The sequence below is a fragment of the Streptomyces sp. NPDC104313 genome, assembly GCF_055583985.1.
This window is the reverse complement of sequence record NZ_JBVJMW010000007.1, coordinates 166,926-397,611: the sequence shown is the minus strand read 5'-3', so window position 1 is coordinate 397,611 and position 230,686 is coordinate 166,926. Positions and strand designations below refer to the sequence as shown.

Annotated in this window: 186 protein-coding genes, 5 tRNA genes and 3 pseudogenes (2 of these 194 only partly in view); 87 read left to right on the top strand and 107 right to left on the bottom strand. The window is 71.9% G+C overall.

What is annotated here, in order from left to right; genetic code table 11:
- Together ACZ60Q_RS19575 and ACZ60Q_RS19570 are read left to right on the top strand one after the other, a co-directional pair.
- Positions 1-6,423: the 3' portion of an amino acid adenylation domain-containing protein gene (locus ACZ60Q_RS19575; RefSeq protein WP_469635840.1), read on the top strand. Its footprint begins 3,951 nt before the window's first position; 6,423 of the gene's 10,374 nt are visible here — the last part of the coding sequence; the start codon falls outside the window, past its left edge; it ends in the stop codon at positions 6,421-6,423.
- Positions 6,424-6,498: 75 nt separating this feature from the next.
- A complete protein-coding gene (locus ACZ60Q_RS19570) occupies positions 6,499-9,225 on the top strand; it encodes an ATP-binding protein (RefSeq protein WP_469635837.1) in 2,727 nt (908 codons plus the stop codon).
- A 64-nt stretch (positions 9,226-9,289) separates the two neighbouring features.
- Here the strand turns inward: ACZ60Q_RS19570 and ACZ60Q_RS19565 are convergent, their stop codons facing one another.
- From ACZ60Q_RS19565 to ACZ60Q_RS19555, 3 genes are read right to left on the bottom strand one after another with little or no spacing between them, the layout of a single operon-like run.
- Positions 9,290-9,532 carry an acyl carrier protein gene (locus ACZ60Q_RS19565; protein WP_469635835.1) on the bottom strand — a complete coding sequence of 81 codons (243 nt, stop codon included), beginning with the start codon at positions 9,530-9,532 and terminating at the stop codon, positions 9,290-9,292.
- Between the two features lie 10 nt (positions 9,533-9,542).
- Positions 9,543-10,487, bottom strand: a complete 945-nt coding sequence (locus tag ACZ60Q_RS19560; protein ID WP_469635832.1) for a beta-ketoacyl-ACP synthase 3 — start codon at positions 10,485-10,487, stop codon at positions 9,543-9,545.
- Entirely contained in the window at positions 10,481-11,689 is a 1,209-nt protein-coding gene (locus ACZ60Q_RS19555; protein ID WP_469635829.1) for a cytochrome P450, read from the bottom strand. The genes ACZ60Q_RS19560 and ACZ60Q_RS19555 overlap by 7 nt, the downstream gene beginning before the upstream one ends.
- A 355-nt stretch (positions 11,690-12,044) precedes the next feature.
- On the opposite strand from ACZ60Q_RS19555, the gene ACZ60Q_RS19550 reads away from it, so the two are divergent.
- Genes ACZ60Q_RS19550 through ACZ60Q_RS19510 form a run of 9 tightly spaced genes read left to right on the top strand, consistent with a single transcriptional unit; the run spans position 12,045 to position 41,646 of the window.
- Positions 12,045-16,001, top strand: a complete 3,957-nt coding sequence (locus tag ACZ60Q_RS19550) for an amino acid adenylation domain-containing protein (protein WP_469635826.1) — start codon at positions 12,045-12,047, stop codon at positions 15,999-16,001.
- Positions 15,998-20,662: an amino acid adenylation domain-containing protein gene (locus ACZ60Q_RS19545; RefSeq protein ID WP_469635823.1), complete on the top strand. Its 4,665-nt coding sequence runs from the start codon at positions 15,998-16,000 to the stop codon at positions 20,660-20,662. Before ACZ60Q_RS19550 ends, ACZ60Q_RS19545 begins: the two co-directional genes overlap by 4 nt.
- Positions 20,659-32,829 (top strand): amino acid adenylation domain-containing protein, encoded by a 12,171-nt coding sequence (locus tag ACZ60Q_RS19540; protein ID WP_469635820.1) that lies wholly within the window; start codon positions 20,659-20,661, stop codon positions 32,827-32,829. Before ACZ60Q_RS19545 ends, ACZ60Q_RS19540 begins: the two co-directional genes overlap by 4 nt.
- Positions 32,826-36,818, top strand: a complete 3,993-nt coding sequence (locus ACZ60Q_RS19535) for an amino acid adenylation domain-containing protein (RefSeq protein WP_469635817.1) — start codon at positions 32,826-32,828, stop codon at positions 36,816-36,818. The genes ACZ60Q_RS19540 and ACZ60Q_RS19535 overlap by 4 nt, the downstream gene beginning before the upstream one ends.
- 41 nt (positions 36,819-36,859) lie before the next feature.
- Complete coding sequence (locus ACZ60Q_RS19530) at positions 36,860-37,078, top strand: MbtH family protein (RefSeq protein ID WP_469635814.1); 219 nt, start codon at positions 36,860-36,862, stop codon at positions 37,076-37,078.
- Positions 37,075-38,109, top strand: coding sequence for a methyltransferase (locus ACZ60Q_RS19525; RefSeq protein WP_469635812.1), 1,035 nt, complete (start codon positions 37,075-37,077; stop codon positions 38,107-38,109). The genes ACZ60Q_RS19530 and ACZ60Q_RS19525 overlap by 4 nt, the downstream gene beginning before the upstream one ends.
- A gap of 35 nt (positions 38,110-38,144) precedes the next feature.
- A complete protein-coding gene (hppD, locus tag ACZ60Q_RS19520) occupies positions 38,145-39,227 on the top strand; it encodes a 4-hydroxyphenylpyruvate dioxygenase (protein WP_469635809.1) in 1,083 nt (360 codons plus the stop codon).
- Positions 39,224-40,327, top strand: coding sequence for an alpha-hydroxy acid oxidase (locus ACZ60Q_RS19515; RefSeq protein ID WP_469635806.1), 1,104 nt, complete (start codon positions 39,224-39,226; stop codon positions 40,325-40,327). The genes hppD and ACZ60Q_RS19515 overlap by 4 nt, the downstream gene beginning before the upstream one ends.
- Positions 40,327-41,646: an aminotransferase-like domain-containing protein gene (locus ACZ60Q_RS19510; protein WP_469635803.1), complete on the top strand. Its 1,320-nt coding sequence runs from the start codon at positions 40,327-40,329 to the stop codon at positions 41,644-41,646. The genes ACZ60Q_RS19515 and ACZ60Q_RS19510 overlap by 1 nt, the downstream gene beginning before the upstream one ends.
- A 74-nt stretch (positions 41,647-41,720) precedes the next feature.
- Here ACZ60Q_RS19510 and ACZ60Q_RS19505 read toward each other — a convergent pair whose 3' ends face one another.
- The 10 genes from ACZ60Q_RS19505 to ACZ60Q_RS19460 all read right to left on the bottom strand — a co-directional run bounded on the left by ACZ60Q_RS19505 (position 41,721) and on the right by ACZ60Q_RS19460 (position 55,091).
- Positions 41,721-45,620: a DNA-directed RNA polymerase subunit beta' gene (locus tag ACZ60Q_RS19505; RefSeq protein WP_469635800.1), complete on the bottom strand. Its 3,900-nt coding sequence runs from the start codon at positions 45,618-45,620 to the stop codon at positions 41,721-41,723.
- A gap of 98 nt (positions 45,621-45,718) precedes the next feature.
- A complete protein-coding gene (gene rpoB, locus ACZ60Q_RS19500) occupies positions 45,719-49,204 on the bottom strand; it encodes a DNA-directed RNA polymerase subunit beta (RefSeq protein ID WP_469635797.1) in 3,486 nt (1,161 codons plus the stop codon).
- A 640-nt stretch (positions 49,205-49,844) separates the two neighbouring features.
- Entirely contained in the window at positions 49,845-50,228 is a 384-nt protein-coding gene (gene rplL, locus ACZ60Q_RS19495; RefSeq protein WP_007445920.1) for a 50S ribosomal protein L7/L12, read from the bottom strand.
- Between the two features lie 84 nt (positions 50,229-50,312).
- Complete coding sequence (gene rplJ, locus ACZ60Q_RS19490) at positions 50,313-50,870, bottom strand: 50S ribosomal protein L10 (RefSeq protein ID WP_103534810.1); 558 nt, start codon at positions 50,868-50,870, stop codon at positions 50,313-50,315.
- A gap of 273 nt (positions 50,871-51,143) precedes the next feature.
- A complete protein-coding gene (locus ACZ60Q_RS19485) occupies positions 51,144-52,061 on the bottom strand; it encodes an SCO4651 family lipoprotein (RefSeq protein ID WP_469635794.1) in 918 nt (305 codons plus the stop codon).
- A gap of 172 nt (positions 52,062-52,233) precedes the next feature.
- A complete protein-coding gene (gene rplA, locus ACZ60Q_RS19480; RefSeq protein ID WP_215107270.1) occupies positions 52,234-52,956 on the bottom strand; it encodes a 50S ribosomal protein L1 in 723 nt (240 codons plus the stop codon).
- A gap of 80 nt (positions 52,957-53,036) precedes the next feature.
- Positions 53,037-53,471 carry a 50S ribosomal protein L11 gene (gene rplK, locus ACZ60Q_RS19475; protein ID WP_073740413.1) on the bottom strand — a complete coding sequence of 145 codons (435 nt, stop codon included), beginning with the start codon at positions 53,469-53,471 and terminating at the stop codon, positions 53,037-53,039.
- A 177-nt stretch (positions 53,472-53,648) separates the two neighbouring features.
- On the bottom strand, positions 53,649-54,554 hold the full coding sequence (nusG, locus tag ACZ60Q_RS19470; RefSeq protein ID WP_469635790.1) for a transcription termination/antitermination protein NusG: 906 nt from the start codon (positions 54,552-54,554) through the stop codon (positions 53,649-53,651).
- A gap of 73 nt (positions 54,555-54,627) precedes the next feature.
- On the bottom strand, positions 54,628-54,912 hold the full coding sequence (gene secE, locus ACZ60Q_RS19465) for a preprotein translocase subunit SecE (protein WP_469635787.1): 285 nt from the start codon (positions 54,910-54,912) through the stop codon (positions 54,628-54,630).
- Positions 54,913-55,018: 106 nt separating this feature from the next.
- A tRNA-Trp gene (locus ACZ60Q_RS19460) sits at positions 55,019-55,091 on the bottom strand.
- Between the two features lie 212 nt (positions 55,092-55,303).
- Between ACZ60Q_RS19460 and ACZ60Q_RS19455 the strand changes: the two genes are divergently transcribed.
- Both ACZ60Q_RS19455 and ACZ60Q_RS19450 read left to right on the top strand, forming a co-directional pair.
- Complete coding sequence (locus ACZ60Q_RS19455; protein WP_469635784.1) at positions 55,304-56,530, top strand: pyridoxal phosphate-dependent aminotransferase; 1,227 nt, start codon at positions 55,304-55,306, stop codon at positions 56,528-56,530.
- A 162-nt stretch (positions 56,531-56,692) separates the two neighbouring features.
- Complete coding sequence (locus ACZ60Q_RS19450) at positions 56,693-57,706, top strand: adenosine deaminase (RefSeq protein ID WP_469635782.1); 1,014 nt, start codon at positions 56,693-56,695, stop codon at positions 57,704-57,706.
- Here the strand turns inward: ACZ60Q_RS19450 and ACZ60Q_RS19445 are convergent.
- A complete protein-coding gene (locus tag ACZ60Q_RS19445) occupies positions 57,699-58,310 on the bottom strand; it encodes a TetR/AcrR family transcriptional regulator (RefSeq protein WP_469635779.1) in 612 nt (203 codons plus the stop codon). The genes ACZ60Q_RS19450 and ACZ60Q_RS19445 overlap by 8 nt on opposite strands.
- Positions 58,311-58,406: 96 nt before the next feature.
- On the opposite strand from ACZ60Q_RS19445, the gene ACZ60Q_RS19440 reads away from it, so the two are divergent.
- Positions 58,407-59,042 carry an NAD(P)-dependent oxidoreductase gene (locus ACZ60Q_RS19440; RefSeq protein WP_469635776.1) on the top strand — a complete coding sequence of 212 codons (636 nt, stop codon included), beginning with the start codon at positions 58,407-58,409 and terminating at the stop codon, positions 59,040-59,042.
- 60 nt (positions 59,043-59,102) lie between these two features.
- On the opposite strand, the gene ACZ60Q_RS19435 is transcribed toward ACZ60Q_RS19440, so the two are convergent.
- From ACZ60Q_RS19435 to ACZ60Q_RS19410, 6 genes are all read right to left on the bottom strand, one after another.
- Positions 59,103-60,158, bottom strand: a complete 1,056-nt coding sequence (locus tag ACZ60Q_RS19435) for a UDP-N-acetylmuramate dehydrogenase (RefSeq protein ID WP_469635773.1) — start codon at positions 60,156-60,158, stop codon at positions 59,103-59,105.
- 220 nt (positions 60,159-60,378) lie between these two features.
- Positions 60,379-60,807 carry a MaoC family dehydratase gene (locus ACZ60Q_RS19430; RefSeq protein ID WP_469635770.1) on the bottom strand — a complete coding sequence of 143 codons (429 nt, stop codon included), beginning with the start codon at positions 60,805-60,807 and terminating at the stop codon, positions 60,379-60,381.
- Positions 60,807-61,259: an FAS1-like dehydratase domain-containing protein gene (locus ACZ60Q_RS19425; RefSeq protein WP_469635768.1), complete on the bottom strand. Its 453-nt coding sequence runs from the start codon at positions 61,257-61,259 to the stop codon at positions 60,807-60,809. The genes ACZ60Q_RS19430 and ACZ60Q_RS19425 overlap by 1 nt, the downstream gene beginning before the upstream one ends.
- Before the next feature lie 115 nt (positions 61,260-61,374).
- The gene (rpmG, locus tag ACZ60Q_RS19420) at positions 61,375-61,539 is read right to left on the bottom strand and encodes a 50S ribosomal protein L33 (protein WP_003956487.1); all 165 of its coding nucleotides are present in this window, start codon (positions 61,537-61,539) and stop codon (positions 61,375-61,377) included.
- Positions 61,540-61,627: 88 nt separating this feature from the next.
- Positions 61,628-61,700, bottom strand: a tRNA-Met gene (locus ACZ60Q_RS19415).
- Positions 61,701-61,745: 45 nt separating this feature from the next.
- Positions 61,746-61,818, bottom strand: a tRNA-Thr gene (locus ACZ60Q_RS19410).
- Positions 61,819-62,073: 255 nt separating this feature from the next.
- Between ACZ60Q_RS19410 and ACZ60Q_RS19405 the strand changes: the two genes are divergently transcribed.
- Together ACZ60Q_RS19405 and ACZ60Q_RS19400 are read left to right on the top strand one after the other, a co-directional pair.
- Positions 62,074-63,369: an amidohydrolase family protein gene (locus ACZ60Q_RS19405; protein ID WP_469635765.1), complete on the top strand. Its 1,296-nt coding sequence runs from the start codon at positions 62,074-62,076 to the stop codon at positions 63,367-63,369.
- A 34-nt stretch (positions 63,370-63,403) separates the two neighbouring features.
- Complete coding sequence (locus ACZ60Q_RS19400; RefSeq protein WP_469635762.1) at positions 63,404-64,060, top strand: SDR family oxidoreductase; 657 nt, start codon at positions 63,404-63,406, stop codon at positions 64,058-64,060.
- 81 nt (positions 64,061-64,141) lie between these two features.
- Here ACZ60Q_RS19400 and ACZ60Q_RS19395 read toward each other — a convergent pair.
- Positions 64,142-64,223 (bottom strand) — tRNA-Tyr (locus ACZ60Q_RS19395).
- 162 nt (positions 64,224-64,385) lie between these two features.
- Between ACZ60Q_RS19395 and ACZ60Q_RS19390 the strand changes: the two genes are divergently transcribed.
- From ACZ60Q_RS19390 to ACZ60Q_RS19380, 3 genes are all read left to right on the top strand, one after another.
- Positions 64,386-64,874, top strand: coding sequence for a YajQ family cyclic di-GMP-binding protein (locus ACZ60Q_RS19390; RefSeq protein WP_469635759.1), 489 nt, complete (start codon positions 64,386-64,388; stop codon positions 64,872-64,874).
- Positions 64,875-65,121: 247 nt separating this feature from the next.
- Positions 65,122-65,646 (top strand): methylated-DNA--[protein]-cysteine S-methyltransferase, encoded by a 525-nt coding sequence (locus ACZ60Q_RS19385; RefSeq protein ID WP_469635756.1) that lies wholly within the window; start codon positions 65,122-65,124, stop codon positions 65,644-65,646.
- A gap of 57 nt (positions 65,647-65,703) precedes the next feature.
- Positions 65,704-66,345, top strand: a complete 642-nt coding sequence (locus tag ACZ60Q_RS19380; protein ID WP_469635949.1) for an alpha-ketoglutarate-dependent dioxygenase AlkB family protein — start codon at positions 65,704-65,706, stop codon at positions 66,343-66,345.
- Between the two features lie 47 nt (positions 66,346-66,392).
- Here the strand turns inward: ACZ60Q_RS19380 and ACZ60Q_RS19375 are convergent, their stop codons facing one another.
- The 14 genes from ACZ60Q_RS19375 to ACZ60Q_RS19310 form a co-directional block, all read right to left on the bottom strand.
- Positions 66,393-66,665 carry a GlsB/YeaQ/YmgE family stress response membrane protein gene (locus tag ACZ60Q_RS19375; protein ID WP_469635753.1) on the bottom strand — a complete coding sequence of 91 codons (273 nt, stop codon included), beginning with the start codon at positions 66,663-66,665 and terminating at the stop codon, positions 66,393-66,395.
- 135 nt (positions 66,666-66,800) lie between these two features.
- Positions 66,801-67,193: a YccF domain-containing protein gene (locus ACZ60Q_RS19370; RefSeq protein WP_469635750.1), complete on the bottom strand. Its 393-nt coding sequence runs from the start codon at positions 67,191-67,193 to the stop codon at positions 66,801-66,803.
- Positions 67,190-68,053, bottom strand: a complete 864-nt coding sequence (gene htpX / locus ACZ60Q_RS19365) for a zinc metalloprotease HtpX (protein WP_469635747.1) — start codon at positions 68,051-68,053, stop codon at positions 67,190-67,192. The genes ACZ60Q_RS19370 and htpX (ACZ60Q_RS19365) overlap by 4 nt, the downstream gene beginning before the upstream one ends.
- Before the next feature lie 301 nt (positions 68,054-68,354).
- Positions 68,355-68,822 carry a large conductance mechanosensitive channel protein MscL gene (gene mscL / locus ACZ60Q_RS19360; RefSeq protein ID WP_469635745.1) on the bottom strand — a complete coding sequence of 156 codons (468 nt, stop codon included), beginning with the start codon at positions 68,820-68,822 and terminating at the stop codon, positions 68,355-68,357.
- Positions 68,823-68,936: 114 nt separating this feature from the next.
- Positions 68,937-70,571, bottom strand: a complete 1,635-nt coding sequence (locus tag ACZ60Q_RS19355) for an NADH-quinone oxidoreductase subunit N (RefSeq protein ID WP_469635742.1) — start codon at positions 70,569-70,571, stop codon at positions 68,937-68,939.
- Positions 70,568-72,220, bottom strand: coding sequence for an NADH-quinone oxidoreductase subunit M (locus ACZ60Q_RS19350; RefSeq protein ID WP_469635946.1), 1,653 nt, complete (start codon positions 72,218-72,220; stop codon positions 70,568-70,570). The genes ACZ60Q_RS19355 and ACZ60Q_RS19350 overlap by 4 nt, the downstream gene beginning before the upstream one ends.
- Before the next feature lie 26 nt (positions 72,221-72,246).
- On the bottom strand, positions 72,247-74,247 hold the full coding sequence (locus ACZ60Q_RS19345) for an NADH-quinone oxidoreductase subunit 5 family protein (protein WP_469635739.1): 2,001 nt from the start codon (positions 74,245-74,247) through the stop codon (positions 72,247-72,249).
- Positions 74,244-74,684, bottom strand: coding sequence for an NADH-quinone oxidoreductase subunit NuoK (gene nuoK / locus ACZ60Q_RS19340; RefSeq protein WP_469635736.1), 441 nt, complete (start codon positions 74,682-74,684; stop codon positions 74,244-74,246). The genes ACZ60Q_RS19345 and nuoK (ACZ60Q_RS19340) overlap by 4 nt, the downstream gene beginning before the upstream one ends.
- Positions 74,684-75,370, bottom strand: a complete 687-nt coding sequence (locus tag ACZ60Q_RS19335) for an NADH-quinone oxidoreductase subunit J family protein (RefSeq protein ID WP_469635943.1) — start codon at positions 75,368-75,370, stop codon at positions 74,684-74,686. Before ACZ60Q_RS19335 ends, nuoK (ACZ60Q_RS19340) begins: the two co-directional genes overlap by 1 nt.
- 2 nt (positions 75,371-75,372) lie before the next feature.
- Positions 75,373-75,963, bottom strand: coding sequence for a NuoI/complex I 23 kDa subunit family protein (locus tag ACZ60Q_RS19330; RefSeq protein ID WP_469635733.1), 591 nt, complete (start codon positions 75,961-75,963; stop codon positions 75,373-75,375).
- Positions 75,963-76,931: a complex I subunit 1/NuoH family protein gene (locus ACZ60Q_RS19325; RefSeq protein WP_469635730.1), complete on the bottom strand. Its 969-nt coding sequence runs from the start codon at positions 76,929-76,931 to the stop codon at positions 75,963-75,965. Before ACZ60Q_RS19325 ends, ACZ60Q_RS19330 begins: the two co-directional genes overlap by 1 nt.
- Positions 76,928-78,313, bottom strand: coding sequence for an NADH-quinone oxidoreductase subunit C (locus tag ACZ60Q_RS19320; protein ID WP_469635727.1), 1,386 nt, complete (start codon positions 78,311-78,313; stop codon positions 76,928-76,930). Before ACZ60Q_RS19320 ends, ACZ60Q_RS19325 begins: the two co-directional genes overlap by 4 nt.
- Complete coding sequence (locus ACZ60Q_RS19315) at positions 78,310-79,032, bottom strand: NADH-quinone oxidoreductase subunit B (protein WP_469635724.1); 723 nt, start codon at positions 79,030-79,032, stop codon at positions 78,310-78,312. Before ACZ60Q_RS19315 ends, ACZ60Q_RS19320 begins: the two co-directional genes overlap by 4 nt.
- Complete coding sequence (locus tag ACZ60Q_RS19310) at positions 79,023-79,457, bottom strand: NADH-quinone oxidoreductase subunit A (protein WP_469635941.1); 435 nt, start codon at positions 79,455-79,457, stop codon at positions 79,023-79,025. Before ACZ60Q_RS19310 ends, ACZ60Q_RS19315 begins: the two co-directional genes overlap by 10 nt.
- Positions 79,458-79,751: 294 nt before the next feature.
- Here ACZ60Q_RS19310 and ACZ60Q_RS19305 point away from each other — a divergent pair, with 294 nt between their 5' ends.
- The 9 genes from ACZ60Q_RS19305 to ACZ60Q_RS19265 all read left to right on the top strand — a co-directional run bounded on the left by ACZ60Q_RS19305 (position 79,752) and on the right by ACZ60Q_RS19265 (position 91,136).
- Positions 79,752-80,939: a sensor histidine kinase gene (locus tag ACZ60Q_RS19305; RefSeq protein WP_469635722.1), complete on the top strand. Its 1,188-nt coding sequence runs from the start codon at positions 79,752-79,754 to the stop codon at positions 80,937-80,939.
- Between the two features lie 256 nt (positions 80,940-81,195).
- Complete coding sequence (locus tag ACZ60Q_RS19300; RefSeq protein ID WP_469635719.1) at positions 81,196-82,557, top strand: sensor histidine kinase; 1,362 nt, start codon at positions 81,196-81,198, stop codon at positions 82,555-82,557.
- 327 nt (positions 82,558-82,884) lie between these two features.
- Positions 82,885-83,544 (top strand): response regulator transcription factor, encoded by a 660-nt coding sequence (locus ACZ60Q_RS19295; RefSeq protein ID WP_265603865.1) that lies wholly within the window; start codon positions 82,885-82,887, stop codon positions 83,542-83,544.
- 429 nt (positions 83,545-83,973) lie between these two features.
- Positions 83,974-85,938 carry a 2-oxoacid:acceptor oxidoreductase subunit alpha gene (locus tag ACZ60Q_RS19290; RefSeq protein WP_469635716.1) on the top strand — a complete coding sequence of 655 codons (1,965 nt, stop codon included), beginning with the start codon at positions 83,974-83,976 and terminating at the stop codon, positions 85,936-85,938.
- Positions 85,931-87,004: a 2-oxoacid:ferredoxin oxidoreductase subunit beta gene (locus tag ACZ60Q_RS19285; protein WP_469635713.1), complete on the top strand. Its 1,074-nt coding sequence runs from the start codon at positions 85,931-85,933 to the stop codon at positions 87,002-87,004. Before ACZ60Q_RS19290 ends, ACZ60Q_RS19285 begins: the two co-directional genes overlap by 8 nt.
- Positions 87,005-87,309: 305 nt before the next feature.
- A complete protein-coding gene (rarD, locus tag ACZ60Q_RS19280; protein WP_469635710.1) occupies positions 87,310-88,338 on the top strand; it encodes an EamA family transporter RarD in 1,029 nt (342 codons plus the stop codon).
- 67 nt (positions 88,339-88,405) lie between these two features.
- A complete protein-coding gene (locus ACZ60Q_RS19275; RefSeq protein WP_469635707.1) occupies positions 88,406-90,067 on the top strand; it encodes an FAD-dependent monooxygenase in 1,662 nt (553 codons plus the stop codon).
- Positions 90,068-90,086: 19 nt separating this feature from the next.
- Positions 90,087-90,584: a hypothetical protein gene (locus tag ACZ60Q_RS19270; RefSeq protein WP_469635704.1), complete on the top strand. Its 498-nt coding sequence runs from the start codon at positions 90,087-90,089 to the stop codon at positions 90,582-90,584.
- 96 nt (positions 90,585-90,680) lie between these two features.
- Positions 90,681-91,136: a VOC family protein gene (locus tag ACZ60Q_RS19265; protein ID WP_469635701.1), complete on the top strand. Its 456-nt coding sequence runs from the start codon at positions 90,681-90,683 to the stop codon at positions 91,134-91,136.
- A gap of 108 nt (positions 91,137-91,244) precedes the next feature.
- Here ACZ60Q_RS19265 and ACZ60Q_RS19260 read toward each other — a convergent pair whose 3' ends face one another.
- Genes ACZ60Q_RS19260 through ACZ60Q_RS19250 form a run of 3 tightly spaced genes read right to left on the bottom strand, consistent with a single transcriptional unit; the run spans position 91,245 to position 92,352 of the window.
- Entirely contained in the window at positions 91,245-91,682 is a 438-nt protein-coding gene (locus ACZ60Q_RS19260) for a hypothetical protein (protein WP_469635698.1), read from the bottom strand.
- A gap of 5 nt (positions 91,683-91,687) precedes the next feature.
- Positions 91,688-92,095 carry a hypothetical protein gene (locus ACZ60Q_RS19255; protein ID WP_469635696.1) on the bottom strand — a complete coding sequence of 136 codons (408 nt, stop codon included), beginning with the start codon at positions 92,093-92,095 and terminating at the stop codon, positions 91,688-91,690.
- Positions 92,092-92,352: a hypothetical protein gene (locus tag ACZ60Q_RS19250; RefSeq protein WP_469630787.1), complete on the bottom strand. Its 261-nt coding sequence runs from the start codon at positions 92,350-92,352 to the stop codon at positions 92,092-92,094. Before ACZ60Q_RS19250 ends, ACZ60Q_RS19255 begins: the two co-directional genes overlap by 4 nt.
- Before the next feature lie 108 nt (positions 92,353-92,460).
- On the opposite strand from ACZ60Q_RS19250, the gene ACZ60Q_RS19245 reads away from it, so the two are divergent.
- The 13 genes from ACZ60Q_RS19245 (at position 92,461) to ACZ60Q_RS19185 (ending at position 100,739) form a co-directional block, all read left to right on the top strand.
- On the top strand, positions 92,461-93,297 hold the full coding sequence (locus ACZ60Q_RS19245) for a helix-turn-helix domain-containing protein (RefSeq protein WP_469635693.1): 837 nt from the start codon (positions 92,461-92,463) through the stop codon (positions 93,295-93,297).
- Positions 93,294-93,503 carry a DUF397 domain-containing protein gene (locus ACZ60Q_RS19240; protein WP_469635690.1) on the top strand — a complete coding sequence of 70 codons (210 nt, stop codon included), beginning with the start codon at positions 93,294-93,296 and terminating at the stop codon, positions 93,501-93,503. Before ACZ60Q_RS19245 ends, ACZ60Q_RS19240 begins: the two co-directional genes overlap by 4 nt.
- 175 nt (positions 93,504-93,678) lie before the next feature.
- The gene (locus ACZ60Q_RS19235) at positions 93,679-93,873 is read left to right on the top strand and encodes a hypothetical protein (RefSeq protein ID WP_469635688.1); all 195 of its coding nucleotides are present in this window, start codon (positions 93,679-93,681) and stop codon (positions 93,871-93,873) included.
- Between the two features lie 13 nt (positions 93,874-93,886).
- The gene (locus tag ACZ60Q_RS19230) at positions 93,887-94,381 is read left to right on the top strand and encodes a DUF6879 family protein (RefSeq protein ID WP_469635685.1); all 495 of its coding nucleotides are present in this window, start codon (positions 93,887-93,889) and stop codon (positions 94,379-94,381) included.
- Positions 94,382-94,392: 11 nt separating this feature from the next.
- A complete protein-coding gene (locus ACZ60Q_RS19225) occupies positions 94,393-95,211 on the top strand; it encodes a helix-turn-helix domain-containing protein (protein WP_469635682.1) in 819 nt (272 codons plus the stop codon).
- Positions 95,212-95,300: 89 nt separating this feature from the next.
- Positions 95,301-95,525, top strand: coding sequence for a DUF397 domain-containing protein (locus tag ACZ60Q_RS19220; RefSeq protein ID WP_469635679.1), 225 nt, complete (start codon positions 95,301-95,303; stop codon positions 95,523-95,525).
- A gap of 87 nt (positions 95,526-95,612) precedes the next feature.
- The gene (locus tag ACZ60Q_RS19215) at positions 95,613-96,152 is read left to right on the top strand and encodes a hypothetical protein (protein ID WP_469635676.1); all 540 of its coding nucleotides are present in this window, start codon (positions 95,613-95,615) and stop codon (positions 96,150-96,152) included.
- Positions 96,119-96,313 carry a DUF6879 family protein gene (locus ACZ60Q_RS19210; RefSeq protein ID WP_469635673.1) on the top strand — a complete coding sequence of 65 codons (195 nt, stop codon included), beginning with the start codon at positions 96,119-96,121 and terminating at the stop codon, positions 96,311-96,313. The genes ACZ60Q_RS19215 and ACZ60Q_RS19210 overlap by 34 nt, the downstream gene beginning before the upstream one ends.
- Before the next feature lie 75 nt (positions 96,314-96,388).
- Positions 96,389-97,048, top strand: a complete 660-nt coding sequence (locus tag ACZ60Q_RS19205) for a GntR family transcriptional regulator (protein ID WP_469635670.1) — start codon at positions 96,389-96,391, stop codon at positions 97,046-97,048.
- A gap of 61 nt (positions 97,049-97,109) precedes the next feature.
- On the top strand, positions 97,110-98,117 hold the full coding sequence (locus ACZ60Q_RS19200) for a 1-aminocyclopropane-1-carboxylate deaminase (RefSeq protein ID WP_469635667.1): 1,008 nt from the start codon (positions 97,110-97,112) through the stop codon (positions 98,115-98,117).
- 132 nt (positions 98,118-98,249) lie between these two features.
- Positions 98,250-99,149 (top strand): HAD family hydrolase, encoded by a 900-nt coding sequence (locus ACZ60Q_RS19195; protein WP_469635664.1) that lies wholly within the window; start codon positions 98,250-98,252, stop codon positions 99,147-99,149.
- A 124-nt stretch (positions 99,150-99,273) separates the two neighbouring features.
- Entirely contained in the window at positions 99,274-99,789 is a 516-nt protein-coding gene (locus tag ACZ60Q_RS19190) for a lytic polysaccharide monooxygenase auxiliary activity family 9 protein (RefSeq protein WP_469635661.1), read from the top strand.
- Between the two features lie 173 nt (positions 99,790-99,962).
- A complete protein-coding gene (locus ACZ60Q_RS19185; protein ID WP_469635658.1) occupies positions 99,963-100,739 on the top strand; it encodes a calcium-binding protein in 777 nt (258 codons plus the stop codon).
- Positions 100,740-100,825: 86 nt separating this feature from the next.
- On the opposite strand, the gene ACZ60Q_RS19180 is transcribed toward ACZ60Q_RS19185, so the two are convergent.
- The 7 genes from ACZ60Q_RS19180 to ACZ60Q_RS19150 all read right to left on the bottom strand — a co-directional run bounded on the left by ACZ60Q_RS19180 (position 100,826) and on the right by ACZ60Q_RS19150 (position 109,691).
- A complete protein-coding gene (locus ACZ60Q_RS19180; RefSeq protein ID WP_469635655.1) occupies positions 100,826-101,575 on the bottom strand; it encodes a DUF1838 family protein in 750 nt (249 codons plus the stop codon).
- Positions 101,576-101,626: 51 nt separating this feature from the next.
- Positions 101,627-103,765 (bottom strand): ATP-binding SpoIIE family protein phosphatase, encoded by a 2,139-nt coding sequence (locus ACZ60Q_RS19175; RefSeq protein ID WP_469635652.1) that lies wholly within the window; start codon positions 103,763-103,765, stop codon positions 101,627-101,629.
- A 312-nt stretch (positions 103,766-104,077) separates the two neighbouring features.
- The gene (locus ACZ60Q_RS19170) at positions 104,078-104,668 is read right to left on the bottom strand and encodes a TetR/AcrR family transcriptional regulator (protein ID WP_469635649.1); all 591 of its coding nucleotides are present in this window, start codon (positions 104,666-104,668) and stop codon (positions 104,078-104,080) included.
- A 274-nt stretch (positions 104,669-104,942) separates the two neighbouring features.
- Positions 104,943-105,890: an ABC transporter permease gene (locus ACZ60Q_RS19165; protein WP_469635646.1), complete on the bottom strand. Its 948-nt coding sequence runs from the start codon at positions 105,888-105,890 to the stop codon at positions 104,943-104,945.
- Positions 105,877-106,959 (bottom strand): ABC transporter ATP-binding protein, encoded by a 1,083-nt coding sequence (locus tag ACZ60Q_RS19160; RefSeq protein WP_469635643.1) that lies wholly within the window; start codon positions 106,957-106,959, stop codon positions 105,877-105,879. The genes ACZ60Q_RS19165 and ACZ60Q_RS19160 overlap by 14 nt, the downstream gene beginning before the upstream one ends.
- Before the next feature lie 197 nt (positions 106,960-107,156).
- A complete protein-coding gene (locus ACZ60Q_RS19155; protein WP_469635640.1) occupies positions 107,157-108,407 on the bottom strand; it encodes a LolA family protein in 1,251 nt (416 codons plus the stop codon).
- Between the two features lie 273 nt (positions 108,408-108,680).
- The gene (locus tag ACZ60Q_RS19150; RefSeq protein ID WP_469635637.1) at positions 108,681-109,691 is read right to left on the bottom strand and encodes a polyprenyl synthetase family protein; all 1,011 of its coding nucleotides are present in this window, start codon (positions 109,689-109,691) and stop codon (positions 108,681-108,683) included.
- 159 nt (positions 109,692-109,850) lie between these two features.
- On the opposite strand from ACZ60Q_RS19150, the gene ACZ60Q_RS19145 reads away from it, so the two are divergent.
- The 6 genes from ACZ60Q_RS19145 to ACZ60Q_RS19120 all read left to right on the top strand — a co-directional run bounded on the left by ACZ60Q_RS19145 (position 109,851) and on the right by ACZ60Q_RS19120 (position 117,357).
- A complete protein-coding gene (locus ACZ60Q_RS19145) occupies positions 109,851-111,350 on the top strand; it encodes a peptide MFS transporter (RefSeq protein WP_469635634.1) in 1,500 nt (499 codons plus the stop codon).
- Positions 111,351-111,484: 134 nt separating this feature from the next.
- Complete coding sequence (locus tag ACZ60Q_RS19140; protein WP_469635632.1) at positions 111,485-113,479, top strand: CocE/NonD family hydrolase; 1,995 nt, start codon at positions 111,485-111,487, stop codon at positions 113,477-113,479.
- 160 nt (positions 113,480-113,639) lie between these two features.
- Positions 113,640-114,869 carry a fumarylacetoacetase gene (fahA, locus tag ACZ60Q_RS19135; protein WP_469635629.1) on the top strand — a complete coding sequence of 410 codons (1,230 nt, stop codon included), beginning with the start codon at positions 113,640-113,642 and terminating at the stop codon, positions 114,867-114,869.
- The gene (locus tag ACZ60Q_RS19130; RefSeq protein ID WP_469635627.1) at positions 114,866-115,579 is read left to right on the top strand and encodes a GOLPH3/VPS74 family protein; all 714 of its coding nucleotides are present in this window, start codon (positions 114,866-114,868) and stop codon (positions 115,577-115,579) included. Before fahA ends, ACZ60Q_RS19130 begins: the two co-directional genes overlap by 4 nt.
- Before the next feature lie 74 nt (positions 115,580-115,653).
- Positions 115,654-116,637: a tetratricopeptide repeat protein gene (locus tag ACZ60Q_RS19125; protein WP_469635624.1), complete on the top strand. Its 984-nt coding sequence runs from the start codon at positions 115,654-115,656 to the stop codon at positions 116,635-116,637.
- Between the two features lie 111 nt (positions 116,638-116,748).
- Positions 116,749-117,357: a Uma2 family endonuclease gene (locus ACZ60Q_RS19120; RefSeq protein ID WP_469635621.1), complete on the top strand. Its 609-nt coding sequence runs from the start codon at positions 116,749-116,751 to the stop codon at positions 117,355-117,357.
- Positions 117,358-117,392: 35 nt separating this feature from the next.
- Here ACZ60Q_RS19120 and recQ read toward each other — a convergent pair whose 3' ends face one another.
- From recQ to ACZ60Q_RS19045, 15 genes are all read right to left on the bottom strand, one after another.
- On the bottom strand, positions 117,393-119,486 hold the full coding sequence (gene recQ / locus ACZ60Q_RS19115) for a DNA helicase RecQ (RefSeq protein ID WP_469635938.1): 2,094 nt from the start codon (positions 119,484-119,486) through the stop codon (positions 117,393-117,395).
- A gap of 155 nt (positions 119,487-119,641) precedes the next feature.
- Entirely contained in the window at positions 119,642-121,306 is a 1,665-nt protein-coding gene (nuoN, locus tag ACZ60Q_RS19110; RefSeq protein ID WP_469635618.1) for an NADH-quinone oxidoreductase subunit NuoN, read from the bottom strand.
- A complete protein-coding gene (locus ACZ60Q_RS19105; protein ID WP_469635616.1) occupies positions 121,303-122,913 on the bottom strand; it encodes an NADH-quinone oxidoreductase subunit M in 1,611 nt (536 codons plus the stop codon). The genes nuoN and ACZ60Q_RS19105 overlap by 4 nt, the downstream gene beginning before the upstream one ends.
- A 4-nt stretch (positions 122,914-122,917) precedes the next feature.
- Positions 122,918-124,813, bottom strand: coding sequence for an NADH-quinone oxidoreductase subunit L (gene nuoL, locus ACZ60Q_RS19100; protein ID WP_469635613.1), 1,896 nt, complete (start codon positions 124,811-124,813; stop codon positions 122,918-122,920).
- A gap of 12 nt (positions 124,814-124,825) precedes the next feature.
- Positions 124,826-125,125 carry an NADH-quinone oxidoreductase subunit NuoK gene (nuoK, locus tag ACZ60Q_RS19095; RefSeq protein ID WP_003967074.1) on the bottom strand — a complete coding sequence of 100 codons (300 nt, stop codon included), beginning with the start codon at positions 125,123-125,125 and terminating at the stop codon, positions 124,826-124,828.
- Positions 125,122-125,988, bottom strand: coding sequence for an NADH-quinone oxidoreductase subunit J (locus ACZ60Q_RS19090; RefSeq protein WP_469635610.1), 867 nt, complete (start codon positions 125,986-125,988; stop codon positions 125,122-125,124). Before ACZ60Q_RS19090 ends, nuoK (ACZ60Q_RS19095) begins: the two co-directional genes overlap by 4 nt.
- Positions 125,985-126,698, bottom strand: coding sequence for an NADH-quinone oxidoreductase subunit NuoI (gene nuoI, locus ACZ60Q_RS19085; RefSeq protein ID WP_469635607.1), 714 nt, complete (start codon positions 126,696-126,698; stop codon positions 125,985-125,987). The genes ACZ60Q_RS19090 and nuoI overlap by 4 nt, the downstream gene beginning before the upstream one ends.
- A complete protein-coding gene (gene nuoH / locus ACZ60Q_RS19080) occupies positions 126,691-128,094 on the bottom strand; it encodes an NADH-quinone oxidoreductase subunit NuoH (protein WP_469635604.1) in 1,404 nt (467 codons plus the stop codon). The genes nuoI and nuoH overlap by 8 nt, the downstream gene beginning before the upstream one ends.
- Positions 128,091-130,601 carry an NADH-quinone oxidoreductase subunit G gene (locus tag ACZ60Q_RS19075; protein ID WP_469635602.1) on the bottom strand — a complete coding sequence of 837 codons (2,511 nt, stop codon included), beginning with the start codon at positions 130,599-130,601 and terminating at the stop codon, positions 128,091-128,093. Before ACZ60Q_RS19075 ends, nuoH begins: the two co-directional genes overlap by 4 nt.
- A complete protein-coding gene (gene nuoF, locus ACZ60Q_RS19070; RefSeq protein ID WP_469635599.1) occupies positions 130,598-131,977 on the bottom strand; it encodes an NADH-quinone oxidoreductase subunit NuoF in 1,380 nt (459 codons plus the stop codon). Before nuoF ends, ACZ60Q_RS19075 begins: the two co-directional genes overlap by 4 nt.
- Positions 131,974-132,792 (bottom strand): NADH-quinone oxidoreductase subunit NuoE, encoded by an 819-nt coding sequence (nuoE, locus tag ACZ60Q_RS19065; RefSeq protein WP_469635597.1) that lies wholly within the window; start codon positions 132,790-132,792, stop codon positions 131,974-131,976. The genes nuoF and nuoE overlap by 4 nt, the downstream gene beginning before the upstream one ends.
- 29 nt (positions 132,793-132,821) lie before the next feature.
- Positions 132,822-134,144, bottom strand: a complete 1,323-nt coding sequence (locus tag ACZ60Q_RS19060) for an NADH-quinone oxidoreductase subunit D (protein ID WP_469635594.1) — start codon at positions 134,142-134,144, stop codon at positions 132,822-132,824.
- Positions 134,144-134,872 carry an NADH-quinone oxidoreductase subunit C gene (locus ACZ60Q_RS19055; RefSeq protein ID WP_469635591.1) on the bottom strand — a complete coding sequence of 243 codons (729 nt, stop codon included), beginning with the start codon at positions 134,870-134,872 and terminating at the stop codon, positions 134,144-134,146. The genes ACZ60Q_RS19060 and ACZ60Q_RS19055 overlap by 1 nt, the downstream gene beginning before the upstream one ends.
- On the bottom strand, positions 134,869-135,423 hold the full coding sequence (locus ACZ60Q_RS19050; RefSeq protein WP_003967083.1) for a NuoB/complex I 20 kDa subunit family protein: 555 nt from the start codon (positions 135,421-135,423) through the stop codon (positions 134,869-134,871). Before ACZ60Q_RS19050 ends, ACZ60Q_RS19055 begins: the two co-directional genes overlap by 4 nt.
- 18 nt (positions 135,424-135,441) lie before the next feature.
- Positions 135,442-135,801 (bottom strand): NADH-quinone oxidoreductase subunit A, encoded by a 360-nt coding sequence (locus tag ACZ60Q_RS19045; RefSeq protein WP_003967084.1) that lies wholly within the window; start codon positions 135,799-135,801, stop codon positions 135,442-135,444.
- 871 nt (positions 135,802-136,672) lie between these two features.
- On the opposite strand from ACZ60Q_RS19045, the gene ACZ60Q_RS19040 reads away from it, so the two are divergent.
- Positions 136,673-137,527, top strand: coding sequence for a C40 family peptidase (locus tag ACZ60Q_RS19040; protein WP_469635587.1), 855 nt, complete (start codon positions 136,673-136,675; stop codon positions 137,525-137,527).
- Between the two features lies 1 nt (position 137,528).
- Here the strand turns inward: ACZ60Q_RS19040 and ACZ60Q_RS19035 are convergent, their stop codons facing one another.
- The 3 genes from ACZ60Q_RS19035 to ACZ60Q_RS19025 all read right to left on the bottom strand — a co-directional run bounded on the left by ACZ60Q_RS19035 (position 137,529) and on the right by ACZ60Q_RS19025 (position 141,128).
- Positions 137,529-138,743 carry a Cmx/CmrA family chloramphenicol efflux MFS transporter gene (locus tag ACZ60Q_RS19035; RefSeq protein ID WP_469635584.1) on the bottom strand — a complete coding sequence of 405 codons (1,215 nt, stop codon included), beginning with the start codon at positions 138,741-138,743 and terminating at the stop codon, positions 137,529-137,531.
- A 390-nt stretch (positions 138,744-139,133) separates the two neighbouring features.
- Positions 139,134-139,310: a hypothetical protein gene (locus ACZ60Q_RS19030; protein WP_469635582.1), complete on the bottom strand. Its 177-nt coding sequence runs from the start codon at positions 139,308-139,310 to the stop codon at positions 139,134-139,136.
- Positions 139,311-139,844: 534 nt separating this feature from the next.
- Positions 139,845-141,128 (bottom strand): geranylgeranyl reductase family protein, encoded by a 1,284-nt coding sequence (locus tag ACZ60Q_RS19025; RefSeq protein WP_469635579.1) that lies wholly within the window; start codon positions 141,126-141,128, stop codon positions 139,845-139,847.
- Positions 141,129-141,225: 97 nt separating this feature from the next.
- Here ACZ60Q_RS19025 and ACZ60Q_RS19020 point away from each other — a divergent pair, with 97 nt between their 5' ends.
- The gene (locus ACZ60Q_RS19020; RefSeq protein WP_469635577.1) at positions 141,226-141,753 is read left to right on the top strand and encodes a GNAT family N-acetyltransferase; all 528 of its coding nucleotides are present in this window, start codon (positions 141,226-141,228) and stop codon (positions 141,751-141,753) included.
- A gap of 76 nt (positions 141,754-141,829) precedes the next feature.
- Here the strand turns inward: ACZ60Q_RS19020 and ACZ60Q_RS19015 are convergent, their stop codons facing one another.
- Positions 141,830-142,522 carry a demethylmenaquinone methyltransferase gene (locus ACZ60Q_RS19015; protein ID WP_469635574.1) on the bottom strand — a complete coding sequence of 231 codons (693 nt, stop codon included), beginning with the start codon at positions 142,520-142,522 and terminating at the stop codon, positions 141,830-141,832.
- A 210-nt stretch (positions 142,523-142,732) separates the two neighbouring features.
- Here ACZ60Q_RS19015 and ACZ60Q_RS19010 point away from each other — a divergent pair, with 210 nt between their 5' ends.
- The 3 genes from ACZ60Q_RS19010 to ACZ60Q_RS19000 are packed head-to-tail and all read left to right on the top strand — an operon-like array spanning position 142,733 to position 145,143.
- Positions 142,733-143,242 (top strand): SigE family RNA polymerase sigma factor, encoded by a 510-nt coding sequence (locus ACZ60Q_RS19010; RefSeq protein ID WP_469635935.1) that lies wholly within the window; start codon positions 142,733-142,735, stop codon positions 143,240-143,242.
- Between the two features lie 9 nt (positions 143,243-143,251).
- Complete coding sequence (locus ACZ60Q_RS19005; protein WP_469635571.1) at positions 143,252-144,184, top strand: hypothetical protein; 933 nt, start codon at positions 143,252-143,254, stop codon at positions 144,182-144,184.
- Entirely contained in the window at positions 144,181-145,143 is a 963-nt protein-coding gene (locus tag ACZ60Q_RS19000; protein WP_469635569.1) for a DUF3152 domain-containing protein, read from the top strand. Before ACZ60Q_RS19005 ends, ACZ60Q_RS19000 begins: the two co-directional genes overlap by 4 nt.
- A gap of 361 nt (positions 145,144-145,504) precedes the next feature.
- Here ACZ60Q_RS19000 and ACZ60Q_RS18995 read toward each other — a convergent pair whose 3' ends face one another.
- Genes ACZ60Q_RS18995 through ACZ60Q_RS18985 form a run of 3 tightly spaced genes read right to left on the bottom strand, consistent with a single transcriptional unit; the run spans position 145,505 to position 149,684 of the window.
- A complete protein-coding gene (locus ACZ60Q_RS18995) occupies positions 145,505-146,644 on the bottom strand; it encodes a hypothetical protein (protein ID WP_469635566.1) in 1,140 nt (379 codons plus the stop codon).
- The gene (locus ACZ60Q_RS18990; RefSeq protein ID WP_469635563.1) at positions 146,641-147,546 is read right to left on the bottom strand and encodes a lactate/malate family dehydrogenase; all 906 of its coding nucleotides are present in this window, start codon (positions 147,544-147,546) and stop codon (positions 146,641-146,643) included. Before ACZ60Q_RS18990 ends, ACZ60Q_RS18995 begins: the two co-directional genes overlap by 4 nt.
- Positions 147,543-149,684, bottom strand: coding sequence for an ATP-binding protein (locus ACZ60Q_RS18985; protein WP_469635560.1), 2,142 nt, complete (start codon positions 149,682-149,684; stop codon positions 147,543-147,545). Before ACZ60Q_RS18985 ends, ACZ60Q_RS18990 begins: the two co-directional genes overlap by 4 nt.
- A gap of 217 nt (positions 149,685-149,901) precedes the next feature.
- On the opposite strand from ACZ60Q_RS18985, the gene ACZ60Q_RS18980 reads away from it, so the two are divergent.
- Complete coding sequence (locus ACZ60Q_RS18980) at positions 149,902-151,206, top strand: helix-turn-helix domain-containing protein (protein WP_469635558.1); 1,305 nt, start codon at positions 149,902-149,904, stop codon at positions 151,204-151,206.
- On the opposite strand, the gene cutA is transcribed toward ACZ60Q_RS18980, so the two are convergent.
- The 5 genes from cutA to ACZ60Q_RS18955 form a co-directional block, all read right to left on the bottom strand.
- Positions 151,207-151,530, bottom strand: coding sequence for a divalent-cation tolerance protein CutA (cutA, locus tag ACZ60Q_RS18975; RefSeq protein ID WP_469635555.1), 324 nt, complete (start codon positions 151,528-151,530; stop codon positions 151,207-151,209).
- A 293-nt stretch (positions 151,531-151,823) separates the two neighbouring features.
- Positions 151,824-152,474: an imidazolonepropionase-like domain-containing protein gene (locus ACZ60Q_RS18970; RefSeq protein ID WP_469635553.1), complete on the bottom strand. Its 651-nt coding sequence runs from the start codon at positions 152,472-152,474 to the stop codon at positions 151,824-151,826.
- 7 nt (positions 152,475-152,481) lie between these two features.
- Entirely contained in the window at positions 152,482-153,681 is a 1,200-nt protein-coding gene (mqnC, locus tag ACZ60Q_RS18965) for a cyclic dehypoxanthinyl futalosine synthase (RefSeq protein ID WP_469635550.1), read from the bottom strand.
- 72 nt (positions 153,682-153,753) lie between these two features.
- Positions 153,754-155,769, bottom strand: a complete 2,016-nt coding sequence (locus tag ACZ60Q_RS18960) for a serine/threonine-protein kinase (protein WP_469635547.1) — start codon at positions 155,767-155,769, stop codon at positions 153,754-153,756.
- Between the two features lie 358 nt (positions 155,770-156,127).
- Entirely contained in the window at positions 156,128-157,009 is an 882-nt protein-coding gene (locus tag ACZ60Q_RS18955; protein ID WP_469635545.1) for a menaquinone biosynthetic enzyme MqnA/MqnD family protein, read from the bottom strand.
- 321 nt (positions 157,010-157,330) lie between these two features.
- Here ACZ60Q_RS18955 and ACZ60Q_RS18950 point away from each other — a divergent pair, with 321 nt between their 5' ends.
- A complete protein-coding gene (locus ACZ60Q_RS18950; RefSeq protein WP_003967102.1) occupies positions 157,331-157,534 on the top strand; it encodes a cold-shock protein in 204 nt (67 codons plus the stop codon).
- Between the two features lie 304 nt (positions 157,535-157,838).
- Here the strand turns inward: ACZ60Q_RS18950 and ACZ60Q_RS18945 are convergent, their stop codons facing one another.
- Entirely contained in the window at positions 157,839-159,059 is a 1,221-nt protein-coding gene (locus ACZ60Q_RS18945) for an amidohydrolase family protein (protein ID WP_469635542.1), read from the bottom strand.
- A 327-nt stretch (positions 159,060-159,386) separates the two neighbouring features.
- Here ACZ60Q_RS18945 and afsR point away from each other — a divergent pair, with 327 nt between their 5' ends.
- Together afsR and ACZ60Q_RS18935 are read left to right on the top strand one after the other, a co-directional pair.
- Positions 159,387-162,353: an SARP-family global regulator AfsR gene (afsR, locus tag ACZ60Q_RS18940; protein WP_469635540.1), complete on the top strand. Its 2,967-nt coding sequence runs from the start codon at positions 159,387-159,389 to the stop codon at positions 162,351-162,353.
- A gap of 193 nt (positions 162,354-162,546) precedes the next feature.
- Positions 162,547-162,726, top strand: a complete 180-nt coding sequence (locus ACZ60Q_RS18935; protein WP_469635537.1) for a hypothetical protein — start codon at positions 162,547-162,549, stop codon at positions 162,724-162,726.
- A 130-nt stretch (positions 162,727-162,856) separates the two neighbouring features.
- On the opposite strand, the gene ACZ60Q_RS18930 is transcribed toward ACZ60Q_RS18935, so the two are convergent.
- From ACZ60Q_RS18930 to ACZ60Q_RS18920, 3 genes are all read right to left on the bottom strand, one after another.
- Positions 162,857-163,252 carry a PIN domain-containing protein gene (locus ACZ60Q_RS18930; RefSeq protein WP_469635535.1) on the bottom strand — a complete coding sequence of 132 codons (396 nt, stop codon included), beginning with the start codon at positions 163,250-163,252 and terminating at the stop codon, positions 162,857-162,859.
- Positions 163,252-163,530, bottom strand: coding sequence for a hypothetical protein (locus ACZ60Q_RS18925; protein ID WP_469635532.1), 279 nt, complete (start codon positions 163,528-163,530; stop codon positions 163,252-163,254). Before ACZ60Q_RS18925 ends, ACZ60Q_RS18930 begins: the two co-directional genes overlap by 1 nt.
- Before the next feature lie 76 nt (positions 163,531-163,606).
- Positions 163,607-165,163 (bottom strand): FadD3 family acyl-CoA ligase, encoded by a 1,557-nt coding sequence (locus tag ACZ60Q_RS18920; RefSeq protein WP_469635529.1) that lies wholly within the window; start codon positions 165,161-165,163, stop codon positions 163,607-163,609.
- A 96-nt stretch (positions 165,164-165,259) separates the two neighbouring features.
- Between ACZ60Q_RS18920 and ACZ60Q_RS18915 the strand changes: the two genes are divergently transcribed.
- Genes ACZ60Q_RS18915 through ACZ60Q_RS18905 form a run of 3 tightly spaced genes read left to right on the top strand, consistent with a single transcriptional unit; the run spans position 165,260 to position 167,656 of the window.
- Positions 165,260-166,408, top strand: coding sequence for a lipid-transfer protein (locus tag ACZ60Q_RS18915; protein ID WP_469635527.1), 1,149 nt, complete (start codon positions 165,260-165,262; stop codon positions 166,406-166,408).
- A gap of 12 nt (positions 166,409-166,420) precedes the next feature.
- Positions 166,421-166,876, top strand: coding sequence for a Zn-ribbon domain-containing OB-fold protein (locus ACZ60Q_RS18910; RefSeq protein ID WP_469635525.1), 456 nt, complete (start codon positions 166,421-166,423; stop codon positions 166,874-166,876).
- 3 nt (positions 166,877-166,879) lie between these two features.
- Positions 166,880-167,656, top strand: coding sequence for an enoyl-CoA hydratase/isomerase family protein (locus ACZ60Q_RS18905; RefSeq protein WP_469635519.1), 777 nt, complete (start codon positions 166,880-166,882; stop codon positions 167,654-167,656).
- Between the two features lie 76 nt (positions 167,657-167,732).
- Here the strand turns inward: ACZ60Q_RS18905 and ACZ60Q_RS18900 are convergent, their stop codons facing one another.
- Complete coding sequence (locus ACZ60Q_RS18900) at positions 167,733-168,278, bottom strand: hypothetical protein (protein WP_469635517.1); 546 nt, start codon at positions 168,276-168,278, stop codon at positions 167,733-167,735.
- Positions 168,279-168,482: 204 nt separating this feature from the next.
- Here ACZ60Q_RS18900 and ACZ60Q_RS18895 point away from each other — a divergent pair, with 204 nt between their 5' ends.
- The 3 genes and pseudogenes from ACZ60Q_RS18895 to ACZ60Q_RS18885 all read left to right on the top strand — a co-directional run.
- Positions 168,483-169,160 carry a hypothetical protein gene (locus tag ACZ60Q_RS18895; protein WP_469635514.1) on the top strand — a complete coding sequence of 226 codons (678 nt, stop codon included), beginning with the start codon at positions 168,483-168,485 and terminating at the stop codon, positions 169,158-169,160.
- Positions 169,161-169,307: 147 nt separating this feature from the next.
- Positions 169,308-170,951: pseudogene (gene fxlM / locus ACZ60Q_RS18890) on the top strand (methyltransferase, FxLD system); the annotation flags it as partial.
- A gap of 18 nt (positions 170,952-170,969) precedes the next feature.
- Positions 170,970-171,303: pseudogene (locus tag ACZ60Q_RS18885) on the top strand (hypothetical protein); the annotation flags it as partial.
- A 75-nt stretch (positions 171,304-171,378) separates the two neighbouring features.
- On the opposite strand, the gene afsK reads toward ACZ60Q_RS18885, so the two are convergent.
- Both afsK and ACZ60Q_RS18875 read right to left on the bottom strand, forming a co-directional pair.
- Positions 171,379-173,793, bottom strand: a complete 2,415-nt coding sequence (gene afsK / locus ACZ60Q_RS18880; protein ID WP_469635511.1) for a protein serine/threonine kinase AfsK — start codon at positions 173,791-173,793, stop codon at positions 171,379-171,381.
- Between the two features lie 258 nt (positions 173,794-174,051).
- Positions 174,052-174,861 carry a VOC family protein gene (locus ACZ60Q_RS18875; RefSeq protein ID WP_469635508.1) on the bottom strand — a complete coding sequence of 270 codons (810 nt, stop codon included), beginning with the start codon at positions 174,859-174,861 and terminating at the stop codon, positions 174,052-174,054.
- A 388-nt stretch (positions 174,862-175,249) separates the two neighbouring features.
- Here ACZ60Q_RS18875 and ACZ60Q_RS18870 point away from each other — a divergent pair, with 388 nt between their 5' ends.
- Positions 175,250-175,897, top strand: a complete 648-nt coding sequence (locus ACZ60Q_RS18870) for a TetR family transcriptional regulator (RefSeq protein WP_006126763.1) — start codon at positions 175,250-175,252, stop codon at positions 175,895-175,897.
- A gap of 239 nt (positions 175,898-176,136) precedes the next feature.
- Here ACZ60Q_RS18870 and ACZ60Q_RS18865 read toward each other — a convergent pair whose 3' ends face one another.
- A complete protein-coding gene (locus ACZ60Q_RS18865) occupies positions 176,137-176,652 on the bottom strand; it encodes a nitroreductase family deazaflavin-dependent oxidoreductase (RefSeq protein WP_469635504.1) in 516 nt (171 codons plus the stop codon).
- Positions 176,652-177,893, bottom strand: coding sequence for an acyl-CoA dehydrogenase family protein (locus ACZ60Q_RS18860; RefSeq protein ID WP_469635501.1), 1,242 nt, complete (start codon positions 177,891-177,893; stop codon positions 176,652-176,654). Before ACZ60Q_RS18860 ends, ACZ60Q_RS18865 begins: the two co-directional genes overlap by 1 nt.
- Before the next feature lie 165 nt (positions 177,894-178,058).
- Between ACZ60Q_RS18860 and ACZ60Q_RS18855 the strand changes: the two genes are divergently transcribed.
- The 4 genes from ACZ60Q_RS18855 (at position 178,059) to pspAB (ending at position 182,031) form a co-directional block, all read left to right on the top strand.
- A complete protein-coding gene (locus tag ACZ60Q_RS18855; protein ID WP_469635499.1) occupies positions 178,059-179,321 on the top strand; it encodes a thiolase C-terminal domain-containing protein in 1,263 nt (420 codons plus the stop codon).
- Positions 179,322-179,633: 312 nt separating this feature from the next.
- On the top strand, positions 179,634-180,314 hold the full coding sequence (locus ACZ60Q_RS18850; protein WP_469635496.1) for a pyridoxine/pyridoxamine 5'-phosphate oxidase: 681 nt from the start codon (positions 179,634-179,636) through the stop codon (positions 180,312-180,314).
- A 194-nt stretch (positions 180,315-180,508) separates the two neighbouring features.
- Positions 180,509-181,417, top strand: a complete 909-nt coding sequence (gene htpX, locus ACZ60Q_RS18845; protein WP_469635493.1) for a zinc metalloprotease HtpX — start codon at positions 180,509-180,511, stop codon at positions 181,415-181,417.
- A gap of 29 nt (positions 181,418-181,446) precedes the next feature.
- A complete protein-coding gene (pspAB, locus tag ACZ60Q_RS18840; RefSeq protein ID WP_469635490.1) occupies positions 181,447-182,031 on the top strand; it encodes a PspA-associated protein PspAB in 585 nt (194 codons plus the stop codon).
- On the opposite strand, the gene ACZ60Q_RS18835 is transcribed toward pspAB, so the two are convergent.
- Together ACZ60Q_RS18835 and ACZ60Q_RS18830 are read right to left on the bottom strand one after the other, a co-directional pair.
- Complete coding sequence (locus ACZ60Q_RS18835) at positions 182,032-182,469, bottom strand: Zn-ribbon domain-containing OB-fold protein (RefSeq protein ID WP_469635487.1); 438 nt, start codon at positions 182,467-182,469, stop codon at positions 182,032-182,034.
- Complete coding sequence (locus ACZ60Q_RS18830) at positions 182,466-182,918, bottom strand: DoxX family protein (RefSeq protein ID WP_469635484.1); 453 nt, start codon at positions 182,916-182,918, stop codon at positions 182,466-182,468. The genes ACZ60Q_RS18835 and ACZ60Q_RS18830 overlap by 4 nt, the downstream gene beginning before the upstream one ends.
- A 226-nt stretch (positions 182,919-183,144) precedes the next feature.
- On the opposite strand from ACZ60Q_RS18830, the gene ACZ60Q_RS18825 reads away from it, so the two are divergent.
- The gene (locus ACZ60Q_RS18825) at positions 183,145-184,338 is read left to right on the top strand and encodes a flavin-containing monooxygenase (RefSeq protein ID WP_469635481.1); all 1,194 of its coding nucleotides are present in this window, start codon (positions 183,145-183,147) and stop codon (positions 184,336-184,338) included.
- A gap of 109 nt (positions 184,339-184,447) precedes the next feature.
- On the opposite strand, the gene ACZ60Q_RS18820 is transcribed toward ACZ60Q_RS18825, so the two are convergent.
- Positions 184,448-186,040 carry an MFS transporter gene (locus ACZ60Q_RS18820; protein ID WP_469635478.1) on the bottom strand — a complete coding sequence of 531 codons (1,593 nt, stop codon included), beginning with the start codon at positions 186,038-186,040 and terminating at the stop codon, positions 184,448-184,450.
- Positions 186,041-186,255: 215 nt separating this feature from the next.
- Between ACZ60Q_RS18820 and ACZ60Q_RS18815 the strand changes: the two genes are divergently transcribed.
- Positions 186,256-189,099: an AfsR/SARP family transcriptional regulator gene (locus tag ACZ60Q_RS18815; RefSeq protein WP_469635477.1), complete on the top strand. Its 2,844-nt coding sequence runs from the start codon at positions 186,256-186,258 to the stop codon at positions 189,097-189,099.
- A gap of 121 nt (positions 189,100-189,220) precedes the next feature.
- On the top strand, positions 189,221-189,712 hold the full coding sequence (locus ACZ60Q_RS18810; RefSeq protein WP_469635475.1) for a carboxymuconolactone decarboxylase family protein: 492 nt from the start codon (positions 189,221-189,223) through the stop codon (positions 189,710-189,712).
- 15 nt (positions 189,713-189,727) lie between these two features.
- Here the strand turns inward: ACZ60Q_RS18810 and ACZ60Q_RS18805 are convergent, their stop codons facing one another.
- Positions 189,728-190,579, bottom strand: coding sequence for an NAD(P)H-binding protein (locus tag ACZ60Q_RS18805; RefSeq protein ID WP_469635472.1), 852 nt, complete (start codon positions 190,577-190,579; stop codon positions 189,728-189,730).
- A 103-nt stretch (positions 190,580-190,682) separates the two neighbouring features.
- On the opposite strand from ACZ60Q_RS18805, the gene ACZ60Q_RS18800 reads away from it, so the two are divergent.
- Positions 190,683-191,642, top strand: a complete 960-nt coding sequence (locus ACZ60Q_RS18800; protein WP_469635470.1) for an AraC family transcriptional regulator — start codon at positions 190,683-190,685, stop codon at positions 191,640-191,642.
- Positions 191,643-191,774: 132 nt separating this feature from the next.
- On the opposite strand, the gene ACZ60Q_RS18795 is transcribed toward ACZ60Q_RS18800, so the two are convergent.
- Positions 191,775-192,641 (bottom strand): NAD(P)H-binding protein, encoded by an 867-nt coding sequence (locus tag ACZ60Q_RS18795; protein ID WP_469635467.1) that lies wholly within the window; start codon positions 192,639-192,641, stop codon positions 191,775-191,777.
- Positions 192,642-192,799: 158 nt separating this feature from the next.
- Positions 192,800-192,873, bottom strand: a tRNA-Met gene (locus tag ACZ60Q_RS18790).
- A 203-nt stretch (positions 192,874-193,076) separates the two neighbouring features.
- Here ACZ60Q_RS18790 and ACZ60Q_RS18785 point away from each other — a divergent pair.
- From ACZ60Q_RS18785 to ACZ60Q_RS18770, 4 genes are all read left to right on the top strand, one after another.
- Positions 193,077-195,305, top strand: a complete 2,229-nt coding sequence (locus ACZ60Q_RS18785) for an acetate--CoA ligase family protein (protein ID WP_469635464.1) — start codon at positions 193,077-193,079, stop codon at positions 195,303-195,305.
- Positions 195,296-196,123: an enoyl-CoA hydratase/isomerase family protein gene (locus ACZ60Q_RS18780; protein ID WP_469635462.1), complete on the top strand. Its 828-nt coding sequence runs from the start codon at positions 195,296-195,298 to the stop codon at positions 196,121-196,123. The genes ACZ60Q_RS18785 and ACZ60Q_RS18780 overlap by 10 nt, the downstream gene beginning before the upstream one ends.
- 174 nt (positions 196,124-196,297) lie before the next feature.
- Positions 196,298-196,879, top strand: a complete 582-nt coding sequence (locus tag ACZ60Q_RS18775; protein WP_469635460.1) for a CGNR zinc finger domain-containing protein — start codon at positions 196,298-196,300, stop codon at positions 196,877-196,879.
- Positions 196,880-196,978: 99 nt separating this feature from the next.
- Positions 196,979-197,602, top strand: coding sequence for a flavin reductase family protein (locus ACZ60Q_RS18770; protein ID WP_469635932.1), 624 nt, complete (start codon positions 196,979-196,981; stop codon positions 197,600-197,602).
- Here ACZ60Q_RS18770 and ACZ60Q_RS18765 read toward each other — a convergent pair.
- Positions 197,599-197,794: pseudogene (locus ACZ60Q_RS18765) on the bottom strand (MFS transporter); the annotation flags it as partial. The gene ACZ60Q_RS18770 and the pseudogene ACZ60Q_RS18765 overlap by 4 nt on opposite strands.
- 219 nt (positions 197,795-198,013) lie before the next feature.
- Between ACZ60Q_RS18765 and ACZ60Q_RS18760 the strand changes: the two are divergent.
- Positions 198,014-198,394: a hypothetical protein gene (locus ACZ60Q_RS18760; RefSeq protein ID WP_469635457.1), complete on the top strand. Its 381-nt coding sequence runs from the start codon at positions 198,014-198,016 to the stop codon at positions 198,392-198,394.
- A 37-nt stretch (positions 198,395-198,431) separates the two neighbouring features.
- Here ACZ60Q_RS18760 and ACZ60Q_RS18755 read toward each other — a convergent pair whose 3' ends face one another.
- Together ACZ60Q_RS18755 and ACZ60Q_RS18750 are read right to left on the bottom strand one after the other, a co-directional pair.
- A complete protein-coding gene (locus ACZ60Q_RS18755) occupies positions 198,432-198,797 on the bottom strand; it encodes a ribosomal maturation YjgA family protein (protein ID WP_469635455.1) in 366 nt (121 codons plus the stop codon).
- Between the two features lie 80 nt (positions 198,798-198,877).
- A complete protein-coding gene (locus tag ACZ60Q_RS18750; protein WP_469635453.1) occupies positions 198,878-200,239 on the bottom strand; it encodes an MFS transporter in 1,362 nt (453 codons plus the stop codon).
- A gap of 73 nt (positions 200,240-200,312) precedes the next feature.
- On the opposite strand from ACZ60Q_RS18750, the gene ACZ60Q_RS18745 reads away from it, so the two are divergent.
- Complete coding sequence (locus ACZ60Q_RS18745; protein WP_469635929.1) at positions 200,313-201,287, top strand: GlxA family transcriptional regulator; 975 nt, start codon at positions 200,313-200,315, stop codon at positions 201,285-201,287.
- Positions 201,288-201,362: 75 nt separating this feature from the next.
- On the opposite strand, the gene ACZ60Q_RS18740 is transcribed toward ACZ60Q_RS18745, so the two are convergent.
- Complete coding sequence (locus tag ACZ60Q_RS18740) at positions 201,363-202,040, bottom strand: TetR/AcrR family transcriptional regulator (RefSeq protein ID WP_469635450.1); 678 nt, start codon at positions 202,038-202,040, stop codon at positions 201,363-201,365.
- A gap of 166 nt (positions 202,041-202,206) precedes the next feature.
- Between ACZ60Q_RS18740 and ACZ60Q_RS18735 the strand changes: the two genes are divergently transcribed.
- Complete coding sequence (locus ACZ60Q_RS18735) at positions 202,207-202,821, top strand: SRPBCC family protein (protein WP_469635448.1); 615 nt, start codon at positions 202,207-202,209, stop codon at positions 202,819-202,821.
- A gap of 38 nt (positions 202,822-202,859) precedes the next feature.
- On the opposite strand, the gene ACZ60Q_RS18730 is transcribed toward ACZ60Q_RS18735, so the two are convergent.
- The 3 genes from ACZ60Q_RS18730 to ACZ60Q_RS18720 form a co-directional block, all read right to left on the bottom strand.
- Entirely contained in the window at positions 202,860-203,909 is a 1,050-nt protein-coding gene (locus ACZ60Q_RS18730; RefSeq protein WP_469635446.1) for a Zn-dependent alcohol dehydrogenase, read from the bottom strand.
- The gene (locus tag ACZ60Q_RS18725) at positions 203,906-205,024 is read right to left on the bottom strand and encodes an acyl-CoA dehydrogenase family protein (RefSeq protein WP_469635443.1); all 1,119 of its coding nucleotides are present in this window, start codon (positions 205,022-205,024) and stop codon (positions 203,906-203,908) included. Before ACZ60Q_RS18725 ends, ACZ60Q_RS18730 begins: the two co-directional genes overlap by 4 nt.
- A 94-nt stretch (positions 205,025-205,118) precedes the next feature.
- Positions 205,119-206,051, bottom strand: a complete 933-nt coding sequence (locus ACZ60Q_RS18720; protein ID WP_469635440.1) for an SDR family oxidoreductase — start codon at positions 206,049-206,051, stop codon at positions 205,119-205,121.
- Between the two features lie 84 nt (positions 206,052-206,135).
- Between ACZ60Q_RS18720 and ACZ60Q_RS18715 the strand changes: the two genes are divergently transcribed.
- A complete protein-coding gene (locus ACZ60Q_RS18715) occupies positions 206,136-207,062 on the top strand; it encodes a cyclase family protein (RefSeq protein ID WP_469635438.1) in 927 nt (308 codons plus the stop codon).
- Positions 207,063-207,115: 53 nt separating this feature from the next.
- On the opposite strand, the gene ACZ60Q_RS18710 is transcribed toward ACZ60Q_RS18715, so the two are convergent.
- The 4 genes from ACZ60Q_RS18710 to ACZ60Q_RS18695 all read right to left on the bottom strand — a co-directional run bounded on the left by ACZ60Q_RS18710 (position 207,116) and on the right by ACZ60Q_RS18695 (position 211,449).
- Positions 207,116-207,613, bottom strand: coding sequence for an ATP-binding protein (locus tag ACZ60Q_RS18710; protein ID WP_469635435.1), 498 nt, complete (start codon positions 207,611-207,613; stop codon positions 207,116-207,118).
- A gap of 407 nt (positions 207,614-208,020) precedes the next feature.
- Positions 208,021-209,082, bottom strand: coding sequence for an acyl-CoA dehydrogenase family protein (locus ACZ60Q_RS18705; RefSeq protein ID WP_469635433.1), 1,062 nt, complete (start codon positions 209,080-209,082; stop codon positions 208,021-208,023).
- A 7-nt stretch (positions 209,083-209,089) separates the two neighbouring features.
- Entirely contained in the window at positions 209,090-210,244 is a 1,155-nt protein-coding gene (locus ACZ60Q_RS18700) for an acyl-CoA dehydrogenase family protein (RefSeq protein WP_469635430.1), read from the bottom strand.
- Between the two features lie 11 nt (positions 210,245-210,255).
- Complete coding sequence (locus ACZ60Q_RS18695; protein WP_469635428.1) at positions 210,256-211,449, bottom strand: amidohydrolase family protein; 1,194 nt, start codon at positions 211,447-211,449, stop codon at positions 210,256-210,258.
- Between the two features lie 181 nt (positions 211,450-211,630).
- Here ACZ60Q_RS18695 and ACZ60Q_RS18690 point away from each other — a divergent pair, with 181 nt between their 5' ends.
- Positions 211,631-213,202 (top strand): class I adenylate-forming enzyme family protein, encoded by a 1,572-nt coding sequence (locus ACZ60Q_RS18690; RefSeq protein WP_469635425.1) that lies wholly within the window; start codon positions 211,631-211,633, stop codon positions 213,200-213,202.
- 48 nt (positions 213,203-213,250) lie between these two features.
- Here ACZ60Q_RS18690 and ACZ60Q_RS18685 read toward each other — a convergent pair whose 3' ends face one another.
- Together ACZ60Q_RS18685 and ACZ60Q_RS18680 are read right to left on the bottom strand one after the other, a co-directional pair.
- Positions 213,251-213,772: an EF-hand domain-containing protein gene (locus ACZ60Q_RS18685; protein ID WP_469635422.1), complete on the bottom strand. Its 522-nt coding sequence runs from the start codon at positions 213,770-213,772 to the stop codon at positions 213,251-213,253.
- Positions 213,773-213,856: 84 nt separating this feature from the next.
- Entirely contained in the window at positions 213,857-214,231 is a 375-nt protein-coding gene (locus tag ACZ60Q_RS18680) for an STAS domain-containing protein (protein WP_007454150.1), read from the bottom strand.
- A 331-nt stretch (positions 214,232-214,562) separates the two neighbouring features.
- Between ACZ60Q_RS18680 and ACZ60Q_RS18675 the strand changes: the two genes are divergently transcribed.
- Positions 214,563-215,156 carry a sigma-70 family RNA polymerase sigma factor gene (locus ACZ60Q_RS18675; protein ID WP_469635420.1) on the top strand — a complete coding sequence of 198 codons (594 nt, stop codon included), beginning with the start codon at positions 214,563-214,565 and terminating at the stop codon, positions 215,154-215,156.
- A complete protein-coding gene (locus ACZ60Q_RS18670) occupies positions 215,153-216,574 on the top strand; it encodes a zf-HC2 domain-containing protein (protein ID WP_469635418.1) in 1,422 nt (473 codons plus the stop codon). Before ACZ60Q_RS18675 ends, ACZ60Q_RS18670 begins: the two co-directional genes overlap by 4 nt.
- A 23-nt stretch (positions 216,575-216,597) precedes the next feature.
- Here the strand turns inward: ACZ60Q_RS18670 and purU are convergent, their stop codons facing one another.
- A complete protein-coding gene (gene purU, locus ACZ60Q_RS18665; RefSeq protein WP_469635415.1) occupies positions 216,598-217,494 on the bottom strand; it encodes a formyltetrahydrofolate deformylase in 897 nt (298 codons plus the stop codon).
- Positions 217,495-217,523: 29 nt separating this feature from the next.
- The gene (locus ACZ60Q_RS18660) at positions 217,524-217,970 is read right to left on the bottom strand and encodes an SCO4402 family protein (protein WP_469635926.1); all 447 of its coding nucleotides are present in this window, start codon (positions 217,968-217,970) and stop codon (positions 217,524-217,526) included.
- A 174-nt stretch (positions 217,971-218,144) separates the two neighbouring features.
- Between ACZ60Q_RS18660 and ACZ60Q_RS18655 the strand changes: the two genes are divergently transcribed.
- Positions 218,145-219,416 (top strand): ABC transporter substrate-binding protein, encoded by a 1,272-nt coding sequence (locus ACZ60Q_RS18655; protein WP_469635413.1) that lies wholly within the window; start codon positions 218,145-218,147, stop codon positions 219,414-219,416.
- A 47-nt stretch (positions 219,417-219,463) separates the two neighbouring features.
- Here ACZ60Q_RS18655 and ACZ60Q_RS18650 read toward each other — a convergent pair whose 3' ends face one another.
- Together ACZ60Q_RS18650 and ACZ60Q_RS18645 are read right to left on the bottom strand one after the other, a co-directional pair.
- Complete coding sequence (locus ACZ60Q_RS18650; protein WP_469635410.1) at positions 219,464-221,095, bottom strand: hypothetical protein; 1,632 nt, start codon at positions 221,093-221,095, stop codon at positions 219,464-219,466.
- Positions 221,096-221,282: 187 nt separating this feature from the next.
- A complete protein-coding gene (locus tag ACZ60Q_RS18645) occupies positions 221,283-222,665 on the bottom strand; it encodes a transcriptional regulator (RefSeq protein WP_469635407.1) in 1,383 nt (460 codons plus the stop codon).
- A 290-nt stretch (positions 222,666-222,955) separates the two neighbouring features.
- Here ACZ60Q_RS18645 and ACZ60Q_RS18640 point away from each other — a divergent pair, with 290 nt between their 5' ends.
- The 3 genes from ACZ60Q_RS18640 to ACZ60Q_RS18630 all read left to right on the top strand — a co-directional run bounded on the left by ACZ60Q_RS18640 (position 222,956) and on the right by ACZ60Q_RS18630 (position 226,285).
- Positions 222,956-223,642, top strand: coding sequence for a bifunctional DNA primase/polymerase (locus tag ACZ60Q_RS18640; protein ID WP_469635923.1), 687 nt, complete (start codon positions 222,956-222,958; stop codon positions 223,640-223,642).
- A 148-nt stretch (positions 223,643-223,790) separates the two neighbouring features.
- Positions 223,791-224,651 carry an ABC transporter ATP-binding protein gene (locus ACZ60Q_RS18635; protein WP_469635403.1) on the top strand — a complete coding sequence of 287 codons (861 nt, stop codon included), beginning with the start codon at positions 223,791-223,793 and terminating at the stop codon, positions 224,649-224,651.
- Positions 224,648-226,285: a transporter gene (locus ACZ60Q_RS18630; RefSeq protein ID WP_469635400.1), complete on the top strand. Its 1,638-nt coding sequence runs from the start codon at positions 224,648-224,650 to the stop codon at positions 226,283-226,285. The genes ACZ60Q_RS18635 and ACZ60Q_RS18630 overlap by 4 nt, the downstream gene beginning before the upstream one ends.
- Before the next feature lie 46 nt (positions 226,286-226,331).
- On the opposite strand, the gene ACZ60Q_RS18625 is transcribed toward ACZ60Q_RS18630, so the two are convergent.
- The gene (locus ACZ60Q_RS18625) at positions 226,332-227,198 is read right to left on the bottom strand and encodes an alpha/beta fold hydrolase (protein ID WP_469635397.1); all 867 of its coding nucleotides are present in this window, start codon (positions 227,196-227,198) and stop codon (positions 226,332-226,334) included.
- 667 nt (positions 227,199-227,865) lie between these two features.
- Positions 227,866-228,558, bottom strand: a complete 693-nt coding sequence (locus tag ACZ60Q_RS18620) for a metal-dependent transcriptional regulator (protein ID WP_469635395.1) — start codon at positions 228,556-228,558, stop codon at positions 227,866-227,868.
- A gap of 254 nt (positions 228,559-228,812) precedes the next feature.
- On the opposite strand from ACZ60Q_RS18620, the gene ACZ60Q_RS18615 reads away from it, so the two are divergent.
- On the top strand, positions 228,813-229,568 hold the full coding sequence (locus ACZ60Q_RS18615; RefSeq protein WP_398614139.1) for an SIS domain-containing protein: 756 nt from the start codon (positions 228,813-228,815) through the stop codon (positions 229,566-229,568).
- On the opposite strand, the gene ACZ60Q_RS18610 is transcribed toward ACZ60Q_RS18615, so the two are convergent.
- Positions 229,528-230,686 carry the 3' portion of a sensor histidine kinase gene (locus tag ACZ60Q_RS18610; RefSeq protein ID WP_469635392.1) on the bottom strand. It continues 65 nt past the right edge of the window, so only the last 1,159 of its 1,224 coding nucleotides appear in the window; the start codon falls outside the window, past its right edge; its stop codon occupies positions 229,528-229,530. The two genes, ACZ60Q_RS18615 and ACZ60Q_RS18610, sit on opposite strands and share 41 nt — an antisense overlap.

Below are 230,686 nucleotides of genomic sequence, written 5' to 3'. Positions count from 1 at the left end.
CCGCGCCCCGGCGAGGTGCCTTTCCATTCGAGCGTGCGGGGCGGTCTCGTCGACGGGACCGCTCTGGACGGCGCTTACTGGTACGGGAATCTGCGCGGCCCGGTGCTGTTCGAGCAGACCGTGAGGGAGTTGGCGGCTTCGGGCGCCACCACGTTCGTCGAGGTGAGCCCGCATCCGGTGGTCTCCGGCGGGGTGCGCGACACCCTGGCCTCGGCGCGGGCGCCAGGCACGGTGGTGGGGACGCTGCGGCGCGACCAGGACGCCTGGCAGCAGCTGCTGCTGAACGCGGCGCGACTGTTCGCCGACGGGGTGCGGGTCGACTGGGCGGAGCTGTCCGGCGGCACCGCCCGCACGGCCCTGCCCACCTATGCCTTCCAGCGGTCGTCCTACTGGCTGCGACCTCGGCCCGCCACACCTGACGCGGCGGCCCTGGGGCTGCGCGAGGCGGGGCATCCGCTGCTGGGCGCGGCGGTGGAGCTGCCGGGTGGCGAGGGCTGGGTGTTCACCGGCAGGCTGGACACGGGCGCGCTGCCCGGGGCGGCCGGGCGGCGGGCGGCCTTGGTCGAGCTGGTCCTGGCCGCTGTCGAGCACGGTGTCCCGGCTGTTCCCGGGCATGTGGCGCGGCTGGATCTGGAGGCGCCCCTGCCGGCGTCCGGGTCCCCGGTCGAACTGCGGGTCACCGTGTCGCCGGACAGCGACGGCCACGGGCGGGCGCGAGTGCACGCCCGGCCCGTGGACGCGCCGCCGGCGACAGGCTGGGTCCGGCACGCGCGGGCGCTGCTCGCCGAGCCGCCGGCCGGAACCGTGGCCGCGGGACTGGAGGAGTGGCCACCGACGGGGGCAGTCGCTGGGCCGGAGGACGCGCGGGAGGCCTCGGCGAACGGGCCGGTCGTGGTGTCCGGGTGGTGGCGGGCGGGCGACGCGGTGTACGCGGAGCTGGCGCTCGCCGCCGGGACGGAGGAGGACGGGTTCGGGCTGCATCCGGCACTGCTGGCCGGGGCGCTGGCGCTGCTCCCGGCGGGCCGGGAGGCGGTCCGGATGGAGGGGGTGGGCCTCTACGCCAACGGGGCGACGACGCTGCGGGTGCGGGTCTCCCCCGCCGGTCCGGACGCCTTCGAGGTGGTGGCCGCCGACGCGGCGGGCGGCCTGGTGCTGCGCGTCGACCGGGTGGTGACGCGGGCGGTCCGGCCGGTGCGGGTGTCCGGCGGCGGGCGGCCCCTGCACCACACGCGCTGGGTGCCGCTGGCCCCGGCGCCGGTGGCGGAGGAGATGCGCTGGGCGGTGCTGGGTGATGCGCCCGTGCCGCCCGGGGCCGTGCGTCACGCCGATCCCGCCGCACTGGGCGCGGCCGTCACCGGCGGTGCCGAGGTGCCCGAGGCGGTGCTCGTCCCGCTGGCCGGCACGCCGTCCGGCGGGGGCGGCGACCGGGCAGACGAGGCGCTCACCGCGCGAGAGTTGACGGGACGGCTGCTGGAGCTGGTGAACGGGGTGGCCGCCGAACCTCGGCTGGCCCGCACCCGCTGGGTCTTCCTCACCCGGGGGGCCGTCGCCACGGCGCCCGGGGACGATGTGGCGGACCTCGCCGCGGCGGCGGGCTGGGGCTTCCTCCGGGCCGCGCAGATGGAGCAGCCGGACCGGTTCGCGCTGGTCGATGTGGCCGGTCCGGCGGAGCCCGCCGGTGAGCTGATCGCGGCTGCGGCGACGGTCGCCCTGCGTCAGAACCAGCCGTTGCTCGCCGTCCGCGGGGACCGGCTCCTGGTCCCCCGGCTGCGTCCGGTCACCGGGGACGGTGACACGGCGTCCTCGATGCCGGAGATCGACCCGACGGGCACGGCGCTGATCACCGGCGGTACCGGTGTGCTGGCCGGGATCGTGGCCCGTCACCTGGTGGTCGAGCATGGGGTGCGCGACCTGGTACTGGCGGGGCGGCGCGGTGGGTCGGCCCCTGGTGCGACCGAGCTGTGCGCGGAACTGACCGCGTTGGGCGCGCGGGTGTCGGTCGCCGCCTGCGATGTGGCCGACCGGACCGCACTGGCCGCACTGCTGGCTGCGATTCCGGCCGACCAGCCGCTGCGGACCGTGATCCACGCGGCGGGCATCCTGGACGATGCCGTCCTGGCGGAGCTGACGCCCGGCCGTCTGGAGCGGGTCTTCCGGCCCAAGGTGGACGCCGCGTGGCTGCTGCACTCGCTGACCCGGGACCTAGGGGTCACCACGTTCGTGTCGTTCTCGTCGGTGGCGGGTGTGCTGGTCGGCGCGGGTCAGGCGAATTACGCGGCGGCCAACGCCTTTCTGGACGGCTTGACCCAGCGACGCAGGGCCCTCGGGCTGCCCGCCGCCTCCTTCGCCTGGGGGCTGTGGGAGACCGACAGCGGCATGACCGGGCACCTGGGCGCCGCCGAGCGCGCGGCGCTGCGCGGGGCCGGGCTGACCCCGATGCCCCCGGCGGGGGCGCTGGAGCTGTTCGACGCGGCGCTGGACTGTCGCTTGCCGGTGACGGTACTGGCGCATCTGGACACCGGCGCGATGTCCGCGGGCGAGCCGCAGCCGGTGGCACGTGCGCTGGCGGTCCGCCGGCGCCCGACGGCGGCCGGTGCGGTGGCAGCGGGCGCCAGCCGGGTCCACCCTCTCGGGCCGGACAGCGCGGACGGTCGGGTCCGGGAACTCCTGGACCGGGTGCGGGGCGCGCTGCTCGCCGACCCGTTGGTGGAGCAGGCGCTCGTCGTCCCCCGGCAGGTGGGCGAGGGCGAGGTGCGGGTAGTGGCCTATGTCGTTCCGGCACCGGGCGCCGGAGCGGACGCCGGTACGGGGGTCGGGAGCGATCTGCCGGCCGCGCTCACGCCATCGGTGGTGGTGCCGCTGCCGCTGGACACCGGGGCGGGGCTGCCCGGCGGAGGTCCGGACCCGGTGGGCCGGCAGCGGCCGGGCAGCGCGTACGAGGAGATCCTGTGCGGGCTGTTCGCCGAGGTGCTCGGGCTGGCCCGGGTCGGGACCGGGGAGGACTTCTTCGACCTCGGCGGGCACTCGCTCTCCGCGAGCAAGCTGACCGGCAGGCTCCGGGCCCTGCTCGATCTGGAGCTGCCCGGCCGGCTGGTGTTCGACGCCCCCACTGCGGCAGGTCTCGCCCGGCGGATCGCCGGAGAGACGGACGCGGGGCGCGGGCGGCCCAGGATGTCGCCCGCCGAACGCCCGGAAGTGCTGCCGCTGTCCTACGCTCAGCAGGCCCTGTGGTTCCTGCACGAGCGGGACGGCTCTTCCTCGACGTACAACATGCCGCTGGTGCTGCGGCTTGCCGGCACGCTCGACACCGGGGCGCTGGAGGCGGCGCTGAACGACGTCGGCGCGCGCCACGAGTCGCTGCGCACGGTGTTCTCCTCCACTGGGGGCGAGGCGCGTCAGCGGATCATGCCCGCCGGTACGGCGCCGGTGCCGCTGGAGATCCGGCGGGTGACGGCGGACGAGCTGACCACCGAGGTGGGCCGGGCGTCGGCGTACGCCTTCGACCTGACGGCCGAAGTGCCCTGGCGGGCCGTGCTGTTCGAGGTGGCGGAGTCGCCGCGGGCCGGGGTGCTGCTGATCCTGGTGCACCACACCGCCGGGGACGGCTGGTCGTTCGCCCCGTTGGCGCGGGATCTGGCCACGGCCTACACCGCGCGACTGGCGGGCGGTGCGCCACCGTGGCCGGAGATGCCCGCGCAGTACGTCGACTACGCGCTGTGGCAGCGTTCACTGCTGGGCGAGGCGGGCGATCCATCGAGTCCGCATGCCCGCCAGCTGGCGTATTGGGAGCGGCAGTTGGCCGATCTGCCGGAGTGCCTGGCGCTGCCGGCCGACCGGCCGCGGCCCGCCTCGGCCTCGCACGCGGGCCGTACGGCGTGGTTCGCCTTCGACAGCGGGCTGCACCGTGAACTGGTTCATCTGGCACGGTCGTTGGACGCGACGGTGTTCATGGTGGTGCAGGCTGCCGCCGCTGCGTTGTTCACCCGGCTCGGTGCCGGGACGGACATCCCGCTCGGGGCTCCGGTGGCGGGGCGGGGCGACGAAGCGCTGGAGGACCTGGTCGGGCTCTTCGTCAACACACTGGTGCTGCGCGCCGACACCTCGGGCGACCCGTCCTTCGCGGAGCTGGTCGCCCGGGTGCGGGAGACCAGCCTGGCGGCCTTCGCCCACCAGGACGTCCCTTTCGACCACGTGGTGAAGCGGCTCAACCCTCGGCGGTCCGCCGCGCACCATCCGCTCTTCCAGGTCTGCCTGGCCTGGCAGAGCGCCCCGCAGGCTGTCCTGGACCTGCCGGGCCTGGAAGCTCGCCCGGAGTTCGGAGGCACCGACCGGGCCCGCTACGACCTGTGGTTTTCCTTCACCGAGCAGCACGACGCGCAGGGGCAGCCGGACGGCATGACCCTGATGGCGGAGTACGCCACCGACCTCTACGACCCGGAGACGGTCGGTGAGCTGGTGGCCCGGTGGATCCGGTTCCTCCGGGCAGCGGTGGCCGACCCGGCCCGGCCTATCGGGGCGGCGGACGTGCTGCTGCCCGGCGAACGCGAGCGGCTGGCGGTGCCGCCGGGCCCCGCGACCCCGGCGGCGACGATCGCCGGGAGGTTCGCCGAGCAGGTGCGCCGGACCCCGGACGCCGTCGCCGTGGTGAGCGGCGCCGAGCGACTGTCGTACGCGGAGCTGGACGCACGGGCCAACCGGCTCGCCCACTGGCTGATCGGCCGGGGGGTGGGGCCCGAGGTCCGGGTGGGGCTGCTGTTGCCTCGTACGGCCGAGATCGTCGTCGCGATGCTGGCGGTGGTGAAGGCCGGGGGCGTCTATGTGCCGATCGACCCTGCGTACCCGGCAGACCGGATCGCGCATATGAGCACTGACGCCGCGTTCGCGCTGCTCCTGGCCGGACGCACGGAGTCGACCGCGCTCACCGCCGGGTCGACGGCCGAGGTGGTGCTGGTCGACGGGCCCGGCGAACGCCCCTGGGACGGCTGCCCGTCCACCGGTCCGGTGGACGCGGACCGCACCGGCCCCCTGCTGCCGGACCACCCCGCGTACGTCATCTACACCTCCGGCTCGACCGGGGCGCCCAAGGGCGTCTCCGTGCCACAGCGCAATGTGGTGCGGCTGCTGGACGCGACACAGCACTGGTTCGGCTTCGGCCCGGACGACGTGTGGACGATGTTCCACTCCGCGGCCTTCGACTTCTCGGTCTGGGAGATCTGGGGGGCGCTGCTGTGGGGCGCCCGGGTCGTCGTGGTGCCGCACGAGGTGAGCCGGGCTCCGGAGCAGTTCCTCGCGCTGCTGGCGGACGAGGGTGTGACGGTGCTCAACCAGACGCCCTCGGCCTTCTACCAGCTGGCTGAGGCAGACGGGGAGCATCCGGCGTCCGGGGACCGGCTGGCCCTGCGCACGGTGGTGTTCGGCGGGGAGGCCCTGGACCCTTCGCGGTTGGCGGGCTGGTACGAGCGGCATCCTCGAACGCCGGAGCTGGTGAACATGTACGGCACCACCGAGACCACGGTGCACGTGAGCCATCTGCGGCTGGACCGGGAGTCAGCTGCGGCGGCCGGGCACGCGGGCCCGGTCGGGGTCCCCATCCCGGACCTGGCCTGCTATGTCCTGGACGACTGGCTCGCTCCGGTGCCGCCCGGGGTGCCCGGGGAGCTGTACGTCGCCGGGGCGGGGGTCGCCCGGGGGTATCTGAACCGGGCGGGCCTGAGCGCCCACCGCTTCGTGGCCGACCCCTACGGCGCACCGGGCAGCCGAATGTACCGGACAGGCGATGTGGTGCGCCGGGACCGGGCGGGCGGCATGGAGTTCGTGGGCCGCGCCGACCAGCAGGTCAAGATCCGCGGCTTCCGGATCGAGTTGGGTGAAATCGAGGCGGCGCTCGCCGCGCTGCCCGGGGTCGCGCAGGCCCTTGTCACCGTCCGGGAGGAAACAGCCGGCGACCGCAGGCTCGTGGGGTACGTGATACCCACGGCGGGCACCCGGCCGGAGGGCTCAGCCCTGCGCGAGGGGGTGCGCGGGGTGCTGCCCGAGTACATGGTCCCCTCGGCGGTCGTGGTGATCGAGCGGCTGCCGCTGACCGCCAACGGCAAGCTCGACACCCGCGCGCTGCCCGCGCCGGACTATCTGCCGGTGGCCGGGCGGGAGCCGCGCAACGAACGGGAACGCAGACTGTGCGGTCTGTTCGCGGAGCTGCTGAGGGTGGAGAACGTCGGGATCGACGACGCGTTCTTCGACCTCGGCGGGCACTCGCTGCTGGCCACCCGGCTGGTGAGCCGCGTCCGCGCGGACCTGGACGCCGACATCAGCATCCGCACGGTGTTCGAGGCTCCGACCGTGGCAGCGCTGGCCCAGCGGCTCGGCAAAGCGGCTCCCGCGGGACGGCCCGCGCTGCGGGGGCGTGCCCGTAACCGCCGCTGAGGCCCCTGGGGTGGCGGCCCGCACGGCCGCCACCCCACAGAACCAGTCCTTTGCTCTACGGGGGAATCCACACGCATGACCATGAATCTCTTCGAACGGGACGACGAACTGCGCCAGCTGCGGGAGCTACTCACCGGCTCCCTGGCCGGGGCCGGGGCGCTGGTCCTCGTCACCGGCCCGCCGTCCTCGGGGAAGACCGAACTCATGTACGAGACGGCGGACTTCGCGGCTGGCGAGGGCGCCGTGGTGCTGGAGGCGCAGTGCCTGCGGTCCAGTGAGCTCGCCCCGCTCGACGCGCTCTCGCAGCTGCTCGCCAAGGTGGGCTCCCCGGTCCGGAACGCACGGGCGGACCGGCTGCTGGAGGAGGCCCGGGCGGCGGCCTCGCACGCCTCGGACCGGTGCTCGGAGGCGATCGGCCACATCGCGGGGCAGACCCTGGACGGACTGTGCGAGGTGGTGCTCGGGCTGGCGGCGAAGACGCCGGTCCTGATGCTGGTGGACGACGTGCAGTTCGCGGACGTGCCGTCGCTCCAGTTCCTGCTGTACCTGGCGCACCGCTCGCGATCGGCGCGGCTGATGATCGTGCTGGCGGAACGGGCCGGACCGGATACCGTGCACCCGCTGTTCCGGGCCGGGCTGCTGGGTCAGCCGCACTACCGGCAGCTGCCGGTGGGGCCGCTGTCGGTGACCGGGGTCGAGGCGCTGCTGGCGGAGGGAGGCACGCCCCGGGGCGCCCGGCCCGCGGCGGAGACCGTGCACGCGGTCACCGGCGGCAACCCGCTGCTGACCCGGGCGCTGCTTCAGGATTCCCGTGAGGCGGGCGCCGGGGACGGCATCGCGGTGGGAACCGCCTACCAGCAGGCGGTGCTGTACTGCGTCCACCGCGACCAGTCCAGCAGCCGGGAGGCGGCCGGGGTGGCAGCGGTACTGGGCGACTCGGCGCACCCGGAACTGATCGCCCGGATCCTGGACCGGGACGACGACGCAGTGGAGCGGGCGCTCGCCTCGCTGGAGCACACGGGGCTGATGACCGGACCTCGGTTCCGGCACCCGGCGGCGCGGGAAGCGGTGCTGGCGGATCTGACGCAGAGCGAGCGCGTCGGCCTCCAGCTGCGGGCGGCCCGTGCTCTGGACGACGACGGCGCCTCGTCCACGACGGTGGCCCTGCACCTGCTGTCCTCGGGGTACGCCCAGGAGGACTGGGCGCAGCGGGTGCTGGACGAGGCCGCGGAGGAGGCGGCGGCGCTGGGCCGTCCCGACCACGCGGCGGCCTTCCTCGACCTGGCCGCCCGGGCGTGCAGGGACCCGCGTCGCCGCGATGAGCTGGTGATGCGGCTGGCCCACCACGAGCAGTGGGTGAACCCGTTCGCGACCGCACGGCGCGTGCACCGGCTGACCCGGCCCCTGCGGCACGATCGGGTCGCACCCTCGCATCTGCCGCTGATCCTGCGGCATCTGTTCCTGTCGGGGCGGCTGGACGAGATGGCAACGGTGCTGCCCGCGCTGGACGCGGCGCTGGAGGTGGCCGACCCGCGCACCGCGCTGCACCTGCGGCTCTCCAGGCTGTCGCTGGGCACCTGGTACCCCGCGCTCCCGGACAACGCGTACCACCGCGAGGAGGTCGCGGCGGACGCGGAGACACCCCCGGACCCCCGACTGCGGGCGATCGGCGCGCTCCGCTCGCTCCTGGCCTCGGGCGATCGGAAAACCGCGGCTGCGGAGGCCGACGCTGCGCTGTCCGGACTGAGCGCGGGCGTCCCGGCCCTGGAGGCTACGGGCACGGCGCTGTACACGCTGATCCTGTCCGGCCGCACCGACCGGGCCGCCGACTGGCACCACACCCTGGCGCGATCGGAGGAGGGGAGCGGGCTCGCCGGGCGGCGGCTCATGCTGACCCTCGTGAGGGCGGAGATCGCGCTGCGCCAGGGAGATCCGGTGAGCGCCGGGCGGCTCGCCCGGCAGGCGATGCGGCTGGTCCCGGAACAGTACTGGCCGCTGGGCGCGGCGGTGCCGCTGATCCTGGCGCTGCGGGCCGCCGTCGCGGCGGGCGATGTCGACACGGCGGCGGAGCTGGCCGGCCGGCCGGTGCCGCACGCACTGACGGACACCCTCCTTGGGCCGGTCCATCTGCGCGCGCGGGGCCGCCTCGAACTGCTGGCCGGGCGACCGGACAACGCGCTGGACGACTTCCTGGCCTGCGGGCGGCTGATGCGCAAGGGCCGCTTCGACCTGCCGTCCCTGGCACCGTGGCGGGGCGATGCCGCCGAGGCGTGTCTGGCGCTCGGCCACCGGGCCGAGGCCCGGTGGCTGGCCGAGGAACAGCTCGCGATGGAGCGTCCCGGGCACCCGCCGACGCGGGGGGCGTCGCTGCGGATGCTGGCGGCGGTCGCCCCGGGCGAGCGGCGCGGACGGCTGCCGGAGGGGTCGGGGGCGGACGGCGGGCGGGACACCCTGACGCGGACGCTGGCGGAGCTGCGTGCGGAGGGCGGGGGGCGGGGTGAGCCGGAGCCGGGCACGGCCCCAGGGTGGGAGCCCGCCCTGGACGGGGAGCACAAGGTCCTGCGTCGGCGGCCGGGAAGCCGGGCCGCGGCGTCCGTGTTCCCCGCGGGCCGCGCGGTGCGGGCGACGCTCACCGGCGCGGAGGAGCGGGTCGCCAAGCTGGCCGCGTTGGGGCGCACCAACCGCGAGATCGCCTCGGAGCTGCAGGTCACGGCGAGCACGGTGGAGCAGCACCTGACGAGGGTCTACCGCAAGCTGGCGGTGACCCGGCGCGGGGAGCTGACCGAGGTGTTCTCCCGTTAGGGGCCGCTGCCGCCCACCCCCCGGCGGGTACCGCCGCCCGCTCCTCCAGCGGGCGGCGGCTCCGTCAGGAGGCGCTCGCCCGGGCGACGAAGTCCCGGAGTTCGCCGACGGTGTTGATGCTGCCGACCTCCTCGTCCGGAATGACCACACCGAACCGCCGTTCCGCCGCGGTGAAGAGTTCGATGGTCGTGAGCGAGTCCATGTCGAGGTCCTCGCGAAATTTCGAGGCGGGGGTAATCTCCCGGGCGGGATCGGAAAGCTGACGTATGAGTTCGTCGATTCCATAGAGCATTTCGTCTGCGGACATGGAATTCCCTTCAGGGGATGGTGACAACTTGGCCCGCGTAGGTAAGTCCGGCGCCGAATCCGAGGAACAGTGCGCTTTCTCCGGACCGGGTCGCGCCGGATTCCCGCAGGGCGAGCAGGGCGAGGGGAACGGAGGCAGCCGAGGTGTTTCCCGCGTCGATGATGTCGCGGGCCACCCGGTCCTGGTCGATACCGAGATCCTTGGCGACGGCGTCCAGGATCCTGCGGTTGGCCTGGTGCATGACGAGCCAGTCGAGGTCCCCGACGGTGGTGCCCGCCCGTTCGCAGGCGAGCCGGGCGGCGGGCGGCAGGCAGTCGATGGCCCATTTGAAGACGAGCTTGCCGCGCATGGTGATGTGACGCTCCCCGTCCGGCACGGCCAGCACGTCCCTGCGGGCTCCGTCGCTGCCCCAGACCGGGGGGCCGATCCCGTCCTCGGCGGCGCGGGAGACCACGACCGCCCCAGCGCCGTCCGCGAGCATGGCGTACACGTCCTCGATGGCGGGGGTCGTCCAATCGGTGAGCCGCTCGGAGCCGATGACGACGGCGTGCTCCACATGGCCGAGGCGGACCGCGTCGGCGGCGGCGGCCAGGGCGTAGGTGAACCCCGCGCAGGCCGCGTTGAGGTCGTAGGCGCCGGCCCCCGCGCAGCCGAGGAGCGTCGCGATCTCCGGCGCCCCCGCCGGGATGAGGTTCTCCGGGGTCTGGGTAGCCAGCACCACGAGGCCGACGCTCTCCGGGGCGACCCCGGCGTCGCGCAGGGCGGCGGCGCCCGCCTCGACGGCCATCGCCACGATCGTCTCGGCGTCGCCGGCGTGGCCCCGGGTCTTCAGCCCGGTCCGGTCGGTGATCCAGTCGGCGGTGAGCGATGTGCTCGCCGCGATCTCCTCGTTGGTCACGGACCGGGCGGGCCGGTAGCCGCCCAGGCCGCTGATCCGCGCGCCGGCCGTCACCACTCGACCGGGATCTTCTTCAGGCCGCGGATAACGGTGGTGATGTCGTACCACCAGTCGGTGCGGTCACCCCCGGCGAGCCGCAGGGCGGGCAGCCGACGGGCCAGCGTGGCAAGAACGACCTGGAGTTCGAGCCGGGCCAGCCAGGCGCCGACGCAATAGTGCGGGCCATGGCCGAAGGCGACGTGCGGGTTGACCTCGCGGGTCAGGTCCAGCTCGTCCGGGCGCTCGAAGACCTTCTCGTCGCGGTTGGCGGAGGCCAGGAGGGCGAGGATCGGCTCGCCTTCGCGCACGGTGCCGCCCTCCAGCTCGATGTCCTCCGTGGCGTAGCTGCCGAAGCCGAAGACGTCTCCGATGGAGACGAACCGCAGCAACTCCTCGACGGCGGTCGGCATGATCTCCGGCCGCTCGTGCAGCTGGGCGTAGGCCTCGGGCCGTTCGAGCAGGGTGTAGAGGGAGTTGGCCAGGTGGGCGGCGACCGGTTCGTGACCGCCCAGCAGCAGCGCCACCACGTGGTTGGGCAGTTCCTCGGCCGGGAAGTCGTCCTGCGCGTCCCACACCTTCACCAGCGCGCTGACCAGGTCCTCGCCCGGCTTCTCGCGACGCTCCGCGATCAGCTTGGTGGTGTAGCCAAGCAGGTTGGTGAAGTTGGCGACGAACTCCTCGACCGGCGCGTCGGTGGTGGACAGCAGCCCCACCGACCAGGTGAGGAAGTCGGCCCGGTCCTCTTCGGGGACGTCGTAGAGCACGCAGTTGACGGCGACCGGCAGCGGGCGGGCGATGACGTCGACGATGTCCGCGCCCTGGCCCCGTGCGATCAAGGCGTCGATGAGATCGTCGGCGATCTGCTGGACGTGCGGACGCAGCGCCTCGATCCGCTTCTTGGTGAACGCCCGGGCGACGTGCTTGCGCGCCTTCGTGTGCACGGGCTGGTCCATGAACGGGATGCTGTACGCATACGGCCCCGGGGCGAAGCGCGGCGCGTCCCTCTGCAGTCCCGCCTCACGGCTGAAGCGCTGGTCCATCAGGAGGGCCCTGACGTCCCCGTGCCGGGTGGCGAGCCAGGTCGGTTCGCCGTAGGGCAGGCGCACCTTGGCGAGCGGTTCCTCGACGCGCAGCCGGTCGTAGACCGGATAGGCGTCCAACCGGTCCATCGGGCACAGCGGGTAGGCCGGCGCCTCGCTGTCGGTTACGGGTTCGGTCATGGCGGGACAGCCCCTTCATCGAAGCACCCCGGGCGAATGGCCGGGCCGTGCTCAGTAGGTCGGCGGGAAAGGCCGTTATGCCAAAGTCGGCCGTTCCCGGTCAACCCCCTGCACGGTGCCGGATTTGATTTTCCGTGACTCAAAAAGGCCTTCTCGCCCGGCCCGATCACCGCTTTCCCCGGCCTGTCGCACCTACACGCTCCTGATTTTTCCAACCCCCTCACCCCACCCCCTATGGGGCCCCTCACCGGGTGGATACACCGGTTCACCGCAGCGCTGTAGGGGGTTATCGGAGAAGAAATGGCTGCCTATGGTGGGCCGCATCGCCCATCCATTCGTCTGACCGAGGTGTCGCATGTCCAAGTCCCTGCCTCTTTCGGCCGCCCAGGCAGGCGTGTGGTTCGCCCAGCAGCTCGATGTGGACAGCCCGGCGTACACCGCCGGCGACTGCGTCGACATCCATGGGCCGCTGGACACCGCGCTGTTCGGACAGGCCGTGGACCGTGCCGTCGCCTCCGCGCAGGCAGCCCGGACGCGGGTGGTGGTGACCGCGGACGGACCGCGCCAGGAAGTCGCGGTGCGGGCCGGGGAGCAGCTGACCCGCGTGGTCGACCTGCGCGGCGAGGCCGATCCGGCGGCGTCCGCCGAAGCCCTGTTGCGCGCAGAGGTGGCCCGCCCCTTCGACCTCGCGTCCGGCGAACCGCTGCTGCGCTCCACGCTGGTGCGCACCGCCGACGACCACCATCTGTGGTGCCACCTGTACCACCACATCGCCCTAGACGGGTTCGCCGTGTGGCTGATGGCTCGCCAGGTCGCGGCGGAGTACACCGCACTGGTCTCCGGCCCGGAGCTGGCGGAGCGGGAAGAGCTGGCCGTGGCGCCGCTGCTGGCCGAGGACGCGGCTTACCAGACGTCGGACGCCCGGACCGTCTCCCGGGAGTTCTGGGCTGGGTACTTCTCCGACGGCTTCACCCCGACCGTGCTCGCCCCCCGCCCCGCCGGCGGTGTCCGCGCCTTCCACCGCAGCGGCGTGACCTTGCGCGCCGAGCGCGCCGCGCTGTTGCACACCGCGGCCGCACGGCTGGGCGCCTCCTGGGCGCAGGTGGTCGCCGCAGCAGCCGGCGCGTACGTCCAGCGGTGCGCGGGCCGGGCCGAGGCGCTGCTCACGCTGCCCGTGCACGGGCGCACCAGCGGCGTCGCACGGCGTACCCCCGGGATGCTCACCAACATGGTCCCGCTGCGGCTGCGGACCGTGCCCGGCACCTCGGTGGGGGACCTGGTCGCGGCCACCGCACGCGAGATGCGAACAGTGCTGCGCCACCACCGATACCGCGCCGAGGAACTGCGCCGAGACCTCGGGCTGACGAGCACGGGCCGCCGCTTCTTCGGCCCGGTCGTCAACATCCAGGAACTCGACGGCGGCCTCACGATGGGGCCCTGCGGCGCCGAGACCAGGAATCTGTCCAACGGCCCCGTCGAGGACCTGGCCTTCAACGTGTTCAGCCGGACCGGGGTCGTCGAGATCGAGGTGGACGGGAACGCCGATGCTTACACCCAGGACGAGATCGCCGGGCACGCCCGCCGCTTCGGGCGCTTCCTGGAGGCCTTCGCGGGCCTCGATGCCGACCGGCCGGTCGGCGGGATCGGGCTGCTGAGCCCGGCGGAGGAGGAGCGCACCGAGCGGGCCGGGTGTGCCGACGTCCTCGAAGCCCGACCTGTACCGCTGTCCGAGGGGATCGCGCGGCAGGCCGCGGCCTCGCCGGACGCGGTGGCCGTCGTCGCCGACGACGGGAAGCTGAGCTACGCGGAGCTGACGGAGCGGGCGGACCGGCTGGCCGGGTTGCTGCGGGAGCGAGGCGCCCGTCCCGGACAGACCGTCGCGGTGGCGCTGCCGCGCGGCACGAGCCTGCCGGTGGCGCTGCTGGCCGTGCTGCGGACCGGGGCGGCCTATCTACCGGTCGACCCGGCGTTCCCGGCCGGGCGGACGGCGCATGTGCTGGCCGACGCTGACCCCGTGCTGCTTATCACCGTCTCCAGGGTGGCGGGCGCGATCCCCGGTGGCGGACAGCGGCTGCTGCTGGACGGCTCCGGGGCCGTCGTGGGACCCTCCGCCGCACAAGTCACCGCCCCGGAGGGGACGCCATTCGACCCGGCGCTGCCCGCATACCTGCTGTACACCTCGGGCTCCACCGGGAAGCCCAAGGGCGTTAGTGTCTCCCGGGCCAACCTGGACAGTCTGCTGGCGGCGATGGCCCTACGGGTGCCCCTCGCACCTTCGGACCGGCTGCTCGCCGTCACCACGGTCGCCTTCGATATCAGCGGTCTGGAGCTGTTCCTGCCGCTGCTCGCCGGGGCCACCACGGTGATCGCCTCCGAGGACCGGGTCCGTAGGCCCGCCGAGCTGGCACGCGCTCTCCGCGGCTCCGGGATCACCGTGATGCAGGCAACGCCCACCCTGTGGCAGGAGGTCCTGGCGGAGGACCCCGGCTGCCTGGCCGGGCTGACCGTCCTGACGGGCGGCGAAGCGCTGCCCGGCCCGCTGGCCGCACGCCTCACTGCGGCTGCCCGCCGCGTGGTGAACGTCTACGGGCCCACCGAGACGACGATCTGGTCCACTGCCCACGAGGTGCCGGCGGGCGAGGAGCGGAACCCGGCGATCGGGAAGCCCCTGGCCGGCACGCGCGCCCAGGTGCTGGACATCGCGCTGCACCCGGTGCCGGACGGCCTCGCGGGCGAGCTGTACCTCAGCGGCAGTGGGGTGGCATCGGGCTACCACGGTGCCCCCGCCACCACCGCAGTCCGTTTCGTGGCCGACGTCTCCGGCGCCCGCTTCGGGCAACCGGGCGGCCGGATGTACCGCACGGGGGACCTGGTGCGCAGGCGCCCCGACGGGACGCTGGAGTTCCTGGGGCGCGCGGACGACCAGGTCAAGGTGCGCGGCTTCCGGGTGGAGCTGGGCGAGGTCGAGGCAGCCCTGACCCGGCTGGCCCCGGTGGCCGCGGCCGTCGTCACCGTACGGCGCGGGCCGACCGGGGACGACCGGCTCGTGGCCTACGCCGTCCCGGCCGGCAAGGAGTCCATCGATCCGATCGCGGTGCGCCGCGAGCTGGCCTCGGTGCTCCCCGACCACATGGTGCCCACCACCCTGGTCACCCTGACGGAACTGCCGCTGACGGCGAACGGCAAGGTGGACCGGCGGGCGCTGCCGGAGCCGGAACCGGAGGCGGTGGTACGCGGACGGGGTCCGCGTACCCCGCAGGAAGAGATTCTCTGCGAGCTGTACGCCGAGCTGATCGGGCTGCCGTCGGTCGGCATCGACGACGGCTTCTTCGACCTGGGAGGCCACTCGCTGCTGGCCAACCAGCTGATCGTGCGGGCCCGCGAGACGCTCGGCATCGAGCTGTCGTTCCGCGCCTTGGTGGACCACCCCACGGTCGCGGAGATCACCCAGCGCACCGGGGTCGACACCTCCGAGTCGGCGTTCGACGTGCTGATCCCGCTGCGCTCGCGCGGCACGGGCGACCCGCTGTTCTGCCTGCACCCGATCGGTGGCCCGAGCTGGATCTACTCCGGGCTGATGAAGCACGTGGAGGCATCCCGGCCGATCTACGGCCTCCAGCCGCGCAACCTGGCCCGCCCCGAGGAAATGCCCCCGACGATCGACGCGATGGCGGCGGACTACCTGGAGCAGATCCGGGCCGTGCAGCCCAAGGGGCCCTACCACTTCCTGGGCTGGTCCTTCGGCGGTGTGGTCGCCCAGGCCATGGCTGTCCTGCTGGAGGAGCAGGGCGAGGAGGTCGCGCTGCTCGCGGTGATGGGCGACTACCCGATCGACACGGCCGACCATCCGATCCCCACCGACCAGGAGTTCTTCGCGGCGGCGGTGGAGTCGACCGGTTACGACATGTCGACCCTGGAAGGCAGAACGCTGGAGGCGAAGTTCGTGGCCACCGTGCTGCGCGAACGCAACAGCCCCTTCGCCCTGTTCGGCGAGTACAACCTACTGGCGCTCATAGACATCTACAAGAACAACCTCAAGCTCCTCATCGAGCACCGGCCCCGCTCGTTCCACGGCCCGGCTCTCTTCTTCCGCCCGACGCTGGGCGCGGACGGCGAACCGCTGGAGCGCACGGCCGAGGAGCTGTGGTTCGCCCATATGAAGGGGCCCGTCGAGGTCCACGAGATCGCCAGCAGGCACGAGCACATGAGCCAGCCGGAACCGCTCGGGGCGGTCGGAAAGGTCGTCGCGGCGGCGCTTCGCCCACCCGGCGGCGGGGCTCACGGCGGCGCGTCCGAGGGGAGCACCCGGTGACCCGCGGCAACGAACCGACGGAGCAGGAGCGGCTGCCGCTCTCCTTCGCCCAGCAACGCCTGTGGTTCCTCTCCCGGCTGGACGGGCCGGGCGCGACGTACAACGTCCCGTGGGCCCTGCGGCTGCGCGGGGAGCTGGACGGGGCGGCGCTCGGCGCGGCGCTGGACGACCTGGTGGCCCGGCACGAGAGCCTGCGCACGCTGTTCCCCGACACCGACGGGCTGCCGTACCAGCACATCCTGCCGGCGGACACGGTGCGGGTGGAGCTGCACGGAGAGCGGACCACCGAGGAGGAGCTGGTCTGCGCGCTGACCGCCGCCGCCCGCCACCCCTTCGACCTGGCGACTGAAATACCTGTGCGCGCCAGCCTGTTCACGCTGGGCGAAGCGGACCACGTGCTGCTGGTGCTGCTGCACCACATCGCCAGTGACGGCTGGTCGCTGGCGCCGCTCGCCCGGGACCTGGGCACCGCCTACACGGCGCGGGCCGCGGGCCGGGCGCCGGACTTCGCGGAACTTCCCGTGCAGTATGCGGACTACGCGCTGTGGCAGCGCGAACTGCTGGCGGACTCGAGCCCCGGAGGGACCGCCGACCGGCAGCTTGACTTCTGGCGACGCACCCTGGACGGGCTGCCCGAACAACTGGACCTGCCGACCGATCGGACACGTCCGGCAGCCCAGAGCCACCGCGGCGAGCTGATGTCCCTCCACATCGGCGCCGCGCTGCACAGGCGGCTCGACGAGACCGCACGCGCGCACCAGGTGACCCCGTTCATGGTGCTGCACGCGGGGCTGGCAGCCCTGCTGTCGCGGCTCGGCGGCGGTACCGACGTCTCCGTGGGCACCGCGGTGGCCGGGCGTACCGAGGAGGGGCTGGAGGACCTGATCGGGTTCTTCGTCAACACCCTGGTGCTGCGCACCGATGTGTCCGGTGCCCCGTCCTTCTCGGAGCTGCTGGGCCGGGTGCGGGAGGCGGACCTCGCCGCCTTCGAGCACCAGGACATCCCCTTCGAGCGGCTGATCGACGTGGCGGGACCGGAACGTTCGCTGTCCCGGCTGCCGTACGTCCAGGTGATGCTCGCCCTCCAGAACATGCCGGCACAGACCCTGGAGCTGCCGGGGCTGACGGCGTCGGAACTGCCGATCGGGTCGGGCAGCTCCAAGTTCGACCTGTCGCTGGCACTGTACGAGCGGTTCGACGAGGAGCGGCAGCCCGCCGGGCTTGACGGGCTCGTGGAGTTCAGCACCGATGTCTTCGACGCCGCCACCGTGCGGACGTTCACCGACCGGTGGACCCGGCTGCTGGACGCGGCGACCGCCGCGCCCGACCGGCCGGTGGCGGAGCTGGAGATCCTGGCGGAGGACGAGCGCGAGAAGCTGCTGTCCGGCTGGGGCACGGGCGGCACCCCGGTCCGGGCGGCAGACGCCACACCCGTGGCCCGCTTCCTGGAGCAGGCGGCCCGCACCCCGGACGCCGTCGCGGTCACCGACAGGGGCGCGGACCTGACCTACCGCGCCCTGGCCGACCGGGCGGGGCGGCTGGCCCGGGTGCTGGTGGAGCGCGGGGTGACAGCCGAGGCGCCGGTCGCCCTGCTGATGGAGCGGTCTACGGCACTGGTCGTCGCCACCCTGGCCGTCGCGCTGTCCGGCGGGACCTGTGTGCCGCTGCAGGAGACCGCTCCGGCGGAGCGGCTGCGCGGGATCGTCACGGAGAGCGGGGCCGCGCTGGTGCTGACCGACCACGCCTGCCGCACAGCGGCCGAGGCGCTGGGCGTGCCGCTGGCCGGGGCCGGGGACGAGCCGGACGGGCCGTCCGCCGTTCCGGCCGTGGACCCGGACCAGCTCATCTACGTCATGTACACCTCCGGCTCCACGGGGGTGCCCAAGGGCGTCGCCGTCACCCACCGCAACGTGCTGGAGCTGACCGCCGACCACGCCTGGCAGAGCGGTGCCCAGCAGCGGGTGCTGCTGCGCTCGCCGCACGCCTTCGACGCGTTCACGTACGAGCTGTGGGTGCCCCTGGTCCAGGGCGGCCGGGTCGTCGTCGCGCCGCCGGGCGAGCTGGACGCTCAGGTGCTCCGGGACCTCCTGGTCGAACAACGCATCACCTCGGTGTTCCTGACCACCGCTCTGTTCAACGTGCTGGCAGAGGAGTACCCGGACGCGCTGCGCGGAGTCCGGGAGGTGTGGACGGGCGGCGAGTTCGCCTCCGCCTCGGCCATCGGGCGAGTGCTGGACACCTGCCCGGAGGCCGAGGTCGTACACGTCTACGGGCCCACCGAGACCACCACTTTCGCGACCGCCGAACCGCTCCGCGCGCTCGGCGAGCCTCCAGAGGGCGCGGTGCCGATCGGCCGCCCCCTCGATGGCATGCGGGCCTACGTCCTGGACGAGCGGCTGGCGCCGGTCCCGCCCGGGGTGACCGGCGAGCTGTATCTCGCCGGGGCGGGGCTGGCCCGCGGCTATCTTCACCGGCCGGGCCTCTCCGCCGAGCGGTTCGTCCCCGATCCGCACGGGACACCCGGCGCCCGGATGTACCGCACCGGCGACCTGGTCCACTGGAACGGCGTGGGCTCCCTGGTTTTCCAGGGCCGGGCGGATGGCCAGCTGAAGCTGCGCGGCTTCCGGGTGGAGCTGGGCGAGATCGAGGCGGCGCTGGTCCGGGATCCCGCCGTCGCCCGCGCCACGGTGGTGCTGCGCGAGGACCGGCCCGGCGTGCGGACGCTCACCGGCTACGCGGTGCCGGCCGTGGCGGGGGCGGAGCCCGATCCGGCGGCGCTGCGCCGCAGGCTGATGGAGTCACTGCCGGAGTACATGGTGCCCGCGGCCGTGCTGGTCCTGCCCGAGCTGCCGCTCAACGCCAACGGGAAGATCGACCGGCGGGCGCTTCCGGCGCCCGAGGAGGCCCCCGCCGTCGGGGGCCGGCCGCCCCGCACCCCGCTGGAGGAACTGCTCTGCTCGCTGTTCGCCGAGGTCCTGGGGCTGGAGCGGGTCGGCGCGGACGTCGGCTTCTTCGACCTGGGCGGCGACAGCATCATGTCGATCCAGCTGGTCAGCCGGGCCCGCCGGGCCGGGCTGGGAATCACCCCGCGCGAGGTCTTCCGGCACCGCACGGTGGAGGGCCTGGCCGCCGTGGCACGGACCGATGCGGCCGATGCGGTGCGGGCCGACGACGTGCCGACGGGACGGGTGCCGCTGACCCCGGTCGTGGCGTGGCTGCGCGAACAGGGCGGCCCCGTCGATGCGTTCCACCAGTCGATGCTGCTGACGGCACCGGCCGGCGCGGACGCCGGGCGGCTCGTCACCGTGCTGGACTCGCTGTTCGCCCAGCACCCGATGCTGCGCTCCCGGCTCACCGCCACCGAATCCGGCTGGGACTGGCAGGTGGCCGGAGAACCGGCCGTCCCGGCCGCGCGGTTGCTGGAGTACGCCGACGCCCGCGGGCTGGGCCCGAAGGAGCTGGCCGAGCTGGTGGCGGAGCGGACGGCGGCGGCGCCGGCCCGACTGAACCCGTGGTCCGGGCGGCTGGTGGAGGCGGTCTGGTTCGACTGCGGACCGCTGTCCCAGGGACGGCTGCTGCTGGTCGTCCACCACCTGGTGGTGGACGGGGTGTCGTGGCGCATCCTGCTGGCCGAGCTGGCGCAGGCGTGGCAGGACACGTCCGCGGGCCGCCCGCCCCGCCCGGAACCGCCCACCACCTCCTTCCGGCACTGGGCCCGACTCCTGGCCGACGAGGCGGGCAGTCCGGGCCGTGCCGCCGAACTGCCCTACTGGAAGTCCGTCCTGGCGGAGGCGGGCCCACCGCTGGCCGAGCGCCGCCTGGATCCGGCGCGGGACACCCAGGGCACACTGCGCTCCCTGACCCTGAGCCTCGGCAGCGAGGTGGTCACCCCGTTGCTGACCACGGTTCCCGCCGCGTTCCACGCCGCGGTCAACGACGTCCTGCTCACCACGTTCGGCCTGGCCGTCGCCGAGTGGCGCAAACGGCACGGCCGGGGCACGGACAGTGCGACCACACTCGACCTGGAGGGGCACGGACGCGAGCAGGACATCGTCGAAGGCACCGATCTGTCGCGCACCGTCGGCTGGTTCACCAGCGTCTACCCGGTGCGCCTGGACCCGGGCCCGGTGGACTGGAGCGAGGTGACCACCGCGGGCCCGGCGCTCGGCGCCGCCCTGAAGGCGGTCAAGGAGCAGCTGCGCCGGGTGCCCGGCCACGGCATCGGCTACGGCCTGCTGCGCTATGTCGACGCGGCCGGGTCCGCCGCCCTGCGCGGCTTCGGCCGGCCGGAGACCGGATTCAACTACCTGGGCCGCTTCGGCGCGGAGAGCGACGGCGACTGGTCGCTGTCGGCAGACGGGGACGCGTTCTCCGGTGGCGCCGACGCCGGCCTGCCCGCCGCCCACGCGCTGGAGGTGAACTGCCTGACGCGCGACGAACCCGGCGGGCCCCGGCTGCTCGCCACCTGCTCCTGGCCCGGCGACCTGTTCGACGAGGACGCCGCGCGCGAACTCGTCGAGCTCTGGTTCACCGCGCTCGGCGCCTTGGTGCGCCACACCGAAACGGCTGACGCGGGCGGCCGTACGCCGTCCGACCTGGCACTGGTGACGCTCAGCCAGGAAGAGATCGACCGCCTTGAGGCCGCTTGGAGGACCCCATGACGACGCAATCGCAGCGCCCGGCGATCTCGGACATCCTGCCCCTGACCCCTCTCCAGGAAGGGCTGCTGTTCCACGCCCTGTACGACGAGGACGCCCCGGACGCCTACCACGTACAGCTGCTGTTCGACCTGGACGGGCCGCTGGACGCGGACGCCCTGCGCGGGGCGCTGCACGCGGTGGTGGCCCGTCATCCGAACCTCGGCGCGGGGTTCTGGCAGCGCGAGGTGAGCCGGCCCGTGCAGGTGATCCCGGCCTCCATCGAGGTGCCCTGGCGAGAGGCCGACCTCTCCACGCTGCCCGCCGATGAGCAAGAGCGGGCGATGGCGGAGCTGGCCGGTGAGGACCACGGCCGGCGCTTCGACCCCGCCGTGCCGCCGCTGATGCGGGCGACGCTCGCCAGGCGCGGGCCCGATTCCCACACCTTCGTCCTGACGCACCATCATGCATTGCTGGACGGCTGGTCGCTGTCGGTTCTGCTGCATGAGCTGATGGAGCTGTACGCCGCGCGGGGAGCGGCACTGCCGCCCGCCGTGCCCTACCGCACCTATCTGGCCTGGCTGGCGGGGCGGGACCGGGGCGCGGCGCTGGCCGCCTGGCGGACAGCGCTGGAGGGAGTGGACGAGCCGACCCGGATCTCGACGGGAGCCCAGGGGCCGGTGCGGGAGCTGCCGCGGAGCGTGGAGTTCCAGCTGTCGGCGGAGGCGACCGGGGCACTCTCGGAGCAGGCCCGACGCCATGGACTGACCCTCAACTCCCTGGTCCAGGGGGTCTGGGGCAGTCTGCTCGGCAGGCTCACCGGCCGGGACGACGTGGTGTTCGGCGCCACCGTATCCGGACGCTCGCCGGAGCTCGCGGGCATCGAGTCGATGGTCGGCCTCTTCATCAACACCGTGCCGGTCCGGCTGCGCGTCGGGCCCGGCGAGAGCCTGGTGGAACTGTCGGCCCGGCTCCAGGCCGAGCAGTCCGCGCTGATGGAGCACCAGCACGTCAGCCTGGCCGAGGTGCAGAGCGCGGTGGGGGTCGGGGACCTCTTCGACTCCCTGCTGGTCTTCGAGAACTACCCGCTGGACCGGGCGAGCCTGCCCTCCGCCGGGGGGCTGAGCATCTCCGGGGCGCGGAGCCGTGACTCCACGCACTACGCGCTCACCCTGGCCGCGATCCCCGGCGACGAGCTGGGTTTCCGTCTGGTGTACCGCACGGACCTGGTCGGCCAGGACCTGGCTACGGACCTCATGCGGTGGCTGCGCGGGCTGCTGGAGGAGGCGGGCCGCGATCCGCGCCGCCCGGCGTCCCGGCTGGACCTGCTGACGCCGCAGGAGTCGGCGCGGCTCGTCGCGGGGTCCGCCGCCCCCGCCCGCCGCGACCACCCGCCCGTCGGAACCGTGCAGGACGCCTTCGCCCGGCAGGTGGCCGCCACTCCCGGTGCCGTCGCCGTCAGCCACGAGGGGCAGCACCTCACCTATGCCGAGCTGGACGGCCGCGCGGAGCGGCTGGCCCGCGGGCTGACCGCGCTGGGCGTGGGCCCGGAGACCTCGGTGGCGGTCCTCCAGGAGCGCTCGGTGGAACTGGTGGTGTCGACGCTGGCCGTGCTGAAGGCCGGAGGCGTCTACGTACCGCTGCACACCGGCTTCCCGGTCGAGCGGATGGAGCTGATCTGCAAGGAGAGCGACGCCGCGGTGCTGCTGACGGACCGGGCGACCCGCGCACGTTTCGCCCTGGCGCACGACGCGGCCGAGATCGTGGCGGACGGCCCCGGGGAAGAGTGGCCGGAGGGGGCCTGCTCCGCCGCTCCGGGCCACGGGAGCCAGTTGGCATACATCATGCACACCTCGGGTTCGACCGGGGAGCCGAAGCCGATCGGCATCACCCACGAGGATGTGCTGGCCCTGGCGCTTGACGGCTGCTGGCGTGCGGGCCCCGGGGAGAGCGTGCTGCTGCACTCCCCGTACGCCTTCGACATCTCCACCTACGAGCTGTGGACGCCGCTGCTGACCGGCGGCCGGATCGTCGTCGCGCCCCCCGGCGAGCTGGACGTGCACACCTACCGCGGCCTGCTCACCGAGCGCGGTGTCACCTGCTTCATGGTGACGGCCGGCCTGTTCGGGCTGCTAGCCGATGAGGCTCCCGAGGCGTTCGCCGCGCTGCGCGAGGTGTGGACCGGTGGTGACCTGGTCTCCTCCGCGGCCCTGGAGCGGGTCCGGCAGCGCTGCCCGGACACCGCCCTGCGCCACCTCTACGGCCCCACAGAGACCACCCTCGGCGCCACCTGGCACGCGGTCGACCCGGCGGTCCCGGCGCCGTCCCCGCTGCCTGTCGGCCGCCCGCTGGAGGGCGGCCGGGCCCATGTCCTGGGTGCCGGACTGCTGCCCGTACCGGACGGGGTGACCGGGGAGCTGTACCTCGCGGGGACGGGACTGGCCCGCGGCTATCCGGGCCGCCGGGCGCAGACCGCCGAGCGTTTCACCGCCGACCCGTTCGGCCCGCCCGGCTCGCGCATGTACCGCACCGGGGACCTGGCCCGTCGCCGTCCTGACGGCGTCCTGGAGTTCGTCGGCCGTGCCGACCAGCAGGTCAAGATCCGGGGCTTCCGCATCGAACCGGCCGAGATCGAGCACGCCCTGTCCCGGCTGACGGGGGTGGCCCGCTCCTGCGTCGTCGTGCGCGAGCCGCGCCCCCGCGACAAGCAGCTCGTCGGGTACGCCGTCCCGGCCCCCGGCGCCGCCCTCGACCCGGATGACCTGCGCACGGCCCTGGCCGAGCGGCTGCCCGGCTACATGGTCCCGGCGGCGGTCCTGGTGCTGGACCGGCTGCCGCTCACCGGCAACGGCAAGGTGGACCGGCGGGCGCTGCCCGCCCCGGAGACTGTCACCACGCCCGCACGGGCTCCGCGCTCCGGACCGGAGGAGTGGTTCTGCACCGCCTTCGCGGAGGTGCTGGGCCTGCCGTCGGCCGGCCCGGACGACGACTTCTTCGCGCTGGGCGGCCACTCCCTTCTGGCGACCCGCCTGGTGAGCCGGATGCGGACCGCCCACGGCACCGAGCTGACCATCGCCGATCTGTTCGAGGCCCGCACCCCAGCCGCGCTCGCCGCCCTGACGGAAGAGGGGGCCGCCGACACCGACCGCGCACCCCTGGCCCCCCTACCGCGCCCGGAGCCGGTGCCGCTTTCCTTCGCCCAGAACCGGCTGTGGTTCCTGCACCAGCTGGAAGGCCCGAGTCCGACGTACAACATCGTGCGCAGCGTCCAGCTGACCGGTTCCGTCGACGAGGAGGCCCTGCGGGCCGCTCTGGCGGACGTGGTGGCCCGGCACGAGGCGCTGCGGACCGTGTTCCCGCAGCGGGCGGGCGTGCCTGAGCAACACATTCTCGGCCCGGCCGAGGGCGCGCCGCCGCTGGACGTCGTGGCGCTGTCCGCCGACGACTTGGAGGAGGCCGTCGCGCGGACCGCGCGCCACGCCTTCGATCTGGCTTCGGACACCCCGCTGCGCGCCACGCTGTTCCGGCTCGGCGCACGGGAGCACGTGCTGATGCTGCTGCTGCACCACATCGCCGGTGACGGCTGGTCCATGGGCCCGCTCAACCGCGACCTGGCCACCGCCTACACCGCGCGCACCGCGGGTCTCGCGCCCGCCTGGGAGCCGCTGCTCGTCCAGTACGCCGACTACACGCTGTGGCAGCGCACGCTGCTGGGCTCCGAGGACGATCCGGAGTCCGTCGCGGCCCGGCAGATCGACTTCTGGCGGGCCGCGCTGTCGGGGATGCCGGAGCAGATCGCGCTGCCCGCCGACCGCAGCCGCCCGGCCGAGGCGTCCTTCGCCGGCGACGAGGCGCCGGTCCGCATCCCCGCCGCGCTGCACGGCAGACTCGCGGCGCTGGCCCAGGAGCAGCGGGCCAGTCTCTTCATGGTGCTCCAGGCCGGGCTAGCGGCCCTGCTGACCCGGCTCGGCTCGGGCACCGACCTGCCGATCGGCAGCCCGATCGCAGGCCGCACCGACGAAGCCCTGGACGACCTCGTCGGCTTCTTCGTCAACACGCTGGTGCTGCGCACCGACACTTCGGGCGACCCCTCCTTCAGCGAACTGCTGGACCGGGTCCGGGAAGCCGACCTGGCGGCCTACACCCACCAGGACATCCCCTTCGAGCGGCTCGTGGAGGTCGTCAACCCGGAGCGCTCGCTGTCGCGGCAGCCGCTGTTCCAGGTCCTGCTGGCGCTCCAGAACGTGCCGTTGGAGGAGCTGCGGCTGCCGGGCGTCGAGGTGGCGCTGGACGCGCCCGGTGCCAAGGTCGCCAAGTTCGACCTGGCGCTGAGTCTGATGGAGCACCGCGACGCCAAGGGGAGGCCGGCCGGGATCGACGGTGTAGTGGAGTACAGCACCGCCCTGTTCGACCGGGCGACGGTCGACACCCTGGTGGAGCGGCTGGTGCGGTTGCTGACCGCGGTGGCCGCCGATCCGGAGCTGACGATCGGCTCCGTGGACGTCCTGTCCGCCACCGAGCGGACCGCGCTGCTGACCGGAGGCCGGGCCACGGGCCCGGCCATGGCTCCGGCGCGCACCGCCGACGAGCTGTTCGAGGAGCAGGTCACCCGTACTCCGGAGGCGGTGGCCCTCATCCACGAGGACCGGACCCTGACCTACCGTCAGCTGGACACCGCCGCGAACCGGCTGTCTCACTGGCTGGCCGGGCGGGGGGTGGGACCGGAGTCGTTGGTGGCGCTGCGGATGCCGCGCTCGGTGGACCTGATCGTCGGTATCATCGGAGCCTGGAAGGCGGGCGCCGCCTATCTGCCGGTGGACCCCGGCTACCCGCGGGACCGCATCGCGTACATGATCGAGGACGCCCGCCCGGCCGTGGTACTGGACGAGCTGCCGCCGGACCTGGCCGGCTTCCCGGACACCCCGCCCGGTGTCCCGGCCGTGCCGGACCGGACCGCGTACGCCATCTACACCTCCGGCTCCACCGGCCGCCCCAAGGGCGTGCTGGTAACCCACCGGGGTGTGCACAGCCTGCTCACCACGCAACGGGAGCGGCTGGGCGCCGGCCCCGGCAGCCGGGTCCTCCAGTTCGCGTCCCCCAGCTTCGACGCGGCGTTCTGGGAGGTGTGCATGGGGCTGCTGTCCGGTGCCACCCTGGTGCTCGCCCCCGCCGAACGGCTGCTGCCGGGAACCCCGTTGGCGGCGCTCCTCACCGAGCGGGCTATCACCCATGTGACCCTGCCGCCCTCGGCGCTGGCCGTGCTGGAGCCCGCTTCGCTGCCCGCGGGCAGCACGCTCGTCGTGGCCGGTGAGGCGTGCCCGCCGGATCTGGCCGCCACCTGGTCCGCGGACCACCTCATGGTGAACGCCTACGGCCCGACCGAGGCCACGGTCTGCGCCACCGCGACCGGGCCGCTCTCCGGAGCCGTCGTCCCGCCGATGGGCACCCCGGTCGCCGGTGCGGGCGTCCGGGTCCTCGATCACCGGCTCGCCCCCGTCCCGCCCGGAGTGGCGGGAGAGCTGTACCTCACCGGGTCCGGACTCGCGCGCGGCTACCTGGGCCGCCCGGGGCAGACCGCCGACCGCTTCGTGGCCGACCCCTACGGCCGGCCCGGCACCCGCATGTACCGCACCGGGGACCTCGCAGCCTGGCGAGCGGACGGCGCCCTGGAGTTCCTGGGCCGCGTCGACCACCAAATGAAGGTGAACGGCTTCCGCATCGAGCCCGGCGAGATCGAGGCCGCGCTGACCGAGCTGCCGGAAGTGGACCGGGCCGTCGTGGTGCCGCGCGCCGAGCGGGTGGTGGCCTATGTGGTGCGTGCGGACGATGAGGCGGGTGCCGACAGCGCGCGCCGCCAACTGGACGACTGGCGCTCGGCGTTCGAGACCCAGTACTCCGGGGCCGCCGACGTCGGCGACTTCGCCGGGTGGAACAGCAGCTACGACGACGCGCCCATCGCGCTGGATGACATGCGCGAGTGGCAGCGGGCCACCGCCGACCGCATCCGCGCCCTGCGCCCCCGCCATGTGCTGGAGATCGGCGTCGGCAGCGGGCTGATCCTGTCCGAGGTGGCGCCCGGCTGCGCGGGCTACTGGGGCACCGATCTGTCGCCCACCGCCGTCGCGGCCCTGCGCGAGCGGCTGGCCGCCGATCCGGAGACCGCCGCGAAAGTGACCCTGCGCGCCCAGGCCGCCGACGTCACCGACGCCCTGCCCTCCGGACTGTTCGACACCGTCGTCGTCAACTCGGTCGCCCAGTACTTCCCCGACGCCGGATATCTGCGCACCGTGCTGACCCGGGCGGCCGGTCTGCTCGCCCCAGGGGGCAAACTGTTCCTGGGCGACGTCCGCAACCTGCGGACCCTGCGCACCCTGCGCACCGCCGTGGCGCTGACGCGGTTCACCGACGCCGGGGACGCCGCACGGATCCGCCGGTTCGCCGACCAGAGCGTGCTGGCGGAGAAGGAACTCCTCGTCGACCCCGACTTCTTCGCCGGGCTCTGCGGCGACGGGCAGCCGTTCGCCCATGTCGACCTTCAGATCAAGCGGGGCACCGGGCACAACGAGCTGAGCCGCCACCGCTACGACGTCGTCCTGCACACCGCTCCCCCGCCGGAGCCGCCCGCGACCGCCCCCGAGCAGCGGCTCAGCTGGGGCGACGGCCTCGACGGGCTCCCGGCGCTCGAGCGCTTGCTGGAGAACGATCGCCCGCCACGGCTCCGCGTCACCGGCATCCCCAACGCCCGTCTGCTGGGCGAGAACGCCGCCCGCGGGCTGCTGGAGGCAGACAGCGCACCGGCCGAGGCCCGCGTCCTGCTGCACACGTACGCCGCCTCCCCGGCCGCACCCGACCCGGAGCAGCTGTGGGAGCTGGGTGCCCGGTACGGCTACGCCACCGCGCTCACCTGGTCGGGCACTGGTGCCGACGGCGGCTTGGACCTGGTCCTGGACACCGAGGGCCCCCCGTACGGCCGTTACGAGCCGGGCTGCGTCGGCGAGCCGCTCGTTAACTCTCCCGCCCGGTCCCGGGACACCGGATCGCTGACAGAGACCCTGCGCACCCGGCTGCGGACCAGGCTGCCCGCCCACCTGGTGCCCACGGCCTTCGTCGTGCTGGACACCCTGCCCCTCACCGCCAACGGCAAGATCGACCGCGGGGCGCTGCCGGAGCCCGACCTCGCCGCCCTGCTGACCCACCGCGCCCCGCGCACACCGCGCGAGGAGATCCTGTGCGAGCTGTTCGCGGAGGTCCTCGGGCTGCCCTCGGTCGGCATCGACGATGGGTTCTTCCACCTCGGCGGGCACTCCCTGCTCGCGGTGCGGCTACTGAGCCGAGTGCGCACCGCCCTGGACATCGAACTCCAGGTGCGCGACCTGTTCGAGGCGCCGACCGTGGCCGCCCTGGCCCGGCTGGCAGACCGGTCGCGCAGCGGCCGGGCACCGCTGGTTCCGATGGACCGGCCCGCGACGCTGCCGCTCTCCTTCGCCCAGCAGCGGCTGTGGTTCCTGGCGGAGCTGACCGGCTCCAGCGCGGAGTACAACTTCCCGCTGGCACTACGACTGCGCGGAGCGGTGCGGCCCGAGGCGCTGCGCGCGGCCATCGGCGATCTGGCGGACCGCCACGAAACGCTGCGCACGGTCTTTCCACGGCAGGCCGACGGAACGCCCGCACAGCGGATCCTTCTGAACGTCCGGCCGTCTTTCACGACCGTCGACACCACCGAAGCAGAGCTTCCCGGACTGCTGGCGGATCTGGTCCGCCACCCGTTCGACCTGGCCGTCGAGCCGCCTCTGCGCGCGGTGCTCCACACGGTGGCCCGGGAGGAGCACGTCCTGGTCCTGCTGCTGCACCACATCGCGGGGGACGGCTGGTCCCTGGCCCCGCTCGCCCGGGACCTGGCACACGCCTACGCCGCCCGGCGGGACGGCCGCGCTCCGGCGTGGCAGCCGCTCCCGGTCCAGTACACCGACTATGCCCTGTGGCAACGGGAGTTCCTGGGCGACGCCGAGGACCCGGGGAGCCCGGCGGGCGAGCAGCTCGCATTCTGGCGGCGCACCCTTGCCGAGCTGCCCGAGGAGATCCCACTGCCGGTGGACCGGGCCCGTCCGGCGGTGGCCAGGGGCAGCGGCGCACGGGCTCCGCTGCGCATCGACGCCGAGCTGCATCGCGGTCTGTCCGCCCTGGCCCGGCAGCACGGGGCAACGCTGTTCATGGTGATGCACGCCGCGCTTGCGGCCACGCTGACCCGGCTCGGCGCCGGCACCGACATCCCGCTGGGTACCCCGGTCGCGGGCCGCAACGACGAGGGGCTGGACGATCTCGTCGGCTTCTTCGTCAACACGCTGGTGCTGCGCACCGACACCTCCGGCGACCCGTCGTTCGCCCAGCTCTTGGCCCAGGTCCGAGAAGCCGACCTAGCCGCCTACGCCCACCAGGACGTGCCCTTCGAGCGTGTGGTGGAGGCGGTCAACCCGGAACGCTCGCCGGCCCGGCAGCCTCTGTTCCAGGTGATGCTGGCGCTCCAGAACACCCCCGGCGCGGCCTTGGAGCTGCCCGGTCTGGAGATCGACGCCGAGCCGGTTCCGGTGGAGGTAGCGAGGTTCGACCTGACCATCCATCTGCACGAGACCCGGGGCCCGGACGGCGAGGCGAGTGGCATCGAGGGCAGCGTCGAGTACAGCACCGAGCTGTTCGACCCGGCCACCGCCCACCGGGTCGCGGCCACCTTGGTCCGGCTACTGGCAGCGGCCGTGGCCCATCCAGACCGGCCCATCGAGGCCCTGGAGGTGCTGGGCGGCACCGACCGGGCGCTCGTCCTGGACCGGTGGGGCGGCGCGGCCCGCCCGGCTGCCGCACCCGACGCCGCCACCCTCGCCTCCCGGTTCGACGATCAGGCGGCCCGCACCCCGGACGCCGAGGCCGTGTCCCTGGGCACGGACCGGATCAGCTACCGCGAGCTGGCCACCCGCTCCGACCGGCTGGCACGGGCCCTGATCGCCCACGGTGCCGGACCCGAGAGGATCGTCGCCCTCGCGCTGCCCCCGTCGACCGCCCTGGTCGTCGCGATCCTCGCCATCCTCAAGTCCGGCAGCGCCTACCTCCCGCTGTCCCCGACCGCCCCCGTGGAGCGGCTGGCCTCCGCCCTGACGGACAGCGCCCCCGTGCTGGTCCTCACCGACGCGGCGACTCGGCCGGTGCTGCCGCCCGAGGCGGACGTCCGCCTGGTGGAGGAGCTGACGGACCCGGCGGTGTGGCCGGACACCCCTGTCACCGACGCCGACCGCCGTTCGCCACTGCGCCCGGACCACGCGGCGTACGTGATCTACACATCGGGATCCACCGGCCGTCCCAAGGGCGTGGTGGTCACCCACGCCAACGCCGTACGCCTGTTCACCGTCGCCCGCCAGGAGATGGACTTCGGCCCCTGCGACGTGTGGACGCTCTTCCACTCCTGCTCCTTCGACTTCTCCGTCTGGGAACTGTGGGGAGCTCTGCTGCACGGCGGTCGGCTCGTCGTCGTCCCCAGGGAGGTCACCCGCTCGCCCGAGGACTTCCTGCGGCTGCTGGCCGACGAGCGGGTCACCGTGCTCAGCCAGACCCCCTCGGCGTTCCACCTGCTCTCGGGGGCCGACCGGGAGGACCCGGCCACCGGCCGCCGCCTCGCCCTGCGGTACGTCGTCTTCGGCGGGGAAGCCCTGGATCCACGCGGTCTACGAGACTGGTACGCCCGGCACCCCGACGACGCGCCGGTCCTGATCAACATGTACGGGATCACCGAGACCACCGTGCACGTCACCGCCCTGCGGATGGGCCGGGAGGACCCGCCCGCCGCGGTCGGCAGCCCGGTCGGGCATCCGCTGGCCGACCTCGGACTGTACGTCCTGGACGAGCGGCTGCGACCCGCCGCACCCGGGGTGGCCGGGGAGATCTACGTCTCCGGCGCGGGCCTCGCCCGCGGATACCTGCACCGGGCCGCGCTCACCGCCGAGCGCTTCACCGCCGACCCTCATGGCGCCCCGGGCACCCGCATGTACCGCTCCGGGGACCTGGGCCGTTGGCGCGGCGACGGCACGCTGGAGCACCTGGGCCGCGCCGACCAGCAGGTCAAGATCCGGGGTTTCCGGATCGAGCTGGGGGAGATCGAGGCAGCCCTCGGCCGGGACCCGGAGCTGGACCGCGCGGCGGTCCTGGTCCGCGAGGGGAAGCTCGTGGCGTATGTCGTGCCGCGCCCCTGCGCCAAGCCGGCCCCCGCCGCGGTGCGGGCCCGGCTCGCGGAACAGCTGCCGGACTACATGCTCCCCGCCGCCGTGGTCGTCCTGGAGAACCTGCCGCTGAACACGAACGGCAAACTGGACCGGCGCGCCCTCCCCGGCCCGGTCCCGGAGGCGGCCGGGGCGGTGACAGCGCCCCGCACCCCCGCCGAGGAGACCCTGGCACAGGTGTTCGCGGACGTCCTCGGTGCGGCGGCGGCTGGGACCGAAGCGAACTTCTTCGAGCTGGGCGGGGACAGCATCAGCTCCATCCAGCTGGTGGGCGCGGCCCGCCGGGCGGGGCTCGCCCTGCGCGTGCGCGATGTCTTCGAGCACCCGACGATCGCCCGGCTGGCTCGGGTCGCCGACGCCTCCGGAGCCGTGGCCCGCGCCCTCCCCGCCGTCCCGGCCGCGGGGCCGCTCCCAGCCACGCCCGTGGTGCGCTGGCTGGCCGAACGCGGCGGCCCGGTCGACCGGTTCAGCCAGTACGCCGTCGTGCACACCCCGCCCGGCCTGGACCTGGCGCGGCTCACCACGATGCTCGGCTCCCTGCTGGACCAGCACGACGCGCTGCGCACCCGGCTGCGCACCGGGGACGGCGCCTGGAAGCTGGACATCGCGGAGCCCGGCAGCGTGGCCCCGGAGGACCTGGTGCGGCAGGTGGCGGTCCCGGAGGGGGATGCGGCTGCCCTGATCCGCGAGCACGTCGAGGCGGCGTTCGGACGTCTGGCACCCCGGCAGCGCGTGATGGCGCAGGCCGTGTGGTTCGACGCGGGACCGGAGCAGCCGGGCAGGCTCGCCCTGGTCCTCCACCACCTGGTCGTCGACGCCGTGTCCTGGCGCATCCTGCTGCCCGACCTGGAGGCCGCCTGGGCGGACGTGGCAGCCGGCCGTACCCCGCGGCCCCTGCCCGTCGGCACCCCGGTGCGCCAGTGGGCGCACCTGCTGGAGCGGCGCGCCGAGGACCCCTCGCTGCTGGCGGAACTGCCTTACTGGCGGGCGCAGGTGTCGGGCGGCGACCCGCTGCTGACCCGGCGCGCGCTCGACCCCGGGCGCGACACCTCCGCCACCACCCTGCAGTGGGCGGCCCAGCTGCCCGCCGATGTGACCGGACCGCTGCTCGCCACCGTCCCGGACGCCTTCCGGGCACGCGTCAACGATGTCCTGCTCACCGCGCTGGCCGTCGCCCTCACCGGCTGGCGAGCCGGGCCTGGCGGCCGGTCGGCAGGCGGTGTCCTGGTGGACCTGGAGGGGCACGGCCGCGAGGAGGGCGACACGGGCGCCGACCTATCACGGACGGTGGGCTGGTTCACCAGCATCTACCCCGTCCGGCTGGACGTGGGCGACGTCGACCCGGCCGACGTCGCGACCGGCGGGTTCACCCTCGGCCGGGCACTGAACCGGGTCAAGGAGCAGCTGCGTGCCGTCCCGGACAGCGGGATCGGCTACGGCGTGCTGCGGTACCTGGCCCCCGGGCCGGGCGCGGAACTGGCCCGGTTCCCCGCCGCCCAGGTGGGGTTCAACTACCTCGGCCGGTTCACCGCGGCCGCCACCGACACCGGCGCGCCCGCTCCCTGGCAGCTCACCGACGACGCCGACGCGCTCGGCGGCGGCGCCGACCCGGAGCAGCCCGCCGCGCACGCCCTGGAGATCACCGCTCTGGTGCAGGACGGGCCCGGGGGCCCGGTCCTGCACGTCGGGATGGCCTGGCCGGGCGCGCTGCTGTCCGAGGCGGACGTCCAGGACCTGTCCCGGCGCTGGTTCACCGCCCTGGAAGGGCTGCTGGTCCGGGCCCGCCGGGGCGGAGCCGCCGCCGCCACCCCCGCCGACCTGCCCCTGGTCTCGCTGAGCCAGGACGACATCGACCTGTTCGAGGACGAGTTCGACCTGTTCGAGGACGGACCCGATGCCGGACCCCACGACGAGGAGCCCAGCCCATGAGCCAGTCCCGGGTCGAGGATGTCCTGCCCCTGTCTCCCCTCCAGGAGGGCCTGCTCTTCCACTCCCTCTACGCCGAGGAGGACGGCGGGTCCGACACCCCCACCGACGTCTACAACGTCCAGCTCACCCTCAGCCTGGACGGCCCCGCCGACCCCGTCGCCCTCCGCGCGGCCACGACCGCCCTGCTACGCCGCCACCCCCAGCTGCGCGGGGCGTTCCGGCTCAGCGGGTCCGGGCGGCCGGTGCTGGTCGTGCCGCGCGCTGTCACCGTCCCCTGGACGGAGACGGACCTGACCGGGACGTCGCCGGACGAGCGGGAGGAGCGGATGCGCGCCCTCGCGGACGCGGACCGGGTACGCCGCTTCGATCCGGCGCGCGCTCCGCTGCTGCGCTGCCGCTTCATCCGGATGGCGGAGGACAGGGCCCGCTTCGTCCTGACGTACCACCACATGCTCCTCGACGGCTGGTCGATGTCGCTGCTGGTACGTGAACTCCTCGCGCTGTACGCGGCGGGCGGGGCGGACACGGGGCTGCCCGCCCCCGTCCCGTACCGCGGCTATCTCCAGTGGCTCGCCGGCACCGACCGGGAGACCGCTCGCAAGGCGTGGCGCGAGGCCCTGGACGGCCTGGACTCCGCGACCCTGCTGGCCCCCGCCGACCTTCCGGAGCAGCGCGCGCTGCCCGGCACCGTGAGCACCGGGCTGTCCGAGGAGGAGACGACCGCCTTGGTCGCCCTGTGCCGTTCGCGCGGGCTCACCCTCAACACCCTGGTGCAGGCCGCCTGGGGAATGCTGCTCGGCCACCTCACCGGCCAGGACGACGTGGTGTTCGGCGCCATCACCTCCGGCAGGCCGCCGGAGGTGGCCGGAGTAGACGGCATGATCGGGCTGTTCATCAACGCCGTGCCGGTACGGGTGCGGCTACGGCCGACCGAATCCATCGCCGGCCTGCTGGACCGGCTCCAGTCCGAGCAGGCGTCCCTCACCGGCCACCAGCACCTGCCTCTGAGCGAGGTCATCGGCACCACCGGTCTGCGCACCCTCTTCGACACCCTCATGGTGTTCGAGAGCTACCCACTGGACGCCTCGGCGCTGCGCGCCGAGAGCGACCGGGCCGCCGTCCACGGCATCGACGTCAAGGACGCGACCCACTACCCGCTGGCCCTGGTAGTGCTGCCCGGCCGCAGCCTGGTGCTCAACCTCAGTCACCGCACCGACCTGTTCACTGCCGACGCAGCCCGCTCGGTGCTGCGACGGCTCACCGCGCTGCTGACCGCGCTCCCGGCGGCGGCCGACGCCCCGCTGGCCGCCGTCCATCCCGGCGGGGCCGGGCAGCTCGCCCGGGAGCTGTCCAGCGGCACGGGCACCCGGCGAGCCCTGCCTGCCGAGACGCTGCCGGAGATCCTGGAGCGGCAGGCGGCCCGCACCCCCGACGCGGTCGCCGTCCGTCTCGAGGACCGCACTCTGACCTACGCCACCCTGCACGAGCGCGCCGACCGGCTCGCCCGGGCACTGGCGGCGGCGGGTGCCGGACCCGAACGGATCGTCGCCCTCGCCCTGCCCCGCTCCGTCGAGCTGGTCGTCGCATTGCTCGCGGTCCTGAAGACCGGTGCTGCGTTTCTGCCGGTGGCCCCCGACAGCGCGCCCGGCCGCCTGGGCATGCTGCTGGCGGAGGCCCGCCCGGTCGCCGTCGTCACCCCGTCCGGCGGCCCGGCCGCCGACCTGCCCCCGGGCCCCGCCCAGATCCCGGCCGACGCGAGCGGAGGCCCATCGGACGGCCCCGCCCCCTGGCGCAGCGCGGGGCTGCACCCGGACCACCCCGCTTACCTCCTCTACACCTCCGGGTCGACGGGCCGTCCGAAAGGCGTCCTCGTGCCGCACCGGGGCATCGTCAACCGGCTCCGCTGGATGCAGTACGCCTACGGCCTCACCGAGGACGACCGGGTCCTCCAGAAGACCCCGGCAGGGTTCGACGTCTCGGTGTGGGAGTTCCTGTGGCCGCTTGCCGAGGGGGCGCAACTCGTGCTGGCCGCCCCGGACGGACACCGCGACCCGCACTACCTGGCCGAGCTCATCGAACGCGCCGGTGTGACCACCGCCCACTTCGTGCCGTCCATGCTCGACGCCTTCCTCGACGCTCTGGAGACCCCGGGCCCGGACGGAGGGCCGCCCGCCCGCGCAGCCGCCTGCGCCGCCGTGCTGCTCCGGATCGTCGCCAGCGGCGAGGAACTGCCCCGCGATCTGGTCAACCGCACCGGCCGCACGCTCGGCGTCGCGCTGCACAACCTCTACGGCCCCACCGAGGCGTCCATCGACGTGACGGCCTGGCCCTGCCCGCCCGGCATCGGCACAGGGCCCGTGCCGATCGGGCGACCGGTGTGGAACACCCGGGCGCTCGTCCTGGACTCGGCTCTGCGCCCTTCCGCCACCGGCGCGACCGGAGAGCTGTACCTCGGCGGGGTGCAGCTGGCCCGCGGCTATCTGCACCGCCCCGGCCAGACCGCAGAGCGCTTCGTGGCCGACCCTTACGGCGAGCCCGGCGACCGGCTCTACCGCACAGGCGACCTCGCCCGCCGCAGGCCGGACGGGGCCCTTGAGTTCGTGGGCCGCGTGGACGACCAGGTGAAGCTGCGCGGCCGGCGTGTCGAGCCCGGGGAGACCGCCGCTGTACTCGCGACCCACCCCTCCGTCACACGCGCCGCCGTCGTCGTTCGCGACGAGGGGCCCGGGGGCCCCAGGCTGGTCGCCTACACCGTCACCGCAGACGGCGGCCCGCCCGATCAAGAGGCCCTGGCCGCGCACTGCGCCGCCCACCTGCCCGAGCCGCAGCGTCCGTCCGCCGTCGTCGGCCTCGCCGCCCTTCCGCTGACCCCCAACGGAAAGCTGGACCGGGCCGCGCTACCCGCGCCCGCCCGCCCCGCCACCGGGCCCGGACGCGCCGCTCGCTCCCCCCATGAGGAAGTGCTGTGCGCCCTGTTCGCGGAAGTGCTGGGCGTAGCGCGAACGGGCATCGACGACGACTTCTTCGAACACGGCGGGCACTCTTTACTCGCCACCCGCTTGACCGGACGCATCCGGGAGGTGCTTGGCACCGACACCAGCGTTCAGGCACTGTTCCGCGCCCCGACCCCGGCCCTGCTGGCCGAACACCTGGGCGCCGCCCGCAGCGCCGACGACGGACTCGGCCCGCTCCTGCCGCTGCGCGCCACCGGAAAGCGCCCGCCGCTGTTCTGCGTCCACCCGGCCGCCGGGCTCGGCTGGCCCTACGCCGGCCTCCTCGCCCACCTCGGCCGCGAGTACCCGGTCCACGGCCTCCAGGCACGCGGCCTCACCTCCGGTGAACCGCTGCCCGGCACCGCCCGGGAGATGGCCGAGGAGTACGTGGAACGCATCCGGTCCGTCCAGCCGCACGGCCCCTACCACCTGCTCGGCTGGTCCTTCGGCGGGCTGATCGCACACACCATGGCCAGCCTGCTGGAGGAGCGGGGCGAGGAGGTCGCCCTGCTCGCCATCATGGACGCCTACCCACGCTTCGAGGGCGCCGAGGACCACGCCCCGGGCCTCGCCGACGTCCTCACCGGGCTCCTCGCCCACGCCGGACTGCGCCCCGAGGACCTGGGCGAGGGGCCGCCGGACCTGGACCGGACCCTGTCCGCCCTGCGCGACGCCGAGTCCGCGCTCGGCCGGCTCGACCGCGAGCGGCTGACCGCGATCGTCCGTGTCTTCCAGAACAACACCCGCATCCAGCACGCCCTGACCCCCCGCCCGTTCGGCGGCGACCTGCTGTTCTTCACCGCCACCGAGGGCCGCGGCCCCGGCTGGCCCACCGTCCACGACTGGCAGCCGTACACCGGCGGCCGGATCACCGCCGTCGACGTCGCCTGCGACCACGGGTCGATGTCCCGGCCCGAACCGCTCGCGGTCATCGGCCGGGCGATCGCGGACCGGATCCGCGAAACCGCGGCGCGCCGCTCCGCCCGTACCCACTGACCGACCGCATCCCGTCCCAGAGAACACGAGAGGAACCCGTCATGACCAACCCCTTCGAGGATGCCGACGGCCGCTTCCTGGTGCTCGTCAACGATGAGAACCAGCACTCCCTGTGGCCCGCCTTCATCGATGTCCCCGCGGGCTGGCGGACCGTCCACGGCGAGGACACGCGTGAAGCCTGCCTCAACCACATCGAGGCCAACTGGACGGACATGCGCCCCGCCAGCCTGATCGCCGCTATGGAGAACGCCGACTCATGACGCATAACCCCGCCTCCCCCCGGAGCCTCCCCGCGATGCTCCTCGACGACTATCTGAGCCTGGCCGACGACAGCTGCGTCGCCGTCCTCCCCCATGTCCTGCGCATCACCGCCGAACTGGGCATCGCGGACCTGCTGGGGGACGACATCCGCACCGCCGCCGACCTCTCGAAGGAAGCGGGCACCGACCCCGACGCCCTGCACCGGCTGCTGCGCGCCCTCGCCACGGTCGGCGTCGTCGCCGGTGAGCCCGGACAGCGCTTCCGGCTCACCGACACCGGCGCCCGGCTGCGCACCGACGCCCCCGGCAGCGTGCGCGCCTCGCTGCTCAACGCGGACTCCCAGCGCGCCTGGCTGAGCGGCGCCGACACACTCCGTAGCGGCCTGTCGGTCTTCGACAGCGCCATCGGCGGCGCGTTCTTCGACCACAAGGACGACGATGCGGAGGCCAACACCGCCTTCTTGCTCCGCATGGAGGAACGCGCCGGGCGCCTCTACCCGAACCTCGCCGCCGTTCCCGACTGGTCGGACTGCTCGGTGGTCATGGACATCGGCGGCGGCAACGGCTACATCCTCGACCGGGTGCTGCGCGCCGCACCGCATCTGACCGGCATCCTCTTCGAACGGCCCGCCACCGTCGCGGCGGTCAGCGGCTCCCCGCGTCTTCGGGCCCTGGGCGAACGCTGCCGGGTCGCCGAGGGCGACTTCTTCGACCGGATTCCGGCGGACGCGGACACCCACCTCATGTGCAGCGTCCTGCACGACTGGACCGACGAACAGACGGTGCGCATCCTGCGCAACAGCCGTGCGGCCCTGCGTCCTGGCGGCCGTCTGCTCATCGTCGAGATGCTCGTCCCCCAGGACGACCGTTGGCACCCCGGCGTCTGGAGCGACATCGGCATGATGGTGCTGACCGGGGGCCGCGAGCGCACGGCGGAGGAGTTCACCGCCCTGCTGCGACAGGCCGGCTTCTCCGAGGCCTCGACCACCGCGGTACCGGACTCCCCCTTCTCCGTGCTGGAAGCGAAGTAACCACCCGCCGAGAAAGCGCAGAAAGAGGCTCACTCGTGTTCGAAAGCCCCCAGACACCCGCCCGCTTCGACGAGCTCACGCTCAACCACGTCGAGCTGTACGTCACCGACCTCGCCACCGCCCGCACCACCTTCGCCGACCAGTACGGCGGCCACCACCTGGCCGACCACGAGTCCGCCGACGGCGCCCACCGCTCCACCGCCCTCGGCATCGGCCGGACCGTCCTGGTCCTCACCCAGGGTCTCTCCGCCGGCCACCCCGCCTCCCTCTTCGTCCGCGCCCGCGGCGACGGGGTGGCCGATCTCGCGCTGCGCACCGACCGGGTGCGCGCGGCGCATGCCTCCGCCCTCGCCCACGGGGCGCGCGACCGGGGCGCACCCGTCGAGGAGAACGGGGCGATACGCGCCACCATCCAGGTCTTCGGGGACGTCCGGCACACCTTCGTGACCCCGCCGCCCGGTACCGAGGGCCACTGGGTCCCCGGCTTCGGCTCCCTGCCCTCCTCCCCCGACTCCACCACCGGCCTCACCGGCGCCGACCACTTCGCCGTCTGCCTGGACGCCGGTTCCCTGGACGAGGTGGTCCGCTTTTACCACACCGCCCTCGGCTTCGAGCGGACCTTCTCCGAGCGCATCGTCGTCGGCTCCCAGGCCATGGACTCCCACGTCGTGCAGAACACCGCCCGGGACGTGACCCTGACCCTTCTCGAACCGGACATCACCGCCGCCCCCGGCCAGATCGACCGCTTCCTCAAGGACAACGACGGTGCCGGCATCCAGCATGTCGCCTTCGCCACTGAGGACATCGTGCGGGCCACCGCCGTGCTCCGCGAGCGGGGCGTGGAGTTCCTCAGTACCCCCGGGGCCTACTACGACCGACTGACCGAGCGCATCACCCTGGAACGGCACGGCCTCGCCGAGCTGCGCGCCGCCCACGTCCTGGCCGACGAAGACCACGGCGGCCAGCTGTTCCAGATCTTCACGCGCTCCACCCACCCGCACAACACCCTCTTCTATGAGGTGGTCGAGCGCTGCGGCGCCACCACCTTCGGCAGCGGCAACATCAAGGCCCTGTACGAGGCCGTAGAGACGGGACAGTCAGCGGACCGGCCCCGTTGACCGGCTCCGGGGCCGCCCCAGGGAGCCTGGCGGATGTCGAACGTGCGGCCCGCGAGGCCCTGTCCCCGGACGTCTGGGACTTCGTGGCGGGCGGCAGCGGCGGCGAACTCACCCTGGCGGCCAACCGGACCGCCCTGGAGCAGGTCGCCCTGGTGCCCCGCGCGCTCACCGGCTGCACGGCCGCCGCCCCCGGCTGCACGATCCTCGGCGAGCCCTGGCCGATGCCCGCCGCTGTGGCCCCGATGGCCTACCAGCGACTGCTGCACCCCGAGGGCGAGGTGGCCGCTGCCCGCGCCGCGGCGGCCACCGGGGTGACATACGTGATCAGCACCATGAGCAGCACCCCGCTCGGGCAGATCACGGCGACCGGCGCCCGCACCTGGTTCCAGCTCTACTGGCTCCGCGAGCGCGCCCGCACCGCCGACCTGGTCCACCGGGCCGAAGAGGCGGGCTGCCGGGCGCTCGTACTTACGGTCGATGTCCCGGTGATGGGACGGCGGCTGCGCGACGCCCGCAACGGCTTCGCGCTGCCCGGCTCCGTGACAGCGGCCCTGCTGGGCGACGGCCCGGACTCCGCCACCGCCCACACCCCGGACGGGACCGGCTCCGCGGTCGCACGGCACACCAGCGCCGTCTTCGACCCGGGGCTCGGCTGGCAGGACATCGCATGGCTGCGCGGGATCACGTCGCTGCCGCTGGCGCTCAAGGGAATCCTCTCCCCCGACGACGCCAGGCGCGCTGCCGATGCGGGCGTCGACCTGCTGGTGGTCTCCAACCACGGCGGTCGCCAGCTGGACGGGGCGATCAGCAGCGCCGACGCGCTGCCCGCCGTCGCCGCCGCCGTCGCGGGCAGGCTCCCGGTGCTGCTGGACAGCGGGGTGCGCGACGGTACGGACGTCCTGCGCGCTCTGGCTCTGGGCGCCTCCGGGGTCCTGCTGGGACGCCCCGTGCTGTGGGGTCTGGCGGCGGACGGCGAGGCGGGCGTCCGCACGGTGCTGGACCAGGTCAGGGACGAACTCGAACACGCCATGCTGCTGGCGGGCTGCCCGACACCCGCCCACGCCCCGGGCCTGGCCCGCCGTCCCACGGAAGGACTGTGATGACCGAAGCGACCATGGCGGTGGACCGGGTGCGTCTGCGCGCCGAACAACTGCACGGCTCCCTGACGGAACCGCTGATGGACTCGATGAACTTCCTCAACGAGATAGCCGGCCGCTACCCGGACGCTGTGTCCTTCGCACCCGGCCGCCCTTATGAGGGACTGTTCGACTCCGCTGCTCTGACCCGCTACCTGGAGCGCTACCGCGCCTATCTGGCGACCGAGCGCGGGCTGTCGGCCGAGCAGATCGACCGCACCCTGTTCCAGTACGGCCGGACCAAGGGGATCATCCCGGAGCTGGTCGCCCGCTCGCTCGCCATGGACGAGGACATCCACCTCGACGACCTGGAGTCCGTGGTCATCACCGTCGGCTGTCAGGAGGCCATGTTCCTTGTCGCGCGGGCGCTGCGGGTGGACGAGCGGGACGTCCTGCTGACCGTCGCGCCGACGTACGTGGGGGTGGTCGGCGCGGCCCGCACGGCCGAGCTGCCGACCGTCCCGGTGGCGGACGGCCGGCTCGGCGTGGACCTCGACGACCTCGCCCGTACGGTCGGGGAGCTGCGCGACGCGGGGCGCCGCCCCCGTGCCCTCTACGTCATCCCGGACTTCGCCAACCCCTCCGGCGTCCGGATGAACCTGGCGACCCGACACGCGCTGCTGGACGCTGCCCGGGAGCACGAACTGCTGCTGCTGGAAGACAATCCGTACGGCCTCTTCCACAACGGCGCCCGGCTGCCGACCCTGAAGGCGTTGGACACCGAACGGCGCGTCGTCTACCTGGGCTCCTTCGCCAAGACCGGTCTGCCCGGGGCCCGCGTCGGGTATGTTGTGGCCGACCAAGAGGTGCAGGGCGCGGACGGCTCGGTAGGGCTGCTGGCCGACGAGCTGGCCAAGATCAAGGGCATGGTCACGGTGAACACCTCGCCGGTGGCCCAGGCAGTCATCGGCGGCAAGCTGCTGGAGAACGACTGCAGTCTGGTGGCGGCGAACAGGGTCGAGCGCGAGATCTACCAGAACAATCTGTCCCGGCTGCTGACCGGGCTCACCCTCCGCTTTCCGCCCGCCACCGGGGTGCGCTGGAACCGGCCCTCGGGCGGCTTCTTCGTCGTCCTCGACGTGCCGTTCCCTGCGGACGACGCCCTCCTGGAGCACTCCGCGCGGCGGCACGGGGTGCTGTGGGCCCCGATGAGCCACTTCGACCCCCGGCCGGAGGCCCGCAACCGGCTGCGGCTGTCGTTCAGCTCGCTGCCCCTGGAGTCCCTGGAGACCGGGCTCGATCGGCTGCGCGCGATGGTGTCCGAACGCCTGGCCGCCGACTGAGCGTCCGGACAGCGACCCGAAAAGGCCCGAAGGGCGGTCACCCCGGTGGGGTGACCGCCCTTCGGCACTACTGCTTACTGGTTGTAAGGACCGTAGTCGTAGTCCTCCAGCGGGACGGCCTGGCCGGAGCCGGTGCCGAACGGCGAGTAGTCGATGTCGTCGTAGCCGACGGCCGAGTACATCGCGGCCTTGGCCTCCTCGGTCGGCTCGACCCGGATGTTGCGGTAGCGGGACAGGCCCGTACCGGCCGGGATGAGCTTACCGATGATGACGTTCTCCTTGAGGCCGATCAGGGAGTCCGACTTGGCGTTGATCGCCGCGTCGGTGAGGACCCTGGTCGTCTCCTGGAAGGACGCCGCCGACAGCCACGACTCGGTGGCGAGCGAGGCCTTGGTGATACCCATCAGCTGCGGACGGCCGGAGGCGGGGTGACCGCCCTCGGTGACCACACGACGGTTCTCGACCTCGAACTTCGACCGCTCGACGAGCTCGCCCGGAAGCAGCTCCGCGTCGCCGGACTCGATGATCGTCACACGGCGCAGCATCTGCCGGATGATGATCTCGATGTGCTTGTCGTGGATCGACACGCCCTGCGAGTTGTAGACCTTCTGGACTTCGCCGACCAGGTGGACCTGGACCGCGCGCTGACCGAGGATCCGCAGCACGTCGTGCGGGTTCGTGGCACCGACGGTGAGCTTCTGGCCCACCTCGACCGCATCGCCCTCGCCGACCAGCAGACGGGCACGCTTGGAGATCGGGAACGGCGTCTCGTCGCTGCCGTCGTCCGGGGTGACGACGAGCTTCTTGGTCTTCTCGGTCTCCTCGATCCGAACGCGGCCCTTGGCCTCGGAGATCGGGGCGACACCCTTGGGCGTACGGGCTTCGAAGAGCTCGACGACTCGGGGCAGACCCTGGGTGATGTCGTCACCGGCCACACCACCGGTGTGGAAGGTACGCATCGTCAGCTGGGTGCCGGGCTCACCGATGGACTGGGCGGCGATGATGCCGACCGCCTCACCGATGTCGACCAGCTTGCCGGTGGCGAGCGAGCGTCCGTAGCAGAAGGCACAGGTGCCGACCGCGGACTCACAGGTCAGGACCGAGCGGGTCTTGACCTCCTCGACGCCGATGCCCAACAGGGCGTCGATCAGGACGTCACCGAGGTCGACGTTGGCAGGCGCGATGACCTTGCCGTCCACCACGACGTCCTCGGCGAGCATGCGGGCGTAGACCGAGGTCTCGACGTCATCCGTCTTGCGGAGCACGCCGTCGGCGCCCTTGACCGCGATCTTCAGCTTGAGGCCGCGGTCGGTGCCGCAGTCCTCCTCGCGAATGATCACGTCCTGCGAGACGTCCACCAGACGACGGGTCAGGTAACCCGAGTCGGCGGTACGCAGGGCGGTGTCCGCCAGACCCTTACGGGCGCCGTGGGTGGCGATGAAGTACTCGAGGACGGTCAGACCGTCACGGTACGACGCCTTGATCGGACGCGGGATGGTCTCGTTCTTGGCGTTGGCCACCAGACCACGCATACCGGCGATCTGACGCATCTGCATCATGTTTCCTCGCGCACCGGACTCGATCATGACGAAGATCGAGTTGGTCCGCGGGAAGTTCCGCTGCATGGCCTCGGACACCTCGTTGGTGGCCTTGTTCCAGATGACGACCATTTCCTGCGTGCGCTCGTCCTTGGTGATCAGACCGCGCTCGAACTGGTTCTGGACCTTGAGGGCATCACCCTCGTACCGCTCCAGGATCTGCGGCTTCTCCGGCGGACCGAGGATGTCCGAGAAGGCCACGGTGACGCCGGAACGGGTCGCCCAGTGGAAGCCCGACGCCTTCAGGTTGTCGAGCGTCGCCGCCACGATGACCTTGGGGTAGCGCTCGGCCAGGTCGTTGACGATCTCGGAGAGCTGCTTCTTGCCCACCGAGTAGTCGACGAACGGGTAGTCCTCGGGCAGCAGCTCGTTGAAGAGCGCGCGGCCCAGGCTGGTCCGCAGCCGGAAGGTGTCGCCGGGCTGGTACTCCGGCTCGCCCTCCTCGGCGACCGGCGGCACCCAGCCACGCGGCGGCATGGTGCCGACCGGGAAGCGGATGTCGACCTTCGCCTGGAGCGACAGCTCGCGGGCGTCGAAGGCCATGGTGGCCTCGGCCGTGGAGCCGAACGCGCGGTCCGTGCCCCTGGCGTCGCGGCCCTCTTCGTCCGTGGTGAGGAAGAAGAGGCCCAGCACCATGTCCTGGGTCGGCATGGTGACGGGACGACCGTCGGCCGGCTTCAGGATGTTGTTCGAGGACAGCATCAGGATGCGGGCCTCGGCCTGCGCCTCCGCGGAGAGCGGCAGGTGCACGGCCATCTGGTCACCGTCGAAGTCCGCGTTGAACGCGGTGCAGACGAGCGGGTGGATCTGGATGGCCTTGCCCTCGACCAGCTGCGGCTCGAAGGCCTGGATGCCCAGGCGGTGCAGGGTGGGCGCACGGTTCAGCAGCACCGGGTGCTCGGCGATGACCTCTTCGAGGACGTCGTACACGACGGTGCGGCCACGCTCGACCATGCGCTTGGCCGACTTGATGTTCTGCGCGTGGTTCAGGTCCACCAGGCGCTTCATCACGAACGGCTTGAAGAGCTCCAGCGCCATGGCCTTCGGCAGACCGCACTGGTGCAGCTTGAGCTGCGGACCGACGACGATCACGGAACGCGCGGAGTAGTCCACACGCTTGCCGAGGAGGTTCTGACGGAAACGACCCTGCTTGCCCTTGAGCATGTCGCTCAGGGACTTCAGGGGACGGTTGCCGGGACCGGTGACCGGGCGACCGCGGCGGCCGTTGTCGAACAGTGCGTCGACGGCCTCCTGCAGCATCCGCTTCTCGTTGTTCACGATGATCTCGGGGGCGCCGAGGTCAAGGAGACGCTTGAGGCGGTTGTTGCGGTTGATCACACGGCGATACAGGTCGTTCAGGTCGGAGGTCGCGAAGCGGCCACCGTCCAGCTGAACCATCGGACGCAGGTCCGGCGGGATGACCGGCACGCAGTCGAGCACCATGCCCTTGGGCTTGTTGCTGGTCTGCAGGAACGCGGAGACGACCTTGAGGCGCTTGAGCGCACGGGTCTTCTTCTGGCCCTTGCCGGTGCGAATGATCTCGCGGAGGCGCTCGGCCTCCTCGTCGAGGTCGAAGGACTCCAGGCGCTTCTGGAGCGCCGCGGCGCCCATGCAGCCGTCGAAGTACGTGCCGAAGCGGTCACGCAGCTCGCGGTAGAGCAGCTCGTCGCCCTCCAGGTCCTGGACCTTGAGGTTCTTGAAGCGGCTCCACACCTCGTCGAGGCGGTCGATCTCGCGCTGCGCACGGTCGCGCAGCTGCTTCATCTCACGCTCGGCGCCTTCGCGCACCTTGCGGCGCACGTCCGCCTTGGCGCCCTCGGCCTCCAGCTCGGCCAGGTCGGTCTCGAGCTTCTTGGCGCGGGCCTCCAGGTCGGAGTCACGGCGGTTCTCGGTCTGCTGGCGCTCGACGGAGACGTGGGCCTCCAGGGACGGCAGGTCGCGGGTACGACGCTCCTCGTCCACGAACGTGATCATGTACGCGGCGAAGTAGATGACCTTTTCCAGGTCCTTCGGCGCGAGGTCCAGCAGGTATCCGAGGCGCGAGGGAACGCCCTTGAAGTACCAGATGTGGGTGACGGGAGCGGCAAGCTCGATGTGGCCCATCCGCTCACGACGCACCTTGGCGCGAGTGACCTCGACGCCGCAGCGCTCGCAGATGATGCCCTTGAAGCGGACACGCTTGTACTTGCCGCAGTAGCACTCCCAGTCCCGGGTCGGACCGAAGATCTTCTCGCAGAAGAGTCCGTCCTTCTCGGGCTTGAGCGTGCGGTAGTTGATGGTCTCCGGCTTCTTCACTTCGCCGTGCGACCAGGTCCGGATGTCGTCCGCGGTGGCAAGGCCGATCCGCAGCTCGTCGAAGAAGTTGACGTCGAGCACTTGTCGTCAATCCCTCTTTCGGGGTCTCGTCTCAATCAATGGTCTGAACGGGTCCGGGGAGGGCCGGCCGCCTCGGGACGAGGCGGCCGGCCGGCCCGTCAGACCTCTTCGACGCTGCTCGGCTCGCGCCGGGACAGGTCGATACCGAGTTCCTCCGCCGCGCGGAAGACGTCCTCGTCCGTGTCGCGCATCTCGATGGACATGCCGTCCGAGGACAGCACCTCCACGTTGAGGCAGAGCGACTGCATTTCCTTGATGAGCACCTTGAAGGACTCGGGAATGCCGGGCTCGGGGATGTTCTCGCCCTTGACGATGGCCTCGTAGACCTTCACGCGGCCGGTCACGTCGTCGGACTTGATCGTCAGGAGCTCCTGGAGGGCGTATGCGGCGCCGTATGCCTCAAGGGCCCACACCTCCATCTCACCGAAGCGCTGACCACCGAACTGTGCCTTACCACCCAGCGGCTGCTGGGTGATCATGGAGTACGGGCCGGTCGAACGCGCGTGCAGCTTGTCGTCGACCAGGTGGTGCAGCTTGAGGATGTACATGAACCCGACCGAGACCGGCTCCGGGAACGGCTCGCCGGAGCGACCGTCGTAGAGCTGGGCCTTGCCGGAGGGCTGGACCAGGCGGTCGCCGTCGCGGTTGGGGATCGTGGCCTGGAAGAGGCCGGTGATCTCGTCCTCGCGCGCACCGTCGAAGACGGGCGTGGCGACGTTGGTGCCGGGGGCGACCTGGTCGGCGCCGATGAGCTGCAGGCGCTGGGCCCACTCGTCACCGAGGCCGGAGACGTCCCAGCCGCGGCTGGCGAGCCAGCCGAGGTGGATCTCCAGGACCTGTCCCGGGTTCATTCGGGACGGGACACCCAGCGGGTTGAGGATGATGTCGACCGGGGTGCCGTCCTCCAGGAACGGCATGTCCTCGATCGGCAGGATCTTGGAGATGACGCCCTTGTTGCCGTGACGGCCGGCGAGCTTGTCACCATCGGTGATCTTGCGCTTCTGCGCGACGTAGACGCGGACCAGCTGGTTCACGCCCGGCGGCAGCTCGTCGCCCTCTTCGCGGTCGAAGACGCGGACGCCGATGACCTTGCCGATCTCACCGTGCGGCACCTTCAGCGAGGTGTCGCGCACCTCGCGCGCCTTCTCACCGAAGATCGCGCGGAGCAGGCGCTCCTCGGGGGTCAGCTCGGTCTCGCCCTTGGGCGTGACCTTGCCGACGAGGATGTCGCCGGCGACGACCTCGGCACCGATCCGGATGATGCCGCGCTCGTCGAGGTCGGCGAGGACCTCTTCGGAGACGTTCGGGATGTCCCGGGTGATCTCCTCCGGGCCGAGCTTGGTGTCACGGGCGTCGACCTCGTGCTCCTCGATGTGGATCGAGGAGAGGACGTCGTCCTGCACGAGGCGCTGCGACAGGATGATCGCGTCCTCGTAGTTGTGACCTTCCCACGGCATGAACGCCACGAGCAGGTTCTTGCCGAGGGCCATCTCACCGTTCTCGGTGGCCGGTCCGTCGGCGAGCACCTGGTCGGCGATGATCCGGTCGCCCTCGGAGACGACGACCTTCTGGTTGACCGAGGTGCCCTGGTTGGAGCGCATGAACTTGGCGATGCGGTACGTGGTGTACGTGCCGTCGTCGTTCGTGACGGTGATGTAGTCCGCGGAGACCTCCTGGACCACACCGTCCTTCTCGGCCTTGAGGACGTCGCCGGCGTCGGTGGCGCAGCGGTACTCCATGCCGGTGCCCACCAGCGGGGCCTCCGACTTGATGAGCGGCACCGCCTGGCGCATCATGTTCGCGCCCATGAGGGCACGGTTGGCGTCGTCGTGCTCCAGGAAGGGGATCATCGCGGTGGCGACGGACACCATCTGGCGCGGCGAGACATCCATGTAGTCGACGTCCGTGCCGGGCACGTAGTCGACCTCCCCGGCACGACGGCGGACCAGGACGCGGGGCTCGGTGAAGCGCAGCTCGTCGGAGAGCACGGCGTTCGCCTGGGCGATGACGAAGCGGTCCTCCTCGTCGGCCGTGACGTAGTCGACCTCGTCGGTGACCTGGCCGTCGACGACCTTGCGGTACGGCGTCTCGATGAAGCCGAACGCGTTGACGCGGCCGAACGAGGCGAGCGAACCGATCAGACCGATGTTCGGGCCTTCGGGGGTCTCGATCGGGCACATGCGTCCGTAGTGGGACGGGTGCACGTCGCGGACCTCGAAGCCGGCCCGCTCACGGGAGAGACCACCCGGGCCAAGGGCCGACAGACGGCGCTTGTGGGTGAGACCCGACAGCGGGTTGTTCTGGTCCATGAACTGCGACAGCTGGCTGGTGCCGAAGAACTCCTTGATGGAGGCGACGACCGGCCGGATGTTGATCAGAGTCTGCGGCGTGATCGCCTCGACGTCCTGCGTGGTCATGCGCTCGCGCACGACGCGCTCCATCCGCGCCAGGCCCGTACGGACCTGGTTCTGGATGAGCTCGCCGACGTTGCGCAGACGACGGTTGCCGAAGTGGTCGATGTCGTCGGTCTCGACGACGATCTCGCGACCCGACTCACCGGTCGTCTCGGTCTCACCGGCGTGCAGCTTGACCAGGTACTTGATGGTCGCGATGACGTCGTCGGTGGTGAGCACCCCGGCGTCCAGCGGCTCATCGGCGCCGAGCTTCTTGTTCACCTTGTAGCGGCCGACCTTCGCGAGGTCGTAGCGCTTCGGGTTGAAGTAGAGGTTCTCGAGCAGCGTCTGAGCCGCCTCGCGCGTCGGCGGCTCGCCCGGACGCAGCTTGCGGTAGATGTCGAGCAGTGCGTCGTCCTGGCCCTGGGTGTGGTCCTTCTCCAGGGTGGCGCGCATCGACTCGTACTGGCCGAACTCCTCCAGGATCTGCTCGGTGCTCCAGCCGAGCGCCTTCAGGAGGACGGTGACGGACTGCTTGCGCTTGCGGTCGATGCGGACACCGACCATGTCGCGCTTGTCGATCTCCATCTCCAGCCAGGCGCCCCGGGAGGGGATGATCTTGGCGGAGAAGATGTCCTTGTCGGACGTCTTGTCGATGGAGGAGTCGAAGTAGACACCCGGCGAGCGGACCAGCTGCGACACGACGACACGCTCGGTGCCGTTGATGACGAAGGTGCCCTTGTTGGTCATGAGCGGGAAGTCGCCCATGAAGACCGTCTGGGACTTGATCTCGCCGGTCTCGTTGTTGGTGAACTCGGCCGTGACGAAGAGCGGCGCGGCGAACGTGAAGTCGCGCTCCTTGCACTCGTCGATCGAGTTCTTCGGGGGCTCGAAGCGGTGGTCGCGGAACGTAAGCGACATCGACCCGGAGAAGTCCTCGATCGGTGAGATCTCCTCGAAGATCTCCTCCAGGCCGGACTTGGTGGGGACGTCTTGTCCACTGTCCAGAGCAGCCTCGACGCGAGCCTTCCAGGCGGCGTTACCGAGGAGCCAGTCAAAGCTTTCGGTCTGCAGCGCGAGGAGGTTCGGAACCTCGAGGGGCTCCTTGATCTTTGCAAAGGAGATGCGCAGCGGGGCGGTGCTGGCACCGTTGTTCGTATTCGCGGTCGAGGCGTTGCGCGAGGCGGCCAAGAGGGGGTCCTTCCGAGGGCTCGGACTCACTACGCGCGTACCGGTCCCACCCTGGACACAAAGACAGACCGTTCCGAATCGGTCGCAATGCGACCAGGTCGGAGGGGGTCGGCCATCGGTGCTTCAGCGTGGGCATGCCCCTGGTGACGGGCAGGAGGCAGCTAACAGGCAGCGCAAAGGGTCAGTGTAGCCAAGCGGCACACTGATGTCCAGTCGGGGTTCTCAGAGACCCACGTTGCTCTCAACAGCTGTTCTCAACACCTATGTCTAGCCCTGGCCCTCGCGCGGGGTGCGCTCTTCTTTACTGCCCTCTTCACTCTCGATCCATGCCTCGGATACGGATCGAAGTGATGACGCGTCCTGAGAATTGCGCGCCGCGTCCGGTTCGTCAAGGCCCGCCGGTCCGATCGGACCTCCAGGAGCCTTCACCGGCCACCCCCGGGATGCCCGCAGGACGCCCCTGAGGGGCCCGCGGGAGGCGCACGGCGAAGATCACCCTACTCGTCGTCGCCGGAAGAGCAAGGCACCCGCCACGGGCACGCCGAAGGGCGACCACCCGGATGGGTGATCGCCCTTCGGTGAGGAGATGTCATCGCCTTACGGCGAGGACGGCCTCGGGAGAGTCAGGAGACTCTCGAAGTCACTTGACCTCGACGGAAGCGCCGGCGGCCTTGAGGGACTCGGCAGCCTTCTCGGCGGCCTCCTTGGCGACCTTCTCGAGGACCGGCTTCGGGGTGCCGTCGACGAGGTCCTTGGCCTCCTTCAGACCCAGCGAGGTCAGCTCACGCACGACCTTGATGACCTGGATCTTCTTCTCGCCGGCACCGGTGAGGATGACGTCGAACTCGTCCTGCTCGGCCTCGGCCTCAGCCGGGGCGCCGCCCGCGGCGGGACCGGCGACGGCGACGGCCGCGGCGGCGGTGACGTCGAACTTCTCCTCGAAGGCCTTGACGAACTCGGAGAGCTCGATGAGGGTCATGCCTTCGAACTGCGCGAGCAGGTCGTCCTGGGACAGCTTCGCCATGATAGGCGTCCTTCCACTATTCGGCAGGTGCCGGATGTATGTGTCGGCGGGCGTACGTGGAGCCCGCTGGACCGCTGAGCGAAATTACTCGGCGGCCTCGGCGGGAGCCGGAGTACCGGCACCGCCCTGCTCTTCCTTCTTGGCGCGAAGAGCTTCCGCGGTGCGGACGAACTTCGACGGCAGGGCCTGGAAGACCTGCGCCGCCTGCGTCTGCTTGCCCTTGAAAGCACCGGCCAGCTTGGAGAGCAGAACCTCGCGGGACTCGAGGTCCGCGAGCTTCTTGAACTCATCGGCGGACAGCGCCTTACCGTCAAGGACACCGCCCTTGATGATGAGGTTGGGGTTGTCCTTGGCGAAGTCACGAAGACCCTTCGCCGACTCCACCGGGTCACCGGTGACGAAGGCAACCGCCGTCGGACCCGAGAACAGGTCGTCCAGCGTGTCGATCCCGGCCTCGTTGGCCGCAATCTTGGTCAGCGTGTTCTTCACCACGGCGTACTGGGCGTTCTCACCGAGCGAACGGCGCAGCTCCTTGAGCTGTGCCACGGTGAGACCCCGGTACTCGGTCAGCACGGCGGCGTTCGAGCTGCGGAACTGGTCCGTCAGCTCGGCTACCGCGGCAGCCTTGTCGGGCCTTGCCATGAGCGTCGGCCTCCTTCCGGGTGATGAGGACCGCTCAGAAGGGGCCGGGAAAGACGAAACGCCCCAGCACAGGTGCCAGGGCGCGGCTCGACCGAACAGAGTCCGGGAGCGTTCCACAGTCACCTGCGCAGGTCGTCCGATCTAGCGGAACCTTCGGTCACCGTCCCTCTTGCGAGGCACAGTGACGACCAGCGGTCTTTGGCTTCTTGGTGAGAGTACGCGACCGGATGGGGGACGAGCAAATCCGTCCCCGTTCGTCCGTCACGGGAGGTGTCAGGAGACGCCGCCCGGGGTAGCGCCCTGCTGCTTCAGCATCTCCTTGAAGTCCACGGTGTCCGAGGCCGCCGGCTTCCGGGAGGAGACCTCGGTGCCGTAGTCGCTGTAGAAGAGCGTCGAGTCGAACGTGCCGGTCTTCATCTCGCCACGCTCGGTCTTCTTCACCAGCAGGTCGTTCTTGTCGACCCAGATGTCGACGGTCTGGGTGGTCACCCCGGCCAGGGCGAGCTGCTCCTTGAAGGCCGCCAGCTGCTTCGCGTCCAGGTTGCTGTTCTTCGCGGTCAGGTCGGCCACGTCGACCGTGCCGGAGTAGTGCGTCGCGGGGACCCCGCGGACGTCCTCCTGACCGACCTTCTTCACGTCGCCGGAGGCCAGGAGCGCCTTCACGCCCTGCTCGGGCGTGCTGTTTCGGACCTGGTCCTGCATGACGTCACCGGAGGCCCCGCCCAACTCGGCGAGGTCCTTGTAGGAGTACCGGATCCAGTGCTTGCCGCCGGCGTTGGCCGCCATGGCGTCGCCCATGTTGGCGTAGTACTCGTCCTTGAAGTAGCGCGCCTGGACCGATCCGTCGCCGCCGGCCTGTTTCAGGGCGTCGCCCATGGTGCCGCCGGTGTACGTGATGGTCAGCGCGCCCGAGAGTCCGTCGGCCCAGCCGATGACCCCGGACTGCTTCATGGACATGGCGCTGCCCACCTCGGTGGTGCCCTCGACCTTCGCCGACCGGGCGCCCCCGGTCTTCCGCTGCACCTGCTTCAGCGCGGCCACGGGGCTCGCCCTGGAGACGGCGCCCGCCTTGTCCTTGCCGGAGCCGCTGGATCCCCCCGAGCCCTCCGAGCCACTGCAGGCCGCTATCGACGTCAGTGCCGCCGCGGCGGCCAGAGCCGTGCCCATGCGTCGTGCCGTGCTCGTCCTCATGTAACGGTCCGCCCCTCGTGTCGTCCGTCGCCCTCCAGAACCACAGTGACACAGGGCACTGACAGCCAGAGGGCCTTACGGGTACGAGGACGGGCCCCGCACCTCGAAAGGTTGCGGGGCCCGTTCACACAGTGCACGCGTACGACGCGGCTACCGGGTGAGCACGAAAGGCTCAGACGGAGGCCGGGTCCTCCTCGACGAGGAGGTTGCGGGTGCGGTTGGAGTCCAGCGGGATGCCGGGGCCCATCGTGGTGGCCAGGGTGGCCTTCTTGATGTAGCGGCCCTTGGCGGCGGACGGCTTCAGACGGAGGATCTCGTCCAGCGCCGCTGCGTAGTTCTCCACCAGCTTGGTCTCGTCGAACGAGGTCTTGCCGATGATGAAGTGCAGGTTCGAGTGCTTGTCGACGCGGAACTCGATCTTGCCGCCCTTGATGTCGTTGACAGCCTTCACGACATCGGGGGTGACGGTGCCGGTCTTCGGGTTCGGCATCAGACCACGCGGACCGAGCACGCGGCCCAGGCGGCCGACCTTGCCCATGAGGTCCGGGGTCGCGACGACGGCGTCGAAGTCCAGACGGCCCTTCGCCACCTCGTCGATGAGCTCGTCGGCGCCGACGATGTCGGCTCCAGCGGCTTCCGCGGCCGCAGCACGGTCACCGGTCGCGAAGACCAGGACCCGGGCGGTCTTGCCGGTGCCGTGCGGGAGGTTCACGGTGCCACGGACCATCTGGTCGGCCTTGCGCGGGTCGACACCCAGGGCAAAGGCGACCTCGACGGTGCTGTCGAACTTCGTGGAGGCGGTGTCCTTGGCGATACGGACGGCCTCGAGCGGGGCGTAGTTGCGCTCCCGGTCGATCTTGGCGTCCGCAGCGCGGAGGTTCTTGCTGCGCTTCACTTCTACTCCTGTGGTTTCAGAGTGTGGAGTCGTGGTGCGGACCAGCGCTTGGTCCTACCACTGGGGGGTACGGGGCTGAATCAGCCTTCGACCGTGATGCCCATGGAACGGGCGGTGCCGGCAATGATCTTCGACGCGGCGTCGAGGTCATTGGCGTTCAGGTCGGGGAGCTTCGTCGTGGCGATCTCGCGGACCTGGGCGGCCGTCAGCTTGGCGACCTTGGTCTTGTGCGGCTCGCCGGAGCCCTTGTCCACACCCGCGGCCTTGAGGATCAGCTTGGCGGCCGGCGGAGTCTTCGTGATGAAGGTGAAGGAGCGGTCGTCGTAGACCGTGATCTCCACCGGCACGACCATGCCACGCTGCGACTCGGTCGCGGCGTTGTAGGCCTTGCAGAACTCCATGATGTTGACACCGTGCTGACCGAGCGCGGGGCCGACCGGCGGGGCCGGGTTCGCCGCACCGGCGTTGATCTGGAGCTTGATAAGCCCCGTGATCTTCTTCTTCTTGGGAGGCATTGCTCTCTCCGGGTCCTAGTGAGAGTGTTTCGCCGCCAATTCCGGTCATCCGGATGGAGGCATACCGCACAACGATAACGGGTATAGCTGCGCGACCAAAAACCCAGCAGGTCAGAGCGGCTGCGAAGCCCCTCTGACCTGCTGGGTAGGCATGTGTCCAGAAACCGGCGGGAAGCGCTAGTTCTTCTGGATCTGGTCGAAGCTGAGCTCGACCGGGGTCTCGCGGCCGAAGATCTCGACGAGGCCCTTGACCTTCTTCGAGTCGGCGTTGATCTCGTTGATCGTGGCCTGAAGGGTGGCGAACGGGCCGTCCGTGACGGTGACCGAGTCGCCGACCTCGAAGTCCAGCACCTGGACCTCGACCTTGCGGGACGGAGCGGGCTTGCCCTCGGCCTCGGCGGCTTCGCGGGCGGCCTTCTCCTCGGCCTCCGGGGCGAGCATCTTGACGATCTCGTCCAGGGTCAGCGGGTACGGGTCGTAGGCGTTGCCCACGAAGCCGGTGACGCCCGGCGTGTTCCGCACGACGCCCCAGGACTCGTTCGTCAGGTCCATGCGCACCAGCACGTAGCCGGGGAGCTTGTTCTGCCGGACGTTCTTGCGCTCGCCGTTCTTGATCTGGACGATTTCCTCCTCAGGCACCTCGGCCTGATAGATGAACTCCTCCACGTTCAGCGAGACGGCGCGCTGCTCCAGGTTGGCCTTCACGCGCTTCTCGTAACCGGCGTACGTGTGGATGACGTACCACTCGCCGGGGAGAGCGCGGAGCTCCTCGCGCAGGGCGGCGACGGGGTCGACGGGGGCGGCCGGCTCGGCCTCTTCCTCGTCGGCGCTCTCGGCGGCCTCTTCCTCAGCGGCCTCGTCCTCGACGGAAGCGGCTGCCTCGTCGGCGGCGTCCTCGTCGGACTCCTCCGCCTCGGCCTTCACGGCGGCCTGCTCGGCGGGCTCGCCCGCGGCGAGGTCGGCGGCCTCGGCCTGGTCCGGGTCCACGGAGTCAGCAGCCTCAACGATGTCGAGCTCGTCCTTGGCGGACTCGAAGGCGCCAGCCTCGGGCTCGACGGCGTCGTTCAGGTTCGGGTCAGACACGATGGCTGCTTCTTCCTGGATACAAAGGGTGGAACGTGCGAAAGGGGCGCCGGGTCGGACGCCTTCCGCGAGATCAGCCGAAGACGTACTTGATGACCCGGGCGAAGCCCATGTCGAGAACGGTAACAAGACCGATCATGACGACGACGAACACGATCACCACGGAGGTGTACGTCGTCAGCTGGCTACGGGTCGGCCAGACAACCTTACGGAGTTCGGCGACGATCTGGCGGTAGAACAGCGCGAGTCGACCCAGAGGGCCCTTCTTGCCGCGCTTGCCGCCCTTCCGAGTCTTCTTGGACTCGGGAGCTTCATCCTCAGCATCAGGCATGTCGATGGAGCCCACGGCGTCCGTCACGCTACTCACCTGATTCCGGGTCGTGGCCGTGCCGCGCCCGGGGGAGCCGCACGGCTGTGCAATGAAGTACGTACATGCGCACACATCCCGGCGAAGGAGTGTGTAGCAGGGCCGGAGGGACTTGAACCCCCAACCGCTGGTTTTGGAGACCAGTGCTCTACCAATTGAGCTACGACCCTTTGTGGTTTCCACCAACCTACCGCATCTTTCCCGGTGACCGGGTGCAGGAACAGTGCGGCTGGTGAAGGCCAACGACAGGTGAGTGTACGTGTTCAGGGCCACCGCGTCGAACAGACAAGTACCGACCGGCCCTGTCCGCATGCTGTCCGGGTCCTGTCCGGTCCCTGAAACCGCTGTGCCGACGGCTTTCGCGGTCTGGGAGCATGGGGCCATGAGCGCTGCAACTTCACCGTCCGAGCGCCGGGTTTCGGCCCGCATCGGTGCGATCTCCGAGTCCGCGACCCTCGCCGTCGACGCCAAGGCCAAGGCCCTCAAGGCCGCCGGGCGTCCGGTGATCGGCTTCGGGGCCGGCGAGCCCGACTTCCCGACGCCCGACTACATCGTCGACGCCGCGGTCGAGGCCTGCCGCAACCCGAAGTACCACCGCTACACCCCCGCAGGCGGGCTCCCCGAGCTCAAGGCCGCCATCGCGGAGAAGACCCTGCGCGACTCCGGCTACGAGGTCGACGCCAGCCAGATCCTGGTGACCAACGGTGGCAAGCAAGCCATCTATCAGGCCTTCGCCGCGATCCTCGATCCGGGCGACGAGGTCATCGTCCCAGCCCCGTACTGGACCACCTACCCCGAGTCGATCCGGCTCGCCGGCGGTGTCCCGGTCGAGGTCGTGGCCGACGAGACCACGGGCTACCGGGTCTCCGTCGAGCAGTTGGAGGCCGCGCGCACCGAGAAGACCAAGGTCGTCCTGTTCGTCTCGCCGTCCAACCCGACCGGCGCCGTCTACAGCGAGGCCGACGCCGAGGCCATCGGCCGCTGGGCCGTCGAGCACGGCCTGTGGGTGCTCACCGACGAGATCTACGAGCACCTCGTCTACGGCGACGCCACCTTCACCTCGCTCCCGGCGATCGTCCCCGAACTGCGCGACAAGTGCATCGTCGTCAACGGCGTCGCCAAGACGTACGCGATGACCGGCTGGCGGGTGGGCTGGTTCATCGGCCCCAGGGACGTCGTCAAGGCCGCGACCAACCTCCAGTCGCACGCCACCTCCAACGTCTCCAACGTCGCCCAGGTCGCCGCGCTCGCGGCCGTCTCCGGCCCGCTGGACGCCGTTGCCGAGATGCGCACCGCCTTCGACCGCCGCCGGGGGATCGTCGTACGGATGCTCAACGAGATCGACGGGGTGTTCTGCCCCGAGCCCGAGGGCGCGTTCTACGCCTACCCGGCGGTGAAGGACCTGCTCGGCAAGGAGATCCGCGGCAAGCGTCCGGCCACCACCGTCGAGCTGGCCGCGCTCATCCTGGACGAGGCCGAGGTCGCCGTCGTCCCGGGCGAGGCCTTCGGCACCCCGGGCTACCTGCGCCTGTCCTACGCCCTGGGCGACGACGACCTGATCGAGGGCGTCTCGCGGATCCAGAAGCTGCTGGGCGAGGCCAAGGCCTGACCGGTCGCACAACCGCTCGTACGAAAGGCGCCCCCGGCCGCTGGGATCCTCCATCGGCCGGGGGCGCCTTTCGTGTCGGCCGGGGGCGCTTTTTGTTCGAGCGGCACCCCTGAACGGGAAAGCGACTACCGCTCCGGCCCGCCCGTGCGGCAGGATCTTCCAATGGAGCGTGATGTACGTCTGTTGCCCAAGGCCCACCTGCACCTGCACTTCACCGGGTCGATGCGGCCCACCACCCTGATCGAACTCGCCGACAAGTACGGGGTCCGCCTCCCCGACGCCCTGACCGGCGGAGAGCCACCGAAACTGCGGGCGACCGACGAGCGCGGCTGGTTCCGATTCCAGCGCCTCTACGACATCGCCCGGTCGTGTCTGCGGTCGCCGGAGGACATTCACCGCCTGGTGCGCGAGAGCGCCCAGGAGGACGTCGCGGACGGCTCCGGCTGGCTCGAGATCCAGGTCGACCCCACCTCGTACGCCCCGCTGCTCGGCGGGCTGATCCCGGCCATCGAGATCATCCTCGACGCCGTGGACAGCGCCGCCAGGGACACCCGTCTGGGCATGCGCGTGGTGATCGCCGCCAACCGGATGAAGCACCCGCTGGACGCCCGCACCCTGGCCCGGCTCGCCGTGCGCTACGCGGACCGGGGCGTCGTCGGCTTCGGGCTCTCCAACGACGAGCGGCGCGGTATGGCCCGCGACTTCGACCGTGCTTTCGCGATCGCCCGCGAGGGCGGCCTGCTGGCGGCTCCGCACGGCGGGGAGCTCGCCGGGCCCTCCAGTGTGCGCGACTGCCTGGACGACCTGGAAGCCTCGCGCATCGGCCACGGCGTCAGGGCCGCGGAGGACCCCCGGCTGCTGCGCAAGCTCGCCGAGCGCGGGGTCACCTGCGAGGTCTGCCCATCGTCGAACGTGGCGCTCGGCGTCTACGAGAAGCCCGCCGATGTCCCCCTGCGCACTCTGTTCGACGCGGGCGTGCCGATGGCGCTGGGGGCGGACGATCCGCTGCTGTTCGGTTCCCGGCTGGCCGCCCAGTACGAACTGGTGCGCCGCCACCACGGCTTCACCGACGAGGAGCTGGCCGAGCTGGCCCGCCAGTCGGTGCGCGGATCTGCGGCCCCCGTGGACGTACGGGAGAAGCTGCTCTCCGGGATCGACGACTGGCTGGCTAGCTGATCCCGGACGCCCCCGGGCCGATCCCGCCCAGCAGTGTGCGGGCCAGGGAGACGGCGAATTCGTCCAGGGGCTGCGGCGGAGTACCGCCGGGGAGCGCGGCGTAGGCGAAGGCCCTTTGGGCGCACGCGCCCAGCAGCAGGGAGGCGGCGGCGTAGGTGTCCGCTTCGGCCCGGACCCGGCCCGCGCCCTGCTCGGCGCGCAGATAGGCGTCGAGCTGCTGGATCGGCAGGTGGGGACCGGCTCCCAGCCCCTCCATGCCCTGTTCGTGGCGGCGTTTGAGCCGGGGTTCGGCGTACAGGGACGCGGCCATGGGGAAGGTCTGCTCGTAGAACAGGGCGGCCACGCGGGCGATGTCGGTGAGGTTGCCCTCGACGCTGCCCTCGCCTGCGCGCAGGTCCCCGAGGAGGTTCCCGAGCCGGGGCAGCCGCTCCGCGAGAACGGTGACGAACAGTTCCTCCTTGCCGGAGAAGTACTTGTAGAGCGCGGCCTCCGAGCAGCCGGCCGCCCTGGCGATCTCCTTGGTGGTGGTCCTGGCGAGGCCGATGGAGAGCATCAGTTCGTGCGCCGCGTCGACGATCCGGACGCGGGCGGGCTTCTGGTCCATGCGTGCTCCAACAGGCCGTGACCCGGAGATCTTGACGTCCGGATGGGGAGTCACCCACCCTAGAGGTTAGTGAACACTCACCCACCAGGGAGCGCTATGAGAATCACCGTGTTCGGGGCGACCGGCGGCGTCGGCCGGGAGGCCGTGGGGCAGGCACTCGCGGCGGGCCACGAGGTGACGGTCGTGGTCCGCGACCCGGACCGGCTCCCGGAGCCGCTGGATCGCGCGGCGCTGCACGCCGCCGTCCGGCTGGACGATCCGGCGGCGGTGCGGGCGGCGGTGGCGGGGCGGGACGCGGTCCTCTCGGGGCTGGGCTCACGCGGCCGGAAGGCGAACGGCATCACCGAACGGCTGACCGGGCAGATCCTGACGGCGATGGAGGCCGAGGGCTCCCGGCGGCTGCTGGTGGTGAGCGCGGTGCCCGTGGGGCCGGAACCGGAGGACGACCCCTTGGTGGACCGGCTGATGCGCAAGGCGGTCGGGGCGGTCCTGGCGGAGCTGTACGCCGATCTCGCCCGGATGGAGGCGGCGTTGGCCCGCAGTGCGACGGACTGGACCGCGGTACGACCGCCGAAGCTGACGGACGGGCCGCGTACGGGCGTCTACCGGCACGTCGTGGGCGGCACGCCGCGCAGCAGCCGGTCCATCTCCCGGGCCGATGTGGCACACGCGATGCTCGCGTTGATCGAGGACCCGGCGGCCGTGCGGCAGGGCGTGGGCATCGCGTACTGACCGCGCACCGACCACGTATGTCTTCCCGCAGCCCTACGTCTTCCTACAGGCCGACGCCTCTTACAGGCTGACGCCGACCGTCACCGGCTCGTTGACCAGGGTGACGCCGAAAGCCGCGTGCACCCCGGCGACGACCTCGCGGGCCAGGGCGAGCAGGTCCTCGGTGGTGGCCGCGCCCCGGTTGGTGAGGGCGAGGGTGTGCTTGGTGGAGATGCGGGCGGGACCGCTGCCGTAGCCCTTGGTGAATCCGGCCCGGTCGATCAGCCAGGCCGCCGAGGTCTTGGTGCGGCCGTCCTCGGCGGGGAAGGCCGGGGGCGTCACGTCCGGGCCGAGGTGCTCGCCGACCCGGGTGAGGAAGTCCTGGAACGCCGCCGGTTCGAGGATCGGGTTGGTGAAGAAGGACCCCGCCGACCAGGTGTCGTGGTCCTCCGGGTCCAGCACCATGCCCTTGCCGGCGCGCAGCCGCAGCACGGTCTCGCGGGCGGCCGTCAGCGGGACGCGGTCGCCCTGCTCGACGCCCATGGATCTGGCCGTTTCGGGGTACTTCAGGGGCGCGGAAAGCCCGGCGGCCTCTTCCAGCTCGAATCGGACACGCAGCACCACGAAGCGGTCGGGTTCGGCCTTGAAGCGGCTGTGACGGTAGGAGAACGCGCACTCCGCGTTCGGAATCGTCACCGTCTCCTCGGTGCGCCGGTCGTAGGCGATGACCTCCGTGATGGTGGTGGACACCTCCTGTCCGTACGCACCGACGTTCTGGATGGGTGTCGCGCCCGCGGATCCAGGGATGCCGGCCAGGCACTCGATGCCCGCGAGTCCCGCCTCGACGGTGCGGGCAACGGCGTCGGTCCACACCTCGCCGGCCGCCAGCTCCAGGGACGTCCCCGAGAGCGTGAAGCCCTTCGTGGCGATCCGCAGGGCGGTCCCGTCGAAGCCCTTGTCCCCGATGACCAGGTTGGATCCGCCGCCGATCACCAGCAGCGGGGTGCCGCTCGCGTCGGCCTCGCGCACGGCGGCGATCACCTCGGCGTCGCTCGTGGCGGTCAGCAGCCGGGCGGCGGGGCCGCCGAGCCGGAAGGTGGTCAGGGGGGCGAGGGGGGCGTCGTGGAGTTCCTGCACGGGGACAAGAGTACGGTCCGCGCCCCCGCCGCTCGTGCGGGGCCACGGACCGTACGCCGGGGCCGGGCCCCGTCCGGCGGACCCGTTCAGGATCCGTCGGGCACACCGGAGACGGGCCCAGGCGGCCACCGGCCCCGATCCGGACGGCGGGCGCCGTCCTGTCCGCGAACAGCCGCGGTGAACCGTGACCGGGCGGCCCCCGACGGCGGCGGGGTACGTCTCAGGCGAGCCGGACCACGGCCCGGGACATCCCCAGCACCTTCTTGCCGTCGCACAGAGCGACCAGATCCACCCGGACCAGGTTGTCGTCCAGCTTCGCCGCGACCTTGCCGCTGACCTCGATCAGCGCGCCCTTGTCGTCGTTGGGGACGACGACCGGCTTCGTGAAACGCACCCCGTAGTCGACGACCGCGCCCGGGTCGCCGACCCAGTCCGTGACCACCCGGATCGCCTCGGCCATCGTGAACATGCCGTGCGCGATCACATCCGGCAGCCCGACCTCGCGCGCGAACTTCTCGTTCCAGTGGATGGGGTTGAAGTCACCCGAGGCGCCCGCGTACTGCACGAGTACGGCTCGCGTCACCGGGAACGTCCGCCCCGGCAGTTCCGTACCGACCTCGACCGACCCGTAAGAGACCTTCGCCGTCATCACGCCTCCTCGGCGGCGCGCGCCACCAGCTTCGTGAGCGCCGTGACCACCAGCTCACCGGCCTCGTCGTGCACATCCCCGCGAATGTCGAGAACGTCGTTGCCCGCCAGGGACTTGATGCTCTCGATCGTCGAGGTGACCGTCAGCCGGTCCCCCGCCCGCACCGGACGCACGTAACTGAACTTCTGGTCCCCGTGGACCACCCGGCTGTAGTCCAGGCCCAGCTGCGGGTCCTGCACCACCTCTCCGGCGGCCCGGTAGGTGATCGAGAAGACGAACGTGGGCGGCGCGATCACATCGGCGTGGCCGAGTGCACGGGCGGCCTCCGCGTCGACGTACGCCGGATGGGTGTCGCCCACCGCCTCGGCGAACTCGCGGATCTTCTCCCGGCCGACCTCGTACGCCGGAGTGGGCGGATAGGTCCGCCCCACGAAGGACTGGTCGAGCGCCATGAGCTCGCTACCTCCTGATGAAAGACGAATAAGGGCACGCCCCCGTGCGGGAACGACCCCATACAACGACACGAGGCCGCCCCCAGGAGGGGACGGCCTCGTGTACGAGCCTGATTCAGCGCGTTTCGCGGTGCGCGGTGTGCGAGTTGCAGCGCGGGCAGTGCTTCTTCATCTCAAGACGGTCCGGGTTGTTACGCCGGTTCTTCTTGGTGATGTAGTTCCGCTCCTTGCACTCCACGCAGGCCAGCGTGATCTTCGGGCGGACGTCGGTGGCAGCCACGTGAGTGCTCCTTGGACGGACGGTGGACGGATGAACGCATAAAAGGGTAGCCGATCGAAGGACCGACCCAACAATCGGCTACCGTTAGTAGCGGTGACCGGACTTGAACCGGTGACACAGCGATTATGAGCCGCTTGCTCTACCGACTGAGCTACACCGCTTTGATGACGAGTCCCCCCGCCGAAGCAGGGTTTCCCGATCACCAGAGCCCCAATGCGGAATCGAACCGCAGACCTTCTCCTTACCATGGAGACGCTCTACCGACTGAGCTATTGGGGCGAGCGATGAAGACATTACACGGTCCCCCGCCGGTTGCCCAAATCCGTTTGTGCCGCACCCTCCGGCCCTCCGTCCGGGGCCTCCCACACCCCCTGATCAGGCCTTGATCCAGGCCTCCTCCGCCTCCGGAACAGGCCCGGCCGACGGCTGACACAGGCGCACCGGTACGACTATTCCGCTCCTCCCGGACGCCGCCCCCGCACGCCCCTAGGGTGTGGCCACTCCGTGTGATCTTGCACCCCTCCCAGGAGCGCGATGCCTGACAGCCAGCCACGGCGGCCCGACGACAACGCGCCCGACAGCGCCGACGCAGCCACCACCGCCGACAACCCCGCCCTCGTCCTCGGCGGCGCCCGCCTCGCCGACGGCCGAGCCGTCGACGTACGTCTGAGCGGCAGCCGGATCGAGGCCGTCGGCACCGCGGGCAGTCTCACCACCCGCGGCCCCCGCATCGACCTCCGCGGCTATCTCCTGCTCCCCGCCCCGGCCGAACCCCACGCCCACAGTGACACCGCCCTCACCGCGGACAGCGCGGGCCCCGACAGTCCCGGACCCGCCTCCCACCGCGCCGAGGACATCCAGCGCCGCGCCACCGAGGCCGCCCTCCTCCAGCTCGGCCACGGCGCCACCGCCCTGCGCACCCACGTCCGCGTCGGCGACGTCCAGGGCCTCGCCCCGCTCGAAGCCGTCCTGAAAACCCGGCGCGCCCTGCGCGGCCTCGCCGACGTCATGCCCGTCGCGGTCCCCCGGCTCCTCACCGGCATCGCCGGAGCGGACAGCCTCGCGATGCTCCGGGACGCGGTCAAGATGGGCGCGGCCGTCGTCGGCGGCTGCCCCGACCTCGACCCCGACCCCACGGGCTACACCGAGGCCGTCCTGGAGATCGCGGCCGAGCACGGCTGCCCCGTGGACCTGCACACCGACGGCGACGACCCCGCCCGCCTGGCCCGGCTCGCCACGATGGCCGCCGGCCTGCGCCCCGGCGTCACGCTCGGTCCCTGCGGCGGCCTGGCCCACCTGCCCCTGGACACCGCGGCCCGTGCCGCCGACCGGCTCGCCGCCGCCGGGATCACCGTGGTCTGCCTGCCCCAGGGGGGCTGCGCCGGTGCGGAGCGCCGTACGACCGCCCCCGTACGCCTGCTGCGCTCCGCCGGCGTACGCGTCGCGGCGGGCAGCGGTGCGTTGCGGGACACGGCCAACCCGGTCGGTCGTGGCGATCCGCTCGAAGCCGCCTACCTCCTCGCCTCGCAGGCGGGGTTACGTGCCGAACAGGCGTACGCGCTGGTCTCCACGGCCGCCCGAGCGGCCCTCGGCCTTCCCGACGTGCGCGTCGAGGCGGGCTTCCCCGCCGAACTCCTCGCCGTACGCGGCGAACGGCTCTCCGCAGTGCTCTCCCTCGCCTACAGCCGCATCGTCGTGCACGGCGGCCGGATCGTCGCCCGCACCAGCGCCGTACGCGAGTACTGTGACTCCGATGCCGACGCCGCCGCGGGCCTCGGCGGACTCCCGCGCCAGGGGCGGCCCGACTCCGGCTCCGGGCCGAGGAACTGAGCGCGACCGGGCCCCCGGGCGTACGGTCGGTGGTATGCGCATTGTCATCGCAGGTGGACACGGACAGATCGCACTGCGGCTGGAGCGGCTGCTCGCCGCACGCGGGGATGAAGCCGTAGGGATCATCCGCAACCCCCAACAGAGTCAGGACCTGACCGAAGCCGGCGCCCAACCCGCCGTGCTGGACCTCGAATCGGCCACTGTGGAGCAGGCCGCGGAGGTGCTGCGGGGCGCGGACGCGGCCGTCTTCGCCGCGGGCGCGGGGCCGAACAGCGGAGTCGCCCGCAAGGACACCGTCGACCGCGACGCGGCCGTGCTGTTCGCCGACGCGGCCGAGGCCGCGGGCGTCCGCCGCTACCTCGTCGTCTCCTCGATGGGCGCAGACCCGGGCCACCCCGGCGACGAGGTCTTCGACGTGTATCTGCGAGCCAAGGGCGCCGCCGACGCCGACGTACGCTCCCGCACCACGCTGGACTGGACGATCCTGCGCCCCGGCATGCTGACCAACGACGCGGGCACCGGGCAGGTCGTCCTGGCCGCCTCGACGGGCCGCGGCCCGATCCCCCGCGACGACGTGGCGGCCACACTGCTGGAGCTGTTGGACACCCCCGCGACGGCGGGCCTCACCCTCGAGGCGATCTCCGGGAACGTGCCGGTGGCGGTGGCCGTGAAGGACGTCGCGGGCAACTGATCCGCAGTGGCCCCCTCGCCCGCGTGCCCGGACAACGAGGAAGCCCCCGACCGGAAGAACCGGTCGGGGGCTTCGTTCGCGTGGCGGCGCCAGGGTTCGAACCTGGGTAGGCTGAGCCGGCAGATTTACAGTCTGCTCCCTTTGGCCACTCGGGCACACCGCCTCGAACGACGCGTTGGATCTCGTGATGATCTCCTTGGCGACGACATGAACAATACCTGATGGTCCGGGGTGCTCCGCCACCTGATTGGTCAGCGGCCGGAGGGGGCGGCGGTGGCTAGGCTTGCGCTGTATCCCCAGCATTCGACGCAAGGAGCCACACGTCATGGCCGACTCCAGTTTCGACATCGTCTCGAAGGTCGAGCGGCAGGAGGTCGACAACGCCCTCAACCAGGCCGCCAAGGAGATCTCCCAGCGTTACGACTTCAAGGGCACGGGCGCCTCGATCTCGTGGTCGGGCGAGAAGATTCTGATGGAGGCGAACGGCGAGGAGCGCGTCAAGGCCATCCTCGACATCTTCCAGTCCAAGCTGATCAAGCGCGGCATCTCGCTGAAGTCGCTGGACGCCGGTGAGCCGCAGCTCTCCGGCAAGGAGTACAAGATCTTCGCCACGATCGAGGAAGGTATCTCCCAGGACAACGCCAAGAAGGTGGCGAAGATCATCCGGGACGAGGGCCCGAAGGGCGTCAAGGCGCAGGTCCAGGGTGACGAGCTGCGGGTCAGCTCGAAGAGCCGGGACGATCTGCAGGCCGTACAGGCGCTGCTGAAGGGGCAGGACTTCGACTTCGCGGTGCAGTTCGCGAACTACCGGTGATCAACCGCTCCGATCCGTACGGGCGTTGCCGGATCGCTTGAGCCGAGCTGAGGCGAGCCCGGGCTGGACTGGGCTGGACTGGGCTGGACTGGGCTGAGTACGACGGGGGCACGCCGCCGAGGCCGACCTCGACGGTGTGCCTCTTCGTGTGCCGGACCCCGGGACGAGGGTGCGATGTCCGTATACCGCCGGTGGGGTGCGGCGGGCGGGCGCAGACTGGCCGTACCGACCGGGGAAGTGAGAAGGCATGACGACGACGGTGTACGCGCGGGTGGAGAGCCCGCTGGGCGAGTTGCTGCTGGTCGGCGAGGTAGTGGCGGACGGGCCGGACGTGGCCGGGGTGGCCGGTGTCCGGCTGCGCTCGCTGTCGGTGCCCGGCCAGAAGGGCGGCGTGGTCGTCCAGGACGACTGGCGGCACGCCCCCGAGGCGTTCGCGGAGGTCTCCCGGCAGTTGGAGGCGTACTTCGCGGGGCGCTCGACACGGTTCGACGTGCCGCTGGCGGAGGGTGCGGGCACGGAGTTCCAGCGGCGGGTCTGGGCGGTGCTGGAGTCGATCCCCTACGGAAGCACGGTGTCGTACGGGGAGGTCGCGGCGCGGGTCGGGGCCTCGGGTGCGGGGGTGCGGGCGGTGGGCACGGCGATCGGGCGCAATCCGTTGCTGGTCGTGCGGCCGTGCCACCGGGTGATCGGGGCGGACGAGGCGCTGCGGGGGTACGCGGGTGGGCTGGAGCGGAAGAAGCTGCTGCTGGGGATCGAGGGCGGGGCGGGCTGAGCCGTGGTGCCAGGGCTGCCGCCGTCCTCGGACGGCCTGTTCCGGCGGCCGCGGAGGGTGGTCGCGCCGGGGGCCGTCCATGTGCCGGAGTGGCTGACGGTGGAGCGGCGGGCGGAGTTGGTGGCGGCGTGTCGTCAGTGGGCGCGGGGGCCGGTCCCGTTGCGGCACACGGTGCTGCCGGGCGGTGGGGTGATGTCGGTGCGGACGGTGTGCCTGGGGTGGCACTGGCGGCCGTACCGATACGTGCGTAGGGCTGACGACGTGAATGGCGCCCGAGTGGCCGCGTTCCCGGACTGGCTGGGCGATCTGGGGCGGGCGGCGGTGGCCGAGGCCTACGGGGACGAGCGTGCGGCGGAGGCGTTCGCTCCGGATACCGCGCTGATCAACTTCTATGACGAAACCGCGCGCATGGGCATGCATCAGGACAAGGAGGAGTGGTCGAGTGCTCCTGTGGTGTCGTTGAGCATCGGGGCGAGGTGCGTGTTCCGCTTCGGGAACTCGGAGGGACGCGGGCAGCCCTACACGGATGTGGAGTTGGCGTCCGGGGATCTGTTCGTCTTCGGCGGGCCGTCGCGTTTCGCGTTCCACGGGGTGCCGAAGGTGTACGCGGGACCGGCCGACCCGGCCGCGGGGCTGCGGGCCGGCCGGTTGAACCTGACGTTGCGGGAGACCGGGATGACGTCACGGGACGTGCGGTAGGAAGCGGTGTGCGCCGGCCGCTCGCCGGTCCGGTGTCCGCCCTCGGGTCAGCGGCGTTCGCGGGAGTTGCCGAACAGCAGCCGGTAGGCGATGAGCAGCACCAGCGAACCGGCGATGGCGGCGATCCAGGTCGCGGTGTCGTAGAAGCCGTTGCTGATGGGGCGGTCGAGGAACCTGCTGGAGAGCCAGCCTCCGACGAAGGCCCCGGCGATGCCGATGAGGGTGGTGCCGATGATGCCGCCCGGGTCGCGTCCCGGGAGGAGGATTTTCGCTATGACTCCGGCGAGCAGCCCGAGAATGATCCAACTGATGATGCCCATGTCGCTTCACCTACCCCTTGCTTCGTCTTGGAACCCAAGACGTCGCGGGCATGCGTTCGGTTGCCCGGGGCGCGTCCGTCGAGGTCTGAGCGGACGCCGGCGGACATACCCCGCTCCGGTGGGCGGCAGGGCGGGCTACCGGGCTGCGAAGGGCTGATCCGTGCGGACGATCTCCTTGCCGAAGGGCATGAGGGAGACGGGGATCAGCTTGAAGTTGGCGATGCCCAGGGGGATGCCGATGATCGTGATGCACAGGGCGATGCCGGTGGTGATGTGGCCGAGGGCGAGCCACCATCCGGCGAGGACCAGCCAGAGGACGTTCCCCACGCAGGAGGGCGAGCCCGCGTCCCGGCGGTCGACGACGGTGTAGCCGAACGGCCAGAGGGCGTAGACGCCGATCCTGAAGGCGGCGAGCCCGAAGGGGATGCCGATGATGGTGATGCAGAGCAGGAGGCCCGCGACCAGGTAGCCGAGGAACATCCAGAATCCGCAGAGGATCAGCCAGATGACGTTCAGGATGGTTTTCACGGGCGATGACCTGCCATCTGTTCTAGTCGGGCGATCCGCTCCGCCATCGGCGGGTGGGTCGAGAACATCCTCGCCGCCCCCCGGCCGGGGCGGAACGGGTTCGCGATCATCATGTGGCTCGCGGTCTCGATCCTGGGCTCGGGCGGCAGCGGGAGCTGTTTCGTTCCGGCGTCGAGCTTGCGCAGGGCGCTGGCGAGGGCCAGCGGGTCGCCGGTGAGCTGGGCCCCGGACGCGTCGGCCTCGTACTCCCGGGAGCGGCTGACGGCGAGCCGGATGACGGAGGCGGCGAGCGGTCCCAGGATCATGATCAGGAGCATCCCGAGGAGGCCGGGTCCCTCGTCGTCGTTGGAGCGGCCCACCGGGATGAGCCAGGCGAAGTTGACCAGGAACATCACGACGGAGGCGAGGGCTCCGGCGACGGACGCGATGAGGATGTCCCGGTTGTAGACATGGCTCAGCTCGTGGCCGAGGACGCCGCGCAGCTCGCGTTCGTCGAGGATCTGGAGGATGCCCTCGGTGCAGCAGACGGCGGCGTTGCGCGGGTTGCGGCCGGTGGCGAACGCGTTGGGCGCCTGCGTCGGGGAGATGTAGAGGCGCGGCATGGGCTGGCGGGCCGCCGTGGAGAGCTCGCGGACGATGCGGTAGAGCTGCGGCGCCTCGAACTCGCTGACGGGGCGGGCGCGCATGGCCCGCAGGGCGAGCTTGTCGCTGTTCCAGTATGCGTAGGCATTGGTGCCGACGGCTACCAGGAGCGCGACGACGAGGCCCGTACGTCCGAAGAAACTGCCGATGATGATGATGAGTGCGGACAGTCCCCCGAGGAGTACGGCGGTCTTCAGCCCGTTGTGCCGGCGGTGCACGGTACGCCCTCCAAGTGGTGCAGCAGGGGAACCCTTTGCATGGTGGTGCTCCACTCCCCAGTGGAGCCTCCTGTACTGGTCAACGCCAGGCGAGAGGAGCTAGTTCCCTTGTGCGTGCGGCCGGAGGGCGGGGGCTGTGCCGTGTGTTCGCGCCGGTCGGGCGCCCCGCCCCGTACGGAGTGGCGCTGGGCCGTACGGGTGGCGGGGCGCCTCGTGGTGCGACGGTCCTACAAGTAGTCGTCCACTTGTCGTGCGGCGCGGTGCGGTCGGTGCCGCTGTGTCTGTCAGTGCCGTTGTGCGGTCAGTGCTGCTGTTCGGGGAGCTTGGCGAGGGAGAGTGCCTCGGGGTCGGGCTCGACCTCGCTGGTGCAGTGGCCGCAGCGCGAGGCGACGGCGGGGATCTCGCTGAAGCAGCGCGGGCAGTCGCGGAGGGCGGCCTTGATGTCGACGGCCTCCGCCTCTTCCTCCTTCGCGAAGCGGTTCTGCACCTTGGCCATGGGGACCACGACGCAGAAGTACAGCACCGCGGCGGTGATCAGGAAGGCGATCGCGGCGCTGATGAAGAGGCCGTAGGGGAACTTCACACCGTCGACCTCGTAGAAGGCCTTGCTGAAGTCTCCGGTGCCGCGGGTGGCGAGACCGATCAGCGGCGTGATGAAGGCATTGCTGAAGCCCGTGACGACGGCGGTGAAGGCGGCCCCGACCGCGAGACCGATCGCCATCGAGATGACGTTCCCGCGCAGGATGAAGTCCTTGAACCCGTTCAGCACTGCTCTCTCTCCTCTTGTTCCGACACGTCCACGCCGATTACGTGACGTATGCAGCCAAGACCATGCCCTGTGGCGGGGGCCGCGGGCAAACCGATCTTGCGGAGCCGGGACGCCTCAGAAAAGGCTGACGGAGGCGAAGCGCAGGACGGCCTGCGGGACCCCGGAGAGCAGGATTCCGGCGGTGGCGGTGAGCACGATCGCCGTGGTGAGCGGGGCGGGGGTCCGGAATCGGCGCGCTGCGACGGAGGCCGTGGATCCGGTGGGGGCACCGGTGGTTTCCTGGGTGCCCTCGGGCGCACGGAAGAGGATCGCGGTCCACTGAAGGTAGTAGAAGAGGGCGATCACCACGTTGACGGCCATGACGACGGCGAGCCAGCCGAGGCCCGCGTCTACGGCCGCGGAGAAGACCGTGACCTTCGCGAAGAGCCCGATGATGCCGGGCGGCAGTCCGGCCAGGCAGAGCAGGAAGAACCCGAGGGCCAGGGCCGCGAGCGGACGGGTGGCGTACAGGCCCCGGTAGTCGGAGAGCCGGTTGCCCGGGTGCGTACGGGCGACGACGGCGGCGACCGCGAACGCGCCCAGGTTCACGACGGCGTACATGAGGGCGTACGCCACGGTGGAGCCGATCTGGTCGTCGCTGGAGTACGCGGCGGCGGCGATCGGGACCAGGAGGTAGCCGGCCTGGGCGACGGAGGACCAGGCGAGGAGGCGGACGGCGCTGCGGGAGCGGGCGGCGTTCTGGCGGAGGGCCGCGACGTTGCCGATGGTCATCGTGAGAGCGGCGAGGACGGCGAGGGCGGGCCCCCAGACGTCGGCGTAGGAGGGGAACGCGATGACGGTCACCAGAATGAGGCCCGAGAACCCGACGGCCTTCCCCACGACGGAGAGATAGGCGGCGATCGGGAGGGGCGCGCCGACATAGGTGTCGGGGACCCAGAAGTGGAAGGGCGCGGCGGCGGTCTTGAAGGCGAAGCCGACGAGCGTGAGGACGACACCGGTCTTGGTGAGGGTGTCGAGCACCGGGGGCACGTCGTCGATGCGGGCGGCGATCTCGGTGAGGTGCAGAGTGCCGGTGGTCGCGTACACGAAGCTGACGCCGAGCAGCATGACGGCGGTGGCGACGACGGAGGAGAGGAAGAACTTCCAGGCGGCCTCGGAGGAGCGCCGGTCGCCGCGCACGATGCCGACGAGGGCGAACGCGGGCAACGAGGCGACTTCGAGGGCGACGACAAGCGTGGCGAGGTCGCGGGAGGCGGGCAGCAGGCTGGCCCCGGCGGCGGAGGCCAGGAGCAGGAACCAGTACTCCCCCGCCGGCAGTTTCCGGGTGTCGTCGAGCGAGAGCAGGACGGTGAGGAACGCGCCGCCGAGGACGAGGGCCTGGATGACGAGGGTGAAGTGGTCGGCGGTGTAGCTGCAGGCCTGGGTGCCGGTGGTGACGCAGAAGGTGGCCCGGTCCCCGGCGCGCAGGGGGATCAGCAGCGCCAAGGCGGCGGCCAGCGCGGTGAGGGCGCCGTAGCCGAGGAGCCGCTTGCGGTGCGCGGGCAGGAACAGGTCGGCGACGAGGACGATCAGGGCGGCCAGAGCGGTGAGGGTGGGGGGCGCGATGGCGAGCCAGTCGATGGTCTGGACGAGGCTGGGGGCGTCGGCCGCGACGAGGCTTCCGGCGGCGTCGCCGGTCCCGGGGGGCGGGCCGGGGGCGGTGGCGTGCGCGACGAGGCCACCGGCGGTGGTGCTGAGGTCCGTGGTCACGACCTGCCTCCTGCGAGGAGCTGCTGCACGGCCGGGTCGGTGAGGCCGAGGAGGACGGCGGGCCAGAGACCGGCGAGGACGGTGAGCGCGGCGAGCGGGGTCCAGGCGACGGCTTCGTACGTCTGGATGTCGGCGAGCTGCGGAGGGGTGGCGGGCCGGGCTCCGGCGGCTCCGGACGGTCGGGGGTCATCCGCCGTTCGCGGGGCGTCCGGGGCCTGCGCGGCGTGCCGGTCGGGCGACAGCCGGGAGAGGGGCGGGTGCTCGCCCATGCAGACGCGGCGGACGACGAGGAGCATGTACGCGGCGGTGAGCAGAGTGCCGAACGCCCCGATGGCCATGAAGGTGCGGAAGGCGGGGCGGCTGAGACCTTCGGCGGGGCTGTACGCGCCGAACAGCGTGAGCATCTCGCCCCAGAATCCGGCCAGCCCGGGGAGGCCGAGCGAGGCGACGGCGGCGAAGGCGAGCAGTGCGCCGAGGCGGGGGGCGCGACCGTAGAGGGCGGCCCCGGTCGCTCCGGCGAGGGTGTCGAGGTCGGCGGTTCCGTAACGGTCCTTGATCGCGCCGACCAGGAAGAACAGCAGGCCGGTGATGAGGCCGTGGGCGATGTTGGCGAAGAGCGCGCCGTTGACTCCGGTGGGGGTCATGGTCGCGATGCCGAGCAGGACGAAGCCCATGTGCCCGACGGACGAGTAGGCGATGAGCCGCTTGAGGTCGCCCTTGGCGCCGGTACGGGCCAGGGCCAGGCAGGCGAGGGAGCCGTAGACGATGCCGACGACGGCGAACGCCGCGAGGTAGGGCGCGAAGGTCCGCATGCCGTCGGGGGCGATGGGGAGCAGGATCCGGATGAATCCGTACGTTCCCATCTTCAGCAGGACGCCCGCGAGGAGCACCGATCCGACGGTGGGGGCGGCGGTGTGGGCGTCGGGGAGCCAGCTGTGCAGGGGCCACATCGGGGTCTTCACGGCGAGGCCGAGACCGATCGCGAGTACGGCGATGACCTGCACGGATGTGGTGAGGCCCCGGCCGTTGTCAGTGGCGAGTGCCACCATGTCGAAGGTGCCGCTCTTCAACCCGATGAGGAGGATGCCCAACAGCATGACGACCGAGCCGAGCAGGGTGTAGAGGATGAATTTCCAGGCGGCTGCCTGCCGCCTGCCGTCGCCCCAGCGGGCGATGAGGAAGTACATCGGGATGAGGACCATCTCGAAGGCGAGGAAGAAGAGCAGCAGGTCGAGGACGGCGAAGGCGGCGAGGGTGCCGGACTCCAGGACGAGGACGAGGGCGACGAAGGCCTTCGGTGAGGGGCCCGCGGGCAGCTTGAAGTAGCTGTACAGCGCGCAGAGGAAGGTCAGCAGCGCGGTCAGGACCAGGAGGGGGAGCGAGATGCCGTCGATGCCGAGGTGGATACGGACGTCGAGCGCCGGGATCCAGCTGATGTCGGTGGTCGCCTGCATCGTGGCGGGGTGGTCGTGGTCGAAGCCGGCGGCCAGGACGATCGCGGCGATGAGGACGGCGCCGGTGATGGTCACCCCGTGGCGGAGCACGGCCTGGTCGGGGTTCTTCCCCTTGAGCCCGGGCGGGGCGGGGAGCAGGGCCGCGACGGCGCCGAGGAGCGGGGCGCCGACGACGAACGCCAGAAGGAACTGCATCACGGACGCATTGATATCGATCACGGTCACGACCCCGCGTTGACGTTGGCGAAGGCGACGGCGGCGATCGCCAGGACGAGGGACCCGGCGAGCAGGGCGCTGACGTAGGTCTGCACGTTGCCGGTCTGGGCCCGGCGGACGGCGGTGCCGAGGAGGCGGGTGACGGCGCCCGTTCCATTGACGTAGGTGTCGACGACCTCGCGGTCCAGGAAGCGGACCAGGCGGGCGGCTCCCTGGACGGGGCGGACGAACAGCACCGTGTACAGGGCGTCGAGGTGGAAGCCGGTGGCCGCGTGGCGGTGCAGGGGGCCGAGGAGGAGCCTGCCGGGGTCGGCCGGGTCGGGGGCGTCCGCGATGGTGCCGTAGACGGCGGTGTGGGACGTCATGGCCTCGGCTTCGACGAGGGCGGGTTCGACACCGGGGTGGGCGGTGACGGCTCCGATGGGGGTGCGGGCGGCGAGGGAGCCGGTGTGCCGCCACGCGCCGTAGGTGACGAGGCCGCCGATGAGCGTGACGCCGGTGGAGAGGACTGCTGTGGTGAGGGACGGCGCGAGGCTGTGCCCGTCGAACCAGTCGCCGATCATGCCGACGGTGAGGCCGAAGCCGATCGTGGGGACGGCAAGGACCCACAGGACGGAGGTCATGGCGACGGGCTGCCTGCCGTGGTCGGGGACTTCCGCGCCGCGCCCGCGGAAGGCGAGGAGCCAGAGGCGTACGGCGTAGGCGGCGGTCAGGACGGCGGCGAGGAGCCCGGCGGCCAGGATCGTCCACCCTGCGGCGGCCGGGGCGACGCTCCGGTCCCCGAGGGCCGTGTGCTCGGCGGCGACGAGGACGGCTTCCTTGGAGAAGAAGCCGGCGAACGGGGGGATGGCGGCCAGCGCGAGGAGCGCGACGGTCATCGTCCAGAAGGCGTCCGGGACACGGCGGGCGAGGCCCCCCATCCGGGACATGGCGGCGAGCGAGTTGGTGCCCGCGGCGTGGATGACGACGCCCGCGGCGAGGAAGAGGACCGCTTTGAACGCACCGTGCGAGATCAGGTGGAAGACGGCCGCGCCCCGGTCTCCGACGGCCAGGGCGCCCGACATGTAGCCGAGCTGGCCGATGGTCGAGTAGGCGAGGACGCGTTTGATGTCGTCCTGGGCGAGGGCCGCGAGCCCGGACCCGATCATCGTGATGGCGGCCATCACGGCGAGGACGACGAGCGCCGCGCCGGAGGACGCGAAGACGGGCAGCAGACGGGCCACGAAGTAGATGCCGGCGGCGACCATCGTCGCGGCGTGGATGAGCGCGGAGACGGGGGTGGGGCCGGCCATCGCGTCGGGCAGCCAGGTGTGCAGGGGGAATTGGGCCGACTTGCCCGCGACGCCCGCGAGGAGCAGCAGGGCGATGAGGGTGGGGTGGTCGAGTCCGCCGTTGCCGACCGCGGCGAGGATCTTGGTGATCCGGAAGCTGCCGGTGTCGGCGGCCAGCGCGAACAGACCGATCAGGAAGGGGACGTCGCCGAGCTTGGTGACCAGAAAGGCCTTGAGGGAGGCGGCCCGGGCCTCGGGGGTCTCCCAGTAGTGGCCGACGAGGAAGTACGAGCAGATGCCCATGATCTCCCAGCCGACCAGGAGCACCATCAGGTCGCCGGAGTAGACGACCAGGAGCATCGCGGAGGTGAAGAGGGAGACGAGGGCCGCGTAGGAGGGGTAGCGGGCGTCGTCGCGGAGGTAGGCCGTGGAGTAGAGCTGTACGCAGGTGGCGACGGTGGTGACGAGCACGGCGACCAGAACGGCGAAGCCGTCGAGGTGCAGCGCCAGGTCGATCGGGACCGAACCGGTGGGCGTGAGCTGGGTCGCGGCGTCGATGGCTCGGCCGCCGCCTTGGCGGACGGCTACGACCACGGCGAGAACGGCCGCACTGAGGGTCGGGAGGACCGCCAGCGGGCGGACGAAGCCGGGAGCGGTGCGGCCGACGGCGAGGCCGGCGAGGGCCCCGAGGAACGGGAGGAGGGGGACGAGGGCGGCGAGGGTCGTGGTGGTCACGTGGTGGCCTCTGCCTTCTTCGTCTTCCCTGTTTTCCGGTCCGCCCGGCCGGGGGTCGGCTCGGCACCATCGGCACCATCGGTGTCGGTCTCGGGGGTGTCGGGGGTGTCGGGGAGCGTCTCGGCGTCGTCGGTCTCGGCGGTGTCGCGGAGCCGGTCGATGTCGGAGGTTCCCCGGTTGCGGTAGACGGCCAGGACGATCGCGAGACCGATGCCGATCTCGGCGGCGGCGATGGCGATGGTGAAGAGCGTGAGTGCCTGGCCGGAGTGGAGGGCGTCGCGGAGCCAGACGTCGAAGGCGACGAGGTTGAGGTTGACGGCGTTGAGCATCAGCTCGACGGACATCAGGACCAGGATCGCGTTGCGGCGGGCGAGGACACCGTAGAGGCCGATGCAGAAGAGGAGGGCGGCGAGCACGGCGGGATAGGCGAGGTGCATCAGCTCTGCTCCTCCTGGCCAGGTGTGCCGGGCGAGGCGGGCGAGGCGGGCTTCACCGTCCTGGGCTTGGCCGTGCTGTTGGTGCCGGGGCGGACCGTGGTGTCCGTGTCGCGTTTGCGGGACAGGACGATCGCGCCGACGAGGGCGGCGAGCAGCAATACGGAGAGCGCTTCGAAGGGCAGCACCCAGTTCCGGAACAGGAAGGCGCCGGTGACCTCGGTGGAGCCCTGGGCAGGCCCGTCGAGGTCGATCCAGGTGGTGCGGAAGGCGTCGACCACGACCCAGACGAGGGCTGCCGCCGCAGCGACGGCCACCCCGAGGGCGACCAGCCGATTGCCCGAATCGGCGTCCGGGGAGCGGCCGATGGGGGCCCGGGTGAGCATCAGGCCGAAGAGGAGGAGGACGACGACGGAACCGACGTAGATCAGTACCTGGACCCAGGCGATGAACTCCGCGGTGAGCAGGAGGTACTCGACGGCCAGTCCGCCGAGCGCCACGACGAGCCAGAGCGCGGCGTGCACCAGTTGTTTGGTCGTGACGGTGATGACGGCGGCGCCGAGGGTGGCCAGGCCGACGAGGAGGAACGCGATCTCGACGCCGGACGGCGAGAGGAAGCCGGGGTGGTCGCCTGCGGCCGTGGTGGCGGCCGTGGAGGTGGCGTTGAGCAAGGAGGGTGCGGTGAGCAGCGTCACGGGGTCCCTCCCTTCTCGTCTGCCTGGGTCTGCCCGTCTGCCTGGTTCTGCCGCACCTGTGCGTGTTGGGCGGCGAGCTTGTCCGCGGCCTTGCGGGCGGCGGCGATCTCCTTCGGTTCCTCGGCCCCGGGGTCGAGGGCGGGCGGCTCCGGCACGGTCCACATCCACTCACGGAGCTTGTCGCGCTCGTGGGTGAGTTCGTGGATGTCCGTCTCCGCGTACTCGAATTCGGGCGACCAGAACAGTGCGTCGAAGGGGCACACCTCGATGCAGATACCGCAGTACATGCAGAGGGAGAAGTCGATGGCGAAGCGGTCGAGGACGTTCCGGCTGCGCTCGCGGCCGCCGGGGGCCGCAGGTGGCGACGTCTCCTTGTGGGAGTCGATGTAGATGCACCAGTCGGGACACTCACGGGCGCAGAGCATGCAGACCGTGCAGTTCTCCTCGAACAGCCCGATGACGCCGCGGGAGCGGGGCGGGAGTTCGGGCTGGGTGTCCGGGTACTGCGCGGTGACGGTCTTCCTCGTCATCGTGCGCAGGGTGACGGCAAGGCCTTTGGCCAGGCCGGATCCGGGGATCGGGGGCATCAGCTGATCGCCACCTTCACGATGCCGGTGAGCGCGATCTGCGCGAGGGCGAGCGGGACGAGGGTGGTCCAGGCGAGCTTCTGCAACTGGTCCTCACGCAGGCGCGGGTAGCTGACGCGCAGCCAGATGACGACGAACGCGAGGAGGGCGGTCTTGAGGATGGTCCAGAGCCAGCCGAGTCCGTCGGCGCCGAACGGGCCGTGCCAGCCGCCGAGGAACAGGACGGTGGTCAGCGCGCACAGGACGACGATGCCCGCGTACTCGGCGAGGAGGAACAGGGCGAAGCGCAGACCGGTGTACTCGGTGTAAGCGCCGAAGATGATCTCGGAGTCGGCCACCGGCATGTCGAACGGCGGGCGCTGCAACTCGGCGAGACCGGCGACGAAGAAGACCAGGGCTCCGACGATCTGCCAGGGCAGCCACCACCACTCGAAGGCGTCGAGGATGCCGGTGAGCGAGACCGTACCGGCCGCCATGGCCACGGAGGCGGCGGTCAGAAGCATCGGCAGCTCGTAGGAGAGGAGCTGCGCGGCGGTACGGAGGCCGCCGAGGAGGGAGAACTTGTTGGCGGAGGCCCAGCCCGCCATGAGCGAACCGAGGACTCCGATGCCCATGACGGCGAGCACGAAGAAGATGCCCGCGTCGACGGCCTGACCGACCGCACCGTCGCCGGGGCCGACGGGGATGACCACGAGGACGAGGAGGTACGGGAGCAGGGCGACTGCGGGGGCGAGCTGGAAGACGCGGCGGTCGGCGGCGGCCGGGACCACGTCCTCCTTCTGCGCGAATTTCACACCGTCCGCGACGAGCTGGGCCCAGCCGTGGAAGCCGCCCGCGTACATGGGGCCCAGGCGGCCCTGCATATGGGCCATGACTTTGTGTTCCGTCTGGCCCACGAGGAGGGGGGCGACCAGGAACACGACGAAGACGATGGCCAGACGGAGGGCGACGTCGAGAACGTCGTTCACTCGGGATCGCCTCCGGCGGGGTGATCTGGGGCTGGGTGATCCGGGGCGGGGGCCGGCTTGTCAGGGGTGGCTTCGCCGGGTGTGGGGAGAGGTCCGTCCGTGGATTCGGGCTCGCCCGCGGACTCGGCGGTCTCGCCGGGGGTGGAGGGTTCGCCAAGGGCGGGGCCGCTGCGCGGGGCTTCTCCGCTGCCCGCCCCTTCCCGGACCGGGGGCTCCGCGCCCGTACCCCCGCTCTTCGAACGCCGGAGGGGCTGAGGAGGCGCGTCCCGCGATTCGGACTCCGGGCCCTCCGGTTCACCGAAGGCCGGTTGGGCGTCGTGCCACGGGGCGTCCGTGCCGCGCACCCGGGGCGGCGGCCCTGGAGCATCCCCGGGCGCGCCCGACGCCGGACGCTGACTGGCCGAACCGTCCGAGGCCGACCGGGAACGGCGCGCGGGGCCGGTCGGGGGTGCCACCGGGGCATCCGGGGGCACCTGCTGGCCGGCCGAGCCCTCGGCCGCGGGCCGGGAGCGGTGCGGGCGGGTCGTCGGGGGTGCCTGCGGGGGCGTGGTGGCCGTCGGCTGCGTGGTCGCCGAAGGCGCCTCCGGCGACGCGGGTGTCTCCACGCCGCTCGCCGCAGGGGCATCCGCGCCGGTCGTCGCGGGTGTCACCGCTCCGCCCGCCGTGGGGCGTTGTGCCGCCGAGCCCTCGCCCGCGGTGCGGGTGCGGCGGGGCGGGCGGTCGGCCGCGGGGCGGGCGGCTCGTCCCTGGCGGGCTGCGGTCGGGGGAAGGTGGCCCTTCAGAGGGCCCCATTCGTTCGGGTCGGGTACCCCGGGCGGGAGCATCGCGCGCCGCTTGGGACCGGTGTGGCCCTCCGCCGGCTCCCCCGGTTCCTTCGCCCCGGGCCAGGCCTTGGCGACGCGCGCGGCCAGGACGAAGTCCTTGCGCAGTGGATGGCCCTCGAAGCCTTCCGGCAGCAGCAGTGGTACGAGGTGGGGGTGACCGTCGAACGCGACGCCGAACATCTCGTGCGTCTCACGCTCGTGCCACGCGGCGCCCGCGTAGACGTCGATGGCGCTGGGCAGGATCGCCGCGTCGTGCGGCACGGTCGTGCGGACCATCAGCCGCCGCACCGTACCCGTGCCCAGGGCCGCCACATGGGCGCAGACGCGAAAGCCCGTGCCCGGTTCGTCCACGGCGCTGAGCCAGTCGAAATAGCTGCACCCGAGTTCGTCACGGGCGGTGCGCAGCGCGGCGAGCCAGGCGGCGGCGGGGACGTCGACGGTCAGCAGGTCGTACGCGGACTCCGCCGTGGCCTCTTCGCCGAACAGGTCGGTGACCGCGTCAGGCAGCCGGTCGTAGGCCTCGGCCGCGGATTCCGCGGGCTGGTCGCTGTCGCTCATCGCCGCTCCTCCTCCGGCGTCGCAGCCGGGGCCGGGGACGTCGAGGCCGGGCCCGGGGCCGGCGTCGCAGCCGGGGCCGGTGCCGTCGGGGCGGCCACCAGGCCACTGCGCAGGGCCTCGGCGGACGGGCCACCGCCCTTGGTCCCCGTGGCCCCGGTGGCGTACCGCTCGGCGAGTGATTCGCGCGCGATCTTCTCCTGGAGCTTGAGAATGCCCTGGAGCAGCGCCTCGGGCCGGGGCGGGCAGCCGGGTACGTACACATCGACGGGGATGATCTGGTCGACGCCCTTGGTCACGGAGTACGAGTCCCAGTAGGGGCCGCCGCAGTTGGAGCAGGCGCCGAAGGAGATGACGTACTTCGGTTCGGGCATCTGCTCGTAGAGCCGCTTCACGGCCGGGGCCATCTTGTCCGTCACCGTGCCGGACACGATCATGAGGTCGGCCTGACGGGGGCCGGGGGCGAACGGGATCACGCCGAGCCGGATGAAGTCGTGGCGTGCCATGGACGCGGCGATGAACTCGATGGCGCAGCAGGCGAGTCCGAAGTTGAAGACCCAGAGGCTGTAGCGGCGGCCCCAGTTGAGGACGACCTTCATCGGCTCCGGTGCGAGCCGGGAGAGCACGCCGAGACGCTTCGGCTCGGGAAGGAGGACCGGGTCGGACGGGGGCGGGGGCGCGGGCTGCTGCGACGCGGGGGTCGGCCGGCTCGTCAGGCCCATGCGAGGACGCCCTTCTTCCATGCGTAGAGCAGTCCCACGGCCAGGAAGCCGAGGAAGACAAACATTTCGACCAGGGTCGTCGCGCCGTATCCGGGCGCCGCGAACACCGTGGCCCACGGGAACAGGAAGATGGAGTCGACGGCGAAGATCACGTACAGGAACGCGTAGACGTAGTAACGGACCTGGGTATGTGCCCAGCCTTCGCCGACCGGGTCGACGCCGCATTCGTAGGTGAGGAGCTTCTCCGGGGTGGGAACGACGGGGCGCAGAAGGCGTCCGGCCCCGAAGGCCACGGCGACGAACAGGACTCCGACCAGGGCGAGCAGGCCGATGACCGAGTAGCTCTGGAAGTACTCCGAGGCGAGTGCGGTGTGTCCGTCCACCGGAACGCCGGACACCTCGGACACCTCGGACACCTCGGACACCTCAGTCACACCGGACACCTCGGGCACACCGGACACTCCGGTCGCGTCCACCACGTCGGCCACGCCGGCCGCGTCCGCCACGCCGACCACGTCCGTAACGTCGGCCACGTCCGCCCCTCTCGCTCCCTCGTCGCCCGCATCTTTCCCGTGTACCTGTTTCTGTACGCACGGGAGTCTAGAGCCTGCTAAACGGAGCGTAAGCAACCGCATCGGACATCAGGTGGGGTTATCCCCACTTCACCCCACCCATGAGCCCCATGGTGTGCGCGGGATGCGGCCCGGCAGGCTGTGGGTATGACTACGAGCCCTTCCGCGCCGGATCCCGACCCGCCGCCGCCCGCCCGCTTCGCCCTCGACCGGTGGACCTGGCGGGAGGTCGCGTTTCTGCTCGCCAATCTGCCGTTGGCCGTCGTCGGGTTCGTCTGCGCGGTGGTCGTGATCGCCGTCGGCGCCGGGCTCTCCGTCACCGTGATCGGGCTTCCGCTGCTGGTCGGCGGGCTCCAGGGTGCACGGCTGCTGGGGCGGCTGGAGCGGTGGCGGGTACGGCGGATGCTCGGTGTACGGGTCGAGGAGCCGAGTCCGCTGGCGCGCGGACACCAGGGGCAGGGGTTCTTCGTCCGGCTCTGGGCGGGGCTCAAGGACCCGGTGGGCTGGCGGGCGTTGCTGTACGGGTTCATCCGATTGCCGTGGGGGGTACTGACGTTCGCGGTGACGCTGGTGAGCCTGTTCGTCCTGTGGCCGGTGCTGCCGTTCATCACGCGGGGGCTGACGGCGGTGGACCGGGCGATGGCGCGCGGGCTGCTGTCACCCTCGGACGAACTGGAGCGGCGCATCGCCGAGCTGGAGTCGGACCGGGGCGTGGTCGTGGACACCGCCGCCGCCGACCTGCGCCGGATCGAGCGCGACCTGCACGACGGAGCCCAGGCCCGCCTGGTCGCCCTCGCCATGGGGCTCGGCCTGGCGAAGGAGAAGCTCACCGACGACCCCGAAGCCGCGGCCCGCATGGTCGACGAGGCCCACGGCGAGATCAAGGTCGCCCTCCAGGAGCTGCGCGACCTGGCCCGCGGGATCCACCCCGCCGTCCTCACCGACCGGGGCCTGGACGCCGCGCTCTCCGCCATCGCCTCCCGCTGCACGGTCCCGGTCAAGGTGTCGGTGGGACTTCGGGGACGGCCGGCGGAGGCCATCGAGGGCATCGCGTATTTCACCGTCTCGGAGCTGCTCCAGAACATCAGCAAGCACAGTGGGGCACAGTCGGCCTCCGCCGACGTGTGGCGTTCGGGGGACCGGTTGATGCTCCAGGTCAGGGACGACGGCGGGGGCGGGGCCCGGATGGACGGCGGTACGGGGCTGGCGGGGCTCGCCGAGCGGCTCGACGCGGTCGACGGGGTGCTCGTCCTGGACTCGCCGGTGGGCGGGCCGACGACCGTCACCGCCGAGCTGCCCTGGCGCGACCGGACCGCCGGCCGACCGGCCGCCTGACCGCCCGCTCGGACCACCCGGAGGTGAGGGCGACCTCACCCCCGACCACCCGGGGGTTTTCCCCACCCCCGACCACCCGGGGTGGGGAAAACCCCCGGGTGGATACGGAGAGAGACCTCATGGTGCGGAAGGCCGCCGGCCAGCACCCTTGAGGGAGAACGGTCCGGAGTGCCGGGCCTCCTCCGGCGCCATCGCGGCGCGGGCCCCACGCACAGCCCACTGAGAGACTGAGACAGAGACGGAACGGACGGGACTCATGGCCACGGCATACGGACCGGACACGCGGAACCGGGAGCATCAGGGCTCCGGCCCCGGCTTCGGGGCGAAGACCCCGACGAAGCACTTCCTCCCGGCGCCGTTGCGTGCGCCGCTGGAGGCCCGTGCCTGGCGCGAGTTGCTCTACGCGCTGCTGAGCTTCCCGCTCAGCACCGTGATGTTCGTCTTCGCGATCACCATGACGTCGATGAGCGCGGGCCTGCTGATCACCTTCATAGGAATTCCGGTTCTCGCGGCCGGTCTCGCCGTGTGCCGGGGCTTCGGCGCACTGGAGCGGCACCGGGCGCGCGGGCTGCTGCGGGTGGAGGTGGCGGATCCGGAGCGGGTGCGGGGGAAGACCGGCGGCCCGCTCTCCTGGATGGGCGCGGTCCTGAAGAGCGGGGTGTCCTGGCGGCACCTGCTGTACACGCTGCTGCACTTCCCGTGGGCCACGTTCACGTTTGTCATCGCGATCACGTTCTGGACATACGGCCTGGCGGCGCTGACGTATCCGCTGTGGTTCTGGCTCTTCCCGGTGTTCGGGGGTCCCGACGGCATCCAGCTGTACGGGGACAGCACCCATCAGGAGCATCTGGACTCGCCCGGCGAGCTGGCTGTGACCGGGGCGGTCGGCCTGGCGCTCGTGCTGGCCGCACCGTGGATCGTGCGGGGTCTGCTCACGGTGGACCGGCTGATGGTCACCGGTCTGCTGGGCCCGTCCCGGCTGGCCACCCGGGTGTCCGAGCTGGAGTCGGACCGGGGCGTGGTCGTGGACACCGCCGCCGCCGACCTGCGCCGGATCGAGCGCGACCTGCACGACGGAGCCCAGGCCCGCCTGGTCGCCCTCGCCATGGATCTGGGCCTGGCGAAGGAGAAGCTCGCCGACGACCCCGAAGCCGCGGCCCGCATGGTCGACGAGGCCCACGGCGAGGTGAAGGTGGCCCTCCAGGAGCTGCGCGATCTGGCCCGGGGGATCCACCCCGCCGTCCTGACCGACCGGGGCCTGGACGCCGCGCTCTCCGCGATAGCCTCCCGCTGCACCGTGCCCGTGACGGTCGAGGTGGACCTGGAGTCGCGGCCCGCGCAGGCGATCGAGGGCATCGCGTACTTCACCGTCTCGGAGCTGCTCCAGAACATCAGCAAGCACGCCCGTGCGACCCGGGCCTCGGTCGATGTGTGGCGGGCGGCCGACCGGTTGATGCTCCAGGTCACCGACAACGGCCGGGGCGGGGCGTCACCCGCCTCGGGCGGCGGCCTGGCGGGGCTGACGGAGCGGCTGGACGCCGTGGACGGGGTCCTTGTGGTCGACTCCCCGGTCGGCGGCCCGACGACGGTCACGGCCGAGCTGCCCTGGCGCGGCTGACCCGAACGCGGAGCCTCTCCTCTCCAGCTCTCCCGTCATGTCCCTGCTCCGCATACGTACGCCCCTTCGCCCGGCCTCACGGTCCGGCGGCGGGGCGTACAGCCGTGACCGTCCGGGACGTACAGCCGCCCCTGCCCGGGGCGTACGAGCCGTACTGCCGGTCCATGTGGTTATCCACAGGGCCCCCATCCGTCTCCGGGTCCTGGGATGCTTGTGCGGTCGGGGCGCGGTGCGCGGTGGTTGGGCGTGGTGCGTGCGGGGTCGCGGGGAACGCGGCATTTTCGGAACAGTGGGGGACTCGCAGTCGTGGAGAACGTGGAGAACAGGGTGCGCGTGGTCATCGCCGAGGATTCGGTCCTGCTCCGGGAGGGGCTCACCCGTCTGCTCACCGACCTCGGGCACGACGTGGTCGCGGGGGTCGGTGACGCGGAGGCGCTGCTCAAGACCGTGGCGGACCTCGACGCCCAGCAGGCGCTTCCCGATGTGGTGGTCGCCGATGTGCGGATGCCGCCGACGCACACCGACGAGGGTGTGCGCGCGGCGGTGCGGCTGCGGAAGGACTACCCGGACATCGGGGTGCTGGTCCTCTCCCAGTACGTGGAGGAGCAGTACGCCACCGAGCTGCTGGCGGGCAGCAGCCGCGGGGTGGGGTATCTGCTGAAGGACCGGGTGGCCGAGGTCCGCGAGTTCGTGGACGCCGTCGTCCGGGTGGCGCAGGGCGGGACGGCGCTGGACCCGGAAGTGGTGGCGCAGTTGCTGGGCCGCAGCCGAAAGCAGGACGTGCTGGCCGGGCTGACGCCGCGCGAGCGGGAGGTCCTGGGCCTGATGGCCGAGGGCCGGACGAATTCCGCCGTCGCCCGGCAGCTCGTGGTGAGCGACGGGGCGGTCGAGAAGCACGTCAGCAACATCTTCCAGAAGCTGGGGCTCTCGCCCAGCGACGGGGACCACCGGCGCGTCCTCGCCGTGCTGACCTACCTGAATTCCTAGACATCTGACACCCTGTCAGATGTCTGCGAGGGGGCAGATACACGCAGAGACGGAGCGCGGGCCGCCGACGGCCGCACACCGGAAGCGCCCCCGGAGCACTCCGGGAGCGCTCCGGGGGCACTGCGGGCATCACACAGGCCCAGAGGGGTGTCCGGCGGGCGCCGGACGGGCACCTCTGATCAAGAAAGGACCGACGGAGGCCCGGGCGACCGAGGGAGGCCCAGGACAAAAGGCTTAGGGAGCGGCCGCCTCCATCTCGCCCTCAAGGGGCCCACAAAAAGCGACAAACCTTACTCAAAGGGTGTCTCAAAACAGCGTCCACCATATGATCGATCCCTGGAGGGCCACCTACGCGGACGTAGGGTGGCCTCTGGGATCGCCGGCTGGCCGGACGGTTCCGAACCGCCGCCCCAAGGGAGGTCCAGTTCAGTGACGAGCCAGGTCAGTAGCGCGGCAGAGAAGGCCGATGAGGCCAACGACGCCGTCCTCGGGGGCCAGCGAGCCCCCCTGTCAGGTACGACGGGAACCACGGACGGCGACGGGAAGGAGATCCGTCGCCTGGACCGGGTGATCATCCGTTTCGCGGGCGATTCGGGTGACGGTATGCAGCTCACGGGCGACCGGTTCACCGCGGAGACCGCTTCCTTCGGCAACGATCTCTCCACGCTGCCGAACTTCCCGGCCGAGATCCGCGCCCCCGCAGGCACCCTGCCGGGGGTCTCTTCCTTCCAGTTGCACTTTGCCGATCATGACATTCTGACCCCGGGCGACGCCCCCAACGTGCTGGTCGCGATGAACCCGGCAGCGTTGAAGGCGAACATCGACGATGTTCCGCGCGGCGCGGAGATCATCGTGAACACCGATGAGTTCACCAAGCGGCCGATGGCGAAGGTGGGGTACGCGACCAGTCCGCTGGAGGACGGTTCGCTGGAGGCCTACAACGTCCACCCGGTGCCGTTGACAACGCTGACGCTGGAGGCGTTGAAGGAGTTCGGGCTCTCCCGCAAGGAGGCCGAGCGGTCCAAGAACATGTTCGCGCTGGGTCTGCTGTCGTGGATGTACCACCGGCCGACCGAGGGCACGGAGACGTTCCTGCGGCAGAAGTTCGCGAAGAAGCCGCAGATCGCCGAGGCGAACGTCGCAGCCTTCCGCGCGGGGTGGAATTTCGGTGAGACGACCGAGGACTTCGCGGTCTCCTACGAGGTCGCCCCGGCCTCGCAGGCCTTCCCCGCCGGCACCTACCGCAACATTTCGGGGAACCTCGCTCTGTCCTACGGGCTGATCGCGGCCGGGCAGCTGGCGGAACTGCCGTTGTATCTGGGGTCGTATCCGATCACTCCGGCGTCGGACATCCTGCATGAGCTGTCGCGGCACAAGAACTTCGGTGTGCGGACGTTCCAGGCGGAGGACGAGATCGCCGGGATCGGTGCGGCGCTGGGTGCGGCGTTCGGCGGGGCACTGGGCGTCACGACGACGTCCGGCCCGGGGGTGGCTCTGAAGTCGGAGACGATCGGGCTGGCGGTCTCCCTGGAGCTGCCGCTGCTGATCATCGACATCCAGCGGGGCGGGCCGTCGACCGGGCTGCCGACCAAGACCGAGCAGGCCGATCTGCTGCAGGCGATGTTCGGCAGGAACGGTGAGGCCCCGGTCCCGATCGTGGCTCCGCAGACGCCGGCGGACTGCTTCGACGCCGCGATCGACGCGGCCCGGATCGCCCTGACCTACCGCACCCCGGTCTTCCTGCTCTCCGACGGCTATCTCGCCAACGGCTCCGAGCCGTGGCGGATCCCGGAGACGTCGACCCTGCCCGACCTGAAGACCCCCTTCGCCACGGGCCCGAACCACACGCTCGCGGACGGCACGGAGGTGTTCTGGCCCTACAAACGCGACCCAGGGACCCTGGCCCGCCCGTGGGCGGTCCCCGGTACGGCCGGCCTGGAGCACCGTATCGGCGGTATCGAGAAGCAGGACGGCACGGGCAACATCTCCTACGACCCGGCCAACCACGACCTCATGGTCCGCACCCGCCAGGCCAAGATCGACGGCATCGAGGTCCCCGACCTCCAGGTCGACGACCCCGCCGGGGCCCGCACCCTGGTGCTCGGCTGGGGATCGACGTACGGGCCGATCACCGCGGCGGTTCGCCGGCTGCGGGCCGAGGGGGCGCCCATCGCCCAGGCCCACCTGCGCCATCTCAACCCCTTCCCGAAGAACCTCGGCGAGGTGCTGAAGCGCTACGACAAGGTCGTCGTCCCCGAGATGAACCTCGGCCAGCTCGCCATGCTGCTCAGGGCGAAGTATCTGGTGGACGCCCACAGCTACAACCAGGTCAACGGAATGCCGTTCAAGGCCGAGCAGCTCGCCACGGCCCTCAAGGAGGCCATCGATGCCTGACTCCGACGAACTGCTCCACAACGACCTGCTGCAACTGGTGCCCAAGGCCGAGGCCAAGCAGTCCATGAAGGACTTCAAGTCCGACCAGGAAGTGCGCTGGTGCCCCGGCTGCGGCGACTACGCCGTCCTGGCCGCCGTCCAGGGGTTCATGCCGGAGCTGGGCCTCGCGAAGGAGAACATCACCTTCGTCTCCGGCATCGGCTGCTCCTCCCGCTTCCCGTACTACATGAACACCTACGGGATGCACTCCATCCACGGCCGCGCCCCCTCGATCGCGACGGGACTCGCCACCTCGCGCCGCGACCTGTCGGTCTGGGTCGTGACCGGTGACGGCGACGCCCTCTCCATCGGCGGCAACCACCTCATCCACGCCCTGCGCCGCAACGTCAACCTCAAGATCCTGCTCTTCAACAACCGGATCTACGGGCTGACGAAGGGCCAGTACAGCCCCACCTCCGAGCTGGGCAAGATCACCAAGTCGACGCCGATGGGGTCGCTCGACGCGCCGTTCAATCCGGTGTCCCTCGCCATCGGCGCGGAAGCGACGTTCGTGGCGCGCACGGTCGACTCCGACCGTAAGCACCTCACCAGCGTGCTGCGCGCGGCCGCCGAGCACTCGGGCACGGCACTGGTGGAGATCTACCAGAACTGCAACATCTTCAACGACGGCGCTTTCGAGGCCCTGAAGGACAAGGAACAGGCCGCCGAGGCCGTCATCCGCCTCGAACACGGCAGGCCGATCCTCTTCGGCTCCCAGGAGCCCAAGGGCGTCGTGCGCGATCCGGCCACCGGTGACCTCACCGTCGTGGCCGTCACCGAAGAGAACCGCTCACAGGTCCTCGTCCACGACGCCCACGCGGAATCGCCCACGACGGCGTTCGCACTGTCCCGGATCGCCGACACCGACACCCTGCACCACACCCCCATCGGGGTGCTGCGCAGCGTCGAGAGGCCCGTCTACGACACGCTGATGTCCGACCAGCTCGACGCCGCCGTCGAGCAGAACGGCAAGGGCGACCTCGGCTCGCTCCTCGCCGGCAACGACACCTGGACCGTCGTCGGCTGAGGCCGGACCAGGACCGTACGCACGCCGCCCGGGGCCCGGGCCCGATCCCTCACGGGGGTCGGGCCCGGGCCCCGTCGTATGCCTCGCGCGCCGCCCGCACCGAACCGCACCGCCGATCCGGCCCCGGCCCTCGCCCGCGCCTGTCCTGCCCGTCCCGCCGGTCTCACCTGTCCCGCGCCTGTCCCGCCCCAGCCAGCGCAGTCGTGTCATGAGTGTTTCCGTGAGACGGCTATGACACGAAGCCCTTCCGGCGCTACCGTCGTGCCGTCGGCGGATCCGCCGACGCGGGCGGGCCGGGAGGGCACGTGGAGGGGAAGAACGAACAGCGGACAGGTCTGCTGTACGGCATCGGCGCGTACGGGATGTGGGGCCTGGTCCCGCTGTTCTGGCCGCTGCTCAAGCCGTCCGGGGCGATCGAGATCCTCGCGCACCGGATGGTCTGGTCGCTCGGCGTCGTCGCCGTCGCCCTGCTGGTCGTACGCCGCTGGGCCTGGATCGGCGAACTGGTCCGCGACCGGCGCAAGCTGGGCCTGATATCGGTCGCGGCGGCGACCATCACGGTCAACTGGGGCCTCTACATCTGGGCCGTGAACAACGGCCAGGTCGTCGAGGCCTCGCTCGGCTACTTCATCAATCCGCTGGTCACCATCGCCATGGGCGTCCTGCTGCTGGGCGAACGGCTGCGGCCGGTCCAGTGGACGGCGGTCGCCACGGGCCTGGTAGCCGTCCTCGTGCTGGCGATCGGGTACGGCAAGCCGCCCTGGGTCTCGCTGGTGCTGGCGTTCTCCTTCGCCACCTACGGTCTGGCGAAGAAGAAGGTGAACATGGGCGGCCTGGAGTCCCTGGCCGCCGAGACCGCCGTGCTCTTCGTACCCGCGCTCGGCTTCCTGCTCTGGCTCGCCGCCACCGGCGGATCGACGTTCACGTCCGGGGGTGCGGGGCACGGATTCCTGCTCGCCGCGACGGGCATCGTCACCGCCGTGCCCCTGATCTGCTTCGGCGCGGCGGCCGTCCGGGTGCCGCTGTCCACGCTGGGGCTGCTCCAGTATCTGGCCCCGGTCTTCCAGTTCGGGCTGGGCGTCCTGTACTTCAACGAGTCGATGCCGCCCGAGCGGTGGGCCGGGTTCGCCCTGGTCTGGCTGGCGCTGTCGCTGCTGACCTGGGACGCGCTGCGGAACGCCCGGCGCAACCGGGTCCTGGCGCTGAAGCTGCTGGCGACGGCCGCCGCCGCACCCGAGGCTGCGGCCCCGGCTCCGGCGCCCACCACCCCGGACCTCACCACCCCGGGCCCCCCGACCGTCACGGCCTCGGACTCCACACAAAAGATTACCTAGTTGCTTTTCTTACTCGGTTACGTTTCTCTGGTCCTGGATGGACGGGAAGCGTGACCGAGGGAGAAGCATGGGCATGACCGACGTACTCATCGTGGGAGCGGGACCCACCGGGCTGGTGCTCGCCTGCGAGCTGGCCCGGCGCGACGCGGCCGTACGGATCGTGGACCGGTCCCCCGCCCCGCCGCGCACCTCGCGCGCCAAGGGCCCCAACCCCCGGTCGCTGGAGATCCTGGACGATCTCGGGGTGGCGGAGGAGGTGCTCGCCGCCGGTTCGGCCCCGCTGCCGATGCTCAAGTACCGCGACCGTCTCCCGGTCGCGGAGGCCGATCCCTGGGCGGACTCCGCACCGTCCCCGGACGCCCCCTACGACCGGGGGTGGCTGATCGCCCAGTGGCGGCTGGAGGGGATCCTCCGCGACCGACTGGCCGGGTACGGCGTCCGCGTCGAGACGGGCCGCGAGGTCGTGGGGCTGACGCGGGGCCGGGCCGAGAACGGGGGCGACGGGGGCCATGTCGACATCACGTACGCCGACGGGTCGGCCGGGCGGGCGCGGTACGCCGTCGGCTGCGACGGCGCCCACAGCTCCGTACGGAAGCTGCTCGGCATCGGGTTCGAGGGGACCACCGACGAGGACCAGGTGATGGTCTGCGGCGATGTCGACCTGGCCGAGGGCGCCCTGGACCGTACCCGCTGGCACCAGTGGTTCGACGAGGACGGGGCGGTGATGCTCTGCCCGATCCCCGGTACGCGGACGGGCTGGTGGTTCCAGGCCGGGCCGGAGCGGGACGGGCGGGGGCGGCCTCTCGCGCCGACCGCCGACGGGTTCCGGCGGCTGCTCGCCCACCACACCGCTCTGCCCGGCCGGGACCTGACGCGGGCCGAGCTGCTGTCGACGTACCGGGTCAACGTGCGGATGGCGGACCGGTTCCGCGCCGGGCGGGTCTTCCTCGCGGGCGACGCGGCGCACGTGCACGCCATCGCGGGAGGCCTCGGGATGAACACCGGCATCCAGGACGCGTTCAACCTGGGCTGGAAACTGGGTCTGGTGCTCGCCGGTCACGCGGACGCGGAGCTGCTGGACACCTATGAGGAGGAGCGGCTTCCGGTGGCCGCCCGGACCCTGGACCTCACCTCGGAGCGGCTGCGGGCCACCCTGGAGGCGATCCGCAGCCCCGGCGGCGGCCTGGACGCGGCGATCACTTCCGACACCACCGGCCTGGGCGTCGGCTACCGCTGGAGCTCCCTCGCCTCCGGTGGCCGGGCGCCGGCGGCCGGGAAGCGCGGCCCGTACGCCGGGGACCGCGCCCCCGACGCCCCCTGCGCCGACGCCGCGACCGGGGAGCGGACCCGGCTGCACCGCGTCTTCGCGGGCCCCCGCACCACCGTCCTCGGCTTCGGCCCCGCGAGCGCGGCGGTCCTGCGCGAGGCGGCGGACGCGTACGGCGACGCCGGGGTGCGGGTCTGCCGGGTGTACGCGGCGCACGAGGACCGGGCCGGAGCGGAGCCGGGAGCGGTGGTCGACGACGCGGGCCACGCGGCCGACGCGTACGGAACGGGACCCTCCGGCGGTACGGGCACGGGCACCGTCGTGGTCGTCCGCCCCGATCACCACGTGGGTGTGTCCGCCCCGGCGGACGACGCCCGCTCCGTACGGGAGTATCTGCGCCGGCTCCACGGAACGGGCCGGCCCGGGGAACGGTCCCCCGGCATGGTGGACGCCGTGCGGTAAAGGCTGATTGAGTGCCCGGATGGGGACTGTCCTGGGGGCCATGAGGAACGTGCGGTGGCACGAGTTGCAGCACGCGTACGGCTCCGCGTCCCAGGTTCCCGGTGTGCTGTCACGGATCGCCTGGGGTGACGCGCCGACCTCGGACGAGGCCCTGAGCGATCTGGAGCGCTGGATCGGCACCCCGCCCGTCTTCGATTCGACGGCGGCGACGGTGCCGTTCCTCTGGGAGCTGGCGACGACGGACACGGTCAGGGACCGGGCGGGCGTCCTGGACCTGCTCGCCACGATCCTGGCCGCCGGGAACGCCGAGCACCCGGCGTGGACCCGCGCCGCGCACGAGGCGGTGGCGGCGGGCCGCGCCACCGCCGCCCGGCTGTCCGCCGCACCCGCCACGCCCGGGGGCGGGGGCCCTCCCCCGGCGCGGACCCTACGCGCGGCGGCCACGCGCCTGCTGGCCGCGATCGACCGGCACACCTGCCACGCCTGCGGCGGCCTCCCCCACCCGCGCGAGGCGTAGGCGATACGGCTCCGGGCGGCACGCGAAGCTGCGGCTCCGGCGGCGCGCGGGCGGAGCCGTACCTTCCGGAGACCGCGCCCGGTATAAACGGCTCCCATGACACAGACACTGTCCTGGAAGCTCGTGATCGACAGCGCCGACCCGCACGCCCAGGCCGGGTTCTGGGCGGCGACCCTGGGCTATCTCGTCGAGGACAACAGCCCGCTGGTCGAGCAACTGCTCGCGGCCGGAGCCGTACCGGAGGCCGTCACGACCCACGCCCACGGGCGCCGCGCCTGGCTCGACCTCGCGGCGGCCCGGCATCCGGACGACCCGTACGACGAGGTCAGCGGTACGGGGCAGGGGCGGCGGCTGCTGTTCCAGCGGGTACCGGAGCCGAAGACGGTGAAGAACCGCCTCCACATCGACGTCCACTCCGCGCCGGGGCGGCGCGACGCGGAGGCGGAGCGGCTGCTGGGGCTGGGCGCGCGGGCGGTGCGCACGGTCGACGAGCAGGGCGGGAGCTGGATCATCATGGCGGACCCTGAGGACAACGAGTTCTGCCTGAGCTGACCCAGGGGCCCCCGTAGTTGGTCCGGCTCCCGTGCTCGGCTCGTCGTGCGAAGGCCCCGCCTCCGGACAACCTGGCCGAGCCGGGCCCAAGCCGGGCGGGGCGCGGCCTCAGGGCGCTGCCCCGGCGCCCCCGTCGCGGTCCCGCCGCACCTCTTCCCGGATCCGCTCCGCCATCAGATCGGCGAGCGGGTCCGTCACGTCCCAGGAGTGCGCCGCCGGGTGCCGGTCGTACAACACGCAGGCATCGCCCTCCTTCACGGACAGCCGGTGGATGACGGCCGGGCACGGCAGCAGTTCCGTGAACCGGAACTTCCGGCACTCATCGGCCTCGGTCCAGAACATCCACAGATCCCGCCCGGCCCGGGCCGAAGCCGACCAGAGCTGGGCCGCGTGCTCGGTCGCCCCGCCGTGCTCGCCGAGTTCACAGAGCAGGAACTCGTCCAGGTCGGGCGCTTCCGACGCCGCGCCCGGCCCGCCCGGCAGGCCCATCAGCGCAACGCGCGCGCCCATCTCGGGAAGTTCGGTGAAGGCGGTGCACTGCAACATGGCGCTCATCCTTGCCAGTGAGGGGTGAGGGAAGCGGGGGAAGGGGAGAGCGGGCGCATGACGAGCCCGTACCAGGACGCGGCGTCCCGGGCGACGAACTCGTACGGCAGCCCGCCCGCGAGCCGCCCCAGCGCGTAGTCGTGCTCACGGAAACTGTCCGCCCAGGAACGGAGTTCGGCCGGTGCGTCGCGCGGGCCCACCGCGCCGACCGGGTACAGCGCACGGGCCGGAGCCCAGGGGGCGTACGAGTCCGGGTCGAGCGCGTCCGCGAGGCGCCGGGCCTGCCTCCGCAGCCAGCACAGGGCCAGCCGCCGCGTCGGGGCGAGGATCCCGCCGAGCCGGACGGACCGCGCCGCGTCGCCACCGTGGCTCTCCGCGACGTACCAAGTGCACTGCCGAAGCGCGGCGTTCACAGGACCTCACCCCGGCTGCGGGCGTTGAGCCGCGCGGTCCTGGCCCGGAGCTGCTCCATGAGGAGCGCGGGCCGGACCCGGCACGGCTCGGCCTCCCACTCGGCCCCGCCACCCACGGGCCGCAGCGACCAGTAGGGGCCCGCGACCCCACGGAACTCCCCCACACGGTCACCACGAGCGGTGTCCACCATGAGCGTGCCAAGGGCCGGGAGGCCGGGGGGTTCTTGCGCATTCGGACAGACGTTCTCGCCGTACACCGATCGCTCCTCTCTGTAGTCATTTGACTACCGGGGCGATTCAGCGTGACCTACCGTGAAGTGTCATTCAACCTGCCTATTCGGCACGGAAGATCGGGGGCGAGGTTCGTGAACGTCAAGGAGTTGAACCCGGAAAGCTCGGCTCAGGCGGCCTACGGAGCACGTCTGCGCGAGTTACGGGAGAAGCGGGGCTGGACGCAGGAGGTCCTGGGGGACCACAACGGCTACTCCAGTACGCATATCTCGTCGGTGGAAACCGGTCGCAAACTCGCTACCTTGCGCTTTTCGCGCAGTACGGACCGGGCGCTGGGGCTCAGCGGGACCGAGGCGTCGTTCGAGCGCGAGTTGGGCCAGATCAAGCACGGCAGCCTGCTGGAGGGCTTTCCGGAGTTCCTCGGTTACGAGCGCCGGGCGGCGGAGATCCGGCTGTACGAGGTCGGCGTCATCCCGGGGCTGCTCCAGACCCCGGAGTACGCCAGGGTTCTGGCGGACAGTGCCGTCAGGCGACAGGCGATCACCGCCGACCAGGCGCAGGAGCGGGTCGCGCTGGTCGCGGAGCGTCAGGCGGCCCTGGTCCGGGAGAAGCCGCCCCTGATCTTCGCGACGCTGGACGAGAGCTGCATCCGCAGGCCGGTCGGCGGACCGGAGGTCATGAGGGCGCAGATGGACCGCCTCATCGAGTTCGCCGAGCAGCCCAACACCGTGCTCCAGGTCGCGCCGTTCGCCATGGGCGAGCTCCGCCCGTTCAATCTGCCGATCTATGTCCTGACCATGCCCGACCGCTCGCTCATGTCGTACGCCGAGTCCGCACAACAGGGCTATCTGGAGCGTGAAAGTGCCTCGGTGGTACCGCATTTGACGGCCTACCATCAGATGCAGGCGGTTGCACCCTCCCAGGCCGCGTCCGTAGACATGTTCAGGCAGTTGCGAAAGGGCATCCAGTGACAACCGAGACCCCCCGTTGGTTCACGTCCTCCTACAGCGACAACGGCGGCGCGTGCGTCGAGGTCGCCACCAACCTCGCCACCCCGCACGGCATCGTCCCCGTCCGCGACTCCAAGCACGTGAGCGGCCCGGCCCTCACCGTCCCCGCCGCCGCGTTCAGCGCCTTCGTGGCGGGCGTCCGGGCCGGGGGCTTCGGCACCGTCTGAGCCACCCGGGCCGGGCAGGCCAACAGCCCCACCGTGCGGGCACGGTGGGGCTTTCCGTTGGCCGAGAAGAGAGCAGCGCCCTGGTTTCCCGTTCCGGAAACCAGAGGGTCTTGCTCAGAGTCCCGCAGACCGGAATCATCAGGAGGAACATCACCACCGGCAGAGGGGAACGCCCGTGAAGGTGAACGTGCTGGCGACAACATGCGAAAAGAAGAACTGCCCGACTATCTACACGACGGATCGGGGCACCATCCTCGTTCAGGGCGAGACTCCGACAGGTCATGGGCTCATGATTCCGGCCCACGAAACCCTCGTCGAGATCCCTATGGAACTGATCCGCAAAGCGTTCGGAGACCAGCTCAGTGCCTAAGACTCTGGGAGACATGTTCGACGACTTCACGCACGAAGCGTTCCGACTGGAAACGCTCGACGATTACGGCCGGTCAGGCAACGTGGACGCTTACCAGCTGTTCCTCGATGGGCAACCAAAGCCGAAAGGCTATAATTCCGACTGGCTCGACGAGGTACGCAAGCATGTCGACGCCGGGCAGAGGATGTACCGCGTGCACGTGGTATCGCGCCCGCTCACGCCCTATCTGCGGTACGAACTGGGTTGGGGCTACACCACAAACAGAGCCGCCGGCGAGGAGTTCTTCATCCTGGACGTGACCGAGCGGCCCAGCCCTCTGGGTGACGTGGGCGATTTCTGGCTGTTCGACTCCGTCACCGCAGCACCCATGAGCTACACCGAAGACGGCGCTTTCACCGGAGCTGATGTGCTTCCCGCCGACCAAGCCGACAAGTACGTCGCGATCAGGGACACCGCACTCGCTCACGCCGTGCCCTTCTCCGACTGGTGGGCAGAACACGGTCAGTGAATCGGTCCGAGTTGGGCGTCGCGCTGCGGCTGCTGCGGAACGCCTCCGGCATGGAGGCCAAAGCAGTTGCCCGCAGCGCTGTCATGTCGCCGAGCAAGCTCAGCAGGATCGAAACGGGAAAGATCTCCCCGAGCGCGGAAGACGTCGACCGCATCATGACAGCGATCGGCGTCTCGGACGACGTCAAGACTGAATACATGGATGCCGCCCGTGCCGCCGCGACAGAAGCCACGGCCTGGCGACTGATCCAGCGGGCAGGTCTCCACAAGGCCCAGCAGCATCTCCGGGACGTGGAGGCCGGGATGAGTCAGCTGCGCCTGTTCCAGCCCGCCCTGGTGCCTGGGTTGCTTCAGACGCCGGAATACATCAAGGCCGTCCTGACTCGCTACAAGGATCTGACCGAGGAGACAGTACGCCGCACGGCCAGTGCTCGCATCGATCGGCAAGAGGTTCTGTACGACGAGACCAAGACGCTCCAGTTCACTGTCACCGAGCCGGTACTTCGCTGGTTGATCGTCCCTCCTGCACTCATGGTCGGCCAGCTCGACCGGCTGGCTTCGGTCTCCCGACTGCCGAACGTAGATATGCGCATCGTGCCGCTCCGCGGGCGGAAGTACGACATCGCGAACCATGCTTTCGTCATTCGGGATGACCGCATTGTGACCGTCGAGACCGTCCACGCGGAGATCGTTGTCACTGATCCTCAGGATGTCGCACAGTACGTAGAGAAATTTGAAGGATTCAGCAGTACTGCAATTGCTGGCGACGACATGAGGGGTCTGCTCGCAGATATCCGGGACGAGTTTTTGCGCGAGCAGGAAACCGGCTAGGACCCGAGATCTCATTCGGGCACCATTGCTGCCGTACAACCAGTCGACGGCTCTCCCAGGGCCGCCATGGACCGGGAAAGGCACAAGCAATGACCGACCTGTACAGGCTCCCTATCGACGGGGCCGAGTTCTCCAAGGCCTGCGGCGGCAATACGCACCCCGACGGCGAGTCATGCGTGACCCTCGCCCGGATCGGGCCGGACGCCTGGGCCGTCGGCGACAGCAAGCGCCCTGACGCCGAACCGCTGCGCTTCAGCACGGCGGAGCCGGCCGCGGCGGGCATCGACCCCGGCCGCTTCGACCTCTCCGCCTGACTCCAGGCACCACCCGAACCGGCGGCCCCGCCCTCCAGACCCATGGGCGGGGCCGTACGGTTCTGCGCCCAGGGAACGAGGGACCGCGTGCACCACCACGGCTTCGCCTGGGTCGGAGAGAAGGCGACGTTCGACAAGGAGAGCCTGCGACGACCGCCGGGCCGGGCTCCGACGGCAAGCAGCGAGAAGGACGTGCACGACCGGCACCGGGAAGCCGTGGCCGCTTTCCCCGCCTCGGACGTGCCACCGATCCAGACGGCTCACTGGCTCAGGAAACCGGCGTCGATGATCCGTGGAACCTGGGTGGATTCCCAGGAGGCCGGCGCCTGGCTGGAACAGCAACTCGACGCGTTCGCCGCACGGTTCGGTTCTCACCAGGACCGAGAGGCCGACCGGCTGGCGCTGCTCGTCAGGGGCGCGGTCGAACGGCTGGCGGAAGGCGGCGATGTCTCCCTCGGTCACTATCTGAAGGGCACGGTCTTCCATTCCGTCGCCGTGGTGACCTGCTCACCGAACCGCGCCGCCCCCGATCTGCCCTGCCCCGCCGGGCAGGCCCGATGCGGTGCCGATGAGGACTCCCGGGACGACCGCGCATGGGGGAACGGGCGAACGCGGCCCGGTTCCTGAGGGGCGAGGGCAAGCCGCCCGGCCACAACACGCGCCGGCACGAGCGGATCCGGGGGTACGAAGCGGCCGGACGCGGCACCGGACGGGGACGGGCCGTCCGGCAGCCACTCACGGACTGCCAGCGCTACCGGTTCGCCTGGGACCTCGGCCTCCCGGGCTGAGCGAACGGTCCGGCCAACCGCCGCCGCCCGCATCGCCCTTGACAGCTTCACCCCTCGCAGCATGCAATATATTGCATGCCAGTTCCGCAGAACCGAGGTCTCGTCTCCCGGTCGCTCCTCCGGGAGAGCGCCTACCGGGCCATCCGTGACGCCATCGTCGACGGCACTCTCGCGCCCGGTGAACGTCTCAACGACGGCGACCTGGTCGGCTGGCTCGGGGTCAGCCGTACGCCGGTGCGCGAGGCGCTGGCGCGGCTGGAGCAGGCGGGGCTGGTGCAGACGAAGCCCGGCCGCTACACCATCGTGAGCCCGCTCGACGTCCGCGCCGTGCGGGCCGCGCAGTCGGTCACCTCCGCCATGCACGAACTGGCCGTACGGGAGGCGGTTCCGCAGCTGGACGCGGTCGAGCTCGACGCCATGCGCGAGGCCAACACCCGTTTCGCCGACGCCCTGCGGCGCAACGACGCCGAGGCGGCGCTGGAGGCCGACGACGCCTTCCACCGGGTCACCGTGACCGCCTGCGCCAACGAGGCCGTCGCCACCGTCCTCGATCAGTTCACGCCCGTGCTGCGACGCCTGGAGCGGCTGCGCTTCTCCTCGCTGAGCGGGCGCGGGTCGGTCGCCCAGCACGACCGGATCATCGCGCTGTGCGCGGCCGGGGACGTCGAGGGAGCGGTGGCCGCCACCCGGGCGAACTGGCAGACGCTGCTGCCGCTGCTCGACGCCACCCCCTGAACGCCCTTCACCACGCGGCCCGCCGCAGGGCCGTGCCGGACCCACCCACGAGGAGCCCGCGATGTCCCTTGACGACTTCGAGCGTTATCCCCTGCTGTTCGGCCCCAGCCCGGTGCACCCGTTGGACCGGCTCAGCGACCACCTCGGCGGTGCGCGCGTCTGGGCCAAGCGGGAGGACTGCAACGCCGGTCTCGCCTACGGCGGCAACAAGACCCGCAAGCTGGAGTACCTGCTTCCCGACGCCCTCCGGCAGGGCGCGGACACGCTCGTCAGCATCGGCGGCGTGCAGTCCAACCACACGCGGCAGGTGGCGGCCGTGGCCGCCCGAGCCGGCCTGAAGGCGGTCCTGATCCAGGAGAGCTGGGTGGACTGGCCCGACGCGGTCAACGACAAGGTCGGCAACATCCTGCTGTCCCGCATCATGGGCGCCGACGTGCGGCTGGTCCAGGCGGGCTTCGGCATCGGCGTGAAGGACAGCTGGCGCCAGGCGCTGGACGACGTACGGGCTGCGGGCGGCACACCGTACGCCATTCCGGCCGGCGGTTCGGACCATCCGCTCGGCGGCCTCGGATTCGCGGACTGGGCGCGCGAAGTGCGGCGACAGGAACAGGAGTTGGGCGTCTTCTTCGACACCGTCGTGGTGTGCAGCGTCACCGGCAGTACCCAGGCCGGCATGATCGCCGGGTTCGCGGGCCAGGACCGGCCCCGGCGGGTTCTGGGCATCGACGCGTCGGCGAAGCTCACCGAGACCCGCGACCAGGTGGCGAGGATCGCCCGTGGCACCGCCGAACTCATCGGCCTGGGGCGAGAGTTGAAGGACGACGAGATCACCGTCCTGGAAGGCTGGGCCGGAGACCTCTACGGCGTACCCGTGGCGTCCACGGTGGACGCCATCAAACTCACCGGCCGGCTCGAAGGTATGATCATCGACCCGGTCTACGAGGGGAAGTCCATGGCCGGGCTCATCGATCTGGTGCGCGGCGGCGAGATCTCCAAGGGGTCCAACGTCCTGTACGCGCACCTCGGCGGCCAGCCCGCACTCAACGCCTACAGCGGCATCTTCCGCTGACGCCCCGCGGCTCCCCGCCGGTCCGGGGCAGCCGGGCCCCGGACCGGGGGCGGCCGGCCCCCGGCCAGGGGCACCTGCCCGATTCGCCCCTGGCGCGCGAGCGGCCGTCCCGACCCTCCTAGGCTGGGCCCCATGCCCACGCCACCCCCATATGCCCTCGCGCACGCCTGCGCATACTCCCTCGTCGCCACAGACCTGGACGGCACCCTGCTGCGCCCGGACGACACCGTGAGCGCCCGGTCCCGCGCCGCGCTCGCCCTCGCCGCCGCCGCGGGAGCCCGGCATCTGATCGTCACCGGGCGGCCGGTGCCCGGGATACGGGCGTTGCTCGCGGACCTGGCGTACACCGGGCTCGTCGTCTGCGGGCAGGGCACCCAGCTGTACGAGGCCGGGGCGAGCGGCGGGCGGCTGCTGCGGTCCGCCGCCCTGGACCGCGAGGCCGCCGACACCGCGCTCGGGAAGATTGAGGCGGAGGTCGGGGCGGTGTTCGCCGCCGTGGACCAGGACGGCGTGGACGGGGTGACCCTGATCGAGGCCGGGTACCGGATGCCGAACCCGGCGCTTCCCGCCCAACCCGTCGGCTCCCGGGCCGCGTTGTGGGAGCGACCCGTGATCAAGGTGCTGGTGCGCCATCCGGATCTGGGCGACGACGAGCTGGCCGCCGCCGCACGCGGGGCCGTGGGCGATCTGGCGACGGTGACCGTGGCGGGGCCGGGCACGGTGGAGCTGGCTCCGCGCGGGGTGGACAAGGGGGCGGGGCTGGCGGTGGCCGCCGAGCTGCTGGGGGTCGGGGCGGAGCGGATCGTCGCGTTCGGGGACATGCCCAACGACCTGCCGATGTTCGCCGGTTCGGGCCACCGGGTGGCCATGGGCAACGCGCATCCGGAGCTGCGCGCGGCGGCCGACGAGGTGACCCTGTCGAACGCGGAGGACGGGGTCGCGGTGGTCCTGGAGCGCCTGTTCGGCATATCCGCCGGGCAGTCGGGCACGGAGTCGGGCACGGAGTCGCGCCCGGGCACTAGCTTGGTCTAGACCAAGCGCGGTACGCTTCCGTCGCCAGCCGTGACAGCCCCACCGTCACGGCACGGCAGCTTGACATGCGCATGTCTGCCCCGTTGCCGCGCGGGCAGGCACGGACCCCCACAGAGGAGTTGTCATGAAAAGCAAGAGGCTCTTAGCCGTCGCCATCGGCGCGGGAATCGCCCCGCTCCTGGCCGTCAGCCTGCCGGCCGGCAGCGCGAGCGCACACGGCTACATCTCATCGCCCCCCAGCCGACAGGCCCAGTGCGCCGCCGGCACGGTCTCCTGTGGTGCCATCAAGTACGAGCCGCAGAGCGTCGAGGGCCCCAAGGGACTGACGAGTTGCAGCGGAGGGAACGCCGGCTTCGCCGAGCTCAACAATGACAGCAAGGGCTGGAAGGTCACCCCGGTCGGCCGCTCGACCAGCTTCAACTGGCGGCTGACGGCCCGGCACGCCACCAGCACCTGGCAGTACTACGCCGGTGGCCAGAAGATCGCGGAGTTCAACGACGGCGGTGCCCAGCCGGGCGCCACCGTCACGCACCAGGTGAACTTCGGCGGCCTGTCCGGCAAGCAGAAGGTGCTGGCCGTGTGGAACATCGCCGACACGGCCAACGCCTTCTACGCCTGCGTGGACGTGAACGTGAGCTGACGCGGTACCGCACCACCCGGCCCCGCCGGGACGAACCGGACCTGTCCGGGGTCCCGGAGCGCGCCGGCCGCGGTCGCGAGGAAGCCGCCCTCGCGACCGCGGTCGCCGGTACCCCGGGCAGGGCCTCCGTAGGCAGGCCGGCCCCACCGGCCACCCCATCGAGATGAGATCCCATGAACCGACACCGCCTCACCGCCCGCGCGGCCGTCGTGGCCCTGCTCGCCACCGGCCTCGCCACCTCCCCGGCCCTCGCGGCCCCCGCCGCCCCCACCACGGCGAAGGCCCGCGTCGGCGCCGACTGGGCGAAGCAGTCGATCACCTTCACCGCTGCGGCGGGTCAGGCCAACGACCTCCACGTGGTCCCCATGGACCGGGGCGACGGGGTCCGGCGGATCGGCTTCCGGGACTCCGTCCCCCTCCAGCCCGGCGACCACTGCACCTACCTCACCCCCGGGGACGAGACGTACGTCGTCTGCGAGCTGCCCACCGACAGCTCCCGGCCGGACCGGATCGACGTCTTCCTCGGCGACGGTGACGACGAGATCGCCACCAGTGACCCCGGGGTCGCCACCGTCAGCGGCGGCCCCGGTGACGACATGCTGCACGCGCACACCGCGCACACCGTGCGGGGAGACGCCGGGAACGACATGGTCATGGGGCGCGTGGTCCTGGACGGCGGCGACGGCATGGACCACCTGATGCCCGTCGACGGCGACCAGCTGCTCCGGGGCGGCAAGGGCGACGACATGATCGAGGCGTACGACGGTAACGACCTCGTGTACGCGGGCCCCGGCGACGACCACGTCATGGGCGGGGACGGCGACGACATCCTGCTCGGCGGCTCGGGCGACGACATGCTGCACGGCGAGGGCGGCGACGACCTGATCAGCGGCGGACCGGGGAAGGACATGGTCGAAGGCGGCCCGGGCCGCGACATCGTTCTCCGGTAGCCGGAGCCGGTCCCCAGGGCCGAGAGCCTCAGGGACCCGGTGCCGGCACCGGACCGGGTCCCGGGTCCCGGTCCGGGACCCGTGGCTCAGCCCTGGGGCGGGTTGAGCATGCGGAAGTAGGTCCAGCTGGTCTCGTTCGGCTCGCTCCACTCCTCCGGGGCGTGGGCGAACTCCGGGTGGTGGGCGGCGATGTGGGCGCGGGTGCGCTCGGGGACCTCGGTGTACGCGCCGAGCTTGCGGCCCCGGCAGTGGAAGGTGAGACCGCCGGGCCGCTGCCCCCGGGCCATCCACGGGAGCCACGGCGACATCCGGCTCCACGACATGGTGGCCGGGACACTGGGCGACGGGCCCGCCAGGTCGGCGCGGTCGGCGAAGAACTGGAAGAGCTCCAGGGCCTTGTACGTGTCCCCCGCCGAGTGCACCGGGTACTGGGCCACCGGCAGCGGGGACGGGTAGGCGAGCGGGATCTCCAGGCTGAAGCAGACCTGATCCCCGAGGTCGGTCGCCGGGATCGGGAAGGGACGCCACTTCTGGTTCGCCGGGTCGTTCCAGACGTGCACCACCGGCAGGTCCTGCCAGGTCTCCAGGATCTCGCGGCTGACGGGGTCGAGGTAGAACGCGGCCTCACGGGTGAGCAGTTGGTAAGCGTCCGGCCCGGCCTCCACGTCCTGGACCAGACGGGAGACATTGAGTCCCTCGAAACCGAAGATCCGCCGGTAGGGCTCATCGGGGGCCCAGGAGTACACGTCTCCGGACCACCAGTACGTGACCTCCTCGCCGTCGAGGGAGGCGCGGGTGCGGGCGAAGGAACGTAGCAGTTCGGCGGGTGTCGTCATACGGACCACTCTGCGCGACCGGCGCGGTCGGCGTGCCGGTACCGGCGGGAATCAGCCCGGCGCTTCCGGAAGGTGGCCCGTGATGTCCTGCTCGGTCCACAGCACCTTGCCGTCCGGCCCGTGGCGGGCTCCCCAGTGGGAGGCGAGCCGGGAGACGATGAACAGCCCCCGGCCGCCCTCGTCGACGGTCCGGGCGTGCCGCAGGCTCGGGGCGGCCGGGGAGCCGTCGTGGACCTCGCAGGTCAGCGTGGAGTCCAGCAGGAGGCGCAGCCGCAGCGGCGGAGTCCCGTAGAGGACGGCGTTGGTGACCAGCTCGCTGACGATCAGCTCCGTCGCCTCGACGATGTCCTCGTCCAGACCCCAGCCCTGGAGCCGGTCGCGTACGAGCACCCGGGCAGTGGCGGGCGTCGTGGGGTCCTGGGCCAGGTCCCAGGTGGCGACCAGATGGTCGGAGACCGTACCCGTACGGGCCAGGAGCAGGGCCGCACCGGCGGCGCGGGCGCCGTCCGGCAGCGTGTACACGATGTCGTCGCCCAGTTGCTGGAGGCTTCGGCCCGGCCGGGCGAGGGCCTCGGTGACACGTTCGGCGGCGCCGTCGCCGGAGAGCAGATCGGTGGTGCAGAACGCGAGGAGGCTGCCCACCTCCAGGGTGACGGTGGCGGGGGCGAAGAGAGCGCTGTCGGTGGAGAACAGTCCGGGCCCTTCCGGCACGTCGAGGACGACCGCCCGTCCGTCGGGGCCGACGATCAGCGGCGCGGGGTGACCGGCGCGCGCGATGGTGCAGGTGCGGGTGAACGGGTCGTAGACCCCGTACACGCAGCCCGCGCTCAGGAGTTCGCCCTGGAGGGCGTCGGCCGGAGGCAGCGCGGCGCGTTCGTGGGCGAGGCGGTCCGCGGTGTCCTTGAGCCGGGCGAGGAGCTCCTCCGGATCCAGGTCGAGGCCCGCCAGCGCCTGGATGACCGTACGCAACTGGCCCATGGCGATGGCCGACTGGAGTCCCTCGCCCGCGACGCCGCCCACGACGAGCGCGGTGCGGGCGCCGGACAGGGCGATGGTGTCGAACCAGCAGCCGCTGTCCCGGCCGGGCAGCAGGACATGCGCTGTGTCGACGGCCGCCTGGTGCCGTTCGCCCTGCGGGAGCAGCCGCCGCTGGACCGTCGAGGCGATGACGTGTTCGCGCTCGTAGCGGCGGGCGTTGTCGATGCCGAGGGCCGCCCGGGTGGCCGCCGCGACGGCGAGGGAGACATCGTCCTCGTCGAAGGGCTCGGCCGCTCCGCGGCGGTAGAGGCTGACCAGCCCGAGAACCGCGCCCCGCAGGGTGAGGGGCACGACGATCAAGGTGTGAGCGCCGGTCTCGGCGACGGCGCGCGCCCCGTCGGAGTCGGTGGCCTGCCACGGGGTGTCGGGCCCGAGCGGAACGAGCCGGGCCCGCAGGTCGGTGGTGGCCAGCGCGTACGGGGTACGGGCGGGGAGGCGGCGGGTCACCCCCGCCGAGCCCGCCCGGGCGCCGTCCTCCCCCGCACCCTCCGCCGTGTCCCGGACGGCGTCGCACCGGCCGCTGGCGGCGCGGCGCAGCGGGGTGCCGGGCGGCAGCGGGCCCACCGGCGGGTCGGCGCCGCGCAGGACGTCGTCCACCACCTCGACGACGGCGAGGTCGGCGAACCCGGGCACCAGGGCGTCCGCGAAGGCGCGGCAGATGGCGGCGACGTCGAGGGAGCCGCCGACCGCGTCCCGCACGGCGGTGAGCGTGGCGTCCCGGGCGCGGGCCCGTTCCCGCTCGGTGACGTCGACGATCGCGGTCAGCAGGCCCAGGGCGGGGGCATCGGGACCGCCGGGGCCGTCGAGGCGGTAGGAGGAGACCAGGAACTCCCGGTCGCCGGGGATCCGGCGCAGCCGTCCGCGCACGAGGCGGTCGCGCGCCGGGCCCTCGCCGGCGAGCACCCGCTTCAGGAGTTGCTCGAGGCCTTCCGGGTCGTCGATCCGGAAGGCCTCGGTGAACCGGTGGCCGACGCGATCCTCGATCTCCACGCCCTCGACGAGCGAGTTGGCCCGTACCAGCCGCAGCTGCGGGTCGAGCACGATCAGGCCGAAGGCGGACTGGTGGAACAGGGCCGCCAACAGGGCCTCGTCCAGGTGGTCCGGCACGCCCCGGGGCGTTCCGGGCCCGGCCGGCGTCTCGGCGTCCGCCACGGCTCCACCCACCCTCCGGCTCCGGCGCACCGGAGCACCGGAGCCGGCACGCGCCGGACCAGCATCACCCGCCGCACCGGGCCCGGCCACCGGTGGACGGCGCAGGCGTGAACAGCGGGAGCGTGAAGGGCGGGAGCGTGAAGGGCGGGAGCGTGAAGGGCGGGAGCGTGAAGGGCGGGAGCGTGAAGGGCGGGAGCGTGAAGGGCGCAGGCGTGAAGGGAGGACGACGAAGAGGAGGAAGAGGACGACGCGGACACGGAGATCTGCCGCAGCTGCTCCTGCGCGGCTGCTCCGCCTCGGCTGCCCTGGCTGCTAGTACCCCGGCGCGCGCAGCGAGCGCAGGACGTGGTCCACCAGGGTGGCGATCGTCTTCTCGTTCTGGACGGGCTTGCGCAGCACATGGCGGTAGTAGACCGGTCCGTACAGCATCTCCACGGCCAGCGGGAGGTCCGCGCCGGGCGGGATCTGTCCCTGTTCCTGGGCGCTGCGCAGCCGGCCGATCGCTTCCTCGACACGCGGGTCGACCAGTTCCTCCCTCAGCCGCTGGGCCAGCAGGTCGTCGTGGTGCAGCTCGGAGAGGATGCCCGCGTAGGCGGGGCCGAACGGCGGGGCCGAGAGCAGTTTCACCGCGCCGGCGACATGGGCGCGCAGGTCGGCGCCGATGTCGCCGGTGTCCACGAACGGGGTGGCGTCGATCAGGGCGTCGGTGAACGCCTCCAGCAGCACCGCGCCCTTCGACGGCCACCAGCGGTAGATCGTCTTCTTGCTGACCCCGGCACCGGCCGCGATGGCCTCGATGGTGACGTGCCCATACCCCCGCTCCGTACAGAGATCGAGAGCGGACCGCAGGATCGCGCGGCGTGATCGTTCGCTACGGCGCACGCTGCTCGGCGATGTGATCATTCGGTGAGCATAGGACGGTTCCAGCCAATCTCTTGTTGACATCTCGTCGCCAAAGACCGAACAATACCCAGGCGGAAACGGAACGTGCCGTGTCGTGTCGTTCCCGTTGTCCGCACCGTTCGTGCCGTTGGTGCCGCGACGAGCCGATCGGGGGACGGCTCGCCCGGCCGACGGTGCGGACGGCCTCCCGCGATCAGATCCAGCCAGGAGACACGCTCTCGCGGGGTCACGCCGCCCGGGAGGCGTGACCGTACGGCCTCTCCCGGATCGTCTCTCAGGCCGTGATGTCCTTGGCCGTGAAGCGCGCCCAGGCCGCCGAGCCGAACACCGCGACGTACAGCCCCTGTAGTTGGATGTTCTTGATCAGGTCATCCCAGTGGACGGGTTCGCGCAGGACGTCCGCGAAGGACATCCAGTAGTGCGCGAACAGGTACGGGTGCACGCCGCTCAGCTGCGGAATGCTGTCCAGGATCTGCACCGTGATCAGCAGCCCGACCGTGGCCGCCATCGCCCCGATCCCGCTGCCGGTCAGCGTCGAGACGAACAGGCCGAGCGCGGCGAACCCGGTCAGGGAGACCGCGACGACCAGCGCCGTCAGTGCCGCCCGCACCAGCCCCTCGACGAAGCTGATCCGGGTCCCGGAGATCGTGGTGACCTCGCCCACCGGGAACAGCAGCGCACCCGCCGCCAGTGCGGACGCCGCCACGACCAGGGTCGCGACCAGGCAGAAGGCGAGGACGGAGGCGTACTTCACCAGCAGCAGCCGGGTCCGGCCCGCCGGGGCGACCAGCAGATAGCGCAGGGTTCCGCTGCTCGCCTCGCCCGCGATCGAGTCGCCCGCGACGACGCCGACGGCCATCGGCAGGAAGACCGGCAGGGTCGCGGCGAGGGCGGCGAAGACGAGGAACAGGCCGTTGTTGGTGACCTGGGCGAGGAACGCCGGGCCCGCCCCGCCGTCCGGGCCGCCCGACCCGCCACCGCCGCCGGCCGTCTCGATCCGGACCGCGATCCCGATGAGTACGGGTACGGCGGCGAGCACGCCGAGCAGGGCGTAGGTCCGGTGGCGGCGGAACAGCGTGGTGATCTCGGACCGGAGGAAGCCCAGCGTCCACATCGGATTGCGGGGACGCATCGGATCCTGCGGACCCGCCGGATCGTGCGGACCCGCCGGATCGTGGGGCCCCGCCGTCCCAGCCTCCGGCGCCGTCTCAGCCTGCGACATCGAATCCCTCTCCCGTGAGTGCGACGAAGGCGTCTTCCAACGAGCCCCGCTCGATGCCGAAGAACCGCACCCGCACCCCGCCGGACACCAGCGCCGCGTTGAGGTCGGCGAGGTCCACGGCGGCGGGCGGGGCGTCGGCGGTCAGCCGGTCGCCGTCGACGCTCAGGCCGGTGAGCCCGTGCTCGCGGAGGATGCGGGCGGCGTCCACGGGGTCGGGGGTGGTGACAGCGAGCCGGCCCCGGGCTCCCGCGGCGAGGTCGGCGACCGGGCCCTGGACGATCAGCCGGCCGCGGGCCATCACCGCCGCGTGCGTGCAGATCTGCTCGATCTCGTCCAGCAGATGGGAGGAGAGGAACACCGTGGTGCCCTCGGCGGCCAGCTCCCGGACCAGGGAACGGATCTCGCGCATACCCTGCGGATCGAGGCCGTTGGTCGGCTCGTCCAGGACCAGCAGCCGACGCGGCCGGAGCAGGGCGGCGGCGAGCCCGAGGCGCTGCTTCATGCCGAGGGAGTACGCCTTGGCCTTCTTCCCGGAGGCGGCGGCGAGCCCGACCCGCGCCAGGGCCTCGTCGACGCGGGCCGGGCGGGTGCGCGGGTCGGCGGTGGGGTCGGCCCGGTCGTAGCACAGGAGGTTTTCCCGGCCGTTGAGGAAGCCGTACAGCGCGGGCCCCTCGATCAGCGCGCCGACCTCCGGCAGCACCGTACGGGCGGCACCCGGCATCGGGCGGCCGAGCACCTCGGCGGTGCCGGACGTCGGGTCGACGAGGCCCATCAGCATCCGGATCGTGGTGGTCTTCCCGGAGCCGTTGGGGCCGAGGAAGCCGAAGACGCTGCCGCCGGGCACCGTCAGGTCGAGGCCGTCCACGGCGAGCTGCCCGCCCCGGTAGCGCTTGGTCAGACCACGGGTGCGAATGACCGGGCCGGTATCCTCCGCGCCTGCGGCGCCCGCAGCGCGCACAGCACCCGACGCGGCTTTCACGCCCGACGAACCCGCACTGCCCGACGCGGCCTTCACGCCCGCCGCACCCGACGTACCCGCGGAACCCGCCGCGGCTTTCACGCCCGCCACGCCCGCCGTGCGCGCTCCTGCCGGTCCAGTCGCCCCGGCCGGCTCCGCCGACCCTGCCGTCCCCGTCGTCATCCCGGTCGTACCTCTCCCGTCCGCACGGCTGGCAGCGCCCCTGCGGCACTGCCGCCCCGCCGCACGGTGTGCGACGGGGCGGATGTCCGGCGCCGGTCGTCCGGCACGGCGGGCGCCGGGGTGTCCTACTTGGCGGCGTCGGCGGCGCGGACCAGCGCGTCCTTCGTCACCGCTCCGACGTAGACCCTGCCGTCGTCCGTCAGCAGGGCGTTGACCAGGCGCGTCTTGAAGACCGTGCCCGAACCGAACTTCCCGGTGACCTTGTCGCCGAGCGCGTCGAGGAAGCCCTGCGCCTCGGCCGGGACGTCGCCCGAGCCGGCCGTGGGAAGGCCGGTGCCGCCGGGGATCCTGATCTCGGCGATCGAGGTCCAGCCCTTCCCGATGACGTTGAGGCCCTCGAAGCCGTCCAGCTCGGCCAGCTGCCCGGGGAGCGCCTTCTGCGCCGCGCCGTGCTCGTCCTTGCCGGTCTCCAGCTCGTCGGCCTCGGTCACCTCGGCGCCCTTGGGCGGGGTGAAGTCGAACGTGGACGCGGCGGGCCTGGAGAAGTCGACCTTGGTGAACCCGGCGTCGACCACGGCCTTGCCGCCGCTCGCCGCCGACAGGGTGAACTTCAGCGGTACGCCGTTCTCGGCGTCCACGGCGATGCGGACCGAGCCGATCGTCGAACCGGACTGCTTCGGCTTGATCAGCAGCTGGTACGCGTCCCGCCCGGCGACCTGCGCGGTGCCGTCCACGGTGACCGAGGTGGTGTCCCCGGCCGCCGCGAGCGCCTGCTCGGCGAAGTCCTTCGGGGTGGCCGGGGCGCCCTGGGGAGCCTTCGGGGCCTTCTCCGCGTGCCCACCGCCGTCCCGGCCCCCGGGAGCCTCGGCGTGGTACACCTCGTCGGACCGGCTGTCGTACGCCCAGACCTCGCCCTGGTTGTGGATGACGCTGTACTCGGAGGCGTCCCCGAGGATGGAGAGCTTCTGCCGCTCCGGGCCGTCGGCGGCCACTCGCAGCGTGTGCGTGCCGGACGTCAGCTCCATGAGCTTGTCCTGCGGGGCCGCCGCGCCGCCGTCCTTGTCCCCGCCCGTGCCCCCGCCGCCCGGCACGAGCGAACCCGCGAGGCCGTCGAGGGGCAGGCCCAGGTCGGTGCTGATCTTGAACGTGCCGGAGAGCTGCTCCTCGTCGGAGGCGGCGATCTTCTCGATGAGCCGCTGTGCGCTGATCTTCGGCAGGTCCGGGTCGCCGGTGCTGGCGAGCGCCGGGACGAGCCCGATGGTCGCGGCCGCCACCCCCGCGACCGCGACGGGGACGATGTAGCGCGCCGCCTTGCGGCGGCCCACGACAGTGCTCGTGGCCTCGCCGGTGGTCTCTGCGCTGTCGTTCGGTGCCATGGTGTGCCCTACCTCCGTGGTCGGCGGCTTCCGTTGTCAACCATCTGACCAAATCAGACGGGTCAAAGCGTCAGCCCGAGGAATCAACTCCACGTACTGCTCCGGTATGACAACCGGAAGGGGCGTGTACGTCATCCAGTAGGGGTAGGCCCCACCGGATGACGCGCCGTCAGTGTCCCGCGCGCCAGGGCAAGGGCACCAGGACACCAGGGCACCACGACGGGGCCTCAGGCGCCACGGCGGGGCCTCGGGGCGGGTCACCGCAACAGGCTCTCAGCCCGCGCGGTGCACCACGGCGTCGCACAGCTCCTCCAGCGCGGACTTCGCGTACCCCTCGGGCAGTGGCGCGAGCGTGGCGCGCGCCGCCTGGGCGTAGTGCACGGTGTCCTGGCGGGCCTGCTCCAGCGCCGGGTGGACGCGCAGCCGGCGCAGCACCTCGTCCAGGGCGGCGTCACCGCTCAGGTCGCCGTCGAGCAGCTCGACGAGCTCCAGGTCGTCGGGCTTGCCGTCGGCCGCCGCCTGGGCGCGCAGCCGCAGGACGGGGAGTGTCGCGATGCCCTCGCGCAGGTCGGTGCCGGGGGTCTTGCCGGACTCGTGGGAGTCGGAGGCGATGTCGAGGACGTCGTCGGCGAGCTGGAAGGCGATGCCGAGCCGCTCCCCGTACTGGGTGAGGACGTCCACGGTGCGTTCGTCGGCGCCGGACATCATCGCGCCGAAGCGGCCGGACACGGCGACCAGCGAGCCGGTCTTGCCGCTGAGGACGTCCAGGTAGTGGTCGACCGGGTCGCGGCCGTCGCCCGGGCCCGCGGTCTCCAGGATCTGGCCGGTGACGAGCCGTTCGAAGGCCTCCGCCTGGATACGGACGGCCTCGGGGCCGATGTCGGCCAGGATGTGGGAGGCGCGGGCGAAGAGGAAGTCGCCGGTGAGGACGGCGACGGAGTTACCCCAGCGGGTGTTGGCGCTGGGCACCCCGCGCCGTACGTCGGCCTCGTCCATCACGTCGTCGTGGTACAGCGTGGCCAGGTGGGTCAGCTCGACGACGACGGCGGAGGGGACGACTCCCGGCGCGTCGGGATCACCGAACTGTGACGCGAGCATGACCAGCAAGGGGCGGAACCTCTTGCCCCCGGCCCGCACCAGGTGCTGGGCGGCCTCCGTGATGAACGGGACATCGCTCTTGGTGGCTTCGAGCAGTCCCGCCTCGACAGCGGCCAGGCCCGACTGGACATCGGCCTCAAGAGCCTGGTCCCGCACGTGCAGTCCGAACGGCCCGACGACGGTCACGAGGGCATCTCCTGTCTGCTGACGATCACACGCAATGTCGATGTGTCGCTGTCTCTCCTAGCGACTTCAGCGTATCCGGTCCGCTATGGATCACCGTGGGCGGCTTCCCATGACCGCCGGTATGTTCGGGATCAGCTCATACGATCAGGAGTCCCCGTTTTGTCCCACAGCACCGCCGGCACCGAGCCGGCCAAGCCCCCGCCCGAGGACGACCACGCCTTCTTCGGGCAGCCGCGGGGCCTGATGACCCTGTCCGGCCTGGAGGTCTGGGAGCGGTTCTCGTTCCTGGGCATGCAGGCCATCCTGGTGCTGTTCTTCGCCGACACGGTGGCCAACGGCGGCATGGACATGGACCCCGGCACCGCGGCCTCCGTCTCCGCCGCCTACGGGACGCTGGTCTATCTGGTGTCCGTGGCGGGCGGCTGGCTGGCCGACCGGATCCTCGGCTCGTACCGGGCCGTACTGTACGGCGGCATCCTCATCGCGTGCGGCCACTACTGCATGGCCGTTCCCACCGACACGATGACCTGGGTGGGCCTCGGTCTGATCAGCGCCGGAACGGGCCTGCTCAAGCCCAACGTCGCCTCCATGGTCGGCAAGCTCTACCGCACCGACGACGAGCGGCGCGACGCCGGCTTCGCCCTCTACTACATGGGCATCAACATCGGCGCCTTCGCCGGACCGCTGGTCACCGGCTGGCTCGGCGACCACGTCAGCTGGCACTGGGGTTTCTCGGCCGCCGCGGTCGGCATGACCTTCGGCCTGATCCAGTACGTGGCGGGCCGCCGTCACCTGGCCGGGCGTAAGCACGCCGCCGAGTTCGCGCTGGCCCCCGACGCGATGCGCCGAGCGGTGCGGCTGATCATCGGCGGGGCGGTCCTGGTCGCCGTCGTCGCGACCGTCCTGGCGCTGGTGGGCTGGCTGACCATCGACCGGTTCGTGGACGTGCTCACGGTGATCTCGATCATCGCCCCGGTCACCTACTTCGTGGTGATGTTCCGGAGCCCCCGGGTCACCGCCGAGGAACGCGGCAGGCTCCGCCCGTACGTCGTGCTCTTCCTGGGCTCGGTCGTCTTCAACTTCATCCTGTTCCAGGCGTACTCGACGATGATCCTGCTCGCCTCGACCAACGCCCGCACCGAGATCCTCGGCTTCACCTTCCCGGCCAGTTGGTACGCCTCCGCGCTCGGCGCCTTCGAGGTCGCGCTCGCCCCGGCGGTGGCCGCCACCTGGGTCAGGATGGGCAAGCGCCAGCCGCACGCCTCCAACAAGATCGCCTTCGGCGTGATCCTCGGCGGGCTCTCCTTCCTGCTGATGGTCCTGCCGACGTCCGGACACGCGGACGACACCTACAAGATGGCCGCCTGGTGGATCGTCGGCTCCTACCTGCTGCTCGGACTCGGCGACGTCCTGCTGGAGACCTCCGGCCTCTCCGCCAGCAGCAAGCTCGCCCCGAAGGCCTTCGCCAGCCAGACGATGGCCCTGTGGTTCCTGTCGCTGGCCGTCGCCAACGGCATCCAGGCCCAGATCGTGAAGCTCTACGGCGAGGTCTCCAACCCGGCGTACTTCGGCGTCAACGGAGCGATCGCGGTGGCGACCGGCATCGCGATGATCATCGCCGCCCCCTGGCTGAAACGCACGATGCACCCCGTCCACTGAGCGCCGTCCACTGAGCGCGCCCCTTCGCACCCGTCGTCGTACACCGCGCCCCGTCCACCGAGCGCCCCTTCGCACCCGCCGTCGTACACCGCGCCCCTTCGCATCGCACCCGTCGTCGTACATCGAGGTGACCCATGAACATCACGACCGAGTTCCCGTACGAGACCACCCGCGAGGACGTCTTCATCCCGCTGTCCGACGGCACCCGGCTCTACGCCCGGATCTGGCGGCCGCTGACCGACGAACCGGTCCCCGCGCTGCTGGAGTACCTGCCCTACCGGCTCAGCGACTGGACCGCGCCCCGCGACTGGCAGCGCCACCCCTGGTACGCGGGCCACGGCTACGCCTCCGTACGGGTCGACGTCCGCGGCCACGGCAACAGCGGGGGGCTGCCCGGCGACGAGTACGACGCCCAGGAACTCCAGGACGGGGTCGCCGTCATCCACTGGCTGGCCCAGCAGGAGTGGTGCTCCGGCCGGGTCGGGATGTTCGGCATCTCCTGGGGCGGCTTCAACTCGCTCCAGATCGCCGCGCTCGCCCCCGAGCCGCTGAAGGCGATCGTCACGGTCTGCTCGACCGACGACCGCTACGACAACGACGTCCACTACATGGGCGGCTCCGTCCTCGCCGTGGACATGCACGCCTGGGCCGCCACCATGCTCGCCTTCGTCTGCCGGCCGCCGGACCCCGCGCAGGTCGGCGACGACTGGCGGGAGATGTGGCTGAAGCGGCTGGAGGCCGTCGACCCCTTCATCCACACCTGGCTGGCCCACCAGAGCCGCGACGACTACTGGAAGCACGGCAGCGTCTGCGAGGACTACGGCGCGATCAGGGCGAAGGTCCTCGCCGTCGGCGGCTGGCACGACCCGTACCGCGACACCGTCCTGCGGCTGGTGGAGCACCTGGACCCGGACCAGGTGCGCGGGCTGATCGGCCCCTGGTCGCACCAGTACCCCGACCGGGGGCTGCCGCCGGGGCCCGGGATCGGCTTCCTCCAGGAGACGCTGCGCTGGTGGGACCAGCACCTCAAGGGCCAGGAGACGGGCGTGATGCGGGAGCCGCTGCTGCGGTCCTGGATCAGCGGCTCGCACCCGCCCGCCACGGTGTACGAGACGCTGCCCGGCCGCTGGGTCGGGGACGCGAGCTGGCCCTCGGAGAACGTCTCCCCGGTGGCGTACGCCCTCCAGGGCGGCGAACGGATCGTCGCCTCGCCGCAGCAGACCGGTATGGACGCGGGCCGCTTCTTCCCGTTCGGCAACGACGCGGACCTGCCGCCGGACCAGCGCGACGAGGACGCGAAGTCGGTGTCCTTCGAATTCCCCGTCGCGGACACGCCGATCGAGATCCTCGGCCGCCCCCGGGTGAAGCTCCGCATCCGGATGGACGTCCCGCGTGGCCAGGCCATCGCCCGGCTCAGCGACATCGCGCCCGACGGCTCCTCCACCCTGGTCACCCGGGGCGTCCTCAACCTCGCGGCCCGGCACGGCCGCGACCGCACCGACGACTGGCCCCCCGGCGAGAGGGAGGACGTCGTCTTCGACCTCAACGGCATCGGGCACACCTTCCCGCCCGGCCACCGCATCCGGATCGCCGTCTCCTCCTCGTACTGGCCCTGGATCTGGCCGCAGGCCGGCTCGGCGGGCTTCACCCTGGAGGCGGAGGGCAGCTTCGTCGAACTCCCGGTGCGCCGCCACACCGAGGACCCGGCGATCACCTTCGGGGAGCCCGAGCAGTCCGAACCGCTCGGTGTGGTCCACCCGGTCACCCTGGAGGAGCCGCGCCCCGAACGCCTCGTCGTCCGGGACGTCGCCAAGGGCGAGTGGCGTATGGAGGTCGACCCCCGCTACGGCGGTACGCGGGTCTACCCCGACGGCCTCGAATTCACCGAGGACGCCCTGGAGACGTACACCATCCAGCAGGACGACCCGCTCTCCGCGCGGACCCGCTCCGACTGGCGGATCCGGCTGCACCGCCCGGAGGCCGCCTGGGACGCAGAGATCGAGACCCGCTCCGAGATCGCCGCCGACGAACACGACTTCATCACCTCCAACGAGGTGATCTGCAAGGACGGCGAGGAGGTCGTCTTCCACCGCACCTGGGAGAAGCGCATCCCGCGCACGGCCGGCTGAGCGGCCTCCCTGTCTCACCGTCGGGTCCCCCGGATTTCCGGGGGACCCGACGAACTTTCCGGGCAATGCGCACAGTTGGGGATAGTCAGGGCACTGCCGCTGGGTAGGAGCACCGACGTAACGTGTCCTCCACGCGACCTGGAAAGCGAGGCAGCACCACATGCCCGAGCAGAGCAGCCCGCTCGATCTGGCCGAGGGCGACCCCTTCGGCCCGCACAACCTTCCGTACGGTGTGTTCTCCACCCCCGACCACCCCGACGACCACCGGGTCGGCGTCCGCATCGGCGACCACGTCCTGGACGCCGGGGCCGCCGCCCACGCGCTGGGCTCCCCCTACGCGGGGCTGCTCGCGCAGCCGAGCCTGACGCCGCTGCTCGCGGCGGGCCGCACCGCCTGGCGGGACGTGCGCCGCGCGCTCACCGCCTGGCTGACCGTCCCCGCCCACCGCGCGGACATCGAGCCACTGCTGCACCCGGTGGACGCGGTGACCCTGCACCTGCCGTACGAGGTCGCGGACTACGTCGACTTCTACGCCAGCGAGCACCACGCCACCAACGTCGGGCAGATCTTCCGGCCGGACGGCGACGCGCTCACCCCCAACTGGAAGCATCTCCCGATCGGTTACCACGGCCGATCCGGCACCGTCGTGGTCTCCGGCACCGACGTGGTGCGCCCCAGCGGCCAGCGCAAGGCCCCCGCCGACCCGGCCCCCGTATTCGGGCCTTCGGTGAAGCTCGACATCGAGGCCGAGGTCGGCTTCGTCGTCGGCGTCCCCTCCGCGCACGGCACTCCGGTGCCGCTGGCCGACTTCCGCGAGCACGTCTTCGGCCTCTCGCTCCTCAACGACTGGTCCGCCCGCGACCTCCAGGCCTGGGAGTACGTGCCGCTCGGCCCGTTCCTCGGCAAGTCCTTCGCCACCTCCGTCTCCGCCTGGGTCACCCCGCTGGAGGCCCTGGACGCCGCCCGCACCGCGCCCCCGGCCCGCGACGTCCCCCTGCTCCCCTACCTCGACGACGCGGCGGAGGAGGAGCCGGGAGCCTTCGACATCCGGATCACCGTGGAGATCAACGGCCGGGTCGTCGCCGAGCCGCCATTCGCCTCGATGTACTGGACGGCCGCCCAGCAGCTCGCCCATATGACGGTGAACGGCGCGTCGCTGCGCACCGGCGACCTGTACGGCTCCGGCACCGTCAGCGGCCCCGAGCCCGCCCAGCGCGGCTCGCTCCTGGAGCTGACCTGGAACGGCCGCGACGCGCTCGAACTCCCCGAGGGCAAGCGGACGTTCCTGGAGGACGGCGACACGGTCACGCTGACCGCCTGGGCCCCCGGCCCGCACGGCACCCGCGTGGGCCTCGGCGACGTGACCGGAAGGATCGTCACCGCGCCATGACGCCCGACACCCCCGCGCTGACGCTGCCGGAGGAACTGATCCTGCTCGCCCTGGACCCGGAACGGGGCAAGCCGGCCTGCGAGGCCCGCGTTCTGGCGTACGGGGCCGCCGGGGCCGTCCTCGCGGAGCTGGAGATCCAGGGCCGGATACGGGAGGAGCGCGGCCGGGTCCAGGTGGTGAACCCGCTGGACCCGGCCGATCCGATCCTCGCCGCCCTGCTCCGGACCCTGGTCCCGCCGGCCAAGGGCCGCCGCCCCGGGGTCCGTGCCCGGCGATGGGTGGGCGACTTCGACCGGCAGGTGCGGGAGCAGTACCTGGACTCCCTGGTCGAGCGCTCCGTCCTGCGCCGGCGGACCCGTCGTTTCCTCGGCCTGTTCCCGAGCCACCGCCACTTCCCGGGAGACCCGGGACTCATACCGGGTCTCCGCAAACGGTTCGAGGCGGCCGAGGCAGCGGGCTACCCGGCCCCCCGGGACAAGACGCTCGCCGCTCTGGTCTCGGCGATCGGCCTCGCCCGCGCCCTCAGCGGCGACGGCCGCTCGGGCCGGACCGCGATGAGGGTGCTGCGCCGCTCACAGTGGGCCGCCGTGGCCGTCCACTGGAACGTGAAGCGGCACGAGTCCGGGGGCAGCGGGGGCGGGGACGGCGGAAGCTGGAGCGACGGCGACACCGGGGGCGGAGGCGGCTGCGGAGGGGGCGGCGGGGACTAGAGGGTGCGGTGCCGGGAGCGCCCCTCCACGGAGAAGTGCTCCCGGAAGCTTTGGCCATGGATATTCTCCGGTGTATGTCGAATCAGTCTGTGGCGGCCGGAGTCGGTCTCGCCGGTGTGATGGCGCACTGCGGCGGAAACCCGCTCGGCGCGGTGGAGTTGCTGGTGGATGCGGTCTCCGCCTCTCCGGGGGCCCCGGAGCCCTACGCGGCCCTCGCCGAGCTGTGGCGACACCGACGCCCGGAGCTGGAGAAGGGCCTCCGAGGGGACGGTTCCCTCGGTTCCGTCCTGGCTCAGGCCTACTTCCAGTTCCTCGAAGGGGCCATGGACGACGCGGCCATGTCCCTGGGTTCGGTGGTGGGCGCGCGGCCCGATGTGGCATGGGGCGCGGCGCCCTGGTTCGGCGACGAGCGGTTCCTCGGCACGGTGAGCGCCGAGGCGCTGGCCGAGGCGTGTCTGCGGACGCTGGACTTCGGCCATGACCTGGACACCGACGGGACCCGTGAGCGGTTCGCGCCCTGGTTCCATGCGATCGAGGTGGTCTCCGAACGGTCCCCCGTTCCGGAGTCGCTGGCCTCCATGGCCCGCCTGCCCCGGGCCTGCGGTCGCTACGAACTGTCCTTCGCCCTGTGCGACCGCGCCGACGCCGTCGAGCCGGTCATGTGGACCGCGGTCGCCCGGGGAGCCACCTGGCGCGTGATGGGCGACCTGGACCAAGCGGCGGCGGCCTTCACGAGCGCCGTGGCCCTGGACCCCGCCAACTGGTCCCTCTGCCTGGATCTGGCGGACATCCGCGCCGAGCAGGGGGACTTCACCGCAGCCGCGAGCCTTGTCGAACAGGGCCTGGAACACGAACCCGCCGAGGTCTCCCTGCGCGCCGCCCGCGCCGCCTACCGCACCCGACTGTCCGGCTCGTCCGAAGACCTGAAGACCCTGATCGCCCTGGCTCCGGAGCTCACGAGCACCACCTACCGGAATCTGCTGATCGACCACGCGTGCGCGGGACCGAAGCTGCCCCGGCTGCTTGTGGCCGAGGCCCGGCGCATCCGGAGCAGGTGAAAGCGTACAGGTCAGCGGCGCGAGAGGCGTTCACACGTTCGGGTCATCCGGATCCGGTTCCCGGCGGATACGCTGGTCGGGCCCGCGAGACTCCTCCCCATGGGAGCAATGATGAGCATCGAACCCGAGGCCTCCGAGCCGCGGTGGGCGGTCCCGCCCGAGGGCGGCTGGACCGCCGATGACCTGGACACACTCCCGAATCTGCCTCCGCACACGGAGCTGATCGACGGGAGCCTCGTCTTCGTGAGGCCACAGACCCTGTTCCCTTCACGGGCGGTCGACTTCTTCGAGTGGCAGCTTCAGTCCCTGGCCCCGCCCGAGCTGGAGGTCGTGCGCGAGTTCACCATCGACATCGACCGCTACAACCGGCCCGAGCCCGATGTGATCGTCATCGACGGTGACATCATCCAGGACCCGAACCAGACCCGGTTTCCCGCCGAGTCGGTGCGCCTCGCCATCGAGGTCGTGTCCCCCGAATCGCGGTCCCGCGACCGGGAGACCAAGCCCGTGAAGTACGCCCGCGCCGCCATCCCGCACTACTGGCGGGTGGAGAACCACGACGGGCGCGCCGTGGCCTACGTCTTCGAGCGGGAGCCGGCCACCGGCGCCTACACCTCGACGGGGATCTTCCACGACCGGATGAAGGTGTCGGTGCCCTTCGCCGTGGATCTGGACCTGACGGCGATCACGCCCCGTCGCCGGGCGGCGGATCTCGGGTAGATCCGCCGCTCCTCCGCCCCACCGCCCGGTACACCTCACTCGTACTCGGGCGGTTCCTCGTCCCAGCCGAACTCGGGGTCGCTGTGCTGCGGGGCCGGGGCGGCCGCACGAGCCGGGGCGGCCGGGGCTTGTGTGCGAGCCGGGGCCGGGCGCGACGGGGATGCGGGGGCAGCCGGCACGGCGGGGGCCGCCGTACGTGGTGCGGGCGCCGGGGCCGCCGGGGCGGGAGCTTCCGCCGCCGGCCCCGGGGACGTCTCCGCCAGGACCTCCAGCACGCCTTCCCCGTATGTCGCGAGCTTCTTCTCGCCCAGGCCGCTGACGCCGCCCAGCTCCGCGAGCGAGGCCGGGTGCAGCGTCGCGATCTCGCGGAGGGTCGCGTCATGGAAGATGACGTACGCCGGGACGCCCTGCTCCTTCGCCGTCGCCCCGCGCCAGGCGCGCAGCGCCTCGAAGACCGGGACGGCGGCCTCGGGGAGATCGGCGGCGACCGCCTTGCCCTTGGCGCCCTTGCCCGAGGGCGACGACGAGCGGGTCGTGGGCTTCTTGGGTTCCTTGCGGAGCAGCACGTCCCGCTCCCGCCCCAGGACCGTCGCGCTCTCGTCGGTCAGGACCAGCGTGCCGTACTCCCCCTCGACCGCGAGCAGCCCCTGGGCCAGCAGTTGGCGGACCACACCGCGCCACTCCGCCTCCGCCAGCTCCTCGCCGATACCGAAGACGGAGAGCTGGTCGTGGTCGAACTGGATGATCTTGGCGGTCTTGCGGCCCAGCAGGATGTCGATGATCTGGCCCGCGCCGAACTTCTGGTTCCGTTCGCGCTTCAGCCGCACCACCGTGGAGAGCAGCTTCTGTGAGACGACCGTGCCGTCCCAGGTCTCCGGCGCGGTCAGACAGGTGTCGCAGTTGCCGCAGGCGGGGGCCGTGGGCTCCTGGCCGAAGTAGGTCAGCAGCTGGGCCCGGCGGCACCGGACCGTCTCGCACAGGGCCAGCATCGAGTCCAGGTGGGAGGCGGCCCGGCGGCGGAACGCCTCGTCGCCCTCGCCGCCCTGGATGAGCTTGCGCTGCTGGACGACGTCCTGGAGCCCGTACGCCATCCAGGCCGTCGACGGCTCCCCGTCACGGCCCGCGCGGCCGGTCTCCTGGTAATACCCCTCGACGGACTTGGGAAGGTCGACGTGGGCGACGAAGCGGACGTCCGGCTTGTCGATGCCCATGCCGAAGGCGATCGTCGCGACGACGACGAGCCCCTCCTCGCGGAGGAAGCGCGCCTGGTGGGTGGCGCGCGTGGAGGCGTCCAGGCCCGCGTGGTACGGAACGGCCTCGACGCCGTTGCGGCAGAGGTACTCCGCGATCTTCTCGGTGGAGTTGCGCGAGAGGCAGTAGACGATGCCCGCGTCCCCGGCGTGCTCCTCCTTGAGGAAGGTGAGGAGCTGTTTCTTGGGCTCGGACTTCGGCACGATCCGGTACTGGATGTTCGGCCGGTCGAAGCTCGCGACGAAGTGCTTCGCGTCCGGCATACCGAGGCGGCGGGTGATCTCCTCGTGTGTGGCATGGGTCGCGGTCGCCGTGAGGGCGATGCGCGGCACGTCCGGCCAGCGCTCGCCGAGGACGGACAGGGCCAGATAGTCGGGGCGGAAGTCGTGGCCCCACTGGGCGACGCAGTGCGCCTCGTCGATCGCGAAGACGGAGATCTCGCCCCGGGCCAGCAGGGAGAGGGTGGAGTCCAGGCGGAGGCGCTCGGGGGCCAGGTAGAGCACGTCCAGCTCGCCCGCGAGGAACTGCGCCTCCATCGAGCGGCGCTCGTCGAAGTCCTGCGTGGAGTTCATGAAGCCGGCCCGGACGCCGAGCGCCCGCAGGGCGTCGACCTGGTCCTGCATGAGGGCGATCAGCGGGGAGACGACGATGCCGGTGCCCCGCCTGACCAGGGACGGGATCTGGTAGCAGAGGGACTTTCCGGCGCCGGTGGGCATGAGCACGACCGCGTCGCCGCCCGCCACCACATGCTCGATGACCGCGCCCTGCTCGCCGCGGAACGACTCGTACCCGAAGACGCGGTGCAGCGTCCGCCGCGCCTCGCTCTCGCCGCCCGTGTCGGTGCCGGTGTCGGTCACCGTCCCGGTGGTCTCATCCATGGTCACGCCCAATGCTCTGTCCCCCGAGGGTCCGCACGCCCGGCCCTGTCCGTCCTGCTCTCGTCCCCGTCCACGATAGGCGGAGCCAACGACAACGCCGGACGGTCTGTGGATAACCGGCCGTCCGGCGCTGCTGTCGTTCCCCGCCGCACGGGCTACCGCACGAACACTCCCGCCTGGCTCGCCAGGTCCAGGAAGTACTGCGGGGCCAGGCCCAGCACCAGGGTGACGGCGACGCCGACCGCGATCGTCGTCATGGTCAGCGGGGACGGGACGGCGACCGTGGGGCCGTCCGCCTTCGGCTCGCTGAAGAACATCAGGACGATCACCCGGATGTAGAAGAACGCCGCGACGGCCGAGGAGAGCACACCGACGACGACCAGCGCGCCGGCCCCGCCCTCGGCCGCCGCCTTGAACACCGCGAACTTGCCGGAGAACCCGGAGGTCAGCGGGATGCCCGCGAAGGCCAGCAGGAACAACGCGAAGACCGCGGCGACCAGCGGCGAGCGGCGGCCGAGCCCGGCCCACTTCGACAGGTGGGTGGCCTCGCCGCCCGCGTCCCGCACCAGCGTGACGACGGCGAACGCGCCGACCGTCACGAAGGAGTAGGCCAGCAGATAGAAGAGGACCGAGGAGATGCCCTCCGGGCTGGCCGCGATGACGCCCGCGAGGATGAAGCCCGCGTGCGCGATCGAGGAGTAGGCCAGCAGCCGCTTGATGTCGGTCTGGGTGATCGCGACGATCGCGCCGCCCAGCATCGTGATGATGGCCACGGCCCACATGACCGGCCGCAGGTCCCAGGTGAGCCCCGGCAGCGCCACGTACAGCAGGCGCAGCAGCGCGCCGAACGCGGCGACCTTCGTGGCGGCGGCCATGAAGCCGGTCACCGGGGTCGGGGCGCCCTGGTAGACGTCCGGGGTCCACATGTGGAACGGGACCGCGCCGACCTTGAAGAGCAGACCGGTCAGGATCATCGCGCCGCCGATGAGCAGCAGTGCGTCGTTGCCCATGGTGTCGGCGAGGGCCGGGTCGATCTCCAGGACCGAGCCGTCGACGACGTTGGCGATGTCCGCGTACCCGAGGGAGCCCGAGTAGCCGTAGAGGAGGGCGATCCCGAAGAGCAGGAACGCCGAGGAGAACGCGCCGAGCAGGAAGTACTTCACGGCCGCCTCCTGCGACATCAGCCGCTTGCGCCGGGCGAGGGCGCACAGGAGGTAGAGCGGGAGCGAGAAGACTTCCAGCGCGATGAAGAGGGTCAGCAGGTCGTTGGCGGCCGGGAAGACCAGCAGCCCCGCCACCGAGAAGAGCAGGAGCGGGAAGACCTCGGTGGTGGTGAACCCGGCCCGCACCGCGGCCTTCTCGCCCTCGCCGCCCGGTACGGACCCGGCCTGCGCGGCGAAGGAGTCGACGCGGTTGCCGTTGCTGCTGGGGTCGAGCCGGCGCTCGGCGAAGGTGAACACCGCCACCATGGCGACCAGGAGAATGGTGCCTTGGAGGAACAGGGTGGGGCCGTCGATCGCGATGGCGCCCATGGCCGCGATCTGGGCCTTCGTGGTGCCGTGTCCCCCGGCGGCGAGGACGACGATCGCGGCGAACGAGGCGGCGACCGCCACCACGGTCAGGACGAGCTGGGTGTGGTAGCGGGCCCGGCGCGGCACGAAGGCCTCCACCAGGATGCCCAGGACGGCGGCGACCACGATGATCAGGACCGGCATCAGCTGGGTGTACTCGATCTTCGGCATGGTGAACGAGTCGCCCGGTGCCGCCGATGTCACCCCGCTCGCCGTCGTCCACAGACTGTGGACAGCTGTTGCGCTCACTTGGCGGCCTCCACCTCGGGCTGGGGGTCCTTCTTCTGTACGTCGGACATGGTGTGCTCCACCGCCGGGTTGACGACCTCGGTGAGCGGCTTCGGGAAGACGCCCAGGAAGATCAGCACGGCGATCAGCGGAAGCGCGACCGCCAGCTCCCGGGCCCTGAGGTCCGGCATGGACCGGACCGATTCCCGCACCGGGCCGGTCATCGTGCGCTGGTAGAGGACCAGGACGTAGAGCGCGGCGAGCACGATGCCGGAGGTGGCGATGATGCCGGCCACCGGATACGCGCTGAACGTGCCGACGAGGACCAGGAACTCACTGACGAACGGGGCGAGTCCGGGCAGCGACAGGGTGGCGAGCCCGCCGATGAGGAACGTCCCGGCCAGCACGGGGGCGACCTTCTGCACCCCGCCGTAGTCCGCGATGAGCCGCGATCCGCGCCGGGTGATGAGGAATCCGGCGACCAGCAGCAGCGCGGCCGTCGAGATCCCGTGGTTGACCATGTAGAGCGTGGCGCCCGACTGGCCCTGGCTGGTCATCGCGAAGATGCCCAGGATGATGAAGCCGAAGTGCGAGATCGAGGCGTAGGCGATGAGCCTCTTGATGTCGCGCTGGCCGACCGCGAGCAGCGCCCCGTACACGATGGAGATCAGCGCCAGGGTGATGACCACCGGCGTCGCCCACTTGCTGGCCTCCGGGAAGAGTCCGAGGCAGAAGCGGAGCATCGCGAAGGTGCCGACCTTGTCGACGATCGCGGTGATCAGCACGGCGACCGGTGCGGTGGCCTCGCCCATCGCGTTGGGCAGCCAGGTGTGCAGCGGCCACAGTGGGGCCTTCACCGCGAAGGCGAGGAAGAACCCGAGGAACAGCCACCGCTCGGTGCTGGTCGCCATCTCCAGGGTGCCGTTGGCGCGGGCCTCGGTGATCTCGGAGAGCGAGAAGCTGCCCGCGACCACGTAGAGGCCGATGACCGCGGCCAGCATGATCAGACCGCCGGCCAGGTTGTAGAGGAGGAACTTGACCGCCGCGTACGACCGCTGGGTCGCGGCGTTCTCGTCGCTGCCCGCGTGGGCCCGGTCGCCGAAGCCGCCGATGAGGAAGTACATCGGGATGAGCATGGCTTCGAACAGGATGTAGAAGAGGAAGACGTCCGTGGCGACGAACGACAGGATCACCATGGCCTCGACCATGAGGATCAGGGCGAAGAAGCCCTGTGTGGGACGCCAGCGATACGGCTTCGTCTCGTTGGCGTCTCCCCTGCTCGAACGGGGTTGAGAGCTTGGGGACGGATCGGCGTCGTGCCAGCCGGCCACGATGACGAAGGGGATCAGCAGCGCGGTGAGGCCGAGGAGCGCCACTCCGATGCCGTCCACGCCCAGTTCGTAGCGGACGCCGAAGTCGGCGATCCAGGACCGGGACTCGGTGAGCTGGTAGCGGTCGCCGCCCGGTTCGAAGCGGAGGAAGACGACGGCCGCCAGGACGAGCGTGCCGAGCGAGAAGAGCAGCGCGAGCCATTTGGCCGCGGTGCGCCGCGCGGCGGGCACGGCGGCGGTGGCGATGGCGCCGATCGCCGGGAGCGCCGCCGTCGCGGTCAGGAGGGGAAAGGACATGTGATCAGACCGCCCTCATCAGCAGGGTCGCGGCGATGACGACCGCCGTACCGCCGAACATCGAGACCGCGTAGGTGCGGGCGTAGCCGTTCTGCAGTTTGCGCAGTCGGCCGGAGAGCCCGCCGACCGAGGCGGCCGTGCCGTTGACGACGCCGTCGACCAGGGAGTGGTCCACGTAGACCAGTGAGCGGGTGAGGTGCTCGCCGCCGCGGACCAGGACCACGTGGTTGAAGTCGTCCTGGAGGAGATCGCGGCGGGCGGCCCGGGTGAGGACCGAGCCGCGCGGGGCGACGACGGGCACGGGCTTGCGCCCGTACATCGCCCAGGCGATCCCGACGCCGACGACCAAGGCCACCACGGTGGCTCCGGTGATCGTGGCCGCGCTCAGCGGGGCGTGCCCGTGGTCGTAACCGGTCACGGGCTCCAGCCAGTTGATGAACCGGTCGCCGATCGCGAAGAACCCGCCGGCGAACACCGAGCCGAAGGCCAGCACGATCATCGGGATCGTCATCGACTTCGGGGACTCGTGCGGGTGCGGCTCGTGGCCCTCCGCGTCCGGCTGCCAGCGCTTCTCGCCGAAGAACGTCATCAGCATCACGCGCGTCATGTAGAACGCGGTGATCGCGGCGCCCAGCAGGGCGACGGAGCCGAGGATCCAGCCCTCGGTGCCTCCCTTGGCGAAGGCCGCCTCGATGATCTTGTCCTTGGAGAAGAAGCCGGACAGGCCGGGGAAGCCGATGATGGCCAGATAGCCGAGGCCGAAGGTGACGAAGGTGACCGGCATGTACTTCCGCAGGCCGCCGTACTTGCGCATGTCGACCTCGTCGTTCATGCCGTGCATGACGGAGCCCGCGCCGAGGAACAGCCCGGCCTTGAAGAAGCCGTGCGTCACCAGGTGCATGATCGCGAAGATGTAGCCGATGGGGCCGAGGCCCGCGGCCAGGATCATGTAGCCGATCTGCGACATCGTGGAGCCTGCCAGGGCCTTCTTGATGTCGTCCTTCGCGCAACCGACGATCGCGCCGAAGATCAGCGTGACCGCGCCGACGATGACGACGACCAACTGGGCGTCCGGGGCGGCGTTGAAGATCGCGCCGGAGCGGACGATCAGATAGACACCGGCGGTGACCATGGTCGCGGCGTGGATGAGGGCGGAGACCGGGGTCGGGCCCTCCATCGCGTCGCCGAGCCAGGACTGCAGCGGCACCTGGGCCGACTTGCCGCAGGCGGCCAGCAGCAGCATCAGCCCGATGGCGGTCAGCTTGCCCTGGCTCGTCTCGTCCGCCGACGCCAGCACCGGCCCGAAGGCGAAGGTGCCGAAGGTGGTGAACATCAGCATGATGGCGATCGACAGGCCCATGTCGCCGACCCGGTTGACCAGGAAGGCCTTCTTCGCGGCGGTGGCCGCGGTGGGCTTGTGCTGCCAGAAGCCGATGAGCAGGAACGACGCCAGACCGACGCCCTCCCACCCGACGTACAGCAGCAGGTAGTTGTCGGCGATGACCAGGATGAGCATCGCCGCGAGGAACAGGTTGAGATAGCCGAAGAAGCGGCGCCTGCGCTCGTCGTGCTCCATGTAGCCGATGGAGTAGATGTGGATCAGCGTGCCCACACCGGTGATGAGCAGGACGAACGTCATCGACAACTGGTCGAGCTGGAAGGCGATGTCGGCCTGGAAGCCCTCCACCGGAATCCAGCTGAACAGATGCTGGTGCAGGGCCCGGTTCTCGGCGTCCTTCCCCAGCATGTCGGTGAACAGGATCAGTCCGACGACGAACGAGGCTCCGGCGAGGGCTGTGCCGAGCCAGTGGCCGGTCTTGTCCAGCCGGCGTCCGCCGCAGAGCAGGACCGCCGCTCCGAGCAGGGGCGCCGCGACGAGCAGCGCAATCAGGTTCTCCACGTTTCCGACCCCTTACAGCTTCATCAGGCTGGCGTCGTCGACCGAGGCCGAGTGGCGGGAGCGGAACAGCGACACGATGATCGCGAGTCCGACGACGACTTCCGCGGCGGCGACGACCATCGTGAAGAACGCGACGATCTGCCCGTCGAGGTTGCCGTGCATCCGGGAGAACGTGACGAGCGCCAGATTGCAGGCGTTGAGCATCAGCTCGACGCACATGAACACCACGATCGCGTTCCGCCGGACCAGCACCCCGGAGGCGCCGATCGCGAACAGCAGGGCCGCGAGGTAGAGGTAGTTGACCGGGTTCACTTGGCGGCCTCCGAATTCTCCGCCGCGGACGTGGGACGGGCTCCGCGTGCCACGGTGTCCGCGTCCTCACGTCCGAGCCGCTCCCCGGAGCGCTGCTCCAGGGCCTTGAGGTCGGCGAGGGACTGCTGCGAGACGTCACGGATCTGGCCGCGCCGGCGCAGCGTCTGCATGACGGTGAGCTCGGACGGCGTGCCGTCGGGGAGCAGACCGGGGATGTCCACCGCGTTGTGCCGGGCGTAGACGCCGGGTGCGGGGAGCGGTGGGAGGTGCTTGCCACGCACGCGGTCCTCGGACATCTCCCGCTGGGTCTTGGCCCGTTCGGTGCGCTCGCGGTGCGTGAGCACCATCGCGCCCACGGTCGCGGTGATCAGCAGGGCGCCGGTGATCTCGAAGGCGAAGACGTACTTGGTGAAGATGAGGTTGGCGATTCCCTCGATATTGCCGCCGTGCTTCGCGTTGGCGGCGCCGAGCCCCTCGAAGGTGCTGAGGGAGGCGTTGCCGATGCCGGCGATCAGCAGGACGCCGAATCCGAGGGAGCAGCCGAGGGCCAGCCAGCGCTGCCCCTTGATGGTCTCCTTGAGGGAGTCGGCGGCGGTGACACCGACGAGCATGACGACGAAGAGGAACAGCATCATGATCGCGCCGGTGTAGACGACGATCTGGACGATGCCGAGGAAGTACGCCCCGTTGGCGAGGTAGAACACCGCCAGGACGATCATGGTGCCGGCCAGCGAGAGCGCGCTGTGCACGGCCCTCTTCAGCAGGACCGTGGAGAGCGCGCCGATCACGGCGACGGTGCCCAGGATCCAGAACTGGACGGCCTCACCGGTCGAGGTGGTGGTGGCTGCGGCCAGCGCGTTCACGCCCCCACCCCCTTGTCCTGCCGGGCGTCGGCGGCCCGCGTGGACTCGATGGGGTCCTCGTCGGGCTCGTTGGGCTCGTCGGGCTTGTCGCCCTCGCCCTTGGACACGGCCGTCTGACGGACCGTGCCGGACGCCGCCTCGGTGACCACTCCCCGGTAGTAGTCCTGCTCGTCCATGCCGGGGAAGATCGCGTGCGGGCTGTCGACCATGCCTTCCTCCAGGCCCGCGAGCAGCTCTTCCTTGGTGTAGATGAGGCTCTCGCGGGTGGTGTTGGCGAGCTCGAACTCGTTCGTCATCGTCAGCGCCCGGGTGGGGCAGGCCTCGATGCACAGTCCGCACAGGATGCAGCGCGCGTAGTTGATCTGGTAGACGCGGCCGTAGCGCTCTCCCGGGGAGTAGCGCTCCTCCTCGGTGTTGTCCGCGCCCTCCACGTAGATCGCGTCCGCCGGACAGGCCCAGGCGCACAGCTCGCAGCCGACGCACTTCTCCAGGCCGTCCGGGTGACGGTTGAGCTGGTGGCGGCCGTGGAAGCGGGGCGCCGTCACCTTCGGCGTCTCCGGATACTGCTCGGTGAGCCGCTTCTTGAACATGGCCTTGAAGGTCACGCCGAAGCCGGCCACGGGGTTCTGGAACTTGTCCCCCGACTCCCCCGCCCGGCCCGAGGACCCGGCGGATCCCGATGAGCCCGGGAGTTCTGGTTTCTCAGACACCGCCGGCCTCCTTTCCGTCACTCGCGTTTCCGTCACTCTGAGTATCCGGTCCACCACTGACAACGAGCTCCCGCTCCCGTCGTGGTGTGCGCCTGGGCACCGGCGGCAGGGTCTGTCCGGGCAGCGGAGGCACCGGGAACCCGCCCGCCATCGGGTCGAAGGCGGGCTCCGGTCCGGCCGCTTCCTCCTCGGCCCGGTTCCTGCGGTCGCGGAACATGTCGACGACGAACGAGATCAACAGGATCGCGATCACGGCCGCCCCGACGTACAGCACGATCCGGGAGAAGTCGTAGCCCTCGTTGCGCAGGGCACGGACGGTGGCGACGAGCATCAGCCAGACCACCGAGACCGGGATGAGGACCTTCCAGCCGAGCTTCATCAGCTGGTCGTAGCGGACCCGGGGCAGGGTGCCGCGCAGCCAGATGAAGAAGAACAGCAGCAGCTGGACCTTGAGGACGAACCAGAGCATCGGCCACCAGCCCTGGTTCGCGCCCTCCCAGAAGGTGCTGATCGGGTACGGAGCCCGCCAGCCGCCCAGGAAGAGGGTCACGGAGACCGCGGAGACGGTGACCATGTTGACGTACTCGGCGAGCATGAACATCGCGAACTTGATCGAGGAGTACTCGGTGTTGAACCCGCCGACGAGATCGCCCTCGGACTCCGGCATGTCGAACGGCGCCCGGTTGGTCTCACCGACCATCGTGATGATGTAGATGATGAAGGAGACCGGCAGCAGGATGACGAACCACCGGTCCGCCTGCGCCTCCACGATCGCCGACGTCGACATCGACCCGGAGTAGAGGAACACCGAGGCGAACGCGGCGCCCATCGCGATCTCATAGCTGATCATCTGGGCGGCGGAGCGCAGACCGCCGAGCAGCGGGTACGTCGATCCGGAGGACCAGCCCGCCAGCACGAGGCCGTAGATGCCGACCGAGGCGACCGCGAGGATGTAGAGCATCGCGATCGGGAGGTCGGTCAGCTGCATCGCCGTGCGGTGCCCGAAGATCGACACCTGGTTGTCGGCGGGGCCGAACGGGATGACCGCGATCGCCATGAACGCCGGGATCGCCGCGATGATCGGCGCCAGGATGTAGACGACCTTGTCGGCCCGCTTGACGACGACGTCTTCCTTCAGCATGAGCTTCATGCCGTCGGCGAGCGACTGGAGCATGCCCCAGGGGCCGTGGCGGTTGGGGCCGATACGCAGCTGCATCCAGGCGACGACCTTGCGTTCCCACACGATGGAGAACAGCACGGTCACCATGAGGAACGCGAAGCAGAAGACCGCCTTGATGACGACGAGCCACCAGGGGTCGGAGCCGAACATCGAGAGATCCTCGGCTGCGAGGACGACGCCCTCGGGCGCCGTCGTGAGTGCGGCGAGGCCAGTCACGCTCGTACCTCCGATGGTTCGACGGGAGCACCCGGTGCGGCGGCGGGGCCGATCCGCACCAGACCGCCGGGGTTCGCTCCGGTGTCGGCGGGGATGCCGCGCCCCACCGAGTTCAGCGGCACCCAGACCACCCGGTCCGGCATGTCGGTGACCGCGAGGGGCAGTTCGACGGTGCCCGCGGGGCCGGAGACGGCGAGCAGGTCGCCGTCCTTGACGCCGGACTCGGCGGCGGTGACGGCCGAGAGCCGGGCGACGGCCGCGTGCCGGGTCCCGGCGAGCGCGGTGTCGCCGTCCTGGAGCCGGCCGAGGTCGAGCAGCATCCGGTGGCCCGCGAGGACCGCCTCGCCGTCGCCGGGGCGGGGCAGCGGCTGCGCGCTCTCGCGCGGGTCCTGCGCGTGGGAACCCTCCCAGCCGCCGAGCCGGTCCAGCTCGCGGCGGGCGGCGGTCAGGTCCGGCAGGGCGAAGTGCACGTCCATGGCGTCGGCCAGCATGTGCAGCACCCGGGAGTCCGTCGGCGCCAGTGTCCGGGGCATCTGTTCCGGCTTCAGCGCCGCCTGGAACATCCGGACCCGGCCCTCCCAGTTGAGGAAGGTGCCGGACTTCTCCGCGACGGCGGCGACCGGGAAGACCACGTCCGCCCGGGCGGAGACCGCGCTCGGCCGCAGTTCCAGCGAGACCAGGAAGCCGACCTCGTTCAGCGCCTGGATGGCGCGGTTCGGGTCGGGCAGGTCCTCGACGCCGACCCCGGCGACGAGCAGCGCGCCCAGCTCGCCGGTGGCCGCGGCCTCGACGATCTGGCCGGTGTCGCGGCCGTGTCGGGTGGGCAGTTCGGCCACCCGCCACAGCTCCGCGACCTCCTCGCGGGCCCGCGGGTCGGTGGCCGGGCGGCCGCCGGGCAGCAGGGTGGGGAGCGCGCCCGCTTCCACCGCGCCCCGGTCGCCGGCCCTGCGCGGGATCCACACCAGGCGTGCGCCGGTGGCGGTGGCGGTGCGGACGGCGGCGGACAGTGCGCCGGGCACGCCGGCGAGCCGCTCACCGACGATGATCAGGGAGTGCTCCGCGCGGAGCGCCTCGGCGGCGGCGGCCCCTTCCGTCTCCAGGCCGACGCCGCCCGCGATCGCGTCCAGCCACTCGGTCTCGGTGCCGGGAGCGGCGGGCAGCAGGGTGCCGCCCGCCTTCAGCAGGCCCCGGGTGGCGTGCGAGGCGAGCGCGAAGGTCTTCTGGCCGCTCCTGCGGTGGGCCTTGCGCAGCCGCAGAAAGACGCCGGGCGCCTCCTCCTCTGACTCGAACCCGACGAGCAGGACCGTTGGGGCCTTCTCCAGCGAGGTGTACGTGACCCCCTCGCCGTCCAGGTCCCGGCCGCGTCCGGCGACCCGGGCGGCCAGGAAGTCGGCCTCCTCGGCGCTGTGGACCCGGGAGCGGAAGTCGACGTCGTTGGTGCCGAGGGCGACCCGGGCGAACTTGCTGTAGGCGTAGGCGTCCTCGACGGTCAGCCGGCCGCCGGTCAGGACGCCGGTACGGCCGCGGGCGGCGAGGAGACCGGCCGCCGCGGCTTCCAGCGCCTCGGGCCAGCTCGCCGGCTCCAGGACGCCTTCGGCGTTGCGGACCAGCGGGGTGGTGAGCCGGTCGCGCTGCTGGGCGTAGCGGAAGCCGAACCGCCCCTTGTCGCAGATCCACTCCTCGTTGACCTCGGGCTCGTTGGCCGCGAGGCGGCGCATGACCTTGCCGCGCCGGTGGTCGGTCCGGGTCGAGCAGCCGCCCGAGCACTGCTCGCACACCGAGGGCGTGGAGACCAGGTCGAAGGGGCGGGAGCGGAATCGGTACGCCGCCGAGGTCAGCGCGCCGACCGGGCAGATCTGGATGGTGTTGCCGGAGAAGTACGACGCGAAGGGGTCGCCCTCACCGGTGCCGACCTGCTGGAGGGCGCCGCGCTCGAGCAGCTCGATCATCGGGTCGCCCGCCACCTGGTTGGAGAACCGGGTGCAGCGCGCGCAGAGCACGCATCGCTCGCGGTCCAGCAGCACCTGGGTGGAGATCGGGACGGGCTTCTCGAAGGTCCGCTTCTTGCCGTCGAAGCGGGAGTCCGCGCCGCCGTGCGACATCGCCTGGTTCTGGAGCGGGCACTCGCCGCCCTTGTCGCAGACGGGGCAGTCCAGCGGGTGGTTGATCAGCAGCAGCTCCATCACGCCCTTCTGCGCCTTCTCGGCGGCAGGAGAGGTGATCTGCGACTTGACGACCATGCCGTCGGTGCAGGTGATGGTGCAGGAGGCCATCGGCTTGCGCTGGCCCTCGACCTCGACGATGCACTGACGGCAGGCGCCGACGGGGTCGAGGAGCGGGTGGTCGCAGAAGCGTGGGATCTCGATGCCGAGGAGCTCGGCGGCGCGGATGACCAGGGTCCCCTTGGGGACGCTGATCTCGATGCCGTCGATGGTCAGCGTGACCAGGTCCTCGGGCGGGATGGCCGCCTCGCCGCCCCCGGAGGGCGCACTCGTGGTGACTGTCATGCGTTCACCCCCCGGTGAGCGTTCTTGCCGTCGGTGTTGTCGTCGGCCCAGACCGTGGACCGGGCGGGATCGAAGGGGCAGCCCTTGCCCGTGATGTGCTGCTCGTACTCCTCGCGGAAGTACGCGAGCGAGGAGAAGATCGGCGAGGCGGCGCCGTCGCCGAGCGCGCAGAACGACTTGCCGTTGATGTTGTCGGCGATGTCGTTGAGCTTGTCGAGGTCGGCCATCTCGCCCTTGCCGGCCTCGATGTCGCGGAGCAACTGGACCAGCCAGTAGGTGCCTTCGCGGCAGGGTGTGCACTTGCCGCAGGACTCGTGGGCGTAGAACTCGGTCCAGCGGGTGACGGCCCGCACGACGCAGGTCGTCTCGTCGAAGCATTGGAGCGCCTTGGTGCCGAGCATGGACCCGGCGGCGCCGACGCCCTCGTAGTCGAGGGGGACGTCCAGGTGCTCCTCGGTGAACATCGGGGTGGAGGAGCCGCCCGGGGTCCAGAACTTGAGGCGGTGACCGGCCCGGATGCCGCCGCTCATGTCGAGGAGCTGGCGCAGCGTGATGCCGAGCGGGGCCTCGTACTGACCGGGGCTGGTGACATGGCCGCTGAGCGAGTACAGGGTGAAGCCCGGGGACTTCTCGCTGCCCATCGACTTGAACCAGTCCTTGCCCTTGTTCAGGATCGCGGGAACCGAGGCGATGGACTCGACGTTGTTCACCACAGTGGGGCAGGCGTACAGACCGGCGACCGCGGGGAAGGGGGGACGCAGCCGGGGCTGGCCACGCCGTCCTTCGAGAGAGTCGAGCAGCGCGGTTTCCTCACCACAGATGTACGCGCCGGCACCCGCGTGCACCGTGAGTTCCAGATCGAGTCCTGAACCCAGGATGTTCGTCCCCAGATAACCCGCCTCGTACGCCTCTCGTACGGCCTCGTGCAGTCGTCGCAGCACGGGGACGACCTCACCGCGCAGGTAGATGAACGCGTGCGACGAACGGATCGCGTAACAGGCGATCACAATGCCCTCGATGAGGCTGTGCGGGTTCGCGAAGAGGAGCGGGATGTCCTTGCAGGTCCCCGGCTCCGACTCGTCGGCGTTGACCACCAGATAGTGCGGTTTGCCGTCCCCCTGCGGGATGAACTGCCACTTCATCCCGGTGGGGAAGCCCGCGCCGCCGCGTCCGCGCAGACCGGAGTCCTTGACGTACGCGATGAGGTCGTCGGGCGCCATGGCGAGTGCCTTGCGCAGCCCTTCGTAGCCCTCGTGGCGGTGGTAGGTGTCCAGGGTCCAGGAGTCGGGCTGGTCCCAGAAGGCGGAGAGGACAGGTGCGAGCAGCTTCTCGGGGCTCGTCCCGTTGTGGTCGATCTCGGCGGCCAAGGTCATCACTCCCCCTCCTCGGCTTTCGGCCCGGCCGGGTGCTCCGGGTCGGAGGCCGAGGTCTGCGGCGAGATAGTCGGTGTCCCGGAGGGACTCTGTGCGTCGTGCGGCCCCGCGTCCTGGGGCTGTCCGGCGCGCGGGGAGACCACGCGCGCCTGCGGGAGCGCCTCGCCCTTGGCGAGCTTCAGCCCGACGAGCGAGGCGGGGCCCGCGCCGCCGGTCGCCTCGACGGCGCCGGGGCGCTCGTCGGGGAAGCCGGCCAGGATGCGGGCCGTCTCCTTGTACGAGCAGATCGGAGCGCCTCGGGTGGGCTCGACGGTCCGGCCGGCGATCAGGTCGTCGACGAGCTGGGTGGCGCTCCGGGGCGTCTGGTTGTCGAAGAACTCCCAGTTGACCATCACGACGGGCGCGAAGTCGCAGGCGGCGTTGCACTCGATGTGTTCGAGGGTGACCTTGCCGTCCTCGGTGGTCTCGTTGTTGCCGACGCCGAGGTGCTCCTTGAGCGTGTCGAAGATGGCGTCGCCGCCCATGACCGCGCACAGGGTGTTGGTGCAGACGCCGACCTGGTAGTCGCCGCCCGGCCTGCGTCGGTACATGGAGTAGAAGGTGGCGACGGCGGTGACCTCGGCGGTGGTGAGGTCGAGCGTCTCGGCGCAGAAGGCCATCCCCGTACGGGAGACGTATCCCTCCTCGGACTGCACGAGGTGCAGCAGCGGCAGCAGGGCGGAGCGGCTGCCGGGGTAGCGGGCGAGCACCTCCTTCGCGTCCGCGTCGAGCCGGGCGCGCACCTCGGCCGGGTAGGGGGTGGCGGGGAGCTGCGGCATCCCCAGACTGACGTCTTGGCGTGATGTGGTCACCGGTCGACGCCTCCCATCACGGGGTCGATGGACGCGACGGCGACGATGACGTCGGCGACCTGGCCGCCTTCGCACATCGCCGCCATGGCCTGCAGGTTGGTGAAGGACGGGTCACGGAAGTGGACCCGGTAGGGGCGGGTGCCGCCGTCGGAGACGACGTGCACGCCGAGTTCGCCCTTGGGGGACTCGACGGCGGTGTACACCTGACCGGCCGGGACCCTGAAGCCCTCGGTCACCAGCTTGAAGTGGTGGATCAGGGCTTCCATGGAGGTGCCCATGATGTTCCGGATGTGGTCGAGCGAGTTGCCGAGTCCGTCCGGGCCGAGGGCGAGCTGGGCGGGCCAGGCGATCTTCTTGTCGGCGACCATGACCGGCCCCGGCTCCAGGCGGTCGATGCACTGCTCGATGATGCGCAGCGACTGGCGCATCTCCTCCAGGCGGATGAGGAAGCGTCCGTAGGAGTCGCAGGTGTCGACGGTCGGGACCTCGAAGTCGTAGGTCTCGTAGCCGCAGTACGGGTCGCTCTTGCGCAGGTCGTGCGGGAGTCCGGCGGAGCGCAGCACCGGGCCGGTGGCGCCGAGCGCCATGCAGCCGGTGAGGTCGAGGTAGCCGACGTCCTGCATACGGGCCTTGAAGATCGGGTTGCCGGTGGCGAGCTTGTCGTACTCCGGCAGGTTCTTCTTCATGGTCTTGATGAACTCGCGCAGCCGGTCGACCGCGCCGGGGGGCAGATCCTGGGCGAGGCCGCCGGGGCGGACGAACGCGTGGTTCATCCGCAGGCCGGTGAAGAGCTCGAAGAGGTCGAGAACCAGTTCACGATCGCGGAAGCCGTAGATCATGATCGTGGTCGCGCCGAGCTCCATGCCTCCGGTGGCGATGCACACCAGGTGCGAGGAGAGCCGGTTGAGCTCCATCAGCAGCACGCGCAGGACGGTGGCCCGGTCGGGGATCTGGTCCTCGATGCCGAGGAGCTTCTCGACGCCCAGGCAGTAGGCCGTCTCGTTGAAGAACGGCGTCAGGTAGTCCATCCGCGTGACGAAGGTGGTGCCCTGTGTCCAGTTGCGGAATTCGAGGTTCTTCTCGATGCCGGTGTGGAGGTAGCCGATGCCGCAGCGGGCCTCGGTGACGGTCTCGCCGTCGATCTCCAGGATGAGGCGCAGCACCCCGTGCGTGGAAGGGTGCTGGGGGCCCATGTTGACGATGATGCGCTCGTCGTCGGACTTCACCGCGGATTCGACGACCTCGTCCCAGTCGCCGCCGGTGACTGTGTACACAGTCCCCTCGGTCGTGGCACGGGGCGTTGCGTGGGGAGTGGTCATCAGGAGTACGACCTCCGCTGGTCCGGAGCCGGGATCTGGGCGCCCTTGTACTCGACGGCGATGCCGCCGAGCGGGTAGTCCTTGCGCTGTGGGAAGCCCTGCCAGTCGTCCGGCATCATGATCCGGGTCAGGGCCGGGTGGCCGTCGAAGACGAGCCCGAAGAAGTCGTACGCCTCGCGCTCGTGCCAGTCGTTGGTCGGGTAGATCTCGACGAGCGACGGGATGTGCGGGTCGCTGTCCGGGGCGGACACCTCCAGCCGGATCAGCCGGCCGTGGGTGAGGGAGCGCAGGTGGTAGACGGCGTGCAGTTCGCGGCCCTTGTCGCCCGGCAAGTGGACGCCGCTCACGCCCGTACAGAGTTCGAAGCGCAGGGCGGGGTCGTCACGCAGGGTGCGGGCGACCTGGACCAGGTGCTCGCGGGCGAGGTGGAAGGTCAGCTCGTCGCGGTCGACGACCGTCTTCTCGATGGCGTTGGAGGGGAGCAGGTCCTGTTCCTCCAGGGCCCCTTCGAGCTCGTCGGCCACCTCGTCGAACCAGCCGCCGTACGGCCGGGAGGCGGCTCCCGGCAGGGTGACGGTGCGGACGAGGCCCCCGTAGCCGGAGGTGTCGCCGCCGTTGTTCGCGCCGAACATGCCCTTGCGGACGCGGATGACCTCGCCGCCGGTGTCGCGCGGGGCGGGTACGGCGTCGCCGTTCTGCCCGCCGTTCGCGTCGGAGTTCCCGGTCACCGCAGCAGCCCCTTCATCTCGATCAGGGGCAGTGCCTTGAGGGCCGCTTCCTCCGCCTCGCGGGCGGCCTCCTCCGCGTTGACCCCGAGCTTGGAGGTCTGGATCTTCTGGTGGAGCTTGAGGATGGCGTCCAGCAGCATCTCGGGGCGAGGCGGACAACCCGGCAGATAGATATCGACCGGGACAATGTGATCAACACCCTGCACAATGGCGTAATTGTTGAACATTCCACCCGATGAAGCGCAAACCCCCATGGAAATGACCCACTTGGGATTCGGCATCTGGTCGTAGACCTGCCGCAGGACGGGCGCCATCTTCTGGCTCACCCGCCCCGCGACGATCATCAGGTCCGCCTGCCGCGGCGATCCGCGGAAGACCTCCATCCCGAACCGGGCCAGGTCGTAGCGGCCGGCGCCGGTCGTCATCATCTCGATGGCGCAGCAGGCCAGTCCGAACGTGGCCGGGAAGACGGATGACTTCCGCACCCAGCCCGCGGCCTGCTCGACCGTGGTCAGAACGAAGCCGCTCGGCAGTTTCTCTTCGAGTCCCATGGTGTGCCCCTCAGCCCCTCAGTCCCATTCCAGGCCGCCGCGACGCCATACATACGCATAGGCGACGAAGACGGTGAGCACGAAGAGCAGCATCTCCACGAGCCCGAAGATCCCCAGGGCGTCGAAGGAGACCGCCCAGGGATAGAGGAAGACGATCTCGATGTCGAAGACGATGAAAAGCATCGCCGTCAGGTAGTACTTGATCGGGAAGCGGCCGCCTCCGGCGGGAGTCGGGGTGGGTTCGATACCGCACTCGTACGCTTCGAGCTTTGCCCGGTTGTACCGCTTGGGGCCGATAAGCGTGGCCATGACCACGGAGAAGATCGCAAACCCTGCCCCGAGGGCGCCGAGCACGAGGATGGGCGCGTAGGCATTCACGCTCCTCGCTCCTTCCAGTCGTCCTTGACCTGTGGACCGCATCGGGCGACCGGCTCCCCGCCTCACCAAGATCGTGTACATGTGAGGCAGTTCACAAGCCCGACTGCCCCGCATCCTATGCCCGACCCCCTGTGATCTGTGACACGGGGTACGACAACAGCTTTGTGATCTCCACCACCTGACGAAGGATCATGAAGTCGTATGAGCGGTGATCTTCGTACGCGAAGCGGCCGAGTGATCACGAGACGTGACATTTCAAGGTGTCACCGCTGGTCAAAGGCGCGCCGCGCTATCAATCGACGGCCCTTACAAGCAAATTGGCAAGGGGGCGCCTCGGGGTGATAAGGGCGCCGACCGGGATCGTCGGTCACCCACACAGGGGCGCCGACCGGGATCGGCCGCCACCCCGCACAGGGGGGCCGCGGGGGCCGATGCGGACATGTGCACGCATTCACGAACTTCCGGATCGAGCATCCGGAGGCCACCCCCACGCCGGCCCGGCAAGCGAGCGGAGCCGTCGCTTCCGCCCCGCGCGGGCGATCGCGGGCGATCATGGACCGCCGCGGGCGCCCACGCGGATCACGGCCGCGAGGGTTACCCGTCCCGACAGACCCACACTGTGACCTGCGCCACTCGACCCCGGACCCCGGACTGCCGGGCTTGGCCATCGGTGTAAACGGATGGTAAGCGACGGGCAATTCGGGCGTATTGCCGAAAGACAGTGATCACAGGCCCGATAAGGTCCGCCCGATTTGCCCGTTACGGCGTCAATAAAGGCGCCCGGAAAGCGGATTCACAGATTCCGAACGTAACTGTGTCGCAACACACGTTTCTTGATGGGACCCCTACAGCCCTGATAGCGCTAGTACCTATGTCCCACACCGCTCACATACCCAGCCACCGGAAGCCCCGTCAGCGCGCCTCGAAGTCGGCACTGCGAGCCGGAGTTGCCGGTGGCGTCCTCAGCACCATCGCGGTCGCGGGTGCCGCCGGCCCGGCCCAGGCCGAGCCGGTGACCCAGACGATCGAGATGCCCACGATCACGTCCGGCTTCTCCACCGCTGTGGCCGCCTCCGCTCAGGCCACCCAGCAGGTCGCCCTCGACCTGGAGACGCAGGCCGACGAGGACGCCGCGGCCGAGCAGGCCGCGAAGACGGCCAAGAAGGCCCACGCCGAGGCCGTCCGCAAGGCCGAGGCCAAGAAGAAGGCCGAAGCCGCCGCGAAGGCCAAGGCCGAGGCGGAGGCCGAGGAGCGCGCCGAGCGCGCCTCCCGGACCTCCGAGCGCACGACGCTCAGCGCCTCCTCCGGCGCGTCGGGCTCCTCGAACTCCTCGGGCAGCTCCGCCTCCGCCCCCTCCTCCTCGAACGTGAGCGGTTCCGCCGCCTCCATCGTGGCGTTCGCCAAGTCCCAGGTCGGCGACGCGTACTCGCTCGGCAGCACCGGCCCCAACTCCTGGGACTGCTCCAGCCTGGTTCAGGCCGCGTACCGCACGGCGGGCATCGACCTGCCGCGCGTCTCGCAGTCCCAGTCGACCTTCGGCACCCAGGTCTCCCTGAACAACCTCCAGGCCGGCGACATCCTCTACTGGGGCAACGCGGGCAGCGCTTACCACGTCGCGATCTACATCGGCGGCGGCGAGTTCGTCGGTGCGCAGAACTCCAAGACCGGCACGGTGCAGCGCTCCATGGACTACGACCGGCCGACCGGCGCGGTCCGCGTTCTCTGATTCACAAGCGCCCTTCGGCGCTCCGGTGCACGGCTGAGGGCCGCCGCTCCCCCGCTCGGGGGCGGCGGCTCTTCGCCGTTGTCGCGGCGACGAGCAGGGCCAGGACCATCAGCAGGGCGCTCACCCAGACCGGAGCCCGGTAGCCGAACCCGGCGTCCAGGGCCAGGCCGCCCGCCCACGGGCCCACTGCCGCCCCCAGGTTGAACGCGGTCGTCGAGAAGGCGCCGGCCAGTGTCGGGGCCCCGGAGGCGAGGCCGAGGACCCGGGTGATCAGAGCGGTGCCCGTACCGAAGGCGAGCATGCCGAGGAGCGGGATCAGCACCAGGGTGAGCACCGGGCGGCCCGCTGTCAGGGCGAGTGCCGCCCACCCGAGGGTGAGAGCGGCCATGCCCGTGGCGACGACGGCGACCGGGCGGGCGTCGGCGAGACGGCCCGCCACCGTGACCCCGGCGAACGCGCCCGCCCCGAACAGTGCCAGGGTCACCGGCACCCACCCCGCGCCGAGGCCCGTCTCCCGGGTGAGGAGAGGCTCCAGGTAGGAGAACGCGCAGAAGGTCGCCCCCTGCACCAGGGCCATCGTGAGCAGGACCGGCCGCAGCCGGGGGCCGGTCAGCGCACGCAGTTCGTCCCGTACGGGTACGGGTACGGGAGCGGCGTCCGTGTCCGTACCCCGGCCGCCCGGGATGGAGCGCAGGACCGCGAGGACGGCGGGCAGCGAGACGACCGCGACCGCCCAGAAGGCCGACCGCCACCCCCACCGGTCCCCCAGCACCGCACCGGCCGGTACGCCCACCACGCAGGCGACCGTCACCCCGCCGACCACCACGGCGGTGGCCCGGCCCTTCAACCGGTCCGGGACCATCGCGATGGCCGTGGTCAGCGCGACCGCCCAGAAGCCCGCGTTGGCGAGGGCCCCGACGAAGCGGGTCGCGAGGAGTACCTCGTAACTCGGGGTGAGAGCGCCGACGACATGGACGGCGATGAACACCGCGAGGAAGAGGAGCAGGGCGCGGCGGCGCGGCCAGGTGCGGCTGGAGAGCGCCATCAGGGGAGCGCCGACGACCATCCCGATGGCGAAGGCGGAGGTGAGGAGGCCGGCGGCGGAGAGGGAGACGTCGAGGTCGGCGGCGATGCCGGAGACGAGCCCGGACAGCATGAACTCGGAGGTGCCCTGGGCGAAGACCGCGAGCCCGAGGACGTAGACGGCGAATGGCATGGGTGAGTAGCCCCTTGGACGGAACCGTCGGGTGGACAGACAGACCGGAGTGCGGGGATACGGGCCGCGCGGACGTCCGCCGGTGGTCCGGCGGAGCGGCGCGGAGAAGTGCCCGGGGCGATGATCGCCGGTGGCACGAACCCCGCGTACGGCGGTGCTTCAGCGCGTACGCGAGGGGGAACGGCCCGTACCCGCGGTGAGCCAGGGGCGTGGAACCGTGATGAAGGGGGCCGGTGACCCGTGGGTCAGCCGGCGACGCTCAGCACGAACACGGCCACCGGCGCACCGGTGGCCGGAGTCTGTCGGACTCGGGGCTGGCCATGGAGAAGAGGTTACCGGCCGGGCGGCGGGACCTCCAGCGGTTTTCCGGGCCGGAGGCCGCCGTCCGGATCAGCGGCGGCGGGGGCGGCGGTTGGTCCGCTCCGGCTCCCTGGCCGAGGTGGTGGGCGCGGGCGGCGCGTCGTACGGGGCGTCGAAGTCCTCGTCGTCGTCCGTCGCGGTCGGGTCCACGGCGAAGCGGGGCTCCAGGAAGAGGTCCTGGTGCTGGGGCAGGGAGGTGGTGGTCATGGCTGTCTGTCCTTGGGGTCGAGCAGCGCTGTATCGGCTTGTTCCGTACCCCGCTGGCCTGCGTTCGGTGTGAGCGTGCGTCAAGAAGAGTGGTGCGCAGCGCGTGCCGCCGCTACGGGCGGGGCGGGCACCGGCCGGTCCGGACTGCCGACGACCGAGGGGTGCGCAAATCATCGCACACGATCACCCGGTGAGTTGAGGATTAACTCCCGGCGTGAGGCGGAGCGCCGGGATCCGGGAGTGTCAGGGGACGCCCCGGGATCGTCAGAGCACGACCCCCGGATCGTCAGGGCACGACCCCGGGATCCGGGGACGTCACAGGATGACGCGAAAGTGCGTGGTCAGCCGCTGGTCCTCACCCGGCGACGGGCCCACTACGTCTGTTTCCGCACCGTATGTCTCGCAGACGGCCGGGCCTCTTGACGACGGAGCTCGGGCTCGGGGCGCTGTTCCTCGCGGGGCCCGGGCATGGGCCCGGCGGTGCGGTGGGCGGAGCGGAGCCGCTCGACCGCACCGGGCCCGTCCCGGTCGGCCTCAGGCCTTCGGGGCCACCTTCGACAGGCCGTTGATGATGCGGTCCATCGCGTCGCCGCCCTGCGGGTCGGTCAGGTTGGCCAGCATCTTCAGGGTGAACTTCATCAGCAGCGGGTGGGTCAGGCCGCGCTGGGTGGCGATCTTCATGATCTTCGGGTTGCCGATCAGCTTCACGAAGGCGCGGCCCATCGTGTAATAGCCGCCGTAGGTCTCCTTGAGCACCTTCGGGTAGTTGTTCAGGGCCAGTTCGCGCTGGGCGGGGGTGGCGCGGGCGTGGGCCTGGACGATGACGTCGGCCGCGATCTGGCCCGACTCCATCGCGTACGCGATGCCTTCGCCGTTGAACGGGTTGACCATGCCGCCCGCGTCGCCGACGAGGAGCAGGCCCTTGGTGTAGTGCGGCTGGCGGTTGAATGCCATGGGGAGGGCCGCGCCCCGGATCGGCATCGTCATGTTGTCCGGGGTGTAGCCCCAGTCCTCCGGCATCGAGGCGCACCAGGCCTTGAGGACCTCGCGCCAGTCCAGCTCCTTGAAGGCGGAGGAGGAGTTGAGGATGCCGAGGCCCACGTTGGAGGTGCCGTCGCCCATGCCGAAGATCCAGCCGTAGCCGGGCAGCAGACGGTCCTCGGCCCCGCGCTTGTCCCACAGCTCCAGCCAGGACTCCAGGTAGTCGTCGTCGTGGCGGGGCGAGGTGAAGTAGGTCCGCACGGCGACGCCCATGGGCCGGTCCTCGCGGCGGTGCAGGCCCATCGCCAGGGAGAGCCGGGTGGAGTTGCCGTCGGCGGCGACGACGAGCGGGGCGTGGAAGGTGATCGGGGTCTTCTCCTCGCCGATCCTCGCCTCGACGCCGGTGATGCGGCCGGTGCGCTCGTCCCTGATGGGCGCGCCCACGTTGCAGCGCTCGTACAGCCGGGCGCCGGCCTTCTGCGCCTGGCGGGCCAGCTGCTCGTCGAAATCGTCGCGCTTGCGGACCAGTCCGTAGTCCGGGTAGGAGGCGAGATCCGGCCAGTCCAGCTGGAGCCGTACGCCGCCGCCGATGATGCGCAGGCCCTTGTTGCGCAGCCAGCCCGCCTCCTCGGAGATGTCGATCCCCATGGAGACGAGCTGTTTCGTGGCGCGGGGTGTGAGGCCGTCGCCGCAGACCTTCTCCCGGGGGAAGGCGGTCTTCTCCAAAAGCAGGACGTCGAGTCCGGCCTTGGCGAGGTAGTAGGCGGTCGTGGAGCCGGCTGGGCCCGCTCCGACGACGATCACGTCCGCGCTGTGCTCGGAGAGGGGCTCGGTCACGGTCGGATCTCCCGAAGACTCGAATTCGCGTGCCGCGCGGCACATGTCCCGTGCAGTCTATGGGGGCCTGCGAACCAACCCTCCGAAGGGCTCCCTCATGTCGATAGCGCCTGTCACACCCCCTGCTTCGGCCCCCGCCGTACGCCTCCGTGTTCCGACGGACGAGGACGCCCTGACCTGGCACCGGGTCTTCGACGATCCGCGGGTGATGGAGTTCTTCGGCGGGCGGAGCGCGGAGTTGTCCGCGTACGAGGAGCTCACCGCGCGCCAGCGGCGGCACGACGCGGAGCTGGGCTACTGCCTGTGGACCGTCACGGACGGGGAGGACGCCGTCCTCGGCTTCACCGGGGCGCAGCCGTGGCCGCACACGCACTACGGGCCGGTCGGCGCGACCGAGATCGGCTGGCGGCTGGGGCGTGCGGCGTGGGGGCGGGGGTACGCCACCGCCGCGGCCCGCACCACGCTGGAGCGGCTGCGGGCGGCGGGGGTGGGTGAGGTCGTCGCGATGGTCCACTCGCGCAACGCCCGGTCGACGGCGGTCGCGGAACGGCTCGGGATGCGACGGGCCGAGTCGTACGACACCCCACGCGGCCAGGAGGCCGTCTGCTTCCGCCTGGAGCTGTGAGCCCGGGGCCGTGACCGGGGCCGTGCCCCGGGGCCGTAGCCCGGGGCCGTGACGATCCCGGACCGTTACGGGAGTGTCAGGCGCGAGTGGCCCGGTGCAGGGCCACCACGCCGCCGGTCAGGTTGCGCCAGGCGACCTTCGACCAGCCCGCCTTCTGGAGCAGTGCGGCGAGGGCGGGCTGGTCGGGCCAGTCCCGGATCGACTCGGCGAGATAGACGTACGCGTCCGGGTTGGAGGACACCGCGCGGGCGGCCGGCGGGATCGCCCGCATCAGGTACTCCGTGTAGACCGTGCGGAACGGGGTCCAGGTCGGCTGGGAGAACTCGCAGATCACGACGCGTCCGCCGGGCTTCGTCACCCGGTACAGCTCGCGCAGCGCGACCTCGGTGTCCTGGATGTTGCGCAGCCCGAAGGAGATCGTGACGGTGTCGAACGTCTCGTCCTTGAACGGCAGCCTCATGCCGTCGCCCGCGGTGAACGGCATCCAGGGGTGGCGCCCCTTGCCGACCTTGAGCATGCCGAGCGAGAAGTCGCACGGCACGACATAGGCGCCCGCCTTCACGAAGGGCTGCGAGGAGGTCGCCGTACCGGCCGCCAGGTCCAGGATCTTCTGCGCGGGGCGGGCGTCGACCGCCCGGGCGACCGCCTTGCGCCACAGCCGGGCCTGGCCGAGCGAGATCACGTCGTTGGTCAGGTCGTAGTTGGCCGCCACACCGTCGAACATCGAGGCGACTTCGTGCGGCTGCTTTTCCAGGGAGGCTCGGGTCACCCTTCCATTCAAGCAGCCCGGCGTCACGGATCGGTGGGGGCGGTCTCCCGGCGCCCGCGCCTGCCTCGAACTGATCTTCACTTCTCTTCAACCTTTTCGGCACACGGGTGCTCTGTAAGGGGTGGGAGCCCTCCCGGGGGCGGAGTCCGGGGGAGCACACAAGCGCGAGGAGAGAGGGGAGGGCGGATGCCGGCAGCGGCTGAGCCCGCCATGGACGACGGCGAGGGCGCCGCGTTCGAGGCGTACGCCCGGACCGGGCAGCGCCGGCTGTACCGGACGGCCTACCTGCTGTGCGGAGACGTCGAGGGCGCGCGGGACCTGACGCAGACGACGCTCGCCAAGCTGTTCCAGCACTGGCGCAGGGCGAGCCGGGCGGACAACCTCGACGCCTATGCCAAGACCGTGCTCGTCCGCACCTTCGTGGCCGAACGCCGCCGCACCGTCGCCGATCTGCTCGCCCACCACCGCAACGCGCCCCGCACGCACCCCAATCCCGCGCCGGGCGCCGACCTCCGGGTCACGCTGCTCGCCCTGCTCGCCGAACTCCCGCCCCGTGCGCGGGCGATGGTCGTCCTGCGCTACTGGGACGACCTGAGCGTGGAGACCGTGGCCTCGCTGCTGCGGTGCAGCGAGTCCACGGTGAAGAGCCAGTGCTCGCGTTCACTCGTCCGACTGCGCGCCCGGATGGGCGATGTCCAGCTCTACTCCACCGGAAGCTGAGGGCCGGTCATGATCCCCGAACCGCACGAGCACCTGCCGCCCCGCACGCACGACGAAGAGCTGTTCCGGGACGCCCTGCACCGGACCGTCGGCCGACTGTCCCCCCAGCCCGATCTGGTCCCCGACGCCGTGCGGGAGGGCCAGCGGCGGCGGGCCAGGACCCGGGCGTTCGCGGTCGCGGGCACCTTCGTCGCGGTCACCGCCGTGACCCTGGGCCTCGCCGTGCTCGGCCCCTGGCTGCTGGCGGGACCGGACGCCGGGCCCACCGCACCCGCCGGCCCGTCCCGCTCCCTGCCCGCGCCCACCCCGTCCCCCCAACGTACGGAGCCACGCCCCGACATGCCGAGCCCCACGCCCACCCCCGTGCCGACGGAGTCCGCGGCCACGCCCACGGCACCACCCCCCTCGACGCCCTCCTCGTCGCTCCCGCCCGGCCTCGGCCCCGAGGAGGCCCAGCGGTTGGAGGACTTCCGGCAGCAGGCGGCCGGGGCACTGGACGCCCTGCTGTCCGCGTCGATCGGGACGGTCCTGCCGGTCGGCGACGACCCGGAGAGCTACCAGGGGCGGCGGGGCGGCATCGTGCACGCCGTCCGCCTGTCGGTGCGCCCGGCGCACGGGGGCGCGGCGCCGGACAGCGCCGCGCCCGCCTGCCGCGACATCCCGCGGAAGGGACTGACCTGCGAGGACCTCACCCTGGACGACGGCACGCCCGCCCGGGTGTACCGGCAGCCCGCCGAGGGCCGGACGGGCACGGAGGTCTCCCTCCAGTACCGGTCCGGCCGCAGCACGGTCGCCCTGTCCGTCTCGCCCTCGCCGTCCGGGGCGGGCGGTGCTCCCGTCACCGCCGGGGACCTGGTCCGGGTCGCCCAGAGCCCGCGGTTCCGGGAGCTGGTCGCCTACGCCGACGAGTACCCGGTACCGCCGAGCGGGGCCGCCTCGTGACGCGCCGCCGGCCCACGGGCACGCTGCCGCCCGCGTACGGGGAACCGGACCGCGACGAGGACACGTTCCGGCTGCGCGTGCCGCCGCCCCGGGCCCCGGGCCGCGCGCGGTCGACGGCCCGCTCCCGGGTACGGCGCAGACGCCGCAACCGGCGCCGGGCGGCCTCGCTCACCGTGCTGGCCCTCGTGGTCGTGGCGGGCGCGGCCCTGCTGGTCGGCCGCCCCTGGCAGAACGGGGGCGGCCCGGCGGACGCGGCGCCGGGCCCGTCCCGTACGGCCCCCGAGGGCGGACCGGACAACGCGGGGGAGCCGCTGGAGGACCCCCCTGCGTCCACTCCCCCGCCGTCCCCGACGGCCTCGGACGAGAAGGACGAGAAGGGCGGTGTCCGGGCCGAGGACATCCCCGCCTCGGGTCCCGGCGCGTTCACCGTGGCCCGTGCGGGGGTCGACACGAAGGGCAGGGGCAGCGCCTACCGGGTCGAGGTGGAGGAAGGCAGCGGCGTCGACCCCGACCGGGCCGCCGAGGAGATCGCCGCCGTCCTCGCCGATCCGCGCGGCTGGAGCCACGGAGGCGAGCACTCGTTCCGCCAGGTCGCCGACGGACCGGCCGGGCTGGTGATCAAGATAGCCACCCCGGCGACCACGGACCGGATCTGCGGCGAGTACGGCCTGAAGACGCGCGGCGAGGTCAACTGCCGGGGCGGCGAGAAGGTGATGGTCAACCTGAAGCGCTGGCAGCTCGGTTCGCCGCAGTTCGACGGGCCGGTCTCGGAGTACCGGGCGCTGATCGTCAACCACGAGGTCGGCCACTGGCTGGGGCGCGGCCACGAGACCTGCCCGGGCAAGGGGCGCCCCGCTCCCGCGATGATGCAGCAGATCAACGGGTTGAAGGGCTGCGTCGCCAACGCCTGGCCGTACGACACGAAGGGACGCTATCTGGGCGGCCCGAAGGTGCCGTGACCTTCCCGTAGGGAGCGTACGAAGTCGGAGCCGGCAGGGGGACCGTCCCCTCTTCTGGCCTCCGATGATCCTTTGACCTGCGAGAACGCTCCCGCAGCTGCCGCATCTCCCCAGATCTCCCTGCATCGCCCCAGATCTCCCCGATTCTGTGCCTCGGGGCACCGAAGACGGCGATGGGCTCGGCAGATTCCTGCCGGGCCTCCAGCCGCGGCCGGGCGTCGGTCAGCGGCGGGCGGTCACCAGGAGCGTCCCGATGTGCCCGGCCTGCGGGGCGTCAAGGACGCGGGCGTCATCGGTGGTGCGAGGAGCCCGCACCCCGGCCGACCGGGGTGCGGGGATCTGTTGGGCCTGGCGCCTGGCGTCAGATCGCCTCCGCGATCTTCCGGAGCGCGGCGACGCTCGCCGGAACGTCGTGGCTCAGCCGGACCGTCCGGTGGGGCAGCACGGCGAGCCGGGCCGACACCTCATCCCGGGCGCTCCGCCGCCCACCGCCGTCCACACCTCCGGCCAGCTCGAAGATGTCGGGGTAGCGGTCCTCCGTGGCGCCGCTCATGAAGTCGTCGTCCCCCAAGGCCCGCACCGCACCGCCGACCGCATCGGGCGACGACTCGGCGTCGACCCGGGGGAAGAGGAGCGCAGCAGCGCGCCCGCCCGTGGCCAGCTCGACTCCGAACAGGCTGGTGAACTGGTCCGGGAACACCTGGACCTTCTTCTCCCGCCGCTTCCCGTCCTCCCACAGCGGCGTGAAGTCACCGGCGAGGAGGGCCGTCGTCACCGCTTCGTGCTGCGTCGGGTGGAAGGCCCCGCCCTCCTTGACGTGGCCGCGCGCGGCGGCACCCCACCCCAACGAGTCCAGCAGGCCGAGGCCGACAGCGGCGGCAGACGGCCACGGCACCACTTCCACGCCCCGTGTGCCGGTCGGCCGGACCAGCACCCGGTCGTTGGCCAGGAGCTGCCAGCCGGACGAGGCGAGTAGCAGGGCTGTCGTGGTCTTCCCCGCGCCCTTCCCGCCGAACGCGAGGAGCGTCGCCCCGTCCTGCGGGCGTACGACCGCCGAGGAGTGCAGCACCGCCCACCCGTCCCGCAGGAGCTGACCCCGGATCACCTCGCGGGCCAGGCGCGCGGCGGCGAGGGAGAGTTCCCCCGCGCCGATGCCGGTGAGCGCGAGCCGGCCGGAGGCGGGGCTGCTGCGGTACGCGATCGCTTCGTCCGGCGACGTCGCGATGATGTCGTCGCCGTCCCGGGCCACGAGCATCCGGTGCCGCGCGTACTCGACCTCTTCCGTGTGCCGCCCGTCGTGGACCAGGAGGGTCAGCGCCCCGTACGCCTCCGGGTCGACGTCCGCTACGAGGACAGCCCCCGCACACACCGTGGCGGCCTCGACGGAGGAGGCGTTCCACCACTGGCCGAAGTAACGGGCCGCCCAGTCCGTAACCTCCGCCCGGTTGCTCATGACGGTGACAGCCGCAGCAGCGGCCTCCAGCCGGGTAGCGGTGATCATGCGGGGATCCTCTCGGTCGGGGCAGGCAGATGGGTGTAGGCGTCGCGGAGACTGCTGGCCGCGGAGTCCAGGCACAGAAGCTCGTGACGAGTGAGCGAGGGCAGGCACGGGGCGGCCACACCCCCGGTGAAACGCATCGGGATGCCGAGCCACACGTCCCCGTACGGGACGGACAGCTCCTCGATGCCGTCGACCAGGCCGAGGGCCTTGCGGAGCGTCGACAGCACGGCACCGGCGGGGCCGCAGCGCGTACGGCCGACCCCGGCCCGGATCAACGCCGGACGCTGCTGGAGGTCTTCCACGATCGCGCGGGCAGGGGCCGTCACCGGGCGGCCGTCCAAGGTCGTGGTGGACAGGCACGGCACCGCACGGTCGCCGTGCTCCCCGATCACGTGGCCCTCGACCCGGTCCGGGGAGACCTGGGCGTACTGGGCCAGGAGCAACCGGTATCGGGCCGAGTCGAGGTTCGATCCGATCCCGTAGACCCGGGCGCACCCGGACACCTGGGCGAAGCGGCGGGCCATCAGGTCCACCGGGTTGGTGACAACGAGGACGACGCCCTGATATCCGTGCAGCTCCCTGGCCAGGGTGGCGACCGCAGGGGCGTTCGCCGTGGCACCGCCGCGACGTAAGTCCTGGGCGTTGGTGTTCGTGAAGTCGGTGCGCAGGGTGACCACGACGGCGTCGCACCCGTGGAGTTCCGCTGTGTCGCCGGTCTCGACCTGAGTGCGCGACCGGGCGGACACGGCCGAGTCCTGGAGATCGGCGACCAGCCCGCGCGTCTGCTCCTCCCGCCTGGACACGACGACGAGCCGCTCGGCAAGCGCCACCGAAACCAGGCTGGTTGCCAGGGCCTGACCGACCGCGCCCGCGCCGACGACTCCCACCACCGGCCCGGTCACCGCAGGTCCAGCGTGGTGTGCTCGACCTCGTTGAAGATGGCGTCGATCAGGCCGAGCCCCGTCATCGACCCGATGAGGAGGCCGCTGACCCGGTCCACGACCGTCGCGATCCGCCGCCCCTGCGACATCAGCTTCCGCTGATGGGCCGACAGGGGGAACCCGGGCGGCGCACTCAGGCACGACGTCAGGTAGTTCGTGGTGTCCATCAGCCACAGGACCATGACCTCACGCAGCCGATCGACCCGATCCGTCTTGGTCATGCCTGCGAAATGTCGGCTCAAGGTGTCCAACACCCCCTGCGTGATCTGCTGTTCGGCGCGCAGCTCGTGGTGACACAGGGCCAGCATCAGCGTTCGGCCGCAGAGCTTCGCCACGTCGGGCTGCGGTCCGGCCGCCCACTGGAGCGCCGGGTCGATGAACGTCAACCGGTGGCCGCCGAGAAAGACGTGCTCGGGCTTGAGGTCCCCGAACACGGCGGTCCGGTGCCGGGCGGAGAGCGCGGCCGTGAGCCGCAGCAGTCGGCGTACCGCGTTCTCGACCAAGCCCACGACCACCTGGCGCTCATCCTCCGGTAGCCCGCTGTCCCGGCCAAGGTCGGCGACGTATCCGGCTACGGCCGGACCCTTGAACTTCCGGAAGAACACGTCCACGATGTTGCGCTCGTCTATCGGCCACGCCCCCCGCAGATATCGCGCCCCCAGGTCGCCGTGCAGCTCCTTCAGCGACAGCAGGACCGAGTCCAGCAAGGCGGCCGTGTCCCAGGGGCGGACGGTAAGCTCCTCCGCAACCGTCGTCCCCGGCACCGCCTTGGTGAACAAGACACCTGCGCGGAACTCGGCGGCCCCGCACACCCGGAGCCGGCCCAGCTTCCGCAGGAACTCCAGGTGCTGGTACTCCCTTCGCGTCACCGAGTCGGCGCTCCTGGTGTACGGATGCTGCGCCTCCAGGACGTCGTCCCACGTCCCTCGCGCGCCGCGCAGGATCGACACCAGCGACGAACCCAACCAGCTGTATTTGGCATACATCTCCTCGCCGTCGACCGCCACCGGGCAGACGTAGGAAGTGACGCTCGGGCACTGCGGCCCCAGGACAGCACCACGGCCCGGCCAGAGGTCATCGACCGTGAGCATGATCGCCCTCCGGCTCGCCTCATACAGCTGCTCCGCGTTCACCACTGTGTCCCCGCTCGTGGTCAGCGTCATCAACCACTCCTTCCTCGGGTTGCGTTCACGTGTCGGCCGGGTCAGGCCGGGTCGTTCCGGGAGACGCCGAGGCAGATCGCCGCGAGCAGCGAGGCCAGGGCCATCCAGTAGAGGACCTGCGCCGTTCGCTAACTCATCGGGCTCTGCCTCCGGGCCGAGCGTGGCCCACACGCGCTTCCCCCACGGCAGGGGGTCGACGCCCCACTGGCCGCCGCTCAGCGCCTCCACGATCGCCAGGCCCCGCCCGGACTCCTGATCGCTTCCAGCATCACGTGGCGCCGGTCGGTCCTTCGACAGGTCGACCACGGCGACCCGGACCCGTCCTTCACCGAGCCGGGTCACGGTCGCCCGGACCGATTTCCCCCGGCGGGCGTGGAGCACGGCGTTCGTCAGCAGCTCGCTGACGACGAGCTCCGCGTCGTCCTGGACATCGGTCAGCCCCCACACGTCCAGAGCCAGGCGCACCAGGCCCCGCGCCCGGCGCACGGAGTCCGGGTCCCTCGGCAGCGTCTCGGTGTACGCGGGCATCAGGCCCGCTCCTGTCTCGATCATGGCGAGCGCTCCGATCCTTCTGGACGAGCGTCTGCGGACCACCGGGGGTGTCGACACCACGGGCGCGGATGCCGGGATCAAGGCGACGTAGCCGGCTTCACGGCCGAACTTCCGCTCGGCGTGGAAGACCGGCCCGACGCCCAGGCGCGTCCGCAGCGGAGCAGCGAACTTGACCGGGTCGTCCAGGAGAGGCACGGCCTGCATTACGGCGGCCCGGACGAGGATCGCGCCGAACAGTACGTCGGGCGTCAGGAACATGGTGCCGTCTTCGGCCCAGTCGGTCCGGGCGGCGCGGAGCGACGGAGCCGCCCCCAGCAGCCGGTGCCCGCCGACGGGCGTCCGCTCCCGCGCCAGCGAGACGCCCTTGCCCGTCAGATCAGTCATCGCGTCAACTCCGCGACACGGAAATGAGCATTCTCACGCATGGCGACTCCTAGTCGGTCGTCGCCCCGGGCAGGCGGGCGTCACCGCTCCCGGGGCCTTGACGTCCGAGAGTCCTTTTCCTGCGAGTGCCCCGCCTGCCCATGGCGGGTGTACCCATGATGGGTACACCCCGTGGGTGTCCCCCGTGCACAGTGGCACGAGCAGGCAGGAGAGCCGCATGACCTACCAGCCGCCGACAGCTCTACCGCGCGACCTCTTCGACCAGGAAGAGATGCACCGCGCGCTGGTGAGCCATGACTTCGGGGCGGTGTTCCGTCTCGCGCGCGAGCACGCGGGCATCTCGTACTCCAAGATTGCCACGGAGTGCGATATCAAGCCGAATCGCGTGGGGGAACTCGCCAAGGGCCGCGGGCGCATCACGACCTTCGAGAAGATCGTCCAGATCGCCGACGCATTGCGCGTCCCGGGGCACGTGCTCGGCTTGGCTCCCCGCCACTGGGAGGCGGACTCTCCTGGTCATTCCAGTGAAGAGATCGGACCACACGTGCGACGTCGAACCATCCTCCAGGCAGCCACCGTCACCGGCCTCGCCGCAGCGCTTCCCGCCCTGCACCACCCGGAGCCACCGAGCCGGATCACCCCGGTCTACGTTGAGGAGCTGCGCGCGCGGACAGCCCGCCTCCGGCGCCTCGACATATACCTCGGCGGTGGCGACACGTACCGGGTGTACCTCGCGGAGGTCCAGCGGACCAAGTCCCTTCTGCGCGCCGCCGTTTTCACCGACGACGCCCGCCAGAAAGCGACGGCGCTCCTTGCCGAGCAGGCACAGCAGGCGGGATGGTCCGCATTCGACGGCGGTCGTACTCGGGAAGCGGTGGACCTGTATGAGGAGAGCCGCGACCTCGCGCGCGAGGCCCGGGACGCGGACCTTTACGGCAACGCACTCGCGTTCCTCGCCTACAAGATCGGACCCGACGACCGACAGGCCGCCGTAACCGTCGCAGAGGCTTCCTGTGCCACGATCACGGCTCGGACCCCGTCCACCGTCCGCGCGCTGCTGCACGAACGCCACGCCTGGGCCTGCGCTGTCGACGGCCGCATCGGGGGCACGGAGCGTGCGCTGGAGGCGGCCCGCGATGCTCTCGACAGCACGCAGAAGGACGAGCCCCAGCCCGACTGGGCGGCCTGGGTCGACCACGTCGAGCTGGACATCATGACCGGCCGCTGCTGGACGGAGCTTCGACGACCGCTCCGCGCCGTCCCTGCCCTCACCCGCGCACTCGGCCAGTACAGCGACGACCACGCGCGCGACAAGTCCCTCTACCTGTCCTGGCTGGCGCAGGCCTACCTCACCGCCGACGAGATCGAGGTGGCCGCGCGGCACGTCGGCCGTGCGGCCACCCTTGCCCGTGGGGGCTCATCTCAACGCCCGGCGCAGCGTCTCGTCCCGCTGATCAACCGCCTGCGCCCGCACGTCGGCCTTCCCGCAGTCCGTGAACTCCTGGAAGGCACCGCCGCCTAGCTAGGAGGGGGCAACCGAAGTCCGGATCCATTCGAGGCAACGGTCGGCACCCTCGACGATCGGGACGGCGCACAACTCCGGGTTGTCCCAGGGATGCCGCTCCAGGAGATGCGCCTCCAGCTCGGCGTAGCGCTCCGTCGTCGTTTTGAGGAGGACTTGCCACTCCTCACCGGTCCCGTACTGGCCCAGGTGCCAGAAGACGCTGACGACAGGGCCCACGATCTGGGCGCCCGCCGCCAGACGTTGCTGAACAGCCCCGCCCGCCAGGGCAATCGCCTGCTCCCGGGTCTCTGTCGCGGTCGACACCTGTACGCATGCGGTCATGGTCGCGAGCCTACGAGACAGGGCTCGCTGCGGGGACAGTTCGCTTCGGGCCGAGGAGGCTCAGCTGTCACTGGGCTGTCAGCCTCAGCTGTTGCCCTTCCCGCGCTCCGAGCTTCTCGGCTGGGCGACCACCCAAGCTGGGAAGAGAGAGTGGGGCCCGGCCGGTTCCACGCCTGCGGGTCCACGCCCGTCCGAGTATCGGTATTGCCGCCGCGCGGACCGGTATCGGCGAAGAGCTCAACGGAGCAAGGCCCCTTCGCGCATTCCGGAGGTGTACCGGCGCCGGCTCAGCCTCAGCGGGCGCGGTGCACGAGGCGTCCCGCGAGGACCGTCGCCACGCAGGTACGCGCCCCGCCCGCGCGGAGCGCCGCCTCGTCGGGTACGTCGAAGACCGCGAGGTCCGCCCGGCCGCCCACGGTCAGCGGGGCGCCCGCCGTACGGGCCAGGTCGCCGCCCCCGGCGAAGGGGTCCAGGTCCGGCCGTCCGGGGGGCGTGGGCGACGGTGGGAGCGGGACCAGCCCCGACCGGGAGACGGCGGCGCGCAGCGCGGGGTCCTCCGCGCCGAGGGGTCCCGCCAGGTGCGTCGTGCCGTGCCGCAGCATCCGCTGGAGCCCGCGCCGGATGGATCCGGCCCGCCGGGCCGGGTCCATCGTCGCCGCGATCCGCTCGAAGTCCACTCCCCACAAAGGGAGTTCACCCAGCTCGTCGGCCTCGCGAGGGTCGGGGTGATAGCAGCGGGTGAGCAGTTCCCGGGCCCGGTCCTGGCGCAGTCCGGGCGTGAGGAGGCCGGGCCAGCGGCGGATCCGGGCGCCCGGGTGGGCGGCGGCGACCTCCTCGTAGGGGCCGAGGGCCGCGATCCGCTCCCCGTCCACCGCGACCGCGCCGTCCGCGACGGCCGCCGCGCCGACCGGGAGGACCAGGGGCGCGGCGTGAATCGTCAGCACAGGGACGTCAGTTGGTGCTGAGGAGCTTCAGCTCCGGGTGGGCCGTGCCGCCCTCGATCGCGGTGGAGGAGATGTGCGAGGCCACCCGCTCGTCGACCGGGTCCATCGCCGGGTCGTCGTGCACGACGAGGTGCTCGTACGTCGTGGCGCGCTGGGCGGGGACCCGGTCCGCCTTGCGGATCAGGTCGATGATCTCCAGCCGGTTGGACCGGTGCCTGGCGCCGGCCGAGGAGACGACGTTCTCCTCCAGCATGATCGAGCCGAGGTCGTCCGCGCCGTAGTGCAGCGACAGTTGGCCGACTTCCTTGCCGGTGGTCAGCCAGGAACCCTGGATGTGGGCGACGTTGTCGAGGAAGAGCCGGGCGATGGCGATCATCCGCAGGTACTCGAAGAGCGTGGCCTGCGTCTGGCCCTTCAGCTTGTTGTTCTCCGGCTGGTAGGTGTACGGGATGAAGGCGCGGAAGCCGCCCGTACGGTCCTGGACGTCCCGGATCATCCTCAGGTGCTCGATGCGCTCGGCGTTGGTCTCGCCGGTACCCATCAGCATGGTGGAGGTGGACTCGACGCCGAGGCCGTGCGCGATCTCCATGATCTCCAGCCACCGCTCGCCGGACTCCTTGAGCGGGGCGATGGCGGTGCGCGGCCGGGCGGGGAGAAGTTCGGCGCCGGCGCCGGCGAAGGAGTCGAGCCCGGCGGCGTGGATCCGGCTGATGGCCTCCTCGGCGGAGACCTTCGAGATCCGGGCCATGTGCTCGATCTCGGAGGCGCCCAGCGAGTGGATGACCAGCTGCGGGAACGCCTTCTTGATCGCGGAGAAGTGCTCCTCGTAGTACTCGACGCCGAAGTCCGGGTGGTGGCCGCCCTGGAACATGATCTGGGTGCCGCCCAGCTCCACGGTCTCCGCGCAGCGGCGCAGTATGTCGTCGAGGTCGCGGGTCCAGCCCTTGGCAGTGTCCTTGGGCGGGGCGTAGAAGGCGCAGAACTTGCAGGCCGTCACGCACACGTTGGTGTAGTTGATGTTCCGCTCGACGATGTACGTCGCGATGTGTTCCGTACCGGCGTAGCGGCGGCGGCGGGCGGCGTCGGCGGCGGCGCCCAGCGCGTGCAGAGGTGCGGACCGGTAGAGGTCGAGCGCCTCCTCGGGGGTGATCCGACCGCCTTCGGCGGCTCGGTCGAGGACGGGCTGGAGGTCGGCCTTCTCGGTCACCGGGCTGTCACCTTTCGGCGGTTTTTCGAACGATCCTCGGACCGATCCAGCGTACGCCAGCCCTGGGCCCCGTCAGCCGCCGGACCTGGTGAGCTTCCCGTACGGGAGACCCGCGGCGCGCTCCTTCGAGCGGTAGTCCAGGGTGCCGTCGCCGACGAGGCGGAAGACCACGTCCGCCTCGGTGCCGGTGCACAGGCCGGGCGTGCTGGGGCGGTCCGGGTCGGTGCGCTCGCGGATGTTCAGCTCCTTCGCGGTGCCGGCGGCGAGGGTGCCGACGCTGTTGCAGGTGACGGTGGTGCCGAGCTGGGAGATCGTCGTGCTCATCCGGACGACCCGCTCGCCGCGCTTCCCCTCGGTGAAGACGGCAGTGAGGGTGCCGTGCGGCTGACCGGTCGTCTCCTCGGTGACCGGCCCCTTCCAGGTGCCCAGGTACGCCTTCGGCAGCTCGCCGACCGGGGCCCCGGTCGCGTCGGCGGACCCGGCGGGCGTCGGCCTCTGGTCCTCGGGCGGGAAGGGGGAGGCCGGCGGGGTCGCCGCGGCGTCGCCGCCCCGGTCCCGGTCGGCGCCGCCCGGGAAGAATCCGTCGAGCAGGCCCGTGCCGAGGGTGAGGACCGCGAGCGCGCCCGCCACGGCCAGGGCGACCGTGCAGCTGACGCGGCGGCTCCGGAGTTCCCCGGAGGTCTGCCGGTTCCCGGCGCTGACGGTCAAGGAGAGGCGGGGGTCGCCGCCGCGCCGGCCCGGCAGCCCGCTCGCGCCGTGCCCGCCGTCGCCGCCCTGCCGGTAGGTCCCGGCGTGCGTGGTGGGCGGGGGTGCGGTGGGGGCCGGCTTCGCGCGCGGAGACATCGGGGGCGGGGGCGGAGCCGGCGTCCCGTACCCGTCGTCCTGCGGATGCGGCGTCCCGTAGGCGTCGTCCTGCGGATGCGGCGTCCTGTACGGCACGTCCTGAGGCACCTCCTGAGGCACCTCCTGCGCACGTGGTGTCCCGTACGGCGCTTCCCGCGGCTCCTGCTGCGGGCGCGGTGTCCCGTACGGCTCCTCCCGCGGACGCGGTGTCCCGTACGGCGCTTCCTGCGGGCTCGGGTCGGGTGGTCCGAACTGCCCGCCCCGGCCCGGTGCGGCCGTACCCGCTCCTGGTCCCGCCCCCAGCGACGCGCCGCTGAACGGAACCGGTCCCGACTGGACCGGCGCGTCCTGCGGTTCCAGGTCCAGCAGCGCCACCGCGGACCGGCTCACCTCGCGTACCAGCCAGTCCGGCAGCCAGCCGCCCGCCACCATCGCCGTCGCCCCGCCGGGAGCGAGCGCCCGGGCGAGATCGGCCGGGGCGGGCCGGGCCGCCGGGTCCTTGGCGAGGCAGCCCGCGACCACTTCGCGCAGTTCGCCCTCCAGGTCGCCCAGTTCGGGTTCCTCGTGGACCACCTTGTAGAGGAGTACGGCGGAGGAGTCGCCCGGGAAGGGGGCCGCGCCCGTCGCCGCGTACGCGAGGACCGCGCCCAGCGAGAAGACGTCGGCCGCGCCGGAGACGTCCCGGCCCCGGATCTGCTCGGGTGCCATGTAGCCGGGCGAGCCGACGGAGACCCCGGTGGAGGTGAGCGAGACGGTCGCGCCGAGGGCCCGTGCGATGCCGAAGTCGATGAGGCGGGGCCCGTCGAGCGCGAGCAGCACGTTGGACGGCTTCACGTCACGGTGGACGATGCCCTGTCCGTGGACGACGGCGAGGGCCTCGGCGAGCCCCGCGCCCAGGGTGCGTACCGCGTGCTCGGGCAGCGGGCCGTGCTCGGTGATCGCCTGCGAGAGCGGCGGCCCGGCGACATACCCGGTGGCCACCCACGGCACCGGGGCGTCCGGGTCGGCGTCCAGGACCGGGGCGGTCCACTGGGCGCCGATGCGCCGGGCCGACTCCACCTCGCGCCGGAACCTGGCGCGGAACTGCTCGTCGAGGGCGAAGTGGGGGTGGACGACCTTGACCGCGACGGTACGCCCGCCGGCGCTGCGGCCGAGATAGACCCGGCCCATACCGCCCGCGCCGAGCCTCCCGAGCAGCCGGTAGGCACCGATGGTGTGCGGTTCGCCCGCTTCCAGCGGCTGCATATGGACTCCCCCTGTGAACCCTGCGGACGGTGAACCCGTGGACGGTAATCCGGTGGACGGTCCGGACCCGGACCGAAGCCTAGGGGGCGCCAACGGCGCGATCACCGGGAAACGGCCGGACCATTCCCCCTTCTCCGGTCAGGTGGGGATCTTTTCGCTCCGGGGAAAGGCGCGAATGTGTTGTTCCGCCGCCTCTCTCATTCCCTATCGGGCAGCCCTATCCGGCAGTCCTGTGCGGCAGCCCTATCCGGCAGTCCTGTGCGGCAGTCCCGTGCGGGGGCGGAAAGGGAATTCCCTCCATTCCCGGTTCAGCCGCGCCAAGCCACTCAGGCACTCAGGCACTCAGGCACTCAGGCACTCAGCCTCCGAGCAGCTCCACATGGACGTCGGCCGGGTAACCGGTGTCCCGGCCCGTGCGGCGGGCGAACTCGCGGACGCCGGCCAGCTGGTCCGGGCCGAACCGGAAGTCGAGCGTCGTGAAGTACCGCTCCAGCACCTCCGCGTCGAAGGCCTCCCAGCGGGCCGCCTGCTCCGCGACCTTGGCGACCTCCTCCAGGGAGAGGTCCCGGGAGGCCAGGAACGCCTCGTGGACCCGGGCCGCCTGTTCGGGGTGGGCGGCGAGGAAGTCCTTGCGGGCCGCCCAGACGGCGAAGACGAACGGCAGCCCCGTCCAGTCCTTCCACATCTGGCCCAGGTCGTGGACCTGGAGCCCGAGCCGGGGGGCGTCGTGCAGGTTGGCGCGCAGCGCGGCGTCGCCGATCAGCACGGCGGCGTCCGCCTCCTGCATCATCAGGCCCAGGTCGGGCGGGCAGGTGTAGTAGTCGGGCCGGACGCCGTACCGCTCGGCCAGCAGCAACTGCGCCAGCCGCACCGAGGTGCGGGAGGTCGAACCGAGCGCCACCCGGGCCCGGTCGAGCTGCTCCAGCGGGAGCTGGGAGACGATCACGCAGGACATGACGGGCCCGTCGCAGCCGACCGCGATGTCGGGGAAGGCCACCAGGTCGTCGGCGTTGCGCAGGTACTCCACGAGGGTGACCGGGCCGATGTCCAGCTCCCCCTTGATCAGCTGCTCGCTGAGCCGCTCCGGGGTGTCCTTGGAGAGCTCCAGGTCGAGCAGGGTTCCCGTCCGCGCCAGGCCCCAGTACAGCGGGAGGCAGTTCAGGAACTGGATGTGGCCGACGCGGGGCCGACTGCGACGGTCGGCGTCGCCTTCACGGGGGGAGACGGTTGAATTGTCCACATCGCGAGGCTAGACCCGCATCCGCCCGCGAGCATCACCGGGGGCCCGCGCGCCCCGTCCCACGCCCTGCCCGCACCCCGGTCCACGCCCCCTTTCCGGGGGCCTCCCGCCGGAGCCTGACGAGGGCCGTCAAACCTTCGGGTGAAGTGATCTTTGCCTCTATCGCTCTCCGGAGACCGCGTGCTAGGCTCGCCCGCAAGTTGCAGTTTGGTTTCCCTTGCAGTACAGAGCCTGCGGAGCATGTAACCCGCAGGCTTTTGTAGTTTTCAGACTTGTTTGCAGGTTCTGGAGCAGGGCAACCCTTTGGCCCAAGGAGGGCTTATGGCTACCGGAACCGTCAAGTGGTTCAACGCTGAAAAGGGCTTCGGCTTCATCGCCCAGGACGGCGGCGGCCCGGATGTCTTCGTTCACTACTCCGCGATCAACGCGTCCGGGTTCCGCTCCCTCGAGGAGAACCAGGTCGTGAACTTCGACGTCACTCAGGGACCCAAGGGTCCGCAGGCTGAGAACGTCACCCCGGCCTAGTTGCCCGGGTCGGTCGATCGCGGCCGTACACAGCAGTACCCAAGGAGCCCCGCTCCCCCGCTTCGGCGGAGGAACGGGGCTCCTGCCTGTGTACGACCAGGTCTCCCGCCGGCCGGGCCATCTGCCGTGTGCCCGCTGGGCGAGCGGCTCCTCCCGCTCCTGGAGTGCCCGCCGGAGAGTGCCCGCCGGACCGTGAGCAGTGGATGACGGAGTTCCAGGAGCCGGTGGCGCAAGCGTGAACCGGCGCCCGTACGGGGAGAGGCGTCAACCTTCTCCTCCGTACGGGCACGTCCGTACGGAGGTCTCACGCGCCCGCCCAGAGCCCGTCCTCCGTGAGACCCAGCAGCTCGATCGCGTTGCCGCGGACGATCCGGTCGACGACGTCCGGGGCCAGGTGGCCCATCTGCTCCTCACCGACCTCGCGGGAGCGGGGCCAGGTGGAGTCGGAGTGCGGGTAGTCCGTCTCGTACAGCACGTTGCCGACGCCGATCGCGTCGAGGTTCCTCAGCCCGAAGGCGTCGTCGAAGAAGCAGCCGTAGACGTGCTCGGCGAACAGCTCGGACGGCGGCCGGTGGACCTTCTCGGCGACTCCGCCCCAGGCCCGGTTCTCCTCCCAGACCACGTCGGCGCGCTCCAGGATGTACGGGATCCAGCCGATCTGGCCCTCCGCGTACATGATCCTCAGGTTGGGGAAGCGCTCGAACTTGCCGCTCATCAGCCAGTCGACCATCGAGAAGCAGCAGTTGGCGAAGGTGATGGTGGAGCCGACCGCGGGCGGGGCGTCGGCGGAGGTGGACGGCATCCTCGACGAGGAACCGATGTGCATGGCGATCACGGTCCCCGTCTCGTCGCAGGCGGCGAGGAACGGATCCCAGTCATCCGTATGTATGGACGGAAGCCCGAGATGGGGAGGTATCTCGGAGAACGCGACCGCGCGCACGCCCCGCGCCGCGTTGCGCCGGACCTCGGCGGCGGCGAGCTCCGCGTCCCACAGCGGGACGAGGGTGAGCGGTATGAGGCGGCCGTGCGCCTCGGGGCCGCACCACTCCTCCACCATCCAGTCGTTGTACGCCCGCACCCCGAGGAGCCCCAGCTCACGGTCCTTGGCCTCGGTGAACGTCTGCCCGCAGAACCGCGGGAAGGTCGGGAAGCAGAGCGCGGACTGGACGTGGTTGACGTCCATGTCGGCGAGCCGCTCAGGGACCGAGAACGAGCCCGGCCGCATCTGCTCGTAGGTGATGATCTCCAGCTTGATCTCGTCCCTGTCGTAGCCGACGGCGGTGTCCAGGCGGGTGAGCGGACGGTGCAGGTCCTCGTACACCCACCAGTCGCCGACCGGCCCGTCGTCGCCCTTCGCTCCCATCACGGGCGCGAACTTGCCACCCATGAAGGTCATTTCCTTCAGCGGTGCGCGGACGACGCGGGGCCCGGAGTCCGCGTACCTGGACGGGAGCCGGTCCCGCCAGACATGAGCGGGCTCCACCGTGTGGTCGTCCACCGAGATGATCTTCGGGAAGGTCTCCATGCGTTCCACGGTAGCGCCGATCTGACGAACCGTCAGCTACTGTGCGCGCATTGGAGCGGGGCACGGCACGGGACACAGCACGGGACACAGCACGGGACAGGGCACGCGGCACGGTTCCCGAATCGTTGTCGAGGGCTTGTGCAGAGCGTCACCCACTGCTGACGAGTCCGCCCGGGACAAGGCAGACTGTTGAGCGTGATACCAGCGGTACCGCGCCATCCGGATGCCTACCGCACTTCGACGCACGGGCGGACATACGGACGCGGGCACCACCGGCGGGATCCGCAGACGAGCGGGACCGGCAGGCGAGCAGGACAGGGGGCATCAATGGACCGTGACAACGGGCCACGCGTGCGCGTACCGGAGCAGCGAGCTCCGGAGAAACCGGTTACGGCGGACGCCCTCAGGTTCACCGTGCTCGGCCCCGTACGGGCCTGGCGGGGTTCGGAGCTGCTCTCCTCCGGCTCACCCCAGCAGCGCGCCCTGCTGGCCGCGCTGCTGCTGCGCGAGGGCCGGACGGCCACCGCGGGCGAGCTGATCGACGCGTTCTGGGGCGAGGACCCGCCCTCGCAGGCGCTGGCCACGATCCGGACGTACGCCTCGCGGCTGCGCAAGATCCTGGGCCAGGACACCCTGGTGAGCGAGTCCGGCGGCTACGCGATCCGGACCGACCGGGCGGCGCTCGACCTGACGCTGGCGCAGGACCTGGCGGCCGAGGCGGAGAAGGCCCGCGCGGCCGGTGACCGCTGCCAGGCGCGCACCCTGATCAACGAGGCGCTCGGCCTGTGGGACGGCGAGGCGCTGGCCTCCGTCCCCGGACCGTACGCGGACAACCAGCGGACCCGGCTGGAGGAGTGGCGGCTCCAGCTCACCGAGGCCCGGCTCGACCTGGACCTGGAGGTCGGCTGCCACGCGGAGGCCGTGTCCGAGCTGACCGCGCTCACCGCCGGGCACCCGCTGCGCGAGAGGCTGCGCGAGCTGCTGATGGTGGCGCTGTACCGCAGCGGCCGGCAGGCCGAGGCCCTCGCGGTGTACGCGGACACCCGCCGACTCCTCGCGGAGGAGCTGGGCGTCGACCCGCGCCACGAGCTGGCCCAGCTCCAGCAGCGGATCCTGCGCGCCGACGAGGAACTGGCCCACCCGGCGGACCAGCCCGCTCCCGCGCCCGCCCCGCTGCGTCCCGCGCAGCTTCCGGCGACGGTGCCCGACTTCACCGGCCGGTCCTCGTTCGTGACCGAGCTGGGCAGCCGGCTGGCCACCGCGGAGAGTTCGGTGATGGCCGTCTCCGCGGTCGCCGGGATCGGCGGCGTCGGCAAGACGACGCTGGCGGTGCACGTCGCCCACCAGGCCCGCCGGCACTTCCCGGACGGACAGCTCTACGTCGACCTCCAGGGCGCTGGGGCACGGGCGGCGGAGCCGGAGACCGTCCTCGGCTCGTTCCTGCGGGCGCTCGGCACCGCGGACTCGGCGATCCCCGACACCCTGGACGAGCGGGCCGCGCTGTACCGCTCGACGCTGGACGGCCGCCGCATCCTGATCCTCCTCGACAACGCCCACGACGCCGCCCAGATCCGCCCGCTGCTGCCCGGTACGCCGGGGTGCGCGGCGCTGGTGACGAGCCGGGTGCGGATGGTGGACCTGGCCGGGGCGCATCTGGTGGACCTGGACGTGATGTCGCCCGAGGAGGCGCTCCAGCTCTTCACCCGGATCGTCGGCGCGGAGCGGGTCGGCGCGGAGCGCGAGGCGGCGCTGGACGTGGTGGCCGCGTGCGGCTTCCTGCCTCTGGCCATCCGCATCGCCGCCTCGCGCCTGGCGGCGCGCCGCACCTGGACGGTCTCGGTCCTCGCCGCCAAGCTCGCGGACGAGCGGCGCCGCCTGGACGAGCTCCAGGCGGGCGACCTCGCGGTGAAGGCCACGTTCGAACTCGGCTACGGCCAGCTGGAACCGGCCCAGGCCCGCGCCTTCCGCCTCCTGGGCCTCGCGGACGGCCCGGACATCTCCCTGGCAGCGGCGGCGGCCGTGCTCGACCTGGACCCGCACGTGGCGGAGGGCCTCCTGGAGACCCTGGTCGACACGAGCCTGGTGGAGTCGGCCGCCCCGGGCCGCTACCGGTACCACGACCTGGTGCGGCTCTACGCGCGTGCGTGCGCGGAGCGGGACGAACAGTCGCCGGTGGAACGGGAGCTGGCGCTGTCGCGGCTGCTGGACTTCTATCTGGCGACGGCCGCGGGGGTGTACGCGCTGGAGCGGCCGGGCGACCGGACCGTGGACCATCTGGAAGGGACGGAACGCGAGGGGCTCTCCTTCACCGATCACCGCCGAGCCCTCGACTGGCTTTATACGGAGGCGAGTTGTCTGCTCGCCTGTGTCCAGCAGAATCGCGCGCCCGTCTCGATACGGCGTGCGGTGGATCTTCTGCTGGCCGCGAAGGACCTGGCCGAGTCAGGGGCGAACGCGCGTCAGTTCGAGTCTGCGGCCACCGTGGTGAGGGACGCCGCGGTCGAGGCCGGCGACCCCCACGCCGAGGCCAGGGCGCGGACGACGCTCGCGCAGGTGCACAGCATGGCCGGTCGTTTCGATCAGGCGGAGGACGAGGCACGCAGGGCCATGCTGCTGGCCCCTTCGGTGGACGACGTGTGGACGCACTGCAACGCACCGAACGAGCTGGGCATCATCGCCGGTTACCGCAACCAGCAGGAGGAGGCCGAGGCGCTGCTCAGGCAGGCGTGCACCGCGTTTCGCGCGGATCGGAACCACGCCGGCGAGGCCAGCGCCCTGTGCAATCTCTCCCGCGTCCATCTCGCCATGGGCCGCACCGCCAGCGCGGTGAAGCTGGCGGGCGAGGGCGTCGCCCTCTACAACCGGATGGGCCTGACCCTGCGGCTGGCGAACGGCCGCTACGCCTTGGGGCTGGCGCTGGCACGCGCGAACCGGCCGGAAGAGGCGCACGTGCGGCTCACCGAGGCCTTGGCCGTGTTCCGGGAGAGCCGTCAGCGCCTCTGGGAGGGGATGACGCTGTTCCGCCTGGCCGAGGTGCAACTCACCGCCGAGCGCCCGGCGCAGGCCGCCGCCCTGGCGGAGCAGGCGCTCGCCATGTTGCTCCACATAGGCGGTGAGTGGCGGCGCGCCAACGTGCTCACGGTGCTGGGCCGGGCGCTCCACGGCATAGGGCAGGCCGACCGGGCCCAGGTCTGCTGGCGGGAGGCGCTCTCGGTCTTCGAACAGCTGAAGGCTCCCGAGAGCGAGGCCGTCTCCCGTCTGCTCTCCATGACGGGCGCCCCCAGCGAGAGCTGAGTCACGTTCATCGTTCGTTTATCTCCGCCGTGCAGTCTTGCCTCTGTCGAAACGTCGCGTCGGGGGGCAGACGATTCGGCAGTGGAACCGAGCACTAAGGTGAACGGCTCTGAAGAGCCCGTCCGGCAGCCCACGGGGGAGCAGCCGGACGGGCTTCGCCAACAGTCACTGCACCGAGTAACGGAGTTCACCGATGAGCGAAGCGAAGAAGATCAAGCCACCTCAGGTCCAGCCGGGGGCCGCGGGCGACATCAAGCCCGAGGACAGCCACATGACGGGCGAGCCCATGGTCAAGCCCTTGGACAGCCATATGACGGGCGAGCCGGCGATCAAGCCTTTTGACAGCCACATGACGGGGCCGGACCCGCGCTGAGCGGAGGCCTCAGGGGGAAGCGACCGCGGCGACGCCGAGGGGGAGCCGCCGCGGTCGCGGTACGGGGGAAAGGTGAGGGGCCCGAGTCGGGGGAAGCGCTCGGGCCCCTCCCGCAGGTCCGGGACCGTGCCTACAGGCTCCGGAGCTGAACCCTCGGACGGCACAGCTTTCCCAGGTCGTCCACGTCGGACGTGAACAGCGCCGTCCGGCCCGGCCGCCGGTTCGCGATCGCGGCGAGCGCGGCGTCGATGGCGTACTTGTGGCCGTGCAGCCCGGCCTCGCGCAGCAGACGGATCGCCTCGTCGGCGACGTCCTTGGTGACGGGTTCGACGACCACACGTGCCATCGCCCAGTTCCAGGCGGGCATGCGGATCTTGCCGTGGTACGCCTCGATGAGCGTCATGGAACTGGTCACCACCTGGATACCTGACTGGTGGGCTTTGGTCAGGATGCCCGTGAAAGCGCGATCCCGCAGCGCGATCCTGGACAGCGCCTCACTGTCCAGGACGAAGCAGATGTCTTTCATCAGGCGGCAGCCGCCTGATCGCCACGGCCGTCGGCCTCGCGCTCCTCGAACCACCGCTCGATATCGCGCAGCTCCTCGGCGGCCGCGACCTGCTCTTCCTCGTTGAGCGGGCCGTCCTTCTCCTGCATCCAGGACACCAGCTCCCCCAGCCGGTCATGTTCGCGCTGCCGCTCGATGGCCCGCGTGACGTACGCGCTGAACGCTCCGGGGCCCACCTCACCGCGGATCTCCTCCGCCAGCTCCTCCGGCAGGGTGACCGTGTACTTCTTGGTTGCCATACTCTCGACCATACTGCCGGAATCGGGCGGCCTCCAACCGCGCTCACTCCATTCAGCGAAGCCGAACACACGTTCGCTACCCCTGCCCCCGCAGCTCCCCCTTCACCACCTTGCCGCTCGCGTTGCGCGGCAGCTCCGGGACGAACTCCACCGCCCTGGGCACCTTGAAGTTCGCCATCTCCCGGCGGGACCAGGCGATCAGGTCGTCCGCGGTGAGCGTCGCGCCCCGGCGGCGGACCGCGTAGGCCTTGCCGACCTCGCCGAGCCTCGGGTCCGGGACGCCGATGACCGCGACGTCGGCCACGTCCGGGTGGAGGCCGAGAAGCTGCTCTATCTCGGCCGGGTAGGCGTTGAAACCGCCCACGATGAACATGTCCTTGATCCGGTCCGTGATCCGCAGGTTCCCCGCCGCGTCCAGAACGCCCACGTCGCCCGTGCGGAGCCAGCCGTCCTCGGTCATCGTGGCGGCCGTCGTGTCCGGGTCCTCGAAGTAGCCGCCCATCACATGGAAACCGCGGACCTGGACCTCGCCCGGAACGCCCGGTTCCGCCAGGACGCGGACCTCGGTGCCGGGGATCGCGCGGCCGGACGTGGTGGCCACGACCTCCGGCGCGTCGCCCCGACGGCACATGGTGACAATGCCGCTCGCCTCGGAGAGGCCGTACGCCGTGAGAACCGTCGCGATGCGGAGCTCCTCGCGCAGGCGCTCCACGAGCTGGAGCGGGACCACCGCGGCGCCCGTGACCACCAGGCGTAGCGCGGAGAGGTCGTGGGCGTCGCGCGCCGGGTGGTCCAGGAGGGACTGGTGCAGGGTGGGCGGCCCCGGCAGGACCGAGATCCGCTCCGCCGCGATGTTCGCCAGCACCGTGTCCACGTTGAACACCGGCTGCGGCACCATCGTGGCCCCCCGCATCAGACAGGCGATGATCCCCGCCTTGTAGCCGAAGGTGTGGAAGAAGGGGTTGACGATGAGATAGCGGTCACCTTCGCGCAGGCCCGCCAGGTCGCTCCAGATCGCGTACGCGCGGAGCGTCTGCGCATGGGTGATCACCGCGCCCTTCGGGCGGCCCGTGGTGCCGGAGGTGTAGATGATGTCGGAGGGGTCGAAGGGGGCGATGGCCGCCGCCCGCTCCCGTACGGCCGAGGACGGGACCCCCTCCCCCGCCGCCAGGAAGTCCGGCCAGCTCGTGTAGTCCTCGGGAGCGACGTCCGCGAGCACCACCACCCGTTCCAGGTCCGGCAGCATCACCTCCGCCCGCCGCAGCGACGCCACGTACGAGGTGCCCAGGAACGTGCCGGTGACGAACAGCAGCCTGGCCCGGCTGCGCCGCAGGATGTACGCCGCCTCCGCGCCCTTGAAGCGGGTGTTCAGCGGGACCAATACCGCGCCGGCCGTCACCGCCCCGAGCGCGGAGACGATCCAGTCCAGGGTGTTCGGGGCCCAGATCGCGACCCGGTCCCCCGGCTCCACACCGGAGGCGAGGCACCCGGCCGCGGCCCGCTCCACCCGCTCGCCGAGCTCGGCGTACGAGAGCCGGGTACGGCCGTCGGCCACCGCCTCGGCGGAGCCGTACCGCCGCGCCGCCGCCCGCACCAGCTCCGGGATGCTGCCCCATTCCTCGTCGCCTCGCATCACGCGCCCTCCTGCCGCCGCACTAGCTGACTATCCGTCAGATTAGCGGTAGCCTCTGCCGCTGTCAGCAGGGACGACGGTGCGGGAGGTCAGCGGATGGCAACGCTCAAGGACGCGACGGCGATAGCCGGGATCGGGCAGACGGCGTTCGCGAAACGGCTCCCCGAGTCGGAGAAGACCCTGGCCTGCCGGGCGATCCTGGCGGCCCTCGACGACGCGGGTATCGCCCCCGCCGAGGTCGACGGCTTCGCCTCGTACACGATGGAGGAGACCGACGAGGTGGAGGTCGCCAAGGCGATCGGCGCCGGGGACGTCACCTTCTTCTCCAAGGTCGGTTACGGCGGCGGCGGTTCCTGCGCCACGCTCGCCCATCTCGCCGCAGCCGTCGCCACCGGGCAGGCGAGCGTCGGCGTGGCCTGGCGGTCGCGCAAACGCGGATCCGGGCCCCGGCCGTGGAAGAACACCGCCGTCCAGCTCCCCACGCCCGCCCAGTGGACCCGTCCCTACGGGCTGCTGCGGCCCGCCGACGAGATCGGCATGCTGGCCCGGCGCTACATGCACGAGTACGGGGCCACCCGCGACCACCTCTTCAACGTGGCGCTCGCCTGCCGCAACCGGGCCAACCAGAACCCGGCCGCGATCATGTACGACCGCCCGCTGACCCGCGAGATGTACATGACCTCCCGCTGGATCAGCGAACCCCTCTGCCTCTTCGACAACTGCCTGGAGACCGACGGGGCGCTCGCGTGCGTCATCGTCTCCGCCGAGCGGGCCCGCGACTGCCGGCAGAAACCCGTCTACCTCCACTCCGTCGCCCAGGGACTGCCCGCCCAGCACCACGGAATGGTCAACTACTGGAACGACGACCCACTGACCGGCCCGGCCTGGACCGCCGCCCGACAGCTCTGGAAACAGGCCGACTTCGGCCCGCAGGATGTCGACGTGGCGCAGATCTACGACGCGTTCACCCCGCTCGTCCCGCTCTCCCTGGAGGGCTACGGCTTCTGCGGGCGCGGCGAGGGCGGTGCGTTCACCGAGGGCGGGGCGCTGGAGAGCGGCGGGCGGCTTCCCGTCAACACCGGGGGCGGCGGGCTCAGCGAGGCATACGTCCACGGCTTCAACCTCATCACCGAGGGCGTGAAACAACTGCGCGGCACCTCCACCGCCCAGGTTCCCGACGCCGCCACCTGCCTGGTCACCGCCGGCGAGGGCGTGCCGACGTCCGCCGTACTGCTGAGGAACTGAGGAACTGAGGAGATGGACGTGAACGAATCCCTGCTGCTTCCCGTCGCCGACGAGGACGGCGCGCCCTTCTGGGAGTACGCCGCGCGCGGCGAACTGCGCGTCCAGGCCTGCGCCTCCGCCGCCTGCGGCGAACTGCGCTTCCCGCCCCGGCCCTGCTGCCCGCACTGCGGGTCGTTCGAGAGCGACTGGCGGGAGATGAGCGGGCGCGGCCGACTCTGGTCGTATGTGATCCCGCATCCACCACTGCTCCCCGCCTACGCCGAACAGGCCCCGTACAACGCGGTGTTGGTCGAACTGGCCGAGGCCCCGCACATCCGGCTGGCCGGGAACGTCGTCGCCTCCCCGGACGCTCCGCTGAACTCGGTGGACCCGGCGCGGCTGCGGATCGGGGCCCCGGTGCGGGCCGCGTTCTGCCCGGCGGGGCCCGGCGGCGGCATGACGGTCGTCCGCTGGCTCCTGGAGCGGTGAGCGATGGCCCTGCGCGCCGAGCGGGACGAGGAGAGCGGGGTCGCGCTCGTCACCCTGGACCGGCCGGCGAAACTCAACGCGATCGACCTGGACACGGCCGGGGAACTCGCCTCGCTGTGGCAGGAGTTGCGCTACGACGAGTCGGTGCGGGCGATCGTCCTCACCGGGTCCGGGACACGTGCCTTCTGTACGGGGATCGACCGGGGCGTCACCGTACCGCAGCCCCCGTCCCCGTACGCCGTCGACGATCCCCTCCTGAGGATCGGCCCCAAGGCGAACGACCTGTGGAAGCCGGTGGTCGCGGCGGTGGAGGGGATGGCCTGCGGCGGGGCGTTCTATCTGCTGGGCGAGGCGGAGTTCGTGGTCGCGTCCCGGGAGGCGACGTTCTTCGACCCGCACACGACGTACGGGATGGTCTCGGCGTACGAGGCCATCGCGATGGCCCAGCGGATGCCGTTCGGGGAGGTCGCCCGGATGTCCCTGATGGGCACGGCGGAACGGGTGAGCGCCGGGCGGGCGTACGCGGTCGGGCTGGTCAGCGAGGTGACGGAGCCGGGCTGTGCGGTGGCAGCGGCGCTGCGGTCGGCGGCGGTGATCGCCGGCTACCCGACGGAGGCGGTGCAGGGCACGGTCCGGGCGGTGTGGTCCGCGAAGGAGGCGGCCAGGACCCAGGCGATGTCCCAGGCCCCGGCGCTGATCGCCCTGGGCAATCTGCCGCCGGAGCGGCAGGCGGAGCTGTTCGAGGGGCGGGGCGGGGGCGGGAAGCCCCGGGTGCGGTGAGCACCCCGGCCGTTCCCCTGCCCCTGCCCCTGCCCTTGCCCTTGTCCTTGTCCGTCCCCTGCGGCCTGGGGCCTGGTCAGACCGCCTCGGCGGTCACGACGCAGCGCTTCACCCGGGACACCTTGCCGGGGCTCTCCATCCGCACCGTGAGGGTGCGCGCCTCACCGCCGTCGAGGGTCGTCGTGGTCTCGGCGGTGTCCACGGTGTTGCCCAGGCCGTCGACGAACCGCACGTCGATCTCGTACTCCTGCGAGCCCGGCTCCTTCGCCCGCAGCTCCACCAGCGACGAGGTGACCGCCTTGCGCTTGCCCTTGCGCGGCACGGCGCAGCGGATCACCCGGACGGCGGGGGCGTCGGACGCGGTGGGCGTCGGGGTTCCGTAGGAGCCGGACGAGCCGGAGGACGAGGAGTCGTCGTAGTCGTCGTAGTCGTCGTTGTAATCCGTGTCGCGGTAGCCGTTGTTGCTCTTCTTCGAGCTGGAGCAGCCGCCGCCCGAGCCGCCGCCCGAGCTGCTGCTCTTACCGCTCCCGCTCTTGCCGCCGCTGGAGGACGTGGAGAACCCGGTGAGCGCGAGCACCACCACGACCAGGACCGCCGCGAGCTTCATCTGTCGCCGCATCATGGATGCAGCCCCCCTTGAGTTTCGTTGCCGGTACGTCGCGCCGATAGCGTGCGTCGTCACCCTCAGCATGCCGTGCGCGACCCCTGTTCAAGTCATGACCCTGTCACGGCCCCGTCATGGTCCGCGTGGCGGGGGTGATCGTCCCGGCGTAGCGTCGGGTGCGGGGGATTCCCGCGCACGCGGGACGACGCCTGGAGGCTGACGATGATCCGCAACGTCCTCGGCTCCGTCGTCGCCCTGGCCGGGGCGGCTTCGGCCGTGCTGAGCCCGTTCCGCGACTGGTACGCCGGGCGGGTCGGGCACGACTACCGGGTGCGGGACCTCTTCGAGGGAATCACCGCCACGGAGTCGGGGGTGCTGGTCTCGATCCTGCTGCCGTTCCTGGCCGCGGCGCTGCTGGTGATCGTGGGCGTGGTGCTCCGGTCGCGGCTCGTGGTCGCCCTCGCGGGTCTGGTGGTGCTGGGCTTCACCATCCTGTGGATGGTCCGCCAGGGGCAGGCCGCGGGCTCGCTGGTGGTCGCCGGGGACGGGTCCGGGATCCAGGTGGGCGTGGTGAACGCGTTGGCGGGCGGTCTGCTGATGCTGATCGGGGCGCTGCTGATGAGCGGGCGTGGCCGGCGGAGCCGACGGGAGCGGAAGCCGGTGGAGCCGTACGCCGCGCCGGGAGCGGATCAGGTGGACACCTGGCCGCCGACGCAGGAGCCGGGGATGTCCGTACAGACATCGCCGTGGCCGGAGCCGGAGGTGGACCCGTACACGGGGCCCGACCCCCATGACCCCCGTACACGGCCCTCTCCCCAGGCCCCGCATCCGGAGGACGACCCCCGGGACCCGGTACACCCGCCGCACCCGCCGCCTCCGCCGCCGCCTCCGCAGGGTTGACGGCCACCCCGTCGAGGGCTCCGTCCTCAAACGCCGGACGGGCTGGGTGGGCGCCGGGCGGACGCCTCTTCGGATAATGGCTCCGTCCTCAGCCGGGATCCACCCAACTGTCGTCGCGGGTCATCGCCTTCGAGCTCTGCGAGCAGCGGCGACGTATGGGCGAAAGTCGCTAACCTCCAGCCGGTCACCGGCGCTCTGTCACATGCACGAGTCGCCGAACTGACCCCGTTCGTGCGGAAGCTCATGAGCGCTGATGCCCACGGCCTGTCCCTCCGGGACGGCCCACTCCACGGGCACGGCGCATGGGTATCCGCTTTCGAGCGGGCGGGGGCCACACTCGCCGGCCTCGATAGACGGGGCGCTCTCACACGCGGCCTGCGAGCCGTCATCGCCCACCACATCGTCTTCCACGCCAACCGCGCCGGTCTCCTCAGGGACGACCGGAGCGCCCTGTCCAACATCGCACGAGAGGCAGTCATGGGAACGAGTGACCACACCGCGTCGCCGACCGATTCGACGACCGACGCCGATAGCGTGAAAGGGGTGAACACCGACACGATCACCACCCCGACGTCCGATGCCGAGCGCCTCCGCAACGCCCTGGTCGACCAGCTCCGCGCTGACGGAAGCGCCCGCACTCCCGCCGTGGAAAGCGCGTTGCGGACCGTGCCCCGTCACGTGTTCGTGCCCGATGTGCCGCTCGAGGACGCATACGCCAACGCGCCGGTGCACATCAAGTACGACACCGACGGCAGCTCGATCTCCTGCGCCTCCCAGCCGGGCGTGGTCGCCCTCATGCTGGACCAGCTCGACGCCCGGGAGGGCGAGCGCATCCTCGAACTGGGCGCAGGCACCGGTTACAACGCCGGTCTGCTCGCCCATCTGGTCGGCGAGAGCGGGCACGTCACCACCCTCGATGTCGACGACGACCTCGTGGAGGGCGCCCGCGCGCATCTGTCCGCCGCCGGAACCACCAATGTCGAGGCGGTGGCCCGAGACGGGGCCCTCGGCTACGCGGAAGGTGCGCCGTACGACCGCATCATCGCCACCGTTGGCGCGCACGGTGTGCCACATGCCTGGTTGCAGCAGCTCGCTCCCGGGGGCCGGCTCCTCGTTCCGCAGCGCCTCAAGGGCACGGTGTCCCGGTCCATCGCCTATGAGCAGCGCGATGGCCGGTGGATGTCCCTCGGCAGCGAGATGAACACCTTCATGCCGCTCAGGCGGGGCATCGCCGACGACGACCGCCGGGTCATCCCGCTCAGCACGGACGGAACCGTGCGGCTCCAGGCCCCCGCCGGGCAGAAAATCGACGCCGCGGCCCTCGACGGCGTCCTGCACGAGCCGCGCACCGAGGAGTGGACGGGCATGACGGTCCGCGCCATGGAGTCGCCGGAGTGGATGGAACTGTTCCTCACCTGCTCCCTTCCCTCCGGCCTGATCCGGATGCCGTTCCCGCAAGCCGCCATGGGCACTCTGCTCACCGAGGACCCCTACCCCTCCTCGACCGCAGCCGTCGACAAGGGCGCCGTCACCTACCTCGCCCGGCGTCTGTCGGAGAAGAAGACCCCCGAGGGCGACAAGCTGTGGGAGTTCGGGGTCATCGGCCACGGTCCCGGCAGCGATGAACTGGCGGCAAGGGTCGCTGCGGCCATCCGCGCGTGGGACCTGGAGTACCGGGGCCGTGAAGCCACGTTCGAGATCCAGCCTCTCGACGCCCCCGCGATCGAGCAGCGAGCCGGCCTCTTCTCGCTCGACACCCCGCTGAACCGCATCGTCGTCGACTGGAGTTGACACCCCACACGTAGTGGGCGGTGGCTGCTCGCCGACAGGACGCGCGCTCTTGCTGCCGAGGGACGCCGGTCCGAGGCCCTGGCGCACCTGGAGACTCATCGAGGCGTGTGCAGGCGAGCTCGATGGACGCCAAGTAGCGGTACTCGCCTCGCTCTCCGCCGGAGATACGGCTCACGCCGCGACGCTCCTCGCCGGTACGGTGCCCGGCGAGCCGTGGGAGCAGACTGTCACGGCATGCCTGACTGCCCTGTGGTGCCGCGACGCGGGACAACCAGTCGACGGTCACCTGGCGGACTTGGCAGACGCCTACCTTGAGCGGGAGGCCGAGCCGGGAACGACCGTCTTCGATATTCTCTGTTCATCGAACTCGCTACGAACCGGCAGAAACCGGGCCCCCGCAGCGGAGTGGACGAACGACCCCGAGCGCTCAGGCCCTCGCCCTGTTCCCCGTGCCCGTTCCCTTCAGCGCGTCCAGCGCGTATACGCAGCGGTCCTTGCTGCAGGCGTAGACCACGCCCGCCCGGGCCACGGGCGAACCGGTGATCTCGCCGCCCGTCGCCAGCTTCCAGCGCAGTTGGCCGCCCGCCGCGTCCAGGGTGTAGAGGACGTGGTCCGCCGAGCCGAAGTGGACCCGGCCGTCCGCCACCACCGGGGAGCCCACCACGTCGCCGCCCGCCGCGAAGCGCCACTTCGGGGTGCCGGTGACCGCGTCCAGGGTGTACAGCGCGCTGCCGCTGCCGACATGCACATGGCCCACCGCGACCAGCACCGGTTCGATGGAGGAGCGGGCCTCCGTGGCGATCCGCCAGCGGTCCTTGCCGGTCGTCGCGTCCAGCGCGTACACCGTGCCGAGGTAGTCCGCGAGGTACACCCCGCCGCCGGTCACCGCCGGGCCCGGTGCGAACGCGGGCGGGGAGAGGAAGACCGCGGGCGCCTCGAAGTGCCAGCGCACCCGGCCGGAGCCGGTCTCCACCGCCAGCACCCGGGTGCCCGCCGCGATGTAGACGTGGCCGTCGGGGGCCGGGGTGACCCGGACCGGGACGCCGCCGCAGGAAGCCCCGTCGCCGATCGGGTACGACCAGCGCTCCATGCCCGTACGGGCGTCCAGCGCGCGCAGCCGGGCGTCCTGCCACACGTACACCGTGCCGTCGTGGATGACCGGACCGGCCTCCGCCGTCTCGAAGTCGCGCTGCGCACCGGTGACTTCCCACAGCTTCTCGCCGTTGGACGCCTCCCAGCCCTGGACGCCGCCGCCCCGGGTCGCGGTCAGGACCGTGCCCTGGTCGGCCTTGAGGGCGTACACCCAGGCGTCGGTCGACAGCCGCCACTGCTCGGCGCCGGTCGTGGCGTCCAGCGCGTACAGCGAGGGGCCGTCCGAGGCGTGGATCCTGCCGCCCTCGACGGCCATCGCCCAGGCCACGTCCCGGGTCTTGAACTGGCGCCGCCCGTTGCCCACGTCCAGCGCGTGGACCTCGAAGGACGTCACGTACAGCAGGCCGCCGGAGACCACGGGAGTGCCCCACACGTCGTTGGACATGCGAAAGCGCCAGGGCCGCCAGCGGTCGGGAGCGGGGGCCGCGCCGTCCGGGGCGGGGCCCGGAGGCGGGACGGGTGCGGTGGAGGCCGTGGCCGCCGAACCGTTCACTCCCGCGGGCGGGCGGACCCAGCCGGTCGCGGCGGCCGGGTGCGCGGCGGCGGCCCCGCGCCCCTCCCCCGCACGCGGACCGGGGCCGATCGGCACCTTGGCGCCGGGCAGCTGGACGGACCCGCCGTCGGGAGCGGCCGAAGGGCCCGCGGCCGGGCCGGACGCGCCGGACAGCGGGGAGGGCGAGGACAGCGGGGAGGGCGAGCGCAGGTCCGCCCCGCTGCGCCAGGCGGTGTCCCGCTCCGGAGCCCTGGGGGGATGGAGCGGCGGCGGGGGCGCCGCCGGGGCGGGCGGCGCGGTGCGCCCACCACCCCTGCGCCGCTCGATCATCGCGGTGGCCGGGGACGGCAGCCAGGCCGAGGCGGTGCCGCTGTCGTCGCTGCCGGAGGCGAAGAGGTGCGGGGCGAGCTGGGCCTGGAGGTCGGCGGGGGTCGGCCGCCGACCGGCGTCCAACTGCATGCAGGACTCGATCAGCGGCCGCAGGTCGTCGGGCAGCCCCTCGGTGTCGGGGCCCTCGCGCAGCAGCATGAAGACCGTCTCGACCGGGTTGGCCCCGTGGAAGGGGGCGTGCCCGGTGGCGGCGAAGACGAGCGTGGAGCCCAACGAGAAGATGTCGCTGGCCCCGGTGACACTGCGGGAGTCCCGGGCCTGCTCGGGCGACATGTACGCGGGCGTGCCGACGGCGACGTTCGTCATGGTCAGCCGGGTGTTGGAGACGCCGGACGCGATGCCGAAGTCGATCACCCGGGGGCCGTCCTCGACGACGAGGACGTTGGACGGCTTCATGTCGCGGTGGACGAGACCCGCGCCGTGGATGGACTGGAGGGCCTCGGCGATGCCGGCGGCCAGCCAGCGCACCGCCTGGGTCGGCATGGGGCCGCACTCGTTCACTATCTCTTCGAGCGAGGGTGCGGGCACATAGGCGGTGGCGAGCCAGGGCACGGCGGCACGCGGGTCGGCGTCGACCACGGCGGCGGTGTAGAACCCGCTGACCGCGCGGGCGGCCTCGACCTCGCGCGTGAAGCGGACCCGGAAGAGCTGGTCCTCGGCGAGCTCGGTGCGCACCGTCTTGATCGCCACCCGCCGGCCGGACGCCGACCGCGCGAGATAGACCAGCCCCATGCCGCCGGCCCCGAGCCGTCCCAGCACCTCGAACGGGCCGATCCGTCTCGGGTCGTGCCGCGTCAGCTGCTCCACCACTTGCCTGCCACCTCCCCCTGAACGGACCTCGGCGACGAAGTCCGCGAATTGCCGCCCGGTCGAGTCCCGCCCTGTGCGGCGAGCCCTGTGCAGGGTCTCACCACTGGGCATCACCTGGCGGTACGCACCCCGATTCTTCCTGGCGCGGGCCCCGGTTGCGAACCCGGGGGCGGATGGGGATGTCTTATGCCACTTCGGGCGGTATCCCCTCACACCGGGGTACGGAAAGGGGTACGGGGGGGCACGGAAGGCGGGTCACGGAAACAGTGCGGCGGGCTGGAGCACAGCGAAGGCGGCCCCTTGGTCGTCGTGCAGCACGGCCATCCGCCCGGAGGGGATGTCGAAGGGCGGCTGGGCCACCCGGCCGCCGAGTCGTACGGCGAGTTCGGCGGCGGCGTCGCAGTCGGCGACGGCGAAGTAGACAAGGAAGTAGCTCGGCATCTCGGCCGGGAACGCGTCCGTGATGACGCTGCGCCCTCCGACGGCGGTGTCCGGTCCCGGTTCGGCGCCCTTCGGGGACCACATCCGGAAGTCGACCAGCGCCTCGGAGTCGCCGGAGACGTCGTGGCCCGCCTCGTTCAGGTCGGTGCCGTGGAAGCCGAAGACCTTCTCGTAGAAGGGGTCCACCCGGTCCGGCTGCCGGGTGTAGACCTCGGTCCAGCAGAAGGAGGCGGGATCGTTCTGTTTCTCGAAGCCCGCGCGTTCCTCCGGCTGCCAGAGCCCGAAGACGGCGCCTCCGGGATCGGCCGCCTGCGCCACGATCCCGGCGCGCCCGGCCCGTACCGGGTCGGTGATGATCTGACCGCCGTGCTCGCGGATCGCGGCGACGGTGGTCCGGATGTCGTCGGTGGCGAAGTAGACGCCCCAGGCCGTGGGCATCCGGCCGTCCTTCTTGGCGGCGAGGGCGGCGACCAGGCGGCCGTCGCTGAGCGCGTCCGCGAAGGGCATGCCGTCGCCCGCCCGGAAGGTCCAGCCGAAGAGCCCGCCGTAGAAGCGCTTGCCCGCTTCCAGGTCGGAGAGCTGCACGTCCGCCCAGCACGGCGCGGAATGCGCGAATGCGGCCATGGGACCGGGTCCTTCCGTTGCGGTGACGCAGTGACGCCCGTCACAGTCAACGTAACGTCACCCCCGGCCCCGCGCGCCCCGGGCGCCCAGCGAAATCGCCCCGCCTGCGTCTCGAACACACCCCGCGGCACCCCCATAGGGAACATTTGCCCGATTGATGAAGAGGGCGCTCACCATGTGGACGAAAGTTGTCCACCGAAGTTGTCCACAGGCTGTTGATAACATTTACTCCGGGCGATGCCCCGGGCCGCACTCCGCGCTCCGGGACCCCGCGCGCCGCGGCTGAAAACCGTCGCTCCCCACCCCTGCGCACCCCGCTGGTCCTGCGGCGTTCCCCATTTGCAGTCGGCCGAATCGCGCTCCCATCACCCCTCGGTAAGCTGACGGCATGACAGGACAAGTACGCACCGTCGATGGCCGCGTGGCCGGTCGACGCGGTCAGGCGACGCGGCAGAAGCTGCTCGACTGCCTCAGCGAGATGCTCAGCTCCTCGCCGTACCGGGACGTCAAAGTCATCGACGTCGCCCGGAAGGCCGGGACTTCACCCGCGACTTTCTACCAGTACTTCCCCGATGTGGAGGGCGCCGTCCTCGAAATCGCCGAGGAAGTCGCCAAGGAGGGCGCCGGACTGACCGAACTGGTCGCCGGACGCTCCTGGGTCGGCAAGGCCGGCTGGACGACCTCCGAACAACTCGTCGAGGGGTTCCTCGACTTCTGGCGGCACAACGACGCGATCCTCCGCGTGATCGACCTCGGCGCGGCCGAGGGGGACAAGCGGTTCTACAAGATCCGCATGAAGATCCTGAACTCGGTCACCAACTCGCTCACGGATTCCGTGAAGGAGCTCCAGAGCAAGGGCAAAGTCGACAAGGACGTCAGTCCGGCGGCGATGGCGGGCTCCCTGGTGGCGATGCTGGCGGCGGTCGCCTCGCATCAGAAGGGCTTCACCACCTGGGGTGTGAAGCAGGCGGAACTGCGTCCCAATCTCGCCCTGTTGGTGCATCTCGGCATCACCGGCAAGAAGCCGACGAAGTAGGCCGGGGCGCAGGAGCTCACCGGCTCCGGACGCCCCATGCCACCGGGCGGGCAGCTGCCCGCCCGGACGCCCCACGTCCTGTCTCACCGACGGCGGACCACCCAGGCACCCCTGCGGGTGATCCGCCGTCGGCGTTCCCGGAGGAGGCGCCGAACCCGGGCCCCGGGATCGAGGGCCGGGATCGAGGGCTCTCGCCGCCCGTCCCGCCTCTCTCCGCCCGTCCCACCTCTCGGCGCCCGCTACCGCCTCTCCAGCCGGAACAGCCGGATCTGCCGCTCCAGCCGCCGCTGGTACGCCGCGTACGGCGGCCAGAACACGAGTGCGGCCTCCCACACCCGCTCCCGGTCCTCGCCCTCCAGCAGGGTCGCGCGCACCGGGATGTCCCGGCCTCGCCAGTTGACGACGGCCTCGCCCCCGCGGGCCAGCAGATTCGCGGTCCAGGCCGGGTGCCCCGTACGGCCGAAGTTGCTGCCGACCAGGATCCAGCTGCCCTCCACCTCGCCCTCCGGCATACAGGCCAGCGGCGTGGTCCTCGGCCGCCCCGTGCGCGCCCCCGGCACCGTGAGGACGAGCCCCGGCAGCATCCGGGCGCTGAGCAGCACCTTTCCCCGGGTGAGCCGGTGCACGGCCCGGTCCAGGGCGGGGACGACGTGCGGGGCGATCCGTCCGAAGGCGCGGGTCGAGGAGACCTTCTGGACCAGGCGCGCACCACGGGCGGCGGCGGGGGAACGGGGGTGGGAGTGGGAGTGGTCCATCAGACGCCTGCCCCGTACGCGACGGCGCCGGGGCGGGGCACAGCGGCGCCGGGGCGGGGCGCCGCGGCGGTCCCGAAGAGGCCGGCCCGCTGTGCCGCGTGGTCGCGCAGCCGGTGGACCGGGCCGAAGAGCAGCTCGTCGCCCGCCGCCCGCTTCAGATACCGGTGCGCGTCGTGCTCCCAGGTGAAGCCGATACCGCCGTGCAGCTGGACGGCCTCACCGGTGGTGATCCGGGCCGCCTCCAGGGCCTGGGCGAGCGCGAGGGGCCCGGCCTCCGGTTCCCGGGCCGCGTGGTACGCGGCGGAGCGGGCCGCCTCGACCCGTACGTAGAGGTCGGCCAGGCGGTGCTTGACGGCCTGGAACGAACCGACGGCCCTCCCGAACTGTTCGCGCGCCTTCACATACTCCACGGTGCGCTCCAGGGCGCTCGCCGCCGTCCCGACCGCCTCGACGGCGAGGATCGCGGCGGCCGTGCGTCCGGCGGCGGCGAGCGCGTGGGCCGCGTCGACGGTGTCGTCCGCGCCGAGGAGCCGGGCCGGGGTGTCGCGCAGTTCGACGCGGGCCAGCGGGCGGGTCTCGTCGACCGCGGTGAGCCGGGTGCGTGCCAGCCCCGCCGCTCCGGAGTCCACCAGGAACAGGAGCGTACGGCTGCGCGGGTAGCCCCCGGCGTGGGCGGCGACCAGGAGCAGCCCCGCGCTGTGCCCGTCCAGGACCCGGTCGGCCTCCCCGTAGAGCCGCCGGCCGCCGCCCTCGCCGCCCCCGGACCCGCGGGCCTGGATGCCGCCGGCCCGGCCGCCGCCCGCCCAGGCACCGTCGCCGTTGTCGCCGGTGAGGCCGAGGGCGGTGGCGAGCGAGCCGCCGGGGACGGCGAGGGCGGCGGTCAAGGTCCCCCCGGCGATCCGGGGCAGCAGGGCGGCCCGCTGGTCCGGGGTGCCGAGGGCGGCGATCAGGGGTGCGGCGAGGGCGGCGGTGGCGAGCAGCGGCGTGGGCAGCAGCGCGCGCCCGGTCTCCTCGCAGGCGAGGGCCAGCTCGGTCGCCGTGCACCCGGCCCCGCCGTACTCCTCCGCGAGCGCGAGGCCCGGCAGCCCGAGGTCCCCGGCGAGCCTGCGCCACAGGGCCGGGTCGTAGCCCTCGGCCGTGCGCACGGCGGCGGGGATCGCGTCGGGGCCGGCGCTCCGGGCCAGCAGTTCTCGCAGGGTGCGGCGGATCTCGTGCTGTTCCGCGGTGAAGGCGGCGTCCATCTGCGGGCTCCTTCCGCCCAGGGGCAGACTGCCCTGGATCTGACGATCCGTCATATTAGGTGTGGGGGACGGGAATTCCCAGGGTCCCGCACGCACGCGGGTGGCGGAAGCCGTCGTGCGCGCACGGTTGCGGCGACCACCACTATCTGATGTACCGTCAGATTCATGGCCCTCGTCCCGGCTCTCCCCGACCAGGCTTTCCCCGACCAGGCTTCCTCCCATCAGGCATCCGCCGCCCCGAGCAGCTCCGCCCCGGCTGCCTCCCGCCGTCCGCGCAGGGTCGCCGTCGTCGGCGTAGCACTCGCGGACTGCGGCCGTGTCGACGACGCCACTCCGTACGCCCTGCACGCCCAGGCCGCCCGCCGCGCGCTCGCCGACTCCGGCCTCGACCGCTCGGTCGTCGACGGCTTCGCCTCGGCCGGGCTCGGGACCCTCGCCCCGGTGGAGGTCGCCGAGTATCTGGGGCTGCGGCCCACCTGGGTCGACTCCACGACGGTGGGCGGCGCCACCTGGGAGGTGATGGCCGCGCACGCGGCGGACGCCATCGCCGCGGGCCGGGCCCGTGCCGTGCTCCTGGTGTACGGATCGACGGCCCGGGCCGACATCAGGGCGGGCCGCCGCACGTCGAACCTGTCGTTCGGGGCGCGGGGGCCGTCGCAGTTCGAAGTGCCGTACGGGCACTCGCTGATCGCCAAGTACGCGATGGCCGCCCGCCGCCACATGCACGAGTACGGCACGACCCTGGAGCAGCTCGCCGAGGTGGCGGTGACGGCGCGGGCGAACGCGGCGGCGAACCCGGAGGCGATGTTCCGGGACCCGATCACGGTCGACGACGTCCTCTCCGGCCCGATGATCGCGGACCCGTTCACCAAGCTCCACTGCTGCATCCGCAGCGACGGGGGCTGCGCGGTGCTGCTGGCCGCCGAGGAGTACGTACCCGACACGGCGAAGGCGCCCGTCTGGATCCTGGGGACCGGGGAGCACGTCTCGCACTCCACGATGTCCGCGTGGGAGGACTTCACGGTCTCCCCCGCCGCCGTCTCCGGCCGCCTGGCCTTCGAACGGGCCGGGGTACGGCCCGCCGACATCGACCTGGCCCAGCTCTACGACGCGTTCACCTACATGACACTGGTGACGCTGGAGGACCTGGGCTTCTGCGCGAAGGGCGAGGGCGGCGCGTTCGTCGAGAAGGGCCGCACCGGGCTGCGCGGCGAACTCCCGGTGAACACGGACGGCGGCGGCCTGTCCGCCTGCCACCCCGGGATGCGAGGACTGTTCCTGCTGGTGGAGGCGGTACGGCAGCTGCGCGGCGAGGCCGGCGAGCGCCAGGTGCGCCGCCCGGGGGGCGGGCTCCCGGAGCTGGCGGTGGCCTCCGGGACGGGCGGCTGGTTCTGCTCGTCGGGGACGGTGGTGCTGGGGCGGGGGTGAGGCGCCCGGGCTCGGCCGGCCCGCCCCGGCCGCCTCACAGCCCGACGACGGTGACCACGCTCCCCAGCCCCTTGAGGTCATCGGCGTTCCGCGTGTAGAGCGGCAGATCCCGGACCGAGGCGATGGACGCGATCATCAGGCCGCGCCGTCGCGGCCGAGGGTCCCGGCGGGCGGCGAGAACGAGAGCGACGAGGGTCCCGTAGCGCGCGGCGGCGTCCGCGTCGCCGCGTGATGGCCCTCATGACCCACCGTAGCGCGATGTGTCTCGCTGCTACGGAGTCGGGTGCGGGTCCGTACGGTCCAATAGCCCCCATGAACGCACCCACCCCGCCCTCCTCCCCCGGCTTCCACGATCTGTTGCACGCCCAGCGCGTCTGGGACACGGAGCTGCCGTCCTTCGATCCGGGGTCGGCCCCGCCCACCCCGGTCCCCCTCTTCCACACCTGGTTCGCCGATGCCGTGGCCGCCGGGCAGGCCGAGCCGCACACGATGAGCCTCGCCACCGCCGACGCCGAGGGTCTGCCCGACGTACGGACGCTGATGCTGCACGACGCGGACGAGCGGGGCTGGCACTTCGCCACCCACGCCACCAGCGCCAAGGGTCACCAGCTCGCCGCCCGCCCGTACGCCGCGCTCGGCTTCTACTGGCCCGCGCTGGGGCGGCAGGTACGGGTCCGGGGCCCGGTCGTCCGCGGCACGCCCGCCGAGAGCCGCGCCGACCTGCACGCGCGGTCCACGGGGGCGCTCGCCGCCGCGCTGACCGGGGCGCAGAGCGAGGTCGTCGGCTCCGTGGCGGAGCTGCACCGGGCGGCGGACGCCGCCTGGGACCGGGCCTGGGCGGAACCGGACGCACAGGCTCCGACCTGGACCCGGTACGTGGTCGAGCCGGCCGTGGCCGAGTTCTTCCAGGGCGACGCCCGGCGCCGGCACATCCGGCTGCGCTACCGGCGCCAGGAGGACGGCGGCTGGGTGCGCGAGCTGCTCTGGCCGTGACCGGTGCGGGCGGCCCGTGAGCCGTTCCACCCCCGACCGGAGCGGGCAGCCCATAAGCGACTCCGCCCCGACCGGAGCGGGCGGCTCGTGAGCGGCTCCGCCCCGACCGGCGCAGCCGTATCTTTATCCGGTTTACACCGGAAAGGGGCACTATGGACGGTGGGAGACCGTAGCTGAGCCATTGGGAGGCACCGATGCCACGAGCCCGTTCGCGCTACGCCCCCGACCGGGGCCTGACCGGTCGCATGGTGACCACCATGTTCCTGATCGGACTGCTCTACGTCGTCTTCGTGGGCGTGCTCCTCGCGGTCCTGCGAGGCTCCTGGCCGATCATCCTGATCATCACGGGCGGCCTGTTCATCGCCCAGTTCTGGTTCAGCGACCGCATCGCCGCATACGGCATGGGGGCCCGCGAGGTCACCCCCGAGCAGGCCCCCGAACTTCACGGCACCATCGACCGGATCTGTGCGCTGGCGGACATGCCGAAGCCCAAGGTGGCCATCGCCGAGAGCGACGTACCGAACGCGTTCGCCACCGGCCGGAGCGAGAAGACGGCCCTGGTCTGCGCGACGACGGGCCTGCTGCGCAGACTGGAGCCGGAGGAGCTGGAGGGCGTCCTCGCGCACGAGATGTCGCACGTCGCGCACCGGGACGTGGCCGTCATGACGATCGCCTCGTTCCTCGGGGTGCTGGCGGGCATCATCACCCGTATCGCCCTGTGGGGCGGCTTCGCCCGCAGCAGGCCCGGCAACGACCCGGCGGGCATCATCCTGCTGCTGATCCCGCTGATCAGCGCCGTCGTGTACGCGATCAGCTTCCTGCTGACCCGGCTGCTCTCCCGCTACCGCGAGCTGTCCGCCGACCGGGCCGCCGCGCTGCTCACCGGCCGGCCCTCCGCGCTCGCCTCCGCCCTGACGAAGGTCAGCGGGCAGATGGCCCGCATCCCCACCGAGGACCTGCGGAAGGCGGAGCCGTACAACGCGTTCTACTTCATGCCGGCGTTCTCCTCGAAGGAGAGCCTGGGCCGGCTGTTCTCCTCCCACCCGACGCTGGAGCAGCGCCTGGACCAGCTGTCCCGTATCTCCGCCGACCTGTCCCGCTGAGAAGTCGAGAGAAGTTGAGGAGTGTTTCCGTGGGCCTGCTCGACGCGATCCTCGGCCGGAGCAAGCCGGTCCGCCCCGACCTCGACCAGCTCTTCGCCGTCCCCTCCGCCGCCCTCACCCTCCAGGCCGCCGCCGGCTTCACACCGACCGGCCTGGGCTCGGTCTGCTTCGCGGGCGTGGAGGGCGGCGGTTTCGCCCGGCTCCAGGAGGACGTACGCGAACTGCTGGACGCGGACACGGAGCGCGGCGGCATCCCGGTGGAGTTCAGCCGGGACGCGTACGGCTACACATGGCTGCTGGCCTCCCACCCGGCCGACGACACGGCGGGCCTGGTCAACGACCTGCACGCGGTCAACACGATGCTCCAGGACGGCGGCTTCGGCCCCCATCTGCTGTGCTCGCTGATCGGCTTCCGGGACACGGAGGGGCGTGCGCTGGCCCTGGTGTACCTCTACAAGCGCGGCACGTTCTATCCGTTCGCCCCGCTGCCCGGCGATGCCGAGAAGCGGGACAACGAGCTGGAGCTCCAGGTGCGGGGCGTCCTCGGCGACGACCTCCGGGTGGAGAAGGACCTGTCCCGGTGGTTCCCGGTGTGGGGCGCGCCGGGGCTGTGATCAGCCCGTGGGCCGGAAGACCGCCACCGCTTCCCCGTCCCCCTCTTCCCCTCCCCCGCCCCGGAACACGACCGTCAGCCCCATCCCCATGCGGAGGCCGGCATGCGCGCACTCCACGATCTCCGTCATCATCCTGGGCCCCTCGGCGAGGTCGACGACGGCCGCGACGTACGGGACGCGGGAGCCGAACGGCGGCAGGTCGTTGCGGTGGACGACGGACCAGGTGTAGAGGGTCGCCTGCCCGCTCGCGCGCTCCCACCCGACGTCCTCGCTCCAGCAGTACGGGCAGAACTCGCGCGGGTAGTGGTGGGCCCGGCCGCATCCGCCGCAGCGGCGCAGGAGCAGGTGCCCCTCCGCCGCCGCGTCCCAGTAGGGGCGGGTGAAGGCGTCCGGCTCGGGGAGGTCGAAGCGTGGGGCCGCCGGACGTTCCGGGGTCACGGGAACAGTCCGAGGGCGGAGTCCAGGGACCAGGTCTGCCAGGCCATGGCGAACAGGGCCACCAGGGAGATCAGCGCCATCATCGCGTTCTGTCCCTGCTCGGCCCAGTCGTGGATCATCAGGACCAGGTAGAGCAGGTTGAGGACGAGCCCGGCGACCAGAGCGACCGGGGTCAGGAATCCCGACACCAGGCCGAGACCGAGGGCCAGTTCGGCGTGGACGACGATGTACGCCATCGCCTTCGGGCGCGGTTGGACGACCCTTCGGAAGCCCGTGCGCACCACGCCCCAGCGATGCTTGCCCGCGACGTCCGCCGCCCAGGCGATGCCCGTACCGCGTTCGAACCAGCCCTTCTTGTCCTTGTGCCGCCAGCTCTCCAGCCACCACAGGCCGAGGCCTATGCGCAGGACGGCGAGCCATTCCGCGCCGCTGAGCCAGATCGTCTGCATCAGGCCTCCGGAGAGCCGTTTCTGACGGTACGTCAGTTCAACGGATATCGGGGCCCGGCGCAAGGGGTCGGAGGCGAGGTTCGGCTTCCGGCCGGGTGCTTCCGCCCGGGCCGAGCACTGGCTCAACGGCTCCGAGCGCCCCCACCCACCCGCCCGTGATCAATTCGCAATCGATTTCCCTCTTGACCGAAACCCATCAACAGAACGGACGATTACGCTCCGGACCATGCCCAACAGCCCGTCCCCCACAGGCAGTGACAGCGCCGCCCTCACCGACCGTACGGACGACCATCCCGTCTACGTCATCGGCGGCGGCCCCGGAGGCCTCGCCGTCGCCGCCGCGCTGCGCGCCCGGGGCGTACGGGCCCTGGTCCTGGAGAAGTCGGACCGGGTCGGCGCCTCCTGGCGCGGCCACTACGACCGGCTGCGCCTGCACACGACCCGCCGCTGGTCGGCGCTGCCCGGGCTGAGGATGCCGCGCGGGTTCGGGCGCTGGGTGGGCCGGGACGACATGGTGCGGTACCTGGAGAAGTACACCGAGCACCACGGGCTGGAAGTGGTCACCGGCGTCGAGGTGACCAGGATCGACCGGGCCTCCGACGGCTCCGGCGACTGGCAGCTCACGGCGACGGGCGGGCGGGTCCTGCGGGGCCGCGCGGTCGTCGTCGCCACCGGCTTCAACCACACCCCGCGCATCCCTGACTGGCCGGGCCGCGACACGTTCACGGGCGAACTGCTGCACGCGGCGTGGTACCGCGCCCCGGCCCCGTACGCGGGCCGGGACGTCCTGGTCGTCGGCATCGGCAACACGGGCGCGGAGATCGCCGCGGACCTCGCGGAGGGCGGCGCGTCCCGGGTGCGCATCGCCGTCCGGACGGTCCCGCACATCGTCCGCCGCTCCACCGCGGGCTGGCCGGCCCAGGCCACCGGCATCCTGGTCCGCCGCCTCCCGGTGCGGCTCGTCGACCGCGCGGGGGCCGTGATGTGCCGGATAGCCGTTCCCGACCTGGCCGCCCAGGGCCTCCCCCGCCCCGACACCGGCCTGTACTCCCGGGTCCGCCAGGGCGCGATCCCGGTCCAGGACGTGGGGTTGATCGCCGCGGTCCGGACCGGCGCGGTCACCCCGGTGGCGACGGTCGTCTCCTTCGACAAGGACACGGTGGTCCTGGCCGACGGCACCCGTCTCACCCCGGACGCCGTCATCGCCGCCACCGGCTACGACCGCGCCCTGGAGCCGCTCCTCGGCCACTTGGACGTCCTGGACGGCCGGGGCCGCCCGGTCGCCCACGGAGGCCGGGCGCCGAAGGGTGCCCCGGGGCTCTACTTCACCGGCTTCACCAACCCGATCAGCGGGATGCTCCGCGAGATGGCCCTGGACGCCGAGAAGATCGCGAAGAGGATCGCCCGGGCGTCGCGCTGAGCCCCGAAATCCCCGCGTGCCGTGGGACGTGAGGCGCGTGGGACGTGCCGCGTGGGGGCGCGTGCCGTGGGGCGTGGGCGCGTGGGGCGAAAGGTGGGACCGGCCCCGGTCAGGGCTCCGACCGGACCGTTTCCGCCGGAGCATCACCTTCGGTCCCCGGCGTGTCGTCTTCGTCTTCGGTCCCCGGCGCGTCGCCGCCGATGACGCCGACGCGCCGCAGCGCGACGGCGGACAGGAACGAGAGCAGCAGGGTGCACACCGCGGCGACGGTCATCGCGCTGTTCATCCCTGAGGTGGCCGCTTCCTCGGCGTGGTCGAGCCAGCCGGCGGGCATCCGCTGTGCCGAGGAGACCGCGCCGGCGAGGCTGTCACCCGCGACGTCGGCCACCTCGGACGGGATCCCGGCGGGCATCTCGTCGTCGACCCGGTCGCGGTAGACCGCGGTGGCCAGGCTGCCCAGGACCGCCACGCCCAGGGCGAGGCCCAGTTCCTGCACGGTCTCCGACATCGCCGAGGCCGAGCCGGCCTTCTCCGCGGGCGCGGCTGCGACCACCAGGTCCGTGCCCAGGGCCGCGATCGCCCCGAGCCCGAGGTAGACGAGGCCGAAACCGGTCACCATCAGGGCGATGCCTCCCGAGGCGTCCACCAGGGCGAGCAGCACGTACCCGACCGTGGACAGCGCCAGGGTGGCCGCCACCACGGTTCCCGGCGGCACCCGGCGCGCGAGCAGGGGCGACCCGATGGCCGCCAGGAACATCAGCAGGGCCGGCGGCCCCATCCACAGGCCCGCCTCGACGGGGGGCAGCCCCTGGACGAACTGGAGCTGCTGGGTGATCAGCAGCATCGAGCCGCCGACGCCGACGAGGCCGAGGAGCAGCACGCTCAGCGCGGCGCTGAACGTCCGGTCGGCGAACAGCCGCACGTCCAGCAGCGGGTTCGCCAGCCCGGCCTGGCGCCGGACGAACAGCACCGCGAAGACGACGCCGATCAGCGCGGCGGCGATCGTCGGCGCGTCCGGTCCGTCCTTGGCGAACCTCTTCACCGCGTAGACCACCGGCAGGATCGCGATCAGCGACAGCGCGACGCCGAGCAGGTCGAACGGGCCGCTCCGCGGTGCCCGGTACTCGGGGATCAGGACCGGGGCGGCCACCAGCAGCACGAGCGAGACCGGGACCGCGAGGAGGAACACCGAACCCCACCAGAAATGGTTCAGCATCACTCCGCCGACCACCGGCCCGAGCGCCATCCCGAGCGCGAAGCTCGTCGCCCAGACGCCGATGGCCAGGGAGCGTTGGCGCTGATCGGCGAACATGTTGCTGATCAGGGCCAAGGTGGACGGCATCAGTGTGGCCCCGGCGATCCCCAGGGCCGCACGCGCGGCGATGAGCAGCTCGGCGCTGGTGGACCAGGCCGCCAGCACCGAGACGATCCCGAAGGCCGCGGCCCCGGTCATCAGCAGCCTGCGACGGCCGATCCGGTCGCCCAGGGTGCCCATGGTGAGCAGGAAACCGGCGATCAGGAACCCGTAGGCGTCCATGATCCACAGCTCCTGGGCGCCGGAGGGGCGCAGATCCTCCGCCAGCGAGGGGAGGGCCAGGTACAGCACGGTGACGTCGAGGCCCAGCAGCACGGTGGGCAACGAGAGGACGGCCAGCCCTCCCCACTCCCGGGCACCCGCTCTGCGTACGGTCGTTGTGCTCATGGCACTCCCCTTGCGTTTCGCGTCTCGACAACGTGCACGCGCCACCGTGCCGATGCCCGCGCACGGTTTCCTGAGGGTCGTCCGGCGCCGAGGGCGGGACAGCCCTCGGCGCCTGTTGTCACGCGCCGGGGGCGGGACAGCCCTCGGCGCCTGTCGTCACGTTCCCGTGGTCGCCCGGCGGGCGGGAGCGTGACGACAGGCCCTAGACTCCGGCCATGCGTTACGGGGTGCTCGGCCCGCTGGCCGTCTGGGACGCCGATGAGCGGCCGGTCGGGGTCCCCGAGGTGAAGGTGCGTGCCCTGCTGGCGGATCTGCTCGTCCACGGCGGCGGACCGGTGCCGGCGGACCGCCTGATCGATGACCTGTGGCCGGGTGGCCCGCCGGGCGGGTCGGCCAACACGCTCCAGACCAAGGTCTCCCAGCTGCGCCGGGTACTGGGCCGGGAGCAGGTGGTCCGCGAGCCCGCCGGCTACCGGCTGCTGCTCGCGGACGGCATGGTCGACGCCCTCGAGTTCCAGGAGCTGGCCGAGCGTGCCCGCGCCCATCGGGAACCGGCCGTGCGGGCGGACCTGTTCGCCGAGGCGCTCGCGTTGTGGCGGGGTCCGGCCTACGCCGATGTCGCCGAGTCCCTGTTCGCCCGCGGCGAGGCCGCCCGGCTGGAGGAGCTGCGCCTCAACGTCGTCGAGGACCACGCGGAAGCGCGGCTGGCACGGGGTGAGCACAGGGCGCTGGCGGCGGAGCTGGGGACGCTGGTGGGGCGCCATCCGCTGCGCGAGCGACTGCGCATGACCCATATGCGCGCCCTGTACCGGGCCGGGCGGCAGGGCGACGCCCTGCGGAGTTTCCAGGACCTGCGGCGGCGCCTCGCAGAGGAGCTGGGGGCGTCACCCGGTCCGGAGGCCGCCGCGCTGCACGGGGCCATCCTGCGCCAGGAGACGCGGCTGGCCACCCCCGCGGTCGGATCGCGGTCGTCGCGTACCAACCTGCCCACCCCGCTGACTCCGTTGATCGGCCGGCGCGAGGCGGCCGAGCGGTTGCTGGCCCGGCTCGACCCCGGCGGGAGCACCCGTCTCGTCACCCTCACCGGACTCGGCGGAGTGGGCAAGACACGGCTGGCGGTCGCCGCGGCGCGTGAGGCGGCCGGGCGGTTCGCCGACGGGGTCTGGCTGGTCGAACTGGCGGGCCTGGGCGCCACCTCGGCCCCGGACGACATCGCCGAACGGGTCATCACGACGCTGGGGTTGTGCGACACGGCGGCGACGGAACCGGACCTGGACGACCTGGTGGGCTGGCTGTGCCGGGCAGTGGCGGACAAGCGGTTGCTGATCCTGCTGGACAACTGCGAGCACCTCGTCGAGCCGGTCGCCGTGCTCGCGGGCGCCGTGCTGTCGGCCGTGCCCGCGGCGCACCTCCTGCTCACCAGCCAGGAACCTCTCGACCTCCCCGGCGAGGTGGTGTTTCCGGTACCGCCGCTGACGCTGCCGGAAGACACCGGTCCGCAGGCGGTCGCCCGGGCGGGCGCCGTCGAACTGTTCGTGGAACGGGCCGCGGCGGCGGCACCCGGCTTCGTCCTCGACGCGGACAACGCGGAGGCCGTCGCCACCATCTGCCGTCGCCTCGACGGTATTCCGCTCGCCCTGGAACTCGTGGCGTCCCGGCTGCGGACGCTGAGCCCGCGCGAGCTGGCCGCCCGCCTGGACGACCGGTTCGCCCGGCCCGACGTCCGGGTACGCGGACTCCCGGATCGCCAGCGGACGCTGCGGGGCATGCTCGACTGGAGCTGGCAGCTGCTGACCGAGGACGAGCGCACCGTGCTGCGACGCCTGGTCGTGCACGCGGACGGCTGTGTCATGGCGTCCGCCCAGGCGGTCTGCGCCGACACCGGCCTGGGCGCCGAGCAGGTCCCCGACCTGTTGTCCCGGCTGGTGGACCGCTCGCTGGTGGTCCGTGCGGGAGACCGGTTCCGGCTGCTCGAATCCGTGGCCGCCTACTGCGTCGGACGACTGGTGGAGGCGGGCGAGGAGACCGCCGTACAGACCCGGTTCGTACGCCACTGCACGGAGCTGGCCGAGCGGGAGAGCGAGCGGCTGCGCGGCCCGGACCAGCGGGGCTGCCTGGAGCGCCTCGACGCGGAGACCGTCAACCTGCGCCGCGCCCTGGATCTCGCGGTCGCCCACGACGCCGACGGATACGCGCTACGGCTGGTGAACGCGCAGGCGTGGTACTGGTTCCTGCGCGGCCGGCTCACCGAGGCCCGCAGGTCGCTCCGGACGGCGCTGGCCGCCGGGGGCGGGGCCGCCCCGGCCGCGCGCGCGGCGGCGCGGGTCTGGCTGGCCGGTATCGAGCTGCGCGCCCCGGGAGCCGGTGCGGCAGCGGCCCCGGCGGGCGAGGACCCCACCGCCGGTGTCGGGGATCCGGTGCTGAGGGCCCGGTTGCAGTGGTTCGTCGGCACCGGGCTGACCGGCGGCGGCCACCACCGTGAGGGGCGGCGGCTGGTGGAGGCGGGTCTGGCCGGCGCACGTGCCGCCCGGGACCACTGGGGCGAGGCCGCGGCACTGGTCGAGCTCGCGAGCCACGCCCCGGACGCCCCGGACCGGGCCGCGTCCGCGGAACTGGGTGCCGCGCTGTTCCTGGAGACCGGCGACCGCTGGGGCCTGCTGCGGGCCACCCGGGCCCTGGCGCTCGCGGCGGAACGCGAGGGTGACCGCGTGACGGCGGAACGGCTGCACCGGGAAGGCCTCCTGATGGCCGAGGAACTCGGTCTGTGGACCGAGGTCGTCGAGGCACTGACCTGGCTCGGCAGGACCGCCCTGGCGGACGGCAGCACCGGGCGGGCGACGGAACTGTACGGGCGCGCGCTGTCCGTGTCGGCCGAGCGTGCCTACAGCGCGGGCGAGATCCGTGCCGAGATCGGCCTGGGACACGCGGCACGGCTCCGCGGCGACGGGGACGCCGCCAGGCGCCACCTGAACCGGGCACGGGCCAGGAGCCGTGCGTCGGGCCACCCCGCCCACGCCGAGGCCGCACAGGCGGAGCTGGACCTCGTGCCCCGGCCGTGAGCGGCCTCCCGCTCCGCCCCTTCGGGTGACGCCCGTCACTCCCCTCCCCTGGATGTCACATCCTCGGGAGCCTGTTCCGTCCGGTGTGCACGACCACGGACGACAGCAGAGGGAGCACACCATGAACGCCCGACTCAACGCCTTCGCCAGCCCGGTCACGGGCAAGCTCGTGAAGCACCTGGTAGCGGCGGGCAGGGTCGTCGAGGACACGGCGCTGCCCGCGGTGACGCAGGAGCTGGTGAAGATCCGCGCGAGCCAGATCAACGGCTGCGGGGGCTGCCTGGACATGCACACCAAGGAAGCCGCCGCGGCCGGGGAGACCTCGCCGCGTCTGCACCTGATCGCCGCCTGGCGGGAGGCCACCGTCTTCACCGACGCCGAGCGCGCCGCGCTGGAGCTGACCGAACAGGGCACCCGCATCGCGGACGCGGCCGGCGGGGTCCCGGACGACGTCTGGGCGAACGCCGCCGAGCACTACGACGAGGAGCAGCTCCTCGCCCTGGTCTCCCTGATCGCGCTGATCAACACCTTCAACCGGCTGAACGTCATCCTCCAGCAGCCGGCCGGCGGCTACCAGGTGGGGCAACTCTCCCAGAAGCCCGGCCCGGCCTGATCCCCACGGGAGGCCCTACGCCCAGACCCCCGTGGCCGCGATGCGCCGCGCCCACGGTTCCAGGTCCGCCGCCTCCCGGCCCAGCACCTGGCGGACGCCGTCGGTCACCCCGGCCGTGTGACCCGCGCGGTGCAGGGCGAACAGCGCGCCCAGGGAGTCGGCGGCGGCCTCCGGCCATCCCTGGGCGAGGAGTTCGGCGCGGTACGCCCCAGGGCTCAGCTCCTCGTAGCGGATGGGGCGGCCGGTCGCGCGGGCGATGGTCTCCGCGGCTCCGGCGAAGGTGAGGGCGCGGGGGCCGGTCAGTTCGTATGTGCGGCCCGCGTGGCCGTCCTCGGTGAGGACGGCCACCGCGACCGCCGCCACGTCGTCGGCGTCGACGAAGGGTTCGGGGACGTCCCCGATCGGCAGGCCGATGCGCCCCTCGCGGAGCGGGGCCCGCCACAGGTCCTCGTCGAAGTTCTGGAAGAAGTTGCTGGGGCGCAGGAGGGTCCACTCGGCCCCGGACCCCCGGACCGCGTCCTCCGCCGCCGCCATGCCCCGGCCGAAGCCCTCTCCCGCGTGCTCGATGCCGTGGCCGGACAGGACCACGAAGCGGCGGACCCCGGAGGCCTCGGCGCGGGTCACGAACTCCTTCACAGGGGACGGGTCGTCGGGGGCGATCAGGTAGAGGGCCTCGGCCCCGGCGAGTGCGGGCTCCCAGGTGTCGGGCAGGGTCCAGTCGAACCGGACCTCGCCGGAGCGGGAGGCGGGGCGGACCGTGGTGGTTCCGGTCGTGCGCAGCCGGGCCACGACCCGGCGGCCGGTCTTGCCGGTGGCCCCGAGGACGAGGATCCCGGACGGAACGCGGTGCGTGCTCTTCGTCGTCATGGGTCCAGTCCATCGCGGCGGCCCCCGCCGGGCCCATGGGCGTCCGTCCGCCGTGCATAGGTGAGCGTCCGGGGTGGGGGGCGACTCTGCCTACAGTTACGTCATGGACGTGTTCGACGAGTTGTTGCGGGGCGTGCGGGGCAGTGGCGCGGTGTTCGGCCGTTCGGTGCTGCGCGCGCCGTGGTCGGTCCGGTTCACCGACGGGGCGTATCTGACCCTGTGTCTGCCGATGCGGGGCGGCGGGTGGATCGTGCCGGAGGACGGCGAGCCGCTGCGGGTGAAGGTCGGCGAGGCGGCGATCGTCCGTGGCCCGGCCCCGTTCGTCTTCACCGACGACCCGGCCGATGTCACGGGGCCGGGCCGGGCCGGCGGCGTGCGCGAGATCGGCGCGCGCGGTGCCCAGGACACCGTGCCCGTGCCGGACGCCGGACCTGGATCCGGGTTCCCCACCGTGCTGTTGGCCGCCACCTACGACGTGCGGGCGCAGGTGCCCCAACGGCTCCTTCAGGCGCTTCCGCCCGCCCTCGTGGTCCCCGACGAGCAGGACTGCACACCGATACGCGACTACCTGGAGGGGCAGATCAGCGGCGGGCGGCCGGGCGAACAGATCGTGCTCGACCGGCTGCTGGACTGGTTGCTGGTGTGCACGCTGCGCGACTGGTTCGACCGGCCCGAGGCGGATCCGCCGGGGTGGTACGGGGCGCTCGGCGACCAGGTGGCGGGCCCGGCCCTGCAGGCGATGCACGGGGACCCGGCGCACCCCTGGACGACGGCGGAGCTGGCGGTCCGGGCGGGGGTCTCCCGGACGACCTTGGCGAAGCGGTTCACCGAGCTGGTCGGGGAGGGCCCGGTCGCCTATCTGACCGAATGGCGGATGACGCTCGCGGCCGACCTGCTGACCCGCCCGGAGCTGACGGTGGCGGCCGTGGCCCGGCGGGTCGGCTACGCGGACGCGTTCGGTTTCAGCGCGGCGTTCAAGCGGCTGCGCGGCGAGAGCCCGACCGCGTTCCGGCGCGCGGTGGCCACCGACGGCCCGGTGGAGACGGCCGCCCCGGCGGGGTGAGGTGGCGGGCGGCCGTCGTCACGTTCCGCCGCTCCGGCTACGGCGCGCCGATCGCGTCGGCGCGCCCTTCTCCGCAGCCGCGCCCTTCTCCGCACCCGCGCCCTCCCCTGAGCCGCGCCCGCGACCGGTCCCTCAGCCCCAGACGCCCCGGGCCGCCGCGTCCCGGGCGAAGTCGGCGAAGTCGCGCGGCTCCCGGCCGAGCGCCCGGCGCACCCCGTCCAGGACGGGCGCTTCCCCGCTCGTGGTGATCGGGTACAGCGCGTCGGTCCAGAGGCCGGCGTCCCCCTCCGAGAGGCCCTGGGAGACGAGTCCGGCCCGGAAGGTGGACGTGTCGACGGGGACGTACGCGGCACGCTTCCCGGTCGCCTTCGCGATCTCTTCCAGGACGTCGTCGATGCCGAGCGCGCGGGGGCCCGAGAGTCCGTACGCCTCACCGGCGTGGCCGTCCTCGGTGAGCGCGGCGACGGCCACCGCCGCGATGTCGTCCGCGTCGACGAAGGCGGCCCTCCCGTCCCCGACGGGCAGCGCCAGTTCGCCGGCGCTCACGGCGTCGAGGAAGACGCCCTCGCTGAAGTTCTGGGCGAACCAGCCGGGCCGCAGGATCGTCCAGGTCACCCCGGAGGCGCGTACCGCCCGCTCGCCGTCGGCGTGCGATCCGCCGTCCTCGTAACCGGGGCCGAAGAAGCCGGGCTCGTCCGCGCCCCGGGCCGAGAGCAGCACGAGGCGCCGCACCCCGCTCGCGACGGCCTGTTCGACGAAGGCCGGCGTCGGGGAGGGCGAGGTGTCGAGCGGGGTGATGTAGACGGCGGCGGCCCCGTCCAGGGCGGCCGCCCAGGTGGTGGGGTCCGTCCAGTCGAACGGGGTGTCGCCGGACCGCGAGGCCGCCCGGGTCTCCACTCCCAGCTCACGGAGCCGGGCCACCACCCGGCGGCCGGTCTTGCCGGTGCCGCCGATCACGAGTACGGGTTCCTGCGCGGAGGTCGTATCTGTCTGAGTCATGGCACCAGCCTCGCCCGGCGGGGCGGCCCCCGCCCATGGTTCAGCGTCCGGAAGGAATGTTCGAGCGTCCGGCGGAGGCGGCACGCCGACGTTCCGCCGGCGGAACACGAGCGAGGCCCGGATCCACAGGGGATCCGGGCCTCGGTCGTGTTCTTCAGTAGCGGGGACAGGATTTGAACCTGCGACCTCTGGGTTATGAGCCCAGCGAGCTACCGAGCTGCTCCACCCCGCGTCGGTGAACACCACCTTACGCCACGGAATGCCTCTCCGTGACCACGGGTGGCTCCGCCCGCACGGCCGGCCGGGGATCGCACGAGCCTTTGCCTGCACGCCCATTCCTGACGGAGCGTCAGTTAAGTAACCTGACAGAGTGTCAACTAACCGGCCGGCCCCGCCGGTCCACCGGCGGGCCATCGAGCAGGAGTGGGCGGAACGATGCTTGGATCGACTCACGGCACCCTCACCACCGACTTCCGTGCCCGGGTGGTGGCCTGCGGCGAGGAACCGCACGCCGCCGTCGTCAGCCTTCCGACGGCCTCGGCCCGGGGCGGCCTCGACGTCAGCGGGCGACCGCTGCACCTGACCGCGCCCGACCTGGACCGCTTCTTCCGGCCCCGGTCCGTGGCCGTCGTCGGCGCCTCGGACGCCGAGGGCCGCCCCAACACCGGCATCACCCGGCAGCTCATCGCCTGGGCCGACCGGGTCGGGGCCCGGCTGCACCCGGTGCACCCGACCCGGCGGACCGTGTTCGGCCGGGACTGCTTCCCCTCGGTCGCCGAGGCGCCCGAACCGGTCGACCTCGCGGTCCTGCTGGTCGCGGACCCGCTCCCGGTGATCGAGGAGCTGGGCGAGGCCAAGGTGCCCTTCGCCGTCGCCTTCGCCTCCGGGTTCGCCGAGACCGGGGAGGCGGGCGCACAGGCACAGGCACGGCTGGCAAAGGCCGTGGAGCGCTCCGGGCTGCGCCTGCTCGGGCCGAACACCAACCTGAACGCCTTCGAGAGGTTCCGGGAGGACCTGGAAGGCCCCGCCATCGCCCTGATCACCCAGTCCGGGCACCAGGGCCGCCCGCTCCACGCCCTCCAGGAACTGGGCATCCGGCTCTCGCACTGGGCCCCCACGGGCAACGAGGCCGATCTGGAGACCGCCGACTTCCTCGCGTACTTCGCCCAGCTCCCCGAGGTCGGAGCCATCGCCTGTTACGTCGAGGGGCTCAAGGACGGCCGCTCCTTCCTGCTCGCCGCCGACCGGGCCGCCCGCGCCAAGGTCCCCGTCGTCGCCGTGAAGGTGGGCCGCACGGAGGCCGGGGCCAGGACCGCCGCCTCGCACACCGGAAAGCTGACCGGGGCGGACCAGGTGGTGGACGCGGCGATGCGGCAGTTCGGGGTGATCCGGGTGGAAGGCCTGGACGAACTCCAGGACACCGCCGCCCTGCTGGCCCGCGCCCGGCCACCGAAGGCCGAGGGGGTCGCGGTGTACTCGATCTCCGGCGGCACCGGCGCCCACTTCGCGGACCTGGCGACGGCGGCGGGCCTCTCGCTGCCCGCCCTCTCCGCCGCCAAGCAGGATGAGCTGCACACCTGGATACCCGACTACCTGAACGTCGCCAACCCCATCGACAACGGCGGCCACCCGGTCGGCGACCGGCGCGGCCGGAAGATCATCGACGCGATCCTCGCGGACCCGTCGGTCGGGGTGCTGATCTGCCCGATCACCGGCCCCTTCCCCCCGATGAGCGACCGGCTGGCCCAGGATCTGGCGGACGCGGCGGAGGCCACCGACAAGCTCGTCTGCGTGGTCTGGGGCTCCCCCGTCGGCACCGAGGACGCCTACCGCACCACCCTGCTCGGCTCCTCCCGGCTCGCCACCTTCCGTACGTCCCGTAACTGCGTCACCGCCGTGAAGGCCTACCTGGACCACCACCGCTTCACCGACCGCTACCGCTCCCCCTTCGAGGACGCCCCGCGCACCCCGTCACCCTCCTTCCGCAAGGCGCGGGGCCTGCTGCGGCCGGGACAGCAGCTCAGCGAGCACGCGGCGAAGCAGCTGCTGCGCGCGTACGGGATCCGGGTGCCGCGCGAGCAGTTGGTGACCAGCGCGGCGGCGGCGGTCCGGGCGGCGGGTCCGGTCGGCTATCCGGTGGTGATGAAGGCCTCCGGGCCCCGGCTCGCCCACAAGACGGAGCTGGGCCTGGTGAAGGTCGGCCTCACCTCGGCCAGCCAGGTCCGCGACGCCTACCGTGAGCTGACCGGCATCGCCCGGTACGAGTCCGTGGACCTGGACGGCATCCTGGTCTGCCAGATGATCGACCGGGGCGTCGAGATGATGGTCGGGGTGACCCACGACGCGGTCTTCGGCCCGACCGTCACGGTGGGGCTCGGCGGGGTCCTGGTGGAGGTGCTGCACGACACGGCGGTCCGGGTGCCGCCGTTCGGCGAGCGGGACGCCCGGGACATGCTCGGCGAACTGCGCGGCCGGGCCCTGTTGGAGGGGGTGCGCGGCGGGCCCCCCGTCGATGTGGACGCCCTCGTCGAAGTGGTGCTGCGGGTGCAGCGCATGGCCCTGGAGCTGGGCGAGGACCTGACCGAGCTGGACGTCAACCCGCTGGTGGTGCTGGGCCGCGGGCAGGGTGCGGTGGCCCTGGACGCACTGGCGGTGTGCCGGTGAGCGGCAAGGCGGCGGAGGCCGCCCCCCAGGACGCGACCGTCCTGCACGCCCTCGACGGCGGCGTCTCGTGGATCACCCTCAACCGGCCCGGGGCCATGAACGCCGTCACCTGGGAGCAGCGGGAGCGGATCATCGCCCTGCTGGCCGAGGCCTCCGCCGACCCCGCCGTACGGGCCGTCGTGCTCACCGCCACCGGCCGCGGCTTCTGCGCGGGCGCCGACCTGCGCGGCGCCCCGGCCCCGGCACACGAACGGGTCCCCGGGGACGTCGCCCGGACGATCCGACTCGGTGCGCAGCGGCTGATCGCCGCCGTGCTGGACTGCGAGAAGCCGGTGATAGCCGCCGTCAACGGGACGGCGGCCGGGATCGGCGCGCATCTGGCGTTCGCGTGCGATCTGGTCCTGGCGGCCGACACGGCGACGTTCATCGAGGTCTTCGTACGCCGGGGGCTCGTCCCGGACGGCGGCGGCGCGTATCTGCTGCCCCGGCTGGTGGGCGCACGGCGCGCCAAGGAGCTGATGTTCTTCGGGGACGCGCTGACGGCGGCGGACGCCGAGCGGATCGGCCTGGTCAACCGCACCGTACCGGGCGGGGAGTTGGAAGCCCTGGCCAAGGAGTGGGCGGGCCGGCTGGCGGTGGGCCCCACCCGGGCCCTCGCCCTGACCAAGCAGCTGGTGAACGCCTCGCTGGACGGCGACCGGGCGGCGGCCTTCGCGGCGGAGGCCGCCGCCCAGGAGATCAACATGACCACGCGCGACGCCCATGAGGGCGTGGCGTCCTTCGTCGAGCGCCGGTCGCCGGAGTACCGGGGTCGCTGAGGGGGCCCGGTCGTGGGGATCCGCCGGCCACCGGCGGGTCGAAGCGGCGGGTCGAAGCGGCGGGTGGAAGCGGCGGGTCGAAGCGGCGGGTGGAGAGCCAACCGGTGATCTTCGTTTGGCCGGTTACGATCGATGGGCCAGGACACCCTCGCCACACACGGAAGGAGCCCAGCCGTGACACAGCCCCCCGGGGCCGACCCCCGACCGCTGACCGGCGAGCCGCTCTCCATCGACCTGCTCAACACCCGCTGGATCGACGGGGGCGGGCCGCACGATCTGCTGGACTCGGTGTCCGGCCTCGCCGTCTGGCTCGACAGCCCTCCGGTACGCGAGAACCTCGGCCCCGGCGCCACCGCCGACCGCGCGACGCTGGACCGGCTGCTCGTCGCCCGTACGGCGCTCGACGCCCTGGCCGGCACGGCCGTCCGCCGCGATCCGGTCACCCCCGAGGACGCCGCCCGGCTGAACGAGGTCCTCTCCCACGGGCGGATCCGCCGCACCCTGGGGCCCGACGGAATGCCGGAGTCCACGCTGGAGGTGGACGAGCCGTCCTGGCTTCCCGCCTGGTACGCGGCGGAGAACTGGCTGCGGCTGACGGTGGACCGGCCCGACCGCATCCGCCCCTGCGCGAACGACGCCTGCGTCCTGTACTTCCACGACGTGTCCAAGAACGGCACGCGCCGCTGGTGCTCCATGGCGGGCTGCGGCAACCGCGCGAAGGCGCAGCGCCATTACGCCCGGCACTCCGGAGCCTGACAGCCGGCCCCACCCGGCCCCGCCCGGCCCGAGCGTCCGCACGGGTTCACATCTGACGCACCGTCAGCTCTAATGGACGGTGTGATGGGACACGCAGGCATGGCCGCCACCGCCGTCCGGTACCTCAGGTCCGTCGGCGCCGCCACGACAGCCGCACCCGGGGCGCCTGCCGCCGGGACATCGCCCGAGGCGCTGCCCCGGCCTGATCTGAGGGCCGTCCGGGACGATGAGCGGCTGCTCATCGCTCCGGCCGAATTCCGGCGCGTGCTGGGGCACTTCGCCAGCGGCGTGACCGTGGTCACCGCCCGCGACGCGGACGGGCCGGCGGGCTTCGCCTGCCAGTCGTTCGCGTCGCTCTCGCTGGACCCGCCGCTGGTGTCCTTCATGGTCGCCCGTACGTCGACGACCTGGCCGCGCATCGCCCGCGCCGGGGCGTTCTGCGTGAACATCCTGGGGGCCGGACAGGGCGCGCTCTGCCGGGGGTTCGCGGTGAGCGGCGCCGACAAGTTCGCGGGGGTGGCCCACTCGGACGCCCCGGCGACCGGGTCTCCGCTGCTGGACTCCGTGCCCGCCTGGATCGACTGCCGCGTCCACGCCGTCCACACCGGCGGCGACCACCTCATCGTGGTCGGCCGGGTGGAGGCGCTGGGGGCGGCGGACGAGGGGGAACCGCTGCTGTTCCACCGGGGGGCGTTCGGCCGGTTCGGCCGGCTCGACCGTTAGGGCCCGCCGGTCCGGGCGCTGCGGATCACCAAGGACATCGGGGCCGCCCATCGCACACAGCGCCCCCGCCGCGTACCGGACCACGCAGTAGCCGCCGAACACGTCCCGCGCGACCCCGCCGAGGAACGCCACCACCGCCGCGCCCACCTGGCGCGAGGCCGGCACCCAGCCGAGGACGATCGCGCTGTCATCCAGCATCCGGGGCCGAACGGGTGCGGACGAGTGGCCCGGAAGACCTGTTTCGCAGGGATCGGGCCACGCCTGTGCCCTGTCCCGCCATCCGGACCCCCCTCGACCGCTCACCGCCCCGACCGGGGCCCCGCCCGAGCGCTGCGTACGATCTCAGCCCGTACGCGAACGCGAGAACCGTCGGCGAGAACCCGTCGGCGAGAACCGAGCACGAGGAGCGTCATGCACTGGGCCGTCCGTCAGGAATTCGACCGTCGAGCCGGCGCCCGCGTGGCCTGGGGAGTGGCGCTGTCCGTCGTGGCGGCCGGGCTGCTGCTCCGGCTCGGCTGGCTGTTGCTGGTCCCGTACACCGTCCCGTCCCACATCCGCGACGTGGAATGCGGTTCCCCCCTGGAGAGCGGCGGTTCGCACAGCAACGGTTCCGTCTGTGCCGGGCAGCGCGAGTGGCCCGACCTGGTCGGCATCCTGGCCCTGTCCGTGCCCACGACCGCGGCGGGCGCGGCGCTCATCGTCAGCGGCACCTCCCGACGGCGCATCAGCGCTCATGTCTTCGAGGTACTGGAGGCGCAGGCGAGCGAGGAGCGGGCCCGCGCCAAGAAGTGAGCCGGGGCGGGCCCACGACAGGGAGTGCGCCGGGCGGTCAGCGGCGCTGTCCGGACGCCCGGCGCACGGCCCACGCGCAGGCCGCGCCCACCGCGTACCCGAGCAGGTCCGGTGCGTTGAAGGTCGAGCCGAGCACCAGCCGGGCCACCGTGCTGTGCGCCGACAGCTCCGCCGGTACGCCGGTGAGCTGCGCGAACTCCACCGCCCAGCTCAGGCCGAGCGCCGTGGAGGCCACCACGGCCGGCCGCGCGCGGGGCGCGCAGAAGGCGACGAGGGCGCAGAGCAGCACCGTGTAGAGCGCGCTCCCCGCGTACTTGGCGAAGGCGCCGTCCGCGCCGGCGCGCACGGCGAGGCCCGCGGCGACGGTGACGACGGCCGCCCCCGCCGCGACCGCACGGACCATAAACGGACGGACCGTAAGCGCGCGCACCGCAGGGTCGCCGGCGGGGTCACTGGTGGGGTCGGAGGGCCGGGCCCGGAGCCTCATACGAGCCCGATCCGCTTGAGCCGCCGGATCGGCCGGGCCACCAACAGCACCGCCACCACCCCCATGTTGATCACGGCCGCCGCCACCAGCAGCTCCGGCGCCCCGACCGCCTCGGCCACCGGGCCCGCCAGGGCGCGGCCCGCCGCGACCATCAGGAGCGAGCCCGCCACATCGTAGGCGTGCAGCCTGTTCAGGGCCTCCGGCGGGACGTGTGTCTGGACCGTCGTGGACCACATCACCAGCCAGAACGCGGCCGACCCGCCGGCCAGCAACTGCCCAGCCGCCAGCACCGGTACCGGCATCCCGAGCGCCAGCACCAGCAGGCTCACCGCCACCAGCGGCAGCGCCACCGCCCCGGCCGCCAGCGGGTGCGACGGGCGCAGCCGCAGAGCGAGGAGGCCGCCGACGACGCTGCCCGCCCCGTTCACCGCCATCAGCATCCCGTATGCCCCCGAGCCGTGCGCCTCGGTGACCAGGACGGCGGTCAGCGGGAGCATCGGGCCGAGGACCGCGAAGCCGTACACCGTCCAGACCGCGATCACCCCCCACAGCCAGGAACGGGCCCGGAACTCCCGCCACCCACCGACCAGTTCGGCGGCGAACGTGCCGCGTACCGCGTCGTCGTGCGGGGCCGGGGCCAGCCGCATCAGGAAGAGGCAGGCGCCGGAGACCGCGAAGGTCGCCGCGTTCGCCGCGTAGACGGCCCCGGCGCTGGCGAGGCCGACGAGCACCCCGGCGAAGGCGGGCCCGGCCATGGTCATCAGGGCCTCGGCGACCCGCAGGACGGCGTTGGCGCGCTGGACGTCGGTGGAGACACGCGGCACGGTCGAGGCGACCCCGGGCTGGAAGAGCGCCGCGCCGACGCCGGCCACCGAGCTGAGGACGTAGACCGCCCACAGGGGCGGGTTGCCGGTCGCGAAGGTCACGGCCAGCACGGAGGCGCCGATCAGGCGCAGCGCGTCGGCGATGATCATCATGCGGCGCGGCGTGAACCGGTCGGCGAGCACCCCGCCGAACAGGACGAACACCGCCAGCGGCCCCATCCACGCGGCGAGCGCGAAGCCGACCGAGGAGGCGGGCCGCCCCGCGCCCAGCAGCCCGGCGGTCAGGGCCACCGGGATCATGCCGTCGCCGAAGAGCGCGACCGTGCGGGCCACGAAGAAGTAGCGGAAGTTACGGTTCCAGAGCCCCGCGGGACCGGGCGCGGAACCGAAGGAGGACCCGACTCCCAGGCCCGTTCCGGCGGGGCCGCCCGGTCCACCGGGATCGAGCGGGGGCAGCGTCGGGAGCGGGTTCGGGGTTGTTCGGGTGTCGCACGCGGCGTCGGGAACGGGCGCGCGCCCTGTCGGCTTCTCCATCACGTCGCTAACCTGTACCAGCTCGTGGTCTATACCACTACGGGAATTTCCTGTGATCTTCGAGGAGACCGCCGTGCCGCACCGCGTCGTCGTTCTGGCCCTCGACGGGCTGCTCCCCTTCGAACTGGGCATCCCGCAGCGGATCTTCGGCCGCACCCTCGGCGCGGAGACGGGCGGCAGGGGCGGAAAACTGTACGACGTGGTGACCTGCTCGGTCCGCCCGCCGGGCCCGGTCCGGACCGACGCGGACTTCTCGATCCTCGTGGAGCACGGTCCGGAGGCGCTCGCCACCGCCGACACGGTGGTGGTCCCCGCCTCCTACGGGCTGGGCCCGGTCTTCGAGGAGGGCCGGCTGACCGAGGAGCTGGCCGCCGCGCTCGCCCTGGTCCGGCCCGGCACCCGGATGGTCTCCATCTGCACCGGCGGTTACGTCCTGGCGGCGGCCGGGTATCTCGACGGCCGCCCCGCCACCACCCACTGGTCATCGGCCGACCACTTCCAGCGGACCTTTCCGCAGGTCCGCGTCGACCCGGACGTCCTGTTCACCGACGACGGCGACGTCCTCACCTCCGCCGGGGTCGCCGCCGGGATCGACCTCTGCCTGCACCTGGTGCGGCGCGACCACGGGACGGCCGTCGCGAACGAGATCGCCCGCCGCACGGTCGTGCCCCCGCACCGGGACGGCGGACAGGCCCAGTACATCCACCGCCCCGTCCTCGAGCCGCAGTTCGCGACCACGACCGGCGCCCGGACCTGGGCGCTGACCCGGCTCGACCGGCCGATCCTGCTGCGGGACATGGCGGAGCGGGAGGCGATGAGCGTACGGACGTTCACGCGCCGCTTCCGCGAGGAGGTCGGGATCAGCCCCGGCCAGTGGCTCACCCAGCAGCGGGTGGAGCGGGCCCGGCAGCTGCTGGAGTCGACGGACCTGCCCATCGACCAGGTGGCCCGGGACGCGGGCTTCGGCACGGCGACCTCGCTGCGCCAGCGCCTCCAGGCGGCGCTGGGCGTGCCGCCGACGGCCTACCGGCGTACGTTCCGATCCTAGGCGGACACCGCGCCCTGAGGCCCTCGCACCTCAACCACCTCTCGCGCCTCTCCCGCCCCTCGTGCCCCTACTGCCTCAGCGCCGGGACGCCTGCAGGCCTTCGATTTCGGCCTCGTAGAGCAGGGCGGGGTCGAAGGCCATGCCGGAGAAGTGACCGGCCAGCTCCAGGGACAGCACCCCGTGCAGCCGGGTCCAGAGGGTGAGGGCCCGGTGGAGCGCGACGGGCGGAGCCGGGTGGTCTCCGGCCCAGCCGCGGCGGTCGGCCAGGTGGGCGGCGAACGCGGTGGCGGGCGCGTCCGGTTCGAGGACCGCACAGGCGGTCAGCAGATCGGCCATGATCTCCGAGGAGATGCCGGTGATCTCCTCGGGCGCGTGGTAGCCGGGGACGGGGGTGCCGTAGATGAGGAAGTACCGGTGGGGGTCGGCCAGGGCCCAGTCCCGCAGGACGTGCGCGAGTCCGGCCGGGCCGGCGCCGGTGACGGCCGCCGCGTGGACGGCGTCGGCGAGGCTCCGGTACGCGTCCCGGATCAGCTCGGTGATCAGCTCGTCACGGCCGGCGAAGTAACGGTAGAGCGCGGGCCCGCTCACGCCCATCTGCTTGGCGATCGCGTTGAGGGAGAGCGCGGAGGCGCCCGCCTCGGCGATCTGCTTCCACGCGTGGTCCTTGATCTCCGTGCGCACCTGGGCGCGATAGCGCGCACGCGGGGTCGCCGCGTCGGCCTTCGCACCGGCTTTCGCGCCCGTCTCCGCCATATCCGCCACCACCTTCCCCGACCTCGGCTCCGACCTCGGCCCCGACGTCGGAGCTACCAGCTCAAAGTTTCGTTAGAAGGTATCACGAAGATGGTTGACCACTCACCCGATCATGCGTTACAACTTCTAACGAACGCAGAACCTTCTAGCTCCAGGGAGTCCCGCCATGACCCGTGCCCGTACCGTCGCCGCCCTGTTCACCGTCCCGCTGATCGTGGCCGGCGTCCTCGGCGCCGCCGCCGTGCCCGCCGGGGCGACGCCGCGCCCCGCGAAGCCCCTCACCTGCCGGGGCGAGGGCGTCGACTCCGGAGCCGAGGTCCGCGCCCGGACCGAGACCGTGATCGACGCCCCGCTGAGCACCGTCTGGAAGCTCCAGACCGACGTGGAGCGCTGGCCCGACTGGCAGACCCACGTCACGAGCATCGACCGCCTCGACCACGGGCCCTTCCGCCCGGGTTCGGCGTTCCGGTGGACGACCCCGATCCCGCCGAACCCGGCGACGCCCGCCACCAGCCTGGACATCACCTCCACCGTCGAGCAGTCGAAGCGCGGCTCCTGCATCCGCTGGACCGGCCCGGCGACCGGCGAGGGCCTGCACATCGACGGCGTACACGTCTGGACCTTCACCCAGGTCGCGGGCGGCGTCCTCGTCCGCACCGAGGAGACCCACACCGGGGAGCAGGTCGAGGCGAACGTCCCCTACGCGACCGGAATCCTCAAGCAGGGTCTCGAGGCGTGGCTCGGCGAGCTGAAGACCGCCGCCGAGGCCCGGGGGTGCTGAAGACCGCCGCCGGGGCCCGGGGACGCTGAACCGGTGGATCAGAAGACCAGGACCCCCCGGGCCACCCGCCCGTGGTGCGCGTCGTCGGCCGCCTTGGCGAAGTCCTCCACCGGGTACGTCTCGGTGACCAGTTCGTCCAGCAGCAGCCGGCCCTCCCGGTAGAGGTCCGCGTACAGGGCGATGTCGCGCTGCGGCCGCGAGGAGCCGTAACGGCAGCCGAGGATCGACTTGTCCAGGTACATCGAGGAGACCAGGAACGACGCCTCGGCGCTCGCCGCCGGCACGCCCAGCAGCACGGCCTGCCCGTGCCGGTCGAGGAGGTCGATCGCCTGGCGGATCAGCTCGGTGCGGCCGACGCACTCGAAGGCGTGGTCGGCCCCGTCGGGCAGGATGTCGCGCACGCCCTCCGCGCTCGTCAGGAAGTGCGTGGCGCCGAACTGCCGGGCCACCGCCTCCTTCGCCGGGTTGCTGTCGACGGCGACGACGGTGAGCGCGCCGGCCAGCCGGGCCCCCTGGAGCACGTTGAGGCCGATGCCGCCGGTGCCGATGACCACGACGGTGTCGCCCCGGTCGACCTTCGCCCGGTTGAGGACGGCCCCGACGCCGGTCAGGACCCCGCAGCCGATCAGGGCGGCCGAGGTGAGGGGCAGGCCGTCCGGGATCTTCACCGCCTGGACGGCCCGCACCACCGTACGTTCCGCGAAAGCGGAGTTGGAGGCGAACTGGAACAGCGGCTTCCCGCCCCGCGAGAACGGTCGCCCCGGCCGCCCGATGGCCTTGCGGCACATGGTCGGCCTCCCCCGGTCGCACTGGGCGCAGGCCCCGCAGTTGGCGAGGGTGGAGAGCGCGACATGGTCACCGGGCCGTACGTGGCCGACGCCGGGTCCGACCGCCTCGACGACGCCCGCACCCTCGTGGCCGAGCACGACGGGGACCGGGAAGGGGATCGTGCCGTCGATCACCGACAGATCGCTGTGGCAGAGTCCGGCGGCGGCGACCGCCACCAGCACCTCCCCGGGGCCGGGGTCCCGTATCTCCAGGTCGTCCACGACCTCGGTCCTTGTGCCGTCGAAGACGACGCCTCTCATCTCGGCTCCCTCGGTAGGCCGAGCACCCGCTCGGCGATGATGTTCCGCTGGATCTCGTCGGAGCCGCCGTAGATGGTGTCGGCCCGGCTGAAGAGGAACAGGTGCTGTGCGTCGTCGAGTTCGTACGGTCGCCGCTCCGACCAGGGCTCGGGCCCGACGGCCCCCGCCTCGCCCGCGACCTGCACGGCCAGTTCCCCGAGCCGCTGGTGCCAGCCGCCCCACAGCAGCTTCGCCACGCTGGGCGCGCCCGGGTCGCCGGTGGAACCCAGGGTGCGCAGGGCGTGTCGGCGCATGGTGTCCAGCTCCGCCCACTGCCGGACGAGCCGGGCCCTGATGACCGGGTCCTCGGCGGCCCCGCTCGCCACGGCGGCGGCGAGGACCCGGTCCAACTCCCTTGCGAACCCGATCTGCTGGGCGAGGGTGGACACCCCCCGCTCCAGGGCGAGGAGCCCCATGGCGACCTGCCAGCCGTTGCCCTCGCCCCCGACGGCCTCGGCGGCCCGCGCCCCGTCGAGGAAGACCTCGTTGAACTCGCTGGTCCCGGTCAGCTGCCGGATCGGCCGTACCTCGATCCGGCCGGGCTGGTCCATCTCCACCAGCAGGAACGACAGCCCGTGGTGGCGGGTGGATCCGGGGTCGGTGCGGGCGAGGACGAAGCACCAGTCGGCGTCCAGGGCGAGCGAGGTCCAGATCTTCTGCCCGGTCACGGCGTACCCGCCGGTCCCGTCCGGCACGGCGGCGGTGCGCACCCCGGCGAGGTCGGAGCCCGCGCCCGGTTCGCTGTACCCCTGGCACCACAGCGTCTCGCCCCGGGCGACGGGGGGCAGATGGCGTTGCTTCTGCTCCTCGGTGCCGTACGTGATCAGGGTCGGGGCGAGGAGGTTCTCACCGATGTGGCCGATCCGGGCGGGGGCGCCGGAGCGGGCGTACTCCTCGGCCCAGACGACCTGTTGGGTGAGGGTGGCGGGGCGGTTGCCGTAGCTCTCGTCGTCCTCGCCGGGCCAGCCGATCCCGATCCACCCCGCCTTCCCCAGTTCGCGTTCCCACGCGCGGGGGTCGGGGTCGGGGGTGAGGTGGCTCTCCAGCCACCTGCGTGCACGGGTACGGAAGTCCATATGTGCCTCCAGGAAGTAGGCCCCTCCGGCGATGGAGGAGCGGGGTCCGGGGCGGCGGCCCCGGGGGCCTGCTCCCAGCCCCCTCCCCCGCTCCTCAATCGCGGGAGGGGCTGGATACGTTCGGCCGGTCGCCCGACCTCGCCGCCGCCGCCATCTCCTCCAGCCGCGCCAGCATCGGCATCGGGTCCGCCCCCACCGTCCCGGGCAGGAAGTCCGCGATCCGTTCCGGGGTCCAGGGCCCCTCCCCGTACGCCGCCCGCAGCTCCCTCGGCTGGGCCCAGACCGCGATCTTCGGGCCCGCGATCGTGTACACCTGACCGGTGATCCGCTCCGCCCGCGCCCGCTCGCTGAGCAGGTAGACCACCAGGGCCGCCACGTCCTCCGGCTCCCCGATCTCCTTCAGCTCCATCGGCACCCCGGCCGACATCCGGGTCCGGGCGACGGGCGCCACCGCGTTCGCCGTGACGCCGTACCTGTGCAGGCCCAGCGCCGCGCTGCGCACCAGCGAGATGATCCCGCCCTTCGCCGCGCTGTAGTTGGCCTGGGAGACGCTGCCCTGGTGGTTACCGCTGGTGAAGCCGATCAGCGTGCCCCCGCCCTCCTGCTTCCGCATCACCGCCGAGGCGGCCCGGAAGACCGTGAACGTGCCCTTGAGGTGGGTGGCGAGGACCGGGTCCCACTCCTCCTCGGACATGTTGAACAGCATCCGCTCACGGAGGATCCCGGCCACGCAGACCACCCCGTCGAGCCGGCCGTACTCCGCCAGCGCGGTGTCCACGATCCGCTGCCCGCCCGCCATCGTGGAGATGTCGTCGGCGACCGCGACCGCCTCGCCGCCCGCCGCCTCGATCTCCTTGACGACGGACCGGGCGATCTCGCTGGTCGGTTCGGAGCCCTCGACGGAGACGCCGTAGTCGTTGACGACGATCCGCGCCCCCTCCCCCGCCGCGGCGAGCGCGACCGCCCTCCCGATGCCCCGGCCGGCCCCTGTCACGGCGACCACCCTGCCTGCCAAGAAGTTCCCCATGCCCGGCCCCTTCCCGCGGTTTCTGACGGACCGTTAGATTTTACGGGCAGTCAGATGCTCCGGCACAAGACCCAGGAGGTCCCCATGTCCCTGCCGGCCGAGTTCCACGAGATCGCGAAGCGCGTGAACAACTGGGGCCGCTGGGGCGGGGCCGACGAGATCGGGACGCTCAACCTGATCACCGGCGCCGTCGTGCGGGAAGCCGTCGCAGCCGTCCTCACCGGCCGCCGGATACCGCTCGCGCTGCCGCTCCAGCAGGACGGGGTACAGAGCGGGCTCATCCCGGGCCGGATCAATCCGCTGCACACGATGGTCCAGATCAACCAGGAGATCTTCGGCCCCGGCACGGTCGCCACCAGCGACGACGCCGTCACGATGGGGCTCCAGGCCTCGACCCACTGGGACGCCCTCACCCATGTCTCGCACAGCGGGAAGATCTACAACGGCCGCCCGGCGGACACGATCACCGCCCACGGCGGGGCCCGGTTCTCCTCGATCGCCACCGTGCGGCACCTCGTCTCGCGCGGGGTGCTGCTGGACGTGGCCCGCGCCCGGGGGGTGGACCGACTGCCCGGCGATCACGCCGTGACGCCCCAGGACCTGGCCGCGGCGGAGGACTTCGGGGGCGTACGCGTACGGGCCGGGGACATCGTGCTCGTACGGACCGGGCAGGTGCGCCTCGCGCTGGCCGGGGACCGGCAGGCGTACGGCTATCCGTCGCCCGGGCTTTCGGTGCGCACGCCCGAGTGGTTCCACGCCCGGGATGTCGCGGCGGTCGCCAACGACACCCTGACCTTCGAGATCTTCCCGCCGGAGATCGAGGACCTGTGGATGCCGGTGCACGCGCTGCACCTGGTCGAGATGGGCATGCTGCAGGGCCAGAACTGGAACCTCGAGGCACTGTCCGAGGCCTGCGCGGAGGAGGGCCGGCATGCCTTCCTGCTCACCGCGTCGCCGGAGCCGTTCGCCGGGGCCACCGGCTCGCCGGTGGCCCCGGTGGCGATCCTGTGAACGGTTCCCGGGAAAGGGCCGCGAAAGGGCCGGGAAAGGCGAAGAGGCCGGGCTCAGGCCAGGTTGGTGAAGAGGCAGGAAGGCGGTTCGCGCACCTCGCCGCCCTGGCCGACGATCAAGGGCGTCTCCGACGGCCGCACCGGGCCGCCCCGGTCGACCTCGCACCAGATCTGCTTCCCGGCGCCCTCCGGCAGCCAGCCCCAGCGGTCCGCGAGACCGTCCACCAGCTCCAGGCCCCGGCCACCCGTGTCGTCGCCCTCCGCGTGCCGCTGGAGCGGCGGGCGGTCACTGGCGTCCGCGACCTCGACCCGGACGGTCCCGGCCGCGCCGGACGCCCCGGCCCCGCCGAAGAGCATCCGCAGCACAGCGGGGCAGCCCGTGTGGACGACGGCGTTGGTGACCAGCTCCGAGATCAGCAGGATGAGCGTCTCGGCGAGCGGCTCGTCATCCCCTATCCCGGAACCGACCAGACGCGACCGCGCCCACCTACGGGCCCGCCCCACCTCCGCGGGATCCGGACCGACCTCCAGCTGAACCTGAAGCACCTGCACCGCTCACACCATCCGAACCGGCGGACACATCGCCTCGCGCCTCCTCAGGGTCACGGACCGTGATTCCCTTACGCGAAAGCATGGTTGACGTACAGTCACCGCAACAAGCGCTTCGGGCATATTCCAGCGCGAAGGAGTAGGCGTGGTGCATACTGCGCGACGCACGCTGCGGGGAGTCGAACAGGAGCGCGCAGAGACCGCGAGAAACGCTCTTCGGGCAGGCCCGGCACATCTCCGGCGAGAGCCCTCGCCCCGGACCGGGGCCGCCGCACAGGCCGCCCCCGGATCGCCCGGTTCCAGAACCACTCGCATGCCACGGAGCGTACCCGAGCCGGACACCGACTCCGCCCGGTGACCAATCACACAGAGGACACAAGCCGGTATCGGCATCGTCCGGCTGCGCCGCGTCACCCTCCGCCCGCTGCTTCCCGGCCCACTCCGGCGGGCCCCGCCGAACTGCCGGGACGCGGCCCCGCGGCGCCCAGAGCGGCGGCCAGGAGCTCCTGGGCCCCGGCGCCGCCGAGCCGGGCCGCGGACCGGAGCCAGGCCCGTTTCAGGTGGAGGTGAACATCTGCCTCCCAGGTGAAGCCCATCCCGCCGTGGATCTGGAGGCAGTCGCGCGCGTTGCGTACGGCCGCCTCGTCGGCGAGCAGTTTGGCCGCCGCGATCTCCACCGGGTCGCCGGTCACGGCCGCCGCGTACACGGCGGCGCGGGCCGGTTCGGTGCGGGCGAGCATGTCGGCGCAGAGATGTTTGACCGCCTGGAACGACCCGATGGGCGATCCGAACTGCTGGCGCTCCCCGGCGTGTTGAACGGCCGTCTCGGTGGTCCGGGCGGCGCTGCCGAGCTGCTCGGCGGCGATGAGCAGCGCCCCTTCGCAGCGGATCCGCTCCGCGTGCGCCGTAGTGCGCTCCGTAACCGCCGGCGCACCCACCGCCCTCGCACCCACCGCCCCTGCCCCCGCCGACGCACCCACCGCTCCCGTCGCCGCCGTCCGGTGCAACGGTGTGAGCGGGTCCATCGACCGTACGGGCCGGGCGTCGGCGACGAAGGCGCGCAGCGGCTCCCCGACGAGGGCGTCGGCGCCCACCAGCACCGCGTCCGCCTCCGCCAGGTGGGCCACCGGCAGCTCCCCGTCCACGGCCGTCACCACCGCCTCGCCCTCGGCGGCCCCCTGCACCAGGCCCGCCGCGAGGTGGGTGGCGACCAGGGGGCCCGGCAGCAGCGCCCGGCCCGCCTCCTCGAAGAGCAGCACCGCCTCGGGCAGCCCGAGGCCCACCCCGCCCGCCTCCTCCGGCAGCCGGAGCGCGAAGAAGCCGGCCGCGCCCAGCTCCCGCCAGAGGAGGCGGTCCAGGGTCCCGCCCCGCTCCACCGCCGCCCGCAGCCGGTCCCGGTCGAACACCGCGTCGAGCAGGTCGCGCATACCGGACCGCAGGGCCCGCTGGTCGTCCGAGAGCTGGAAGTCCACGGTGGCCTCAGCGCCCCTTCGGCAGGCCGAGGATGCGCTCGGCGACGATGTCCCGCTGGATCTGGGAGGTGCCCGCGGCGATCGTGTACGAGAGGGACGAGAGCCGGTCCAGGACCCATTCCCGGTCGGCGTCGAACGCGTCGGCCCCCAGCACTTCCGCCGCCGCCTCGTACAGCTCCTGGCGGGCGCCGGAGTAGCGCAGCTTGAAGACCGACCCACCGGTGCCGGGGACCCCGCCGGTACGTTGCGACTCGGCGACGTTCCACTGGGTGAGCCGCCACAGGGCCAGGAACTCGGCGTTGAGCCGTCCCAGCCGCCGGCGCAGCACCGCGTCGTCCCACCGCCCGTTGCGCCGGGCCTCGTCGGCGAGCGCGTCCAGGGTGCGACGACAGGCGACGACCTCGCCGACGAAGGCCGTACCGCGTTCGAAGGAGAGGGTGACCATGGTGACCCGCCAGCCGTCGTTCTCGGCCCCGACCCGGTTGCGTACCGGCACCCGGACCTCGTCGAGGAACATCTCGGCGAACTCCGTGGACCCGGCGAGCGTCCGCAGCGGCCGGACCGTGACGCCGGGGGCGTCCATCGGCATCGCGAGCCAGCTGATCCCCTGGTGTTTCGGCGCGTCCGGGTCGGTACGCACCAGCAGTTCGCACCAGTCGGCGACCTCGGCGTGCGAGGTCCAGATCTTGGCTCCGCTGACCACGTAGGCGTCACCGTCGCGGACGGCCCGGGTGCGCAGGGCGGCCAGGTCGGAGCCCGCGTCCGGCTCGCTGAACCCCTGGCACCAGACCTCCTCGCCGCGCAGCATCGGGGGCAGCCAGCGGGCCCGCTGTTCGGCGGTGCCCTCGGCGGCGACGGTCGGCCCGGCGTGCAGCAGTCCGACGAAGTTCGCCCCGACGTAGGGGGCGCCGGCCTTCTCCGTCTCCTCCAGGTAGATCAGGTGCTGGGTCGGGGTCGCGCCCCGCCCGCCCGCGTCCTTCGGCCAGTGCAGGCCCGCGTACCCGGCGTCGTACAGCATCCGCTGCCAGGTGGTGTCGTACGCCCGGCGCGCGGGCCAGTCGTCGGGCGAGGGCTTCGGGGGCAGGCCGGGGAGCACGCCGGCCAGCCACTCCCGCAGCCGCCGCCGGAACTCCTCCTCGGCGTCCGTGTAGGTGAGATCCACGTCCGGGCCGCCTACTTGTCCAGGTCCAGGCCGAGCATCCGGATCGCGTTTCCGCGCATCAGTTTGTAGACGGTCTCCTCGTCCAGTCCCTTGACGTGGTCGAGGGCGACCTCCTTGGTGTGCGGGAAGGTCGAGTCCACATGCGGGTAGTCGGTCTCGAAGGTGGCGTTGTCGCGTCCGACGACGTCCAGGGCGGAGATGCCGTGCTTGTCGCGGAAGAAGCAGCAGAACATCTGTCGGTAGTAGTACATGGACGGCGGCTCGGGGATCAGATCGCGCACCCCGCCCCAGGCCCGGTGCTCCTCCCAGACGTCGTCGGCACGTTCCAGGGCGTACGGGATCCACCCCATCTGGCCCTCGCTGTAGGCCAGTTTCAGCTTCGGGAACCTCACCAGCACCCCGCTGAAGAGGAAGTCCATCATCGAGGCCATCGCGTTGTTGAAGGAGAGCGAGGCCTGCACGGCCGGCGGCGCGTCCGGGGACGCGGCGGGCATCTGGGAGCTGGAGCCGATGTGCATGTTGACGACCGTGCCGGTCTCCTGGCAGACCGCGAAGAACGGGTCCCAGTAGCCGGTGTGGATGGACGGCAGCCCGAGGTGGGTGGGGATCTCGGAGAAGGTGACCGCGCGGACGCCCCGCGCCGCGTTCCGCCTGATCTCCGCGACCGCGAGGTCGATGTCCCAGAGCGGGATGACACAGAGCGGGATCAGCCGGCCGCCGCTGTCACCGCACCACTCCTCGACCATCCAGTCGTTGTAGGCGCGCACACAGGCGAGGGCGACCTCCTTGTCGTGCGCCTCGGCGAAGGTCTGCCCGCAGAAGCGCGGGAAGGTCGGGAAGCAGAGGGAGGCCTCGACGTGGTTGAGGTCCATGTCCTTGAGGCGTTCGGCCGGGTCCCAGCAGCCGGGCCGCATCTCGGCGCGGGTGATGCCCTCCAGGGTCATGTCGTCGCGGTCGAAGCCGACGGCGGCGATGTTCCGCTTGTACGGGAACTTCAGGTCCTCGTAGATCCACCAGTCGGTGGGCGGCCCGTCCGGGTCCATCGTGATGACGTACTTCCCGCCCGTGTACGCCAGCTCCCCGATGCCGGCGGTGAGCGGCTGTGGCCCGCGCTCGCGGTACTTCGCGGGCAGCCAGGTGGAGAAGAGGTGCGCGGGCTCGATCACATGGTCGTCGACGCTGACGATCCGAGGCAGTTCCGTCATGGTGTCTCCCCTCCGGGGCACCCGGCACGGTCCCGGGTGCGGGCGGTCTCCGACAGTTTTCTGATGACCCGTCAGATTCTTGTGCGGCACTCAGGCTAGCCCCGCACCCCTGGACCGACAAGGCGCGGAGCCCTACGCTCTCCGCATCACCTGACTGTCCGTCAGTTCGGAGGGGACCGCTGTGACCGCCGTGAACGACGTGACCGCATCCGCCCACGCCCTGGGCGCCTCCCACACCTTCTGGGAGCTGATCGAACGCCGCGCCGCCCTCACCCCCCACCACCCGGTCCTGCTCCAGGAGGACCGGAGCCTGACCTTCGGCGAGCTGCGGGACCGCGCCGAACGGGTCGCCGCCGGGCTGTACGGGATGGGCGTGCGGGCGGGCAGCGTGGTGGCCTGGCAACTGCCGACCCGGCTGGAGAGCGCCGTGCTCTCCTTCGCCCTGACCCGGCTCGGGGCCGTGCAGAGCCCGGTCATCCCCTTCTACCGGGACCGCGAGGTACGGTTCGCGCTGCGCGAGTCGGGGGCCAGGTTCTTCGCCGTGCCGGGCGTGTGGCGCGGGTTCGACCACACGGCGATGGCCGAGCGGATCGCCGGGGAACTCACCGACCCGCCGCAGGTCTTCGAGGCGTACGACGCCCTCCCCGACGGCGACCCGTCCGTGCTGCCGCCCCCGCCGGGGCCGTCGTCCGGCACGGAGGTCCGCTGGATCTACTGGACCTCCGGCACCACCTCCGACCCCAAGGGGGTCCTGCACACCGACCGTTCCCTGATCGCGGGCGGCTCCTGCCTCGCCCACGCCCTGAAGCTCTCGGCGGACGACGTGGGCTCGATGGCGTTCCCGTACGCCCATGTCGCCGGGCCCGACTACACGGTGATGCTCCTGCTGTACGGGTTCCCCGCGGTGATGTTCGAGCAGTTCGCGCTGCCGGACGCGCTGGCGGAGTACCGGCGGCACGGAGTGACCGTGGCGGGCGGGTCGACGGCCTTCTACGCGATGTTCCTGGCCGAGCAGCGCAAGGACCCGGACCGCCCCCTCATCCCGTCCCTCCGCCTCCTCGCGGGCGGCGGCGCGCCGAAACCGCCGGAGGTCTATCACGCGGTGGTCCGGGAGATGGGGGTCCGGCTCACCCACGGCTACGGCATGACCGAGGTCCCGATGATCACCATGGGCGCCCCGGACGACACCCCCGACCACCTGGCCCTGACCGAGGGCCGGCCGCCGCGGGGGATGGAGATCCGGATCACCGACGAACGGGGCGAGCCGCTCCCGTACGGCGTCGAGGGCGAGGTGCGGCTGCGCGGGGAGGCGGTCTGCCGGGGATATCTGGACGCCGGGGCCTCCGCCGCGGCCTTCGACGCCGAGGGGTTCCTGATCACCGGGGACCTCGGCCGGCTCCAGGAGAGCGGACACCTCACGCTCACCGGCCGGCTGAAGGACATCATCATCCGCAAGGGCGAGAACATCTCCGCCAAGGAGATCGAGGACCTGCTCCACACGCACCCCGCCGTCGCCGACGCCGCGGTCATCGGACTGCCCGACCCGGAGCGCGGCGAACGCGTCTGCGCGGTGATCGAACAGCCGCCGGGGGCGGCCCCGCCGACCCTGGCCCAGCTCACCGACCACCTCCGCGCCGAGGGCCTGTCCACGCACAAGCTGCCGGAGCGGTTGGAGGTACTGGACGAACTGCCCCGCAACGAGACGCTGCGCAAGGTGCTCAAGTACCAGCTGCGGGAGCGGTTCGGCGGGTGAGGCGGGTGTTACGGGGACGGCGCGCCGCCCCCGTAACACCCGGGATTGCTACGCGTCCGGCTCGATCACCGTGAAGTACACGGCCAACGCCGCCACCACATCGCTCTCCGCCACCCGCCCGTCCCGGTCCGCGTCCAGGCTCTGGGCCGCGACGCTCGCGATCTCGGCGCTGGCCCCGAGGACCCGGAGCGCCCGCTCCACGTCCGCCACCGCCGCCCTGCCACCGTTCCCGCTGTCCGCGACCGCGATGACCGCCCGCAGGAACGGCCGGGCGATCTCGGCGAACCGCCCGGGATTGTCCCGGAGCCGCTTCACCGCCCCGCCCACGAACTCCTCACGGGTGACCCGCTGGTCCCCGTCCACATCGGCGATCCCCGCCATGCCCTGCCAGAAGGCCTCGGCACCGGTGTAGAGCGCCTGGCCCTTGTCGCAGCGGGCCGTCGTACCGAACTCGGTGAGCAGACGGGCCGCTGCGGCGTTGAAATCGGCACGATCGATATAGCCGTTGCCGTCCTGGTCGAAGGCGGCGAAGCGGTGCGCGATCTTTCGCTCGTACTCTGCGCTGTCCATGCGGGGAGCGTACGACGCCGGGAGCGCCCACGTGTCACCGAGCCGCGCCTCCTGTGTGACAACCTCGCATCGGAGGCAGCCGCTTCAGGCGCTCAGCGGCCTGCACTCCTCGTCGGTGGCGGACCGCGCGTCGGGGTAGACGTCGAACAGCCGGCGCACCCCGAGCGCCCCGAGCACCTTGTTGACGTGCGAGCCGTCCTCCGCGCCCCGGGCCGGGAGAATCAGCCGCAGCCGGCCGCCGCAGGACTTCATCAGCCGGCGCGAGGCGATCAGCACACCCACGCCGCTGGAGTCGCAGAAGAACACCTCGGACAGATCGAGCACCACATCGTGCTGCCCCTCCGCCACCGCCTCGTGGACGGACTGGCGCACGACGGGCGAGGTCACCAGATCGAGTTCGCCGCTCATGCGCAGCACGGTCCAGGAGCCCTGCTCCGCCTCGTCCACCTTCAGCGTCACGCGACTGGACCTCTCGTTCCGGGGCTCCCGGCAATCCGGGAGTTTCCGTTCCTCCTCGCGGCTGCCCAACCGCACCCCCATGAAACACCGACGCGCCGACCGACGCACAGGAGATTTCCGGTGGAAAGGAGCACTTCGGACCGTTTCCGCTGCTCAGAGCGGACGGGAAGGTATTCGGGCCGAAAATCGACTACCGTTGTCGGCCACGCACCGCGGGAAGAGAGTTGCGGCAAAGGCGCGTGCACCGCCCGTCCGGCGGACTACATTCGGTCCTCACGGGCACAGGATGGATCACGGAGCCGGGTGGACAGGGCCGGGGACTGGGGGGTTCATGGCGAAGGAGACAGCACCCCGCTGGGACCGCAGGATGCAGCAGAGGCTGGCCCGCGGCGAGGCGGCGGCGCTCGGCGAGCTCTACGACCGGTTCGCGGCCCTCGTCCACAGCCAGGCGCACCGGATGCTCGACGACGAGGACGCGGCCGACCTGGTGACCCGCGAGGTCTTCTCCCAGGCCTGGGAGAACCCCGAGGCGTACGACCCGAAGCAGGGCTCGATGCGCTCCTGGGTGGCCCACCTCACGCACCGCCGGTCCGTCCAGCGGCTGCGCCGCGCGGCGGCCTCCTCGTACGCGGCGGAGCACGGGGAGGGCACGGCGCCCGACCCGGAGGAGCTGGAGCGGCGGGTGCGCAGCGCCACGGCCGCCGCCCGCGCCGACTACATCGTCTCCTCGATGCCCGCGCCGCTGCGGCAGGCCCTGAAGCTGGCGTACATCCACCGCCGGGACTACCGGCAGACCGCCGCCGACCTCGGGGTCACCGAGGACGAGGCGCGCCGCCGGCTCCGGCTGGGGCTCCAACTGCTCTCCACGGCGAACGTCCGCCCGCTCGAAGGGGCCTCGCCACCAGGTTACGGACGGGTCCGGTGAGCGGCGACGGACGCGAGAGCGAGGGAGGCGAGGAGGAGGTGCGCGGCGCCCGCCGGATACCGGGACCGCGCGGGGCGGCGGACGACCTCGACCTGGAGTCCCTGCCGCGGCCTCTCCGGCCGCCGCGCGGATCGGCCGCCCCCGACGAGTCCGTACCGGAGCAGTCCGTACCGGAGTTGTCCGTACCGGAGTTGTCCGTACTGGAGTTGTCCGAGCCGGCGGCTGAGTCTGTGGCTGAGTCTGTGGCCGGGCAGGGGTCCGAGTCGACGGCCGCCCCGGAACAGTCCGCCCCGGAGCCGCTCATGACCTCCGCCCCGGACCTACCCCACCGGGTCCTCAAGGCCCTCCTCGGCGCCTGGGCACTGTCCGCCTGTTCGGCCGAGGAGACCTTCGCCGTGGAGGACCACCTCACCGGGTGCGCCCCGTGTGCGGACGAGGCGCTGCGGCTGCGGAACGCGGTGGGGCTGCTGCACACCGACGGCTCCCTGGACCTCGACCCGACGCTCCGGTCCCGGGTGATGGACGGCTGCCTGGGCCGCCGCCCGGCCCGGATCCCGGTGCCGGAGTGGGCCGCCCCGTACGACGCCGAGACCGCCCGGCTCGACGCGCTGCTCCGCGACATCGGGGACTCCGAGTGGCACGCGCCGGTGCGCCTTCAGTGGTTCGAGGAGGAGCGCGAGGTCAGCCGCAGGACCACGGTCGCCGGCGTGATCGGCCACCTGCTGGCGGTCGACGGGCTGCTGTCCGCCGCGTTCGGCCTCGACGACCCGCTCGGCGGCGGCGAGACACCGCTGGACCCCACCGAGCGCACCGAGACGTACTGGTCGGCTGCGCGCCGGCCGCCCACCCGGGCCGTCCACGAGCCTTGGCGGTCCCAGAGCCACGAGTTGATCCGTACGGCGTCCTTCGCGGGGCAAAACCTCGCCGAGGCCACCGTCTCCTACGGGGCCTTCGCCCTGCCGCTCCAGGACGCGGCTCTGGACCGCGCCTTCGAGTGCTGGGTGCACGGCGGGGACATCGCCGACGCCGTCGACTACCCGTACCAGACCCCGTCGGCGGCCCATCTGCACCGGATGATCGATCTGGCGGCCCGGATGCTGCCGGCCGCCGTGGCGGGACGCCGCCGCGCCGGACTGGCCGGACCCGCGAAGGACCTCGTCGCGGCCGGTGCGCCGGGCCGCTCGGTCCATCTGGAGATCGAGGGCCACGGCGGGGGCGACTGGTACATCGCGTTGGACTCGTCGGCCGCCCTCGGCTCGCCCGAGCGCGCGGTGGCGCAGGTGGCCCTGGACGGGGTCGAGTTCTGCCGGCTCGTCGCGGGCCGCATCTCGCCGGTGGAAGCGGCGGCGGGCCAGGAGGGCGACCGCGAGGCCATCCGCGACGTGCTGTTCGCGACGGCCTCGCTCAGCCGGCTGTAGAGCCTGTCGAGAGGCGCCGGGCGCTACGCGAAGATCACCGTACGGCGGCCGTTGAGCAGGATGCGCCGCTCCGCGTGCCACTTCACCGCGCGCGCCAGTGCCTGGCACTCCACGTCCCGGCCGATGGCGACCAGTTGGTCCGGCGTCACGTCGTGACCGACGCGCTCGACCTCCTGCTCGATGATCGGGCCCTCGTCCAGGTCGGCGGTGACGTAGTGCGCGGTCGCGCCGATCAGTTTCACCCCGCGCGCATGCGCCTGGTGGTAGGGCTTGGCGCCCTTGAAGCTCGGCAGGAACGAGTGGTGGATGTTGATGATCCGGCCGCTCAGCTGCTTGCACAGGTCATCCGAGAGGACCTGCATGTAGCGGGCCAGGACGACCAGCTCCACGTCCTCCTCGCGGACCAGCTCCAGCAGTCGCGCCTCGGCCTGCGCCTTGTTGTCCTTCGTCACCGGGAGGTGCCGGAAGGGGACGCCGTACGAGGCGACCAGCTCGGCGAAGTCCGTGTGGTTGGAGACGACCGCCGCGATCTCGACCGGCAGCGCTCCGGTACGGGAACGGAACAGCAGATCGTTGAGGCAGTGGCCGAACCTGCTGACCATCAGCACGATCCGCATGCGCTCCGCGGACCGGTGGATCTGCCACTCCATCCGGAAGGCCTCCCCGATCGCGGCGAAGCTGGCGCGCAGCTTGTCCACCGTCACGGTGGCGTCCGCCGAGAAGTGGACGCGCATGAAGAACAGGCCCGTGTCGTGGTCCCCGAACTGCTGACTGTCCTCGATGTTGCAGCCGGTCATGAAGAGATAGCTCGACACGGCGTGCACGATGCCCTGTTTGTCGGGGCAGGAGAGCGTGAGGACGTACTGCTCGGTCGCGGCGGCGTCCGAGGCGGCGGAGGGGGCGGGCTGCGGCGCGGTCATCCCCGTAGGGTGCCACACCCGCCCCGGCCTCAGGCCGCTCTGGTCATGATGCGGATGACGTCCAGCGAGCGCGGCGGTATGTCCGGATCCTCCGCGTCGTTGGTGGCGAGCATCACATGGGCCTCGCGGGCCGCCCGGACGGCCTCGGGCCAGCCGTGGTGCTCCAGATAGGCGGAGACGGGGGCGTCCGCGCCGACCTGGTGCATGATCCGCAGCACCCGCAGGGCGGCGGCGTCCACCGCGGCGGACTCGGCCGAGTCCCTGAATATGGTGCCGACGTACTTCTCGGCGGACCAGTTGTCGAGCCAGGTGTCCTCGACCAGGCGGTACACGGCGTCGGTGACGTCCCCGTACCCTTCCCGGCCGGTGAGCCAGCACTCGTGGTGGAAGACGGGGTCGGAGAGCATGTGCAGCGCCGAGCGCACGTTGGCGCGCCAGCGCCACCACGGCATGTCAGTGAGCGGCATGCCGCCCATGGTGGAGGAGCGACGGCCGCGACGGGAAGAGTTCTCCGAACCTTGCTGCACGGTGCTCGATCGTACGTTCCTTCACCGCACCCCCGCACGGGCCCCCGTAATTCACCCGGACGTCACCGTGCGTTGAGAACAGCACACCGCGCCGTTACCCAGGGCCCGGAAGGGTCCAGGTCCATGACCGGACGGCGACGCCCCACCTTTCCCCGCCCCTTCCCGGGCGTCATCAGCGCGGCGGCGGCGGGGGCGGTGCTGCTGTCCGGCTGCGGTGTGCTCCCCGGGGCCTCGGGGGGATCCGGGGAGCCCGTCACCGTGATGACCTGGGCGCCCGACCGGTCGGAGGACATCAACGCGGTGAAGATGGCCGGGGTGCCCGCGATGGCGCGGACGTACGCCCGCTGGGTCAACGACACCGGCGGCATCGACGGGCGCGAGCTGAGAGTGGTCGTCTGCGACGAGTCCGACACCGCGCTCGGCGCCGAGAGGTGCGCACGGGAGGCCGTCGAGAAGAAGGTGGCGGCCGTCGTCGGCTCGTACAGCCGCCACGGACAGAGCTTCATGCCGGCGCTGGAGGCCGGCGGCGTCCCGTACATCGGCGGCTACGGTGCCTCCACCGAGGAGTTCAGCAGCTATCTCTCGTACCCCGTCAACGGCGGCCAGCCGGCGCTGCTGGCCGGCCATGGACAGCAGTTGGGCCGCGGCTGCGATCGGGTCTCGCTGGTGCGGCCCGACTCGATCGGCGGCGACGGCATGCCGCCGCTCCTCAACAACGGGCTGACGGCCGCCGGCCGGCCCGCCGCCACCGACATCCTGGCCCCGCTGGACGCCACGTCCTACGACGAGCAGGCCGCGCAGGCGCTGGAGCGGTCCGACGGCGGCTGTGTGACGGCGGTGCTCGGCACCCGCACCGAGACGTTCTTCGACTCCTTCCGCCGCCTGGAGCCGGACGGCGAGCAGGTCAGGATCTCCTCCGTGCTGGGCAGCGTCAGCCAGCCGCTCATCGACCGCACGGGTGGCCCGAACAGCCCCTTCGAGGGCGCCTATGTCACCGGCTGGTACCCGGACGGGAGCAACGCGCGCTGGAAGGAGATGCGCGAGGTGATCGGGAAGTACGCCTTCGGGGACAACCGCGTCGACCCGGACGACACGGCCGTGCAGACGACGTGGATCGCGTACACGGCGTTGCGGGCGGTCGTCCGGGCGATCGACGACGAGGAGGTCACATCGGGCCGGGTCGTGGCAGCCCTCAACCGGGGCGTCGAGGTCGACACCGGCGGCCTGACCCCGACGCTCCGCTGGCGCTTCGAGGACCTGGTCGGCACGTTGAGCTACCCGCGCATCGTCAACACGAAGGTGACGTTCCACGTGGTCCGCGAGGGCCGGCTCACCGCCCAGAAGAAGGGCTTCGTGGACGTCTCGGACACCCTGACGGATGCCCCGCGCAGCTAAGGCCCTTCCCCTCCTCCGGCCCGGGCCGGACCAGACCGGGCCGGGGCTCAGAGCTCGGTGAATCCGTGCTTGGTGAGGCCGTGCTTCTCCGCGATCGTGTTCCAGAGCTTGGACGCCTCGCGTTTGGCCTGGGTGGCCACCCCGCTCTGCTGGTTGCCCTTGGCCGTCTCGCTCGTCGACCGGGCCTGGCCGCCCTTGCAGACGGTCTTGTTCTTCTTGGCCTGCCGCGCCCAGTTCGCGTAATGCTCGTCGGCCGCCTCCGAGGCCTTCCACGCCCGGTTCAGCGAGGCGGTCAGCTCCGCGTTCCGCGGGAGCTTGTCCACGGTCAGTCCTTCGAGCCGGGTCACCAGGTCGCGGCGCTGCTGGGCCGCGCCCTTGAGGTCGGTGTTCGCCCGGTCCAGGTCCTTGCAGGACTTGATCTTCTCGACCGCGCCGATCACCGCGGCCCGGCTGTCGTTGCTGTCGGCCAGCAGCTTGTCCAGCGCCTCGGCCTGCGGCTTCGCCGGGTCGGCCGCCGCCTTGGCGGTGGGCTCCGTGACCGGTGAACTCTGCGAGGCGACCGGCTGCTTGTCGTCCTCACCGGAATCGTCGCCGCCGCTCAGCAGCGCGCCCGCGCCGAGTCCGATGACGGCGCAGCCCACGACGACCGCGGCGATCAGCGGAACATGCGCGGACCTCCGGCGCGGGGCATCGCCGCCCTGCCGCGGGACCGCCCCGTCCTGCTCCGCGCGGCTCTGGAAGCCCTGGGGAGCGGACTGGTGGCCCCCGGGCGCCTGCGGCGGCAACTGGCCACCCTGGGGCTGCCCCTGGGGCTGCTGGGCCTGGTGGGGCTGGTAGCCCTGCTGCTGATACGGGGACGGGGGCTGCTGCTGGTACGCCGACGGGGGCTGCTGCCCCGCGTCGAACTGCGGCATCTGCTGCGTGGCGCCCGCCGGTTGCTCGGAACGGAACAGGTTGTCGAACTCCGCGGGCGGCTGCCGGTCCCCCGGCGCGCCCGGCCTGATCCCGTACGGGGCCCCTCCGGGCACCGGGGGTATGTACTGGGTCGCGTCGGCGTCCCCGCCGCCCTGCGCGGGCCCCACGGGGCCGGGACCTCCCGGGACGGGCGCGATGTACTGCGTGGCGTCCGCGTCACCGCCCGAAGCCCCCTGACCGCCCCCGGGGCCCTGAGCGCCCGGCCCTGCCTCCGGCGGCAGCGGCTGTGCGTACGGCTGGGACTGGGGCTGGGACTGGGGCGGCTGAGGCTGCTGTTGCGGCTGCTGCTGTTGGTACTGCTGCTGATACGCACCGGGTTGCAGAGACTGCGGTTGGGGCTGAGGCGGCTGCGGCGGCGGGTAGGAGCCGGGCTGCTGAGGCTGCTGGTACGCGCCGGACTGCTGATACGCCCCGGGCTGCTGGTACGCCTCCGGGCCCGGCGACTGCCGCGCGGGCGGCAGCGGCTGCGCCGGCGGGTAGCCGTAGCCCCCCTGCGGCTGCTGTTGCGGTCCCGGCGGCCCCCACTGCCCGCCCCACGGCTGACCGCCCGCGGGCGCCGCCTGTTCGCCCTGCTGCCCGCCCTGCCCGGCCTCGGGCGCCCCGGGGGTCCAGGGGGCTCCGCCGTCGGCAGGCAGCACGACACCCTCGTGCGCGGGTCGTGCGGCGGGGAGCTGGTGCTCGCCGCCCTGTCCGCTCTGCGTCACCAGGACTCCTACGTGTGAACCTACGGAACCGTCGGCTCACGCTATCGGGTGGTCACCCGCCTCCGCCAAGCGCGTGGTGCCCCTCACGACCCCTTCACAGGGCCGGTAACATCCCACCGCCCCGCGACGCTGTTAACGGCCGGACCGCCGCGCCCACGGCCCGGACCGCATCGGTGACCACATGTCCTCAGGCCGCCTGGAGCTCCAGCCGCTCGCCGAACTCCCGCACCGCGGGCTCCTGGCCGTAGGGCGTGAGCCGCTGCTGGAGATCGTCGAGGTATTCGGCGCCCCGGCTGGAGCGCACCGTCGAGAGCAGCTCCATCGCCCGGGTCCCCGTGTGGCACGCCCGCTCCACCTCCCGCTGCTGCACCTGGGCCGAGGCCAGCAGCACCAGTGCGATGCCCCGGCGCCGGGCCCGGGTCTCCGGCAGCGCGGCCAGCGCCTCCTTCGCCCGCCGGGCCGCCTGCTCCGGCTGCCCCAGGTCCCGGTGGCAGTGGGCCAGTTCGTCCGCGAGGTAGCCCGCGTCGAAGTGCGCGATCCAGACCGGGTCGTCGCCGGAGTCCGGGCCGGCCTGCTCCAGCGCCGCGACCGCCCGCTCCGCCACCGCGTGGCAGGTCTTGGCGTCCCCGAGCAGCGCGTGCCCCCGGGCCTCCGCCGCGTAGAACATCGCCTGGGCGCGGGGGGTCACCTGCCCCCGGGCCCCTTCCTGCGCGGCACGGGCCAGTTGGGCGATCTCGCGGGGGTTGCCGAGCTGGGCGGCGAGATGGCTCATCGACGCGGCGAGCACATAGCCGCCGTACGCCCGGTCGCCCGCCGCCTGTGCGAGCCGCAGCGCCTGGATGTAGTAGCGCTGGGCGAGGCCGGGCTGGCCGGTGTCGACCGCCATGTAGCCACCGAGCTCGGCGAGCCGGGCCACCGCGCCGAACAGCTGCCGCCCCACCTGTTCGCGGTACGCCCCCGAAAGCAGCCCGGAGACCACGCTGTTGAGGTAGTGCACGAGCACCGGCCGCACATGGCCGCTGCCGAAGCGGTGGTCGAGGTCGGTCAGCGCGGCGGTCATCGCCCGCACCGCCCCGACGTCGGACATCCCGACCCGGGCCCCCGCCGTCCGCTCGACCTGTGCGTCCGGGCCCGAGATCAGCCAGTCCCGGCTCGGCTCGACCAGCGCGGACGCGGCGACCGCCGACCCGCTGAGCAGATCGCGGCGGCCCACGTCGCTGCGCCACAGCTCGCAGACCTGCTCGACGGCCCCGGCGACGGTCGGCGCGTACTGGAGGCCGACGCCGGAGGCCAGGTTCTTGCCGTTGGCCATGCCGATCTCGTCGATCGTGACCGTACGGCCGAGCTTGCGGCCCAGCGCCTCGGCGATGATCCCCGGGGCCCGGCCCCGGGGCTGCTGCCCACGCAGCCAACGGGCCACGGAGGTCTTGTCGTACCGCAGATCGAGACCCCGCTCGGCCCCGACCATGTTCACGCGGCGCGCGAGGCCCGCGTTGGAACAGGCGGCTTCCTGGATGAGCGTCTGGAGCCGTTCGTTGGGCTGGCGGGCTACGAGAGGCCTTGCAGCCATATGTCCCCCTGAAATATCGGTTATGTGCAGCGATCAGTGGAAGGGATCACTGCCCGTCACATACTCAAGAAATGCGCATATTCCATCGGCATTCGGTACGGGCATGGCGCGTTGCACCGTCGGGGCGGTCCGGGAGCGGCCCTGGGTGGCGGTCCTGGAGGTGGTTACCCGCCCTTCGGTGCGACGCCTCACGCGCGCCCCCGCTCGTGCACCGATGCGCCCCGCGTGCAGGGCCGATGCGCCGGGCACCGGTTCAGGGGAGGCCGTAACCCCAGGTGATGACCGGAGTTGTGCTGGGCGTGGAAGAGCCCATCGGAGTCACGGAAGCCGCACAGGTACCTCAGCAGCGGGGCGAGCAGCTGCTCGACGCCGCGGTCCGGTATGCGGAAGAACGCCATTGGGACGTGTTCCCCGGCACCTGGCTGGAGGCGGTGGGCGGCGGTGAGCGGTGTTCGTGCGGCGACGCCGGCTGCGCCCTGCCCGGGGCCCACGCGGACCGCCCCGACTGGGCGGGCCAGGCGACCGGCAGCGGGGCCGCCGCCCGGCGCATGTGGAGCAGGCAGCCCCGCGCCTCGGTCCTGCTGCCGACCGGCCGGTCCTTCGACGCGCTGGAGGTCCCGGAGTCCGCGGGGTTCCTGGCGGTGGCCCGGATGGAGCGAATGGACCTGACGCTGGGCCCGGTCACCTGCACGCCCGACCGCCGGATGCTGTTCTTCGTGCTGCCGGGCGCCGCCGCCAAGACCTCGGAGCTGGCGCGCGGGCTCGGCTGGGACGCCGAGGCGATCGACCTGACCGGCCGCGGCGAGGGCCACTATGTCGCCGCCCCGCCCACCCGGGTCGGCGCCCGGGGGGCCGTGCAGTGGGCCCGGAAGCCCACCCATGCCAACCGCTGGCTGCCCGATGTGGACGAGCTGATCAGCCCGCTGGCGTACGCCTGCGCACGGGAGGCGGCCGACGCCCGTACGCGCGTTCCGTAGCGCGCCCCGTACCCGCGTTCCGTACCCGTACCCGCGTTCCGCGGCGCCCGTACGCACCTTCCGCAGGGACCCGGACGGCGTCTCCCGGGGTCCGGTCAGGCCTTTCGTAGAGTGGCCCCTATCTATGGGGATATCGAAAGGCTGTGCCATGCCGGACCGGGCAGACCCACATACAGAGACCGACTCAGAGACCGACACGGAGACAGTCGCGGAGACAGTCGCGGCGGGCGGTGCGCGGGAGACGCGGTCCGCCGTCCGCGTACAGGGGCTGTGGAAGCGGTTCGGGGATCAGGTCGCCGTCGCGGGGATCGATCTGGAGCTGCCCGCGGGGAAGTTCATCGGCCTGGTGGGGCCCAACGGGGCGGGCAAGACGACCACGCTCTCGATGGTCACCGGGCTGCTGAGGCCCGACATGGGGAAGATCGAGGTCGCGGGCCACGACGTGTGGACGGACCCGGTCGAGGTGAAGTCCCGGATCGGGGTGCTGCCGGAGGGGCTACGGCTGTTCGAGCGGCTCTCGGGTCGTGAACTGCTCGCCTACAACGGGCGGTTGCGCGGACTGCCAGGGGGCGAGGTGGACAAGCGCGCCACTCAGCTGCTGGACGTGCTGGATCTCGCCGGCTCGCAGCACAAGCTGGTCGTGGACTACTCGACCGGCATGCGGAAGAAGATCGGGCTCGCGGCGGCCCTGCTCCACAACCCCGAAGTGCTCTTCCTCGACGAACCGTTCGAGGGCGTCGACCCGGTCTCGGCGCAGACCATCCGGGGTGTGCTGGAGCGCTACACCCGGTCCGGGGCGACCGTGGTCTTCTCCAGCCATGTGATGGAGCTGGTCGAGTCGCTGTGCGACTGGGTCGCCGTGATGGCGGCCGGCCGGATCAAGGCGCAGGGCACCCTGGCCGAGGTGCGCGGCGACGCCCCCTCGCTACAGAGCGCCTTCCTCGAACTGGTCGGCGCGGGCGGCCGGGAAGCCGGCGACTCCCTCGACTGGCTGGGCGGCTCCCGATGAGCGTGCTGGACGCCCCGGTCACCGCAGCCGCCCCGGCGGCGCCGACGACGGGACTGACCCCGATCTTCGTCCGGCTCAAGCTGACGCTCCTGCGCAACGGGCTGCGGCAGTCCTCCGGGCGCAGGGCGGTGTTCGTCGTCTCCCTGGTCTTCACCCTGCTGCTCGCCGCGGGTCAGGTGCTCGGCCTGGTGCTGCTGCGCGGCGAGCAGCACGCGGTCACCGTCGTGGTGCTGCTCACGGGTGTCGTGGCGCTCGGCTGGGCGGTGCTGCCGCTGTTCTTCCCCAGCGGTGACGACACCCTCGACCCGACCCGGCTGGTGATGCTGCCGCTGCGGCCCGAGCCGCTGGTCCGGGCCCTGCTGGTGTCCTCGATGATCGGCATAGGCCCGCTGTTCACCCTGTGCCTGGTGGTCGGTTCGGTCCTCGCGCTGGCGCACGGGGCGGCGGGCGTGGTGTTCGCGGTGGTCGCGGTCCCGCTGACGATGCTGCTCTGCGTGGCCGTGTCCCGGGCGGTGGCCACGGCCAACGTCCGGCTGCTGAACTCCCGCAGGGGACGCGACCTCGCGGTGCTCAGCGGGCTGGTGATCGCGGTGGGCATCCAGTTCGTCAACTTCGGCGCGCAGCGGCTCGGCCGGGCGGGCGGGCTCTCCACGCTGGACCCGGCGGCGGACGTGGTGCGCTGGCTGCCCGGCGCCTCCGCCGTGGCGTCGGTGGACGCGGCCTCGGACGGTTCGTACGGGGTCGCCGTCGCCCAGCTCCTGATCACGGTGGCTGCCCTGGCGGCGCTGATGTGGATGTGGCAGCGGAGCCTGGTGAGGCTGATGACCTCGCCGGACGGTTCGACCCTGGCGGCGGCGGAGCCGGCCCGTAAGGAGTCCGGCCGGGGCGGTCTGTCGGCGCTGCTGCCGGAGGGCCGCACCGCGACGGTGATACAGCGCGGCCTGCGGTACGTGGCCCGGGACCCGAAGACCAAGGCGGCCTGGGTGACGGCGCTGGCGGTCGGGGCGATGGTGCCGCTGCTCAACGCGGTCCAGGGCACCGGCTCGGTCTACTTCGCGTGCTTCGCCGCCGGGATGCTCGGCATGCAGATGTACAACCAGTTCGGCCAGGACACCTCGGCCTTCTGGATGGTGGCGCTGTCGATCTCCTCGCCCCGGGACGCGTACGTCGAACTGCGGGCGCGGGCGCTGGTCCTGCTGCTGCTCACCCTGCCGTTCACGCTGCTCGTCTGTGCGGTGACGGCGGCGGTGATCGGTGACTGGCGGTCGCTGCCGGGGGCGCTCGGCCTGTCGTTCGCGCTGCTGGGCTCGATGGTGGCGACGGGCGCGGTGGCCTCGGCGCTGTTCCCGTACTCGATTCCGCAGGAGGGCGCGTTCAAGAACGTGGTGCCGGGGCAGGGCGGTCTGGCCTGGATCTCGATCCTCGGCGGCATGCTGGCCGCCGCGCTGCTGGCCGCGCCGGTGATCGTGCCGATCATCTGGATGCACGTCACGGACCGGCACGACGTGCTGTGGCTCCTGGTGCCGGGCGGGCTCGTGTACGGGGCGCTCGTCGGGTGGGCGGGGCTGCGGGTCGCCGCGCGGCGCACGGCGGACCGGCTGCCGGAGATCCTGGCGGCGGTCAGCAAGGGCTGAGCCCCACTCCCCTGCCCTGCGGCCTTGGCCACCGCCACGGTCACCGCTACGGGACGGCCCTCAGCTGGTCCAGGAAGGGTTCCACCGCGGCCCGCCAGCCCTCCGGCTGGTCGTAGTGGACGAGGTGGCCCGCGTCCGCCACTTCCGCGTACTGGCCGCGGGGCAGGACCCGGACCATCTCCTGGGCCTCGGCGCGGCCCAGCTCCCCGTCGAGTCCGCGCAGCACCAGCGCCGGGCACTGGACAGCGGCCAGCTCCTCCCAGTGGGCGTCGAAGACCCAGGTGGCGCGGGTGCGGAGCATCTGGCGGCGGGAGAAGACGGGGCGCCAGCCGTCTTCCCGCTCGGCCATCACCTCCGCGTAGAACTCGCCGCGCGCGGGATTCGGCCGCTCCACCCAGGGGTCGTCCTCGCCGAACCACTTCCGTACGTCGGCGAGGGTGGCGAAAGGCAGCGGCCAGGAGTCGAACCAGTCGCTCCACTCGCGCTGGGAGGCCGCCCCGAGGGCGGAGGCCCGCATATCGCAGACGACGAGGGCGCGGACGAGGTCGGGGCGCTTGGCGGCGAGCTGCCAGCCTGTGAGCGCTCCCATGGCGTGGCCGACGACGATGACGGAGCCGAGTCCGAGCTGCTCGATCGCGGCCTCGGCGTCGGAGACGTAGGCGTCGCGGCTGTACGGGCCGTCGGCGGGCTTGTCGCTGCGGCCGTGGCCCCGCTGGTCGAGGCCGACCGCGCGGTGCCGTTCGGCCAGCCAGCGGGCGGTCGGGGCCCAGTGCGAGGCCCGGCCCATCAGCCCGTGCAGCAGTAAGACCCCGGGAGCGTTGTCCGCCTCCGCGCGCTCCTTGGGCGGATCGGCGAACTCCCATGCCGCGAGGCGTACGCCGTCGGTTCCGGTCACATCGATGCGCCGCACCATAGTCCTGGCACCCCCTTCTGGTCCTCGATCACCGTGTGGTCGCACCCCACCAGGCTATCGAACTCTTATTCGAAAACGAGGTTCCGTCACCGAAGACCCCACGTTCGAGTGACACCCGTCAAGGATTGATGCCGACCGGCCTGGGGAGATCTTCAGCGGGAGGCGGGCCGCTCGGGGACAGGGGCCCGCGGGAACTGACCTTGGGAGCTCGGGGCTCCGGGTCAGCACAGGGGAGGAACGGCCCCGGCGCCTTCGGACGCCGGGGCCGCCCCCTGTCCGGGGGCCGCCCTCGACGCTCTCGACGCTCTCGACGCTCTCGACGCTCTCGACGCTCTCGACGCTCTCGACAACGATGGCAGGCCACGGCGCGATGCGCCCCGCACCGGCCGGGATCGGCGCATGGAGAAGCGCGCCGGGCACCGTGCGGTGCGCGTGATGGTACGACGGGCGCATTCCCTGCTCCCTCCCCGACCGTGCCGGCCGGAGCCGGCCGACGCCCTCAGGTCCTCTGCCTGGCCTCAGCCTGGCATGTGACGCGTCCGGCCGCTGCCATTCCGGACGGAAATCGGAAAGCGCACATCACGGTTGTGTTGCCGCGGCCGACGCACGGCCGCCCACCGGGCCCGATGCCGGGCGACGAACGCGTCAGCACCGGGCGGCAACCGTGTCAGCGCTTGGCGACGAAGACATGCGAGGCGACGTCGGAATTCAGCTCGGCCGCCTCCCCGCTGGAGCCGACCAGCACCCCGCCGGGCGACTCCGTCACGCTGACGACGGACCCGGGCTGCACCCCGGCCCTGCGCAGCGTGTACATCAGCTGGGCGTCGGTCTGGATCGGCTCCCCGATCCGCCGCACCACCACGGTCTTGCCCTCGGCGCCCGGGTCCAGCTCGGCCAGGCTCACCATGGAGGCGTCCAGGAACGGGTCGGCCTCGGCCTTCTCGCCCAGCTCCTCCAGGCCCGGGATGGGATTCCCGTACGGCGACTCCGTCGGGTGACGCAGCAGCTCCAGCACCCGCCGCTCCACCGCCTCGCTCATCACGTGCTCCCAGCGGCAGGCCTCGGCGTGGACCTGCTCCCACTCCAGGCCGATGACGTCCACGAGCAGACACTCGGCGAGCCGGTGCTTGCGCATGACGCGGGTGGCGAGGCGGCGGCCCTCCTCGGTCAGCTCCAGATGGCGGTCCCCCGCGACCTGGACCAGTCCGTCGCGCTCCATGCGGGCCACCGTCTGGCTGACGGTCGGACCGCTCTGGTCCAGCCGTTCGGCGATGCGGGCGCGCATGGGGACCACGCCTTCCTCTTCCAGTTCGAGGATGGTGCGGAGATACATCTCCGTGGTGTCGATCAGTCCGGACATACGTGCCCCTCGATGCTGTGACTAGAAAACGTCGTGCGATGGCCCTGCACCAATTCTGACGCATAGCGCCGACAACCGTGCCGCCCCGGTGGAAGACCGGTGGAAGTCCGTGCGGCCGGGGTCACAAGGCGCTATTGACAGTCCACTGGTCCAGACCGCAACGTGATCGGCGGCACGGGCGTCCCGACACCGCGTGGCGCCCGCCGCACCACCCGTCCCACCCTGCCCCATTCCCCGCCGAAAGGGCTCTCCCGATGAGCGACAGCAAGCTGGCCGGTCAGTTCTTCGATGCGGCGATCGGCCTGCTGACGCGGGTGCGGGACGAGGAGGCGGACAGCATCGCCGCCGCCGGCGCGGCCGTCGCGGACACCGTCGAGTCCGGCGGCAGGCTCTTCGCCTTCGGCGCGGGCCACTCCTCGCTGGCCGCCCAGGACGTCGTCTACCGCGCCGGAGGTCTGGCGCTGATGAACCTGCTCACCGTGCCCGGCACGGTCGGCGTCGACGTCATGCCCGCCACGCTCGGCTCGGCGCTGGAACGGGTGGACGGGCTCGCCTCGGCCGTCCTGGACTCCAGCCCCGCCACCGCCGGGGACCTCCTGGTGATCGTCTCGCTGTCCGGGCGCAACGCCCTGCCGGTCGAGATGGCACAGAACGCCCGCGCCCTCGGGCTGAAGGTCATCGGCCTCACCTCGGTCGCGTACGCGGAGAGCACCCGCTCCCGGCACGCCTCGGGCGGCTTCCTGCGCGACCACTGCGACATCGTCCTGGACAGCAAGATCGCGATCGGCGACGCGGAGCTGACGGCCCCCGGCGTCGACGCCCCCTTCGCCCCCGCCTCGACCGTGGTGACCAGCGCGATCATGCAGGCGATGCTGGCCGCCGCCGTCGAGCGGCTGGTGGCCCGGGGCGTCGAGCCGCCGATGCTGCGCTCGGGCAACGTCGACGGCGGCCACGAGTGGAACGGCCGGGTCATGACGGAGTACCGGGACCGGATCTTCTACCGCCACTGACCGGCGGACGCGTCGGGAGCGGGCCGGTCGGGAGGGTGATCCGGACGGTCAGTCCGCCGCCCGGGTTGGCGCTCGCGCCGGCCTCCCCGCCGTGTGCCCGTGCCACCGAGGCCACGATGGAGAGCCCGAGACCCGCGCCCTCGCCGGGCGCGTGGCGGCGGGCTCGGGCACGGCGGAACGGCTCGAACAGCAGCGGCACGGTCGCCGGGTCCAGCACGGGCCCGGTGTTGACGACCTCCAGCCCCTCCGGCCCGACCCGGACCCGTACCGTCCCGCCCGGGTGGTTGTGGCGCAGCGCGTTGGCGACCAGGTTGTGCACGAGGTGGTCCAGCAGGACCGCGTCGCCCTCGACCGTCACCGGCCGGGCCGTCACCTCCACCGTGATGGACCGTTCCGCCGCCTCGGCCGCCAGCGACCCGGCGACCGCGCTGGTGGTCTCGTCCAGGGCGACCCGCTCCCGCCGCCGCGGTCCCTCGTCGGAGACCGCGAGGAGCAGCAGCCCCTCGATGAGCCGCTCGCTGCTCGCGGCGGTGTCGATGAGCTTGTCCCGGATCCAGGCCACCTTCTCGGGCGTCGGGTCGTCGGCGAGCCCGATCTCGGCGGCGGCCCGCTGCACCGCGAGCGGGGTGCGCAGCTCGTGGGCGGCGTTGGCGGCGAACCGCTGCCGGGCGGCGACCAGCTCCTGGATCCGGTCGAGCATCCCGTCGAAGGTGTCGGCCAGCTCCTTCAGCTCGCCGGGCGGGGCCTTCAGCGCGAGGCGTTCGTGCAGGTTGCTGCCGGACAGCCGGCGGGCGCGGGCGGTGATGACGCCGACCGGCCGCAGCACCCGGCCCGCCATCCACCAGGCGAGGGCGACGGAGAGCGCGGAGTAGACGGCGAGGGAGACCCCGGAGACGGTCAGCAGCTGGCTGAGCGCCGCGTCCCCGGCGACGGTGCCGACCTTCTGCGCGACGGCGACCTGGCCGGGTTCGAGCACCATGGTCCTCGCCAGGTCCGTGGCGGGCAGCGCGGGGGCGGAGGCGGCGTCCAGCCGGGAGGCGGGGACCGCCGGGGCCACGGCGGTGACGATGCTGGCGTAGACACCCTCGCTGACCAGCAGGTAGACGATGGCCATGAGC

Coding starts and splice junctions, on each gene's coding strand:
- afsR (WP_469635540.1), top strand. CDS start 159,387: ATGGACCGTGACAACGGGCCACGCGTGCGCGTACCGGAGCAGCGAGCT.
- ACZ60Q_RS19155 (WP_469635640.1), bottom strand. CDS start 108,407: ATGGCACCGAACGACAGCGCAGAGACCACCGGCGAGGCCACGAGCACT.
- ACZ60Q_RS18950 (WP_003967102.1), top strand. CDS start 157,331: ATGGCTACCGGAACCGTCAAGTGGTTCAACGCTGAAAAGGGCTTCGGC.
- ACZ60Q_RS19440 (WP_469635776.1), top strand. CDS start 58,407: ATGAGAATCACCGTGTTCGGGGCGACCGGCGGCGTCGGCCGGGAGGCC.
- ACZ60Q_RS19555 (WP_469635829.1), bottom strand. CDS start 11,689: ATGACCGAACCCGTAACCGACAGCGAGGCGCCGGCCTACCCGCTGTGC.
- ACZ60Q_RS18910 (WP_469635525.1), top strand. CDS start 166,421: ATGGACGTGAACGAATCCCTGCTGCTTCCCGTCGCCGACGAGGACGGC.
- ACZ60Q_RS19200 (WP_469635667.1), top strand. CDS start 97,110: ATGTCCCTTGACGACTTCGAGCGTTATCCCCTGCTGTTCGGCCCCAGC.
- ACZ60Q_RS18675 (WP_469635420.1), top strand. CDS start 214,563: ATGGCGAAGGAGACAGCACCCCGCTGGGACCGCAGGATGCAGCAGAGG.
- ACZ60Q_RS18930 (WP_469635535.1), bottom strand. CDS start 163,252: ATGAAAGACATCTGCTTCGTCCTGGACAGTGAGGCGCTGTCCAGGATC.
- ACZ60Q_RS18945 (WP_469635542.1), bottom strand. CDS start 159,059: ATGGAGACCTTCCCGAAGATCATCTCGGTGGACGACCACACGGTGGAG.
- ACZ60Q_RS19105 (WP_469635616.1), bottom strand. CDS start 122,913: ATGTCCTTTCCCCTCCTGACCGCGACGGCGGCGCTCCCGGCGATCGGC.
- ACZ60Q_RS18625 (WP_469635397.1), bottom strand. CDS start 227,198: ATGGTGCGGCGCATCGATGTGACCGGAACCGACGGCGTACGCCTCGCG.
- ACZ60Q_RS19140 (WP_469635632.1), top strand. CDS start 111,485: ATGAACATCACGACCGAGTTCCCGTACGAGACCACCCGCGAGGACGTC.
- ACZ60Q_RS19060 (WP_469635594.1), bottom strand. CDS start 134,144: ATGACCACTCCCCACGCAACGCCCCGTGCCACGACCGAGGGGACTGTG.
- ACZ60Q_RS19385 (WP_469635756.1), top strand. CDS start 65,122: ATGACGACGACGGTGTACGCGCGGGTGGAGAGCCCGCTGGGCGAGTTG.
- ACZ60Q_RS18935 (WP_469635537.1), top strand. CDS start 162,547: ATGAGCGAAGCGAAGAAGATCAAGCCACCTCAGGTCCAGCCGGGGGCC.
- ACZ60Q_RS18630 (WP_469635400.1), top strand. CDS start 224,648: ATGAGCGTGCTGGACGCCCCGGTCACCGCAGCCGCCCCGGCGGCGCCG.
- purU (WP_469635415.1), bottom strand. CDS start 217,494: ATGACCGCGCCGCAGCCCGCCCCCTCCGCCGCCTCGGACGCCGCCGCG.
- ACZ60Q_RS18820 (WP_469635478.1), bottom strand. CDS start 186,040: ATGAGCACAACGACCGTACGCAGAGCGGGTGCCCGGGAGTGGGGAGGG.
- ACZ60Q_RS18715 (WP_469635438.1), top strand. CDS start 206,136: ATGTCCCTGCCGGCCGAGTTCCACGAGATCGCGAAGCGCGTGAACAAC.
- ACZ60Q_RS18830 (WP_469635484.1), bottom strand. CDS start 182,918: ATGCAGACGATCTGGCTCAGCGGCGCGGAATGGCTCGCCGTCCTGCGC.
- ACZ60Q_RS19170 (WP_469635649.1), bottom strand. CDS start 104,668: ATGATCACATCGCCGAGCAGCGTGCGCCGTAGCGAACGATCACGCCGC.
- ACZ60Q_RS19075 (WP_469635602.1), bottom strand. CDS start 130,601: ATGACAGTCACCACGAGTGCGCCCTCCGGGGGCGGCGAGGCGGCCATC.
- ACZ60Q_RS19375 (WP_469635753.1), bottom strand. CDS start 66,665: ATGGGCATCATCAGTTGGATCATTCTCGGGCTGCTCGCCGGAGTCATA.
- ACZ60Q_RS18855 (WP_469635499.1), top strand. CDS start 178,059: ATGGCCCTCGTCCCGGCTCTCCCCGACCAGGCTTTCCCCGACCAGGCT.
- ACZ60Q_RS18915 (WP_469635527.1), top strand. CDS start 165,260: ATGGCAACGCTCAAGGACGCGACGGCGATAGCCGGGATCGGGCAGACG.
- rplK (WP_073740413.1), bottom strand. CDS start 53,471: ATGCCTCCCAAGAAGAAGAAGATCACGGGGCTTATCAAGCTCCAGATC.
- ACZ60Q_RS18720 (WP_469635440.1), bottom strand. CDS start 206,051: ATGGGGAACTTCTTGGCAGGCAGGGTGGTCGCCGTGACAGGGGCCGGC.
- ACZ60Q_RS19330 (WP_469635733.1), bottom strand. CDS start 75,963: ATGCCCCCGATCCCCGGATCCGGCCTGGCCAAAGGCCTTGCCGTCACC.
- ACZ60Q_RS19005 (WP_469635571.1), top strand. CDS start 143,252: ATGATCCCCGAACCGCACGAGCACCTGCCGCCCCGCACGCACGACGAA.
- ACZ60Q_RS19305 (WP_469635722.1), top strand. CDS start 79,752: ATGACTACGAGCCCTTCCGCGCCGGATCCCGACCCGCCGCCGCCCGCC.
- ACZ60Q_RS18795 (WP_469635467.1), bottom strand. CDS start 192,641: ATGACTCAGACAGATACGACCTCCGCGCAGGAACCCGTACTCGTGATC.
- ACZ60Q_RS19220 (WP_469635679.1), top strand. CDS start 95,301: ATGACCGACCTGTACAGGCTCCCTATCGACGGGGCCGAGTTCTCCAAG.
- ACZ60Q_RS19195 (WP_469635664.1), top strand. CDS start 98,250: ATGCCCACGCCACCCCCATATGCCCTCGCGCACGCCTGCGCATACTCC.
- recQ (WP_469635938.1), bottom strand. CDS start 119,486: ATGGATGAGACCACCGGGACGGTGACCGACACCGGCACCGACACGGGC.
- ACZ60Q_RS18980 (WP_469635558.1), top strand. CDS start 149,902: ATGACCTACCAGCCGCCGACAGCTCTACCGCGCGACCTCTTCGACCAG.
- ACZ60Q_RS18800 (WP_469635470.1), top strand. CDS start 190,683: ATGGACGTGTTCGACGAGTTGTTGCGGGGCGTGCGGGGCAGTGGCGCG.
- ACZ60Q_RS18770 (WP_469635932.1), top strand. CDS start 196,979: ATGGCCGCCACCGCCGTCCGGTACCTCAGGTCCGTCGGCGCCGCCACG.
- ACZ60Q_RS19430 (WP_469635770.1), bottom strand. CDS start 60,807: ATGACGGCGAAGGTCTCTTACGGGTCGGTCGAGGTCGGTACGGAACTG.
- ACZ60Q_RS18985 (WP_469635560.1), bottom strand. CDS start 149,684: ATGACTGATCTGACGGGCAAGGGCGTCTCGCTGGCGCGGGAGCGGACG.
- ACZ60Q_RS18900 (WP_469635517.1), bottom strand. CDS start 168,278: ATGATGCGGCGACAGATGAAGCTCGCGGCGGTCCTGGTCGTGGTGGTG.
- ACZ60Q_RS18920 (WP_469635529.1), bottom strand. CDS start 165,163: ATGCGAGGCGACGAGGAATGGGGCAGCATCCCGGAGCTGGTGCGGGCG.
- ACZ60Q_RS18685 (WP_469635422.1), bottom strand. CDS start 213,772: ATGGACAGCGCAGAGTACGAGCGAAAGATCGCGCACCGCTTCGCCGCC.
- ACZ60Q_RS19400 (WP_469635762.1), top strand. CDS start 63,404: ATGCGCATTGTCATCGCAGGTGGACACGGACAGATCGCACTGCGGCTG.
- cutA (WP_469635555.1), bottom strand. CDS start 151,530: ATGACCGCATGCGTACAGGTGTCGACCGCGACAGAGACCCGGGAGCAG.
- ACZ60Q_RS18740 (WP_469635450.1), bottom strand. CDS start 202,040: ATGGCGGAGACGGGCGCGAAAGCCGGTGCGAAGGCCGACGCGGCGACC.
- ACZ60Q_RS18660 (WP_469635926.1), bottom strand. CDS start 217,970: ATGGGCGGCATGCCGCTCACTGACATGCCGTGGTGGCGCTGGCGCGCC.
- ACZ60Q_RS19565 (WP_469635835.1), bottom strand. CDS start 9,532: ATGTCCGCAGACGAAATGCTCTATGGAATCGACGAACTCATACGTCAG.
- ACZ60Q_RS19275 (WP_469635707.1), top strand. CDS start 88,406: ATGGGCATGACCGACGTACTCATCGTGGGAGCGGGACCCACCGGGCTG.
- ACZ60Q_RS19535 (WP_469635817.1), top strand. CDS start 32,826: ATGAGCCAGTCCCGGGTCGAGGATGTCCTGCCCCTGTCTCCCCTCCAG.
- ACZ60Q_RS18870 (WP_006126763.1), top strand. CDS start 175,250: ATGACAGGACAAGTACGCACCGTCGATGGCCGCGTGGCCGGTCGACGC.
- ACZ60Q_RS18730 (WP_469635446.1), bottom strand. CDS start 203,909: ATGAGAGGCGTCGTCTTCGACGGCACAAGGACCGAGGTCGTGGACGAC.
- ACZ60Q_RS18815 (WP_469635477.1), top strand. CDS start 186,256: ATGCGTTACGGGGTGCTCGGCCCGCTGGCCGTCTGGGACGCCGATGAG.
- ACZ60Q_RS19120 (WP_469635621.1), top strand. CDS start 116,749: ATGAGCATCGAACCCGAGGCCTCCGAGCCGCGGTGGGCGGTCCCGCCC.
- ACZ60Q_RS19550 (WP_469635826.1), top strand. CDS start 12,045: ATGTCCAAGTCCCTGCCTCTTTCGGCCGCCCAGGCAGGCGTGTGGTTC.
- ACZ60Q_RS19425 (WP_469635768.1), bottom strand. CDS start 61,259: ATGGCGCTCGACCAGTCCTTCGTGGGGCGGACCTATCCGCCCACTCCG.
- ACZ60Q_RS19130 (WP_469635627.1), top strand. CDS start 114,866: ATGACGCCCGACACCCCCGCGCTGACGCTGCCGGAGGAACTGATCCTG.
- ACZ60Q_RS19040 (WP_469635587.1), top strand. CDS start 136,673: ATGTCCCACACCGCTCACATACCCAGCCACCGGAAGCCCCGTCAGCGC.
- ACZ60Q_RS19485 (WP_469635794.1), bottom strand. CDS start 52,061: ATGAGGACGAGCACGGCACGACGCATGGGCACGGCTCTGGCCGCCGCG.
- ACZ60Q_RS18905 (WP_469635519.1), top strand. CDS start 166,880: ATGGCCCTGCGCGCCGAGCGGGACGAGGAGAGCGGGGTCGCGCTCGTC.
- ACZ60Q_RS19205 (WP_469635670.1), top strand. CDS start 96,389: ATGCCAGTTCCGCAGAACCGAGGTCTCGTCTCCCGGTCGCTCCTCCGG.
- ACZ60Q_RS18850 (WP_469635496.1), top strand. CDS start 179,634: ATGAACGCACCCACCCCGCCCTCCTCCCCCGGCTTCCACGATCTGTTG.
- ACZ60Q_RS19260 (WP_469635698.1), bottom strand. CDS start 91,682: ATGTTGCAGTGCACCGCCTTCACCGAACTTCCCGAGATGGGCGCGCGC.
- ACZ60Q_RS18760 (WP_469635457.1), top strand. CDS start 198,014: ATGCACTGGGCCGTCCGTCAGGAATTCGACCGTCGAGCCGGCGCCCGC.
- nuoK (WP_469635736.1), bottom strand. CDS start 74,684: ATGCACCTCGCCTATCCCGCCGTGCTCGCCGCCCTCCTCTTCTGCATC.
- ACZ60Q_RS19570 (WP_469635837.1), top strand. CDS start 6,499: ATGACCATGAATCTCTTCGAACGGGACGACGAACTGCGCCAGCTGCGG.
- ACZ60Q_RS18750 (WP_469635453.1), bottom strand. CDS start 200,239: ATGGAGAAGCCGACAGGGCGCGCGCCCGTTCCCGACGCCGCGTGCGAC.
- ACZ60Q_RS18645 (WP_469635407.1), bottom strand. CDS start 222,665: ATGGCTGCAAGGCCTCTCGTAGCCCGCCAGCCCAACGAACGGCTCCAG.
- ACZ60Q_RS18805 (WP_469635472.1), bottom strand. CDS start 190,579: ATGACGACGAAGAGCACGCACCGCGTTCCGTCCGGGATCCTCGTCCTC.
- ACZ60Q_RS19450 (WP_469635782.1), top strand. CDS start 56,693: ATGGAGCGTGATGTACGTCTGTTGCCCAAGGCCCACCTGCACCTGCAC.
- ACZ60Q_RS19125 (WP_469635624.1), top strand. CDS start 115,654: ATGTCGAATCAGTCTGTGGCGGCCGGAGTCGGTCTCGCCGGTGTGATG.
- ACZ60Q_RS19455 (WP_469635784.1), top strand. CDS start 55,304: ATGAGCGCTGCAACTTCACCGTCCGAGCGCCGGGTTTCGGCCCGCATC.
- ACZ60Q_RS19270 (WP_469635704.1), top strand. CDS start 90,087: ATGGGGACTGTCCTGGGGGCCATGAGGAACGTGCGGTGGCACGAGTTG.
- ACZ60Q_RS18860 (WP_469635501.1), bottom strand. CDS start 177,893: ATGGACGCCGCCTTCACCGCGGAACAGCACGAGATCCGCCGCACCCTG.
- ACZ60Q_RS19445 (WP_469635779.1), bottom strand. CDS start 58,310: ATGGACCAGAAGCCCGCCCGCGTCCGGATCGTCGACGCGGCGCACGAA.
- ACZ60Q_RS19530 (WP_469635814.1), top strand. CDS start 36,860: ATGACCAACCCCTTCGAGGATGCCGACGGCCGCTTCCTGGTGCTCGTC.
- ACZ60Q_RS19165 (WP_469635646.1), bottom strand. CDS start 105,890: ATGTCGCAGGCTGAGACGGCGCCGGAGGCTGGGACGGCGGGGCCCCAC.
- ACZ60Q_RS19350 (WP_469635946.1), bottom strand. CDS start 72,220: ATGCAGTTCCTTCTGGCGTTCGTCGTCGGCGCCCCGCTCCTCGGCGCC.
- ACZ60Q_RS18615 (WP_398614139.1), top strand. CDS start 228,813: ATGAGCGACAGCAAGCTGGCCGGTCAGTTCTTCGATGCGGCGATCGGC.
- ACZ60Q_RS18825 (WP_469635481.1), top strand. CDS start 183,145: ATGCCCAACAGCCCGTCCCCCACAGGCAGTGACAGCGCCGCCCTCACC.
- ACZ60Q_RS19185 (WP_469635658.1), top strand. CDS start 99,963: ATGAACCGACACCGCCTCACCGCCCGCGCGGCCGTCGTGGCCCTGCTC.
- ACZ60Q_RS18635 (WP_469635403.1), top strand. CDS start 223,791: ATGCCGGACCGGGCAGACCCACATACAGAGACCGACTCAGAGACCGAC.
- ACZ60Q_RS19300 (WP_469635719.1), top strand. CDS start 81,196: ATGGCCACGGCATACGGACCGGACACGCGGAACCGGGAGCATCAGGGC.
- ACZ60Q_RS18895 (WP_469635514.1), top strand. CDS start 168,483: ATGATCCGCAACGTCCTCGGCTCCGTCGTCGCCCTGGCCGGGGCGGCT.
- ACZ60Q_RS19050 (WP_003967083.1), bottom strand. CDS start 135,423: ATGGGACTCGAAGAGAAACTGCCGAGCGGCTTCGTTCTGACCACGGTC.
- htpX (WP_469635493.1), top strand. CDS start 180,509: ATGCCACGAGCCCGTTCGCGCTACGCCCCCGACCGGGGCCTGACCGGT.
- ACZ60Q_RS18655 (WP_469635413.1), top strand. CDS start 218,145: ATGACCGGACGGCGACGCCCCACCTTTCCCCGCCCCTTCCCGGGCGTC.
- ACZ60Q_RS18725 (WP_469635443.1), bottom strand. CDS start 205,024: ATGGACTTCCGTACCCGTGCACGCAGGTGGCTGGAGAGCCACCTCACC.
- ACZ60Q_RS19510 (WP_469635803.1), top strand. CDS start 40,327: ATGACCGAAGCGACCATGGCGGTGGACCGGGTGCGTCTGCGCGCCGAA.
- ACZ60Q_RS19540 (WP_469635820.1), top strand. CDS start 20,659: ATGACGACGCAATCGCAGCGCCCGGCGATCTCGGACATCCTGCCCCTG.
- rplJ (WP_103534810.1), bottom strand. CDS start 50,870: ATGGCAAGGCCCGACAAGGCTGCCGCGGTAGCCGAGCTGACGGACCAG.
- ACZ60Q_RS19285 (WP_469635713.1), top strand. CDS start 85,931: ATGCCTGACTCCGACGAACTGCTCCACAACGACCTGCTGCAACTGGTG.
- ACZ60Q_RS19035 (WP_469635584.1), bottom strand. CDS start 138,743: ATGCCATTCGCCGTCTACGTCCTCGGGCTCGCGGTCTTCGCCCAGGGC.
- ACZ60Q_RS18695 (WP_469635428.1), bottom strand. CDS start 211,449: ATGACGGAACTGCCTCGGATCGTCAGCGTCGACGACCATGTGATCGAG.
- ACZ60Q_RS18620 (WP_469635395.1), bottom strand. CDS start 228,558: ATGTCCGGACTGATCGACACCACGGAGATGTATCTCCGCACCATCCTC.
- rplL (WP_007445920.1), bottom strand. CDS start 50,228: ATGGCGAAGCTGTCCCAGGACGACCTGCTCGCGCAGTTCGAAGGCATG.
- ACZ60Q_RS19405 (WP_469635765.1), top strand. CDS start 62,074: ATGCCTGACAGCCAGCCACGGCGGCCCGACGACAACGCGCCCGACAGC.
- ACZ60Q_RS18925 (WP_469635532.1), bottom strand. CDS start 163,530: ATGGCAACCAAGAAGTACACGGTCACCCTGCCGGAGGAGCTGGCGGAG.
- ACZ60Q_RS19020 (WP_469635577.1), top strand. CDS start 141,226: ATGTCGATAGCGCCTGTCACACCCCCTGCTTCGGCCCCCGCCGTACGC.
- ACZ60Q_RS19190 (WP_469635661.1), top strand. CDS start 99,274: ATGAAAAGCAAGAGGCTCTTAGCCGTCGCCATCGGCGCGGGAATCGCC.
- ACZ60Q_RS19390 (WP_469635759.1), top strand. CDS start 64,386: ATGGCCGACTCCAGTTTCGACATCGTCTCGAAGGTCGAGCGGCAGGAG.
- ACZ60Q_RS18865 (WP_469635504.1), bottom strand. CDS start 176,652: ATGGACCACTCCCACTCCCACCCCCGTTCCCCCGCCGCCGCCCGTGGT.
- ACZ60Q_RS18810 (WP_469635475.1), top strand. CDS start 189,221: ATGAACGCCCGACTCAACGCCTTCGCCAGCCCGGTCACGGGCAAGCTC.
- ACZ60Q_RS19525 (WP_469635812.1), top strand. CDS start 37,075: ATGACGCATAACCCCGCCTCCCCCCGGAGCCTCCCCGCGATGCTCCTC.
- ACZ60Q_RS19030 (WP_469635582.1), bottom strand. CDS start 139,310: ATGACCACCACCTCCCTGCCCCAGCACCAGGACCTCTTCCTGGAGCCC.
- fahA (WP_469635629.1), top strand. CDS start 113,640: ATGCCCGAGCAGAGCAGCCCGCTCGATCTGGCCGAGGGCGACCCCTTC.
- ACZ60Q_RS19230 (WP_469635685.1), top strand. CDS start 93,887: ATGTTCGACGACTTCACGCACGAAGCGTTCCGACTGGAAACGCTCGAC.
- ACZ60Q_RS19010 (WP_469635935.1), top strand. CDS start 142,733: ATGGACGACGGCGAGGGCGCCGCGTTCGAGGCGTACGCCCGGACCGGG.
- ACZ60Q_RS18875 (WP_469635508.1), bottom strand. CDS start 174,861: ATGGCCGCATTCGCGCATTCCGCGCCGTGCTGGGCGGACGTGCAGCTC.
- nuoE (WP_469635597.1), bottom strand. CDS start 132,792: ATGCCGCAGCTCCCCGCCACCCCCTACCCGGCCGAGGTGCGCGCCCGG.
- ACZ60Q_RS18995 (WP_469635566.1), bottom strand. CDS start 146,644: ATGATCACCGCTACCCGGCTGGAGGCCGCTGCTGCGGCTGTCACCGTC.
- ACZ60Q_RS18785 (WP_469635464.1), top strand. CDS start 193,077: ATGCTTGGATCGACTCACGGCACCCTCACCACCGACTTCCGTGCCCGG.
- ACZ60Q_RS19210 (WP_469635673.1), top strand. CDS start 96,119: ATGGGGGAACGGGCGAACGCGGCCCGGTTCCTGAGGGGCGAGGGCAAG.
- ACZ60Q_RS18735 (WP_469635448.1), top strand. CDS start 202,207: ATGACCCGTGCCCGTACCGTCGCCGCCCTGTTCACCGTCCCGCTGATC.
- ACZ60Q_RS19265 (WP_469635701.1), top strand. CDS start 90,681: ATGACACAGACACTGTCCTGGAAGCTCGTGATCGACAGCGCCGACCCG.
- ACZ60Q_RS19180 (WP_469635655.1), bottom strand. CDS start 101,575: ATGACGACACCCGCCGAACTGCTACGTTCCTTCGCCCGCACCCGCGCC.
- ACZ60Q_RS19315 (WP_469635724.1), bottom strand. CDS start 79,032: ATGGGCCTGACGAGCCGGCCGACCCCCGCGTCGCAGCAGCCCGCGCCC.
- ACZ60Q_RS18960 (WP_469635547.1), bottom strand. CDS start 155,769: ATGCAGCCGCTGGAAGCGGGCGAACCGCACACCATCGGTGCCTACCGG.
- ACZ60Q_RS18755 (WP_469635455.1), bottom strand. CDS start 198,797: ATGGTCCGTGCGGTCGCGGCGGGGGCGGCCGTCGTCACCGTCGCCGCG.
- ACZ60Q_RS19320 (WP_469635727.1), bottom strand. CDS start 78,313: ATGAGCGACAGCGACCAGCCCGCGGAATCCGCGGCCGAGGCCTACGAC.